230 protein-coding genes, 1 tRNA gene and 1 pseudogene (2 of these 232 cut by a window edge) are annotated in these 225,625 nt (G+C 62.4%); 91 read left to right on the top strand and 141 right to left on the bottom strand.

Features of this window, described 5'->3' with window-relative positions:
- The 9 genes from PVE73_RS21670 to PVE73_RS21630 form a co-directional block, all read left to right on the top strand.
- Positions 1-1,478, top strand: partial view of an NAD(P)/FAD-dependent oxidoreductase gene (locus PVE73_RS21670; RefSeq protein WP_277364229.1) — the 3' portion only. Its footprint begins 325 nt before the window's first position; only the last 1,478 of its 1,803 coding nucleotides appear in the window; its start codon lies off the left edge, out of view; the stop codon is at positions 1,476-1,478.
- Between the two features lie 222 nt (positions 1,479-1,700).
- Positions 1,701-3,377, top strand: a complete 1,677-nt coding sequence (locus PVE73_RS21665; RefSeq protein WP_277364228.1) for an FAD-dependent oxidoreductase — start codon at positions 1,701-1,703, stop codon at positions 3,375-3,377.
- Positions 3,374-4,852 (top strand): FGGY-family carbohydrate kinase, encoded by a 1,479-nt coding sequence (locus tag PVE73_RS21660; protein ID WP_277364227.1) that lies wholly within the window; start codon positions 3,374-3,376, stop codon positions 4,850-4,852. Before PVE73_RS21665 ends, PVE73_RS21660 begins: the two co-directional genes overlap by 4 nt.
- A 48-nt stretch (positions 4,853-4,900) precedes the next feature.
- On the top strand, positions 4,901-6,196 hold the full coding sequence (locus PVE73_RS21655) for an extracellular solute-binding protein (protein ID WP_277364226.1): 1,296 nt from the start codon (positions 4,901-4,903) through the stop codon (positions 6,194-6,196).
- 70 nt (positions 6,197-6,266) lie between these two features.
- Positions 6,267-7,139, top strand: a complete 873-nt coding sequence (locus PVE73_RS21650; RefSeq protein ID WP_277364225.1) for a sugar ABC transporter permease — start codon at positions 6,267-6,269, stop codon at positions 7,137-7,139.
- Positions 7,127-7,942 carry a carbohydrate ABC transporter permease gene (locus tag PVE73_RS21645; RefSeq protein ID WP_277364224.1) on the top strand — a complete coding sequence of 272 codons (816 nt, stop codon included), beginning with the start codon at positions 7,127-7,129 and terminating at the stop codon, positions 7,940-7,942. The genes PVE73_RS21650 and PVE73_RS21645 overlap by 13 nt, the downstream gene beginning before the upstream one ends.
- Positions 7,943-7,951: 9 nt before the next feature.
- Positions 7,952-9,052, top strand: coding sequence for a sn-glycerol-3-phosphate ABC transporter ATP-binding protein UgpC (gene ugpC / locus PVE73_RS21640; RefSeq protein WP_277364223.1), 1,101 nt, complete (start codon positions 7,952-7,954; stop codon positions 9,050-9,052).
- Between the two features lie 182 nt (positions 9,053-9,234).
- Positions 9,235-10,041 carry a hypothetical protein gene (locus tag PVE73_RS21635; RefSeq protein ID WP_277364222.1) on the top strand — a complete coding sequence of 269 codons (807 nt, stop codon included), beginning with the start codon at positions 9,235-9,237 and terminating at the stop codon, positions 10,039-10,041.
- 44 nt (positions 10,042-10,085) lie between these two features.
- Positions 10,086-11,030, top strand: coding sequence for a sugar-binding domain-containing protein (locus tag PVE73_RS21630; protein WP_277364221.1), 945 nt, complete (start codon positions 10,086-10,088; stop codon positions 11,028-11,030).
- 273 nt (positions 11,031-11,303) lie between these two features.
- Here PVE73_RS21630 and PVE73_RS21625 read toward each other — a convergent pair whose 3' ends face one another.
- Together PVE73_RS21625 and PVE73_RS21620 are read right to left on the bottom strand one after the other, a co-directional pair.
- On the bottom strand, positions 11,304-11,681 hold the full coding sequence (locus PVE73_RS21625; protein ID WP_277364220.1) for a hypothetical protein: 378 nt from the start codon (positions 11,679-11,681) through the stop codon (positions 11,304-11,306).
- A complete protein-coding gene (locus tag PVE73_RS21620; protein ID WP_277364219.1) occupies positions 11,674-12,288 on the bottom strand; it encodes a TetR/AcrR family transcriptional regulator in 615 nt (204 codons plus the stop codon). Before PVE73_RS21620 ends, PVE73_RS21625 begins: the two co-directional genes overlap by 8 nt.
- A gap of 96 nt (positions 12,289-12,384) precedes the next feature.
- Here PVE73_RS21620 and PVE73_RS21615 point away from each other — a divergent pair, with 96 nt between their 5' ends.
- The 15 genes and pseudogenes from PVE73_RS21615 to iaaH all read left to right on the top strand — a co-directional run bounded on the left by PVE73_RS21615 (position 12,385) and on the right by iaaH (position 30,393).
- Positions 12,385-12,873: a cytochrome b/b6 domain-containing protein gene (locus tag PVE73_RS21615; RefSeq protein ID WP_277364218.1), complete on the top strand. Its 489-nt coding sequence runs from the start codon at positions 12,385-12,387 to the stop codon at positions 12,871-12,873.
- 4 nt (positions 12,874-12,877) lie between these two features.
- Entirely contained in the window at positions 12,878-14,176 is a 1,299-nt protein-coding gene (locus PVE73_RS21610; protein WP_277364217.1) for an HlyD family efflux transporter periplasmic adaptor subunit, read from the top strand.
- Positions 14,173-17,274, top strand: coding sequence for an efflux RND transporter permease subunit (locus tag PVE73_RS21605; RefSeq protein WP_277364216.1), 3,102 nt, complete (start codon positions 14,173-14,175; stop codon positions 17,272-17,274). Before PVE73_RS21610 ends, PVE73_RS21605 begins: the two co-directional genes overlap by 4 nt.
- Before the next feature lie 180 nt (positions 17,275-17,454).
- Positions 17,455-17,801: pseudogene (dnaE2, locus tag PVE73_RS21600) on the top strand (error-prone DNA polymerase); the annotation flags it as partial.
- Between the two features lie 343 nt (positions 17,802-18,144).
- On the top strand, positions 18,145-20,199 hold the full coding sequence (locus PVE73_RS21595; RefSeq protein ID WP_277364215.1) for an alpha-ketoacid dehydrogenase subunit alpha/beta: 2,055 nt from the start codon (positions 18,145-18,147) through the stop codon (positions 20,197-20,199).
- Positions 20,199-20,948, top strand: coding sequence for an IclR family transcriptional regulator (locus PVE73_RS21590; RefSeq protein ID WP_277364214.1), 750 nt, complete (start codon positions 20,199-20,201; stop codon positions 20,946-20,948). The genes PVE73_RS21595 and PVE73_RS21590 overlap by 1 nt, the downstream gene beginning before the upstream one ends.
- The gene (locus PVE73_RS21585) at positions 20,945-21,373 is read left to right on the top strand and encodes a RidA family protein (protein ID WP_277364213.1); all 429 of its coding nucleotides are present in this window, start codon (positions 20,945-20,947) and stop codon (positions 21,371-21,373) included. Before PVE73_RS21590 ends, PVE73_RS21585 begins: the two co-directional genes overlap by 4 nt.
- 8 nt (positions 21,374-21,381) lie before the next feature.
- Positions 21,382-22,764 carry an aminotransferase gene (locus PVE73_RS21580; RefSeq protein WP_277364212.1) on the top strand — a complete coding sequence of 461 codons (1,383 nt, stop codon included), beginning with the start codon at positions 21,382-21,384 and terminating at the stop codon, positions 22,762-22,764.
- Positions 22,761-24,188 carry an amidase gene (locus PVE73_RS21575; RefSeq protein WP_277364211.1) on the top strand — a complete coding sequence of 476 codons (1,428 nt, stop codon included), beginning with the start codon at positions 22,761-22,763 and terminating at the stop codon, positions 24,186-24,188. The genes PVE73_RS21580 and PVE73_RS21575 overlap by 4 nt, the downstream gene beginning before the upstream one ends.
- A 31-nt stretch (positions 24,189-24,219) precedes the next feature.
- A complete protein-coding gene (locus PVE73_RS21570; RefSeq protein ID WP_277364210.1) occupies positions 24,220-25,524 on the top strand; it encodes an ABC transporter substrate-binding protein in 1,305 nt (434 codons plus the stop codon).
- Between the two features lie 8 nt (positions 25,525-25,532).
- Positions 25,533-26,339 carry an ABC transporter ATP-binding protein gene (locus PVE73_RS21565; RefSeq protein WP_277364209.1) on the top strand — a complete coding sequence of 269 codons (807 nt, stop codon included), beginning with the start codon at positions 25,533-25,535 and terminating at the stop codon, positions 26,337-26,339.
- Positions 26,329-27,042, top strand: a complete 714-nt coding sequence (locus PVE73_RS21560) for an ABC transporter ATP-binding protein (RefSeq protein WP_277364208.1) — start codon at positions 26,329-26,331, stop codon at positions 27,040-27,042. The genes PVE73_RS21565 and PVE73_RS21560 overlap by 11 nt, the downstream gene beginning before the upstream one ends.
- 8 nt (positions 27,043-27,050) lie before the next feature.
- Positions 27,051-27,929: a branched-chain amino acid ABC transporter permease gene (locus PVE73_RS21555; protein ID WP_277364207.1), complete on the top strand. Its 879-nt coding sequence runs from the start codon at positions 27,051-27,053 to the stop codon at positions 27,927-27,929.
- Positions 27,926-28,948 (top strand): branched-chain amino acid ABC transporter permease, encoded by a 1,023-nt coding sequence (locus PVE73_RS21550; RefSeq protein WP_277364206.1) that lies wholly within the window; start codon positions 27,926-27,928, stop codon positions 28,946-28,948. The genes PVE73_RS21555 and PVE73_RS21550 overlap by 4 nt, the downstream gene beginning before the upstream one ends.
- Positions 28,948-30,393 (top strand): indoleacetamide hydrolase, encoded by a 1,446-nt coding sequence (iaaH, locus tag PVE73_RS21545; protein ID WP_277364205.1) that lies wholly within the window; start codon positions 28,948-28,950, stop codon positions 30,391-30,393. Before PVE73_RS21550 ends, iaaH begins: the two co-directional genes overlap by 1 nt.
- A 198-nt stretch (positions 30,394-30,591) precedes the next feature.
- Here the strand turns inward: iaaH and PVE73_RS21540 are convergent, their stop codons facing one another.
- From PVE73_RS21540 to PVE73_RS21485, 12 genes are all read right to left on the bottom strand, one after another.
- Positions 30,592-31,506, bottom strand: coding sequence for an FAD-dependent monooxygenase (locus tag PVE73_RS21540; RefSeq protein ID WP_277364204.1), 915 nt, complete (start codon positions 31,504-31,506; stop codon positions 30,592-30,594).
- A gap of 498 nt (positions 31,507-32,004) precedes the next feature.
- Positions 32,005-32,469 carry a group III truncated hemoglobin gene (locus PVE73_RS21535; protein ID WP_277364203.1) on the bottom strand — a complete coding sequence of 155 codons (465 nt, stop codon included), beginning with the start codon at positions 32,467-32,469 and terminating at the stop codon, positions 32,005-32,007.
- Positions 32,466-32,681, bottom strand: a complete 216-nt coding sequence (gene ccoS / locus PVE73_RS21530; protein ID WP_277364202.1) for a cbb3-type cytochrome oxidase assembly protein CcoS — start codon at positions 32,679-32,681, stop codon at positions 32,466-32,468. Before ccoS ends, PVE73_RS21535 begins: the two co-directional genes overlap by 4 nt.
- Before the next feature lie 6 nt (positions 32,682-32,687).
- Positions 32,688-34,943 (bottom strand): cation-translocating P-type ATPase, encoded by a 2,256-nt coding sequence (locus PVE73_RS21525; protein WP_277364201.1) that lies wholly within the window; start codon positions 34,941-34,943, stop codon positions 32,688-32,690.
- Positions 34,940-35,716: a DUF2189 domain-containing protein gene (locus tag PVE73_RS21520; RefSeq protein WP_277364200.1), complete on the bottom strand. Its 777-nt coding sequence runs from the start codon at positions 35,714-35,716 to the stop codon at positions 34,940-34,942. Before PVE73_RS21520 ends, PVE73_RS21525 begins: the two co-directional genes overlap by 4 nt.
- Positions 35,717-35,728: 12 nt before the next feature.
- Positions 35,729-35,932, bottom strand: coding sequence for a hypothetical protein (locus PVE73_RS21515; protein WP_277364199.1), 204 nt, complete (start codon positions 35,930-35,932; stop codon positions 35,729-35,731).
- The gene (gene ccoP / locus PVE73_RS21510; RefSeq protein ID WP_277364198.1) at positions 35,929-36,807 is read right to left on the bottom strand and encodes a cytochrome-c oxidase, cbb3-type subunit III; all 879 of its coding nucleotides are present in this window, start codon (positions 36,805-36,807) and stop codon (positions 35,929-35,931) included. The genes PVE73_RS21515 and ccoP overlap by 4 nt, the downstream gene beginning before the upstream one ends.
- Before the next feature lie 3 nt (positions 36,808-36,810).
- Positions 36,811-36,981 carry a cbb3-type cytochrome c oxidase subunit 3 gene (locus PVE73_RS21505; protein WP_277364197.1) on the bottom strand — a complete coding sequence of 57 codons (171 nt, stop codon included), beginning with the start codon at positions 36,979-36,981 and terminating at the stop codon, positions 36,811-36,813.
- A 3-nt stretch (positions 36,982-36,984) separates the two neighbouring features.
- Positions 36,985-37,719: a cytochrome-c oxidase, cbb3-type subunit II gene (gene ccoO, locus PVE73_RS21500; protein ID WP_277364196.1), complete on the bottom strand. Its 735-nt coding sequence runs from the start codon at positions 37,717-37,719 to the stop codon at positions 36,985-36,987.
- Between the two features lie 2 nt (positions 37,720-37,721).
- A complete protein-coding gene (gene ccoN, locus PVE73_RS21495; RefSeq protein ID WP_277364195.1) occupies positions 37,722-39,380 on the bottom strand; it encodes a cytochrome-c oxidase, cbb3-type subunit I in 1,659 nt (552 codons plus the stop codon).
- Positions 39,381-39,548: 168 nt separating this feature from the next.
- Positions 39,549-40,004: a pseudoazurin gene (locus tag PVE73_RS21490; protein WP_277364194.1), complete on the bottom strand. Its 456-nt coding sequence runs from the start codon at positions 40,002-40,004 to the stop codon at positions 39,549-39,551.
- A gap of 246 nt (positions 40,005-40,250) precedes the next feature.
- Positions 40,251-40,727, bottom strand: a complete 477-nt coding sequence (locus tag PVE73_RS21485) for an Rrf2 family transcriptional regulator (RefSeq protein ID WP_277364193.1) — start codon at positions 40,725-40,727, stop codon at positions 40,251-40,253.
- A 210-nt stretch (positions 40,728-40,937) separates the two neighbouring features.
- Between PVE73_RS21485 and PVE73_RS21480 the strand changes: the two genes are divergently transcribed.
- The 9 genes from PVE73_RS21480 (at position 40,938) to PVE73_RS21440 (ending at position 51,502) form a co-directional block, all read left to right on the top strand.
- Entirely contained in the window at positions 40,938-41,375 is a 438-nt protein-coding gene (locus tag PVE73_RS21480; protein WP_277364192.1) for an NnrU family protein, read from the top strand.
- A 371-nt stretch (positions 41,376-41,746) separates the two neighbouring features.
- Positions 41,747-45,535 carry a nitrate reductase subunit alpha gene (locus PVE73_RS21475; RefSeq protein WP_277364191.1) on the top strand — a complete coding sequence of 1,263 codons (3,789 nt, stop codon included), beginning with the start codon at positions 41,747-41,749 and terminating at the stop codon, positions 45,533-45,535.
- Positions 45,532-47,058 (top strand): nitrate reductase subunit beta, encoded by a 1,527-nt coding sequence (narH, locus tag PVE73_RS21470; RefSeq protein ID WP_277364190.1) that lies wholly within the window; start codon positions 45,532-45,534, stop codon positions 47,056-47,058. The genes PVE73_RS21475 and narH (PVE73_RS21470) overlap by 4 nt, the downstream gene beginning before the upstream one ends.
- Positions 47,055-47,756 carry a nitrate reductase molybdenum cofactor assembly chaperone gene (gene narJ, locus PVE73_RS21465; protein ID WP_277364189.1) on the top strand — a complete coding sequence of 234 codons (702 nt, stop codon included), beginning with the start codon at positions 47,055-47,057 and terminating at the stop codon, positions 47,754-47,756. The genes narH (PVE73_RS21470) and narJ (PVE73_RS21465) overlap by 4 nt, the downstream gene beginning before the upstream one ends.
- Before the next feature lie 10 nt (positions 47,757-47,766).
- Complete coding sequence (gene narI, locus PVE73_RS21460; RefSeq protein WP_277364188.1) at positions 47,767-48,549, top strand: respiratory nitrate reductase subunit gamma; 783 nt, start codon at positions 47,767-47,769, stop codon at positions 48,547-48,549.
- A 53-nt stretch (positions 48,550-48,602) separates the two neighbouring features.
- On the top strand, positions 48,603-49,463 hold the full coding sequence (locus tag PVE73_RS21455) for a peptidylprolyl isomerase (RefSeq protein ID WP_277367545.1): 861 nt from the start codon (positions 48,603-48,605) through the stop codon (positions 49,461-49,463).
- Positions 49,463-49,804: a hypothetical protein gene (locus tag PVE73_RS21450; protein WP_277364187.1), complete on the top strand. Its 342-nt coding sequence runs from the start codon at positions 49,463-49,465 to the stop codon at positions 49,802-49,804. Before PVE73_RS21455 ends, PVE73_RS21450 begins: the two co-directional genes overlap by 1 nt.
- Positions 49,788-49,994 carry a hypothetical protein gene (locus tag PVE73_RS21445; RefSeq protein ID WP_277364186.1) on the top strand — a complete coding sequence of 69 codons (207 nt, stop codon included), beginning with the start codon at positions 49,788-49,790 and terminating at the stop codon, positions 49,992-49,994. The genes PVE73_RS21450 and PVE73_RS21445 overlap by 17 nt, the downstream gene beginning before the upstream one ends.
- 212 nt (positions 49,995-50,206) lie before the next feature.
- Complete coding sequence (locus PVE73_RS21440; protein WP_277364185.1) at positions 50,207-51,502, top strand: nitrate/nitrite transporter; 1,296 nt, start codon at positions 50,207-50,209, stop codon at positions 51,500-51,502.
- 63 nt (positions 51,503-51,565) lie between these two features.
- Here PVE73_RS21440 and PVE73_RS21435 read toward each other — a convergent pair whose 3' ends face one another.
- The 5 genes from PVE73_RS21435 to PVE73_RS21415 form a co-directional block, all read right to left on the bottom strand.
- The gene (locus PVE73_RS21435) at positions 51,566-52,765 is read right to left on the bottom strand and encodes an NnrS family protein (RefSeq protein WP_277364184.1); all 1,200 of its coding nucleotides are present in this window, start codon (positions 52,763-52,765) and stop codon (positions 51,566-51,568) included.
- A gap of 24 nt (positions 52,766-52,789) precedes the next feature.
- Positions 52,790-53,128, bottom strand: coding sequence for a carboxymuconolactone decarboxylase family protein (locus PVE73_RS21430; RefSeq protein ID WP_277364183.1), 339 nt, complete (start codon positions 53,126-53,128; stop codon positions 52,790-52,792).
- 91 nt (positions 53,129-53,219) lie between these two features.
- The gene (locus PVE73_RS21425; protein WP_277367594.1) at positions 53,220-53,363 is read right to left on the bottom strand and encodes a hypothetical protein; all 144 of its coding nucleotides are present in this window, start codon (positions 53,361-53,363) and stop codon (positions 53,220-53,222) included.
- Between the two features lie 155 nt (positions 53,364-53,518).
- Positions 53,519-53,758, bottom strand: coding sequence for a hypothetical protein (locus tag PVE73_RS21420; protein ID WP_277364182.1), 240 nt, complete (start codon positions 53,756-53,758; stop codon positions 53,519-53,521).
- Positions 53,758-54,222: a hypothetical protein gene (locus tag PVE73_RS21415; RefSeq protein WP_277364181.1), complete on the bottom strand. Its 465-nt coding sequence runs from the start codon at positions 54,220-54,222 to the stop codon at positions 53,758-53,760. Before PVE73_RS21415 ends, PVE73_RS21420 begins: the two co-directional genes overlap by 1 nt.
- A gap of 236 nt (positions 54,223-54,458) precedes the next feature.
- Here PVE73_RS21415 and PVE73_RS21410 point away from each other — a divergent pair, with 236 nt between their 5' ends.
- From PVE73_RS21410 to PVE73_RS21355, 12 genes are all read left to right on the top strand, one after another.
- A complete protein-coding gene (locus PVE73_RS21410) occupies positions 54,459-54,719 on the top strand; it encodes a DUF2249 domain-containing protein (protein ID WP_277364180.1) in 261 nt (86 codons plus the stop codon).
- A 60-nt stretch (positions 54,720-54,779) separates the two neighbouring features.
- A complete protein-coding gene (locus tag PVE73_RS21405; protein WP_277364179.1) occupies positions 54,780-56,135 on the top strand; it encodes a hypothetical protein in 1,356 nt (451 codons plus the stop codon).
- Positions 56,136-56,153: 18 nt separating this feature from the next.
- Complete coding sequence (locus PVE73_RS21400; RefSeq protein WP_277364178.1) at positions 56,154-56,681, top strand: DUF2249 domain-containing protein; 528 nt, start codon at positions 56,154-56,156, stop codon at positions 56,679-56,681.
- A 5-nt stretch (positions 56,682-56,686) separates the two neighbouring features.
- Positions 56,687-57,340 carry a NifU N-terminal domain-containing protein gene (locus tag PVE73_RS21395; protein WP_277364177.1) on the top strand — a complete coding sequence of 218 codons (654 nt, stop codon included), beginning with the start codon at positions 56,687-56,689 and terminating at the stop codon, positions 57,338-57,340.
- Positions 57,337-57,570 carry a hypothetical protein gene (locus PVE73_RS21390; RefSeq protein WP_277364176.1) on the top strand — a complete coding sequence of 78 codons (234 nt, stop codon included), beginning with the start codon at positions 57,337-57,339 and terminating at the stop codon, positions 57,568-57,570. Before PVE73_RS21395 ends, PVE73_RS21390 begins: the two co-directional genes overlap by 4 nt.
- A 103-nt stretch (positions 57,571-57,673) precedes the next feature.
- A complete protein-coding gene (locus tag PVE73_RS21385) occupies positions 57,674-57,964 on the top strand; it encodes a DUF6522 family protein (RefSeq protein ID WP_277364175.1) in 291 nt (96 codons plus the stop codon).
- A 153-nt stretch (positions 57,965-58,117) separates the two neighbouring features.
- A complete protein-coding gene (gene ric / locus PVE73_RS21380; protein ID WP_277364174.1) occupies positions 58,118-58,855 on the top strand; it encodes an iron-sulfur cluster repair di-iron protein in 738 nt (245 codons plus the stop codon).
- Positions 58,856-59,148: 293 nt separating this feature from the next.
- On the top strand, positions 59,149-59,526 hold the full coding sequence (locus PVE73_RS21375; RefSeq protein WP_277364173.1) for a hypothetical protein: 378 nt from the start codon (positions 59,149-59,151) through the stop codon (positions 59,524-59,526).
- 3 nt (positions 59,527-59,529) lie between these two features.
- A complete protein-coding gene (locus tag PVE73_RS21370; RefSeq protein ID WP_277364172.1) occupies positions 59,530-60,615 on the top strand; it encodes a tellurite resistance/C4-dicarboxylate transporter family protein in 1,086 nt (361 codons plus the stop codon).
- Positions 60,616-60,653: 38 nt separating this feature from the next.
- The gene (locus PVE73_RS21365) at positions 60,654-61,364 is read left to right on the top strand and encodes a 5-formyltetrahydrofolate cyclo-ligase (protein WP_277367544.1); all 711 of its coding nucleotides are present in this window, start codon (positions 60,654-60,656) and stop codon (positions 61,362-61,364) included.
- Positions 61,361-62,092, top strand: coding sequence for an MOSC domain-containing protein (locus PVE73_RS21360; protein ID WP_277364171.1), 732 nt, complete (start codon positions 61,361-61,363; stop codon positions 62,090-62,092). Before PVE73_RS21365 ends, PVE73_RS21360 begins: the two co-directional genes overlap by 4 nt.
- A gap of 134 nt (positions 62,093-62,226) precedes the next feature.
- Positions 62,227-62,631, top strand: coding sequence for a hypothetical protein (locus tag PVE73_RS21355; protein WP_277364170.1), 405 nt, complete (start codon positions 62,227-62,229; stop codon positions 62,629-62,631).
- A 25-nt stretch (positions 62,632-62,656) separates the two neighbouring features.
- Here PVE73_RS21355 and mog read toward each other — a convergent pair whose 3' ends face one another.
- The 13 genes from mog to PVE73_RS21290 all read right to left on the bottom strand — a co-directional run bounded on the left by mog (position 62,657) and on the right by PVE73_RS21290 (position 78,537).
- Positions 62,657-63,178: a molybdopterin adenylyltransferase gene (gene mog / locus PVE73_RS21350; protein WP_277364169.1), complete on the bottom strand. Its 522-nt coding sequence runs from the start codon at positions 63,176-63,178 to the stop codon at positions 62,657-62,659.
- Between the two features lie 6 nt (positions 63,179-63,184).
- Complete coding sequence (locus PVE73_RS21345; RefSeq protein ID WP_277364168.1) at positions 63,185-63,745, bottom strand: DUF2478 domain-containing protein; 561 nt, start codon at positions 63,743-63,745, stop codon at positions 63,185-63,187.
- A gap of 22 nt (positions 63,746-63,767) precedes the next feature.
- The gene (locus PVE73_RS21340; protein WP_277364167.1) at positions 63,768-64,061 is read right to left on the bottom strand and encodes a hypothetical protein; all 294 of its coding nucleotides are present in this window, start codon (positions 64,059-64,061) and stop codon (positions 63,768-63,770) included.
- Between the two features lie 7 nt (positions 64,062-64,068).
- Complete coding sequence (locus PVE73_RS21335) at positions 64,069-64,959, bottom strand: peptidylprolyl isomerase (protein WP_277364166.1); 891 nt, start codon at positions 64,957-64,959, stop codon at positions 64,069-64,071.
- Between the two features lie 5 nt (positions 64,960-64,964).
- On the bottom strand, positions 64,965-65,684 hold the full coding sequence (narI, locus tag PVE73_RS21330; RefSeq protein WP_277364165.1) for a respiratory nitrate reductase subunit gamma: 720 nt from the start codon (positions 65,682-65,684) through the stop codon (positions 64,965-64,967).
- A complete protein-coding gene (gene narJ / locus PVE73_RS21325; protein ID WP_277364164.1) occupies positions 65,677-66,384 on the bottom strand; it encodes a nitrate reductase molybdenum cofactor assembly chaperone in 708 nt (235 codons plus the stop codon). The genes narI (PVE73_RS21330) and narJ (PVE73_RS21325) overlap by 8 nt, the downstream gene beginning before the upstream one ends.
- Positions 66,384-67,907, bottom strand: a complete 1,524-nt coding sequence (gene narH / locus PVE73_RS21320; RefSeq protein WP_277364163.1) for a nitrate reductase subunit beta — start codon at positions 67,905-67,907, stop codon at positions 66,384-66,386. The genes narJ (PVE73_RS21325) and narH (PVE73_RS21320) overlap by 1 nt, the downstream gene beginning before the upstream one ends.
- Complete coding sequence (locus tag PVE73_RS21315; protein WP_277364162.1) at positions 67,904-71,635, bottom strand: nitrate reductase subunit alpha; 3,732 nt, start codon at positions 71,633-71,635, stop codon at positions 67,904-67,906. The genes narH (PVE73_RS21320) and PVE73_RS21315 overlap by 4 nt, the downstream gene beginning before the upstream one ends.
- 13 nt (positions 71,636-71,648) lie before the next feature.
- On the bottom strand, positions 71,649-74,387 hold the full coding sequence (locus PVE73_RS21310; protein ID WP_277364161.1) for an MFS transporter: 2,739 nt from the start codon (positions 74,385-74,387) through the stop codon (positions 71,649-71,651).
- A gap of 349 nt (positions 74,388-74,736) precedes the next feature.
- Positions 74,737-75,462 (bottom strand): ATP-binding protein, encoded by a 726-nt coding sequence (locus PVE73_RS21305; RefSeq protein ID WP_277364160.1) that lies wholly within the window; start codon positions 75,460-75,462, stop codon positions 74,737-74,739.
- A complete protein-coding gene (locus PVE73_RS21300) occupies positions 75,420-76,202 on the bottom strand; it encodes a PAS domain S-box protein (protein WP_277364159.1) in 783 nt (260 codons plus the stop codon). The genes PVE73_RS21305 and PVE73_RS21300 overlap by 43 nt, the downstream gene beginning before the upstream one ends.
- 230 nt (positions 76,203-76,432) lie before the next feature.
- On the bottom strand, positions 76,433-76,996 hold the full coding sequence (locus PVE73_RS21295; RefSeq protein WP_277364158.1) for a UbiX family flavin prenyltransferase: 564 nt from the start codon (positions 76,994-76,996) through the stop codon (positions 76,433-76,435).
- Positions 76,993-78,537, bottom strand: coding sequence for a UbiD family decarboxylase (locus tag PVE73_RS21290; RefSeq protein ID WP_277364157.1), 1,545 nt, complete (start codon positions 78,535-78,537; stop codon positions 76,993-76,995). The genes PVE73_RS21295 and PVE73_RS21290 overlap by 4 nt, the downstream gene beginning before the upstream one ends.
- An 89-nt stretch (positions 78,538-78,626) precedes the next feature.
- Between PVE73_RS21290 and PVE73_RS21285 the strand changes: the two genes are divergently transcribed.
- The 3 genes from PVE73_RS21285 to PVE73_RS21275 are packed head-to-tail and all read left to right on the top strand — an operon-like array spanning position 78,627 to position 81,156.
- On the top strand, positions 78,627-79,175 hold the full coding sequence (locus tag PVE73_RS21285; protein ID WP_277364156.1) for an SCP2 sterol-binding domain-containing protein: 549 nt from the start codon (positions 78,627-78,629) through the stop codon (positions 79,173-79,175).
- A 3-nt stretch (positions 79,176-79,178) separates the two neighbouring features.
- Positions 79,179-80,174 (top strand): peptidase U32 family protein, encoded by a 996-nt coding sequence (locus tag PVE73_RS21280; RefSeq protein ID WP_277364155.1) that lies wholly within the window; start codon positions 79,179-79,181, stop codon positions 80,172-80,174.
- Positions 80,175-80,187: 13 nt separating this feature from the next.
- The gene (locus tag PVE73_RS21275; protein WP_277364154.1) at positions 80,188-81,156 is read left to right on the top strand and encodes a U32 family peptidase; all 969 of its coding nucleotides are present in this window, start codon (positions 80,188-80,190) and stop codon (positions 81,154-81,156) included.
- Positions 81,157-81,472: 316 nt separating this feature from the next.
- On the opposite strand, the gene PVE73_RS21270 is transcribed toward PVE73_RS21275, so the two are convergent.
- The gene (locus tag PVE73_RS21270) at positions 81,473-82,705 is read right to left on the bottom strand and encodes an NnrS family protein (RefSeq protein ID WP_277364153.1); all 1,233 of its coding nucleotides are present in this window, start codon (positions 82,703-82,705) and stop codon (positions 81,473-81,475) included.
- Positions 82,706-82,860: 155 nt separating this feature from the next.
- On the opposite strand from PVE73_RS21270, the gene PVE73_RS21265 reads away from it, so the two are divergent.
- Complete coding sequence (locus PVE73_RS21265) at positions 82,861-84,252, top strand: MFS transporter (protein ID WP_277364152.1); 1,392 nt, start codon at positions 82,861-82,863, stop codon at positions 84,250-84,252.
- A gap of 390 nt (positions 84,253-84,642) precedes the next feature.
- Here PVE73_RS21265 and PVE73_RS21260 read toward each other — a convergent pair whose 3' ends face one another.
- From PVE73_RS21260 to PVE73_RS21235, 6 genes are all read right to left on the bottom strand, one after another.
- Positions 84,643-86,553, bottom strand: a complete 1,911-nt coding sequence (locus tag PVE73_RS21260) for a VWA domain-containing protein (RefSeq protein WP_277364151.1) — start codon at positions 86,551-86,553, stop codon at positions 84,643-84,645.
- A 6-nt stretch (positions 86,554-86,559) separates the two neighbouring features.
- The gene (locus PVE73_RS21255; RefSeq protein WP_277367543.1) at positions 86,560-87,372 is read right to left on the bottom strand and encodes a CbbQ/NirQ/NorQ/GpvN family protein; all 813 of its coding nucleotides are present in this window, start codon (positions 87,370-87,372) and stop codon (positions 86,560-86,562) included.
- Between the two features lie 70 nt (positions 87,373-87,442).
- The gene (locus PVE73_RS21250; protein ID WP_277364150.1) at positions 87,443-88,789 is read right to left on the bottom strand and encodes a cbb3-type cytochrome c oxidase subunit I; all 1,347 of its coding nucleotides are present in this window, start codon (positions 88,787-88,789) and stop codon (positions 87,443-87,445) included.
- A 14-nt stretch (positions 88,790-88,803) separates the two neighbouring features.
- Positions 88,804-89,256, bottom strand: a complete 453-nt coding sequence (locus PVE73_RS21245) for a cytochrome c (RefSeq protein WP_277364149.1) — start codon at positions 89,254-89,256, stop codon at positions 88,804-88,806.
- A gap of 145 nt (positions 89,257-89,401) precedes the next feature.
- Positions 89,402-89,668: a cytochrome C oxidase subunit IV family protein gene (locus PVE73_RS21240; RefSeq protein ID WP_277364148.1), complete on the bottom strand. Its 267-nt coding sequence runs from the start codon at positions 89,666-89,668 to the stop codon at positions 89,402-89,404.
- A 7-nt stretch (positions 89,669-89,675) separates the two neighbouring features.
- The gene (locus tag PVE73_RS21235; RefSeq protein WP_277367542.1) at positions 89,676-90,182 is read right to left on the bottom strand and encodes a cytochrome c oxidase subunit 3; all 507 of its coding nucleotides are present in this window, start codon (positions 90,180-90,182) and stop codon (positions 89,676-89,678) included.
- Between the two features lie 235 nt (positions 90,183-90,417).
- Between PVE73_RS21235 and PVE73_RS21230 the strand changes: the two genes are divergently transcribed.
- Together PVE73_RS21230 and PVE73_RS21225 are read left to right on the top strand one after the other, a co-directional pair.
- Entirely contained in the window at positions 90,418-90,573 is a 156-nt protein-coding gene (locus PVE73_RS21230) for a hypothetical protein (protein ID WP_277364147.1), read from the top strand.
- A gap of 70 nt (positions 90,574-90,643) precedes the next feature.
- A complete protein-coding gene (locus tag PVE73_RS21225; RefSeq protein ID WP_277364146.1) occupies positions 90,644-90,871 on the top strand; it encodes a DUF1858 domain-containing protein in 228 nt (75 codons plus the stop codon).
- A gap of 70 nt (positions 90,872-90,941) precedes the next feature.
- Here the strand turns inward: PVE73_RS21225 and PVE73_RS21220 are convergent, their stop codons facing one another.
- Positions 90,942-91,631, bottom strand: coding sequence for a Crp/Fnr family transcriptional regulator (locus PVE73_RS21220; RefSeq protein WP_277367541.1), 690 nt, complete (start codon positions 91,629-91,631; stop codon positions 90,942-90,944).
- Positions 91,632-91,969: 338 nt separating this feature from the next.
- Between PVE73_RS21220 and PVE73_RS21215 the strand changes: the two genes are divergently transcribed.
- On the top strand, positions 91,970-93,343 hold the full coding sequence (locus PVE73_RS21215) for an anaerobic sulfatase maturase (protein WP_346772383.1): 1,374 nt from the start codon (positions 91,970-91,972) through the stop codon (positions 93,341-93,343).
- A 33-nt stretch (positions 93,344-93,376) separates the two neighbouring features.
- On the opposite strand, the gene hemN is transcribed toward PVE73_RS21215, so the two are convergent.
- Positions 93,377-94,732, bottom strand: coding sequence for an oxygen-independent coproporphyrinogen III oxidase (hemN, locus tag PVE73_RS21210; protein WP_277364145.1), 1,356 nt, complete (start codon positions 94,730-94,732; stop codon positions 93,377-93,379).
- A gap of 296 nt (positions 94,733-95,028) precedes the next feature.
- On the bottom strand, positions 95,029-95,688 hold the full coding sequence (locus tag PVE73_RS21205; protein ID WP_277364144.1) for an alternative oxidase: 660 nt from the start codon (positions 95,686-95,688) through the stop codon (positions 95,029-95,031).
- Between the two features lie 264 nt (positions 95,689-95,952).
- Between PVE73_RS21205 and PVE73_RS21200 the strand changes: the two genes are divergently transcribed.
- On the top strand, positions 95,953-96,762 hold the full coding sequence (locus PVE73_RS21200) for a Crp/Fnr family transcriptional regulator (RefSeq protein ID WP_277364143.1): 810 nt from the start codon (positions 95,953-95,955) through the stop codon (positions 96,760-96,762).
- Here PVE73_RS21200 and PVE73_RS21195 read toward each other — a convergent pair.
- Positions 96,673-97,509 carry an SUMF1/EgtB/PvdO family nonheme iron enzyme gene (locus PVE73_RS21195; protein ID WP_277364142.1) on the bottom strand — a complete coding sequence of 279 codons (837 nt, stop codon included), beginning with the start codon at positions 97,507-97,509 and terminating at the stop codon, positions 96,673-96,675. The two genes, PVE73_RS21200 and PVE73_RS21195, sit on opposite strands and share 90 nt — an antisense overlap.
- Before the next feature lie 215 nt (positions 97,510-97,724).
- On the bottom strand, positions 97,725-98,105 hold the full coding sequence (locus PVE73_RS21190) for a YbaN family protein (protein WP_277364141.1): 381 nt from the start codon (positions 98,103-98,105) through the stop codon (positions 97,725-97,727).
- A 330-nt stretch (positions 98,106-98,435) separates the two neighbouring features.
- Here PVE73_RS21190 and PVE73_RS21185 point away from each other — a divergent pair, with 330 nt between their 5' ends.
- From PVE73_RS21185 to PVE73_RS21165, 5 genes are all read left to right on the top strand, one after another.
- The gene (locus PVE73_RS21185) at positions 98,436-98,804 is read left to right on the top strand and encodes a hypothetical protein (RefSeq protein WP_277364140.1); all 369 of its coding nucleotides are present in this window, start codon (positions 98,436-98,438) and stop codon (positions 98,802-98,804) included.
- 85 nt (positions 98,805-98,889) lie between these two features.
- On the top strand, positions 98,890-101,061 hold the full coding sequence (locus PVE73_RS21180) for a TonB-dependent receptor (RefSeq protein ID WP_277364139.1): 2,172 nt from the start codon (positions 98,890-98,892) through the stop codon (positions 101,059-101,061).
- Between the two features lie 6 nt (positions 101,062-101,067).
- Positions 101,068-102,447 (top strand): heme anaerobic degradation radical SAM methyltransferase ChuW/HutW, encoded by a 1,380-nt coding sequence (hutW, locus tag PVE73_RS21175; RefSeq protein WP_277364138.1) that lies wholly within the window; start codon positions 101,068-101,070, stop codon positions 102,445-102,447.
- Positions 102,444-102,968, top strand: coding sequence for a heme utilization cystosolic carrier protein HutX (gene hutX / locus PVE73_RS21170; protein WP_277364137.1), 525 nt, complete (start codon positions 102,444-102,446; stop codon positions 102,966-102,968). The genes hutW and hutX overlap by 4 nt, the downstream gene beginning before the upstream one ends.
- Positions 102,969-102,972: 4 nt before the next feature.
- Positions 102,973-103,647 carry an NAD(P)H-binding protein gene (locus PVE73_RS21165; protein WP_277364136.1) on the top strand — a complete coding sequence of 225 codons (675 nt, stop codon included), beginning with the start codon at positions 102,973-102,975 and terminating at the stop codon, positions 103,645-103,647.
- A gap of 83 nt (positions 103,648-103,730) precedes the next feature.
- Here PVE73_RS21165 and PVE73_RS21160 read toward each other — a convergent pair whose 3' ends face one another.
- Positions 103,731-104,057 carry a hypothetical protein gene (locus tag PVE73_RS21160; protein ID WP_277364135.1) on the bottom strand — a complete coding sequence of 109 codons (327 nt, stop codon included), beginning with the start codon at positions 104,055-104,057 and terminating at the stop codon, positions 103,731-103,733.
- A gap of 42 nt (positions 104,058-104,099) precedes the next feature.
- Positions 104,100-104,630 carry an SH3 domain-containing protein gene (locus PVE73_RS21155; RefSeq protein ID WP_277364134.1) on the bottom strand — a complete coding sequence of 177 codons (531 nt, stop codon included), beginning with the start codon at positions 104,628-104,630 and terminating at the stop codon, positions 104,100-104,102.
- 192 nt (positions 104,631-104,822) lie between these two features.
- On the opposite strand from PVE73_RS21155, the gene PVE73_RS21150 reads away from it, so the two are divergent.
- Positions 104,823-105,248, top strand: coding sequence for a hypothetical protein (locus PVE73_RS21150; RefSeq protein WP_277364133.1), 426 nt, complete (start codon positions 104,823-104,825; stop codon positions 105,246-105,248).
- Between the two features lie 53 nt (positions 105,249-105,301).
- Here PVE73_RS21150 and PVE73_RS21145 read toward each other — a convergent pair whose 3' ends face one another.
- A complete protein-coding gene (locus PVE73_RS21145) occupies positions 105,302-105,724 on the bottom strand; it encodes a MarR family transcriptional regulator (RefSeq protein ID WP_277364132.1) in 423 nt (140 codons plus the stop codon).
- A 120-nt stretch (positions 105,725-105,844) separates the two neighbouring features.
- Between PVE73_RS21145 and pgsA the strand changes: the two genes are divergently transcribed.
- Positions 105,845-106,432: a CDP-diacylglycerol--glycerol-3-phosphate 3-phosphatidyltransferase gene (gene pgsA / locus PVE73_RS21140; protein WP_277364131.1), complete on the top strand. Its 588-nt coding sequence runs from the start codon at positions 105,845-105,847 to the stop codon at positions 106,430-106,432.
- Positions 106,433-106,511: 79 nt separating this feature from the next.
- Here pgsA and PVE73_RS21135 read toward each other — a convergent pair whose 3' ends face one another.
- The 10 genes from PVE73_RS21135 to PVE73_RS21090 form a co-directional block, all read right to left on the bottom strand.
- Complete coding sequence (locus PVE73_RS21135; protein ID WP_346772382.1) at positions 106,512-107,849, bottom strand: D-alanyl-D-alanine carboxypeptidase family protein; 1,338 nt, start codon at positions 107,847-107,849, stop codon at positions 106,512-106,514.
- A gap of 152 nt (positions 107,850-108,001) precedes the next feature.
- Positions 108,002-108,379 (bottom strand): hypothetical protein, encoded by a 378-nt coding sequence (locus PVE73_RS21130; RefSeq protein ID WP_277364130.1) that lies wholly within the window; start codon positions 108,377-108,379, stop codon positions 108,002-108,004.
- 751 nt (positions 108,380-109,130) lie between these two features.
- Positions 109,131-109,988 (bottom strand): hypothetical protein, encoded by an 858-nt coding sequence (locus PVE73_RS21125; RefSeq protein ID WP_277364129.1) that lies wholly within the window; start codon positions 109,986-109,988, stop codon positions 109,131-109,133.
- 855 nt (positions 109,989-110,843) lie between these two features.
- Positions 110,844-112,115: an NnrS family protein gene (locus PVE73_RS21120; protein ID WP_277364128.1), complete on the bottom strand. Its 1,272-nt coding sequence runs from the start codon at positions 112,113-112,115 to the stop codon at positions 110,844-110,846.
- Positions 112,112-112,855, bottom strand: a complete 744-nt coding sequence (locus tag PVE73_RS21115) for an ATP-binding cassette domain-containing protein (protein WP_277364127.1) — start codon at positions 112,853-112,855, stop codon at positions 112,112-112,114. The genes PVE73_RS21120 and PVE73_RS21115 overlap by 4 nt, the downstream gene beginning before the upstream one ends.
- Entirely contained in the window at positions 112,852-113,649 is a 798-nt protein-coding gene (locus PVE73_RS21110; protein WP_277364126.1) for an ABC transporter permease, read from the bottom strand. Before PVE73_RS21110 ends, PVE73_RS21115 begins: the two co-directional genes overlap by 4 nt.
- On the bottom strand, positions 113,646-113,900 hold the full coding sequence (locus PVE73_RS21105; protein WP_277364125.1) for a hypothetical protein: 255 nt from the start codon (positions 113,898-113,900) through the stop codon (positions 113,646-113,648). The genes PVE73_RS21110 and PVE73_RS21105 overlap by 4 nt, the downstream gene beginning before the upstream one ends.
- A 41-nt stretch (positions 113,901-113,941) precedes the next feature.
- Entirely contained in the window at positions 113,942-114,913 is a 972-nt protein-coding gene (locus PVE73_RS21100; protein ID WP_277364124.1) for an ABC transporter substrate-binding protein, read from the bottom strand.
- A 36-nt stretch (positions 114,914-114,949) separates the two neighbouring features.
- Positions 114,950-115,384, bottom strand: coding sequence for a hypothetical protein (locus PVE73_RS21095; protein WP_277367593.1), 435 nt, complete (start codon positions 115,382-115,384; stop codon positions 114,950-114,952).
- Between the two features lie 130 nt (positions 115,385-115,514).
- A complete protein-coding gene (locus tag PVE73_RS21090) occupies positions 115,515-115,733 on the bottom strand; it encodes a hypothetical protein (protein WP_277364123.1) in 219 nt (72 codons plus the stop codon).
- A 215-nt stretch (positions 115,734-115,948) separates the two neighbouring features.
- Between PVE73_RS21090 and PVE73_RS21085 the strand changes: the two genes are divergently transcribed.
- From PVE73_RS21085 to PVE73_RS21070, 4 genes are read left to right on the top strand one after another with little or no spacing between them, the layout of a single operon-like run.
- Positions 115,949-116,245 carry a hypothetical protein gene (locus PVE73_RS21085; RefSeq protein WP_277364122.1) on the top strand — a complete coding sequence of 99 codons (297 nt, stop codon included), beginning with the start codon at positions 115,949-115,951 and terminating at the stop codon, positions 116,243-116,245.
- Positions 116,242-116,661 (top strand): hypothetical protein, encoded by a 420-nt coding sequence (locus PVE73_RS21080; protein WP_277364121.1) that lies wholly within the window; start codon positions 116,242-116,244, stop codon positions 116,659-116,661. The genes PVE73_RS21085 and PVE73_RS21080 overlap by 4 nt, the downstream gene beginning before the upstream one ends.
- Positions 116,648-116,956 (top strand): hypothetical protein, encoded by a 309-nt coding sequence (locus PVE73_RS21075; protein WP_277367538.1) that lies wholly within the window; start codon positions 116,648-116,650, stop codon positions 116,954-116,956. Before PVE73_RS21080 ends, PVE73_RS21075 begins: the two co-directional genes overlap by 14 nt.
- 43 nt (positions 116,957-116,999) lie before the next feature.
- Complete coding sequence (locus tag PVE73_RS21070) at positions 117,000-117,419, top strand: DoxX family protein (protein WP_277367537.1); 420 nt, start codon at positions 117,000-117,002, stop codon at positions 117,417-117,419.
- A gap of 181 nt (positions 117,420-117,600) precedes the next feature.
- On the opposite strand, the gene PVE73_RS21065 is transcribed toward PVE73_RS21070, so the two are convergent.
- The 43 genes from PVE73_RS21065 to PVE73_RS20855 form a co-directional block, all read right to left on the bottom strand.
- A complete protein-coding gene (locus PVE73_RS21065; RefSeq protein WP_277364120.1) occupies positions 117,601-117,867 on the bottom strand; it encodes a DUF2274 domain-containing protein in 267 nt (88 codons plus the stop codon).
- Entirely contained in the window at positions 117,864-119,093 is a 1,230-nt protein-coding gene (locus tag PVE73_RS21060) for a TrbI/VirB10 family protein (protein WP_277364119.1), read from the bottom strand. Before PVE73_RS21060 ends, PVE73_RS21065 begins: the two co-directional genes overlap by 4 nt.
- The gene (gene trbG / locus PVE73_RS21055) at positions 119,090-120,151 is read right to left on the bottom strand and encodes a P-type conjugative transfer protein TrbG (protein WP_277364118.1); all 1,062 of its coding nucleotides are present in this window, start codon (positions 120,149-120,151) and stop codon (positions 119,090-119,092) included. The genes PVE73_RS21060 and trbG overlap by 4 nt, the downstream gene beginning before the upstream one ends.
- Positions 120,148-120,837 carry a conjugal transfer protein TrbF gene (trbF, locus tag PVE73_RS21050; RefSeq protein WP_277364117.1) on the bottom strand — a complete coding sequence of 230 codons (690 nt, stop codon included), beginning with the start codon at positions 120,835-120,837 and terminating at the stop codon, positions 120,148-120,150. Before trbF ends, trbG begins: the two co-directional genes overlap by 4 nt.
- The gene (gene trbL / locus PVE73_RS21045; RefSeq protein ID WP_277364116.1) at positions 120,834-122,201 is read right to left on the bottom strand and encodes a P-type conjugative transfer protein TrbL; all 1,368 of its coding nucleotides are present in this window, start codon (positions 122,199-122,201) and stop codon (positions 120,834-120,836) included. The genes trbF and trbL overlap by 4 nt, the downstream gene beginning before the upstream one ends.
- Positions 122,198-122,629, bottom strand: coding sequence for a putative entry exclusion protein TrbK-alt (gene trbK-alt, locus PVE73_RS21040; protein ID WP_277364115.1), 432 nt, complete (start codon positions 122,627-122,629; stop codon positions 122,198-122,200). The genes trbL and trbK-alt overlap by 4 nt, the downstream gene beginning before the upstream one ends.
- 13 nt (positions 122,630-122,642) lie before the next feature.
- Entirely contained in the window at positions 122,643-123,356 is a 714-nt protein-coding gene (trbJ, locus tag PVE73_RS21035; protein WP_277367536.1) for a P-type conjugative transfer protein TrbJ, read from the bottom strand.
- Positions 123,357-123,395: 39 nt separating this feature from the next.
- The gene (gene trbE, locus PVE73_RS21030; protein WP_277364114.1) at positions 123,396-125,945 is read right to left on the bottom strand and encodes a conjugal transfer protein TrbE; all 2,550 of its coding nucleotides are present in this window, start codon (positions 125,943-125,945) and stop codon (positions 123,396-123,398) included.
- Between the two features lie 7 nt (positions 125,946-125,952).
- Complete coding sequence (locus tag PVE73_RS21025; RefSeq protein WP_277364113.1) at positions 125,953-126,234, bottom strand: VirB3 family type IV secretion system protein; 282 nt, start codon at positions 126,232-126,234, stop codon at positions 125,953-125,955.
- Positions 126,234-126,518, bottom strand: a complete 285-nt coding sequence (locus PVE73_RS21020; RefSeq protein ID WP_277367535.1) for a TrbC/VirB2 family protein — start codon at positions 126,516-126,518, stop codon at positions 126,234-126,236. The genes PVE73_RS21025 and PVE73_RS21020 overlap by 1 nt, the downstream gene beginning before the upstream one ends.
- A 47-nt stretch (positions 126,519-126,565) precedes the next feature.
- The gene (trbB, locus tag PVE73_RS21015) at positions 126,566-127,570 is read right to left on the bottom strand and encodes a P-type conjugative transfer ATPase TrbB (RefSeq protein ID WP_277364112.1); all 1,005 of its coding nucleotides are present in this window, start codon (positions 127,568-127,570) and stop codon (positions 126,566-126,568) included.
- 203 nt (positions 127,571-127,773) lie between these two features.
- A complete protein-coding gene (locus PVE73_RS21010) occupies positions 127,774-128,664 on the bottom strand; it encodes a LysR family transcriptional regulator (RefSeq protein ID WP_277364111.1) in 891 nt (296 codons plus the stop codon).
- 74 nt (positions 128,665-128,738) lie between these two features.
- Complete coding sequence (locus PVE73_RS21005; RefSeq protein ID WP_277364110.1) at positions 128,739-129,641, bottom strand: energy transducer TonB; 903 nt, start codon at positions 129,639-129,641, stop codon at positions 128,739-128,741.
- Positions 129,634-130,107: a TonB system transport protein ExbD gene (gene exbD, locus PVE73_RS21000; RefSeq protein WP_277364109.1), complete on the bottom strand. Its 474-nt coding sequence runs from the start codon at positions 130,105-130,107 to the stop codon at positions 129,634-129,636. The genes PVE73_RS21005 and exbD overlap by 8 nt, the downstream gene beginning before the upstream one ends.
- 6 nt (positions 130,108-130,113) lie before the next feature.
- A complete protein-coding gene (gene exbB, locus PVE73_RS20995) occupies positions 130,114-131,115 on the bottom strand; it encodes a tonB-system energizer ExbB (RefSeq protein WP_277364108.1) in 1,002 nt (333 codons plus the stop codon).
- Positions 131,116-131,816: 701 nt separating this feature from the next.
- Positions 131,817-132,338 carry a YbaN family protein gene (locus PVE73_RS20990; protein ID WP_277364107.1) on the bottom strand — a complete coding sequence of 174 codons (522 nt, stop codon included), beginning with the start codon at positions 132,336-132,338 and terminating at the stop codon, positions 131,817-131,819.
- Positions 132,338-132,937 (bottom strand): biliverdin-producing heme oxygenase, encoded by a 600-nt coding sequence (locus PVE73_RS20985; RefSeq protein WP_277364106.1) that lies wholly within the window; start codon positions 132,935-132,937, stop codon positions 132,338-132,340. The genes PVE73_RS20990 and PVE73_RS20985 overlap by 1 nt, the downstream gene beginning before the upstream one ends.
- 43 nt (positions 132,938-132,980) lie before the next feature.
- The gene (locus PVE73_RS20980; RefSeq protein ID WP_277364105.1) at positions 132,981-134,291 is read right to left on the bottom strand and encodes an HlyD family type I secretion periplasmic adaptor subunit; all 1,311 of its coding nucleotides are present in this window, start codon (positions 134,289-134,291) and stop codon (positions 132,981-132,983) included.
- Complete coding sequence (locus tag PVE73_RS20975; protein ID WP_277364104.1) at positions 134,278-136,122, bottom strand: type I secretion system permease/ATPase; 1,845 nt, start codon at positions 136,120-136,122, stop codon at positions 134,278-134,280. The genes PVE73_RS20980 and PVE73_RS20975 overlap by 14 nt, the downstream gene beginning before the upstream one ends.
- A 12-nt stretch (positions 136,123-136,134) precedes the next feature.
- Positions 136,135-136,878: a hemolysin gene (locus PVE73_RS20970; protein ID WP_277364103.1), complete on the bottom strand. Its 744-nt coding sequence runs from the start codon at positions 136,876-136,878 to the stop codon at positions 136,135-136,137.
- 83 nt (positions 136,879-136,961) lie between these two features.
- Positions 136,962-139,718 carry a TonB-dependent receptor gene (locus PVE73_RS20965; protein ID WP_277364102.1) on the bottom strand — a complete coding sequence of 919 codons (2,757 nt, stop codon included), beginning with the start codon at positions 139,716-139,718 and terminating at the stop codon, positions 136,962-136,964.
- 117 nt (positions 139,719-139,835) lie between these two features.
- Complete coding sequence (locus tag PVE73_RS20960) at positions 139,836-140,849, bottom strand: FecR family protein (protein WP_277364101.1); 1,014 nt, start codon at positions 140,847-140,849, stop codon at positions 139,836-139,838.
- Positions 140,850-140,944: 95 nt separating this feature from the next.
- Positions 140,945-141,436, bottom strand: a complete 492-nt coding sequence (locus PVE73_RS20955; protein WP_277364100.1) for an RNA polymerase sigma factor — start codon at positions 141,434-141,436, stop codon at positions 140,945-140,947.
- A 445-nt stretch (positions 141,437-141,881) separates the two neighbouring features.
- Positions 141,882-142,346, bottom strand: a complete 465-nt coding sequence (locus PVE73_RS20950; protein WP_277364099.1) for a CopG family transcriptional regulator — start codon at positions 142,344-142,346, stop codon at positions 141,882-141,884.
- A gap of 3 nt (positions 142,347-142,349) precedes the next feature.
- Positions 142,350-144,377, bottom strand: a complete 2,028-nt coding sequence (locus PVE73_RS20945) for a conjugal transfer protein TraG (RefSeq protein WP_277364098.1) — start codon at positions 144,375-144,377, stop codon at positions 142,350-142,352.
- A gap of 142 nt (positions 144,378-144,519) precedes the next feature.
- The gene (locus PVE73_RS20940; protein WP_277364097.1) at positions 144,520-144,963 is read right to left on the bottom strand and encodes a PIN domain-containing protein; all 444 of its coding nucleotides are present in this window, start codon (positions 144,961-144,963) and stop codon (positions 144,520-144,522) included.
- Positions 144,964-144,965: 2 nt separating this feature from the next.
- On the bottom strand, positions 144,966-145,217 hold the full coding sequence (locus tag PVE73_RS20935) for a type II toxin-antitoxin system Phd/YefM family antitoxin (protein ID WP_277367534.1): 252 nt from the start codon (positions 145,215-145,217) through the stop codon (positions 144,966-144,968).
- Between the two features lie 112 nt (positions 145,218-145,329).
- Positions 145,330-147,072, bottom strand: coding sequence for a VirD2 family relaxase/mobilization nuclease (locus PVE73_RS20930; RefSeq protein WP_277364096.1), 1,743 nt, complete (start codon positions 147,070-147,072; stop codon positions 145,330-145,332).
- Complete coding sequence (locus PVE73_RS20925; RefSeq protein WP_277364095.1) at positions 147,069-147,317, bottom strand: hypothetical protein; 249 nt, start codon at positions 147,315-147,317, stop codon at positions 147,069-147,071. The genes PVE73_RS20930 and PVE73_RS20925 overlap by 4 nt, the downstream gene beginning before the upstream one ends.
- The gene (locus tag PVE73_RS20920; protein ID WP_277364094.1) at positions 147,314-148,087 is read right to left on the bottom strand and encodes a lytic transglycosylase domain-containing protein; all 774 of its coding nucleotides are present in this window, start codon (positions 148,085-148,087) and stop codon (positions 147,314-147,316) included. Before PVE73_RS20920 ends, PVE73_RS20925 begins: the two co-directional genes overlap by 4 nt.
- 237 nt (positions 148,088-148,324) lie before the next feature.
- Positions 148,325-148,651 (bottom strand): DUF736 domain-containing protein, encoded by a 327-nt coding sequence (locus PVE73_RS20915; protein ID WP_277364093.1) that lies wholly within the window; start codon positions 148,649-148,651, stop codon positions 148,325-148,327.
- Between the two features lie 36 nt (positions 148,652-148,687).
- Positions 148,688-149,248, bottom strand: a complete 561-nt coding sequence (locus tag PVE73_RS20910; protein WP_277364092.1) for a S26 family signal peptidase — start codon at positions 149,246-149,248, stop codon at positions 148,688-148,690.
- The gene (locus PVE73_RS20905; RefSeq protein ID WP_277364091.1) at positions 149,245-149,739 is read right to left on the bottom strand and encodes a DUF2840 domain-containing protein; all 495 of its coding nucleotides are present in this window, start codon (positions 149,737-149,739) and stop codon (positions 149,245-149,247) included. Before PVE73_RS20905 ends, PVE73_RS20910 begins: the two co-directional genes overlap by 4 nt.
- Positions 149,736-150,479, bottom strand: coding sequence for a site-specific DNA-methyltransferase (locus tag PVE73_RS20900; protein WP_277364090.1), 744 nt, complete (start codon positions 150,477-150,479; stop codon positions 149,736-149,738). The genes PVE73_RS20905 and PVE73_RS20900 overlap by 4 nt, the downstream gene beginning before the upstream one ends.
- A 286-nt stretch (positions 150,480-150,765) precedes the next feature.
- Entirely contained in the window at positions 150,766-151,614 is an 849-nt protein-coding gene (locus PVE73_RS20895) for a replication initiator protein A (protein ID WP_277364089.1), read from the bottom strand.
- Between the two features lie 12 nt (positions 151,615-151,626).
- Positions 151,627-151,893 carry a helix-turn-helix domain-containing protein gene (locus PVE73_RS20890; RefSeq protein ID WP_277364088.1) on the bottom strand — a complete coding sequence of 89 codons (267 nt, stop codon included), beginning with the start codon at positions 151,891-151,893 and terminating at the stop codon, positions 151,627-151,629.
- A 427-nt stretch (positions 151,894-152,320) separates the two neighbouring features.
- Positions 152,321-154,651: a S8 family peptidase gene (locus PVE73_RS20885; RefSeq protein ID WP_277364087.1), complete on the bottom strand. Its 2,331-nt coding sequence runs from the start codon at positions 154,649-154,651 to the stop codon at positions 152,321-152,323.
- 3 nt (positions 154,652-154,654) lie between these two features.
- Complete coding sequence (locus tag PVE73_RS20880) at positions 154,655-155,629, bottom strand: ATP-binding protein (RefSeq protein WP_277364086.1); 975 nt, start codon at positions 155,627-155,629, stop codon at positions 154,655-154,657.
- A 614-nt stretch (positions 155,630-156,243) separates the two neighbouring features.
- Complete coding sequence (locus PVE73_RS20875) at positions 156,244-156,741, bottom strand: DUF2285 domain-containing protein (RefSeq protein ID WP_277364085.1); 498 nt, start codon at positions 156,739-156,741, stop codon at positions 156,244-156,246.
- The gene (locus tag PVE73_RS20870) at positions 156,707-157,030 is read right to left on the bottom strand and encodes a DUF6499 domain-containing protein (RefSeq protein ID WP_277364084.1); all 324 of its coding nucleotides are present in this window, start codon (positions 157,028-157,030) and stop codon (positions 156,707-156,709) included. Before PVE73_RS20870 ends, PVE73_RS20875 begins: the two co-directional genes overlap by 35 nt.
- A 153-nt stretch (positions 157,031-157,183) precedes the next feature.
- On the bottom strand, positions 157,184-157,447 hold the full coding sequence (locus tag PVE73_RS20865; protein ID WP_277364083.1) for a DUF2285 domain-containing protein: 264 nt from the start codon (positions 157,445-157,447) through the stop codon (positions 157,184-157,186).
- 211 nt (positions 157,448-157,658) lie between these two features.
- Complete coding sequence (locus tag PVE73_RS20860) at positions 157,659-157,871, bottom strand: helix-turn-helix transcriptional regulator (protein WP_277364082.1); 213 nt, start codon at positions 157,869-157,871, stop codon at positions 157,659-157,661.
- Between the two features lie 195 nt (positions 157,872-158,066).
- Positions 158,067-158,234, bottom strand: coding sequence for a hypothetical protein (locus tag PVE73_RS20855; RefSeq protein WP_277364081.1), 168 nt, complete (start codon positions 158,232-158,234; stop codon positions 158,067-158,069).
- A gap of 433 nt (positions 158,235-158,667) precedes the next feature.
- Between PVE73_RS20855 and PVE73_RS20850 the strand changes: the two genes are divergently transcribed.
- Complete coding sequence (locus PVE73_RS20850) at positions 158,668-159,102, top strand: hypothetical protein (protein WP_277364080.1); 435 nt, start codon at positions 158,668-158,670, stop codon at positions 159,100-159,102.
- Between the two features lie 71 nt (positions 159,103-159,173).
- Here the strand turns inward: PVE73_RS20850 and PVE73_RS20845 are convergent, their stop codons facing one another.
- Both PVE73_RS20845 and PVE73_RS20840 read right to left on the bottom strand, forming a co-directional pair.
- Complete coding sequence (locus tag PVE73_RS20845) at positions 159,174-159,578, bottom strand: single-stranded DNA-binding protein (RefSeq protein ID WP_277364079.1); 405 nt, start codon at positions 159,576-159,578, stop codon at positions 159,174-159,176.
- Positions 159,579-160,234: 656 nt separating this feature from the next.
- Positions 160,235-160,675 (bottom strand): helix-turn-helix domain-containing protein, encoded by a 441-nt coding sequence (locus PVE73_RS20840; RefSeq protein WP_277364078.1) that lies wholly within the window; start codon positions 160,673-160,675, stop codon positions 160,235-160,237.
- 2 nt (positions 160,676-160,677) lie between these two features.
- On the opposite strand from PVE73_RS20840, the gene PVE73_RS20835 reads away from it, so the two are divergent.
- On the top strand, positions 160,678-161,979 hold the full coding sequence (locus tag PVE73_RS20835; RefSeq protein WP_346772381.1) for an MFS transporter: 1,302 nt from the start codon (positions 160,678-160,680) through the stop codon (positions 161,977-161,979).
- Between the two features lie 208 nt (positions 161,980-162,187).
- Here PVE73_RS20835 and PVE73_RS20830 read toward each other — a convergent pair whose 3' ends face one another.
- The 18 genes from PVE73_RS20830 to groES all read right to left on the bottom strand — a co-directional run bounded on the left by PVE73_RS20830 (position 162,188) and on the right by groES (position 183,559).
- Positions 162,188-163,120, bottom strand: coding sequence for a DUF2493 domain-containing protein (locus tag PVE73_RS20830; RefSeq protein WP_277364077.1), 933 nt, complete (start codon positions 163,118-163,120; stop codon positions 162,188-162,190).
- A 313-nt stretch (positions 163,121-163,433) separates the two neighbouring features.
- Positions 163,434-164,480: a toprim domain-containing protein gene (locus tag PVE73_RS20825; protein ID WP_277364076.1), complete on the bottom strand. Its 1,047-nt coding sequence runs from the start codon at positions 164,478-164,480 to the stop codon at positions 163,434-163,436.
- Positions 164,480-168,886, bottom strand: coding sequence for a strawberry notch family protein (locus PVE73_RS20820; protein ID WP_277364075.1), 4,407 nt, complete (start codon positions 168,884-168,886; stop codon positions 164,480-164,482). The genes PVE73_RS20825 and PVE73_RS20820 overlap by 1 nt, the downstream gene beginning before the upstream one ends.
- A 214-nt stretch (positions 168,887-169,100) precedes the next feature.
- Positions 169,101-169,370, bottom strand: coding sequence for a DUF6117 family protein (locus tag PVE73_RS20815; RefSeq protein ID WP_277364074.1), 270 nt, complete (start codon positions 169,368-169,370; stop codon positions 169,101-169,103).
- Positions 169,371-169,448: 78 nt separating this feature from the next.
- Positions 169,449-169,925, bottom strand: coding sequence for a hypothetical protein (locus PVE73_RS20810; protein ID WP_277364073.1), 477 nt, complete (start codon positions 169,923-169,925; stop codon positions 169,449-169,451).
- Between the two features lie 103 nt (positions 169,926-170,028).
- A complete protein-coding gene (locus PVE73_RS20805; RefSeq protein ID WP_277364072.1) occupies positions 170,029-172,176 on the bottom strand; it encodes a ParB/RepB/Spo0J family partition protein in 2,148 nt (715 codons plus the stop codon).
- A gap of 129 nt (positions 172,177-172,305) precedes the next feature.
- Positions 172,306-172,647, bottom strand: coding sequence for a hypothetical protein (locus tag PVE73_RS20800; protein WP_277364071.1), 342 nt, complete (start codon positions 172,645-172,647; stop codon positions 172,306-172,308).
- 76 nt (positions 172,648-172,723) lie between these two features.
- On the bottom strand, positions 172,724-173,095 hold the full coding sequence (locus PVE73_RS20795; protein WP_277364070.1) for a DUF2958 domain-containing protein: 372 nt from the start codon (positions 173,093-173,095) through the stop codon (positions 172,724-172,726).
- Positions 173,092-174,066, bottom strand: coding sequence for a zincin-like metallopeptidase domain-containing protein (locus tag PVE73_RS20790; protein WP_277364069.1), 975 nt, complete (start codon positions 174,064-174,066; stop codon positions 173,092-173,094). The genes PVE73_RS20795 and PVE73_RS20790 overlap by 4 nt, the downstream gene beginning before the upstream one ends.
- A 202-nt stretch (positions 174,067-174,268) precedes the next feature.
- Positions 174,269-174,345, bottom strand: a tRNA-Arg gene (locus tag PVE73_RS20785).
- Positions 174,346-174,627: 282 nt separating this feature from the next.
- A complete protein-coding gene (locus tag PVE73_RS20780; protein ID WP_277364068.1) occupies positions 174,628-176,142 on the bottom strand; it encodes a HAMP domain-containing sensor histidine kinase in 1,515 nt (504 codons plus the stop codon).
- Between the two features lie 53 nt (positions 176,143-176,195).
- Positions 176,196-177,623 carry an FAD-dependent oxidoreductase gene (locus tag PVE73_RS20775; protein WP_277364067.1) on the bottom strand — a complete coding sequence of 476 codons (1,428 nt, stop codon included), beginning with the start codon at positions 177,621-177,623 and terminating at the stop codon, positions 176,196-176,198.
- Positions 177,620-178,354 carry a TVP38/TMEM64 family protein gene (locus PVE73_RS20770; RefSeq protein WP_277364066.1) on the bottom strand — a complete coding sequence of 245 codons (735 nt, stop codon included), beginning with the start codon at positions 178,352-178,354 and terminating at the stop codon, positions 177,620-177,622. Before PVE73_RS20770 ends, PVE73_RS20775 begins: the two co-directional genes overlap by 4 nt.
- 239 nt (positions 178,355-178,593) lie before the next feature.
- Entirely contained in the window at positions 178,594-178,977 is a 384-nt protein-coding gene (locus tag PVE73_RS20765) for a DoxX family protein (protein ID WP_277364065.1), read from the bottom strand.
- Positions 178,978-179,086: 109 nt separating this feature from the next.
- Positions 179,087-180,478, bottom strand: a complete 1,392-nt coding sequence (fumC, locus tag PVE73_RS20760) for a class II fumarate hydratase (protein ID WP_277364064.1) — start codon at positions 180,476-180,478, stop codon at positions 179,087-179,089.
- A gap of 111 nt (positions 180,479-180,589) precedes the next feature.
- Positions 180,590-181,366: a sulfite exporter TauE/SafE family protein gene (locus PVE73_RS20755; protein ID WP_277364063.1), complete on the bottom strand. Its 777-nt coding sequence runs from the start codon at positions 181,364-181,366 to the stop codon at positions 180,590-180,592.
- A gap of 193 nt (positions 181,367-181,559) precedes the next feature.
- Positions 181,560-183,200, bottom strand: a complete 1,641-nt coding sequence (gene groL / locus PVE73_RS20750) for a chaperonin GroEL (RefSeq protein WP_277364062.1) — start codon at positions 183,198-183,200, stop codon at positions 181,560-181,562.
- Positions 183,201-183,262: 62 nt separating this feature from the next.
- Complete coding sequence (groES, locus tag PVE73_RS20745; RefSeq protein WP_277364061.1) at positions 183,263-183,559, bottom strand: co-chaperone GroES; 297 nt, start codon at positions 183,557-183,559, stop codon at positions 183,263-183,265.
- 145 nt (positions 183,560-183,704) lie between these two features.
- On the opposite strand from groES, the gene PVE73_RS20740 reads away from it, so the two are divergent.
- Positions 183,705-184,631 (top strand): DMT family transporter, encoded by a 927-nt coding sequence (locus PVE73_RS20740; protein WP_277364060.1) that lies wholly within the window; start codon positions 183,705-183,707, stop codon positions 184,629-184,631.
- 31 nt (positions 184,632-184,662) lie between these two features.
- Here the strand turns inward: PVE73_RS20740 and PVE73_RS20735 are convergent, their stop codons facing one another.
- Positions 184,663-185,301 carry a DNA-3-methyladenine glycosylase I gene (locus PVE73_RS20735; RefSeq protein ID WP_277364059.1) on the bottom strand — a complete coding sequence of 213 codons (639 nt, stop codon included), beginning with the start codon at positions 185,299-185,301 and terminating at the stop codon, positions 184,663-184,665.
- A 249-nt stretch (positions 185,302-185,550) separates the two neighbouring features.
- On the opposite strand from PVE73_RS20735, the gene PVE73_RS20730 reads away from it, so the two are divergent.
- Positions 185,551-186,342 carry a L,D-transpeptidase gene (locus tag PVE73_RS20730; protein WP_277364058.1) on the top strand — a complete coding sequence of 264 codons (792 nt, stop codon included), beginning with the start codon at positions 185,551-185,553 and terminating at the stop codon, positions 186,340-186,342.
- Positions 186,343-186,437: 95 nt separating this feature from the next.
- On the opposite strand, the gene glcF is transcribed toward PVE73_RS20730, so the two are convergent.
- The 4 genes from glcF to PVE73_RS20710 are packed head-to-tail and all read right to left on the bottom strand — an operon-like array spanning position 186,438 to position 190,910.
- Positions 186,438-187,772: a glycolate oxidase subunit GlcF gene (glcF, locus tag PVE73_RS20725; RefSeq protein ID WP_277364057.1), complete on the bottom strand. Its 1,335-nt coding sequence runs from the start codon at positions 187,770-187,772 to the stop codon at positions 186,438-186,440.
- A 6-nt stretch (positions 187,773-187,778) separates the two neighbouring features.
- Complete coding sequence (locus PVE73_RS20720) at positions 187,779-188,159, bottom strand: DUF4870 domain-containing protein (protein WP_277364056.1); 381 nt, start codon at positions 188,157-188,159, stop codon at positions 187,779-187,781.
- 42 nt (positions 188,160-188,201) lie between these two features.
- A complete protein-coding gene (locus PVE73_RS20715; RefSeq protein WP_277364055.1) occupies positions 188,202-189,410 on the bottom strand; it encodes an FAD-binding protein in 1,209 nt (402 codons plus the stop codon).
- Between the two features lie 3 nt (positions 189,411-189,413).
- The gene (locus tag PVE73_RS20710) at positions 189,414-190,910 is read right to left on the bottom strand and encodes an FAD-linked oxidase C-terminal domain-containing protein (protein ID WP_277364054.1); all 1,497 of its coding nucleotides are present in this window, start codon (positions 190,908-190,910) and stop codon (positions 189,414-189,416) included.
- Between the two features lie 128 nt (positions 190,911-191,038).
- Here PVE73_RS20710 and PVE73_RS20705 point away from each other — a divergent pair, with 128 nt between their 5' ends.
- Genes PVE73_RS20705 through PVE73_RS20685 form a run of 5 tightly spaced genes read left to right on the top strand, consistent with a single transcriptional unit; the run spans position 191,039 to position 195,518 of the window.
- Complete coding sequence (locus tag PVE73_RS20705) at positions 191,039-191,872, top strand: FCD domain-containing protein (protein ID WP_277364053.1); 834 nt, start codon at positions 191,039-191,041, stop codon at positions 191,870-191,872.
- A complete protein-coding gene (locus PVE73_RS20700) occupies positions 191,869-192,663 on the top strand; it encodes a (Fe-S)-binding protein (protein ID WP_277364052.1) in 795 nt (264 codons plus the stop codon). The genes PVE73_RS20705 and PVE73_RS20700 overlap by 4 nt, the downstream gene beginning before the upstream one ends.
- On the top strand, positions 192,663-194,099 hold the full coding sequence (locus PVE73_RS20695) for a LutB/LldF family L-lactate oxidation iron-sulfur protein (protein ID WP_277364051.1): 1,437 nt from the start codon (positions 192,663-192,665) through the stop codon (positions 194,097-194,099). The genes PVE73_RS20700 and PVE73_RS20695 overlap by 1 nt, the downstream gene beginning before the upstream one ends.
- Positions 194,096-194,773, top strand: coding sequence for a lactate utilization protein (locus PVE73_RS20690; protein ID WP_277364050.1), 678 nt, complete (start codon positions 194,096-194,098; stop codon positions 194,771-194,773). The genes PVE73_RS20695 and PVE73_RS20690 overlap by 4 nt, the downstream gene beginning before the upstream one ends.
- Positions 194,763-195,518 (top strand): metallophosphoesterase family protein, encoded by a 756-nt coding sequence (locus tag PVE73_RS20685; RefSeq protein WP_277364049.1) that lies wholly within the window; start codon positions 194,763-194,765, stop codon positions 195,516-195,518. Before PVE73_RS20690 ends, PVE73_RS20685 begins: the two co-directional genes overlap by 11 nt.
- On the opposite strand, the gene PVE73_RS20680 is transcribed toward PVE73_RS20685, so the two are convergent.
- Positions 195,508-195,648, bottom strand: a complete 141-nt coding sequence (locus PVE73_RS20680; RefSeq protein ID WP_277364048.1) for a hypothetical protein — start codon at positions 195,646-195,648, stop codon at positions 195,508-195,510. The genes PVE73_RS20685 and PVE73_RS20680 overlap by 11 nt on opposite strands.
- A gap of 252 nt (positions 195,649-195,900) precedes the next feature.
- On the opposite strand from PVE73_RS20680, the gene PVE73_RS20675 reads away from it, so the two are divergent.
- The 8 genes from PVE73_RS20675 to yihA all read left to right on the top strand — a co-directional run bounded on the left by PVE73_RS20675 (position 195,901) and on the right by yihA (position 202,847).
- Complete coding sequence (locus PVE73_RS20675; protein ID WP_277364047.1) at positions 195,901-196,545, top strand: hypothetical protein; 645 nt, start codon at positions 195,901-195,903, stop codon at positions 196,543-196,545.
- A 31-nt stretch (positions 196,546-196,576) separates the two neighbouring features.
- Positions 196,577-197,323 (top strand): 16S rRNA (uracil(1498)-N(3))-methyltransferase, encoded by a 747-nt coding sequence (locus tag PVE73_RS20670; RefSeq protein WP_277364046.1) that lies wholly within the window; start codon positions 196,577-196,579, stop codon positions 197,321-197,323.
- Positions 197,324-197,405: 82 nt separating this feature from the next.
- On the top strand, positions 197,406-198,779 hold the full coding sequence (locus PVE73_RS20665) for a glutamate--cysteine ligase (protein WP_277367533.1): 1,374 nt from the start codon (positions 197,406-197,408) through the stop codon (positions 198,777-198,779).
- Positions 198,780-199,040: 261 nt separating this feature from the next.
- A complete protein-coding gene (gene rpmH, locus PVE73_RS20660; protein ID WP_144861350.1) occupies positions 199,041-199,175 on the top strand; it encodes a 50S ribosomal protein L34 in 135 nt (44 codons plus the stop codon).
- Positions 199,176-199,198: 23 nt separating this feature from the next.
- Complete coding sequence (rnpA, locus tag PVE73_RS20655; protein WP_277364045.1) at positions 199,199-199,561, top strand: ribonuclease P protein component; 363 nt, start codon at positions 199,199-199,201, stop codon at positions 199,559-199,561.
- Positions 199,562-199,569: 8 nt separating this feature from the next.
- Positions 199,570-201,417 carry a membrane protein insertase YidC gene (yidC, locus tag PVE73_RS20650; RefSeq protein ID WP_277364044.1) on the top strand — a complete coding sequence of 616 codons (1,848 nt, stop codon included), beginning with the start codon at positions 199,570-199,572 and terminating at the stop codon, positions 201,415-201,417.
- 114 nt (positions 201,418-201,531) lie between these two features.
- Positions 201,532-202,170: a CatB-related O-acetyltransferase gene (locus tag PVE73_RS20645; protein WP_277364043.1), complete on the top strand. Its 639-nt coding sequence runs from the start codon at positions 201,532-201,534 to the stop codon at positions 202,168-202,170.
- Positions 202,170-202,847 carry a ribosome biogenesis GTP-binding protein YihA/YsxC gene (yihA, locus tag PVE73_RS20640; protein ID WP_277364042.1) on the top strand — a complete coding sequence of 226 codons (678 nt, stop codon included), beginning with the start codon at positions 202,170-202,172 and terminating at the stop codon, positions 202,845-202,847. Before PVE73_RS20645 ends, yihA begins: the two co-directional genes overlap by 1 nt.
- A gap of 45 nt (positions 202,848-202,892) precedes the next feature.
- Here yihA and msrB read toward each other — a convergent pair whose 3' ends face one another.
- Together msrB and PVE73_RS20630 are read right to left on the bottom strand one after the other, a co-directional pair.
- On the bottom strand, positions 202,893-203,402 hold the full coding sequence (msrB, locus tag PVE73_RS20635; protein ID WP_277364041.1) for a peptide-methionine (R)-S-oxide reductase MsrB: 510 nt from the start codon (positions 203,400-203,402) through the stop codon (positions 202,893-202,895).
- Positions 203,403-203,582: 180 nt separating this feature from the next.
- Positions 203,583-204,302 (bottom strand): hypothetical protein, encoded by a 720-nt coding sequence (locus PVE73_RS20630; protein ID WP_277364040.1) that lies wholly within the window; start codon positions 204,300-204,302, stop codon positions 203,583-203,585.
- Positions 204,303-204,489: 187 nt separating this feature from the next.
- On the opposite strand from PVE73_RS20630, the gene argB reads away from it, so the two are divergent.
- On the top strand, positions 204,490-205,383 hold the full coding sequence (argB, locus tag PVE73_RS20625) for an acetylglutamate kinase (protein WP_277364039.1): 894 nt from the start codon (positions 204,490-204,492) through the stop codon (positions 205,381-205,383).
- Positions 205,384-205,513: 130 nt separating this feature from the next.
- On the opposite strand, the gene PVE73_RS20620 is transcribed toward argB, so the two are convergent.
- A complete protein-coding gene (locus PVE73_RS20620) occupies positions 205,514-206,269 on the bottom strand; it encodes a GGDEF domain-containing protein (protein ID WP_277364038.1) in 756 nt (251 codons plus the stop codon).
- A gap of 75 nt (positions 206,270-206,344) precedes the next feature.
- Here PVE73_RS20620 and PVE73_RS20615 point away from each other — a divergent pair, with 75 nt between their 5' ends.
- Positions 206,345-207,046: a pyrimidine 5'-nucleotidase gene (locus PVE73_RS20615; protein WP_277364037.1), complete on the top strand. Its 702-nt coding sequence runs from the start codon at positions 206,345-206,347 to the stop codon at positions 207,044-207,046.
- Between the two features lie 2 nt (positions 207,047-207,048).
- Here the strand turns inward: PVE73_RS20615 and PVE73_RS20610 are convergent, their stop codons facing one another.
- From PVE73_RS20610 to PVE73_RS20590, 5 genes are all read right to left on the bottom strand, one after another.
- Complete coding sequence (locus PVE73_RS20610) at positions 207,049-207,282, bottom strand: hypothetical protein (RefSeq protein WP_277364036.1); 234 nt, start codon at positions 207,280-207,282, stop codon at positions 207,049-207,051.
- A gap of 88 nt (positions 207,283-207,370) precedes the next feature.
- The gene (locus PVE73_RS20605) at positions 207,371-208,333 is read right to left on the bottom strand and encodes a copper chaperone PCu(A)C (protein WP_277364035.1); all 963 of its coding nucleotides are present in this window, start codon (positions 208,331-208,333) and stop codon (positions 207,371-207,373) included.
- Positions 208,334-208,388: 55 nt separating this feature from the next.
- Positions 208,389-208,850 (bottom strand): hypothetical protein, encoded by a 462-nt coding sequence (locus PVE73_RS20600; RefSeq protein WP_277364034.1) that lies wholly within the window; start codon positions 208,848-208,850, stop codon positions 208,389-208,391.
- Positions 208,851-208,903: 53 nt separating this feature from the next.
- A complete protein-coding gene (locus PVE73_RS20595) occupies positions 208,904-209,389 on the bottom strand; it encodes a hypothetical protein (protein ID WP_277364033.1) in 486 nt (161 codons plus the stop codon).
- Between the two features lie 220 nt (positions 209,390-209,609).
- The gene (locus PVE73_RS20590; RefSeq protein WP_277364032.1) at positions 209,610-210,452 is read right to left on the bottom strand and encodes an LOG family protein; all 843 of its coding nucleotides are present in this window, start codon (positions 210,450-210,452) and stop codon (positions 209,610-209,612) included.
- A 154-nt stretch (positions 210,453-210,606) separates the two neighbouring features.
- Here PVE73_RS20590 and dapD point away from each other — a divergent pair, with 154 nt between their 5' ends.
- The 4 genes from dapD (at position 210,607) to PVE73_RS20570 (ending at position 213,758) form a co-directional block, all read left to right on the top strand.
- Positions 210,607-211,461, top strand: a complete 855-nt coding sequence (dapD, locus tag PVE73_RS20585) for a 2,3,4,5-tetrahydropyridine-2,6-dicarboxylate N-succinyltransferase (RefSeq protein WP_277364031.1) — start codon at positions 210,607-210,609, stop codon at positions 211,459-211,461.
- Between the two features lie 24 nt (positions 211,462-211,485).
- A complete protein-coding gene (locus tag PVE73_RS20580; protein ID WP_277364030.1) occupies positions 211,486-211,869 on the top strand; it encodes a DUF805 domain-containing protein in 384 nt (127 codons plus the stop codon).
- A gap of 105 nt (positions 211,870-211,974) precedes the next feature.
- A complete protein-coding gene (gene dapE, locus PVE73_RS20575) occupies positions 211,975-213,162 on the top strand; it encodes a succinyl-diaminopimelate desuccinylase (RefSeq protein ID WP_277364029.1) in 1,188 nt (395 codons plus the stop codon).
- Positions 213,162-213,758 (top strand): transporter, encoded by a 597-nt coding sequence (locus PVE73_RS20570; protein WP_277364028.1) that lies wholly within the window; start codon positions 213,162-213,164, stop codon positions 213,756-213,758. Before dapE ends, PVE73_RS20570 begins: the two co-directional genes overlap by 1 nt.
- Positions 213,759-213,774: 16 nt before the next feature.
- On the opposite strand, the gene truA is transcribed toward PVE73_RS20570, so the two are convergent.
- From truA to def, 4 genes are all read right to left on the bottom strand, one after another.
- Entirely contained in the window at positions 213,775-214,518 is a 744-nt protein-coding gene (gene truA / locus PVE73_RS20565) for a tRNA pseudouridine(38-40) synthase TruA (RefSeq protein ID WP_277364027.1), read from the bottom strand.
- A 2-nt stretch (positions 214,519-214,520) separates the two neighbouring features.
- On the bottom strand, positions 214,521-215,024 hold the full coding sequence (locus PVE73_RS20560; protein ID WP_277364026.1) for an N-acetyltransferase: 504 nt from the start codon (positions 215,022-215,024) through the stop codon (positions 214,521-214,523).
- On the bottom strand, positions 215,021-215,956 hold the full coding sequence (gene fmt / locus PVE73_RS20555) for a methionyl-tRNA formyltransferase (RefSeq protein ID WP_277364025.1): 936 nt from the start codon (positions 215,954-215,956) through the stop codon (positions 215,021-215,023). Before fmt ends, PVE73_RS20560 begins: the two co-directional genes overlap by 4 nt.
- A 159-nt stretch (positions 215,957-216,115) precedes the next feature.
- Positions 216,116-216,649 (bottom strand): peptide deformylase, encoded by a 534-nt coding sequence (gene def / locus PVE73_RS20550; protein WP_277364024.1) that lies wholly within the window; start codon positions 216,647-216,649, stop codon positions 216,116-216,118.
- A gap of 115 nt (positions 216,650-216,764) precedes the next feature.
- Between def and PVE73_RS20545 the strand changes: the two genes are divergently transcribed.
- Positions 216,765-218,030, top strand: coding sequence for a DNA recombination protein RmuC (locus PVE73_RS20545; protein ID WP_277367532.1), 1,266 nt, complete (start codon positions 216,765-216,767; stop codon positions 218,028-218,030).
- Positions 218,031-218,287: 257 nt separating this feature from the next.
- Here the strand turns inward: PVE73_RS20545 and hisG are convergent, their stop codons facing one another.
- From hisG to hisS, 3 genes are read right to left on the bottom strand one after another with little or no spacing between them, the layout of a single operon-like run.
- Positions 218,288-218,989 (bottom strand): ATP phosphoribosyltransferase, encoded by a 702-nt coding sequence (gene hisG / locus PVE73_RS20540; protein ID WP_277364023.1) that lies wholly within the window; start codon positions 218,987-218,989, stop codon positions 218,288-218,290.
- A complete protein-coding gene (locus PVE73_RS20535; RefSeq protein ID WP_277364022.1) occupies positions 218,986-220,107 on the bottom strand; it encodes an ATP phosphoribosyltransferase regulatory subunit in 1,122 nt (373 codons plus the stop codon). Before PVE73_RS20535 ends, hisG begins: the two co-directional genes overlap by 4 nt.
- Before the next feature lie 25 nt (positions 220,108-220,132).
- Complete coding sequence (gene hisS / locus PVE73_RS20530; RefSeq protein WP_277364021.1) at positions 220,133-221,659, bottom strand: histidine--tRNA ligase; 1,527 nt, start codon at positions 221,657-221,659, stop codon at positions 220,133-220,135.
- Positions 221,660-221,870: 211 nt separating this feature from the next.
- Between hisS and PVE73_RS20525 the strand changes: the two genes are divergently transcribed.
- The 3 genes from PVE73_RS20525 to ileS form a co-directional block, all read left to right on the top strand.
- Positions 221,871-222,731 carry a TIGR01459 family HAD-type hydrolase gene (locus tag PVE73_RS20525; protein WP_277364020.1) on the top strand — a complete coding sequence of 287 codons (861 nt, stop codon included), beginning with the start codon at positions 221,871-221,873 and terminating at the stop codon, positions 222,729-222,731.
- 7 nt (positions 222,732-222,738) lie between these two features.
- A complete protein-coding gene (locus PVE73_RS20520) occupies positions 222,739-223,743 on the top strand; it encodes a bifunctional riboflavin kinase/FAD synthetase (RefSeq protein ID WP_277364019.1) in 1,005 nt (334 codons plus the stop codon).
- Between the two features lie 272 nt (positions 223,744-224,015).
- Positions 224,016-225,625, top strand: partial view of an isoleucine--tRNA ligase gene (ileS, locus tag PVE73_RS20515; RefSeq protein ID WP_277364018.1) — the 5' portion only. Its footprint extends 1,306 nt past the window's final position; the window shows 1,610 of its 2,916 coding nt (coding positions 1-1,610); it begins with the start codon at positions 224,016-224,018; the stop codon falls past the right edge of the window.

The following is a 225,625-nucleotide window of genomic DNA, read 5'->3' as shown; positions in this document are numbered from 1 at the left end:
AGAACGGCCTCATCTGGACCCTGCTCACCACCATGAGCGAGCTCAAGGGTTTCGAGGAGCCAAAGGGGTTCCGCCGGCCCATGGGCGCCGAGCATGGCCACGATCCGAACCGCAAGACCTGGAAGGAAAGGCGCGAAGAAGAGGCCGGCGAGCTCGGCTACAAGACACAGCCCTATGCGGTCATCGTCGGTGGCGGCCAGGGCGGCATCGCGCTCGGTGCGCGGCTGCGCCAGCTCGGCGTGCCGACCATCATCGTCGAGAAGAACGAGAGGCCCGGCGACAGCTGGCGCAAGCGCTACAAGTCACTCTGCCTGCACGACCCCGTCTGGTACGATCATCTGCCCTACCTCCCCTTCCCGGAGAACTGGCCGGTCTTCTCGCCGAAGGACAAGATCGGTGACTGGCTGGAGATGTACACCAGGGTCATGGAGCTCAACTACTGGAGCTCGACCACCTGCAAATCCGCCTCCTTCGACGAGGAGACGAAGGAATGGACCGTGGTGGTCGACCGCGACGGCGAAGAGGTGGTCCTGCGCCCGAAGCAGCTCGTGCTCGCCACCGGCATGTCGGGCAAGCCCAACGTTCCGAAGTTCGAGGGTCAGGACATCTTCAAGGGCGAGCAACAGCATTCCTCGCAGCACCCAGGGCCGGACGCCTATCGCGGCAAGAAGGTCGTCGTCATCGGCTCCAACAACTCTGCCCACGACATCTGCGCCGCCCTTTGGGAAGGTGGCGCCGACGTTACCATGGTGCAGCGCTCCTCCACCCACATCGTGCGCTCCGACACATTGATGGAGATCGGGCTTGGAGACCTCTATTCCGAGCGCGCGGTTGCCAGCGGCATGACGACGCGCAAGGCGGACCTCATCTTCGCCTCGCTGCCCTACCGGATCATGCACGAGTTCCAGATTCCGCTCTACGACAGGATGCGGGAGAAGGACGCGAAGTTCTATGCGGATCTGGAGAAGGCGGGCTTCATGCTAGACTGGGGTGCCGACGGCTCCGGCCTGTTCATGAAATATCTGCGCCGCGGCTCCGGCTACTACATAGATGTCGGCGCCTGCGATCTGGTCATCGACGGCAGCATCAAGCTCAAGTCCGGAGAAGGCGTGAGCCACCTGACGGAGGATGCAGTGGTGCTCGAGGATGGCACGAAGCTTCCCGCCGATCTTGTCGTCTACGCTACCGGCTATGGCTCGATGAACGGCTGGGCCGCCGATCTCATCTCACGTGAGGTCGCCGACAGGGTCGGCAAGTGCTGGGGCCTGGGCTCCGACACGCCGAAGGACCCTGGCCCCTGGGAGGGCGAGCAGCGCAACATGTGGAAGCCGACGCAGCAGGAGGCGCTGTGGTTCCACGGCGGAAACCTGCATCAGTCGCGCCACTATTCGCTGTACGCCGCCCTGCAGCTCAAGGCCCGCTTCGAGGGAATCGAAACGCCGGTCTACGGACTCCAGGAAGTTCATCATCCAGGCTAGCGCATCGACCCCGGACCGGAGTCGACCTTGAGAAATCAAGTTTTAATTCAATTACTTATGGCGCCATGTGTCACAGACGACGCATGGCGCCACGGGTAGCCTCTGAAGGCTTCCCTTCAACGCACCCACAATCAATTAATTTATTTTAGAGAATATATATTGACATAAGTAAAGTGATTGCGTTCCCTAGGCGGAATGAAGCCTGTTGGATCCGACACTCTCATGCCCGGCAAATCGTTCCGCGACCGCAATCTGGAAAAGCTTTCGCGCCTGGCCGATGCGGACGTGGTCGTGTTGGGAGGCGGGGTGAACGGCGTCGCCACCTTCCGGGACCTGGCGCTGAACGGCGTGTCCGCGGTCCTGCTCGATAAGGGCGATTTTTGTGCCGGAGCCAGCGGTGCCTCAAGCAGGATGGCGCACGGAGGCTTGCGATATCTCGAGGGACGGGAGTTTCGTTTGGTGGCGGAGTCGGCGCGCGAACGCAACCGCCTGATCGAACAGGCAAGCCATCTGGTTCGCCCCTTGGAGATCGTCGTGCCGCTCGAATCATGGACGCGCGGCTTCGGCCGGGCCGTTGCACGGTTCGCGGGCTTGTCGGACAGGGGTGGGCCGCTGAGCTTTCTCGCTCTCGAAGGCGCGCTGATGCTGTACGAGTTGCTCGGCAGACGCGGGCGGGCATTGCCCCGGCACGGCATTCGTATCAGGCGCAGGAGATTCCCGGCGGGCCTGTCGAAACAAACGAATGCGGTCGTCTCCTATTTCGACGGCCAGATCACCCAACCGGAAGGCCTGGTCCTCGAGATGCTGGGTGAGGCGTTGACGGTTTCAGACCGGACCGCGGCTTTGAACCACGTAGACTGGACCTTTGACGGCTCGAAGTTCGACGTCACGGATCGGCTGCATGGTGTCCGCCGCACCGTTCGCCCGAAGCTGATAGTCAACGCGACCGGCGCGTGGATCGACCGGGTGAATGCCCGTATCGGCTGCCCCACGTCCTATCTGCGAGGCGTCAAGGGTGCCCATCTGGTGCTGGACAACGCCGATTTGCGCGAGCGCATGGCGGGCCGGGCATTCTATTTCGACGATGGAACCGGGCGCATGGTCATCGTCTTGCCGGTGGGCGACAGGACCCTTCTGGGAACGACGGAGGTCGAAACCGCGAATGCGGACGACCGCACGATCGCGGGAGAGGAAATCGACTATCTGCTGCGGGCGATCAATCAGCTGTTCCGCGATATCCCGGTGAAACGCTCCGATATCGTTGCGATGACGACGGGTATCAGGCCCCTGTGCGCCGACGCCACGGCCTCGCCGACGCGCGCGGCGCGCGATCATTCACTGGAGCAAGATCGCCTGCCCGCCAGCGAGACGCCCGTGCTGTCTCTCGTTGGTGGCAAGTGGACGACATTTCGGTCCTTCGCGGAAGAGGCCAGCGATCGCGCTTTGGCGCTGCTGCAAATGCCGCGTCGGGTGTCGACGGCCAGGCGGGGCTATCCCGGGGCCGCACCCTGCACGATCTCGCAGATCGCCAAAGCGGGCAACCTGTCCCGAATACGCGCCGAGGCATTGCTTGCACGCTATGGCGCTGTGGGACGGGAGGTCGCGGCCTTCTGTTCCATGAGGGAGGACGCACCGATCGCGGGGGCCGAAGACTACACCACGGCGGAAATCGAATGGCTGGTCCTGGAGCGTGCGGCATGCACCGTCGAGGATATCGTTTTGCGCCGGACGCAGCTCTTCCTCGCGGCAGATCTCACGCATGCCACTTTGCAGAGCATCGGCGGCATCCTGAAAGCTTGCCTCGATCGGGATCCTGACGAAATCGCTGAAGAAACGCTCGCCGCCCTAGCAGACCCCCGGATCGTCGGAGCTGCGGCAGAGCGAAGGGTTGTCGCATGAGCAAGCCGCTCATCATTGCCATCGATGCCGGCGGTACGGCGGTGAAGGTGGTGGCTTTCGACCTTCATGGCACCGAAGTCGCGCATCGGGCAGCCGACGTGCGCACCGACCATTATCCCGACGGCCGGGTGGAACGCGATCCCGAAGCCTTCTGGGCGGGAACCGCCCGTGCCATCAGAGAAGTGATCGCCGACTGTGACGACCGAGAGATCCTGGGGGTCGGCTGTACCGGATTCGGGAACGGCATCTTCCTGGTGGATGAAAACGGGCACGGCACGCGCCCCGGCATCGTATCCGTCGATCACCGGGCCGATCCTATCGTGCGCGAGTTGAATGAAAGCGGCGTGGCAAAAACCGTCTCCGCTCGAACCGGACACAAACTGTGGGGCGGGCAGACATTGATGCAGCTGGTGCATCTGGCCCGCAACGAGCCGGAGGTGATGTCGCGCACCCGCTGGGCGCTTGCCTGCAAGGATCTGATCCGTTTCCGCCTGACGGGCGAGGCTCTGACAGACCCGACGGACGCCAGCGGCGGCGCGCTCATGGACCTCGCCGCTCAAACCTATGCGCAAACGGTTTTCACAGAGCTTGGAGCCGCCGACGTCCTGGCCAAATTGCCCCCCATCGTACCCAGCACAGCAGTTGCCGGCAGGGTCTGCGCACTGGCGGCGCGAGAGACCGGTCTCCCCCAAGATGCAGTGGTGGCCGGGTCTATGATGGACGTGGCGGCCTGTTCGCTCGGGTCGGGCGCCGTCGATGAACCTTTCCTGACCATGATCGCCGGCACGTGGTCCATCAACAGCATCGAAACAGCGGGCGCGCGGCCGGACGCGACACCGCTTCTCAATATGCTGTATCGCAACGGGGCCAGCCGCCTGATTGCCGACGGTAGCCCTTCCTCCGCTGCAAACTTGAGTTGGTTTCTGGAAAAGGGGCTGGCCGGCAGGCTGAGCTTCGAGGACGTGAATGCGCTTGTCGCGCAAACCCCGCCCACGGCGCGCCGCTGCCAGTTCCTGCCATATGTGTTCGGGCCGGAGCCACGCCGCGGCGGCTTCACCAATCTTGCAGCGACCGACGATCTGGGAACGATGCTGCGCTCCATTTTTGAGAGCGTGGTGTTTCAGCACCGCCTCCACGCGGAAAGCGCTGCGAACCATGCCGGTCTAAGCTTGCCCGATACGATCCGGCTCGCCGGAGGAGCCGCGCGCTCGAACGTGTGGGCGCAGATCTTCGCCGATATCTGCCAGCGTACGGTCGAGACAACGCGAGCCTTGGAGGTGGGGGCGCTTGGGGCGGCCATCTGCGCGGCGGTTGCCAGTGGCGCGTTCGCGGACCTGAAACAGGCGACACGGGCGATGACCGGAGTTGCGCGCCGCTACGTGCCGGACCGCGGCCTTGGCGCTTTCTACAACGACAGACTGGAGGAATTCCAGCGTCTCGACCAGGGAATGGCCGAGTTGCTGGCAGGGCCATAAGGCCATCGGGGGAGCCCGAAAACTCGAATGAAAAGGGAGAGAGAAGTCATGACATTCAAACGTTTCCTGCTGGGGTCAGCCGCTCTGACCTTCCTGCCTCTGGCAGCAACCACCGACGCCAGCGCGCAGAACGATGCAATGGTGTGTAAGGGCGAGGTGCCGGCGCTGAACGTCATTGCCCAGGGCATGCCCGCGGTGACGGCGCTGGATGAGCATCTGTCGGAGTTCAACGAGAAGTGGGGCACCCAGGTCAGGATCACGCTTCTGGGCGAGAATGAACGCCGCGCCAAATCCCGCCTCGATGCCTCCACCGGCGCCGGCTCCTATCAGGTGCTCTATATCGACGAAGCCAATCTTGCCGAATACGTATCGGCGGGGTGGGTCTATCCGTTGGCGGATGTCGTGCCGGCGGAATACGACCTATCGGATTTCCGCACGGATTTGTCCAACGTCGCCACGGTGGATGGCGTGCAGTATTTTGCGCCCTTCGTCGGCGGTGGCGACATCCTGATGTACCGCAAGGATGTCCTCCAGGCGGCGGATATCGATGCACCTCAGACGCTCGACGAACTGAGCGCGGCGATCAAGGCGGTGGACGATCCGAAAAACGGTCTCCATGGCTGGGCGGCGCGCGGACAGCGCGGATCGGGCATGAATGTCTGGCGCTGGACGCCGTTCTTCCGGGCAATGGGTGGCGAATGGATGGATGGCGACCTGCCCGCATTCAACGGCGAAGCCGGGGTGGAGGCCACAACGCTGTACATGGAGCTCATGGAGTACGCGCCCCCAGGTGTCGGCACGTTCAACTGGTCGGACTCCGTCGAGGCGTTTCGTGGAGGCCAGGTCGCGTTCCTGATCGAATCCGACGTTTTCGGACCCTGGATGGAGGATGAGCAGAAGTCATCCGTTGTGGGCAAGGTCGGCTATGCGCCGCCGCCCGATCCGCTTCCGTCGGCCGGCTGGGCGCATGGCTGGGCGGTGTCGTCCGTAGGCGCGAAAGAAGACTGCGTGCGCACTGTCGCAGGCGATTTCGTCGGCTGGGCCACCTCGAAGGAAATGGAGCAGAAGCGGCTGGAGGCTGGCATCGCCTCGGATATCGGCCGCACCTCGACCCTGCAGAGCGACGCCTTCAAGGCCCTGGTTCCCGCCGAGTATATCGAGGCCCTGCTCGCCACCGCCGACAAGACGAGCCTGCTGATCATGGCCAGTCCCGCCTGGCCGGAGATCGGCGACAATCTCGGCTTGGCTCTGGAGGAGCTTTTCACCGGTACGCGCGATGACGTGCAGGCAGCTTTGGACGAAGCCGCCTTCAATGCCGAAGACAGCCTGCAGCGGCTGAAATAACCCTCGTCATGGCCCGTCCGGTTCGTCGCCTCGATGCGCCGGACGGGTCGTCATCGTTCAAGGTAACATCATGACCCGAAAACGGTTCGTCGCGCTTTCGTTGCTGCCCACCATCGCGGTGTTGGCGGCGCTGGCACTGGTGTCGGTCGCCGGGGCCGGGTGGTTTTCGGTAATGAACCGCACCCTGCGTTCGTCCGAATACGAGTTCGTCGGTGCCTACAACTTCCTTCGCATGCTGCGCGACCGGCGCTTCTTCAACGCGCTCGAAATCTCGGCCACCTGGGAGCTTGTCACCGTTGCCGGAACGCTGGCGGTGTCCATCCTGCTTGCGGTGCTGATCTTCGAAACGGTGAAAAAGCCGCTCTGGCGCAATACGATCTGCTTTGCGTTTCTCGTGCCGGTGCTGCTGCCGCGCGTGGCGGCAGCCTTCATCTGGCGCTTTCTGTATTCCCCGTCGCTTGGCGTGCTGAACTACCTGTGCGGCCTCGTCGGGCTCGGCCCTGTCGAATTCCTCGCCGATCCCTCGATAGCACTGGCGTCAGTGGCCGTCGTGGACATCTGGCAATGGGGCCTGTTCTTCACCGTCATCCTGCTCAAGCTGCTGGAGACGCTGCCCCGCGAGCCGATCGAAGCCGCGCTTCTGGATCGCGCCAGCACGTGGGAGGTGCACGCCTATGTGACGCTGCCGATGCTGAAAGGGCCGATTATCAGCCTTGCGCTGGTCAAGGCGGTGGAGTCGCTTCGCTCCTTCGACCTGATTTTCGTGATGACCGGCGGCGGGCCGGGCACGGCGACGGAAACACTCGATCTCTATGCATACCAGATGGGCATCAACATGGGAGGACGGATTTCCTACGCATCGGCCATGTCCATTCTTCTTTTGATCGTCACCACGGTGGCATTCACCATCATCTGGAAGGCGAGCAAGAAATGGGCAAGCTGATTTCCGCCTGGTCGGCACGCCTGCTCCTGGCAGTGCTGATCGTCGTGGCGCTGGGGCCAATCATCTGGACCTTTCTGAGCGCATTCAAGGAACTGCGGGATATCGTCACGCCGGTTCCGACGCTCTGGTTCGACCCGACACTGGAGAATTTTGCCACCGTTTTCCGGAACCCGACCATCCGCGATGGCCTCTTCAACTCGATCGCGGTGGTATCCGCGGCGGTCACGGTGGGAGCGGTTCTGGGGATTCCCGCCGCCCATGTTCTGGCGCGCCATGCGCAGCGCTGGAGTGACGACATTCAATTCTTCGTCCTTTCGTTGCGTTTCATGCCGCCGGTGGCAATCGCGATCCCCTTCATTGTGATCTACCTGGATCTGGGCATCTACGACACGCTCTTCGGATTGGTTGTCGTCTACCTGCTGACGACGGTGTCGACCACGATCTGGCTGGCCGTCCCTGCCTTCGAACGCGTTCCAAAAGACATCGAGGAAGCTGCCAGAATGGAAGGGTGCTCAGATGCCGAGGTCTTCTGGCGCTTCTCACTGCCCATTGCGGCGCCTTCACTTTTCGGAGCCCTCGTCTTCACCTTCGTGCTCGTCTGGAACGAGTTGCTGCTCGCCCTGACGCTGGCGGCACAGAACGCAACATTGCCGGTCGTGGCTGCGTCGATCACCTCGCTAGGCAAGGAAGTGCCCTGGGGCGTGATCAATGCGGCAACCGTCGTTCTGGTTCTGCCGCCGCTCATCTTCATCGGCCTGCTGATGGGCCTGATCAACTCCATGGTTCGCGCCGGCCCGAAATAGGAACCCGATATGGCCAACATCACCTGCACAGACATCACCAAATCATACGGTGCTCACCCGGTTATCGAGGCACTGGATCTCGACATAGCCGATCACGAATTCGTCGTGTTTCTCGGCCCCTCGGGATGCGGAAAATCCACCATGCTCCGGATGATAGCCGGTCTGGAAGAGGTGACCTCCGGAAAGATCGAGATCGGCGGCACGGACGTCACCGTGCTGCCGCCCGGCGAGCGGGATGTCGCGATGGTGTTCCAGAGCTACGCGCTCTATCCGCATATGTCGGTCGCCGACAACATCACTTTTGGACTGCGTCGACAGCGGGTTCCCAGGGAAGAGATTGCCGCCCGGCTTGCCCATGTCGCGGAATTGCTCGGGTTGGAGAAGTTCCTCGACCGGCGACCCAGAAACCTTTCCGGCGGGCAGCAGCAGCGTGTCGCCATGGCGCGCGCGATGATCAAGACCCCCAAGGTCTTTCTGTTCGACGAGCCGCTTTCCAATCTCGACGCGAAGCTGCGGGAGAAGCTGCGAACCGAAATCCGCAAGATCCATCTCGCGCTCAAGACGACGACGATCTTCGTCACGCATGATCAGTTGGAGGCGATGACAATCGCCGACCGGATCGTGCTGATGCGTGATGGCAGGATCGAGCAGATGGGTCCCCCGCACGAAATCTTCGAGCGGCCGGCCTCGCGCTTTGTGGCGGATTTCATAGGGACGCCGGCCATGAATTTTGTCTCTGCGACCTTGCGACAGGCCCCCGGCGGGGTGGTGGCCGATGCCGGCAGCATCTCGCTTCAATTGCCGCAAGATGCGTTCCCGCGATTGCATGCGGGCCAATCGGTCGAACTCGGCCTGCGGCCAGCCCGCATGGATCTGTGCGGGGCGGATGCGCTGAATGCGATATCCGGCACGATCATCCTGATCGAGAACATGGGCAGCGAGGCGCAAGTCATCACCGATGTGGGCGGGGAGGAGATCTCTTTTGTGACGCAGGCATTCAGCGATCTCAGTCTCGGCGCGACGGTGCATTTCGCCATCCAGCCCGAACACATCCACGTCTTCGATCCCGGGACCGGCCGGTCCCTGCGCATCCAGGGAGGACTGCAGTGACCAGGAACCGCTACGCCCGGAAGATCGCCCGCATCCGTGCTGGAGATTACCAGACCGGTGATTTCATCATCGCGGACGCGAAGGACGCAGATGTGACGGGAGGCGTTCTGACGACCGGCCCGCGTCGCGATGCCGGAGGCAGGATCGTTGGTCACAGGACACGGTCCGAGTTCCTGAACCAGATGCGGGAAATCCTGAAGCAGGACGAAGTCGATATCCTGCTGGCCTCGGCGGGGAATATCGAGGCATTGCTGGCAGAAGGCGCATTTTCGGAGACATCTGTTCAGCCCGCGTTTCGCGCCAACGAGACCACCGATGTCTGGGCCAATATCCGAGGCGGCACCTATGACGATACACCTTCGCGCCCTTATCGCGGTGCGGATCTGGCCTTTGCACAGGCCGATTTGTGCCTCTATTCCATCACCTTCAACAATGACGCAGACGCGGATGCCGCGGCGCTCAATGCTTACGCGACCTTCCGCCGGGAAGCGCGTGAGCGCGGGCTTCGGCACTTTCTCGAAGTTTTCAACCCGAACAGGACCGGTGCGATCGAGCCCGAAACCGTCGGCGCTTACGTGGTCGACTGCATCTTGCGCCTGATGGCGAGCCTGACGCAGGCCGAGCGCCCCGAATTCCTGAAGGTCGCGTATAACGGGCCCGCGGCGATGGAAGAGTTGGCGGGACATGACCCAAGCCTTCCCGTTGGCGTGCTCGGCGGATCGGGCGCGACGCACCGCGATACCTTCGAACTGATCGCGCAGGGCGAACGCCATGGCGCGCGTCTGGCGCTCTTCGGGCGCAAGATCAATCAGGCCGAAGACCAATGCAGCCTCATTGCCTGGATGCGGCGGGTGGCCGACAGGGAAGCCACTCCGGAAGAGGCCGTCCGCGGCTACCACGCCGGCCTGGCACAACGTGGCCTCGCGCCCGATCGGGATCTCGGAGACGATTTGGCAATCACGGACGATGTACTGCGTAATGCAGCTTGAATAATAGACAGATCAGCTATCGATCGCGTCTGAAAGGCAGGAACATGACGAGAGCGAACCACCCATCGGACCGCAACGTGGCCGAAGTGGCGTGGCTTTACTACATCAAGGGCCTCAATCAGGCCGACATCGCCAAGATGCTCGATCTGTCCCGCCCGACGATCATCAGCTACCTCCGGCTCGCCAAGGAACGTCAGATCGTGGGCGTCAAGATCGTGGGCGCCCATTTCCGGGTCAATGCGCTCGCCGATGCCTTGAGAGAGCGCTTTGGGGTGCAGAACGCGTTCGTTGTGCCAAATGACGGCATGTCAGACGAGGAGACGACCCTGCAGGTGTGCGAGGCCGCGGCGCAATTCCTGCCTGATTTTGTTGTAGAAGGTGACATATTGGGGGTGAGTTGGGGCCAAACGGTATCGTTCGTCTCGGAGCGTGTGCCGTGGTGGCCGGTGCGGGGCCTGACCGTGCGTCAGTTGATCGGATCCCTCGCAAACCCTTTGTTGCCGACTTCGGAAAGCTGCACTACCGAGATTGCCCGCCGGCTCTCGGCGCATTGCGTCAATTTGAACGCGCCGGCAGTCTGTTCGGATAGGGAACTGGCGGAGAGGCTACGCGCCGAGCCGATCATCGCCGAGCAGCTGTCGAAGCTCGGGGAGTGCAACAAGGCGGTCTATTCGCTAAGCCCGTGCACCTTCGATACCCATGTGGTGCAGTTCAAGCTCGCGACCGAAGCGGACATATCCTACTACGTGTCCAAGGGCGCTGTCGGCATCATTGCCGGGCGTTTCATCGACCCTGATGGCAACCCGGTCCTGGGTGATCTGGACGAGCGAATGATAGGTGCAGACCACGCCACCCTGCGTAGGATGGCGGGTCTGCTGGTCGTCAGCGGAGTCTCCAAGCTTCAGCCGACACTTGCGGCGTTGCGCGGTGGTTATGTATCTAACATCGTGCTTGACACCCGCCTTGCAGAAGATCTCTTGGCCGGATGACATGACATCTCATCTTGCGCTTCACGCGCAATAATTTGCCAGCTCCTCTTCGAACAATTCCATGAACAGTTCCAGATCCATACCCAATTTGTCCGTGCGGGCGTACGATATGGCAGTCGGCTCACAGCGACATCCGGGTCTTCGCAATGAGAACGAAAGCCGGTGTTGGCCGCGACACTTTTTGCCCCACTTGCGCGTGGCCGCGCATCAATGCGGTGCATCCACGACGATGCTCTCCAGCGGACTATGGGGGCACGATCAAGCCCACCGCATTTATCTCCTCGCCGGCGACTGACGCGCGACCAACGCGATCGCTGCCCAGACCGCGCAGCGCAGTGTCATGGCGTAGACGGTTCGCATCTCGTAGGCGCCGCCCCCCGCGATGTGAAATCCCAGGGCCGTGAATACCAGAACCGTGGCGGCGAAGATCGCAAGAGAGAGCGGGAACGCCCATCTCCGCCCCTGCCAAAGGCCGAGCCCGGCAGCGACATAGGCCGCCCCCGCCAGAGTGTTGAACCACAGGACGAAGGGCACCACCGCACCCATGTCGGGTGCGCCCACAAGGGTCGCGCCGCCCGAGACGATCGTCAACGCACCGAAGACGATGGCCACAACTCCCGCGACACGGGACAAGGTTCTGCGTTCAGCCATGGGAACTATCCTTTTCCAGTCGCAAGAGAGCCATCTGCACGTCGAACATCCGCATTCCTTCCGCGACCAATGGGTAGGCACGCCCGCCCAGCGACCAGCGGATTGCGACGCCCTGGATCAGCGACGTGAGCAGAACGGCGACGTCCTCCGCGGAAACATCCCGGCTCAGGACGCCGTCGGCCTGCAATTCCGCGACCGTGGAGACGAGCCGCTTCTGGAACGCCAACAGAAGCAGCCGGAAGACCTCGCGCAGCGCCGGATTGTCAGTCTGCAGCTCACGCGAGAACAAGATCGAAGGCAGTGCCGGTGATCGCGAAATGGCGGTCAACTGCGCGCCGATCAATGCTCTGAGGCGCGCCTCCGGCTCGTGGTTTTCCGCTTCCATGGCGTCCCAGGCGGCCGTTAGCTGCCCCGCGATGTCTTCGGCAACCGCTAGCCAAAGCGCATGCTTGGTCCCGAAGTGCCTGAAGATCGCCGGCTGCGTTATCCCCACGGCACGGGCGACATCCGTCGTGCTCAGGCGATCCGGCCCGATCTCGTCGGCGAGACGGAGCACTTCGGCAACAATCTCGGCCTTGCGCTCCCCTGCGCTTCTTCGTCGCGGCATGTTGACTCCACTTGTGAGTTAGTTATTACTAACTTAATTTTCATGAGGACGCAACACCGTCCCAATCGCGTGACAGCTGACGAAAGGACATTGACGATGCGCACTCCCTCTGGCTACTCGCGCGCCCAGATCGCGCTCCATTGGATCGTCTTTGCGCTGATCGTCCAGCAGTATCTGTTCAAGGATTCAATCTCGGCGGCGTGGGATCGCGTGACCGAAGGCGTCGAGACGGGGTTCGACCCGCTGGTCCTTCTCCACATCGTTGGCGGCGCACTCGTCTTGCTCTTTGCCCTCTGGCGGCTCGCCCTTCGCGTGCGGCGGGGCGCGCCCGTCCCGGTCGAGGGCAGCGCAGTGCAGAAGATGGCTTCAAAGCTTACCCATCTCGGGCTCTATGCGCTGATGATTCTGATGCCGGTTAGCGGCTCGCTCGCATGGTTCGGCGGAGTCGAGGCCGCGGCGCAGAGTCACAACGCGATGAAGCTGATCCTATTGGCGCTAGTGACGCTCCACGTGGCGGCGACGCTCTGGCACCAGTTCGTCCGGCGCGACAGTACGTTGGCACGGATGCGTCGGGCGGAGGGCTGAGTCGATGCGTCTTGCACCTCTTCTCGTGCTGCTGCCCCTGGCGCTCGGGGCAGCCGCCGCAGCCTGGATGATAACCACGGCGCCCGGCCCCGTGCAGGTGCCGGGCGAGGTGTCGGGGATGCCGGTGCGCGTCATGACGCTCGCGCCTGAAGAATTCCGCCCCGCGACCACCGCATGGGGCAACCTTCGTGCGGCGAAAACCTGGGTTGCCGTGGCCGAGATGCAAGGCGAAGTCGTCTGGCGTCACGCCGATCTCGAACCCGGACGTTTGATCGAAGCGGGCACGGAGGTGCTCAGGATTGACCCCTCCGACTATCGACTTGCGCTTGCACAGGCCGAGGCCGATCTGGCTGCGCTTGAAGCCGAAAGCCAGCAGCTTGCCGGCGAGGCGGCCAACACAAACCGAATCCTGGAACTGGAGCGGGAGCGCCTTGCCCTTGCCGAGGCGGAGCTGAAGCGCGTTCAGACCTTGGCAGAGCAGGGCAGCGTCCCGACAGCCCGTGCCGACGAGGCAGAGCGCGCCACGCTGCTTGCCCGCCGCACGGTCGCCGAACTGGAAAACACGCTGGCCCTGATACCGGCGCGCAAGGCCCGCATCGTTGCGCAGATCGAACGGACGGAAGCCGCGCGGGACCGCTCGCGCCGGGCGCTGGATCGGACCGTGATAACCGCGCCCTTCGATCTGCGCGTGACCGAGGTACCCGCCGAGCAGTTCCAGATGGTCGCGCCGGGGCAGGTCGTCGTCCGAGGCGACGGCATTGCGGAAGCCGAGGTCGTGGCGAACTTGTCCCTGGACGATTTTCGTCGGTTGGTCGGCCCAATCCCGCCCGGCGCCGACCTGATGAGCCTCATGCGCGAGGGCCCCGCGTCGCGGATCGATGTCGCGCTCAGCCCACTGTCGGACCCGACGCAGGTCTGGGATGCCCGGGTCTCCCGGATCGAAGGCAGGCTTGACGTCCGTGCGCGCACCGTGGCCGTCGTGGTTACGGTGGAAGATCCCTATGAGGGCGCAGATCCGCCCCGGCGCCTGCCTCTCGTGCCGAACATGCGGGTGGAACTGCGCTTTTCCGGAGCGCCGATTGTCGACGCGCTCACCATTCCCGAGGCGGCGCTGCACGGTGGGCTTGTCCGTATTGTAGATTCGGACGACCGGCTGCAACTGCGTCCGGTTGCCAAGGCCTTCGTGCAGGGGGGACGCGTCGTCGTGGCGGAGGGACTGGCTCCAGGTGACCGCGTTGTGCTTGACGACGTCTCGCCCGCAATCCCCGGCACGGCGCTGGTCCCGGTCGAGGTGAGCGAATGATTCGCTGGTTCACAGGTCACCCCACGGCGGCAAACCTGCTGCTCCTGGTGTTCCTGGCCGCCGGCAGCTTCGCCGCGCCCGGCCTTCTGCGCGAGACCTTCCCCGATTTCCGTCCTGTCGAGGCCGAAGTCACCGTGCCTTATCGCGGGGCTGCAGCGGAAGACGTCGAGGGTGCGATCTGCACGCCTCTGTGGGATAGCGTGCAGGGAGTTGAGGGGCTCGAGACCTTCGCCTGCACGGCCCAGACGGGTCGCGCCCGTGCGGTCGCCACAATGGCCCCCGGCAACGACCCGCTGCGCTTCGTCAATGCGCTGCGCACCGAAGTGGCAGCCATCGACAGCTTCCCCGATCGCGCCGATCCACCCATCGTGCGCGAGTTGCATCGCACCGACATGGTCACCTCCGTGGCCGTGTCCGGCGACCTGTCTCTGACAGAACTCGACCAGTACGCCGACAATCTATCGGACCGCCTGGCCGCCCTGCCGGGAGTGGCCAGCGTCACCCGCAGCGGACTGGGCACGCGGACATTCAGCATAACCGCGAGACGCGCGGTGCTCGATCAGCACGGTCTCACGCCCGCCGGCGTGGCCGCTGCCGTCGCGGCCCAGAACATCGACATGCCCGCAGGAACGCTCGAAGGCACGGGCGCGGACGTGACCCTGCGATTCACCGCCGAGCGGGACACCGCCACGACACTGGCGGGGATCCCCGTTCTCGTACTTGAGAGTGGTGCCACGCTGACGCTCGGTGACGTGGCGCAGATCGAGGAGCGCTTCGAGCCGGCCGAAAACCGGGCCAGCGTCAACGATACCCCCGCGATTCTGATCGACGTGGCGAAGGCGCTCGACGCCGACGCGCTACGCGTGCTCGATGCCGTTTCCGGGCTGGTGAAGGACGAGGACGCACGCCTGCCCGATACGGTGCGCATCGAAGTTGTGCAGGATGTCACCTCGATCATTCGCGACCGGTTGGTGATGCTGGTGCAGAACGGTGCGATCGGACTGGTCCTCGTCGTCGTAGTGATGAGTCTGTTTTTTCGACCGGGCTTCGCCATCTGGACCGCGATGGGCTTGCCGGTGGCCTTCGCGGGCGCCTTTTTCTGGATGGCGCTGACGGGACTCAGCCTCAACATGATGACCCTGGTCGCGCTTCTGATGGCGATCGGGATCGTGATGGACGATTCCATTGTCATCGCCGAATCCATCGCCGTGCATTCTGAAAAAGGCGTGACGCTTGCAACGGTCGTCAACGGTGTCGGGGCCGTGGCACCCGGCGTTGTGTCGTCGTTTCTGACCACACTTGCCGTTTTTCTGCCACTGGCTTTCCTCGCCGGCGAGCTTGGCGCGGTGCTGGAGGTGCTGCCTGTGGTGCTGCTCGCGGCGATTGCGGCCTCGCTCGTCGAGGCATTCCTGATCCTGCCGCATCACCTGAAAGGCGGGCTCAAGGAAGGTGGTCCACCATCGCGGTTCCGCGTCCGCTTCGACCGCGCATTCGATACTGTGCGCGAACGCGGCGTGGGGCGGCTGGCCGACGCGGCGATCAGATGGCGCTGGCTGGTTGCCGGGTTGGCCATCGGAGCGCTGATCGTGACCGTGGGCGCCATTGCCGGGGGCGTCGTCAAGCGCGAAGCCATGCCCGAGATCGACGGCGACGTGCTCGAGGCACGCATCCTTATGCCAGCAGGCACGCCGTTGGACCGAACGACGGAGGCGGTGACGCAGATCGAGGCGGCGCTCGACCGCGTGAACGTCCGACTGACACCGCATCAGCCGGAGGCACGGCCGCTGGTAGTCCGCCGCATCACGCGGCTGGGCCGCAACCTGTCGGCCGGAGAAAGCGGCCCGCATGTGGCCACCGTCTCGGCAGACCTTCTCGGCGCGGAGACGCGCACCAGCACGCTCGACGAAATCACCGCAAACTGGCGTGGGGAGATCGGCCTCTTGCCGGGGGTCACTTCGTTGATCCTGACCGAACCGGGCATCGGACCGCAGGGCATTGCGGTAGAACTGCGACTGACTCATCCGGACCTCGCGACCCTCGAAGCGGCCGGGCGTGCCACGCTGGCGGAACTCCAGAGCTACGCTGGCGTGCGCAACGCCATTGTTGACTTGCGCGCCGGCGCGCCCGAGCTGCGCCTGAGCCTCGCGTCAGGAGCCGAGGCGCTCGGGCTAACGGCGGCGGGCGTCGCGGACCAACTGCGTGCGGCGTTCCTTGGTACGCAGATTCCCGAAATACGGCACGGCGACCTCGCCTGGGATCTGGAAGTCCTGCTGGCAGACGCCGACCGCGCCACCCGCGAAGACCTGAGCGAATTCGAGATCGCCCTGCCGGGTGGCACGACCGTGCCGCTCGCCACCATTGCCACTATCGAGGAGGCGCGCGGCTGGGGCAGTATCACGCGCCGGAACGGGCTCAGGACGCTGACGGTTTCGGCCGATGTGGACGGGCGGGTCGGCAATGCGGACGCAATCACGGGGCGGCTGGCGGAAGGTTTTCTTCCCGATCTTTCCGCTCGCACGCCGGGACTCGGCTTCCAGATCGGCGGGCAGGCAGCGAATTCGGCCGAGACGGTCGCTTCGATCCTGCGCGGCTTTCTCATCGGCCTGATCGGCATCTACATCGTGCTCAGTTTCCAGTTCCGCAGCTACGTGGAGCCGCTGATCGTGATGCTGACCATCCCCTTGGCCTTTCTCGGCGTCGTCTGGGGCCATATGGTGATGGGCTACAATATCTCGATGCCATCGCTCGTCGGGGCCGCCTCGCTCGCAGGCATCGTCGTGAATAACGCGATACTGCTTGTTAGCGTCGTGAAAGAACGTCGAACAGAGGGAAACCCGGCGGCCGAAGCAGCGGGGTACGCGGTCCGCGCGAGGTTCCGGCCAATCTTCGTATCGGTCTCGACCACCATCATGGGCATGGCACCCCTGCTTTTCGAAACCTCGACCCAGGCGCAGACGCTGAAACCCCTGGTTATCTCGGTCGTATTCGGCCTTCTGGCCGCAACCGTGCTGATCCTCGCCGTCTTGCCCGGCTTCTACATGATCCTGGACGATCTTCGACGTGTTCCGAAATTACCTGATCAGCGGCCAGACCTGTGACGGTGTTGCGATGGGCTACACCCTTGGCGTGCTGCCTGGAGGATTCATCGACGTCTGCTCACCAGCCGCCTCCGTCGCGAATTCCAAACCGCGCCTTGGCCCGTTTGCTCATCATTTCCGGTCCCCAGCGCGGATCGTAGGTAAGTTTCACATCTACGAACTCGCCCCCTGGCACACTGCCTGCGCATGGTCAAGGGATTGGGGAATGCGGAGGCTGCGCGCCTTGTCTCCTGCCGGGAAGACCTGCCCTTCGCGTCAGTGGATGATCTCTGGCGCCACGCCGGCATTCCCGCCGCGGCCCTGGTCGAGCTGGCGGAGGCGGATGCCTTCGGGTCCGCACTCGGCCTTGCGAGGCGTGAGGCGCTCTGGGCCATCAAGATGCTGCGCGACGGACCGATGCCGCTCCTTGCCGCCATCGCTACGCCCTATGACGGCGGGAAGAGAAGTGGTGGAGCACTACGGCCATACGGCTGACCCTTCGGCAGCATCCGGTATCCTTCCTCCGCGCCGACCTGGCTCAGTCTCGGCACCAACCGTGGGCAGGTGAAAGGGGAAGAAGGTCGGGTTGACGAGGAGCACGTTGAGCAGAGCTTTATCTACACGGCTCGTTACCGCTCCGGCGAGGCCAGGACTTGGAATCAGTGGTTGAGCCCAAGATACCTAAAGCTGCCAAGCTTCACTGCATCAAAGCAAGTTTATCAAATTAAATCAAAGCATTGCAGATTTTTTGGAAGCTGGCCTAGCAGCAGAATCAACCCAGCAGACGGAGCAGGTTTCATATCCATGCGAGCCGTTTTATAAAATAGTGATAAACTGACAATAATATTGACATTTGCGGAGAACGGCCATTAGGGTTGCGTATGTGTTGAATTGAACTCGTTGGGAGACATCGTGCCGTCACCAGTTTCTGTATCTGATGCCGAGTTCCTGTTCTCGGCGTATGAACGGGTGTATCGCATACGCCAGTTCGAGCAGACCGCATTCGATCTCAGCACTAGCAAGGAGCCGAGTATCGTCGGCTCGGTGCACCTTTGTGCTGGCCAGGAGGCAGTGCCAATTGGTGCCTTGGCTGCGCTGGAAGAGCAGGACCGGGTTATCGCCACTTATCGCGGGCACGGATGGGCCTTGGAATGCGGCGTATCGGCTGAAGGCCTGCTCGCTGAGCTTTGCCACAAGGCGGCAGGAGTAAACGGCGGTCGCAGCGGTTCTGCCTTGGTGACCGCTCCCAATGATCGATTTCTTGGAGAAAATTCCATAGTCGGCGCTGGTGGGCCCATTGCCTGCGGCGCCGCCATGGCGGCCATGCTTGAAGGGGCAAATCGCGTTGTCGCCGTCACCTTCGGCGATGGCGCCACGAGTCAGGGGGCGCTCCACGAAGCTTTCGTGTTCGCAGTCAGCCGCAAACTACCGGTGATCTTCGTCTGCGAGAACAACGGTTGGTCGGAAATGACGCCGATCTCACGCATTACGAAACTCGATCGCCTCGCGAAGAGGGCGGCGGGATACGGCATTCAAGGGGTTACGATTAATGGCATTGAGCCATTAGCCGTGCGGGAAACATTCGCACTCGCCCGCGAGCGCGCAGTGTCCGGCGAAGGACCGGTGTTCATTGAGTGCCGGGTTCCGCGTCTTTGGGGACACTACAATCGGGATATCGAGCACTACAGGCCGAAACAGGAGCGCCAAGAGGCGCAGACCCGTGACCCGCTCTTGTGGATTGAGCAGCAACTTTGCGAAAGAGCGATAAGTAGCGCAGTTGAACTTGAACTGCTGCGTCAGCGGATTGATCAGGAGTGGGCTGCCGTCGTTGAAAAGGTGCTGGCTCTGCCGGCGCCGGACCCGGAAACGGCCAAGCTTCATGTTGTCGGCCCGCATCGCTCTGCTGTGGCAAATGCCGCCGAAGAGGCGACCGCAGAAGTCAAGGACCTTACCTATATCCAAGCTGTAAACGAAGCCCTGAAGGCAGAGTTGGCGACAAATCCCGACGTGGTTGTCTATGGCGAGGACGTCGGTCATGCTGGCGGGATTTTTGGTGCTTCTCGTTATCTCCAGCGAGAGTTCGGCGAGGAGCGTGTCTTCGATACGCCGATTGCTGAGGCGGCCATTCTCGGATCGGCGGTGGGGGCAGCGCTCGAAGGAAAACGCCCCGTCGTCGAGATCATGTGGGCTGATTTTCTGCTCGTTGCGCTCGACCAGATCATAAATCAGGCGGCCAACATTCGGTATCTGACACAAGGGCGCCGGACAGTCCCTCTGGTGGTGCGCGTACAGCAAGGTGCGACGCCAGGCTCGACGGCCCAGCACTCCCAGTGTCTGGAAGCCATGCTGAGCCATATTCCTGGCCTGCGGGTCGGTCTGCCGGCGACGCCACAGGATGCGTACAGCATGCTGCGCGCAGCAGTCGCTGACGACGATCCGGTTATCATCATTGAGTCTCGAGCGCTCTACCAGATCCCCGCAAGCGTTTCCTTAGCCCAACCAGTGGAGCCGGCATTTGGTGCCACTCTGAGGCGAGGCGGTCAGGATGTCGCGTTGGTCGGTTGGGGCGCTGTTGTGCCGCTGCTTGAGCAGGCTGCGGCCGATCTTGAAAAAATCGGCATATCGGCGGCCGTGCTCGATCTGCGCTGGCTAGCGCCACTGGACTGGGAAGCGGTTTGCGAGACCGTCAGCGCTTGCGGTGGCCGGGTGGTGGTGGCGCACGAGGCAAACCACACGGGAGGGTTCGGTGCCGAAGTTGTTGCCGGATTGATGGAGCGTCTCCCTCCTGGCTCGGTCCGCTTTTCAAGGATCGCTGCTCCGGACGTCCGCATCCCGGCTTCCCCCGTTCTTCAAGAAGCCCTCCTACCGAGCCGCCGAAAGATCGTTGATGCCGCAGCAAGCCTCTTTCGCGCCAATGCGCCGCAGATGGAGAAGGAAATCGCCTGATGAGTGACACTCAACAACCTGCCACTCGCGCACGCATCAATTCTGTGGCGCGTGCAATGAATATTCTGACCGCTATTGCGCGCAGTGAAACTGGCCTCAGTGTCCGGGAGATCGCGGAGACAATCGGCGTCGAGCGGCAGACCGCATATCATCTCGTTCATACGCTGGCCGACATGGGCTTCATTGCACGCGACGAAAGGCGCAACTACCGCTTGGGATTGAAGACCGGTGTCTTGGCCGAGGCTTTTCAGCGCCAGTTCTCTGCACCCGATCATCTACGCCCGCTTGTACGTTCGTTGGCGGCGACTACAGGAGAGACCTGCTATGCGGTTGGCTGGTGGCAAGGCGAGATCGTTACGCTCGACGTGGCACGCGGTACCAACGCTGTGCGTGCCGCTGAAGTGCCGCACGGGCAATATGAGCATGCGCATGCACGCGCGGCTGGAAAGGTATTGCTGGCTTTCGCTCCTGGCCTCCGTGCCCGCGAATACCTTGCCGGCAAACCTCTCGTGGCGCTCACGCCCAGCACCCTAACGGACCTCGGAGCGCTTCAGAGCGAGTTCGAGACCATTCGCAAAAATGGGTACGCCATCGACAACGAGGAATTTGCGCTGGGCGTGTGCTGCATGGCGGTGCCATTGGAGGCCGGCACCGCACCTTTCGCGATCGCTCTATCTGCGCCTGCCGAGCGGTTCCGCGAATGCAAGCACGAGTACCTCGAAGCACTTAACGCGCTTGTCGCACAGTGACCGCGAGGACGGAGATTGAAGATATGACAGTTCGTTATTTCAATTGCGATGCGGTGGCCGCGCCATTTGGCAACTACAGCCATGCCGTGATCGTGCCGCCAGGCGCCTCCACTGTGCATTTGGCCGGGCAGGTTGGTGTCCGCGTCGATGGCTCAATTCCGCACGATGCAGGAGAGCAGACCCGGATCATCTTCGAGAACATGTCGAAGGTCCTCGAACAGGCCCGCTTCACATTCGCGAATATCATCAAGATGAACTATTTCGTCGTCGATGAAGCGGACCTTATGGCCATCCGCGCTGTCCGTGATTCATTCATTCAGCCACCCTATCCGGCGGCATCGCTTGTGCTCGTGAAGGCGTTGGGCCGTTCGGAATGGCGTGTCGAGATCGAATGCATTGCGGCTGGGGTGGAGCAGCCGCAATGAGAAACTCATTGGACCTTCTTGATCGGCACGCACACTTTCATCCGCAGACCGACCCGAAAGTTCTTGATCGTGATGGCCCGATCATTTTCGAGCGGGGAAACGGGGTGACGGTCACCGACAGCTCGGGCCGCAGCTACATCGAAGGAATGGCCAGCCTCTGGTGCGCGACGCTCGGGTTCACTAATCCGCGGTTGGCCAAGACGGCTCACGACCAGATCCTGACGCTTGCCAGCTATCATACGTTCAACAGACGAGCCAATCCGCCCGCGATTGAGCTGTCCGAGAAGCTGTTGTCGATCGCTCCGATGTCGGACGGAAAGGTCTCCTTCTGTAATTCGGGATCGGAGGCCGTCGACACGATGATCAAGCTTGCCTGGCTATACCAGAGCGCGCACGGGCGGCCCCGAAAGCGGAAGATCATAAGCCGGCACAATGCCTATCACGGCAGCACCGTAATGGGAGCTACTCTAAGCGGCCTGCCGCACGTACGTGGGGCAATGGCTTTCGAAGACAACGATGTGGTTCTCTTCGCTGCAGCGCCTCACCACTACCGCCAGGCACAAAAGGACGAAACGCCGGAATCCTTCACGGCTCGGATGCTGAGCGAGCTCGATGCGTTGATCCAGCGCGAAGGGCCGGAAAATATTGCTGCGATGATCGTCGAGCCGGTTATGGGCGCCGGCGGTGTGATCATTCCTCCAGAGGGCTACTACCGCGACATCGAGGCGCTATTGCGTCGGCATGACATCCTGCTCCTGAGTGACGAGGTGATCTGTGGTTTCGGTCGCACCGGCCACTGGTTTGGCTGCCAGGCGTTCGGATTCACGCCCGATATGATGAGCGTGGCAAAGGGTCTTTCCTCCGGTTATCAGCCGATCGGCGCAACGCTCATGAGCGGTGGAATCTATCAAGCCGTGTCGGAGGAAGCCGGGCGGCTTGGCGTCTTTGGCCATGGTTTTACGTATGCCGGCCACCCGGTAACAAGCGCTGTCGCTTTGGAAACGCTGCGCATCTACGACGAAATTGATCTTCTAGGGCGCGTGCGCTCCCTCTCCAAGACCTTTCTTGCGCATCTGCATTCCTTCTCGGACCACGCACTTGTCGGGGAAACGCGCGGCATCGGCATGATCGGCGCCTTGGAACTGGTTGCTGACAAGGCATCGCGGGCGCCATTCCCGCCCAGCAGCCGTGTCGGCGCACGCCTGATCGAGCTTGCTATGGAGCGGGGGATCATCTTGCGCAACCTCGGCGACGTTATCGCCATCTGCCCGCCGCTTGTAATCGAGGAGGCGGAGATCGCCACCTTGTTCTCCCGCCTCTCCGATGCACTTGCCGATCTGCAGAACGAGCTTCTCGCTTCCACTTCTATTGGCCGGGAGGTTTCCGCGTGAATTCCGAAATTCTCGAGTGCGACGCCACAGAGCAGGCCAGATTAATCGCCGACGGCGAAATCTCGGCAGGCGAGTTGATCGAAGCCAGTATCTCCCGGATTGAATCCTGTGACGGGCAAATCAACGCTGTCACGCAGCGTTTTTTCGACGAGGCGCGTAAGAACGCGGATGGCAGCTTGGTGGATGGTCCGTTCCGGGGCGTTCCCTTCCTTGTGAAGGACTTCTATTGCCATATGAAAGGCACGCCGACGACAGGTAGCGCGCGCCTCCTGAAAGACAACGTCATCGACCACGATAGCGAATTGATGCGCCGCTATCGGCAGGCAGGCTTTGTGACGCTTGGCAAGACGAACGTGCCGGAAATGGTCTCAGTGGGAACAACGGAGCCGGCTTGGCGAGGCGCGACGCGCAATCCCTGGAATCTCGATCATACGCCGGGTGGATCGAGCGGAGGCGCAGCTGCCGCGGTGGCCGCACAATATGTGGCTGCCGCACATGCCAATGACGGAGCCGGTTCAATCCGTATTCCTGCGTCCTGCTGCGGTCTCTTCGGTCTCAAGCCGTCACGGGGGCGGATCACCCTTGGTCCGGATGTCGGCGAATCCATCGGCGGAATTACTGCGGAGCATGTTGTCACCCGGAGCGTGCGTGACAGCGCTGCAATTCTCGACGCGACATGCGGTCCTCTGGCCGGCGATCCCTATGTCGCTCCTCCTCCTCCGCGACCCTTCTTGGAATCGGTACGCAGCCCTCAAGCGGGGTTGCGGATTGCCGTTTCCTCAGGCGCTCCGGATGGAACGAACGTCGCGCCCGAATGCGTAGCTGCTGTCGAGGAGGCGGCGAACCTTTGCCGGTCGCTCGGACACCACGTCGAGGAGATCTCCTCGCCGATCGACGGCCCGGGGTTTCGCGCGGCCCTAAGCAACTTCTGGCCGATGACGGTGACCCGCGGTCTGGTCGCGCTTGCGGAGCACCGCGGCACCGATCCCGATGTTCTGGTTCGTGACCTTGAGCCGTTCAACCAGTATCTCTTCTCCAGAGGCATAAACCGCCGAGCCGTCGATTACATCCAGGATCTTGTCCGATTCCAAGGTATGGCGCGCGTCTTCGGACATTTCTTCGAAAAATACGACATCTGGCTATCTCCCACGCTGCCGTTTGCCCCTCCCAAGCTCGGGTATTTCGATGCTGGCACCCTCGGTGGCGAAGAGGCGTGGCAGCGGGTTCTCGATTCCTTCGCCTTCACAGCTCCAGCGAACGTGACCGGATTGCCTTCGGCAAGTGTCCCGATGAGTTGGACCGGCGACAACCTGCCCATTGGTGTTCAGTTGACGGCGCGGCTCAACGATGAGGCCAGCCTGTTCAATCTCGCGGGGCAGATGGAGATCGCGAAACCGTGGAGCGGAAGGCGCCCGGAACTTTAACCGGAATTTCTAGCGACTGGAGGAGGAAACCATGGACAGTCAAATTAATCGTCGGAATTTCTTCAAAGGCTCTGCTCTGCTTGCGGGCAGCGCCGGTCTATTGGTTGGCGCGAACGGAACTGCATACGCGAGCGGTGAGCCGATCCCCATTGGTCAGGCCGCGCCGTTGACAGACTTTGCAGCCGCGGATGGCGTCGAGTTCCGGAACGGGCTCCTCCTCGCATGCGAGGAGATCAATGCCCTGGGCGGCGTGCTGGGCCGTCCGTTGGAGCCCTATTTCGAAGACACCAAGCAGATGGGGGATGCCACCAACGTCCAGGCCGTACAGCGACTGATCGATCGGTATGCCGTACACGCCGTCATAAATGGCTACAACCTCGGTTCCGGCTCTGCCGTCCAAGACGTCATCGCGGATGCGGGGATTATCTACATGCACAACGACACCTCGCGTGGACACGGGGCGCTCGTGGAGTCCGATCCGCAACGCTATTTCGGTTCGTTTCAGACCGACCCGGCAGAAATTTGGTACGGCACTGGTCTTCTCAAGTTCCTCAAGAGTCTTGAGGACGACCGTTCTTTCAGCCGTCCCAACAACAAGATGGCGATCATCCTGTCGGCAGGAACGTACGCTTCGAACATAGCCAATACCGTTCGCGACGGCGCTGCGGAATTTGGCTGGGATGTCAGTCTTTATGAAACGGTCAATGTGCCCATTTCCGAGTGGGGACCAACTCTTGCAAAAATCCGCCAAGATCCGCCCGCCGTCATCGTTGTCACCCACTACTTCCCGGCGGACTTGGCGCAGTTCATGATTCAGTTTATGAACAACCCCACGCCGAGCCTCGTCTACATGCAATACGGGCCTTCGGTGAAATCCTTCCGGGACATTGCCGGCGAGGCCGCGACCGGCGTCGTGTTCTCCACGGTCATTGGCGCTCTCCAGGATGAGATAGGACTGGAGTTTGAACGGCGCTATAAGGAGCGCTTCGGCGCTGATGCCGGACACAACTCTGGAATGCAGTCGTATAACGGCGCTTGGATCTGGGCGACAGCTGCTGCAGTTGCGGGCGGTTCTGGTGAGCCTGGAAATGACGCGCAGAACCGAAAAGTCGCGGACCGGATCCGTTCGCTGATTTTCAGGGGCGTGGGGGGAACTACGCGCTTCACTGCCGGTGCCCAGGACGTCTATTCATATCCAGGCTCTGTCGATGATCCTTCTCTTGGGATGCCGCATCAATTCCTTCAGATACAGGAACATACGGCGGAGCCAGACCTGATCGCGCCATGGCCATACGGGAAGTCAGCCTTCATGCTGCCGCCCTGGATGAAGGGGTGAGTTCGACGATGTCTGCCACCCTCTCACCCCCCTTGTTGTCCTGTCGAAATGTCACAAAGCGATTTGGTTCGCTGGTTGCCATTGACGATTTGAGCTTCGATCTGCCTGCAGGGGAAATCCTCGGCATCGGCGGCCCGAACGGCGCCGGAAAGACCACCTTGTTCGAGATCATCTCGGGACATAACACGGCCACAAGCGGCCAGATCCTGCTCGAAGGACGGGATGTGACACGCTGTTCGCCCGTGCAGATGTGCCATGCGGGCATGGCACGGGTTTTCCAGCTGAACACGGGCTTCGATAGCCTGAGTGTCCGCGACAACGTGCGCGTGGCGGCCTATTACGGCCGCCGCAACCGCATTGTCCCGGGTATCAGCATGGAGCCTGCGGTCGAGGAAGCGGTCGATGCGGCGCTGCGCGATGTCGGGCTGGCGGGGAGCGACGACTGTCTGACGGCGACGCTGCCCGTGCTCGACCGCAAGCTTCTGATGCTTGCGAGCGCCCTGGTGATGAAGCCAAAGTTGCTGCTGCTCGACGAGCCGGTTGGCGGGCTCACGCATAAGGAAATCGATCATGTGGCAGAGATTGTCAGAGGGGTCGCGGCCACGGGCGTGACGGTTCTGTTAATCGAGCATGTCATGCGGTTTTTGGTCCAGCTCTCCACGCGGGTGCTGATCCTGCATCACGGCCGGAAGCTTTACGAAGGCCCGGCCGCGGGGCTCGCCAATGACCGCGACGTTGTGGACGTCTATCTGGGCAAGGGTGCCGGTGAATATGTCGCGGCGTTAACCGCCGGGGATGCGCAACATGTCGGCTGAACTCTCGATCCGAAACCTTACCGCCGGCTATGGCGCGCAAGTTGTTCTGCGCGATCTCTCGCTCGAAGTCAGAGCGGGAACGCTTGCGGCGTTGATCGGACCGAACGGCCATGGCAAGACGACGCTGCTGCGCGCGATTTCCGGGCTTGTGCCGATCACGGCCGGGCAGATCACTCTCGCCGGAACCCGTATCGACCCTCTTCGACCGGACGCGATCGTCGCCAGCGGCATCGTCCATGTCCCGCAGGGAGATCTCCTCTTCCCCGACATGACCGTTCTGGAAAACCTCCGCATGGGCAGTTATCTGCCTGCCGCCGCGCGGCTCGAGAAGCAGCGGCTGGAGGAGGTTTTTTCGCTGCTGCCCAAGTTGCGCGACCGGCAGCAGCAGGCGGCCAGCACGTTGTCCGGAGGGGAAAGGCGGATGGTCGGCATTGGCCGCGGCCTGATGACCTCGGGGCGGATCCTGATGCTGGATGAGCCTTCCCTGGGTTTGGCGCCGATCATCATCGATCAGATCTACGATGTGATCGACACCCTGCGCGGGTCCGGGCGGACGGTGATTCTGGTCGAGGAAAATGCAATGCGCGCGGCGGATATCGCTGACGAGGTGCATCTTCTCGACCACGGCAGCATCGCGTGGTGCGGAAAAGGTTCGGAAATGTCCGGTCGGCCGGAATTGCTCGAAACCTATCTTGGATCCTAGAGGGGCCGATGGACACAATACTTCAAATTCTTGCTTCCGGCCTCACCTTGGGCGCCATGTACGCGATATCCACCGCAGGGCTTGCGCTGGTTTTCGGCGCGATGAACATGCTCAATATGAGCCATGGCGCGATCCTGGCGCTTGGCGGGTATCTTTCCTATTTCGCTGTCGGCGGGATGGGCTTGCCGGCCCCGGTCGGGGTCGCCTTCGCGGTGCTCGTCTGTGCTGCCGTCGGTGTCTTGATCTATCAGATTGTCGCGCGGCCGATGCTCCGGTCCGCCAATTTCGAGACCCGCATCTTTATTGCCACGATCGGCGTGGGTGTCATTCTCGAAAGCATCATTCTGGAAACCTTCGGGCCGCAACCCAAGCCGCAGCCGGTTTCGATGCCGGGTTCGCTGACCCTGGCTGGCGTGCATCTGCCCTACCAGAACCTCATGATCCTTGGCATCGCCATGCTGCTGATGGCGGCGCTGGGGTTTGCCCTCCAGAAAACACGGATCGGGAGAGCCATTCGGGCAACTGCCCAGAACAGGGACGCCGCCCAATTGATGGGGGTGCGTATCGGCTATGTCTATGCCCTCGTTCTGGCAATTTCGGGCGGGCTGGCCGCGGTATCAGGCATAACGATTTCCTCCCTCTCCAGTCTGCTTCCCAATATGGGTGCGGATCCCATGCTCAAGGCGTTCATTATCTGTGTGGTTGCCGGGCTGGGGAGTCTTCCCGGCAGCGTGATGGCGGCGCTTTTCATCGGCGTCTTGGAGGCAATCGTCCAGTATGTTTTTGGTGTCCGTTTCAGCTTCGCACTCCTGCTCATCCTGGTGATCATTGTACTTATCGGCCGACCGCAAGGCGTATTCGGCCGCGTTCAGGGAGTTCGGCTATGACCGCGCGGCAGCGAGACATAACTCTGTGTCTGCTCTTTTCGGGTCTTGCAGCGCTTCTGCCGCTCGTGTCCGAAGTCAGATACACGGTTACGCAGACGACATTCTTCTTCATCTGGGCCACCGTCGTTGTCCAGTGGAACCTCGTCTTCGGGATCGGCGGTATCTTCTCCCTGGCTCAGATGGCCCTGTTCGCCATTGGCGCCTATACGACCGCCATGCTGGGATATTATTTCGGCACCTCGATGATCCTTGCCATGCCGATAGGTGCCCTGTTGGCGGTTCTGTTCAGTGTCGCGCTTGGCCTTGCCTGCCTGAAGCTGCGTGGCCCCTATGTCGCTTTGCTCACGCTGTGCGTTGCCCAGGTCCTCTATCTGACCATCGTCAACGATACGGACTGTTTCACCAACCCGCCGTCTGGCTGCATGCCGCTGATGGGTGGCGTTCGTGGATTTTCCAGGTTTGGCGATCTCGGCTTTCGGGAGCTGCTTGGTTCCGGGTTTTATGTCGGTCGCTACTATGTCGGCCTAGCGATTTTGACGGTTGCGATGATCGTTTCGATCATCGTCATCCGCAGCCCGATGGGGCTTGCGTTTCAGGCTCTGCGCGACAACCCGGTCTACGCGGCCGCGCGCGGCATGGACCGCTTCAAATACCAGCTGTGGATCTTCGGTCTGTCGGCGTTCTTTACCGGACTTGCAGGATCGTTCTATGCGGTCAACACCGGCGCGGTGGGGCCGGTGGTGTTCTCTTTCTCGCATTTGCTGTTCCTTCTCTCCATGATCATTGTCGGCGGGGTCGGGACAATCTGGGGGCCGATCGTCGGGGCGCTTTTGTTGATGTGCGCGGAGGAGGCCATGCGGGAGCTTGGCGATATGCGGGATATCGGCATGGGGCTGATTCTGGTGGTGTGTGTGGTTCTGATGCCGCGCGGCATTGTGGGGCTGTTCGAGGACCTCGTCCGCTCGCGCACAGCCCGGACGGCGGATGCAGCTCCGCTGCCGAGACGGGAGACCGTCTGATGAAACCAAAACACACGGCGCGGAGTGCGACCGAACTCCTGAAATCGTTGCGCGAGGGCGAAACGACCGCCGAAGCGGTGGTGAAAGAGGCTTTGGAAAGAGTCCAGGCTCATGCAAACCTGAACGCCTTCATAGGCGTATATGCTGACGATGCTTTGGAACGGGCGCGGACTATCGATCAGTCGCGCCGCCAGGGCGAGCGGCAGGGATCGCTCGCGGGGCTTCCTATCTGCATAAAGGACAATATTGACGTAAAAGGCTGGTTCACGACAGGCGCAACGCCGTCGCTCGCGGGATTGATGGCGCAACGCACCGCAAGTGTGGTCGACCGCCTCCAGGAAGCCGGAGCGATTGTCATAGGGAAAACCAACCTGCACGAATTGGCGTTTGGGATCACGAACACCAATTTTGGCGGGACCTACACATCCACTCGCAATCCCCACGACCCGCTGCGAATTACCGGAGGTTCCTCCGGTGGAACGGCTGCCGCAGTAGCCGCAGGCATCGTCTCGGCGGGTTTGGGAACGGACACATCCGGATCCATTAGAATTCCCGCATCCCTCTGCGGCATTGCGGGTTTACGTCCGTCCGTCGGCGACGGGGGGAAACAGAGGCGCTACCCATGTGATGGTGTGCTGCCCATAAGCCACACCAACGATACGGTCGGCCCGATGGCGGTGTCGGTGGCGGATCTCGCGTTGCTTGATGCTGCGATCTGCGGCGGAGAGGTCGCGGAGCCAGTGCCGCTTTCGCAGGTTACGCTCGGCCTGCCGAAGTGCTTCTGGGATGCTCTCGATCCCAAGGTTGAAACTGTCTGCCATGCACTGTGCAATCGACTGAAAGAGCAGGGTGTAACGTTTGTTGAGGTCGATCTTCCTGGACTGCGCGGTCTTCTGGAAAAGATTTCAGCGCCGGTGGTGCTACATGAGCCCATCGCCGACATACCCGCATATCTGGCACAAAACGGATACGGCGAAATTACCTTAGCAAACATCGCCGAAAAGATCGTCAATCCTGATGTGCAAGCAGCATTCGATTTGATCTTACGGGACGCATTGGGGGAGGCTTACGAAGCGGCAGTCTCCATCTACCGCCCGCAGCTTTGCAACCTTTATGAGCGCGTCTTCAACGATGCTCGATTGGATGCTCTTCTGTTTCCAACAACTCCAGTTCCCGCGATCGAAGCTATCGATGATGCTTTTGGAACGATCGATATTCCCGATGTCGGAACTGTCAAAGTATTCGACACGTATATCCGCAATACGGATCCCGGTGCCAATGCCGGTCTGCCAGGCCTCACTATTCCCATTGGTGCCACGGAGCAGGGCCTACCTGTTGGTATAGAGCTCGACGGTCCCGTTGGAAGCGACAGAAGACTCCTTGGTATCGGTCTGTCCCTGGAGGCTATACTGGCCTGGCGTGGCGATGCCGTTCCTGCTGCATGATGGAGCTTTCGTGACGTATCAGCGGCAGCAAGGCACCTGCTCGATGCAGAGGAATAGCCCGCTTCAGATTTCCCGAGATTCACCCGATTTGGATCGATGCAGACTGTTTTCGAAACATTTCTGGAGCGCACATCGGAAAGCATAGATGAGGTGAATTTCCGCGACGCATTGGCAGACGCGGCGAAACACCTTGGTCTTCTACGTGGTCTTACAAGCAAGCTTTATCTCCGAACGGATTGCATTGCTGAAATAGCGCCCCAGCAAGGCGCGCGGCATGTGCCGCATTACGAAATTGCGGAACCGGAAGGCAAAGGCGCTCTGCGGGATGAAGACTGCGGCCATCTTGCGGCTGCGCGTTTGAAGACGGCCGATGATCGGGCGAAGACGCTTCTCATGATGTGCGAGAGACTCCTGCAGATCGCCGTTCGTCTTTAATGCCTCTCCGAGCATCTCGGCGGAGGCGAGTGCCATGCCTGCTCCTTGCCCAGAAACGAGGGTCAGACAGTGGGCTGCGTCACCCAATAAGAGCACTCTGCCCCTTGACCACTTAGGCAGTTCGATCATCGTCAGACTGTCGATCACAACAGAATCGTCCTTCCGGCCTGTATGATCGAGCAGCGTGCGCACCTGCAAATGGCTACGAGCACTGACTTCTCTCAACAGACCTACCTTGTCCTCCGTCCGTTCCAGGCCGGTGCGTTCGTCCCGCCAGACATGCATGGCGGCAAGACGGCCGTCGTGCAGCGCATAATATTCGGCCAGATGGCCGGGCTCGACATAGGATACGAAATCGGTCGCGAAGTCCTTCGGCGCGTCGACGTCGTAGACAGAAAAATAGTAGCCGAGCGGCTGAAGGCAGTTTTCGTGCGAACCGAAAAGACGTCGGCGGATGGTGGAGCGAAAGCCATCCGCGCCGATCATCAGATCGGCATGCAATGTCTCACCGCTTCCGAGCGTTACTTCGACGCAATCGCCCTTGTCCTCGAAGCCGGATATCGTCTCGCCAAAGCGGATCGAGCCGGTCTCCGGCAGGATCTCCGCGAGCGAGCGAACAAGATCTGTCCTCAGTACCGCGAGATAAGGCAGATCGCGGATGAAATCGCGGTAGCGCAACCGCAGCAATTCACGCCCGGTACTTTCTATGCAGCAGCCGTCCTCATCCTCGTAAGACGCAGCGCACGCCAATCATGAGCAGTTTCGGCACGGACCCCAAGAATGGCACCCAAGCGCATCCGCAGATGATTATTCCAGCGCGTAAAAGAGACGCAGATACCTGAAATGATTGAAGAAGTTTTGTAGAGGAAGAGCAATATCGTCGTGTCACTGCAGTGTGGCGGTGAATTCAATTGCTAAAGTTCACCGAAATTTGCTCAACGTAGGGTTCGGACCAGTTCGAAACTCTCTCTGTTCGCCTGATCGAGCGAGGCCGGCTCGAGGTCCCGGATCGTGTTCCTCGGATCACCTTTGCCACTAATCACTCGCCACTCCAATTGAGCGGCTGTATAGTGGTTATCTTCGCGTCTCACTGCCCTTCTGCCGAGCGAGCCATAGAAGGCAAAGGGTGATCAGCGCTGAAGGTCCGCTATGTTATAGACCGGAACATCACGGCTACTACAGGCTCTGCTCAAGGATAGGCTGCATAAGAAGCGTATCCTCGCCGCGGCTGAAGGCGATGGCCAGCCGGAAGGAATGGGCGATGCGCATCGCCCGGTCCATGAACAGGGCGGCCACATCTGGCGGGCACAAGCCCTGCACCGTCGCCCTGAACAGGCTGAGCCAGCGGCGGAAGTGCATCTCGCCCAGCCCCGGCAGCGCCAGATGCGGCGGCAGCGGGCGCCCGTCATAGCGACCGGTTCGCAGCAGGGTTGCCGACCAGAAGTCGCACATCTTGTCGAGATGGCGCGGCCAGTCCTGCGGGGCGATGGCGTCGTTGAAGATCGGTCCGAGCAATTCGTCGCTGCGGATACGGTCGTAGAAGCCGTGAACGACGGAAACGATCATTGCCTCGTCCAGCACGTCGGGCAGCGGCTTTCCGTCCACTACGATGGTGCGCTGTGGCGCGGGACGTCCCTTCATCCGGTGTTCTCCTTGTCCGAATTGTGCGCGGCATTGCCGAAGGTCACTTCATCGCCTCCGGCTTTGTAATCTTCCTCATCGAGAAAGATGCGTTCGGCCGCTCCGTCCAGGTCGTCATACTGTCCGCTCCTCAGCGACCAGAAGAAGGCAGCGAGCGCGACTCCGCCCAAACCCAGAGCCAACGGGACCAGATAGACCAGACTGTTGCCCATCTCGGTCTAGGCTCCAGATGCCGTGCGAAGAGCGTCTTGCGGCGCATGCCCTACAAGGCGGGATTTCCGCGGGGCGGCACTGCCTGCCCTCAGGCGCAGCGCATTGGCCACCACCAGGATCGAGGAAAATGACATTGCGAGAGCGGCAATCAGCGGCGTCACATGGCCGGCAAGGGCGATAGGCAGTGCAACGGCATTATAGGCGATTGCCAGCACGAAGTTCTGGCGTACCAGCCGCCCGGCCGCCCGCGAAACATCGAGCGCCATGGGTACGGCATCGAGTCCATCACGCAGGAACACGAAATCCGCCGCATTGCGACCGATATCGGCAGCACTCGCCGGCGCCATCGAGACATGGGATGCGGCAAGTGCGGGCGCGTCGTTGAGACCATCGCCGACCATCAGCACCTTGCGGCCTTCACGGGCGAGCGTGTCGAGCCGTTCGACCTTTTCGGCGGGAAGCAGGCCGGACACAGCGTCATCGATGCGGAGCTCTCTTGATATGTTGGCAACAGCGTCGGCTCCATCGCCCGAAAGGATGGCGAGCCGCAGGCCCTTACCGCGCAGCGTATCAACCGCATCCGTTGCTTGTGGGCGCGGCGTCTCGTCGAACCGGAACCGAGCCACCAATTGCCCTTCGCGCGCAAGAACGGTTCCTTCTTCCTGACCGCTTGCCTCTTGGCCGAGCGCCCAGCCGGCACGGCCGAGGCGGTAGGGGACGGCGTCGACACGCGCCTCAATGCCTAGTCCCGGCCGTTCCACCACGTCGGAGAGCGAATGGCCAGCAACGGGTGCCTCCTTCGCAATCGCCCGCGACAGGGGATGGATCGAATGGCTCGCCAGCAGCCCGGCAATGGCGAAGTGCCGCGGAGCGATGGTATCGGCGTCTATCAGGCTCGGTCGGCCGAGCGTCAGAGTGCCGGTCTTGTCGAAGACAACGGTATCGATCTCGGCCATGCGCTCCAGTGCCGAGCCGTCCTTGACCATGATACGGTTCTCGAACAGACGGCGCGCCGCCACCATCTGCACCATGGGAACGGCAAGCCCCAGCGCACAGGGACAGGTGATGATCAACACGGCAATCGCGATGGTGATGGCGCGATGCCAGTCTCCGGTCGCAAGGATCCAGCCAAGGAATGTCAGGAAAGCAACCGAGTGAACGACCGGGGAATAAAGCGCTGCTGCCCGGTCAGCCAGGCGGCGGTAGCGGGCACGCCCGCCTTCCGCAGCCTCCATCAGCTTGACCATCTCGGCGAGAAAGGAATTCCCCGCAGATACCGATGCCCGGATCACCAGCGGACCGGAGAGGTTGAGCGTGCCGGCGCGCACGGTCGAGCCGGACGCGACTCGCTGCGGCTCGCTTTCGCCAGTGATGATGGCGCAGTCGAGTTCGGAGGCGCCGTCTTCTACGACAGCGTCCACCGGTACGCGCTCGCCGGCGGCAATCGCGATCCGCATGCCGGGCTCGATTTCACCGGTCGGCAGATAGTCGCGCCGCCCATCCCCGCGCAGTACGGTGGCGCCGCGCGGGGCGAGCCTTATCAGTCCGTGTACGGCCGATCGTGCCTTCTCGCGCATCAGATGCTCGAGTGTGCGGCCGATAAGCAGGAAGAAGATGAGTGCGGTCGCAGCATCGAAATAGGCGTGCGGACCGTTATCGATCGTGTCGTAGAGGCTCAGTCCGAACGCCATGCACACGCCGATGGAGATCGGCACGTCCATATTGGTGCGACCGCTGCGAAGCGCCACCCAGGCCGATGTGAAGAAGATGCGGCCGGAATAGAGAAGACACGACAGCGCCAGCCCTGCCGCGATCCAGTGAAACGCATGACGGGTCGTGGCATCGGCGCCGGACCAGACCGAGACCGACAGAAGCATGATGTTCATGGCGCAAAAGCCGGCCACGGCCAGCGCTCGTATCAGGCGCTGCAGTTCAGGGTCGGCCTTGTCGTCGTCATTGCCGGTCAGGTGGCCGGGAAAACCCAGCTTGCCCAGGGCAGTTAGCAGGTCGGGAGGTGTATCGCCGCGCCACTGGACGCCGACACGCTTGCTCGACAAGTTGACGCGGACCTGTTCGACGCCGGGTAGCTTCGCCAGGCCCATTTCGACGGTGTGGATACAGCCGGCGCAATGGACCTCTGGTACGGCAATGTCAGTCTCGTGGAGTCCCCCACCCAGATCCCGGCTTGCCAACCGCAATTCTTCCCGCGCCGTAGTCCGGCCGGCGTCGGCAGCCAGATCTATGGGCGCGCAGCAGCTCATCGGATCGCTTTGTAACTGCGCCAGGTGGCGTGACCGAGCAGAGGAAAGATGGCGATCAGGCCGACAAGCCCAGTCACGACACTGACCAAAAATAGGGTAAGCACGATGGCGCCCCACATCAGCATGACCGGCAGGTTCCTGAAAACGAGCGAAATCGAGGTGCCCATGGCGGTGAAGGCATCGACCTTCTCCGCCAGAAGCATGGGAACAGCGAAAGTGCTGATGGCGAAGGAAAAGGCGGCAAACAGCCCACCGACCGCCGTTCCCACCAACAACATGCCCCAGCCTTCGGGGGTGGAGACGAGCAGCGATGCGACATCGCCGAGGCCGGGAAACGGCCTCAAGCCGAAAAAGAGTGCGTAGATGATAACGGCGGCCCGCATCCAGACCAGCATCAGGAGGCACAGGATCGCGCCGGTGAACCAGACCTGTGCCCCGGATTTGGCTCTGACGAAGATCATGCGCAGCAGGCTGGGCAGGTGGCCGTCCTCGATGTCACGGCTTTTTTGGTAGAGGCCGATGGCAACCAGTGGACCGACCACCATGAAGCCGGCAAGGGCCGGAAACAGTATGTAGTCGAGCTGGAATCTGAACATCCCCCACACGATAACAATCGACAGGAAGAAGACCAGGAGCCCGTAAGCGAGGCTCGGCAGCGGCCTGAACCAGAGATCCTTCCATCCGGCTTTCAGCCAGCCGAAAGCGGCGCTTGCCGGCAGATTGCGTTGGCGCTGGACAGAAAGGGGAAGCGGTGCGTTTTCCGTATGTCCCATATCGACCTCCTCTCAACAGGCCGACCTTGCGGCACGATAGGTTCCGTTGCCGTCCGCCTTCTCATGCGGCACGCAGTCGGGCTGGGAACCGAGTGCCACATAGACGAGATGAGCATTGGCGCCGATAAACAGCAGCGCACCGGCAACAACGACCATTGCCGAGACCATGCGCCAGTTGACGGCGCTATCGCGCGTTTCCCGCGTGCCTGCGCTCATGGCGAATCTCCAGCAAGCATGCCCACATAGAGCGTGAGGATCTTGATATCGACGGGCGAAAGCCGGTCCTGCCAGTGCGGCATATGCCCCTGCCTGCCGGCATAGATGGTCGTCATGATAGACTGTGCATCGCCGCCGTAGATCCAGTTGCCGTCGGTCAGGTCCGGCGCGCCGACTTCATGCATCCCTGCGCCGTTTTCTCCATGACATGCGGCGCAGTTCGTTGCGAAAAGCTCCTCGCCCTCGCTGAGGCGTCCTTGATCCGCTTCGCTCGGTTCCTGACCGGAGAGCGACCGGACATAGGCCGTGACACTCCTTCGTTCTTCCCGGTTGAGAACGCCCATCTGTCCGAATGCCATCATCTCGGAGAACCGTGTCTCGTCATGGGTGGAGTTGATGCCGACACGGACGGTCTCCGCGATCGTTTCCGGGTCGCCACCCCATAGCCAGGATCCAGTCGTCAGGTTGGGGAAGCCGGGGCCACCGGTTCCGCCGCTTCCGTGACAGACTGCGCAATTATCGGCAAAGAGTGTGCCTCCAGTATCCTTAACATGGCGCATGAGGTCGGGATCGGCGGCAATCGTCGCAAAGTCCTCCTCGGCGATACGCGCGGTCCATACCGTGCGCGCGGCTGCGGCATCCTCCACCTGTCTGGTCACCACATCGCGCTGATCTATGCCGAGAAGGCCCCTCGAGTAGGTCCAGCCGAGCGGCCAAGCCGGCATCAACAGCCAATAGACGACAGAAAACAGCACCGCCGCCGCTAGAAACAGGAACACGACTTTAGGGATCGGCGTTTCGAGTTCCTCAATTCCGTTCCATTCATGCCCGGTTGTCATGCGGCCGGTGACGGGATCGCGTTTCTCAATGCTCATATCCTATTTCCCCGGCCGATCGGTGCTGTCCAGAATGCTGTGCTTTGCGCGCTCGAAACGTTTACGGTTCGAGGGCCATAGGGCGTAAATCAACACGCCGATGGACAGGGCGATCAGGTAAAACAACCCCCAGCTCTTGGAAAATGCGACGAGCGTATCGTGGTCGAACCCCATGGTTCACTCCTGCGTCGATGCGGTCTGCTCATGGGCGGCATCGGTCAGACGCCCGAGAACCTGGAGGTAGGCGACAAGCGCATCCATCTCGCTCACGCGACCGGGATTGCCATCGAAGGCGCGAATATTGGTTGCCTCGCCGTAGCGTTCGCTTATACCGCCAGCCTGCGGGCTATCGGGGCTGGCTTGTCCGTAGGCATCGGCCGTTGCGTTCTCGATCATCTCGTCTGTATACGGGACGCCAACCGCTCGCTGAGCGGTCAGATGATCGCCGAGATCGCTGGTCCTAAGCGCGTTGCGCTGCAGCCATCCATAGCGAGGCATGACCGATTCCGGTACCACATCGCGTGGATTGATCAGATGCGCGACATGCCAGGCATCGGAGTATTTGCCGCCCACACGCGCCAGATCCGGACCCGTCCGCTTGGATCCCCAGAGCATGGGATGATCGTATTGTGACTCGGCTGCCAGCGAATAGGGGCCATAGCGCTCCACTTCATCTCGCAAGGTGCGGATCATCTGCGAATGACAGGCATAGCAGCCTTCGCGGATATAGATGTTGCGGCCGGCCAGTTCCAACGGCGTATAGACGCGCATGTCGGGAGCGTCCTCTACTGTTTCATCGATAGTGAACAGCGGGGCGATCTCGACCAGGCCTCCGATCCCCGAAACGAGGATGATGGCCAGTACGAAGCCGATGGCGTTCCGCTCGATCTTTCGATGAAAAAACTCACCCATAGTCACTCTCCCGGCTGGACCGCCACGCCGACCGGTCGCTTGACTGGAATGTCCTGCTCATCCGTAATGCCGCCCGCCCGCGCCATTCGGATGGTCATGGCGATATTGTAGGCGCCCACCGCCGCGCCGAGCAGGAAGCAAAGGCCACCTATCGTGCGCGCGATGTAATAGGGATGCATGGCAACAAGGCTGTCGACGAAGGAGTAGGCAAGCGTGCCGCTGTCATTATAGGTGCGCCACATCAGGCCCTGGATGATGCCCGAATTCCACATCGCGAAGACGTAGACAACGCTACCCGTCAGCGCGAGCCAGAAGTGAACCTCCACCAGAGCAGGCGAATACATGCGCTCCTGTTTCCACATCCACGGCACCAGCGCGTAGAGCGAACCGAAGGTGATCATCGCCACCCAGCCGAGCGCGCCGGCATGGACATGACCGACCGTCCAATCGGTATAGTGCGACAGCGAGTTGACGGCGCGGATCGCCATGAACGAGCCCTCGAAGGTGGAAAGCCCGTAAAAGACCGCCGCGACCATCATGAAGCGGAGCGTGGCATCGGTACGTACCTTGTCCCAGGCGCCGTTTAGCGTGGCAAGCGCATTGCCCGCCGATGCCCAGGACGGCACCAGAAGCATGACGGAAAAGGTCATGCCCAACGACTGTACCCATTGTGGCAGCGCCGTGTAGTGCAAGTGGTGCGATCCCGCCCACATGTAGAAGAAGGTGATGCCCCAGAAGCTGATGATGGAGAGCCGATAGGAGAAGATCGGCCGCCCGGCGCGCTTGGGAAGGTAGTAGTACATCATGCCGAGAAAGCCGGCCGTCAGGAAGAAGGCCACCGCGTTGTGGCCGTACCACCACTGCACCATGGCGTCCTGCACGCCGGAATAAACCGAATAGCTCTTGGCCGAACCCCACCCGATCGGTACAGCGAGATTGTTGACGATGTGCAGCACGGCCACGACCAGGATGAAGGCCATATAGTACCAGTTGGCGACGTAGATATGCGGCTCCTTGCGTCGCTGCAGAGTGCGGATGTAGATGAGGAAATAGACCACCCAGACAATCACCAGCCAAATATCGGCATACCACTCAGGCTCGGCATATTCCTTCGACTGAGTGACGCCGATCAGGTAGCCCGACGCCGCGACAATGCAGAACAGATTGTAACCGATGAGGACGAACCACGGGCTGAACTGATCGGGAAGCCGCGCCCGCGAAGTGCGCTGCAGGACATGGAAGGACGTGGCAATCAGCGCATTGCCGCCGAAGCCGAAGATCACACCAGATGTATGCACGGGACGGAGACGCCCGAAGCTCGCCCAAGCCTGGTCGACGAAAGTAAGTTCGGGCCATGCCAGAAGCGCCGCCACCCACACGCCGAAGAACATGCCGATCACGGCCCAGATCATGGCAAAAACAATGCCTGCCTTGGTTGGATCGTCGTAATATTGCGACAACCTCTCATCCGAAGGTTCCGGATCGTAAAATCCGGACAGAACGCACCAGAACAGCACGCCGCTGAAGGCAAGGACGATAAAGCCGTGGATGCCGAGCAAATCGGCACGTCCGCCGGCAGCCATTGCGAGACCACACAGCGCAAGCAGAAACAGGATCGCCAAGGAAAGTTGCCGTTCCGAAACTGTTAATCCCGATACCATGCTAATAAACTCCTCTGCGTTCACCGTGCCGACATGCGGTCGGTGAGATCACGCAGCTGCGACAGGCAACACTTCGCTACAATGAAATTGTCCCAGTGGCAGACACTTCCCAAAAGCCTTCCACCTTCGCGCGCTCGACCGCGCCAGCGTCCAGCCTTGTAGGCGAGGTTATCGGGCAGCGCTCTGAACCTTATCGAGTTCCTCAAAAAGCGTGGTGAACACTTTCCCAGCCTTACCCGGATGCTTGACTTCAGCCACCTCGTTCCTGTTTTCGGGCTCGCCGACGACAACAAGCGCCACCATTCCCATGCCGTAATGCGGCTTGCACTTGACCCCATAGGCGCCGGGCTGTTCGAAAGTAACCGTCAGCTCCTTGTTCATTTTTCCGGTGAAGGCTTCAGCACCTGCCGGGAGCATCTCCTTGATGCTCTCGACATTGTGGCCCTTGTCGGTTGCAACAAAACGGACGCTGTCGCCCGGCTGGATGGTGATCAGATCGGGCTCGAAGACCATCACGCCTTTTTCGCCGCGATTGAGCATCTTCACCTCGACTTCTGCCGCCTGCACACCATTCAGGGCGACAATTGCCATGGCTCCAGCCGCAAGCACCGACAGGTAACGCATGAAGTCTCTCCTTGTTGTCAATTCTTCGGATCGGGATGGTCTTCACAGAAGCAATTTGCGGCGCAGACCCCGATGCAGGCCGAAAGTTTGCGCTCTAGGGAAATTCGATGACAACTCGGGTCACGACCGCCTTCGCTTCAACACTAAAAGATGGATACTCAATATATCTTTATGGTCAACCGTATTCCGGTCAGTGCGATCACCTGTCGCAGATCCCTGCAGTCAGCTGAAATGGATCGATGAGATCTAGTTCCGCTCACCGGATGCAGCGACAAGGTGCGGTCCCCGGGTGCCCATGGATTCCGCACGCGGTATGAAATCTCGCGGACTAAGGACGATATCGGCGAGCGTGTACCGGTGGAGAGTCGCAACGAATGAATTCAACGCTTCGTTCAAGACCATCGGGAGACGGCAACTGCCCGTAATGACGCATTGGTTGCCCGTGGCGAAACACTCGACGAGCGCGAAATCAGGTTCCGTCGCCCGCACCACCTCGCCGAGATTGATGTCTTCGGGACGCTTCGCCAAGGTGAACCCGCCGGACCGTCCGCGCACACCTTTGATGTAGCCCGTTCGTGTGAGGATATTGACGACCTTCATGAGATGGGCGCGTGAAATATCATAGGTCTTGGCCGTCTCGTCGATCGTGACGAGGCGGTCACCTGCCGTCGCCGCGTACATCAAGACGCGAAGAGCATAGTCCGAGAATGTTGTCAGGCGCATATTGTCTCCCGATCACAAGGGCGCACTTGTGTCCCTGTCGGCCATACGAGTTTCAATTGCAGGCTAACATCCACTGAAACTGGGAATGTCGTTCGGCTGCTCCACTGAATCAAGATACCTGCTTGTCACAAGATGCCGCATTGCGTCCGCGTATCTATATGATGACTATTAAATGAATCTTTTTGGCTTGTCCAATGGTGTGTCCAATCCATGGCTGCGTTTTTGGTCGCGATCACTGCTTTTGTTGTTGCTCATATCGTCCCGCCAGCGCCGCCAGTTCGTGCTCGCCTCGTCGTCTGGCTCGGAAGGAGAACCTATCTCGCCTGCTACTCAGCCCTCTCGACGGTCCTCATTGTCTGGATCATTCTGGCTGCGCGGCGTGCATCCTACCTGCCGCTGTGGGAGTCAGCTGAATGGCAGGCGTGGGTTCCGATAGTCACCATGCCGTTTGCGTTATGGTCGCTCATTGCCGTCCTGACGGAGTCCAATCCGCTCTCAATATCCCTACGCATAGTCGGCTCGGACACCGAGCACGGTTCGGCAGCAACGGTGACACGGCGTCCGGTGCTCTGGAGCTTTGCTCTCTGGGCTGGCAGCCACATTGCGTCCAATGGCAACGTCGTTTCGCTATCCTGTCTAGACGAGTGAACGTGAGCGGCGGAAGCCATCTGGCTCACCATAGTGGCGGCGGTAGCCGTCTATATCTGGTTCCTCTTCCAAAGGCATGAATCCCTCATCGGGCCTCACCCGCTGACTTGGATACGATCGTGACAACGGTCCCACGCCGTAGGCGCGCCCTATTGTCGCTTCGAGAATGGGACGAGAAGGCTAATGGTTGAAACCGCTCGGCAGTGCTCTGGAATTGGCGGTCTTACGCCCAACACTACGGCGTCGTTGATCAAATAAGTCGGCCGACTGCGGTTGACCTTGATAACGATATCCCGCACGCTAGTTGAACATCCGAGACATTGCTGACGATCGATTATCGCGAACGGAATACGCCTGGAGGGGGCTAGCCGATGAGCCATTTTTTAGATCGACTGACCTATTTTCGTAGGGATCAGGAAACATTCTCGAGTGGCCACGGCATTACGACGCGAGAAAGCCGCAAGTGGGAGGATGCTTACCGGAAGCGCTGGGCGGCGGACAAGATCGTACGCTCCACGCACGGTGTGAACTGCACCGGATCCTGCTCCTGGAAGATCTACGTCAAAGGCGGGATCGTCACTTGGGAGACCCAGCAGACGGACTACCCGCGGACGCGTCCCGATCTGCCCAATCATGAGCCGCGCGGCTGTCCGCGGGGTGCCAGCTATTCCTGGTATCTCTATTCGGGAACACGCATCAAGTATCCGCTCGTGCGTGCCCGGCTGATCAGACATTGGCGTGAGGCGCGGAAGACGATGAGTCCGGTCGCCGCCTGGCGATCGATCGTCCAGGATGGGGCGAAGCGCCGCGACTGGGTGGCCAAGCGCGGCCGCGGTGGTTTCGTGCGCGTGGGTTGGGATGAGGTCAACGAGATCATCGCCGCGGCCAATGCGTATACGATTCGCGAGTACGGGCCAGACCGGGTGGCCGGGTTTTCGCCCATTCCAGCTATGTCTATGATCTCTTATGCGGCCGGCTCCCGCTATCTCTCGCTGCTCGGCGGCACCATCCTTTCCTTTTACGACTGGTATTGCGACCTGCCGCCCTCTTCGCCGCAGGTTTGGGGGGAGCAGACCGACGTGCCGGAGAGCGCTGATTGGTACAATGCGGGCTTCCTGCTGGTCTGGGGTTCGAATGTGCCGATGACGCGCGCGCCCGATGCCCATTTCTACTCTGAAGTGCGATATCGGGGCGCAAAGAGCATCGTCATCGCGCCGGACTATAATGAGGCGGCCAAGTTCTCCGACATGTGGCTGCATCCCAAGCAGGGCACGGATGCGGCCCTGGCTCTGGCGCTCGGCCACGTGGTATTGCGCGAGTTCTATCTGGACAGACAGTCTGAATATTTTACCAGTTACACTCGGCGCTATTCCGACTTCCCGCTGCTCGTCACCTTGAGCGAACGCGACGGACATCTGGTGCCGGACCGCATGCTGCGGGCGGCCGATCTGGCGGACTCTCTCGGCGAGACGAACAATCCCGACTGGAAGGCTGTCGGGATCGACGAGATCAGCGGCGAGCTCGTGGCGCCGCTTGGCTCAAGCGGCTTCCGCTGGGGCGAGGAAGGCAAGTGGAACCTCGAGGAGCGTGACGGCAAGGGTCGCGATATCCGGCTGCGCATGAGCCTCGCCGACGCGCATGACGATAACGTGCCGGTCTCCTTTCCCTATTTCGGTGGCAGCGCGGCGCACGACTGGGTCGCCACCGGACACGAACGGGTCCTCAAGCGCAACGTCCCGGTACGAGAGATTGAGCGTGCCGATGGTAGCAAGGTGCGGGTTGCTACGGTCTTTGACCTCTACTGCGCCAATTACGGTCTCGATCGCGGTTTTGGCGGTGAAAACGTCGCCAAGCATTTCGACGATGACATCCCGTTCACGCCTGCCTGGGCGGAGAAGGTGACCGGCGTGCCGCAGCAAGCCATTATCCAGGTTGCGCGCGAGTTCGCCGCCAACGCCGAGACCACCGAGGGGCGATCCATGGTGATCCTCGGGGCCGGACTTAACCACTGGTACCATATGGACATGAGCTACCGCGGCATCATCCAGCTTCTGGTGATGTGTGGTTGCATCGGCAAATCCGGCGGCGGATGGGCGCATTATGTGGGGCAGGAGAAGCTGCGTCCGCAGACCGGCTGGCTGCCGCTCGCTTTTGCGCTCGACTGGAACCGACCTCCACGGCAAATGAACGGTACTTCCTTCTTCTACGCTCACAGCGACCAGTGGCGTTACGAAACGATGAAGGTCTCCGAGCTCCTTTCACCGCTGGCGCCGGCGGGGGATTGGTCAGGCGCAATGCTCGACTACAACATCCGCGCCGAGCGCATGGGGTGGTTACCGTCTGCACCGCAGTTCGAAACCAATCCGTTGGATCTCGGCCGCAGCATCGCCGAGGACGGGCGCGATCCCGGCGAGGTAACGTCGGAGGAGCTCAAATCCGGCAAGATCAGGCTTGCCAACGCCGATCCCGACAACCCGCGCAACTGGCCCCGCAACATGTTCTTCTGGCGCTCGAACGTGCTGGGCGCCAGCGGCAAGGGGCATGAATATTTCCTGAAGCACTTCGTCGGCTCGTTGCACGGCGTGGTGGGGACCGACGACCGCGAGGAAATCCAGCGGCCCGACGAAGTCGTCTGGCGCGACGAGGCTCCCGTCGGCAAGCTCGATCTCATGGTCAATATCGACTTTCGCATGTCGACTACCAGCGTCTATTCCGACATCGTTCTGCCGACAGCGACCTGGTACGAGAAGCACGATCTCAACACCACGGACATGCATCCCTTCGTTCATCCGTTGACCGCGGCGGTGGACCCTTCATGGGAGGCACGCAGCGACTGGGCCATTTTCCGCGGCCTTGCACAAAAGTTCTCGGACGTTGCGCCTGAAGTGCTCGGCATCGAGAAGGATTTGGTACTCTCGCCGATCCAGCACGACACGCCGGGCGAGCTTGGCCAGCCCTACGAGCCGAAGGACTGGAAGCGCGGCGAATGCGATCCGGTCCCTGGCAAGACCATGCCGAACGTGCATCTGGTCGAGCGCAACTATCCCGAGACCTTTCACCGCTTTACGTCCTTCGGTCCTGACATCGAAAAGCACGGCAATGGCTCCAAAGGCCTGATCTGGAAGGCGGAGCGCGAAGTCGAGCAGCTTGGAAACCTGAACGGACGTGTTCTAGAGGGACCGGCCGCCGGACGGCCGAAGGTCGATTCCGATATCGATGCTTGCGAGACCATCTTGATGCTGGCGCCGGAGACGAATGGCGAGGTGGCGATCAAGGCTTGGGACGTGCTTTCAAAGGCGACGGGCCGCCCACATGCGCATCTAGCGGAAGGCAAGGAGGAAGAGAAGATCCGCTTCCGCGACGTGGTCAGCCAGCCGCGCAAGATCATCTCTTCGCCGACCTGGTCGGGCATCGAGAGCGAGAGGGTGTGCTACAACGCCGGCTACACCAACGTCCATGAGCTAATCCCCTGGCGCACCATAACAGGTCGCCAGCAGCTTTATCAGGACCACCACTGGATGCGCGCCTTCGGCGAAGCTTTCGTGACTTGGAAGCCGCCGATCGACACACGGAGCGTGGCGCGGGCACTTGGGAAGTTGCCCAACGGCAATCGTGAAATCGTACTGAACTTTCTGACGCCGCACCAGAAGTGGGGGATTCATTCCACCTATACCGAAAACCTCATCATGCTGAGCCTCAACCGCGGCGGACCAGCAGTGTGGATCAGCGAAAAGGACGCGGCTGAGGCAGGCATCGTCGACAATGACTGGATCGAGGCGTTCAACGTCAATGGCGCGCTGACCGCCCGGGCAATCGTCAGCCAGCGGATCATGCCGGGTTCGTGCATCATGTATCACGCGCAGGAAAAGCTGGTGAACACGGTCGGCTCGGAGGTCACCGGCCAGCGCGGCGGCATCCACAATTCCGTCACGCGCATCAATATGAAGCCGACGCATATGATCGGCGGCTATGCGCAACTGGCCTACGGCTTCAACTACTACGGTACCGTGGGCGCCAATCGCGATGAAATCGTCATCATTCGGAAAATGAGCGAGGTGAACTGGTTCGACAAGGCTGCCGACGACGCCGCGGATGTAACGGGCGGAACCGCCGATTGGGGCACCGGAAGACAGGAACGCAAGGAGGAGGCCGCGGAATGAGAATCCGAGCGCAAATCTCGATGGTCTTGAACCTCGACAAGTGCATCGGCTGCCACACCTGCTCGATCACCTGCAAGAATGTGTGGACCAACCGCGAAGGCGTCGAATACGTCTGGTTCAACAATGTCGAGACAAAGCCCGGCATCGGCTATCCCAAGGACTGGGAGAATCAGAAGCGCTGGAAGGGCGGCTGGGTCAGGAAGAAGAACGGTAAGCTCGTTCCGCGTCAGGGTTCGAAATGGCGCATCCTGTCGAAGATCTTCGCCAATCCCCATCTGCCCGAAATCGACGATTTCTACGAACCTTACACCTTCGAATACGAGTGGCTGCAAAAGGCGCCCGAACTGCAGGCGCAGCCCTCGGCCAAGCCGCGCTCGCTGCTTACCGGATCGGTCATCAACAAGATCGAATGGTCCGGCAATTGGGAGGACATGCTTGGCGGAGAGTTCGAAAAGCGCAGCAAGGACTACAATTTCGAGGGCGTCGAAAAGGAGATTTACGGCGAGTTCGAGAACACCTTCATGATGTATCTGCCGAGGCTGTGCGAGCACTGCCTCAATCCGTCCTGCCTCGCCTCCTGCCCGTCAGGCGCGATCTACAAGCGCGAGGAAGACGGGATCGTGCTGATCGACCAGGAAAAGTGTCGTGGCTGGCGCATGTGTGTCTCGGGCTGTCCGTACAAGAAGATCTATTACAACTGGTCAACGGGCAAATCCGAAAAGTGCATCTTCTGCTATCCGCGCATCGAGACGGGCCAGCCGACGGTCTGCTCCGAGACCTGTGTCGGTCGGATCCGCTATCTCGGCGTCGTGCTCTACGACGCCGATAGGATCGAAGCGGCGGCCTCTGTCGAGAACGAGCAGGACCTCTATCCGGCGCAGCTTGGCGTTTTCCTTGATCCGCATGACCCCGAAATACAGGCCGAGGCGCGGGCGCAAGGGATTCCCGATCAGTGGATCGAGGGGGCGATACGCTCGCCCATCTACAAGATGGCGGTGGAATGGAAAGTCGCCTTCCCGCTCCATCCCGAATACCGCACGCTGCCGATGGTCTGGTACGTACCCCCGCTTTCCCCCATCCAGTCGGCACACGAGGCTGGCAAGATCAGCGCCAAGGACGGCATGCCGGATGTGCGCAGCCTGCGTATCCCGATGCGCTATCTCGCCAATCTCCTGACGGCGGGTGACGAGGAACCGGTGGCGTCCGCGCTGGAGCGCATGCTTGCCATGCGTGCCTATATGCGCGCCAAGAGCGTCGACGGCCGGATCGATCCCTCCATTCCGGAGCGTGTCGGACTGACCCAGGCCATGATCGAGGACATGTACAAGGTCATGGCCCTGGCGAATTACGAGGACCGCTACGTGATTCCGACGGCGCACCGAGAGACTCAGGAGGACGCCTATGTGCTTCGAGGCTCAACCGGATTCGGCTTCCAGGAGGACACCAACGGCGCCACGAAAATGAATCTCTTCGGCGGTGCAAAGCGCACGCCCCGCAAACCCTATATGGACGTGCCGACATGAGACTGACGCTGCGCGCCCAGGCTGCCCTGCTCGGCTATCCGTCGCCCGAGCTTCAGGCGCATATAGGCGAGATTCGCGCCGCACTCCTATCCGAGAAGACACTGCCGCGCGCCGCGATGCGCCGCCTTGAGCCGCTGCTCGCACGGCTCGAGACACAGGATTTGCTCGAGGCGCAGGCGGATTATAGCGAGCTCTTCGACCGCTCTCGCGCTCTTTCTCTGCATCTGTTCGAACATGTCCACGGCGATAGTCGCGAGCGTGGTCAGGCGATGATCGATCTCGGCCAGCAATATATCGACCGTGGCTATCTGCTTGAGACGCACGAGTTGCCGGACTTCGTTCCCGTCTTCCTCGAGTTCGTCTCGTGCCTGGCGCCGGCAGAAGCACGCGAGATGCTCGGCGAGCCTGCCCACGTCTTCGCTGCACTCGAACAGCGTCTTGCCGATCGCGGCTCGGACTATTCGGCGATTTTCGGCGCCCTGCTCGCGCTCGCGGCAGCCCGGCCGGACAGCGTTGCACTCGAGGAATTGCAGAAGAATGCACCCTCCGACGATCTCGCCAGGATTGACGAGGAGTGGGAGGAAAAGCCGGTAACGTTTACCGAGCCGCACGATATGGGAGGGCCAACCGGAATCGTTGCCAAGATCCGTGCGGCGCGCAAGGCAAAGATGGAAGCGCAGGCAAAAACGAAGGCATGAGGAGAGTGCGATGAACGACTTTCTCAATCAGTTGGCCTTCGGCTGGTATCCGTACCTGGCGCTGACAGTGCTGTTCGTCGGCTCGATCTTGCGTTTCGATGCGGCCCAGTACAGCTGGCGCGCGCAGTCGAGCCAGTTCCTGCGCCGCAGGCAGATGATGATCGGCTCGAACCTCTTCCATCTCGGCGTGCTGGTGCTCTTCGTCGGCCATCTCTTCGGCCTTCTGACGCCGATCGGGGTGCTTGACACACTGGGCATCAGCCACGGCTTCAAGCAGCTGGTGGCCCTTGTCGTGGGCGGGATTGCTGGCATTATGGCCTTGATCGGGGCAACGATCCTTTTGCACCGGCGGCTGGCCGACCCCCGTGTTCGGCAGAGCTCCTCGATCGGCGACATTGCCGTTCTGGTGCTGATCTGGCTTCAGCTCGTGCTGGGCGTTGGCACGATCTACTGGACCATGCAGCATCTCGACGGCAGCGAAATGGTGCAGTTCATGGGTTGGGCGAGCGGAATCCTGACGCTGAATCCCGAGGCGCCGGACCTTATCGCGGACGTGGCTCTGATCTACAAGCTTCACATCATTCTTGGCCTGACACTGTTCATGATTACGCCATTCACGCGACTTGTGCATATCTGGAGTGCGCCGATCTGGTACCTGTTCCGTCCGGGCTATCAGATCGTCCGCTCGCTCGGGCCCGTGCGGCGGCGAGCTGCGGGGCCTGGCGCGCTGGGCGGATATGGAGCCCAGACGACAGCACGACAACAATCGGAAAGCGGGGAGAGCGGAGCATGAGCAACGCCACACATACGCAAAAGCCGAGAACCGATAGGCGTCCCGAGCCCGTGATGATGAGCGCTTGCCAGGCGGGCGGGTGCGGCGGCGGGCCAGCGCCCCGAATGCAACCGCCAAGCTTTTCCCAGGTCTGGGTCAACGGCGTGGAAATCACGCCCGAGGGGATCGCCCGGGAGATCCAACATCACCCCGCAGCCGATCCCAAAACTGCATGGACCGAGGCCGTGCGGGCGCTCGCCATCCGCGAGCTCCTGTTGCAGGAGGCTGAACGGCTTGGCATCGAAGCCGATCCACAGCCTGATGAGGCAGGCCGGGTCGAGACGGACACCGATGCGGTGATCGAAGCACTGCTGGACAAGGAAGTCACGCCCGCCGTTCCAGACGAAGACGAGTGCCATCGCTTCTATGCGGCGCAGGCCAGAAAATTCCGTACGCCGGACCTTTTTGAAGCTTCGCATATCCTGATAGAGCCAGAAGGCGACGATACGGAAGCATGGGATGAGGCCGAGGCGCAGGCCCGTGCCATTATCGGAGAGATCGGCGATGATTCCGCCGCTTTCGCAGAAGTGGCGCGGGAACTTTCGGCCTGTCCTTCGGCGCATCAGGGCGGCTCGCTCGGCCAGGTGCGGCGCGGCGAACTTTTGCCGGATGTCGAGAATGCAATCATGGCACTGGAAGAAGGAAGGACACGATCTGAACCGGTGCGCTCACGCTATGGTTGGCACGTAATCCGCCTGGCGCGCAAGATCGAGGGCCATGTGTTGCCCTTCGAGTTGGTGAAGGACAAGATCGCCGAAATGCTTGAGGCGCGTAGCTGGTCGATCGCCGCGGCGCGTTATATCGCCGGGCTCGCCGAGCGTGCCGAGGTCGACGGTATTGCCATCGAGGCGATGGTCGAACCCGGGGTAACCTGATGGCGATGCTGGGCGATATCCTTGCCGAGGCGCGGCACTCTTCGGGCGCCTTCCAGACCTGGTTGCGCGAGACGATGCCTGGTCTTCTGTCGGAAGTGGAGGCGGCGGCAGAACGGTCGGGCGAAAGCACCGCGGAGTTCGTGCGCGGCGCTCTTTCGGCCTTTTCGCAGATCGCATCGGAGGAGGATTGGGCAAGCCTGACGTCGCGGATGCGGGACAGTTCCGACCCCGGAACCGCCTGTCTGTTGACGATGGTGCGGTGGCGACTGGCCATGGAACGGCGTGCCTTGGATACTGCGTGTGCGGCCAGTGGAGGACCAGATCATGACTCAGGGACATGACGATGGGAAGCGGGGGCTAAATCCGGCGCTGAAAAGCCGCAAGGAGACGACCCACAACACCTCAACGCCGAGCCCGTCGCCCTTGGAGACGGCTTCGGTTCAGCGCGAGGAGGGGCGTGCTTGGCCCATGATCTGGCTTGTTGTCACGATCGTCGGCGTACTGATTCTCCTTTACCTGGCCTTCGGCTGAGTTTGGATCAGTGGCGGCTGGCATGGTAATGCCGGAGGTGTCCTTGCTGCTAACAATTTCGTCAACGGGATTTTCGCTGGTTTCGCCTATGCGCCTTCAGCCGAATCGCAGGGAGGGCCCGAACACCGCACTTTCGTCAACTCTGCCGACAGGCCGCTGTCTCCACGAGGGGGGGGCGCGAAACCGTAGACCGGGTTTTCACGAGGGGCATTATGTCGAACATGCGAAGCATCATCGTTCTGGCCGTCACGACCTGGGCATTCATCGTGTGCTTTGCGGTGTGGATGATGTTCGGCGTCACGGCCATCCCGATCCAGGAAGAACTCGGCCTCGACGCTTTCCAATTTGGGCTGCTAACGGCCACCCCTATCCTGACCGGTTCTCTGTTCCGGCTGCCTCTCGGAATCTGGACGGACCGGTTGGGCGGGCGGGTCGTCATGTTCGCCCTTCTCGTTGTCTGCGCGATTCCGCTCTGGCTGTCATCCTACGCAACCGCGCTCTGGCAGTTTCTTCTGCTTGGTCTGGCACTCGGTCTGGTCGGGGCCTCATTCTCGGTCGGTACGCCGTATGTGGCACGCTTCTTTTCGAAGGAGCACCGCGGCTTCGCGATGGGCGTCTTCGGCGCTGGGACTGTCGGCGCGGCGGCAAACATGTTTATTGCACCAGCTCTCATCAATGCCTATGGCTGGCAGGCTGTGCCGCGAGTCTATGCCGTTGCCCTTATCGCAACCGCGGCTCTGTTCTGGCTTTTATCCGCGCCGGATCCCGGCGCGAGTGGGATGACGCCCAAATCCACCATCAGACAGTTTGCCATCCTGAAGAACCCTCAAGTGTGGAAATACTGCCAGTACTATTCGATCCTGTTCGGCGGCTTTACAGCCCTGTCAGTGTGGATGCCGAGTTATTTTAGAAGCGAGTATGGCTTTTCCATCGCGCAGGCTGCTCTTCTTGCCGCCTGCTTCTCTCTGCCGGGCGGAGGGTTCCGTGCGCTTGGTGGCTGGTTGGCGGATCGCTTCGGCGCCCACGCGGTCACTTGGTGGGTCCTTTGGGTCGCTTGGATCTGCCTGTTTCTGTTGTCCTACCCGAAGCACGATCTGATAATCCACACAGTGGATGACAACCCGCTGCACTTCTCAGTCGCGCCGCCCTTCTGGTTCTTCGCGGGCATTCTCTTCGTTCTCGGTGTCGCCTTCGCCTGCGGAATGGCCTCAACTTTCAAATATATCGGCGACGAGTTTCCGGATTCCATGGGAACCGTCTCGGGTATTGTCGGCATGGTTGGAGGCCTCGGCGGATTCCTGTTGCCGATCATGTTCGGGGCAATTGTCGAGACCTTCCGGTTCAATTCGAGCATATTCATGCTGCTTTACGGCATTGTTGTCGTATCGCTTCTGCTGAACTACGTCACCGAGATTCGAAAGCTGCCAGTGATGGGCGAGCGAAGGCAAGGCGACTCACTCGAGGGGGCGATCGCAGAACAGTCTGAGGAACACGGGAGCGGAAAATAGGGCGGGTCTCAAGCACCTCGCCATATCTGCGGTCAGCACGGCAATTGGTGGGTAAATCTGACGTTAAGCGCGCACTTTGGATCGAAGCAGATAGCGTCCATAGAGCACTGAGAAACCACTGAACGCCGCGATCCAGGCAAGCCCGGCAAGGCTATTCAACGCGACGGCGAGCGAAGGCGTCAGTCCGGCCAGAGCGCGTACGAGTACAGCGACGATGAGCAGGATGTATATCATGACGGTACCCAGATCGGCAGTCAGTGCGCGCCCGGTGTGACCGAGCGTGGCACGCGTCATCACTGCGACGGTCATCACTCCGATAGCACCGGCCATCCAGACGTGCTGTGCCGCGGCCATGTCTATCCATTCGGGCTCAAGAATTGCCGTTCCGATCGCGAGCGCACCAAGAGGCACAAAGGCAAAGCCGGCATGCAAAACAAGGACGAGCGGCTCCGATGCGGTCCGGTCTCCGGCCCAGCGCGCCAGCCGAAGCGAGTGCATGCCGCCTGCCAAAAGCATCGCTAGTCCGGTCGTGGATGTATGCGGCAGCACAATCCACAATAACAACGCAACCGCAAGAACCGACAGCGCCACCTTGTCGAACCGCTGCATAGGAGGTGCAGGAAGGACCGGAGAACTTTGTCGCGCCAGCCAGTTGCGGGTAAAGGATGGCACGATTCGGCCGCCGATTATCGCAATCAGCATGACTGCGGCCGCAAGCCCGATTCGCAGCCCCATGCCGCGGGCCGCATAGTCTCCATGCGCGGCTTCCCAATGGAAAACCAGATTGCCGGCAATCAACACGCCAAGCATCGCCAACACGATCAGATTTCGCCAGTTACGTCCCTTAATGATTTCCCGCGCGATCGCTACGGCCAACACAAGCGGGAATGCGAGATCGGCGGCCGCCACCAGAATTGGAGAAAGCCCGGCCGACAGTGCGATGGCGATCCGGCCCACGATCCAGAGAGCGAAGAATGCGCCGAGCGGCCAGCCCACGATTGGTAGACGTCCGGTCCAGTTCGGTACGGCCGTGAACAAGAAGCCAGCGATCACCGCACTCAGATAGCCGTACAGGAACTCGTGCGCATGCCAGGAAACAGGATCAAACGCTATGGGAAGATCCAGAATACCGTTCAACAGGGATATCCAGATCACCATTACCAGCGAAGCCCAGATCCCCGCGCCGAAGAAGAACGGGCGGAAACCATAGCTCAGCAGAGCTGGACCGCGCCAAGCCCGCATTTGTTCGGCGGTGCCCGTCATGACGGTCTGCCGCCGTGCGGGAAGCTATCGTTTTTGGGCATCGTCCAATAGCTCGAGTGTTTTTATAGAGTGTGCGACTGTCGCCCCCGCGCGCATCTCGGCGGCGACCCAAATCGCTTCCATGATCTCTTCTGCGCTCGCTCCCTCTCGGCGCGCGGCATTGACATGGCCCTCGATGCACCAGGCACATTGGGTCACATGAGCCACGGCTACCGCGATGAGCTGCTTCGTATGCTTGTCGAGCGCACCATCATCAAACACCGCCTTTGAAAACGCTCGAAAAGCGTCGTCGGAGTTGGGCGACAGCGCGTGCCGGCGCTCGGCGTGCTTACGCGTGGCTTTTGGAAAACTCATCTCAGACATGACCATCTCCGGAACATTGGGATCCCACGGATCAGCCGTCAAACCTGTGGCCGACCTCAGCGGATAGGTACGCTGTCACAGTTCTTTCTACCTAAACAAATGCCATCACAAACAGGGCGCCAATTATGATCAGCACCAGGCCTGCGATGAGCATGGGCAACAAGGTGTGGCCGGAATCGTCATAGGCCTGCACCTTAACCGGCTTCGACGGCTGTTCTTTGCTTGGTTTCCTCATCGATACATCTCCTGATGTCGTCTCACGCTGGCGGTCCGACTCACTGTTCAATTTTCTCGAACGCCATGCTGTTTCTCCCCTTACCAGTAACCGCCGTGCACTCTGACTTGTGAACCTGCCAGCCCGCTTACCAACGGCAACTGTGCCAACGCCTGTCACGCCGCCTGATGGAAAACGCGAGAGCTAGCGGCCTTCTCTACCTGGTGCTCCTTTTCCCGCGTGACGGCAAACATGAGCCAGTCGCGCAAGAGACCCTGGTCCTCTCGCGAAAAGCGTGCGCGGTATATTAGGTCGTCGAGTGTTTCCCCTGGATGGCATCGCGCGTAATCATCGCGTATCAAGGACTCCAGAAATGCCCGCCGACCCGCATCGAATTTTCTGGTTGGATCATCCATCAGAGTCTCCTTCCGTGATTGGCGCCTGCTTTTCGCGCGTGAGCGGCGGATGGCCGCTCGGATGCAGAGGCTTCGAAGACCCCAGAGATGTGCGCTTGCACGCAGGCGGCCTCCTGTGGCGGCAGCAACCTGGCCAGCAACTCTTTCATGAAGAGGCTGAGTATACGCCCAGTGACGCCCTGTTCCGCCGCAATTAACTCCACGATATTGATCGCCAGCGGGGATAGTGTGCCGGCCGCAGCAGTCGGGTCGAGAATGGCGCGGAGCGCTTCCTCCACGCGATCCCACTGTCCGTGGCTGATATGGGTCATCACATTGTTGACGTGAGGATGCCGGCGAAAGGCAGCCAGTAGCGCTCGGGCAAGCTCTTCTCGTTCGGCGGTCTTTTGTCTCACTTGGACTAGTTTTGCGGCCGTGCCTGCGACTAGGTGCTCTCCGCCCGTCATGATGCCTAAATGGGTCATCGTCTTTCTTTGCTCTCTGCAAGCTGCGCCACGCATGTCCATGCGTTGGCATCGCTTCACAATCGATAGACGATAAAAGATATATTGACAATACATCTTTTATGATCAACGCTGCGACATAGGCGTAAGGCCGGGCTCGACGTGGCAAGGTCGCGTGCACTCGCTTCCGATTGGGCACGTCCTTCCACACTTGCGAGGCCACTGACCGCCTCCCTGGCCGAAAGAAGGAGTTTCAGATGACGACCAGACCTGAGGATCGGGATATTGATGTAATGGACGTGCGTACGCTGGTGCCGGCTGAGCGACACAGACGAATCTTCGAGCTGGTGGGAAGCCTCGTGGCGGGCGAGGCGTTCATCCTGGTGAACGACCACGATCCCAAACCGCTCTACTATCAGCTCGAGGCAGAGTATCCGGAGCAATTCTCGTGGGACTATCTCGAACGCGGACCGGAAGTCTGGCGTGTCGAGATAGGGAAGCGTGCCGAAGCTGCCTAGTCCAGCCATTTCGGATCGTACCGGGCCGGTGCCCGGTACGATCTCGAGGAGTGTCCGATCATGACTGGAGTTTCGCTGTCTCGCTGGACCATGTCCTATTTCGCAGCATCACTCCTTGCCCTTGTTGCGGCGGAGTTGATGATGACCCTGGGATACGGCTTTCCGAACGCACCGCTGAAGTCTCCTGACACGCTCGTTCTGGTACACGTCGTCGCGCTCGGATGGCTGAGCCTCCTGATGTGCGGCGCGCTGTTCCAGTTCGTGCCGGTTCTTGTCGCGAAGCCTCTTTTCAGCAACACGTTGCCTTTGCCGACGCTCATCTGCCTGATCGGCGGCATTGCGGCACTGCTTCTCGGCTTTCTGACGCTCGCAGGGCGAGTGCAGCCGGTTCTGCCATATTTTCTGCTCGCCAGCGCGCTTCTCGGCGCTGGGTTTGCGCTCGTTCTCTGGAACCTCGGGCGTACATTGTGGGCCGCGCGGCCGTTGCCTCTGCCGGCACGTTTTGTTGTGATCGGGCTTTGCAGCGTTGCCGTTGCTGCGACGTTGGGGATTATCTTTGCGCTCGTTCTCGGAGGCGCAACCACATATCCGCCTTTCCTTGCCATAGCCGCTGAAGGGGTTTCCATCCACGCGATTGCCGGCTTTGGCGGCTGGCTGACCTTTACCGCCATGGGCGTCAGCTACCGATTATTGGCCATGTTCATGCTCGCACCGGAACTCGATTCGCCGAGTACGCATGCGGCGCTCGGTCTTGGCGCAGCCGGGCTAACCATCGCAATCGTGGGCGGAGTTGCCGCTATCTGGTGGGAGGGACAGCCTGATACCGCCCTCCTTGTTGCGGGCCTCATCGCCGTTGCGGCTTTGGCGCTTTATGGGCGCGACATGCTCCATCTTTATCGCGCCCGAAAGCGCCGGGACATAGAATTGAACAGCCGCATGGCAGCGTTATCGCTCGCTTCGCTTGCGGCCTCCGTCGTTCTCATGGCTGTCCTACTCGCACTCGGCCGGCTGTCAGACTTCATCGCCCCGCTCGTCTTCCTGGTCGCTTTCGGCTGGTTGTCCGGGCTCGGCCTCGCCAAGCTCTACAAGATCGTCGCTTTTCTGACGTGGCTCGAATGCTACGGACCCGTGCTCGGCAGGGCGTCGACGCCGAGAGTGCAGGACCTGGTGATCGAGCAACGCGCGATCAAATGGTTCCTCATCTACTTCCTCGCTGTTTGGTCCGGCACTGCTGCGCTCCTCCTGGAACACACCTTCGCATTCAGGTTTGCGGCCGCGGTGATGCTTGTCGCGACTTCCGGGATCGTCGTGCAGCTTCTGTGCACCCGCCGGCTGCTCAACGTGGGGGCAGAGCAGCGTCTTCCGGCAGGCGCATCGCGACCCCGCCTCCTTATGTCGGTCGCCCGACAAAGTTGATCCGAAAGGAGAAAGCCGATGACAATGACATTCGTAGACCTTGATGTCCGCCCCATCCTGCGCGCCGGCGGAGAACCCTTTGAGGAAATCCTGAGCGCGGTCGCCGCGCTCGGCCCAGGGGAGGGCCTGCGGCTACTCGCCACGTTCGAGCCCGTACCGCTCTTCAGCGTCCTTGGCGCGAAAGGCTATTCACATGAAGCGAGGGAACTCGAAGCCGGCGACTGGGAAGTGCTCTTCAGGCCGACCGGAGTAGAGAAGCCCTCAGAAGCCGAAGTCTCGATTGCAGCTGGGGACGGCGAGGAATGGCCAGAGCCAGTCACCGAAATGGACAATCGTGACCTCGATCCACCCGAGCCAATGGTGCGCATTCTGGCCGCGACCGAAACTATGAAGGAAGGCGAGGTTGTCTCGGCACTGCTGTGCCGCGAGCCGGTGTTCCTGTTCCCCGAACTCGAGAAACGGGGACATTGCTGGCGGGGCGGCTTTGAGCCGGATGGTAAGACATACAGGATCCTGGTGAGGGTCGCGAGCCAGCACGGAGCCTGACCGCCATGTTCATCCAGACCGAGCCGATGCCGGACCCTGCGACCCTCAGATTCCTGCCTGGTCGCGAAGTGCTCAGCCACGGCACACTCGACCTCCACGATAGCTCACAGGCTGCAAGCTCTCCGCTCGCGGCACGGTTGTTCCAGATTCCGGGCGTATCGGGCATATTCCTCGGCGGTGATTTCATTACCGTCACCAAGGGGGGCGGTGAGTGGCAGCACCTGAAGCCGGCGATCCTGGGCGCGATCATGGAGCACTTTATGTCCGGCGCGCCGGTGGTCGTCGAGCCCGCAGGATCTGACGCACCGTCATCCGACCGCACCGTTGCGGAGGGAGACACAAATGATTTTGCCGAGCGCATAAGAGATGCGCTGCGTCAGGTGATAGACCCGGAACTGGGTTACAATATCGTCGATCTCGGCCTGATCTACGACGTTGCCATCGAAGATGGTGGTGTGGTTCATCTCACTATGACTACGACCACGCCCGGATGTCCGGCGACGGACTATCTGAAAGCGGGCGCAGGCGAGTGCGCAAGCAACGTGCCGGGGGTCGAGTTCGTGGACGTGAAGCTCACCTACGAACCACGCTGGACACCAGAAATGATGAGCGAGAGGGCCAAGGCGCGCTTCGGAATACGCGACGGAGGCGGCTGGTGAGCGAGCATGGAAACGAAATCACCGCCAGTGGAGCTGGCGTAGACGGTGAAGCACGGCATCTCGCCGACATCCTGGCCGCGAGCCTCAAGGCACTCGCAGAAGCTGGCGAGATCGAGTTCGCCTGCCGTCTCGCCGGGCAGGCTTGCGTCGCATTGAGGCACACCAGCCCGAAAACCGCCAGGCGCTTTGACGTTCTGCTGCATCGGCTAACACCGAAGCTGCCTTGGTAAGATGCGCGGACGGAGGAGGCGCAACTGACTTTCAAATCGCAATCGCCGGGCGTCGCCTGCATTCTGCACGGAGGGGCGCTCTGTCTTCCTTGAGGAACTGCGGATGTTGCTAGAAAGAAACGAAGACGGTTTTTGCATCGACGCCGCACTGCTGGGAGATCTCCTGAATGTGCCAGCGCACCGCGTCCAGACGCTGATGTGCGAGAACGAGATCACGAGCATTTGCGAGCATGGCGAGGGGGAACATCGCGGGCTGCATCGGCTGACCTTCTTCTACAAGGGACGTCGTGTCCGACTGGATGTCAATGATGCAGGCCAGGTTCTCCGGCGTTCGACGATCGACTTCGGCCAACACCAGCTCCCACACTCCCTGCGAAGGGCCGGGAATCCATGACTGACGTTTAACCTCGGTCAATAGCACGGGCGTCCGCCCACAAGCGTTTGCAAGGGACGCAGAGTCAGAATAGAGATATATGTACAATATCCCTTTGCGTCGCGGGCGGATCACGGCGGAAAATCTACCTCCGGATCGGAAAGGAAATGAACGATGACCAGCGAAACCGCGAAAGTCTCTCTCAGGGACCGCAACATCGGCGAAATCGCAGCTGCATTGCCCGGCGCTACCGCCGTGTTCAGGAAGTTCAAGCTGGATTTTTGCTGCGGTGGCGATCTGACGCTGGGGGAAGTGGCCAGCAAGCGGGGTTTGGATATCGCCTCCATTGAAGGCGCACTCGCCGCACTCGATCCGAACGCAGGTCTCACGGTACCGGAAGAAACCGGTCCACTGATCGATCATATCCTGAGCCGATACCATGAAACGCATCGGCGCGAGCTGCCGGAGCTGATACGTCTCGCGCGCAAGGTCGAGGCGGTTCATGCCGTCCACCCGCAGGCTCCGATCGGACTCGCCGACACGCTCCACGAGATGCATTCAGAACTCGAGGTGCACATGCAGAAGGAGGAGATGGAACTCTTCCCGCTGATGCGACGGGATGGTGATCCTCTCGATGCGCTTTCGATCGAGCAGATGCGTGATGATCACCACCGTCATGGCGATCACCTGCGGCGGCTGGAAGAGATAGCCAACGGTTTTGTTCCGCCGGAAGGCGCTTGCCGATCCTGGCAAGCGCTCTGTGCGGGCGGGGCCAAACTCGTTGACGACGTCATGGAGCATATCCATCTGGAGAACAACGTGCTGTTCCCGAGGTTTGGACAACCGGAATCAGCGGGACACGCATACCCGGCGGGGTCGACAACCGCTGTGCAACCGGACGCGCAGCGGTGAGTGGGCTCGTCCACCTTATGGGGCCTCGGCTCCCGGTTCGATTTCATGAAATGATGGCCGAGCTATGGTATCCGCCCACCAGCGCGATGCGGTATGCACGACAGCGTCTTGTAATCGTCGCCCTCGCAATTGTCCTGGCAGTCCTTTTTGACTGGCTGGAAGACTGGCTTTGGGGAGATAGTGGGGCGTCCCGGTAACACCGAGGCACCTTCCGTCCGGCCCACCGGGAGATCAAGACAAGGAGGTGTGAGATTTCGGCAAACAGGCTGCCCGCCCACGTGAAGGCGCCAAATATGACATCGGGACGACGCTCCAAATCTTTTGTGGCACGCGTCACTTCCGGCTTCTTCGAGCCGGAGTTGCGCGCATGGCACGGCGCAGAACCGCTCGGGAAGGTGTTTTGGGGCTATGGCGTCAGCGCGAGCGCCATCTTCGTTTTCCTTCACGTTCTGGCAATACACGAAGGTCGGCTCGTTGCGCAGCAACTCCTGCTGTTCGGCTTTGCCGGTTATACAATCTGGATTCTTGTATCTGTCTGGCGCTGCGCAACCAACGCGCATCCGTTCTGGGGTCTACTGGCCCGCTGGTTGACGGTGGCATGGGCGGGAAACACGGCTTTGCTTATCTTCTTTCTCCAGCTCGATCTGGTGACGCGCTACCTGGAACACTGACAGATGGCCGCCCCCCCTGATAGCAAACAGAGATCGTCGGCGCTGGGACCCTTCGTCCTCAGTGCGGCCGAGAGTCTGTTTCCCGGATACTTCGCTCTGGTGATGGCGACGGGCGTGGTGTCCATCGCATGCCAGCTTTTAGGGTTCCCGGCATTTGCCTCTCTCCTCGTCGGCATTAACTGGATCGCCTACGTGATCCTTTGGATCCTGACGCTGCTCCGGATAATCCTGTTCCGAAGCAAGCTGACCGAGGATCTTTCCGATCATCAACGCGCACCAGGGTTTTTTACGCTGGTCGCTGGGACGTGCGTCCTCGGGACCCAGAGCGCGATTGTGGCCGATGCTCCCGACGTTGCGAGCACGCTATGGTATGTCGGGCTCGGCCTATGGCTGCTCGTGATGTACGCGTTCTTCACTGCCGTCACGGTGCGCGAGAACAAGCCATCGCTTGCAGCCGGAATCAACGGTGCCTGGCTGATCGCAGCGGTCGCGACACAGTCAATCGTCGTCTTGCGCGGGACACTCGATCTGCAAACGGCGCCAACCGTGGAGATACAATTCCTGTCCCTCGCCATGTTCATGATCGGCTGCATGCTTTATCTCGCCATTATTCCGCTGATTTTCTACCGTCTGACCTTTGTGCGCTTGGCAGCACGCGACTTCGCGCCACCTTACTGGATCAACATGGGCGCGGTTGCGATCACGACACTTGCCGGCTCCACGCTCATCATGCGCGCCGATCATTGGCCGCTACTTGCGGATTATCTGCCGTTTCTAAAGGGCTTTACACTGTTCTTCTGGGCTGCTGCCACCTGGTGGATTCCCTTCCTGCTGGCGCTCATGGCTTGGCGGTACGTGATACGGAGGGACAAGATGGTCTATGAGCCGCAGCTCTGGGGAATGGTGTTTCCCCTCGGAATGTACACGACCGGGACGTACCAGCTTTCACGAGCGCTTGATCTGCCCTTTCTCGTCTCCATCCCGAAGGTCTTCATATTTGTGGCCATCTCTGCATGGTTGGCTACGTTTGCCGGATTGGTGATCCATGTTGGGCGAGCGGCATGGATCAACATCGTGAAGCGGCGGTAAACCCGCCAGCAGGTCGAGCACCGGGCCAGGAGCATGATATGAGTGGAAAACGAGACGACGACGAGCGTGACGGAACGGGCTCCTATGCATCACCACCCTGCTACATGCATGAGCTTGATTCGGACTATTTGGGACTGGCGGTCGATGATCTGCAACAGCGCATCGATGTTGCGCGTTGGCGCAAGGCGGAGCGCCAAAGGCTGATTGAGGAACGGCTGGCGCTTTCCGCAGATGAACGGTCCAGGCTTGCCGAGAAGATCAGCGCGAGCCTTGATAGGGTACTGCCTGATGTGTCAGGCCGGATCGTTAGCGCATACTGGCCTTTCCGTGGTGAACCCGACCTGCGAGGCTGGATGAAAGACATCCTTGTGCGTGGCGGCTCCTGCGCATTGCCAGTGGTGGTCGAACGGCATGCGCCTCTCGTGTTCCGCGCCTGGAAACCTGGCGACAAGCTGGAGCGCGGCATCTGGAATATTCTCGTGCCGGCAAAGGGCGAGGAGGTCATGCCGGACGTCGTCATCGCGCCGATCGTCGGCTTCGACAGCGCATGTTACCGGCTTGGTTATGGCGGCGGCTTCTTCGATCGAACGCTCGCCGCCATGCAGAAAAAGCCGCATGTGATCGGCCTTGGCTATGAGCAAGCCGCTCTCCCAACCATCTACCCGCAACCGCATGATATTCCAATGGATGTGATCGTGACGGAAAGCGGCTTTCACACCCACTCGCACCGTGGGGGCGAGACGCGATGACCGTGTCGATACACGCGGTTCTGGTCGGCGGTCTCGCGCCGCTTGGCTCCCGCGGCGTTCCCAGCGGCATATACAAGCGCCCGACGACAGGGCCGCTTAGGGTGCAACGCGACGGTCTTTCCGGGGATGCGCAGGGCGACCGCAAAAATCACGGCGGCCCCGAGAAGGCCGTGCATCACTATCCTTACGATCACTATGCCGGGTGGCGGCGCGAAATACCTTCCTTGGTGGAGCAGCTCGCCACCGTCGGCGCCTTCGGGGAGAATGTCTCGAGCGAAGGCATGACGGAGAAAGATGTCTGCGTCGGGGATATCTACCGCCTGGGGACGGCGCTGGTGCAGGTGTCGCAAGGCCGCCAGCCTTGTTGGCGGCTCAACGAGCGGTTCGGCGAGCCGACCATGGCCCGCCAGGTTCAGGAAAGCAGGCGCACCGGTTGGTACTACCGCGTTCTGGAGGAAGGCCGTCTCGAGGCGGGCGATTCCATCGCTCTCGTCGAACGGCCGGCCGACGGATGGACGCTGGAGCGCATCATGGACGTGCTCTACCGCGATACCCTGAATTTAGGCAGTCTTGCCCGGCTCGCAGATTTGCCCGAATTGGCCGATTCCTGGCGCAAGCTGGCACGCCGCCGGCTCGAACGTCGGGCCGTCGAGGATTGGTCGCGAAGGCTCACCGCACCTGGAGAGCCGGCCAGCGATGGAAGACGCGCGCGAGAGACGCCTTCCTGACCGGTAACGGCATCGCACATGACGCCACGTTTGACACATATGTTTTCTTCCGAGCTTGCGCTACATCAACGTCCCTCCCACTCGGGTTGTTATCCTTCCGGGATTGCTTCGAGAAGCAGAGCACCGACGCCAACATGGGCCAACTGGTGAGGGAGAATCGAGCCGTGACCAAGCCTGCCGATAGCCCAAACCGTTCCGACGTCGCTTCACGGCTGCGCCGGGTGTTGTCTTCCGTGGAACTGGATTGCCGCTGCCGGACGAAACTGGACGAAGCGCTCGATCGCTTTTCCGCTCTCGAAAGCCGTCATCAGTTGAGGAACGGATTGAGGGAGGCACGCCACCGGAGGGATTGGATTGCCGCTCAACTCTCGTTCCTCGCCGAAATCGACGAAATCACCGACCGCGAGAGCGATCCCACCGTTTTCATGGAGATGGCACTCTTGTTCGACGAAATCGCCAGCCAGGCGGTTGAAGCTGCCCGTCTGTTGCGCCATACCGCGGCATCGTCGACCGATGGCGTGAACAAGAAACCCTCTTGACGACATACTCGCTCGCCCTGAGTTCTCAAGAAGGCCGAAAGGCACCGCACACATGCGGGTCCGTATCGATCCGGCCCGCCCCGATCAGGTCCAGGCAATAGGGGATCGCCGGGAACACGGCATCCAGGCAGACATCGATTGAGGCGGGCTTGCCCGGCAGGTTGACGATCAGGGTGTGTCCACGAGTGCCCGCCATCTGCCGCGAGAGGATGGCGGTGGGCACGGTTTCCAGGCTGACACGACGCATGAGCTCGCCAAAGCCCGGCAGTTCACGTTCGATCACCATCTGCATCGCCTCCGGGGTCAGATCGCGGGGAGCCGGCCCCGTACCACCGGTGGTGAGGATGAGATCGGCATGATCCCTGTCGCAAAGAGAGGTCAGGGCGCTTCGGACCGGCTCAATGCCATCGGGGACGATACGCCGGTCAGATGACCAGGGTGAGGTGATGGCGCGCGTGAGCCAAGTTTCGATGGCATCGCCGCTCGCATCTTCATACTCCCCACGGCTCGCGCGGTCGGAAATGGTGAGAATGCCGATACGGACCATGACCATTCAGCGCTCGGCGGCGTCCAGCGCATCGGCAGGCACCTGAGCCAGGCCGGGCGCCGCCCGGCACCATGCGAGCACCGCCCTTGCATCCGCCGGAAGCCACGCCGCCATTCCGTCGTGGAATTGTTCCCAAGCGGAGGCATATTCCCCACGAACCGCGGTGAGCACCGGCACCCCGGCCAGGATCGCCCGCTCGATGATGGGCCGCAGGCCAGCGCCCTCCGCCTCGGATTTGCCGAAGCGGTTGAGGATCAGAAGATCGACACCCGTGTCGACCGTAGCTTCAAGCCGGCGCGCCGCCTCGGCGAGTGCACCCGGATCGAGGCGGCAGCCGCGGGCATGGCGGCCGAGATCCTGTGAAATCTGTATCAACGTGTCGTCGGAAAGGTTGCGCAGGCGCGTGACGGAGCGTGCACCGCCAGAGCCGGGATGCTCTTCCTGCAGGATGCCGCCAATGCGCAGGCCGCAGCGACGCAAAGCGGTTGTGACGTCGGCAAAGATCGGATCGACGGGTTCGCCGGTGTCGGCGCGGATAGCTGCTATCGCGGGAATTTCCATGAGCATGCTTAGAATCTTTCGCGTTTGATCAAGCGACGGCAGTCGCTTTCAGATCGTCGACGCAATGCCGCAGGATCGCGCGGAGCGCGGCAAGGCCAGGATCCTCGGCCCGCCCCATGATACCGACAAGCTGAAGCCAGGTATCGTCGTCGGCCTGGTCGAGGAAGCTGCGGACTACCCCCGCCACGCAGTCTGCGACGGCCATATCGTTGGCGGCGGCATATGAGCGGATTGTCGCTTCGAGCGTGGCATCGTCCAGTGTTGCCAGCAATTCGGCGGCGATTTCCGGCTGGTCGAGATGAGCAATCAATTCACCGAACATCGCGGCCTCACTGCACGAGCGGCGTATCGGCGCCGCCGAAGTCCACACCAGTGATCGTGGCCTTGCCGGCAAGCAGGGAAATGTACTGCGCGGCAGCACGGCGCCAAACGGAATCGGCGAGCCAGGCGGCGATCTGCTCGTGCACGGCCTCGAAGGGAAGAAGGCGGCCCTCGATGCGGCGGTCGAGACGGATGATGTGAGCACCATAGCGCGTCTCGACCGGTGCGGCTGCTATCCTGCCGGGTTCCAGCCGGTCAAGGGCAGCGGCAAATTCCGGCGTGACCTGATCCCGTGTGAACTGACCGAGATGGCCGCCGTTCCCTGACGATGAACAGGCGGACAGCTCTCGGGCAAGGTCTGGAAAGCGCTCGGGATGCGCGGCCAACAGATCCAAAGCTGCCGTGGCGGATCGGAGCGCCTCGGCGAATGCCGCCTCGTCCTGCCGGTCGGCAGAGAAGAGGATATGCGCCGCCTCGAAGAGGTCCGCGCTCCTGAAGCGGTTGCGGTTTTTCTCGAAGTAGCGCCGGCACGATGCTTCATCCGCTTCCGGCACCGAAAGCTCTCGGTCGAGCAGTGCGCGGATAAGTGCCTGCTCCTCGGTCTCGCGGCGGCCCTCACCGTCTTCGACTGGTTCTGCCGCGAGGCTGAGCCGGCGCCCCTCCTGCAGGAGCAGTTCGCGGACGACCAATGCGCGGGCCGCTTCGGCCCACGCCGTAGCGGGGTTTTCGGCGGGATGGTTCTGCGCTTCGCGGGCGATCGCGGCATGCGGGATCGTCGTGCCGTCGACCGTCACGGCCGGCCTGCGGGCCGCCGGTTTCACTGCGACCGGGCTTCCTTGTTTCAGGTTCTCGGCCGTCTCTGCGCCATGGGGGCGATGATCGATGAGGATGGTCGCCATTGTACCTACTCCGCTGGCTTCACCATGCTGTGGCCCTGAGGCCGCTTCGTGCGCACGATCTGATAGCCGCGTCGGCCGAGATACCAGACAGGGGCGCTCCAGATGTGCACCAGGCGCGTGAAGGGGAAGATGAGAAAGATCGTCATGCCGAGAAAGAGATGCGCCCGGAAGACGGGATGCACGTCGGCGACATAGTCGGCCACGCCCGGCTGCAAGGTGACGATTCCCTGCGCCCAGTTCATGAATTTCACCATCTCCTCGCCGTCGAGATGCCCGGCCGAGACGGGAATGGTCCCCAGACCCAGAATAAGCTGGACATAGAGGATGACCAGCACGGCGATGTCGCTGGGGTTTGACGTCTTGCGGATGCGCGCGTCGAACAGCCGACGATGCAGGAGCATGGTGAGCCCGACGAAGCAGGCGATGCCGGCGATACCGCCGACCGTCATGGCGAGCAACTGCTTGGCGCCGTGGGACACACCCAGCGCGTCCCAGATCCAGATCGGCGTGAGCAGGCCGCCCATGTGGCCGAGCAGGATAACGAGAATGCCCACGTGGAACAGATTGGAGCCCCAGATGAGCTGCCTTCGGCGCAGGAGCTGGCTGGAATAACTCTTCCAGGAATATTGCTCGCGGTCGAAGCGGATGAGGCTGCCGGCCAGAAAGACGGTCAGGCACAGATAGGGGTAGAGGCCGAAGACGGCATAGTTGATGTGTTCAAACATTGGCCGTGTCTCCCCTTGCGTCGTGCGCAGCCGCGTTGCGCCGGTGGGCACGCATGCGGGTCGCCAGCCGATCGCTCGAACAGCCGTCGAGCGCCTCGCCGGGACCGAAGGTTACCGCGGCCTCCTCCCACGCCGCGTCGAGCGCGGCGAGATCGTCGGGAGCCGTACCCTCGTCCGCCACCAGCGAAACATCAGGCCCATTCCCCGCCAGATCGGCAATCGCCGCGAGCAGGGCGGCATAGGGCGATTCCCGCTTCTCCAGACGCTCGACGAGTGCGGCCACGATATGCGCCGCGTCGGAAAGGTGCTCGCGGGCCTCTTCCGGCGGCAGGACGGAAAGGAATTCCAGGAAAAGCGGCAGGAAGTCCGGCAACTCTCCCGGTGCCATGTCGAGGCCGTACTGCGTATAGAGCGCCTTCAGATCGACCATCGCCTGGCCGCGGTCGCGGGATTCTCCATGGACGTGCTCGAACAGGTTGAGCGAGAGTGCACGCGAACGGTCGAACAGGAGGACGTAAGCTTCCTCCAACTCGTAGATGCCGGTCTCGCCCATCCAGCCAAAAAGGCGGTCGAGCCCGACAAGCCGCTCTTGCACAAGCAGCCCTTCTTCATGAAGTTCGGCGCGGATATCGGGCAGCGCGGCGAGGAGGTCCTGTGTGGGATAGGAAAGCAGCGCCGAAAGCGCCTTGAAGGTTTTCATCAGGCAATCTCCATCGGGTTCCTGGCCTTGCGCTTTTTGCCGCCGAACAGGCTGGCCTCGCTGTTGCCGTCCGTGCAGCCATTGCCGAAGGAGAAGCCACAGGAGCCGCGCAGATCGTAGGCATCCTCGCCCAGCTCACGATGGGAGGTGGGGATGACGAAACGGTCCTCGTAGTTGGCGATGGCCATGATGCGGTACATCTCCTCGATCTGATCGCCGCCGAGGCCGACCTTGTCGGCAATGGACTCATCTCTCACGCCGTCCACCGTCTTCGCCCGCATGTAGGTGCGCATGGCGAGCATCGTCTCGAGCGCCTTGGCCACCGGCTCCTCGTCGCCGGCGGTGAGCAGGTTGGCGAGATATTGGAGCGGGATGCGAAGCGAGCGCACGTCTGGCATGTCGCCATCGAGGCCCATCTTGCCGGCCTCGGCAGCAGACTGGATGGGCGAGAGCGGCGGCACGTACCAGACCATGGGCAGCGTGCGGTATTCGGGATGGAGCGGGAAGGCGACCTTCCATTCCATCGCCATCTTGTAGACCGGCGAGCGCTTGGCTGCCTCCAGCCAGGCGTCCGGCACGCCGTCGGCGCGGGCGCGGGCAATCACCTCCGGGTCGCTGGGGTCGAGGAACAGGTCGAGCTGCGCCTGATAGAGGTCTTTCTCGTCGGGCACGCTCGCCGCTTTCTCGATGGCGTCGGCGTCATAGAGCAGCACGCCCAAATAGCGGATGCGGCCTACGCATGTTTCCGAGCAGACGGTCGGCATTCCCGCCTCGATGCGCGGGAAGCAGAAGGTACATTTCTCCGATTTGCCGGACGACCAGTTGTAATAGATCTTCTTGTACGGGCAGCCGGAGATGCACATGCGCCAGCCGCGGCATTTGTCCTGGTCGATCAGGACGATCCCATCCTCCTCGCGCTTGTAGATGGCGCCGGACGGGCAGGCAGCCACGCAGGTGGGATTGAGGCAATGCTCGCACAGCCTCGGCAGGTACATCATGAAGGTGTTTTCGAACTGCCCGTAAATCTCCTTCTGCACGCCCTCGAAATTGTAGTCCTTGCTGCGCTTCTCGAACTCGCCGCCCAGGATCTCCTCCCAGTTCGGCCCCCATTCGATCTTCTCCATGCGCTCGCCCGTGACCAGCGAGCGCGGCCGCGCGGTCGGGAAAGCCTTGGACTCGGGCGCGTTTTGCAGGTGCCCATAGTCGAAGGTAAAGGGCTCGTAGTAGTCGTCGATCTCGGGCAGGTCGGGATTGGCGAAGATGTTGGCGAGCACCCGCCATTTGGCACCGATCCGCGGCTCTATTCCGCCGTTCTTCCGGCGCTTCCATCCGCCTTTCCAGCGCTTCTGGTTCTCCCATTCCTTCGGATAACCGATGCCGGGCTTTGTCTCGACATTGTTGAACCAGGCGTATTCGACGCCTTCGCGGCTCGTCCAGACGTTCTTGCAGGTGACTGAGCAGGTGTGACACCCAATGCATTTGTCAAGGTTGAGCACCATGCCGATCTGGGCGCGAATGGTCATTCTGCGGCCTCCAATTTTTCTTCCATCCAATCGACCGCACCCACCATCTTGCGCACGATCACGAATTCATCCCGGTTCGAGCCGACGGTGCCGTAATAGTTGAAGCCGTAGGCCTGGTGGACATAGCCGCCGATCATGTGGGTTGGCTTCAGTACCGTGCGCGTGACGGAGTTGTGAATGCCGCCGCGCTGCCCGGTGATCGCCGTACCGGGCGTGTTCACGATCTTTTCCTGTGCGTGGTACATCATGCACATGCCGGGATTGACGCGTTGCGAGACCACCGCGCGCGCCGTCAGCACACCGTTGCGGTTGAAGACCTCGATCCAGTCATTGTCACGGATCCCGGCCGTCTTCGCGTCCGTCTCGCTGATCCACGCTACCGGCCCACCGCGGTTGAGCGTGAGCATCAGGAGGTTGTCGGAATAGGTGGAGTGTATGCCCCATTTCTGGTGCGGAGTGATGAAATTCAGCACTACATGCGCACTGCCATCATGGTTGTTCTTGAGCGCCTCGGCCACGGTCTTGAGATCGACCGGCGGCTTCCAGGTGACGAAGCCCTCGCCGAAGGCGCGCATCCACAGGTGATCCTGGTAGAGCTGCTGGCGGCCGGTCAGCGTTCGCCACGGGATCAACTGATGCACGTTGGTGTAGCCGGCGTTGTAGCACACATGCTCGCTCTCCAACCCCGACCAGATCGGCGAGGAGATGATCTTGCGCGGCTGGGCGACGAGGTCGCGGAAGCGGATTTTCTCGTCTTCCTTGGGCAAGGCGAGATGGGCGTGGTCGCGGCCCGTGCGTTCCGATAGCGCCTTCCAGGAGCGCACCGCCACCTCGCCATTGGTTTCCGGCGCCAGCATCAGGATGACCTCGGCGGCGTCGATGTCGCTTTCGATCTTTGCGAACCCCTTGGCCGGCCCCTCTTCGAGCACGACGCCGTTGAGCGCCTTCAGCGCCTCGGCCTCATTCCCGGTCTCCCAAGCGATACCCTTGCCGCCATTGCCGAGCGTTTCCATGAGCGGCCCGAGCGCGGTAAAGCGCTTGTAGAGGTTCGGATAGTCGCGCTCCACCACCGCAATTTGCGGCATCGTCAGGCCGGGCATGGGCTCCGTTTCGCCGCGCTTCCAGTCCTTCACATCGAATGGCTGCGCCAGTTCACCGGGGCTGTCGTGCAGGATGGGCGTGAGCACCACATCCTTCTCCACTCCCAGAACCTCCGGCGCCACCTCCGAGAATTTCTTGGCGATCCCCTTGTAGATGTCCCAGTCGGTGCGCGAACCCCAGACCGGATCCACTGCCGCCGTCAGCGGGTGGATGAAGGGATGCATGTCGGAGGTGTTGAGGTCGTTCTTCTCGTACCAGGTGGCAGTGGGCAGCACGATGTCGGAATAGACGCAGGTCGTGGACATACGGAAGTCCAGCGTCACGAGAAGGTCGAGTTTGCCCTTGGGTGCCTCGTCGCGCCAGGCGACCTCCTTCGGCTTCTCGTGCCCCTCCTCGCCCAGATCCTTGCCGAGCACGCCGTGATAGGTGCCGAGCAGGTGCTTGAGGAAATATTCGTGCCCCTTGCCCGATGAGCCAAGCAGGTTGGACCGCCAGACAAAGAGGTTGCGCGGCCAGTTGTCCGGATGGTCGGGGTCGTGGCAGGCAAGCTCCAGCCCCCCCGCCTTCAACGCCTTCACGACATAGTCCTTCGGCTCCAGCCCGGAGGCCTCGGCCTCTGCCGCGATCGTCAGCGGATTGGCTTTGAGCTGCGGGGCCGAGGGCAGCCAGCCCATGCGTTCGGCGCGCACGTTGTAGTCGATCATGCTGCCCGACCAGTCGCCGTCGGGCGCGGTGGGCGAGAGGATTTCTCCAACCGACAGCGTCTCGTAGCGCCACTGGTCCGTGTGGGCATAGAAGAAGGAGGTGCCGTTCATCTGCCGCGGCGGACGACTCCAGTCGAGCGCGAAGGCAAGCGGCAGCCACCCCGTCTGAGGCCTCAGCTTCTCTTGACCCACATAGTGCGACCAACCGCCGCCCGACTGGCCAATGCAGCCACACAGCACCAGCATATTGATGATGCCGCGGTAGTTCATGTCCATGTGGTACCAGTGGTTTAATCCGGCACCGAGGATCACCATGGAGCGGCCGTTGGTCTTCTCGGCATTGGTAGCGAACTCGCGTGCCACGGTAACGATGGCTTGACGCGGCACGCCGGTGATCGTCTCCGCCCAGGCGGGCGTGCAGGGAACGTCCTCGTCGTAGGAAGCAGCGGCGTTTTCGCCGCCGAGCCCGCGGTCGACGCCGTAATTGGCACACATAAGATCGAAGACGGTGGCGACCAGCGCCTCGCCGTCCTTGACCTTCATGCGGGTAGCGGGAACGTTGCGGACGAGCACCTCGCCGTGCTCGGTCTTAACGAAATGCTCGGTCGCGCGGCCGCCGAAATAAGGAAAAGCCGCGGCGACCGTTTCGCTTCCTTCGCCGATCTGGCTGAGCTTGAGCCGGATCTCGCGGTCTTTTCCGTCCTTCTCCTCCAGATTCCAGCGGCCTTTCTTCTTGTCCCAACGGAACCCGGCCGTGCCGCTGGGCGCGACGACCTTGCCCGACGTCTCGTCGAGAGCGACGGTCTTCCAGTCGGCATTTTCGCGCTCGCCGAGACTGCGGTCGAAATCGGAGGCGCGCAGGAAGCGCCCGGGCACATACGCGCCGTCCTTCTCGACGAGGCGCACCAGCATGGGCAGGTCGGTATATTTGCGCGCATAGTCTGCGAAATACGGCACCTGCCGGTCGAGGTGATACTCCTTGAGAATCACGTGACCCATGGCAAGCGCCAGCGCCGCATCGGTGCCCTGCTTCGGCTGGAGCCAGATGTCGGCGAACTTGGTCGCTTCCGCATAATCGGGCGAGACCACGGCGCTCTTGGTGCCCTTGTACCGCACCTCCGTATAGAAATGGGCGTCCGGCGTGCGCGTCTGCGGCACGTTGGAGCCCCACAGCATGAGGAACCCGGCATTGTACCAGTCAGCGGACTCGGCCACGTCCGTCTGCTCGCCCCAGGTCTGCGGCGAGGACGGCGGCAGGTCGCAATACCAGTCGTAGAAGGAAAGGCATGTGCCGCCGAGCAGCGAAAGATAGCGCGTGCCCGCCGCGTAGGAGACCATGGACATGGCCGGGATGGGCGAGAACCCCGCCACGCGGTCCGGCCCGTATTTCTTCGCCGTATAGGCGTTGGCGGCGGCGATGATCTCGTTGACCTCGTCCCAGTCCGCCCGCACGAAGCCGCCATGGCCGCGGATCGAGGTATAGGAGGCGCGCTTGTCGGCGTCATCGACGATCGACGCCCACGCAGCAACCGGCGGCTTGTCCTTGCGCGCTTCACGCCACAGCTTGAGGAGCCGTCCGCGCACCAGGGGGTACTTCACGCGGTTGCCGGAATAGAGATACCAGGAATAGCTCGCGCCCCGTGGGCAGCCGCGCGGCTCGTGGTTGGGCAGGTCGGGGCGCGTGCGCGGATAGTCGGTCTGCTGCGTCTCCCAGGTGACGATACCGCCCTTCACATAGATCTTCCACGAGCAGGAGCCGGTGCAGTTCACGCCATGGGTCGAACGCACGATCTTGTCGTGCTGCCAGCGCTTGCGATAGCCGTCCTCCCAGCCGCGATCCTCAGCTGTGACGATGCCATGGCCGCCGGAGAACTCGGAGACGTTCTTGCGGAAGAAGGTGAGGCGGTCGAGAAAGTGGCTCATTCAGTTGCTCCGTTCATTCGGCCGCACGGACGGCAGGGGCTTGGCGGGCCCGCTCCACGGCATGGAGCAGGCCACCGCGGCGGGTGTAGAAGAACCAGGCGATGACGAGGCAGCTCACATAGAAGGCGAAGAAGGCCCACAGTGCGGCCTCCGCGCCGCCGGTGAGCGCGATTGAACTGCCGTAGCTCTTGGGGATGAAGAAGGCGCCATAGGCGGCAATCGCCGAGGTGAAGCCGATGATGGCGGCCGATTCTTTCTCCGCCTGCTTCAGCCGCTCGGGTGGGCTCAACGCCGGCTCGAGCCGCGCGATCTCCTGGCGCATGATCGCCGGGATCATCTGGAAGGTCGAGGCGTTGCCGACGCCGGTTGCGAGGAAGAGCAGCATAAAGCTCGCGAAGAAGCCCCAGAAGGCGTGAGCCTCGTCCTTGATGCCAAGGAAATAAAGCACGCCGAGCACCCCGGCCATCATCGCCACGAACACCCAGAATGTGACGCGCCCGCCGCCATAGCGGTCGGAGATCCAGCCGGTCGCCGACCGCGAGATCGCGCCGACAAGGGGCCCGATGAATGCGAGTTGCAACGCGTCGACTGTCGGGAACTGCGTCTTGGCAAGCAGCGGGAAGCCGGCCGAATAACCGATGAACGAGCCGAATGTGCCGGTATAGAGCCAGCACATGATCCAGTTGTGCTTGCGGCGGAAGATCACGGCCTGCTCGGCGAAGGATGCCTTCATCGAAGCGATGTCGTTCATGCCAAACCAGGTCGCGAAGGCGGATGCGGCGATGAACGGCACCCAGATGAAGCCGGCGTTCTGGAGCCAGAGCCTCCCTGTCTCACCGGCGTCGGCGACGGCCTGAGGCTCGCCGCCGAACCAGCCGAACACGCCGGCTGTAATGACCAGCGGGATCACGAACTGCACCACGCTGACGCCGAGATTGCCCAAGCCGGCATTGAGCGCGAGCGCGTTGCCCTTCTCGGCCTTGGGAAAGAAGAAGGAGATGTTGGCCATCGAGGAGGCGAAGTTGCCGCCGCCGAAGCCGCAGAGCAGCGCAAGGCCCAGGAACACGACATAGGGCGTGTCCGGGCTCTGCACGGCAAATCCGATGCCGAGCGCGGGCACCATCAGCGACCACGTGGCAAGCGTCGTCCACAGCCGTCCGCCGAAGATCGGCGGCATGAAGGAATAGAAGATCCTCAAGGTCGCGCCCGAAAGGCCGGGAAGGGCGGCGAGCCAGAAGAGCTGATCGGTGGTGAAAGCAAAGCCCACGGCGGGCAGCTTCGCCACCACCACGGACCAGACCATCCACACCGCGAAGGACAGAAGGAGCGCGGGAATCGAAAGCCAGAGATTGCGCCGTGCGATCCGCCGGCCGGTCTTTTCCCAGAAGACGGGGTCTTCCGGCCGCCAGTCCTCGATCAGATGCGGGCCGAGCACGCCAACCTGCCTGGGCCCGTGAACCTCCTGCATCTCCGGCAACTCGGGGAGCTTGCGAAGCTGGGGTTCGGTCGCCCCGCGCTCCATGCGCCGGATGGCGACATGCATCCAGATGAGCGCAATGCCGACGAGCAGGAAGAGCAGCATGAAGCAACTCGTCCAGATGCCGGTGAAGTCATTCAGGAGGCCGAAGGCGATCGGCAGCACGAAGCCGCCGAGCCCGCCGATCATGCCGACGAGGCCGCCCACCGCACCGACATTGCCCGAGTAATAGACCGGGATGTGCTTGTAGACCGCCGCCTTGCCGAGGCTCATGAAGAAGCCGAGGACGAAGATGAGCACAGTGAAAGCAGCGACGCCGATCTCGAAATGGAAGGCGATCGGGCCCTTAATGCCCTGCACGACATAATCGGTCGGCGGATAGGACAGGATGAAGGTGATCACGACGGAGACAAGGAAAGTCCAGTACATCACCCGTCTTGCGCCATACTTGTCGGAGAGCACGCCGCCATAGGCGCGGAAGATCGACGCCGGCACCGAATAAGCGGCGGCGATCATGCCGGCCGTCGTGATGTCGAGGCCGTAGACGCCGATAAGATAGCGCGGCAGCCACAGTGCCAGCGCCACGAAGGCGCCGAAGACGAAGAAATAGTAGAGGGCGAAACGCCAGACCTGGAGCTTTTTCAGGGGTTCCAGTTCCAGCCAGGCGCTCTTTGGTTTTTCTCCGCGCGCCCGGCGGTTGCGGGTCACCGGATCGTCACTGGTGGTGAACCAGAAGACGGCCGCCATGACGACGAGACCGACAGCCCACACCTGTGCGACCGTCTGCCAGCCATAGGCGACGAGTACGAAGGGTGCGAGAAACTTGGTCACCGCCGCCCCGACATTGCCGGCACCGAAGATGCCGAGCGCGGTCCCCTGCTTCGCCGTCTCATACCAGCGCGACACATAGGCGACACCCACCGCGAACGAGCCGCCGGCAATACCCACCCCGAGCGCGGCGAGGAGCATCTGCGGATAGGTCTCGGCATAGGAAAGGAGAAAGGTGGCGACCGCGGCGGACAGCATGACCGCGACATAGACCGGCCGTCCGCCATACTGATCGGACCACACGCCCAGCACGATGCGGATGAGCGACCCCGTCAGGATCGGTGTGCCGACCAGCAGTCCGAACTGGGCCTCGTTCAGGCCAAGCTCCTCCTTGATGCGCACACCGATGATCGAGAAGATCGTCCAGACGGCGAAGCAGACGGTGAACGCAACGGTGCTCATTGCGAGCGCGCGGGTCTGTCCGTCCATTGGCTGGCGATGGCTCATAGTCCGTTTCCGTGGCTACGTATTGGCTGTCCAGGATCAGCGAAGCCACGATCAACGGAGTCCCGACTTCGTTCTTTGCGCCAGATCAAGTTGGACTGTCGCAAAGACGCACCAAATTGTCGCAGCCCGGGTCCATTCCGAGTCATTCCATTGAATTCCGCGAGCGCGATCATCTTGGGCAAGGGGCTTGGGAAGCTTTCCTCCAAGGGGAATCATCGCGGTTAGTTGCTATCCGGGATAGCGCTTGCGGACTGAAATGGGCGCCCGGTAGTCTTGAGCCTTGTGCTCCCGAGCATTCCTCAGCCGCGCCCAGAGTAGAGAATATAAAAATAATCGGCTCAGTCGCTGTTTAGGCATCCTCTCGGACCTGGGGGAGTGTAAAGCGGAATACGCAACCGCCCTCCGGTGGAGACTCAGCCCATATCTTCCCCCGATGACTTTCTACAATTGTCCGACAGATCGACAGTCCAACACCTATTCCCGCCGGCTTGCTTGTCACGAATGACTGGAACAGCCGATCGGCCACTTCACCGGCCAGTCCAGGGCCGGTATCGGAGACGCTGATTTCCAGCCACCCGTCCCCCTTCGCTCGCGAGGATACGATCAACTCCTTGCGCTCGGATGTCTCCATTGCCTCAATCGCGTTGCGGATCAAATTAATGAGAACCTGTTGCACTTGAACACGGTCAGCGAAAACACGGTCGGCTGCCGCATCGAGATTGAAACAGATGGCTGCTCCCTGTTCTCTCGCCCCAATCAGAGCGAGCGCTCCAGCATCCTCCATAATCTTCGAGAGGCTGCAGACTTTACGCTCACTCCTGCCACGGGACACAAACTTGCGAAGCCGGCGAATAATATCACCAGCCCGCAATGCCTGATCGGTGGCTTCGCCGATTGCAGATTCCAGCAGAATCACGTTTCCCGCGGAGGGCTTACTCAAGAGGCGACGCGCGCCACTAAGGTAATTGCCGATTGCCGCCAGTGGTTGATTAAGCTCGTGCGCCAAGCTTGACGCTAGCTCGCCAATCGCCGTCAGTCTTGAGATGTGTACCAGTTCAGCCTGCAACTCCTGCATGCGCAGCTCATTTCCCGCCATTCGGTCAGATCACGTACAAAACCGGTGAAGAAGCGCTTGTCATCAATGGTCATTTCCCCGACGAAAAGCTCAATCGGGAATGTCGTGCCATCATTGCGCACTCCATCGACCACTCCCCCTTTTTGCTGCACGCGCTGCATTACGGCTGCGAGATGCTGCACGGTGCTTCCACGATCCTCCTTCTGGAACTGAAGGGGCATCAGCATCGACACGTTTCGACCGATCATCTCCTCAGCCGCATAGCCGAACAAACGTTCTGCTGCTCGACTGTACGACTGAATGATTCCGTGCTCGTCGATGACGATCATCCCGTCGGGTACGGTATCTAGGATTGATCGTAGATGCGCTTCCCGCGCAGCGAGTTCGCTCGCGCGCGAGGTAGCGTGCTGCTGTGCCCCGTGCAGTCGTTGACCGAACCAGACGAGCAGTAGGCACATTCCCCAGTAGGCAGCAACATTAACGGACTCTTCGAAGGCCAAGCCATCATCGAGTGGCACAAATGCCATCCCGCCGAGGAAGCCCAGGGTGCTAGCAAGCAGGCCGGGTCTCAGGCCCCCGATGGCCGCTGCAATCACTACAGTCGGTAAAAAGAACAGGAACGGCGCGTGGACGCCCAGAAGGGGATCTAGGCCCAATCGAATGGCAAAGGCGGCCAATGCCATGCCGATCGCTGCCCAATAGCGTATGAGCCGCACTCGTATTGCCGTATCCACAGTCACTTGGGCGGTCCTCCCGCACGGGGAGCGCAGGTCAAAGTTAACGGGAGCCTGAAGGCTCAAATATCTACTTGTTCCAGATCGTGGGCCGCGACCTTGAGGGAGATCAAAAAGACTACGATTCAAAAATGGGGTCTACTCGGGAGAAACAGAGTCAACGAAGACTGAGCGCCAACGATCCTCAACGCCACTTCATTCGTCCGCGATGGCGCCTTCAATTGGTAAGCTAGAAGTCAACCCTGCCATACCTGCGCAGTCGCCGGCGCGATGCGCAGCAAATCGACCGCCCGACGCGCGATCTGGTCGATTACGTCATCTATGTCACGAGGACGCAAGTAGAAGGCCGGAACCGGCGGCATGACGATTGCACCCATCTCGGTGACCGCCGTCATTGCCCTCAAGTGTCCGAGGTGAAGCGGCATCTCGCGGGCGATCAGGATGAGCGGGCGGCGTTCCTTCAGGTGCACGTCAGCGGCACGGACAAGAAGATTGTCCGAGAGCGAGTGGGCGATGGCCGACAGCGTCCGCATCGAACATGGCGCGACGATCATGCCGGATGTCGGCGTGGAGCCCGAGGCGATATCGGCGCCAACATTGAAGGCGCTGTGGCGGCGCGCGGGCAGATCGTTCATCGCGGTCAGCGCATGCGGCCCCAGTTCCTCAACGATGGTCTGCTCGGCGGCAGACGAAATGACGAGATCGACGCAGGCGCCGAGGCCTGCCAGAATCTGTACCACCTGCGCACCGATGGCCGCACCCGACGCACCGCTGATACCGACGACGACACGTGCATTCATCTCACTCCCCCTTCCGCTTCAGGTTTATCCATGCGCAAGCCAAGACGGGGCCAGAGCGCGTCGATCCGTGCGGAGATGTCGACGGACATGGCGAGCGGCCGACCCCACTCGCGGCGCGTCTCCGCACCGATCTTGTTCGTCGCGTCGATGCCGAGCTTGCCGCCCAGGCCCGGCTCCGGCGAGGCGAAGTCGAGGTAATCGATCGGCGTGCGTTCCATGAGCATGAGATCGCGCGACGGGTCCGCCCGCGTCGAGACGGCCCAAAGCACATCCGCACCGCTTTTCACGTCGATATCGTCGTCCACCACGACGATGCCCTTGGTGTAGCTGAACTGGGGAAGCATCCCCCACAGTGCCGCCATCACCCGTCGCGCCTGGCCAGGATAGCGCTTGCGGATAGCGACCACCGCCAGCCGGTACGAACAGGCGGCCGGCGGGAGATAGAGATCGGCAATCTCCGGTATCTGCTGGCGGATGAGAGGCAGGACGAGTTCGTTCAGCGCTTCCCCTATCACCGAAGGTTCGTCCGGTGGCCGGCCGGTGAAAGTGGAGACATAGAGCGGATCGCGGCGGGTCGTGATCGCAGTCACCCGCATCACGGGGAATTCCTCTATCCCGTTGTAGTAGCCGGTGTGGTCGCCATAGGGTCCCTCCGGCGCCGTCTCGGTTGCGGAGACCCAGCCTTCGATCACGATCTCCGCATCGGCCGGCACCATGAGCGGCACGCTGACGGCCGACGCCACGCGTGGCCGCTCCCCGCGCAGCAGCCCGGCGAAGCTCAGTTCCGAAAGATTCTCGGGCAATGGCATGACCGCGGCCAACATGGTGGCGGGGTCGGTGCCGATGGCAACAGCGACCGGCATTTCTTTCCGTTGCCCCGCCCAGGCGCGGTGATGGGCGGCGCCGCCGCGATGGGCCAGCCAGCGCATAATCAAGCGGTCGCGATCGAGCACCTGCATCCGGTAGACACCGATGTTGAGGCCGGCGCTATCTGCGGGGTCGGCATCTGGCGAGCGGGTAATCACCAGCGGCCAGGTGATGAGCGGCGCCGGCTCGGCGGGCCAGCAAGTCTGGATCGGCAGGTCCCTTAAGCTCACCTCGGCGCCTCTGCGCACCACGGTTTGCACCGGCGGGCGGGCTATTGTCTGGGCGCGCGTCCGCAGGGCGGCCTTGAGCATCGGCCAGCGGTTCACCGCATCGCGAACGCCGTTCAGGGGCTGCGGCCCTCGTAGCGCGGCAAGCGCCTGTCCAAGCACAGGAAGGCGCTCCGGTCGGACTCCGAAGCCGGCCGCGACCCTTCGCGTAGTACCGAACAGGTTGACGATGACGGGCACGGCAGCACGTTGCCCGGAGGCGTCACGCGCATGCTCGAAGCAGAGCGCCGGTCCGCCGCCCGCAATCACGCGGCGATGGATTTCGGTGATCTCGTGGACAAGCGACACGGGCTCTGAAATGCGGGCGAGATCGTCCGCCTCCGCCAGATGGCCGAGAAAATCGCGCAGGTCACGAAAGGGGGGAAAGTCTCGGATGGGCACAAGCATCTCCTTGAACCTTCCATGAGGGTACGAAACTCCTGCCGTCTTTGCGCTGGCGCAATGACGGTGCGGCCTTTCCCTGCATGCTGTCCGGTATGAACCATCCTACCGACTTTGCTCCCCTGCCGACGGGTGTTCGGCTCTTCCTGCTGCCCTTGCCGCTTCCGCCCCTCGGCCTGCTATTGCGACAAATGGCGAAGAGCGTGGGCCGGCGACAGCCCGGGCTCTTCGCTCGGCTCGGGGTCCATACCGAGAAGGTCTTTCTTCTCGATCCGACCGATCTCCCCTTCGTCTTCCGACTTGAACCTCGCCGGGACCATCCGCATATCGAATCGTGCCGCCGCGAGGTCGCCGGCGCGTGGGACGTACGCATCGCCGGCACGCTCGGCGCGCTCCTCGGCCTGGTCCATGGTGCGGCCGACGGCGACGCGCTGTTCTTCTCCCGCGACATCATCATCGAGGGCGACACAGAGGCCGTGCTGGCGTTGCGCAATGCTCTGGACGATGCCGAACTCGATCTCCTCGCGGAGGCAACATCCATCTTCGGTCCGGCAGGCGCCAGCGTGGAGCGCATCGCCCGGCACATCATGCCGATGGCCTCCCGGCTGACCGGTCTCACACTGACGCGCTGGGACAGGGACTGAAAAATGGGAAACGCCAACAGGCTCGAACTTGTATGCCCGGCTGGCACGCCGGCCGCGCTCCGCGCGGCCGTGGATGCCGGAGCGGACAGCGTGTATTGCGGTTTTCGCGACGAGACCAATGCGCGCAATTTTCCCGGTCTCAATTTCTCGCCCGAGGAGTTGGCACGGGGTGCCGCCTATGCCCATGCAAAGGGCGCGCGCATTCTCGTCGCCATCAACACTTTTCCGCGTGCGGGCGCTGCCGAGATCTGGCACGGGGCTGTCGATCAGGCGGCCCGCGCCGGGGCGGATGCCGTCATCCTCGCCGATATCGGCCTCATCGCCTATGCTGCCGAACGACACCCGAACTTGAGGCGTCACCTCTCCGTGCAGGCAGCGGCGTCGAACGCCGATACCATCCGCTTCTATGTGGAAGAATTCGGTGTGAAGCGCGTGGTGCTGCCACGCGTCCTTACCGTGGCCGAGATCGCCGCCATCAACCGGGAAGTGCCGTGCGAGACGGAGGTCTTCGTCTTCGGTGGCCTGTGCGTCATGGCCGAGGGGCGCTGTTCGCTCTCCTCCTACGCCACCGGTAAGTCGCCCAATATGAACGGTGTCTGCTCGCCGGCAAGCCATGTCCACTACCAGGAGGAAGGTGGCGAGCTCGTCTCGCGCCTTGGCGAATTCACCATCGACCGCGTCCCGAAGGATGAACCGGCGCCCTATCCTACGCTGTGCAAGGGTTGCTTCTCCGTTGGCGGTAAGCGCGGCCATGTCTTCGAAGACCCGGTGAGCCTCGATGCCGCGACACTGATCCCCGAACTCGCACGTGCCGGCGTCACTGCGCTCAAGATCGAAGGCCGCCAGCGCAGTCGCTCCTACATTCGCGATGTGGTGGCGAGCTTTCGCCGCGCCGTGGATGCGCAAGCCGCCGGCAATTCCATTCCCGCAGGCGAACTCCGGCGCCTGAGCGAGGGGCAGATGACGACCGCCGGTGCTTACCGCAAGACTTGGCGCTGATGGGGGAATCCACATGACAGAACGCCCCACAATTACCCTTGGCCCGCTGCTCTTCAACTGGACGGCCGACCAATGGAGCGACTACTATGCCCGCATCGCCGACGAGGCGCCGGTCGATCGCGTCTGTCTCGGCGAGGTGGTCTGCTCCAAGCGGATGCCCTTCTATGTCGACAGGATACCCGACGCCATCGAGCGGCTTCACAGGGCCGGTAAGCAGGTCATCCTTTCCTCGCTGGCCCTGGTTACATTGAAGCGCGAGCGACAGATGTGCGCCGATCTGGTCGCAAGCGGCGATCTGGAGATCGAGGTCAACGACCTGACCATACTCGCCCATCTGCCCAGGGGCCGGCCCTTCGTAATCGGCCCGCTGGTCAACGTCTACAACGAAGGTACACTCGACTATCTCGCAAAACGAGGCGCGAGCCGGCTGTGTCTCCCACCCGAGCTGCCGATGTCTTCCATCGAGACGCTTGCCGGGGCGGCGGCGTCTTGTGGTGTCGCGCCGGAGGTGTGGGCATTCGGTCGCGTACCGCTTGCCATCTCCGGACGCTGCTACCACGCGCGCGTCCACGGCCTGACCAAGGATAATTGCCGGTTCGTCTGTGGCGAGGACCCGGACGGGCTGAAGGTGGAAACGCTCGACGGTGAGGATTTCCTCGCCATCAACGGCGTGCAGACACTTTCCTTCACTCATTGCAATCTCCTGGGTGACCTCGATCGCCTGTGCGCAGTCGGCGTTACGTCGTTCCGCCTGTCGCCGCACAGCGGTGACATGGTGGCCGTCACAGAGCTCTTTCGGCGCGTGCTGGACGGGAATCTCGAAGGCGCGGAGGCAGTCAGCCGATTGGCAATGATGATGCCCGAGGCGACCTTCGCAAACGGATTTCTGGCGGGTGCCTGCGGTGCCGATTTTGCTTCGGCGCAAAGCGGGGAAGCGCTTGCCGGTGCACGCTGCCAAGCAACCGCAGGGAGGAGTCCATGAACGGTTTCTTTTCGGGTCTCGAGCTTCGCGGCAACAACCTCCGCGAGATGATGGAGCGTTGCGAGGTTGATATAGAAAGGCTGGCGCACGACCGTTGCGGCTTGACCGTGGAGGCGGTTGCTCGTGCATGCTTCTTTTGCCGACAAGGGGAAGCATGTCGGCAGTGGATTGAGACCGCTGATCGGATACGCGTAAATAGGCCGCCGTCCTTCTGCCCCAATGCCGGCCATTTTGCAGCGTGTGCGACCAATAAGGCTGCACGGCGCCATACCGAGCGGCATGCGGATCAAGGGAGGCACCGGGATCGTCAAGGCTGCTAAGTCTGATTACGCACCAGCATCAAAGCATGTTCGATCATGAACAGTAAGAAGCCGGCCATCCATGCGATCGCTGCGGCCGTGACGAGCAAGAGCTCGATCGGAGGAAGCATACCCGCCCCAATCCGGAGAAGCGCCGCGAGAACAACGGCCACATAGCTCCCCGTCGTCAGAGCTGAAGCGGTGAACGGCCGCCCCGTATGCCCGCGCGATGCCCGTGTCATCACACCGAGCATCATCGTGCCGATTGCGCCGGTCGTCCAGGCATGGAGTGCAGCAGTTGGTGGGACCACATCGGGAAAGATCATGGAAGCGCTCACAAGCAAAAAGCCGAGAGCGACAAACGCATAGCCGAGATGCAGAATCAGAACGAGCGGTTCGCGCCACGTGGACAGCCCCCTCCATCGGCTCATGCGCAGCAACTGCAGAACGCCCGCCAGAGCCAGCAGCAAGGTCGTTGCCATGCCGTGGGTTCGCAAAACCCACAGGAGCAGGCCCGCTCCCGCTACGACAAGCGCTGCCTCGTCAAAGCGGCCGAACGGCGGCGGAAGTCGATCCGCTCCCCGGGCAAGCATCCACTGATGCGTGAAATTCTGTGCCATGCGGCCCCCGATCAGCATCATGAGACCGATCAGCGCCGCAATGCCGAGGCGGGTCGACTGGTCCCGAGCGCCACCGATCAGGGACTCGTAGTGAAAACCGATATTGGCCGCGGCGAACAAGCCAAGAAGCGCAACGGTCTTCAGATTTCGCCAATTGCGGGCAGCGACGACATCCCGCGCGGCCAGCCATGTGAGTACGGGAAGAAAGGCGCCGTCGACTGCGGCGACGGCTAATGGACCGAACGCATAGAGAGCAAGGACGGCCGCACGCCCAGCGCACCATAACGCAAAGAGAGCCGCAAGCCGGATACCGGTGAGCGGCGGACGTCCCGTCCAATTTGGGATCGCTGTCAGCAGGAAACCGGCCACCGCCGCGCCACAAAAGCCAAACAAGGTTTCGTGGACGTGCCATGCTACGGGTCCGTAACCTTCCGCAAATACCCAGCCAATGCCGACTCCGATCCATGGCGCAAGCGACAGGATGGCCCACACGCTCGCACCAAGGAAGAACGGCCGGAAACCATAGCTGAGCAGCGCCATTGAACGACTGGGCGCGTCTTTCGCCGCCGATGCTTGAGCAGCGGGCAAGAAAGCGGAGACGCGCGGGCAGCGCTCGCGGAAATCGGGCATGGCAAGCAGGTGTGGTTGACAGGTTGACTACAGCACCATCTTTGCTCTCGCTTGATCCACTGACTTTGTCGCAGCGCAAACCGGCAGTCAGCGAATTGGGTTACCAATCCCCTCAACCGTGGTTGAGGAGGAACTCCAGCAGCAGTTCAAGGGGCATGCACCGCCATAAATGGCTGGCCATCGCCGGATTGGGTTGCGGTAGCAGCCGGGGGGATCGTTGGCGCTTATTACTGCGCAGGAAAGGCAATTGTACCGCAGAAGAGGGAGGAATCGCGATATCGGAAAGCTCTGACATCGGTGGGGTGCCAAGACTCGCGATTACACCGGTCGCCGCGCTGCTCGTGAGCGTCAGCCTCCTTGTTCTGGGCAATGGGCTGCAAGGCACGCTCCTCGTGGTACGCGCGGGCCTCGAAGGCTTTCGCAGCGAGATGATAGGCGCGATGATGTCGTGCTATTTCGCTGGATATGCCTTGGGCGCGTTGCTGTTACCCCGCCTGGTGGCCTCGGCCGGGCACATCCGCGCCTTCGCTGGTTTCGCATCCATAGGCTCGGCGGTCGTCCTGCTTCACCTTCTTCTGCCCGACGCTTGGGTATGGATATTGCTCCGTGCGCTTGCTGGCTTTGTCTATGCCGGGATGATTCTGGTAACGGAGAGTTGGCTCAACGCCCATGCTGTAGCGTCCACGCGCGGGCGGCTCCTCTCCCTTTACGGCATGTTCACGATGGGCATCTGGGCGTTGGGTCAGGGGCTCCTCAACCTGGCGCCGCCAGCGGGGATGACATTGTTCCTCCTCGTTTCCATTTTGATTTCTTTCGCCCTCGTACCGATCACCTTGTTGCCAAGCCGGCCGCCGATGATTCCACGCGAGGCGCAATTGGGACTACACCGCCTCATCAGGATCTCGCCCTTGGGTACGCTCGGCGCATTTCTCTCCGGTCTGGCGCTCAGCGCGTTTTGGGGCATGGGCCCGAACTTTGCGCAGAAAGTGGGGCTCGACACTGCAGGCATCTCCACCTTCATGGCGGCAGTCCTGATCGGTGCCCTGGTCCTGCAGTGGCCATTGGGGTGGCTCTCCGACCGGTTTCCGCGTCGGCTGGTGATTGCCTTCGCTTCCTTGGGCTCTGCGCTCGCGGGGGCGGGTTTTGTGTTTGCCGTCGACGCCAAGCTGCCGGCGCTGCTCTCTCTCGGCTTCCTCTTCGGCGGCTTTGGAATACCACTCTATACGCTATGCGTGGCGCACGCCAACGATCGACTGCAAGCCGGGGACGCGCTCGCGGCTGCGCGCGGCTTGCTCCTGCTCAACGGCCTTGGAGCAGCCCTTGGGCCCCTTTTTGCCAGCATTGCGATGAACAGGCTCGGGCCGTCGGGCTTGTTCGTCTATGCCTCCGCTCTCCTGGCGGTCTTGGCATTGATCGCGCTGTTCAGGCGCATTCGCGGTCGGGAGGAGACCGCAGCAGTTCCATCGCCGCTACCATGCACTCCGCAGATCACCATGGCCCTCGACACTCGCATCGAGGATTATCGGGATAAGGCCACAGCCGATTGACATCTCGCGTTCCCCTCAACGCGATCGGCGGACGCACTCGCGAAAGAAGCTGGCGTTTGGGCAAAGGTCTGGCGGGTTCTGTAAGCCCTCGGAGTTTTTCAGCCAATTCTGGCATTCGCGATTTAACAGACAGCGCAAGCAGATGTCTCGCGCCTGTGCCATCGCCGCGCCACCGGATTTACGGGCTGCCACAATCGGGTCGACCCCCGTGCGCTTCATCATCAGGTCAAACTGAGCGAACTGTTGCCATACCCTGCGAGTTTGTGACCAATGCTGTTCAAAAGGGTCGCACAATTGCCTCCTCCTGCAACACGGGAGCTTAGCCCACCGAAACTATCAGGATATCTACGGAGGTCTTGTCGATACCTCAATGTGGCCTGTGGACGCGGCTTACCGCGCCAACTGCCGGTAGATCGCCGGAAGCGCCGAGGGCAGCCGCCCGATACGCCCGACGATCGCAAAGCCGCCGCGGCCGAAAAGCGCAGGGAAATAGCTCTGCGCTTCGCAGTCGACGGTGACGCCGAAGACCCCGATCCCCAGTCGCCGCGCCTCGCTGACCGCGCGACGTGTGTCCTCGATGCCGAACCGGCCTTCGTAGTGGTCGACATCGTTCGGCTTGCCGTCCGTCAGCACGATGAGGAGACGCTTGCGGTTCGGCTGGCCGGCAAGCTGCGCCGCCGCATGGCGCAGGGCGGCGCCGATGCGCGTGTAGTAGCCGGGTTTGAGCGCAGCGATGCGACGCTCGACCGTCGTGCCCATCGGCTCGTCGAAATCCTTTACCGTTTCGACGCGCACCCATGAGCGGCGACGGGATGTGAAAGTGAGGATGGCGCTGTGGTCGCCGCAGGCGGCAAGGCCGTGAGCCAGAGTCAGCAGCGCCTCCTTTTCCACGTCAAGCACGCGATGGCCGTCCACCCAGGCATCGGTCGAAAGCGACACGTCGACGAGCAGTGCCACCGCCAGATCGTGGCGCAGCGGACGGCTTGCATGATAGACCCTGTCCGAGCCGGCGCCGCCGGCGCGGATTTCGCTCATGGAGCGCACCAGCGCATCCATATCGATCTCCTCGCCGTCGGTCTGGGCGCGCAAAATCTGGTGTCGTGGACGCAGCACCTCGAATTGCCGGCGCACGCGTCGGATGCGCCGGAGGGCGGCGGGATCGGGCGACCATGTCTCGCCGTGTTCGCGCGCTGTTGCCGTCAGCACGCGGCAGTGGTCGGGCAGATAGGCGCGGCGCGTATAGTCCCATTCGGGATAGGTGAGAAGGCCGGTAAGTCGCGCTGTATCGACGGCCTCGGGCGGCAGGTCGAGGTCGAATTTCAGCCGCGCCGCCGGCCGCCCGGGCTGGCGGCGGGAGACGGTGAGGTCCTCGATGTCGTCGGCCGCCTTCTGCGCTTCGTCGTCCTCATCGTCGTCGGACGGACGGTTGACGTTCACCATCTCGGCCAGGGTGAGCATCTTCTCGAAGCGGTTGAGCACGAAAGGATCCCGTCTTCGCGGCTGATCTGCCTCGCGGCGGTGGGCGAGGCGTTTGCGCAGGTCGATGACCGGCGCCGACGGGCCAGCGCGGGTCGGCTCGTCCTCGCTGCAGGGCGCCACCGGACGCCGGTGGGCGGCATCCACCCACAGCGGAACGGGTAGGAAGGGCTGGTAGCCGAACGGCGCAGCAAGTCGCCCCAGATGCATGGCGTCGACCATTTCGTCGAGTTCGCCTGCTTCCAGGCCGCCCAGGAGAGCCGCAACGATGCGCTCGATCCCTTGCTCGGTTGCCGGCAGCTTGCGGGCCGGCCGGGCAGCGAGGAGGGCGGAGGCGAGTTCGCGATAGCCGGAGCCAAGGCCGGGATGGGCAGCCAGAACACGGGTCGTCGTCTCCCTTGCCTTGAGAAGCGCTGCCAGGTCGCGGAACAAGGGGTCAGTCTCTTCAACGGGGGTGAGTGGAACGTCCACCGAGTAGGCTCCCAGCCAGAAATAGAGCATTCGGTTAAGTCGACGCGACGGGAAGAGGTCGATCCTCGTCGGCAGGAAGAGGGACCTCGGATCGCGGCGCGGCTGCTCCAGCCGCTCCTCTGTCATGCCGATGCGCTGGCGCAGGTTGAGGCGGTGGCGGAACGAGCGTCCGGCGCTTGCCGCCAGTTGCACGCCGGCTTCGCCACCCATGCCGCGGAAGAAGACGCCGAGTGCCCCGCGCATCTCCTCCAGCGTAACCCCGTGCTCAGGATAGCGAGGATAGCTCGCCGCATCGCCCACCAGACGGTGCCAGGCGCGGCCGACGGTCTCCTCGAGTTCCAGAAAATCCAGCATGGTGCCTCAGCCGAACGTGGCCCGGGCGATTTCCGTGAGTGCCTCCCGGACATCCGGCTCGTCCGTTAGCGGTTCGATCATGGCCGCTCTCACCGCTTCCTCGATCCCGAGTCCCTCGGCGATGAGCGTTGCGCAGTAGATGACGAGGCGCGTCGAGACGCCTTCTTCGAGGTCCTGCCCCTTCAATGCACGCAGGCGCTGCGCGAGAAGCACGAGCGGGCGCACCTCCTCCTCGGCAAGGCCGCTCTCGGCGGCGACGACGGCGACCTCGTGGTCGAGCGGCAGAAAATCGAAGCCGATCGCCACGAAGCGCTGGCGCGTCGAGGGTTTGAGCGACTTGAGCAGATTTTGGTACCCGGGATTGTAGGAGACGACCAGCATGAAGCCGTCGGGCGCTTTGATCTCCTCGCCCGTCCGCTCAAGCGGAAGGATACGCCGGTCGTCGGTCAGCGGATGAAGGACAACGGCCACGTCCTTGCGCGCTTCCACGACCTCGTCGAGATAGCAGATGCCGCCCTCGCGCGCGGCCCGCGTCAGCGGTCCGTCCACCCAAACCGTTTCGCCACCCTTCAGCAGATAACGGCCGGTAAGGTCGGCGGCGGCAAGATCGTCATGGCAAGAGACCGTTGTAAGCGGAAGGCCGAGCTGCGCCGCCATGTGCGCGACGAAGCGCGTCTTGCCGCAGCCTGTCGGCCCCTTCAAGAGCACGGGCAGCCGCCGCCTCCAGGCATGTTCGAAGAGCGCGCACTCATTGCCGGCGGGAACATAGTACGGAATATCGGACGTGGGGTGGGGTACGGCTTTCAGCGCGCTCTGCATCATCGCTGGGTCCTTCGTCACTGGCAGGGTCGGGAGAAGCGGGGCGACAGCGCGCGCGCCGCCTGATTTTCTATTCGGCCGGTTGCATGGTGCCTTCCTGCTGCGTATTCGCCGCGCGGCCGGGAACGAGAAGCGCCCAGACGAACATCAGCACCGCCACCAGAACGGTGACGCCGGAGCCGAGGCGGATCCAGTAGAACAGGGCAAGCTGGTCCTGGACCTCCATGTAGCTCTCGCCGAGCACGCGCTGGAGATGCACCTGGACGACGCCGGCGAAGGTGAGCGCGAAGGTCATCACCATCATGGCCGTGCACATGATCCAGCAGCTCGCCATGGAAAGCCACTGATTGTAGGGCGCGCGGCGCTTGAGCTCCGGCCAGGCGTAGGCCATCACTGCGAGGTTCAGCATCACATAGGCGCCGAAGAAGGCGAGGTGGCCGTGGGCGGCGGTCACCTGCGTGCCGTGGGTGTAGTAGTTCACCGACGAGAGCGTGTGCAGGAAGCCCCAGACGCCGGCGCCGAGGAAGGCCATGATCGAGCAGCCGACGGACCAGAGAAGCGCCGCCCGGTTGGGATGGCGGCGGCCGGCCTTCCAGGTCATCGTCACCGTAAAGGCGACCATGGCGAAGAAGGGGGCGACCTCCAGCGTCGAGAAAAGCGAGCCGATCCATTGCCAGTAGCCGGGCGCGCCGATCCAGTAATAGTGGTGGCCGGTACCTAGGATGCCTGAGAAAAGCGCCAGGCCGACAATGACATAAAGCCACTTCTCGACCACTTCCCGGTCGATGCCGTTGAGCTTGATCATGAGGAAAGCGAGGATCGATGCCATGATCAGCTCCCACACGCCTTCCACCCAGAGGTGGATGACGTACCACCAGTACATCTTGTCGAGCGCGAGATTGGCCGGATTGTAGAAGGCGAAGAGGAAGAAGAGCGCGAGCCCCCACAGGCCGAACAGGAGGATGTTGGTGACCGTGGTCTTCCGCCCCTTGAGCGCGGTCATCGTCACGTTGAAGAGGAACATCAGCACCACGACGACGATGCCGACCTTGATGGCGAAGGGCTGCTCGAGAAACTCGCGCCCTTCGTGGATACGGAAGAGATAGCCCACAACCGCAATCGCCGCGGCGACGAAGAACAGCCAGAACTGCAAGACGGCGAGCTTCGGGCTGTAAAGCTCGGTTTCCGTCTCCTCCGGCAGGAGGTAATAGGTGGCGCCCATGAAGCCCATCAGCAGCCACACGACCAGCGCGTTGGTGTGGATCATGCGCACGATGTTGAAGGGCAGAAGCTCGGAAAGCGTGTTGGGCAGAACGTAGATGGTTCCGGCCACCACGCCGAACGTCACCTGGGCCAGGAACAGGGCAAGCGCGCCGTAGAAATAGAGAAGCGCTATCCGTTGGGTCTTGTATCGCATGTTTCGCTCCTCGTTCATCCGGCGTCGTTGGGGGGCCAGTTCTGGGTCTTGATGCGGCTCGTCCACTCCAGGAAGTCCGCAAGGTCCGACATCTCCTGGTCCGTCAGATTGAACTGCGGCATCTGGCGGCGGCCTTCGATCCCTGAAGGCTGAGACTCCATCCAGGCCTTGAGTATCTCGCGTGCGGTTTCAGGATCCGCGTCGCCGCCCCAGCGAATCCAGAGATTGCCGAGTTCCGGCGCGAAATAGGCGCCCTCGCCGAGCAGCGTATGGCAGTTGATGCAGGAGTTCTTCTCCCAGACGTGCTTGCCGCGCGCGACCGACGCAGTGAGGCCAGCTTTGTCTGTGGAGGTTTCCACCATGTAGAAGTGACTGTGGGCGGTGAGGCCCACGAATATGATGAAGAAGAATAGCGAGCCGCCGTAGAAGACGTTTCTCGCCGCAGATTTGGTGAGGCTTTCCGCCATTGCGATCCTCTCCGAAGATGAGATTGAGGCTGCCGCAGCCCCGCCGGGAGGGGCGGGTCATGGAGCTTGATGAAGGCGTCGGCAAGCTAGTCGCGACATCTCTTCCGCTCTTTGTTCTGGAACAACCAGCCACCGGAAAGTGCGATCAATGCATCCAGAGGATTGGCCAAAGAGGCGTGATCCACGCTGTCGCGGCAATGAGCCCGAGCCACCACGCAAAGACTGCGCGCCAGGAACGCGGGACATGCCGCAATTCCATGAAGTCGAGCAGGATGAGTCGCGCTTTGCCGATTCCGAGCAGGAGAACGGCGGCGTTAGCCGCGAGTGCAGGCCACGCGATGTGGCTGCCCAACAGGCTCAGCAGGCTCAGGACGACGAGGATGCCCCAGCTGCGCGCGAGATCGAACGGCATCACCACCTCATCCCACCAGATAGATCAGCGGGTACATGACGACCCAGACGAGGTCCACCATATGCCAGAAGGCCGCACCGGTTCGTAGGGCTTCGACGGTGCCCGAAAAGGCGACGACGCCGAGGATGACAATGCCGAGCAGCACATGCAGCAGGTGAAACCCCGTGATGAGAAAATAGAGCGTAAAAAACGTATCGGTCTCCAGGCCGATGCCCGCCTCGACCTTCGCCGCGTACTCGAAGAGCTTCACTGCCACGAAGACCAAACCGAAAAAGATAGCGCCGACAAGAGCAAAACTCGAGGTTGATCCGCGGCCGTCCACCCGCGCGCGCACCGCCCAGGCGGCAAGCCAGCCGCTTGTTACGAGCACGACCGTATTGAAGCCGCCGACGAAAGGATCAAGCGTGGCCTGCCCGGCGGCGAAGAGCGCCGGAAGCGCCGCCCGCGCTACGGAGAAGGCGACCAGCATAACGCCGAAAGCGACCAGTTCACTGAAAATCAGGACCCACATCATCGGATGTCCGGGCAAATCCGACAGCGCGCTCCACTCTCCGTGCGCTGCGCCAGCATGCTCCGGGCTTTTCAGGTTGTCTTCGATGTTGGCCACGGTTCTTGCACTGCTCGCTGATTCCAGTCGCGTCCCATTGAACCCAACAAACAGGTCTCTTCATTGTCGTGGCGCAAACAGTTTCGGTTCATTTCGGGCTATAATACCTCCTGTCTAGTGACACAGGAGGAGCATACGTCACGTGAGCGATGCACAGATCGGATTGGCGGTGGCAACGCCGCTCATCATCCTCTTTGCACTGGTCTTGCACCGGATGGGCGCGTTGCGTCCGAGCGCGACCGTCACGGCGGTCCTCCTGTCGGTCGCGATCGCGACGGCCCTTTTCCTTACCCAGTAGGCAGCCGTGTCCATTCGGACCGGAAGTCGCCCCAGGGTAACTACGGAGTCGACAGGCTGGAAGAACCACGATGCCCATGACGCCTGATCACTATGTCGATGATGTCATGCGCCGCTGGCCGGAAACGATCCGCGTCTTTCTCAATTACAGGATGCACTGTGTCGGCTGTCCTATCGGCCGCTTTCACACGCTGGCTGATGCTTGCCGCGAGCATGGCATCGACCTCGATCACTTCCTTGCCGACCTTCGGGTGGTGATTCGGACAAACATGGAGCATGGCGGCATCGATGGGAATTGATCCGACCATGCGGGCATTCCGGGTCGAGACGCTAGCGCGCCAGGTTCAGAGACGCTTCTCGTTACCCGAACTACCGCCTCGCCAGATCGAACAGCTTGTGAGGCTCGCGGAGCACGATACGCAGACGCCCGATTTCAACGAGGCCTCGTTCCGCCCAGCTACCGAGAATGCGGCTCACCGTCGGGATCGTGGTTCCCGTCATCTCCGCGATGTCCTGGCGGGTTACGGGGAAGTCGATCAGGATCCCGTCTTTTGTACGGCGACCCGCATGCATCGACAGCCGCACCAGCGCATGCGCCATGCGGCGTTCGACGTCTTCCGTCGAAAGCTCCCTGACCCGCGCATGAAGCTCCTGCAGGTGCCGGGCGACCATATGCAAGGCATTCATCGTGAGCGCCGGATGATGCTCCGTCATGTCGTCCCACAACGCGGAGTTCCATGCCAAAGCCGTGCTCTCCAGCACCGCCATCGCCGTGCCCGGATAGTCCGTGCGGCGCAATGCCTTGGCGACACCGAACAGTTCGCCCGGATTAACGATGCGGACGACAATCTGGTGGCCTTCCTCAGTCACCTGCACGACCTTCAGTCGGCCTTGGAGCAGCAGATAGAAGTGACGAGCTGCATCCCCTTGCCGGAATACAGCTTGGCCTTGTTGAACCCGGCGCACTCGGGCCGGGCGCAGGATGTTCTCCAACTCCGACTCGCTCATCGCCTCGAACAATCCGAACCCACGAAGCAAGGCGCGGTCGAGGCCGGGCAGGACATCGTCGCGGATATGTTGATGCGCCATAGGTTCACTCCAGCCCAGTCGATCCAATGTTGCAGCCGTCATCGGCACAAGCGGCTTTTTTCATCGCCGTATGGGGCACATCGCTCCGCGCTTTCTCGAAATCGTCAACTGTTGCAAGGCGCCCAGCCATTTGCCGGTTGCGGAACATGGGACATTTTCCAAGTTGTCATGGGACATGGTCATTACCGCCGAATATGGATAAAGATATATTTTTACTATATCTTTATCCTGTCGCAGAGTTCAAGCGCTCTCGGAAGGACAATACGCGTCGTTTTGTCCAAGTTCGCATGTGAAAAGGTCGGCACATCATGTTCAGCCAACGAGGCAGGCAGATCTCATTGCCAGGAAGCCCTCCCCATCCGCCGATGCCGTTTCACGTCATGGTCAAGCCCGGAGGTCCGCGCTGCAATCTTGACTGCCGGTATTGCTACTATCTCGAGAAGGAACGGCTTTATCCGGATACACGAAAATTCCGGATGAGCGACGATGTGCTCGAGATCTTCATAAGGGACTACATAGCCTCCCAGAACCGGCTGGACATGCCGGAGATCTGGTTTTCATGGCAGGGCGGCGAGCCGACGCTGCTGGGTATCGAGTTCTTTCGGAAAGTCGTGGACCTCGAAGAGAGGTATTGTCCGAAAGGGAAAGTCGTCCGGAACGCGATACAGACGAACGGCACCTTGCTGGATGAGGACTGGGCGGCCTTCTTCAAGGCGAATGACTTTCTCGTCGGTATCAGCATCGACGGCCCGCGGGAGCAGCATGACCGCTACAGGGTCGATCGCCGCGATATGCCGACATTCGACAAGGTCGTCGCCGCCCTTGAACTCCTGCGTGACCAGAAGGTGGAATTCAACACCTTGACGGTCGTGCACCGGCAGAACGCGCGCCGGCCGAAGGAGGTGTACCGCTTTCTCAAAGACATGGGCGTCGAGTTCATGCAGTTCATTCCGCTGGTCGAGCGGGCGGCGGAAGGCGGAATGCTCGCCGGTCCGCCGGAGCAGGACGACGGCGCGGCAAGGGCACGGGTAACGCCCTGGAGCGTGCTGCCGAAAGCCTACGGCGAATTTCTTTGCGGCGTCTTCGACGAATGGATCGCGCAAGATGTCGGGCGTATCTTCGTGCAGCTCTTCGACGTGCAATTGGGCCTATGGATGGGCGGACCATCCAGCCTCTGCATCTTTGCCGAGACCTGCGGCCAGCAAATGGCCCTGGAGCACAATGGTGATCTCTATGCCTGCGACCACTATGTCTACCCGCAGCATCTGCTCGGCAACATCGCTAAGACGCCACTCGACGTACTTGCCGCATCTCCCGGGCAGCGCCGGTTCGGCGACGACAAGCGGGACACCCTGCCGAGCTGCTGCCTGACGTGCAAATACCGCTTCGCCTGCAATGGCGGCTGTCCCAAGCACCGCTTTCTCGAGTCGCCCGACGGCGAGCCAAACCTCAATTATTTCTGCGCATCCTACAGGCGTTTCTTCGATCATGCCGGCCCATATCTGCTGACAATGGCGAATCTGGTACGCCAGGGTCAACCCGCCGCTCACGTGATGGAGATGCGGCGAAACCGATATTTACCTGGCAAATCCATTGGTAGTCAGGCAGGTCGAAACGAGCCCTGCCCCTGCGGGAGCGGCCGGAAATTCAAGAAGTGCTGCGGACGTGAAGCAGGCCGATAAGCCACATCTGGAGTAGCCACGTTCGGCTGCCGTTCACACGGCACGACTGTAGGGTCTGTTTGACGACCCGAGATAAGCGTCGAAGGCCGATGCGACGCTGCGCACCAGAATGGAAGCCTCTTCAGAGACGGAAATGATGGGTCCGTCGATCTCCACGAGCCCCTCGGCGACCAGATCGCACAACCGCTGATTCGCGTGCAGCAAGACGTCGGGTCGCACGGCGTGCTTCCGGCACACTTCGTCCACATCGACGCGAAAGTCGCACATGAGGCGTTCGATGACTTCGGCCCGAAGGCGATCGTCGGCTGTCAGGGCGTATCCCTTCGATGTCGCGAGCTCGCCTCTGGCGATACGCTCGGCATAGCGGGGCAGTGCGACTTCGTTCTGCACGTAGCCTTGGGAGAGTCGCCCGATCGCAGATGCCCCGAAGCCGATCAAAACGTCGCCTGGATCGGTGGTGTAGCCTTGAAAATTCCGACGGAGCCGTCCGCTCGATTGCGCTCGTGTTATGGCATCGTCGGGTAGGGCGAAGTGATCGAAGCCGATCCGCTTGTAGCCCGCTTCCATCAACAGAGCCGCGATTGCTTCCGCTTGCGCGAGGCGACCCGTACTGTCGGCAAGTGTGGCTTCATCGATCTTGCGCTGATGTTTCTTGAACTGTGGAACATGCGCGTAGCCGAACACTGCGAATCGGTCAGGGCGCAGCGCAACACACTGCAGGACTGTCTCCACACACGACACTACGGTTTGGTGCGGCAGCCCATAAATGAGGTCGAAATTCACACCGGAAATACCTGCGTTCCGCAGATCTTCAGTCGCGCGAGCGATCTGGTCGAGATCTTGTACGCGATTGACTGCCCTCTGAACCACAGGATCCAGGCTTTGGACACCGAGGCTTGCTCGCGTAACGCCGGCTGCGCTGAGGGCCGAGACCGTTGTGTCGCTCAGCGTGCGTGGGTCGATTTCGACGGCGATTTCAGCGTCCGCAGCAAAAGGAAACCTCTTTCTAATGAGTGTGACGAGTTCGACGAACGATCCCGGCGCCATGATCGTCGGGGTACCACCTCCGAAATGGACATGACGTACCGGAAAGATCTGCCCGATGCGATCGGCTACGAGATTGATCTCGCGTGTCAATATCGAGAGGTAGTCGTCAATCGGTGCATCATGCTTGGTAATGGTTGTATGACACCCGCAGTACCAGCACATCGACCGGCAAAATGGAATGTGCACATAGAGCGAGCCGCTGACACCTCCTGGCATGAAGGCGAGCCATCTTCCGTAGGTCTCTTGCGATATCGCATCGGAGAAATGCGGGGCGGTCGGATAGCTTGTATAGCGCGGCAGCCGTTCCTGCTGGAAGCGGGCAGTGGGATCGAAACGCGTCATCTAACTGTCTCGGCTCTGGGTAAAGAAAGTGGGACGCTTCCTGCATCGATTTAGCATCGTGTCGTCGTCTGGGCCTAAGGCCCGATCTAACCTTGCCTGAGCGAACTCGGCGTCACGAGCTTCTTCTAGGCCAACCTTTGGTCTCATCGTCACGTCCCTGAATTCTCGCATATCTAAACAGGCCTCAGCACACCAGCGCCCCGGTCTCCTTGCCGAATTGCTCATAGCGGACTGCCCGGGGCCTCACTTTGCTCTGCCGCAAGGTCGGTGAGATTTGGGAATCTGGCTGAGGTCGATCACATTCCGGTACGTGATCGATCCGGAACGGGATTGCCTGCCGCAAGCGCGTCGGCGAAGGCGTGGTTGATATCGCGATGGATCGCCTCGTCCTCGCGCATGGCCACGATCACGTCGCTAAGCCGCGCCTGCGGATCGAGGTTCCAGTAGGCAATGGCAGAGGCAGGGGCGGCAACATCCTCCTGCTCGCCTCGTTCGAGGCGCTCAAGGCAGTGGGAGTAGCCGCGTACCGCAGCTTCCGAGAGATAGCCGGCCAGCCGGTGAGCCGTTCGTGGGGAAAGTAGATAGAGCAGGAAGAACGCGTTGTAGAAGGCACCCTGGGCAAGGACGATAAGCAAACGCTCCACGCTGCTTGGCCGCCGGATTGCGACAAATGCCATGAGGTGGGCGCGCTGGTTCTCGGCTTCGTCCATGAACACGCGGACCCAGCCCCGGTCATCGGTCATACGGCGCAGGCACCTGAGATGCAGCAACGTTGCCGCCACCATGCCCGGCACGGCCGAAATCGTTTCAAGTACCGCTGCGCGGTCACCATAGCGGCGCCCGAACAGCAAGTTTGCTGTTGATCCCATCGCCCATGAAATGCCGGTCGCCACCTGGTCCCTGAAGGTGACCGGTTCGCGATGACGGTTGAGATCGTATTTGTTGACGTCCAACATCGTGTATTTTCACCGGCAGGACGGTTGCTTGCTTCGTTGCCGATCGTGTCGTGCATGCCGACGGGATCGACTGCTCAGTTGGTCCGGGCGCGCGGCCTTGTCGGAAGCACGGCACGCTTCGCAGCCCCGGCCCGCACCATCAAGACCTTATCCAACCTTTCAGCAGCGTCTTTGTCCCCGGACAAAGAGCGCGCCCGGCGCTGGTGGTCATGTGCATCCCGGACCCTGCTTGTCGCAGCGCAGGGACCTCGGGCGGGGTTATAGATGGAGTGTCTTTCAGCTCTCGATATCCTCAATCAGGCGGAACTCTTTCACGATGTCCCGTACGAGGTCCTTAAGGATATCCAGGCCCTCGGCTTCCCTGTGCACGCCACTCAACATGCACCGATCTTTCATCAAGGCGATGAAGCGACAACCTTATACATAGTGCTTGGCGGGCACCTGCGGACCACGCAAACGACACCCTGCGGCCACCAGTTGATCCTGCGTTATCTCGGACCGGGCGGGCTTGCCGGCCATGCGGTGCTGAGCGGCGACCAGTATCATCCGGCGACCGTCGTGGCGGTCAAGGAAAGCCATCTCATCGGTTGGTCTCGGAACGCCATCCGGCAGATCATGGCCTGCCACTCCGTAGTTGCCATGAACGCGCTGAATATCCTGGGCCAGCGCTATCATGAAATGCAGCAGCGCCTCACGGAGCTCTCCACCGAAGATGCCGAGCACCGCATCGCCCGAACCGTTTTGCGTCTGATCCGGCAGGCCGGCAGACGCACAGCGAGGGGAATCGAACTTGCCTTCCCGCTCTCCCGGCAGGATCTCGCCGAGATGACGGGCACGACGCTCCACACGGTGAGCCGCACGTTCAGCGCTTGGGAGGGACGCGGCCTCGTTGCGAGCGGAAGACGCAAGGTCATTGTGCGGGAACCCCATCAGCTCGCCCTTATAGCCAGCGAGGGAACTCAGCGTCTCCGAGACGTTCATGATCTACTCGACCCTCGGCCACTCATGCCAGGGCCGAAAGCCAGGACGGCCGGTTCCTGCCCGGATGCGAGCGAGCAGACGCGAAAGAAGTGATCCCTTTTCGTCTGGGCCCTCCCGCACAAGCCTGAAACCGAGATTGGCCGGCGGCGTGCCGACGGAGCACCCGCCCGATCTCGCGTCGCGGATGAAATCGGAGATATAGCTGCGGTGTTCGCCGGCCACGACATGCACACCGCAATTGACGGTCGGGGCGCCTTCGGGCGTACCTCTCTCATCGAGAGCCTGACGAATGAAGCAGGTGTCCGTCCATTCCCAGACATTGCCGGCTATGTCGAGAAGGCCGTTCTCGTTCGCACCAAAGGAACCGAAGGGGCGCGGCGCCTTCTCTCCCAGGCTCTTGCGACGCGCTTCCTCATCGTATTCTGCAAGCCAGCGCTCGGCAAAACCGCCGGTCGCGTCGGCGACAAGGACATCGTCCTTGAGTCGAGAGCCGGCGGCGAACGACCATTCCTCATCGGTGGGCAGGCGCCAGTGCCATCCTGTTTTCTCAGACAGCCATCTGGCATAGGCGGTAGCGTCCAGCCAGCTTACGCCCACGGCCGGAAGGTCGGGCCGCCCGGACCCGGCATCCCGAGGTTGGCAGGCTTCGTCCGCGACGCAACGGTCGAAATCCGCCGCGCTCACCTGTGTCTTCATGATCGTGAGGGGATAGTCGATCCGCATTCTGACAAGCGGTGCATTGACAGATCGACCGTCGCTGGTGAAGTCGCCGGCAACCCGATAGGCGAAAGTGCCGGGCTCGACACGCACGACGCCAGGTGGTTCGACGGCGATGAGCATTGTCGTCTCCAATCGCTAGTTCTTAGCTTGACGACCAACGAATGCATCACTGCAGACATCGTATTTTGCGCCGCAGCAAATAACGGTGCCCGCATATCGCTTTTTCGATGCGCTGCGACAGAGTGTCTCGATTGTACGGCGAGAGGTGCTCATGGTGGCGCGCCTGAGAAAGGGCGTCGAACAATGGGCGCGAAACAGTGGCGGACGACCGAGTGCTAGTCGTCGTTTTGTCCACGGGATCCGCTCGGGCGCGTCAGTACGAATGCAGCGGCTCCACTCAGAACGACCGCCTGGATGGCAAGCACCGTGGCCGATACGCCGAGCAGCCAGGACAATGTGAAGGTTGCGATCATTACCGTGATCGCTGCACGTTTGATGCGGTTATCGATGCTGCCATGCCGCTGCCAGTTGGAGATGAGGGGGCCGAGATACGGATGGCCAAGCAGCCATGCGTGAAGGCGCGGCGAGGAGCGGGCGAAGGCGTAGGCAGCAACGAGCAGGAAGGGCGTGGTGGGCAGGAGCGGTAACACGGCCCCCGCAACGCCGCATGCGGTCGCCGCAACACCCACAAGTATCCAGACGAGTCGAAGGGTCATCCGCTTGCCGCTCGCTGGACGCGAATGTCTGAGAATACACGGGACGGCAGTCGATCGCCCGCGATGCATATGGGCCCGGTGCCCCATCCGCTGGCATCTTGAATCCGTTCCCTCATTCCTAATCTTCTGCCTTCATTGAACATTGTCATGTTGAGCGGCTTCCACGCCATTTTCGCTTCGTCTTTGCGCTAGAACAAAGATGACTATTTCAGTCCAGTATTTGTTAGCGCCGCAGATGCAAGCAATTCGCAACACATATCCGTGGCGGGGGAATCGCAATGCGCAATCAAGAAGCCTTTTCGCGGCCTCCTGCAGCGAAGAGGTGATGGAATGAAGCTCGGTTTCCTGATGATCATCCTGATGGCGCTGGAAGACGGCGGGCTGTCGGCTGCCTTCGTCAATACGCATACGCTCGACGAGTGCGAGGATCGCTCCAAGATTGTCGAGGCAATCTTGGAGGACCAGAACATTACCATCAAAGAGCTTGTCTGCCGGGCATCCGAGGCGCGATTCGAGCCCTTTGCTCACGACGCCCAGGAAGACCCGAAACGTTACAACTATTTCATTTCCTTCGATGACCGGGATGCTTGGGTGGAACCGGACGTCTCCGGCGGCGAAGCGTGCGAGGCACGTGCCGCTTCGGGCCTGGCTCGATACTGCGCAACATCGCCGCAAAACATGATCCCGCAAGGCCAATAGCACGAAAGGAAAGGACAGAACATTCGCATCGACGCATTGCGCCGGTCTTCTCCGCGCGATGTGGAAGTCTGGAAAAGGAACGGTCATGATAAACGCAAACACCGTCAGCCAGAAGGAGCACAGCCCTTCAAGCCAGACTGTAAAGAAAACCATCACCATCGGCCTGCTGCTGTCATCCGCGACCTGCGCAACCGGCATCGCACATGCGCAGGACGGTGCGACCTTGCTCGAACGAATCACGGTCGTTGGGACACGAACGGAAGTCTCGGTGCAGGACAATCCGGCTTCCGTGACGGTTGTCGATGAGGAGCAGCTTGAGCGCGAGGCGCCCGAAAGCATCGCAGAAATGCTGCGGGACGTTCCCGGCGTTGAAGTAGTCGATGCCTCGGCTGCGGGCATGAAGCGTATCCGCATCCGCGGCGAATCCTCGGCCCGCGTCACGATTCTCGTCGACGGACAGGAAATCACCGACCACAGCACCTACGGCACGCCGATCCTGATCGATCCGGCCAATGTGGAGCGCATCGACGTGGTGCGCGGTCCGGCTTCGGTGCTCTATGGCGCGCGGGCGATCGGCGGTGTCGTCAACATCATCACCAAGGGCGGGGCGGACAAGCCGGTCCAGGTGGAGCTTGGCGGAACCTACTATTCCGGCTCGAAAGGCTGGCAGGGCTGGGCTGCGGTGTCCGGCACCGTCGGCGACTTCGACTACAGGCTCTCGGGCGGGCTGGATGACCACGGGGACCGCAAAGTCCCCGAGGGGCAGTACACCTCTACCGGCTATCTCGACGGGACATCCTTCAGCAACGACAATCTGTACCTGCATCTGGGTTACGCCTTCGGCGAGGACCGCAACCACTATGTTGCGCTGAAGGCAGAGCAGCATCGGCTCGAGGCGGAAAGCTGGACCGACCCCTCCTATCTCGAATACCCGATAACCGACTTCAGGGTGGATCTGCCGCAACGCGATCGCCGCAAGATTGGCCTTTACTACGACGGGAAGGACCTCGGCCCTGTGCTGCGCAACGTCCATCTCGACGTGTACTATCAGACGGTCGACCGGCTGTTCGAAAACCAGGTGGTCATGGCACCGCTGCCCGGCAGGACCGTGGATGTCACCTCGACATCCGACGACCGGATCACCAACTGGGGCGGCACCGCGCAGCTCGATCTGGAATTCCACCCCGACCACTATACGATTGTCGGCCTCAACTACCTGGCCGACAATCTGGTGACGGACAAGACATCAACCACCGTCACCACCGGGTTCGGCCCCTTCCCGATCATCACATCCTCGTTGAGCGCGGATGACGCCTCGATCCATACGTTGTCCGCATTCGCCCAGAACGAGTGGTCCTTCGCCGAGGACTTCAAGCTGACGACCGGCCTTCGCTATTACCACATCGAGACCGATCTGAACGACACCACCGACCCCGCGCGGGCGGACTATGAAGGGAGGAGCGACGACCGCGCCGTCGTCGCGGCGGGGCTCACCTACACGGGCCTGCCGGACACAACACTGCGTGCGCTCTACTCCGAAGGCTATGTCACACCGACGCTGCTCCAGCTTTTCACGAACACGACGGCGGGCCGCGGAGTGCTGACCTACGGCAATCCCGACTTGGAGCCGGAGACTTCGCGCAACTTCGAGGCCGGCGCGCGCTATGATGCGTATGGCATCGTTCTCGACGCGGCCGCCTTCTATACGGAGGCCAAGAACTACGTCACGACGGTTCCCTGCACGGCAGGGGCCGGATGCCCGGGCGGCGCGACGGCCGCCGACTACCTTTACAAGAACGCCGATGCGGCAACGACATATGGTGTCGAGCTTCTGGCTGAATACGCCGCGCCGAATACATCGCTGACGCCCTATGTCAGCGGTGCCTGGATGCGGCGGGAGCTACAGTTCCCCACCTACTCGACCTACAACAGCAACACGCCCGAGCTTTCTGGCCGAGCGGGCGTAAAATACGAAGGTGAGGTGCAAGGCATCAACATTTGGGCCGACCTGTTCGTCCGGGCGGCAACCGGTACCAAGCTAACCTCTTTGAACGCGGACACCTCCCGACTCGAGACCGAAAGGCTCCCGGGCTGGGGAACGCTCAATTTCGCTTTCGGTGGGTCGTTCGGCGAAGATGACAGGGTCCAGTTCGCCGTCCATCTCAACAATCTGACGAACAAGGAGTATCGCTCCTCCTTCGACGAGCTGCCCGGTACCGGCCGCAGCATCGAGGCGACGCTCAAGATGATGTTCTGAGCGGCCATGAAACCTGTTGTGGATATTTCCCGTCATTTCGCCAAGACCGGGGGCGATCCTCTTCGGGACGCGTTCTTCCGGCGGACGCCGGTCATGCCGTGGCGAGACAAGCGCCCGCTGCCGGCCGAGGACCTGCCGGCGGTGTGGAAAGGGCTGCTGGCAGAAAGCGCGGGTGCGCGGCGAAAGCGGCTTGCTTATGTTCATGTGCCGTTCTGCGCCAATCATTGCCTGTTTTGCGGCTTCTACCGCAATGCCTATCGTCCCGAGGCGGCGGCGGACTATGTGGCGCTCATTATCGAGGAGATCGAACGCGAGGCTTGCGAGCCCGCAATTCGTTGCCGGCCGGTCCACGCCGTCTATCTCGGCGGCGGCACGCCGAGCGCGCTTTCGGCCGATGAGTTGTCGCGCATCCTGGGCACGATCCGCCGCTGCCTGCCGCTGGCGGCCGATTGCGAAATCACCGTCGAGGGGCGCATCATCCACTTCGACGCGGAAAAGATCGATGCTTGTCTGGAGGCGGGCGCAAACCGGTTCTCCATCGGTGTGCAGACCTTCGACACCGAGGTGCGTCGCCGCCAGGGCAGACGGGCAAGCCGCGAGGAAGTCATCCGCTTCCTCGACGATATCAGGCAGAAGGACAGTGCCACACTGGTCTTCGACCTCATCTATGGGCTGCCGGGCCAAACCCATGAAGTCTGGCGCGAGGATCTGCGCATGGCGGCCGCGCTGGAGCCGGATGGCGTGGATCTTTATGGTCTCAGCATATTTCCCGGCACACCGCTTCACGCGGCCATCGCCAGCAACAAATTCGGCCATACCGTGGCGCTCCCCGAGTTGGGGCCGATGTACCGGATAGGCGTCGAGTTTCTCGCCGCCCAGGGCTGGCGCCAGATCAGCAACAGCCACTGGGCGCGCACGACGCGCGAGCGCAATCTTTACAACCTGCTCATCAAGGAAGGGGCGGATTGTCTCGCCTACGGATCGGGCGCGGGCGGGTCGCTCGACCGCTACAGCTACAATCTCTCCGGCAGCCTGGAACACTACACGAGCTCTCTGGGCGAGGGGCGTAAGCCGATAGAGGCCATGCGCATCGCAGACGATCTGCAGCCCACGCGCGATTTCGTCACCGCCGGGTTCGAAGTGGGTCGTCTCGACCTTTCGCAGCTGGAGACACCATTGGTGTCCAACGCGCCGACGCTGCTTAAGCCGCTCGCCGAGCAGTGGCAAGCAGCCGGCCTTCTCACCTTCGACGGCACCGCGGCATTGCTCACCACGGCTGGGCGCTTCTGGTACGCCAATCTGGTGACCGCCTTCAACGACGTTCTGGCCAAGGCGGCCGGACTCTCCATTCCCACCGACCATCAAGCACGAGGTACGCAAACATGACCGAGAGCACAGCAAACAACGATCTGATTACCCTGCAGGCACGGCTTGCCGAAAACCAGGACGGCATTCTGGAGTTACTTGCCGAAGAGCACGGTGTCTCGCTCCAGGCGGCAGTCGAAAGCCTGCCGGAAGAGATGTGGAAGCGTGTTTCCGGCGAACACTTCGTCGAGGCCCTGACGGATATCGCTTCCTGGGGGGACGTTACCATCATCGTGCATACGAAGGACGTCATCATGGAGGCCCACGGACCGCTGCCGGAAGGACGCGTCGGGCACGGTTTCTACAACCTTCGGGGCGGTGGCGCCGTGAGCGGGCATCTCAGAGCGGAAAACTGCAAGGCCATCATCTACCTGCGCCGGCCCTTCATGGGCAAGGAGACCGCCTCGGTGCAGTTCTTCAATGCCAAGGGTGAGGCGATGTTCAAGATCTTCGTCGGCCGCAACGAGGCGGGCGCGCTCAAGGCCGACCAGATCGATCGCTTCACACAACTGGAGAACCGCTTGAACGGCGCGGGGCGATGATACCATGCGCAGCGTCCTGATTTTCGGTGCAAGCAGCGGCGTCGGCTTCGAGTTGGCGCGCGTCCTGCGCGAGAAAAATGTGCAGGTGACAGCCATGTTGCGCTCAGAGGGGGGGCGTCACGCGCTCCAGGCGCTCGGGGCGCATGTGGTGCGCGGGGATGCGTTCGTGAAGGACGATATCCGCGCCGCCCTCGCAAGCGCGCCGCCGGGTGTCCGGGAGGTCGTCTCCACGCTCGGCGGAATGGCGGAGGACGGTCGGCGGGCGGACGATGCCGGCAACATCAACGTTATCGAGGTGGCCGCCGAGCATCGTGCTGGGCGCTTCGTGTTGGTCACCTCCATCGGCTGCGGCGAGATGGCGCCGTTCATGTCCGAGCGCGCCCGCGCTGCCTTCGGTGACGCGGTGGAAGCGAAGTCGCGCGCGGAAGAGCGCCTGAAGGCGAGCGGGCTTTCCTACACGATCGTCCGCCCGGGAGGATTACGCACCCAACTCGCCACCGGACAGGGAATCCTGTCCGCCGATCCGGAAATGCATGGCTTCATTGGCCGCGCGGACGTCGCGCTGCTCATCGAACGGGTGCTGCGTGATCCCAACACCAGCGGACGGGCTTTTGCGGCAGTCGAAGCCGATCGGGCGAGATGCGCCAACCCGATCTCACCATTTCCGCTCGTCGCCTGAGTCAAGCAAGTAGGACCGTTGCTTGTGTATGCCTGACTGTGAAATTCGATAGACACTGGAATGCCATGCTCGGGTCACGGAGGCTACAGCAATATCGCGGCGCCAAGCCATATGGTCGCGCCGGCCTTAGCTGCCAATGCGGCCGTAGCTTCCGCTCTCTCGGCGCTGCGCCAAACGGAGAAAAAGAGAAACAAGTTCCACGGGAGCGGCGCAAGGAACATCAGAAGCGCTGCGATGATCGGGATTTCCGAAGCCAGCAGCGCCATCGCAGCCAATGTTGCCGCCGCATTAATCATCGTTCCGACGAGCATCATATCACGCCAGAATACGGTCGCCAGAGCCGCTTCGCCACGCAGCCGAGATAGAAGAAAGGTTTTGAGGTTCGACAGGCGACCGGCGTCGGCGGGCATGCTGCTTCCTATGGCAGAATTTGTTACGTGAAATCTGTTTAACTACTCCAGCGCTTCGCCGGGATAGACCCCCCAGAGCTTTGCCTGTGACACATAACCATGCCAAGCATCGCCTTTGATCGAAATGCGGCACCAGCTACCGTCGCATCTCTCCAGGCTCCCCTTCACGCCGGGGCTTAATATGGCAGTCGTGGCTGCCTTGTCCGACGGTTCATGCTTCAGCGGCACGGGATCCGTCTGCCAGGGCGCGACAATAGCGGTTCTGCGTCCGGACAAAAGTGCATGGTACATCCAGCCCTGGGCACTCGACCAATCCCGCACTTTGCGCCAGTTGCCGTATTCGGCAATGATCTCCAGCGGTATGCCTGGCGTCACATAGACCCATTCAATCGAGTATTGCGTTCCAGGACCCGCGCGCAGGCGTGCCCTGCTTGATCCAAGCGATACGTAGCGGGGCAGTTCAAGCCCCGTCTCGCTCCCCAATCTGGCTGCCTGTGCGCGCCCTTCACGGATTTGTGATCCGGAAATCAGGATCGATACAAAGAGCACTGACAGCCACAGTCCTTTTATCACCCAGCCTCCGCTTGCTCAGCCATCCAGATTCTTAGCGTTCCGGCGGGATCAATAGCTGCGCGGGGTAACGGAAACGTTTCCTTAACGCGTCAACGCAGTTTCGAACGGTCGCCCTTCACATTCATATCGTAGCACGATACTCTCAAGCGATGACAGGCTGATAGGTTTCGTGAAAAAGTGAGAGGAAGCTCGATGACAAATGGAACATCCTTTTCGCAGCGCTGGCAGGAGTATCGCCCCTCGAAGGCTATTTGGGCATGGTCCTGCATCGCCTCTGTTGTTCTCACCATGATCGTCGGATTCACCTACGGTGGCTGGGTGACCGGGGGCACAGCGGAGTCGATGGCGGCGCAGGCGAAAGAAGATGCGCGGGAGAATCTGGTTGCCAATCTTTGCGTCGACGGGTTCGTCTCGTCGGTAAATGCCGAGGCCACCTTTGCCGATATCAAGGAGGCCAGTTCATGGGATCGGGATAATCTCATCGAAGAGGGTGGATGGGCCACAATCGATGGCCTCGAAGAGCAGGTGGCAGGTGCTGCTGATCTCTGCGCCGAGCGGATCGCCAATATGGAGGATTTGCCCGCCGACCGCGTGGTGGGCACGTCAGACAACACATAATCTGCCGTTTCGGCCTCTAAGATTGACGGCGAGAGGCCTGTGATGGGAGCTGGTTACGACGCTGGTCTGTTACCACGCTGCAGTACCCGTAGCAGCATCGGCTCTATGCGTGAGAGTTCATCAAGGTGCGCTGCAGACAAGGCCTCCAGATAGGCTTCAGCCTGGTCCGTCAGCTGTAGCAGGACGCGGCGCTGGTCCTTTGCGTCCTGCGCTTTGACGAGAAGGCCGTTGTCGCTGAGCCGGGTAGCCAACTCCACGGCGCTGTGATGCCGAATCCTGAGCCGTTCGGCCAGTTCGCCGACGGTGATCGGTTGTCCTCGCCCGTACCCCTTGATAGCCAGGAGGGCCTGGTGCTGTCTTGCGGTCAACCCGATCCGCAGGGCCTCGTTCTCGCTGAATTCGAGAAAGCAGCGGATGATGTACCGAAATTCGGCGAGCGCCGAATAATCGATTTGTTTCAGCTTGGTTTTCTGCATTTGGTTGCGATCAGTTATCACGAGAAGGAATGAAAGGCAGATGTTCCCGATTGTTCAGGCAGCATTTGATCGATCGTATCCGCTTCTGATTGGGGCACAACAATAGAACGAGAAGATTCCATGCCGAAGCGCGCATTCAATCTGCCCAACATTCTGACTTACGCGCGCATTCTGGCCGTACCGCTGATCGTGTTATGCTTCTTTCTCGAGGGAAGCCTGAGGTCCAGCGAGTTCGCGCGCTGGTCGGCCCTGTTCATATTTCTTGCAGCCAGCATCACAGACTATCTCGACGGTTACATTGCCCGCTCATGGCGGCAGACCTCCAATATCGGCAAGATGCTGGATCCGATCGCCGACAAGCTACTCATCGCAACCTGTCTGCTGCTTCTGGCGGCCGATACCGCCCGGACAATCGCCGGTTGGACCTTGTGGGCAGCAATCATCATCCTGTGCAGAGAAATCCTCGTATCCGGCCTGCGCGAGTATCTGGCTGCGCTGGAGGCAAGCGTACCGGTAACGCAGCTCGCCAAATGGAAAACGACGATACAGATGATCGCCGTCGCCTTCCTCCTCGTTGGACCGGCAGCTGACAAGATCGTGCCCTACACGACGGAGGCCGGGATCGTGCTCTTATGGGTTTCGGCGCTGGTGACCCTTTACACCGGCTACGACTATTTTCGCGCCGGGCTGAGGCACATAGAGGACTGAACGACAACGGCGACATGGGATCCCTGGCTCAAGTCGACCGGGATCGGAAATCGCATAGCTTATGGATGCGACCCGACGATCATGACTGTTGATTTGGATCGTGCGGCACCGCATAGCACGAGATGCTCTTCTCCTTGAGAGCTCGGCACGTATCCCATGCATCGGTTTTGGTCTCAAATCCGGCATAGCGGGCGCGATGATAGATTTGGCCTTCCATTGTGAATCGCTCGGTGAACGCCGAACTGTCGCCAAGAAGCGCCGGCGCCTTCTGGGCGGTCCGTTCGAGAATCTCACGGGCCTGCACCTTGGATGGCATCGACGCGATCTGAATCACCCATCCCTCGCTGTTCGTTGATCCTGTGGCTATGCGGTCAATGGCAGCCACCGCTTTGACGGGCGCCTTCGGGCGCGCGATCGCCGTTGCGACTGCATCGTTATTGGCGCCGGTGCCGTCGCCCGCGGCATAGGCAGTCACCGTCTCCACGGAGGGCCGACCAGATGGCACTGGCGCATCGACTTTCGGCAGCCTGACAGAAGCCACCAGTGCACCGGTTCCCGGGCGGTCGATCACAAACCGGTCCGGCCCCGTCGACGCCTTGGGCAGATAGCGTCCAATCAGATCGATCATATGTGCATTCCTGCTACGGCCAGAGCGCCCGCCCACAACGACGGCAACTATGCTTCGACCGCCCGTTTCCACCGAGCTGACCAGGTTGAAGCCGGAGGCTCGTATATAGCCGGTCTTGATGCCGTCGACGCCCTTCACTCGGCCCAACAATCGGTTGTGATTGCCATAGGTGCGGCCCTTGTAGGTAAAGGACCTCGTCCGAAAATAGTCGTAGTACTCCGGATGATGGTCACGCAGTGCCATACCGAGCCGGGCCATGTCGCGCGCGGTGGTCTTCTGGGCGCTGTTTGGCAGGCCGTGAGCGTTTTTGAAGGTGGTCGAGTTCATTCCAACGTCTCGTGCCCTTGCCGTCATCATCCGCGCAAAGCCGGCTTCCGATCCGCCCAGGAACTCGCCCAGGGCCGTCGCGGCATCATTGGCCGACTTCGTCACCAAACTCAGGATCGCTTGCTCCACAGTGATGGTCTGGCCCGGCTTGAGACCGAGTTTCGTCGGAACCTCAGCCGCAGCGTTGCGAGAAACAGGAATGCGGGTGGACTTCGAAATTCGGCCGCTCTTGAGCGCATCGAATGTGAGATAGAGCGTCATCATCTTGGTCAGGGATGCCGGGTAACGCAGTGCGTCGGCATGATCCGCGTAAAGGGTTCTGCCCGTCTTGGCGTCAACCACGACACCGGCATATTTTGCATTGGCAGTCGCCGCCGAAGGAGCCCCGACGACGAGGACCGACAACAGCATCAATTGCAAAATTGTTTTGAACGCAAAGTTGGAATGCCCGGCAATAGACACCGTCCGCCTCCCGCAACCGACCGAACCTGAAATTGCCGGGCGTGGGCCGGCAGTGGTGGCCGAACCCTATGGGAGCCGGTGTTACGAAAAAGTTTACTAAAACTGAATCAATCGAAGGATCGGCCATCGGGAAGATCGTGGCGGCAGGGCGTTCAACCTTGGACCGCCAATGGCTCGTCGGGTCGCTCCTCAGCAAGAAATTCTGATTTTACCCATTCAGCGTATTCACCCTGGACGATCCCATTGTCGGAGGAACACTCGTCCGGGCCGGATTCGACATAGGCCGATTTACCCTCGTAGCAGCCTGCGGATCTGTAGTGCGTGACGCGAGACCACCCGTCTTGCGTTTCCTGTACGAGCAGAGACTCACGAAAAAAGAAACGGCCGGTCACACCGCAATCTTCTGAGGGGCACGTGTAGCGTTTCAGGTCGTCGATCGCGACCCACATGCGCATATCTGCCCGGGCGACGGACGCAAGACCCGCGCACCCGGTGATAAGCAGGCATGCGAGCATTGTGGTCTTCTTCATGGTCTAACTCCGTTCCGCCCGAGCACCAGTGCCGGAAGATTATAGCCTGATTGCGCCTACGAAAGACATCAGCATCGCATCTGCCCAAGCCTTCATCCGTTGCAAACTATATCGTCAACCGATATAATTCTGAACCCTCGGTTTCAATGTCCCTTCTGGATATAGCGTGAGTCTGAAGGGGACAGCTTCGATTCCCCACAATGTGGGGCATGAGGGGGCAAGCGCTATCGGCGAAGATCGATAGCGCTTGCTTTTGAGCATCAATCGGGAGTGGCGTGGTGCTTTCCAGTTGGACCCCCGGTCCACGCTGTGGCGATGTGTTGAAATTCCGTTTCAAGGCGCGGCCCCGCATCGCCCTGTGCTCCCAACACGTCTTTATTGCGATCCTCCCGAAAACTGCCGAGCCGGAAATTGAATCGTGGGATTTCTCGACGATCCGCTGCGGTGGACAGCGCGCTGTATGAAGTTTGCCTCTTTGATCGCGAAGGGATTGGCTTGGTTCCTCGTAGCTTTCCTTTTCGTCGTAGTTGGCAGCGTGCTCATTTTCGAGGCTCTATCAACCATCACCTGACGATCAATTCAGCATGCTTGACCCGACGGGACGCACCCGTGGTTGAAACCTCCGTTTGCATTCTCGATCAGACGAGGAAGATGTGCCTTGAAGAGAAGGCGCCACACATCCCGACAGCTATGACTCATTCTTGGGCGCCTACCGAATGGATCGGTGGCGATATCCAAATCCTACGAATCTTCAGGTCGTTCCGTTCTCAACCACGCACCTGCTTTGGTGCTGCTCGTAGCCCCCGTTGCACTCCCAATCATTCCCCGAATAGTCGATATGGGCGTTTTCAGGAACCGTCAGCTTGACGCACTGTCCCCCATCTCGCCGGAACTCGCGCTCGCATTGCCACTCGTCACCGTCGGCGGACACATAGGCGTGATCCGGCACGTTGAGCGGTACACATCGCGCCTCTACTCGGTGGAATCCACGCAGGCAGTGCCAACCCGGTCGGTACCCCGAGTAGTCGGGATAGGCATTCTCCGGAACCATGATCTTTTCGCATGACCCGTCAACCTCCCGATACCCGGGAATGCACTCCCAGCCACTCCCGAACGGCTTGCTGACCAGATAGGCATTGTCAGGGACGACAACGCGTTCACAGCGGTCGTCTCGCTCGCTGAAGCTTACCTTGCACTTCCAATCATCGCCTCGTGCCGTCAGGTATCCATTCTCGGGCACATCGACTTTCACGCACGCGCCATCTTCGGTCCGGTAACCACGCTCACACGCCCAGCCTGCACCCCATGCATTGATATAGCCGTTGGCCGGCGGTGTGACTTTCTGGCATTTGCCGTCATCTTCACTGTATCCCCAACCGCACTCCCAATCCGTGCCCCACGTTGTCACATGTGCGTTTGCGGGCAGGTCGAGCGGAACACATTTGCCATTCTCTTCCTCATAAGCCCAATCGCATTCCCAACCACCGCCATATCTGTCGGAGTGTGAATTGGGTGGGCCGTCATTACTGGCTGCGAAACTGGGCGCTACTGATCCGGCGATGATTGATGAAACCAACAATAGTCTGAAGAATTGCTGCACGACACGCAATCTGCCTCCCCCTTCTTGCTAACCTGCTATGCCGACTCTGAGCACCTATGCATGTCAAAGTGGCAAGAAGGGGGGTGCATTCCCCAACGCGACAGATCGGGGGTCAGTATGCCGTCGCATGCTCCGGGAGGGTGTCGACAGTCATGAATGCGAAATGCGATGAGCCCGCCTGCCTATACTTGGAGCTGATCAGCATGCGGTGCAAGTTTGCGCAAAGGTTCCTTTGGACTGGCATTGCCAATGTCAGCAACGTGGCGTTTTTTCCCCTTCTGATCGAAGATGGCAACGTAACCTTTCCACCCGACTGCGACATTGCACTCGTCGAGTTTGTCTTGCCTCACTCCACTTTTCTTCTGCACGCTTCACTTGTCTTCTGAATTTCATACTGACGACCGCTCAGGGGGACGACCTACAGGGGAGCCTTGCATCGCGCGGGTACTCGGCTTTCAGCGAGCTAGATCGCGCTTATCGCGTCCAGTGCCATATTAGACGCAGCCACCATCGGGAAACTACGTGGAGGCAAAAACGGACATGCCTGGAGAGACCATGCGACTTTGGCGACATCCTGCGCTCTGGCTTGTCAAGCGGAGCTTGGACGGTCGCCACATGGCAGGTCATCACAATGAACATTTCATGAAAAGTCGGCTCTCGAGGCGGTGACATGGGCGCATCCCTTCTTGAAAACACTAGGCGCCCCAATCGGCCGCTTCTTTGTCCTGGCGCAAGGAGGTGTTGGTGTGGGCTAAGATTGCCGTTGAGAATTTCCGGGATGATGTCAGGTGGTGGCGCGGTCCGGACTTGGCTCAGGTTCCGGCATCATGTCGCATCCCCGCAATCGAATTCCATCTTGCTACCTCAACGACATCCGCCAAGCTTGGCGGATGTATCGTCATACCCTGGTTTGCTTCCGCAGGTTGCCACCTGATCCAGACCTGGCCGAACAAGAAATGGCAGGAAGCCGGCCAACCAGATCCCAAATGTTCCGGCCCACAAAAGTGTTGCAAGCGTGTAGTGCGGCCCGAAGAGACTTTTCAGAACACCCACTTCGGGCAGAACCCGGACAAGACAGGCGGCCACGATCAGAACGATCGCTGCATTGGCCTGCCAGGGCAGAACGAGCAGCCGGCCGGTATGGCGCAGCCCGGCGATAATGAAGACGGCTATGACGGCGGTCCCCAAAGCTCCGACTGAAAGAAGATGCAGACCCGCAGCCGGCGGAATCGCGACGCCCAGATCGGCGAGGCCAAGCGTGATCAGCCCCAGCGCGGCAAAGAGATTGGCAAGCGCCAGCGCCAGGACTTCGCCCTTGAGAACGCCGCGGCCGATGAACCACTCGCCAAGCCGATCCATGAACGCCGCGCCGGCCGCCAGCGCCAGAAAGGCTGGCGCCTGCGACCCCGGAAAGGCGAGGCTTGTCGCGCCAAAGAGCGCCGTCGCGGCTGCGGCTAGGTTCTGGCGTCCGGGATGCGGCCTGTAGGGTGTGGTCTCGCCCGATGGATCAAGCGCGAGATTGAGGACGACGACGTTGATGCGCGAAAGCGCCAATGCGAACAGCAGCACGAAGATGAGGAGCGCGGTTTGCAGGAGCCGCGCGGAAAGATCGAACTGGCCGGAGATCCAGGCCATCCGGATGGCGGCCTCGGTTGCGGCGAGCAGAACGATCCAGGTTACGAAGGAGGCATGGCGTGTCGAGCGTCGCTCGATCATCGGTGTGATCGCGAACCACATCAGCAGGCTCAGGAACGTGAAATCCGTTATCGCGGCGACGGCCATGAGCGCGTCCGCGCCCAAAAGGCCGACGAGCCGCCCAGGCAACCAGAATGCAAAAAGGGCAACGAGGCTTGCACCTTGTCGCGGTCGAGTGTCCGTCCATTCCGGTACAGCCGAGGTGAGGAAGCCGGCAAGTGCCGCGCCGTAGGTTCCGAAAATCATCTCATATGCATGCCACTGACCGGGCGGCACCGAGCGGGCAAGAGGCAGGTCGAACGCGAAGACGATGACCCAAAGGGTCGGCCAAGCCATCGCGTGGATCGCCGCCAGAGGGAAGAACAGCCGTAGGCCTTCTGACAGGAGAGGATGGACGGCACCGGCGTTGAAGGTCCCGTGGCCAACTGGCAGGACCGTCATGTGTGATGCCGCTCCTCGCCATGCACAAGTTCGCTGAATACCGGCTCGTGCGACCAGCCTTCCACGGTCTCGAACACGGAGCGGTTGTCGCGCCCGCCCGGCCTGCCCGGAATGGCGCGGATTTCGACGATCCCGCGTTGCCTTGTGGAGAGAATTGCCAGCCGATCGGCTATGCGCACGGCCTCGGCGATGTCGTGCGTCACGAACAGGCCTGAGAACCCGCACTCACGGGCCATTGCCACGACGAGGTCCTGCAAGACGCGCTTCAGGCCGACATCCACCGCCGTGAATGGCTCGTCGAAGTAGACGACCTCCGGTTCCACCGCCAACGCACGGGCCACCGCCACGCGCTGGCGCATGCCGCCGGACAGTTCGGAAGGATATTTGTCGAGATCGGCAGGCTCGAGCCCCACATCGTGAGCTTTGGCGCAGGCAGCCTCCCAACGGCGGCGCGCGGGAATACCGAGACCGGCAAGACCATAGGCGATGTTGTCCCGCGCATTGAACCAGGGCAGGAGCCGAGGCTCCTGAAACACCACGGCATGGCGTCGATAATGCCGCCGGACGCGGCCCTTCAGGGGTTCGATAAGGCCGGCGGCGATCTGCAAGAGCGTGGTCTTGCCACAGCCGGAAGGCCCCACAAGCGCGACAATCTCGCCAGGGGCAAGCACAAGCGATGTATCTTCGAGAACGGTCCGGCCGAGGAAGGCGTGGCCGACGCGGTCAAGCGCAAGCCTCATCGCTTCACGCCCGACGGCAGGCCGGCGCTGCGCCAGCGCTCAAGTCCCTCGCGCAGTGGATGAAGTACGAGATAGTCCGTGGCAAGCGCGAAGAGAACGACGAGTGCGGTCCAGGCCGTCACCTGCGCAATGTCGAACAGGGCTCGTGCCGTGGCGATTTCGCCGCCGATCCCGCCGGTATTGGAAAGAAGCTCGGCCATGACTGTGACTTTCCACGCGGTTCCAACCGTCGTCGTCCACGCAGGGAAGAGATAGGACAAGAGATGCGGCAGCGTGACCGTGCGGAAACGGCGGAACGGCCCGGCACCGAACACCCGTGCCATGGCGTCGAGCGACCGGTCACGTGTGGCAACGCCTTCCAGCGCGCCGGCGAAGGAGATGGGCAGCGCGGCGACGACGACGGTCGCAACCGCCGAGCCGCCGGTCGCCCCGAACCATATCAGCGTGAGCACGATCCACGATATCGGCGGGACGGAAAGCACAACGGCGACGACGGGCTTGAGGAGCCGCATAGCGGCAAACGAGAAGCCCGCGACGCTTCCCGCCAGCGTGCCCAGCCCCGCGGCCAGGCAGAAGCCAAGAGCTGCGCGCGCGGCGGTTTCTCCCGTGGCCGATGCGAAGCCGGGCGCACGTATAATGTCGCCAATCGCCGAAAGCGTCTCAAGTGGCGACGGCAGTACGAAGCTTCCGTAGACTTCATGGCCGGTCTGCCAGGCTGCGAACAGGCACAACAGACCGGTCGCGCCCGCCCAGCCTGACCAGATATAGCGTCCGAGCCAGGAGGCCCGCGTCATTTGTCGACCCTAGGTGCGCAGTCACAGCCGGCGCGGCGGTGGCGGCGCCAGGCGTAGAGCGTCAATCCCGCGAGGGCGATCGTTGCGAACAGCAGCGCGTGCTCCAATTCCCCGACCCAGGCGATAGCACCTGCAATACCGAGGATCGTGGCGATGTGCGTGGACAGACATGCGAGAAACGCGATGATCGTCGCCGCAAGGCTGCCACCGAAGAACCGGTCGCGGAGCAGAGATGGATGTTGCGTTGGCATGGCTATGGTCTCCTTTGAAAACGACGCAGCGGAGCGGGCTCTCAGAGCGCGTAGAACCCGTCATCCGGCAGCTTGCCGCCGATGATGCGCGGATCGTCGTCAGCGAGGATGGAGAAGAAGGCCTCCAGTTCCGGGCGGATCGAGGATGCGGGTAGCGCGGCGAGATTACTGTGCGGGATTGCCTGTGCGACCACAGGGCTCATCAGGCCGAATTCGTCGGCCGATGCCAGCGCTGCCAGGGTGGGATGGCTCACCACATAGTTCAGCGCCGATTGAAGGGCTTCTTGCAGGGTCCGAAGGCCTTCCGGACCGACCTCGTCAATGAAAGCCGACGTGACCGCAAGACCGGCCTGCGGCAGGAAGCCATCCCCGCCGATCGCCTCGGCCCACGTCTTCTGGCAGTCGACGGCGCGCGTCAGCCCGCTCATGCTCAGCTTGCCCTTGAGGATGGTCGCAGTCGCAGCCGGCTCAGCCAGCAGCGCGGCTTGCGTGCGGCCGGCGAGCAGCATTTGCATCGCCTCGGGCGGTGTGCCGGCATATTCGAGCTGCAGGTCTTTTCCAGGCTCGAGCCCTGCATGGGATAAAAGGCGGCGCAGAATGAAATCCGGCATATCGTTGCGGAAGGGAACGGCCAGCCTCTTGCCGGCAAGATCCGCAATGCCGCCGATTTCGGAGCCCGCCACGATGTACAACAGCCCGCGCGTCATAATGTTGGCGAGTTGCACGCCAAGACCGCGATTGTAGAGATTGGCGGCCACGTAGCTCGGGACGATGACCGCCTTCATCGAGCCGGAGCTGATCCCGGCACGCATTTCGTCGGGCGTGCGCCAGGTCTTGAATGCAACCGATGGAGCGATGGCTTCGAGCGTACCGCTCGCCACGGCCTGGGCCAGTACGATGGAGGGCGCTGCCGGCGGCCCCCAGAACGTCAGCGGGTCGGCGGCCCAAACGGCTGGCGGGCGCGTAACCGCCGCCGCTGCGGCAGTTGCGAGGAGGGTCCGACGGTTGAGCATGGTTGGCTCCTTTCTTGGGTTCCTTCCGGCTTGGCCTCAGAATGTCGCCTTGAGGCCCGCATAGAGTCTTCGCCCATCACGGGGCAGGAATGCCGCCTGGTCCGGTCTTGCTTGATCGACGATCAGCGTCGAAGAGGCGGAGGATGCGTTGAACAGGTTGGTGAGCTCGGCCCGTTGGGGATTCGAGAATCCAACAATGCAAGAGCAGTCCCCCCGGTTGATCGGGAATCCGTTTTGCAGAACGGGGATTCCGCGCTCGACGAGGTTCTGCTGAAGGCCCTGAGCCGCGAACTTGAATGCGGGGCTGACCGCCGACACAACACGCTTTTCAGTTCCCCACTCGAGATATAATCCCGCCAACCGGCGCTCTATCCCCACGTGCCGCTCCGCTAGAAAACCCATACCCTTTCGGCCTGCAGCGATCACCGAGCGCCGGAAAGATTGACGAGAGATATATGTTTTATTCCGCATGTACCCTTGCACCCCACTCTTCATGCGTGAGATCGACGCCAAAAGATGAGTTTTATATTCATCTTTGGAAGCACGCCGGTTTCTGGAAGTCAAGCGCCCTCAACGTCAGGTCGGAGCTTTCACAAGACGGTTATCTCGTCTTGACGAAACCCGCCAACGCGATAATCGCCTGTTCCCCGTTGGCGTCGCCCAGTATGCGGCGATAGAGCAACTGGGCGTCGGTCCAGGGTTCCGTCGATCGCATCACGTAGCCGCGCGTCCAGCAGCGGTGGCCTTCGAGCACGAGCTTCTCGGCCGGGCGCTCGAAATAGCTGTCTGGACCGGGATATCTGTTCCGCATTTCCGGCATGAGTGACCTCCAAATCCAACACCCCGACCGCTGTGAGCGGCAATGCTTAGTCCGATCTGCATAAACTTGACTTTTATAGTCGAGTATTGTGTTTGATTGAAGGTGCCGCGACCGAAATCGGCTGCCGGACGCGTAGAGGAGCGAGCGCCGGAGCAAGCCCCTTTTTCCGATTTTGGCGCCGGTATTGCTGTGCTTGCCGCGGGAGGTGGAAGGATATGCTGAAGATGAGTCGCGCGGAGCTCTATGACTTGGTCTGGTCGAAACCGCTGACGGAAGTCGCCCGCACATTCGGAGTCCGCGACCTACATGTCGCCCTGGCTTGTGATCAGTACGAAATTGCCCGTCCGCGGGCGGGTCATTGGCAGAAGCTCGCGTACGGCAAGGCCGTCGAACAGCCCCCGCTCGAAAACACCGCTTTCCAGGCGGGCCAGACCGTGATCATCGACCGGAAACGCTGGACGATCGCGACCGGAAGCTCAAGCGGCGATCCAGACGGGAGGCGAGTTGCATGAAGCATTGCACGAGTATCGAAGGACACCCGCTTCCGAGCGATTCCGAACGGATCGATACGCGCCGCTACCGGGAACTCGTGGCGGAAGTCGAACGGCAGCGTTCACGCGTTCGCGAGGCCCGGCAAAGAGCCGTCGAGAGCCTGGCGCGCGCCCATGAGGCGCCAGAACCACTCGATACAGCCAATACTATTTTCGTCGCCCTGTATGAGACGCATTGGTGTGATCGGGAAGCGCTCTTCACGGCGATGCGGGATCTCGATGCCGCATGTGAGGCATTGCACGCCTTCGTTTCAGGGTTCGGCACATCGACACACCCCGATCTCCTATCGACCTGCACGAAACAGACCGAACCCGAAGTACAAGAGAGCCAGAATCCAGGCATGGAGAAGCCGCGTGACACAGATGTCCAAGACTGAATCGCGCCGTGAGGAGGCCGAGGCACATTTCCGGATGGCATTGGCGAACGAGTTTTGCCACGTCATCGACAGAACGGGGTTACCGCCGATGGCGGTCCTGCAGCTGGCTGCACAGGCTATCGGATCGATCTATAGCGAGGCGGCAGAGGCGCATTCCAGAATCGATGCCTGCCCATGTGGCTGGCGTCCGCACCCGACCTCCGACACCGAAATCCTGGCCATGGCACTGGTGAGTGCGTGCCGGAAACGGGACAGACAGGATCTCGGCTCGATGCGCGTTGCCGGCACCGCCTGAACAAATCAATCAAGAATCCTGTGGATTTCAGGAGCATTCCATCATGAACAGCAATGAGACTTTGAGCCTCTGGACACCGCGCGTCCTCAGCATACTGCGCATTGTCGCCGCGTTCCTGTTCCTGGAGCACGGTACGCAGAAGCTGCTCGGATTTCCCGCCAGCGAATTCTCGCCCGACATGCTGTTCCTGCCGTGGATTGCCGGCCTTCTCGAACTCGTCGGTGGTGTCTTGCTCATTCTCGGCCTGTTCACGCGGCCGGTCGCTTTCTTGCTTTCCGGGCAGATGGCGGTGGCCTATTGGATGGCGCATGCCCCGCAAAGCTTCTTTCCGGTTCTCAACGGTGGTGACAGCGCGATCCTCTTCTGCTTCGTTTTTCTTTACCTCGTTTTCGCGGGCCCCGGTGTTTGGAGCCTGGACCACATGTTGAAATACAAGAGCGCCACGCCGCAAACGAATCCATAGTCGTGGTCTCGCTGCTGAAGCTACTCTTACGAGAGTACAGGTTCGAGTTCCGCCGTCCGCACCAAACACGTAAAAATCATATCTTGTTCGTGAGTTCGGGGCCGGTTTGATCACCTCGCCAGAGTGCGACGCTGCTTCTCAGCCGGCGTCCCGGAGGTTGCGGGCTAGACAGGCGCACAAACTACGAAGAGCTGCTATCGGTATCGGCTGTGCTTCGACCTTCGGGTCGAGGCAATTGTCTCCTGGCCTTGCGGAACGCCTTGTCGGTAGCCATGAATCTGGCGGCCATTGGCGCAACAAGTCTCGCCGGATCAGGCGCAGGCTGGTTGCTCTCGCGCCCGATCGCCTCGGCATACGCCTGCAAATCCTTGAACACCGGAGCGGGCAATTCGACGGTCAGTTTGACGGGCTTGTCGTCGGGAATGGCGGAGAGTTTGAGTTTGGTCATGACCGCTCCTTTGCGGCATCGTAGGGCTGCATCACCAAATCCCGTTTCACAACAATCCTGACCGGGAAGCCCGGCCGCACCGTGAGCGTCGGCTGGATGTTGAGCTGTCGGCGGACGATCTGCTGGCCGATGTCGGAGGCAGTGTCCTGGGCGCTTTCCCGGATGGCCTTGGCGATGTCGCTCTCGTCATCGCTGGAGAGTTCCGTACCGATGCCTAGCAGCGTCGAGAGAATCGCGGCGCGGAAAATCCGGCCCCAATGATGGTCCACTCCGTCCTCCAGGCCGGAGAAGCCTTGCGTGTCGGAACCCGCGAGGCGCTCTAGCACAATGGACGTGCCGTCGGGCATGACGATGTGGTTCCACACGAGCAAGACGCGGCGCTGGCCGAATGCGACCTGGCTGTCATACTGGCCGATCAGGCGCGCGCCCTGCGGGATCAGCAGATGCGATCCGGTCGGGCTGTCATAGACGTGTTCCGTGACCTGCGCGGTGATCTGGCCGGGAAGATCGGAATTGATTCCGGTGATCAGCGCCGCCGGAATGACAGACCCAGCCTGCACGACATAGGGCGAGGCTTTGTCCTGCACGCGGTCGGGGCTGACGGTACGGCGATCCGCCTCGGCATTGACGAAGGCGAGCTTGCGGTCCTGCATGTTCTGTGCGGCGCCGGGATCGAGCGGCGACGTCTCTGTTGGTAAGGTGAGGCCGGACGACGGATCGCGATTACCCACTGCTATTTCTCCCGCGATCTGCTGACCTGGCGCCCGTAGGCCACGGCTGTCCGTAAACAGTTTTGCGACGCGGGCGGCTTCGATCTCGGCCAGGCGGCGCTGCTCGTCGGGATCAGCACGTGGTGTCTCGATAACTGGCACTTCAACCGACTTGCCTTGTTCTTGCGCACGGCGGATCGGCCGGCCGAGATCACCGGGCAAGGCCGGCCCCAACGCTGGAACGTCCGAGCGCGGCAGGCCGGTATAGTCGCGCGGAAGGTTCTGCAAGCCGTCAGCCGTCGAGCGGTTTTCGGTGCTGTAGAGTTCGGTAGCGGGTTGACTGCCGCGCTGACTGGTATCGAGCGCCCAGAAGAGTGAGCCGACAATGGTGACGGCGCTGACGCCGCCGAGACCGATCAGCACCTTGCGCGACAGCCGTGTCACGCGAGGAGGCTCGGGTCGAAGGCGCAGTTCGGCCTTGATGTCGCCGGCAGGGATATTCGGTGCGTTGGTCATCGGCCTCGCCCCGATGCAAAGAGCGCGGTGCGCCGCTTGGCCGGGCGACCGTCGGTGCGGACGATGCGCACACGCCTCTCGCTCGTCTTGTCGCCGAGACGCAATTCGGCGGCGGCGAACAGACGGTCGACGACATAGTAGTTCTGGCGGGCGCGGTAGTTGACCAGTTCGGAGTTACCGGACGGGCCAATGACGAAGAGCGGCGGCATCTCGCCCTTGCCAATACCGGACGGGAACTCGATATAGACCTTCGATCCATCATCGAAGGCACGCAGCGGTTTCCAGGGCGCGCTGTCACCCTCGATCGAATAGCGGAAGTTCAGCTTCGAGATGTCGACCCCTGTCGCCACAGGCTGCGCGGCGATCGCTCTTGCGTTCTGCCGGCGGAGCGCAATCAACTGGTCCCGCGGATATTGCCAGGAGACCGAGGCCATGTAGGTCTTCTCCGTCGAGCGCAGTTCCATATGGTAGGTGCGCCGGTCCGTGTTGATGACGAGATTGGTCTGGAGGTCCGGCCGTGTCGGCTTGACCAGGATATGCACCTGCCTGCGATCGCCTGCGCCGCTTTCCGTGTCGCCGATGATCCAGCGCACCGTGTCGCCGGCCGCGACCGGGCCGGAGCCGACGAGTTGCTCGCCGGGCTGGAGGGCGATGTCGGTGACCTGACCGGGCGCGGCATAGACCTGATAGAGCGCGCCGGCCGAGAAGGGATAAACCTGCACGGCATTGATGAAGCCGTCGCGGACGGGCTGCATGCGTGCAGCTTCGTTCGCTTGGGTGACGCGGGCCTTCGGGTCCTTCGGCTCCGGTTTGGCCTTGCCGCCATCGACCGGCTTCAACTGGCCGGGCAAAGGGAGCGGCTTCGGCAGCTCGACCACCTCGACTTTGCCGGGCGGATCGGTCTTCAGAACGGCCGGCGCGACATTGTCGTAATCGATCTCCGGCGGGATGTATTTGTTGGCGCAGCCGCCCAGAGCCGTGGCGGACAGGAGTGCTGCGGCGAGCACCGGCGAATATCGCGCCGTGCTGCCTTCGGTCTTCCTTGTCACCCCCTTCATGACCCCATCTCCTTCGACCAGTTGATTGCGTTGACGTAGACGCCGAGCGGGTTTGCCTTCAGCTTGTCGGCCGTGCGCGGCTGCTGGATCACAACGGTGAGGATGGCGGTCCAGCGCTCGGTGCCGGCGATCTGGCCATTCTCGTAACGACGCTCTGTCCAGGCGATGCGGAACGAGTCTGGCGAAGCGCGGATCACGCTTGAGATCTCGACGGCGATCTGCTGCCGGCCGACCCTGGTGAACGGGTCGTTCGAACGGGCGTAATCGTTGAGCGCGATTGCGCCGCGATCGGTGGTGTATTCATAGGCGCGCAGCCAGTTCTGCCGCACGATGATCGGGTCAGCCGGAATGCTTCTCACCTGCTCGATGAAACGCGCCAGATGCCATGCGATCTGCGGATCGGTGGGCCGATAGTCGGCGACGGCCGAGGCGACAGCCTGTGCCTCGCCGAACTTGTCGACCTGTACCACCCAGGGCACGACGGTGCCGCGCGTCGACTGCCAGACCAGTGCCGTGGCGAATCCGCCTGCCAGTATCAGCGAGCCGAAGGCCATCAGCCGCCAGTTTTTCGCCTGCACGCGGGCCGAGCCGATGCGCTCGTCCCAGGCCTGTGCGGCGCGCTGGTATGGAGTTTCCGGTTCGGGCGTGCGCGCATAGCGCACTGAAGGTCTTTTGAAGAGGTTCATCTGCGGTCATCCTGATCGAGGGAAACGGACATGGAGCCGCCGCCGGAATCGCCGGAGCGGACGGCGTGGGCTGCGGCGGTTGCACCGTGGCTCACGGACTGGCCGCGCTTCATGCGCGTGGCCCAGGCTGGCGGAGAAGAAGCGGCTGAAGGAGACGCGCCAGCGGCGGTATCCGCCATGCCGGCGACGGGTGACTGTCCGCCGGTGACGCTCCATGCTGCCGCGCGGCCCGCCGATTGGCTGGAGGACAAGGATTGGGCGGCGCGCGACATGGCGTCCTTCACCGGCTGCACGGCAGCACTCGCGCCGGCCTTGGCAACGCCGCTCATGCCGGCAGCCACGGCCCCCGTTCCGGACTGACCGGAGGTCGAGGCGGCAAGGCCATAGGCGGTGGAGGCGCTGCCGGCCAGATGCGCGCCACCACGGGCGGCAGCGGCACCCATGCGCCCGCCGGCGCCGATCGCGGCAGCACCGCCGCTCAATCCGGCACGCGCCCCCATATAGCCGGCAGCACCCATACCCGCGGCAGCCAGGCCGGTGCCGGCCGCCGCCCCCGCGCCAAGCTGGGGCGCGCCGGAGACGAGGCCGGTGGCGATGCCGGGGCCGAAGATGCCGAGGCCGAGCAGGCAGAGCGCGCCCAGCACCATGGACAGCGCATCGGTGATGGTCGGTTGTTCGGCGATGCCGGTGGTGAACTCGTCGAACAGTCCGGAGCCGATGCCGACGATGACGGCGAGCACCAGGATCTTGATGCCGGAGGCGACGATGTTGCCGAGCACCTTCTCGGCGAGGAAGGCCGTCTTGCCGAATAGCGCGAAGGGGATCAGCACGAAGCCGGCGAGCGTCGTCAGCTTGAACTCGATGAGTGTGACGAAAATCTGTACCGCCAGAAGGAAGAAGGCGATCAGCACGATCGCCCAGGCGATCATGAGCACCATGATCTGCGCGAAGTTCTCGAAGAAGGAGAGATAGCCCATCAGTTCGCCGGCCGCCTCTAGGATAGGATCGGCGGCGTCGAGGCCGACCTGTGCGACGCGACCAGGCTGGAGAAGCTCGGAACCGGACAGCGCGGAGCCGCCCGCCTTCAGGCCGAGACCGGAAAAGCTCTCGAAGACGATGGCTGCGAGCGAATTGAAGTTGCCGATGATGAAGGCGAAGAAGCCGATATAGAGCGTCTTCTTCACAAGGCGCTGCAGCACGTCCTCGTCCGCGCCCCAGGCCCAGAACAGGCCGGCCAGCGTGATGTCGATGACGATCAACGTGGAGGTGAGGAAGGCGATTTCCCCGCCGAGCAGGCCGAAGCCGGAATCGATATAGGCGGTAAACGTTTCCAGGAAACGGTCGATGACGCCGACATCGTTCACGGCCGTGGCTCCACGCTGATTTCGGGTTTCTCGTCGCCGGCCGTGTTGCCGGTGACTTCTCCCATGCCGGGTCTGGGTGCATCGTCCGGAGCGATTGGGAGCAGTTCGGGGAACGTGCTTTCGGCCGGAGGCGGTATGGCGCCAAAGCGTTCCGGCTTCGGCTCGGCCGGACGCTGCGGCTCGTCTCTCTGGAAGAAGCGGCGGCGGTTCTTGGCCCAGGCTTTCAGGCAGGCTGGATCGTCGGCGGCCGCCATGCCGAGATCGCGGCAACGCAGCAGTTCGGACCGCGCGGGCTCGCCGCCCGGATGGCGGAGGCGAAGGGCGGGGGCGTCCTCCGCGCCGTCCCTGCGCAGCACCATGACGGCAGCAATCATGGCGCTGCCGATGGCGAGAACGGCGATCATCCGGGCGGCGATCTTCAGGTCCATGGCGGCAGGCTCCTCAATCGTGGAACATGCGCACGGCGGACGGGCTGTATCGGCGGCCATTCATGAAACGGCTGAACTGCTCGCGGGCCTGCTCCTGCGCAGCGGCCTGTCGCGCCTGTTCGAGTGCCGCGGCCCTCCCTTGAGCCGCCAGCATGGCGGTCAGGTCCGCGACCTGTGCGGCCTGCACGGCGAGCAACTGGTTGCCGGCCTGCGTTGCCTGAAGCACGCCGACGGCCGACTGGCTGGCATCGACCAGCGAGCTTGACTGCGAGCGCGTGCCCTCGATATTTTCGACGGCAACGGCGCCTGCTTTCAGGGAATGCTCGAAGGCGGAGACCGATTGCTGCCAGCGTTCGCGCGCCGAGGCGACGAGTTGCTCGCCGGACTTATCGGCGGCGAAATCGCGATAAGTCGAGGCGAACTGGCTCTCGATATCCTGCACGCTGTAGGCAAGCTTCTCGGCTTCCCCGAGCAACGCCTTCATCTCGGAGAAATTGCCCTCAATCTCGGACAGTATCGAGGTCGGCAGGCTGGTGAGATTCTTCGCTTGGTTGATCAGCATCTGCGCCTCGTTCTGAAGCGAGGCAATCTGGTTGTTGATCTGCTCCAGCGAGCGTGCGGCGGTCAGGACGTTTTCCGCGTAGTTGGACGGATCGAACACGATCAGTGCCGAAGCCGGCGGTGAGGCCAGCGCGATGCCGATCGCAGTGGTGCTGGCGACGACCATGCGGCGCAGGCGGTGATGTCGGGACGTGCAGGTCATGGATCAAATCTCCTCTTCGGATGACGGGTCGGCGGTTTCGGGATCGGTGCCGGCTCCGGTCTTCGTCGACGCAGGGCCAGTTTCTCCGGACGCCGCGGGTGGGCCCGGCTGCGCAGACCGGTCGATGACATTGGTGAGGTCGGGAATGAGATCGGCAGCCCAGCGAAGCCCATTGGCTTCGAGCCACGCTTCGAGGAAATAGGGCCGCGCGCCGTCGCGCAGCAATTCGTCGATCAGCGCGTGCGCGGCCTTGTCGGACGCGCCGCACAGGATGAGCGCAATGGACCCAAGGCCGAGTTCGAACAGGCGGTTGCCGCGCCGCGACTGGTAATAATAGTCGCGCTTGGGCGTCGCCCGCGCGATGATCTCGATCTGCCGGTCGTTGAGGCCGAACTGGCGATAGACGGTGGCGATCTGCGGCTCGATCGCGCGCTCATTCGCAAGGAAGATACGGGTCGGGCAGCTTTCGACCAGCACCGGCGCGATGGGCGAGGCTTCGATGTCGGCGAGTGACTGGGAGGAGAAGACGACGCTGACATTCTTCTTGCGCAGCGTCTTCAGCCATTCCTTGATCTTTTCCGCAAAGCCACCATCGTCGAGCGCGCGCCAGCCCTCGTCGATGACGAGCAGCGTGGGACGTCCATCGAAACGCGCTTCGATGCGGTGGAAGAGATAGGAGAGCACGGCCGACGCCGCGCCTGTGCCGACCAGCCCTTCGGTCTCGAACGCCTGGACGGACGCCTCGCCGAGACGCTCGGTCTCGGCATCGAGCAGCCGTCCATGTGCGCCGCCGACGCAGTAAGGACGAAGGGCTTGCTTCAAGGCGGAGGATTGCAACAGCACCGTCAGGCCGGTGATGGTGCGCTCCTCGACCGGCGCGGTGCTAAGCGAGGTCAGCGCCGACCAGAGATGCTCCTTGACCTCCGGCGTGATCTCGACGCCTTCGCGTCGCAGAATGTCGACCAGCCAGTCGGCGGCCCATGCCCGTTCCGGCGTGTGGTGGATGCCGGCGAGCGGCTGGAGCAAGACGGAGCTGGAAACCGCATCGTCGGTGAGCGCGCCGCCGAGATCCTGCCAGTCGCCGTTCATCGCCAGCGTGGCGGTGCGGATCGAGCCGCCGAAATCGAAAACGAAGACCTGGGCGTTCTCGTAGCGCCGGAACTGCAACGCCATCAGCGCCAGCAGCACCGACTTGCCGGCGCCGGTCGGACCAACCACCATCAGATGGCCGACATCGCCGACATGGAGCGCGAAGCGGAATGGTGTCGCGCCTTCGGTCCTGGCATAGAACAGCGGCGGCGCATCGAGATGCTCGTCCCTTGCCGGTCCGGCCCAGACCGCCGAGAGCGGGATCATGTGGGCGAGGTTCAGGGTCGAGATCGGCGGCTGGCGGACATTGGCATAGACCTGTCCCGGAATGCTTCCGAGCCAGGCTTCGATCGCGTTGACGCCCTCCGCAATGCAGGTGAAATCTCGGCTCTGGATGACCTTCTCGACCAGGCGCAGCTTCTCGTCGGCGATGGAAGGGTCGGCATCCCAGACCGTCACGGTCGCGGTGACATGGGCTTCGCCGACCTGATCGGAGCCGAGATCCTGAAGCGCGGCATCGGCGTCGGCGGCCTTGTTGGCGGCATCGGAATCGACGAGCACCGACTGCTCGTTGGTCATCACCTCCTTGATGATGGCGGCGACCGACTTCCTCTTGGCAAACCATTGCCGCCGGATCTTCGTCACTAGCCGGGTGGCGTCCGTCTTGTCGAGCATGATCGCTCGCGTCGACCAGCGATAGAGGAAGGCGAGCCGGTTGAGGTCGTCGAGAATTCCGGGAAACGTCGTGGTCGGGAATCCAATGACGGTCAACGTGCGCAGATGGAAATCGCCGAGACGCGGCTCCAGCCCGCCGGCGAGCGGCTGATCGGCGAGCAGCGCGTCGAGATGCATCGGCGTCTCGGGCACGCGGACGCGATGGCGGGATACCGATATGGTCGAGTGCAGATAGGTCAGCGTCTCGGCATCGTCGAGCCAGTCGGCTTCCGGGACAAAACCTTCGATGAGGTTGAGGACACGGTCGGTGCGGTCGACAAAACCCTTCAGCAGTTCCCATGGATCGACGCCGCTCTTCTCGCGTCCCTCGTAGAGCCAGCTTTCCATGCGCGAGGCTTCCTCGGCCGGCGGCAACCAGACGAAGGTGAGGAAATAGCTGCTTTCAAAGAGCACACCGCTATCCTCGAACTGCTCGCGACGTTCCACGTCGACGAGCGCGGCGGCGGAATCCGGAAACAGGCTTTCCGGATAGTCCGTCGCCGGATTGCGCTGTGCCTCGACGAAGATCGCCCAGCCGGAGCCGAGGCGGCGCAGCGCATTGTTGAGCCGCGCTGTCGTGCCGATCAGTTCGGCCGATGTAGCGCTGTCGAGGTCGGGGCCGCGAAAGCGCGCGGTGCGCTGGAAGGAGCCGTCCTTGTTCAAGACGATGCCCGGCGCGACGAGCGCCGCCCAGGGCAGGAAGTCGGCGAGGCTGGCGGAGCGCTTGCGATATTCGGAGAGGTTCATCATGGCGACCTCACACGCCCATGTGCGAGGGGTAGCGCAGGTGCCGCCGGCCGACGTCGACGAACTGCGCGTCGCGCTTCGCCGCCCAGACGGACGCGAAGTGACCGACGGCCCAGATGACCAGCCCGGCGATCCACAGCCGCAGGCCGAGCCCGACGGCGCCGGCCAGCGTGCCGTTGAGAATGGCGACCGAACGTGGTGCACCGCCGAGCAGAATCGGCTCGGTCAGCGCGCGATGCACCGGTGCGAAGAAACCGCGGACTTCCTCGGAATCGAGCGGGGACCCCGTCATTAGACCAGCGCTCCGCCGCCAAACGAGAAGAAGGACAGGAAGAAGGAGCTGGCGGCAAAAGCGATCGACAGGCCGAAGACGATCTGGATCAGCTTGCGGAAGCCGCCGCCGGTATCACCGAAGGCCAGCGTCAGGCCGGTGACGATGATGATGATCACCGCGACGATCTTGGCGACCGGTCCCTCGATGGATTCGAGGATCTGCTGAAGCGGCTCCTCCCACGGCATAGAGGAACCGGCGGCACGGGCGGGCACGGCCGTCAGTATGACGGCGGACGCGAGCATGGTGCCGTGGGCAAATCGCTGGTGAGCACGGGTAAGGAGGGGCAGGATCACAGGTCTTCTCCTTTCGAAAGACTTTGCGGATCGGGTTCGATCTGTGCGTTGAGGGTACGGTAGTCGCCGGTCGCGGGATCGAGCCCCTCCACCAGGGCGATCCCGACCAAACGTCTTGCGGAGCCACGGCCGGAAAGAACGGCGATGAGGTCGATGGTTTCTGCGATGAGCGCGCGCGGGACCGTGATGACAGCCTCCTGCACGAGCTGCTCGAGCCGGCGCAGCGCGCCGATTGCCGTATTGGCATGAATGGTGCCGATGCCGCCGGGGTGGCCGGTGCCCCATGCCTTCAAGAGGTCCAGCGCTTCGCTGCCGCGCACCTCGCCGACCGGAATGCGGTCGGGCCGAAGGCGCAGCGACGACTTCACGAGGTCCGAAAGCGAGGCGACGCCATCCTTGGTGCGCAACGCGACGAGATTGGGCGCGGCGCATTGCAGCTCGCGCGTGTCCTCGATCAGCACGATGCGATCCAGGGTTTTTGCGACCTCGGCCAGCAGCGCGTTGGTGAGCGTGGTCTTGCCGGTAGACGTGCCGCCGGCGACCAGGATGTTCTTCCGCTTCTCGATCGCCAGACGCAAAACGTCGGCCTGTGAGGCGGTCATGATGCCGGCCGTGACGTAATCGGCGAGCGTGAACACAGCGACGGCCGGCTTGCGGATAGCGAAGGCGGGTGCAGAGACAACAGGCGGCAGCAGGCCCTCGAAACGCTCGCCGGTCTCCGGCAGTTCGGCCGAGACGCGTGGGGAACCAGGATGAACTTCCGCGCCGACATGATGTGCAACTAGGCGCACGATGCGCTCGCCATCGGACGGCAGAAGCATTTCGCCGGTATCGGTCAGACCTTCCTTGAGCCGATCGACCCAGAGGCGCCCGTCCGGGTTCAGCATCACCTCGACGATCGAAGGGTCTTCGAGATAGCCGACGATCGCGGGGCCGAGCGCAGTGCGCAGCATGCGCGCCCCGCGTGAAAGTCTCTCGTGGTTTTGATGATCTGCCGGCATGTCATCCCCGTTTTCGGCCTTCCGCGATCACGGGCGGATGGCGACGGGGACAATCAAGAAAGGCACAAATTGCGCCGCTGCAACACTATTCTTCGGCGTTTCGCAGCCGGTCGTAGCGGATCGAAAAAATACAGGAAACATTCGGCGCGATTTGCGGCGCGCGCCTAGCCAGAATACCATCGCGAATTGCTACCGGAGGTGAATCAGCTTCGCGGTTTCAGGGCTTCGATAAAGTGCTCTCTGGCGGGATTGACGTTGCCCGGTTTCCAGCAGGCGATATAGCCGAGTCGCGTTGCACCGTTACCGTCATGAACCGGGCGGAAGACCACGCCGAGACCCGACAGGCCGACAGCTGATTCGCATTGCAGCGCAATGCCCTGGCCGTCCGCTACCTCGCTCAGGATGCTCTCGCGGCTGAGACGACGTGTAATGATCTGAGGGTGGTCCGACGGCGCGGCGAGATGGCGAAGCAGGATATGTCGGATGTCGGGCCCAGGGTCATGATGACTGATGAGGAAGCGTTCCCCCTTTAGTTCCGGCCAGTAGATGATCGGTTTCTCGGTGAGTGGGTGACCTTTCGGCAGGGCGACCACGAGACGCTCCGCCCAGAGCGCGACAGAACTGAGTACATTGCACTTGCCGGTGTCACCCAGGATTATGGCAATGTCGATCTTGTCTGAAAGCACACCAGCAATCAGTTCGACGAACGGAACCTCTATCAGTTCCACCTCGATATCGCGATACTGCGCCCGGAAATCGCGCAACGCAGCGCGGAAGCCCCCCGACGACAGCGACTTGTAGAAGCCCACAAGAAGGCGTCCCGCCTTGCCTGCGGCACTTGCTTTTGTCCTTTCGGCAAGGCGGTCGACATCTTCGATTATGCGACGCGCCGCGGTGACAAATTCCTCACCGGTGGGTGTCAGCCGTGCTCCCGAGGTTGAACGGTCGAACAGGGCGATACCGCCAAGTTCGTCTTCGACCTCCTTGATACGTCTGCTGACGATCGGTTGTCGGACATTGAGCTCATGCGCAGCCGCGCTGAAGCTTCCGTTGCGGGCACTGGCAACGATGTAGCGGAGATGGCGAAGGTCCAATCAGCCCTCCCTATCGAATCCTCTCCTCCTCACTTATGTTCCGGCCGCTCTTTCAGGAGCTGATCATTCCCGTCCTAGCGGATGCTGAATTGCACCGGCGCGGTGATTGTCTTGTTGACACCGGGCGGAGGCGCGGGCACCGGAGAGGCTCGGCGGACGAGCGACAAAACCGCCTGATCGAGCTCAGTAAAGCCGGAGGAACGGGCAAGCGAAACAGACAACACGTTTCCGGAACCGTCGATACGGAAACGGACATAGGCAACACCTTGCTCGCCGCGCCTTCTGGCGCCTGATGGATAACGCTTGCGCCTCTCCAGATGGGCCATGAGGCGAGACTGCCATTTGGCCGGTGTCATGGAAGACGAAAACAGGCCGGACGAGGTCTGACGCGCAGCCGTGCGGTTCGATTCTTTCACCCGCGCCTGTGCCTGGACTGCCGCTTTCGAGGTGGTTGCCAGCTGTTGGCGCTGTGATTTGCGGACAGGCTCCGGTTCTTTCGGTGGCTTGGTGGCGACTTCCTTTTTCGGCTGTGGCCGCTGCGGCCTGGGCGTGGGGATCGGAACCTCGACATTCTCGACTTGAGCCGCAATCGGTTCATCGACAGGCTCGGTGACCGGTTCTTCCTCAGCAAACTCTTTCTCCACCGGAGCTGGTTCAGGCTCGCTTGCATCTTCGGGAGGAACATCAGCGGAAGCATCGGGCTCCGTTATCTCGTCCGGTTGGGCGATGCTCTGCTCGACGGCTTCCTGATCGGGAGCGATTTCGTTTTCCTCCGTCGCCACGGCTTCCGGGTCGGGGGCCAACTCGATCATGATAGCTGGTGGCGGCGTCTCATCGGCGGACACGGCCGGCTGCTCGCGCAAAAACCACACTGCAGCACCGACATGGGCGGTCAGCACGACAATCCCTGCACCGGTCCATAGGGCGAGTTGGGCGATACGGGCACCGTGACCTGCGAACCCATTCCGATCAGCCATTGTGCTCCTGCTCCGCAGGCTCGGTCGCCTCTTCCTTCTGTGCATCCGGGGCAGACTCCAGACCGACCAATGCGATCCTGAGATAGCCGGCAGCGCGCAGGAGGTTCATGACCTTCATCAGTTCGCCGTACTCGATCGAGCGATCGGCGCGCAGGAAGACGCGCGCCTCCTGATCACCGCCGGTAACCTCGTCAAGGGCGCTCTTCAGCCGGTTGCGGTCAATCGGGTCTTCCCCCAAGCTCAGCGTGAGGTCCTCTTGCAGTGTGAGGTAGAGCGGCTCATTCGGCCGTTCCCGAGGTTCGGCCGTCGATGCCGGCAGATCGACGTCGACATCCACCGTGGCGAGCGGCGCTGCCACCATGAAGATGATCAGCAGCACCAGCATGATATCGATGAAGGGAACGACATTGATCTCGGAATTTTCGTCGAGATCATCGCCGTGGCGTTCTTTTATGCCTCCAGCCATGGCGCATCACTCCGCAGCCAGCGCGGCGCGAGCCGGGCCGGCACCGGCCGGCACCTTGCGGAAATCGAGATCGAGACTGACTAGCCGCTCGACGCCAGCCGCCGCATCCGCCAGCAGTTGCCGGTATCCGGCGATGCCGCGGGCAAAGACGTTGTAGATCACAACGGCGGGGATAGCGGCAACAAGGCCGATGGCCGTGGCGAGCAGAGCCTCGGCAATGCCCGGCGCGACGACCGCGAGATTGGTGGTCTGCGCCTCCGAGATGCCGATGAACGCGTTCATGATGCCCCAGACCGTGCCAAAAAGGCCGACGAAGGGAGCGGTCGACCCGATGGTGGCCAGCAGTCCCGTGCCCTTCGCCAACCGCCGACCAGCCTGGGCCTCGATGCGCTGGAGGCGGGATGCGACACGCTCCTTTACTCCCTCATTGCCGGCGTGGTCGAGTGCGGCATCAGACCGGCGCAATTCCCCCTCCGCCGATTGCACCATGAACGCCGCCGGTCCGCGGCGGCCGGTGAGACGCTGGTCAGCCTCATTGAGACTGGCGGAGGCGTTGATGGCCTTCAGAGCCCGCTTCGCCCGGGCTTTGGCACCAGCGAGTTCCAGCGATTTTGCCAGCCACACTGTCCAGGTGGTGAGCGATGCAAGGGCGAGCCCGATCATCACTGCCTTCACCACCCAGTCTGCCGCCATGAACATCCCCCAGGGTGAAAGGTCATGGGGCAGGTCGGCGCGGTGCCCGGTGTCGAATATTCGGGAAAGGGCACCGGCTGGATCTTCAAGAACAGAGGGGGGCGGTGCAGAGGGGCCAAGCGGCAATTGGTCAGTGACGGCATTGCCTCCCGCAGACATTTCGGAGGTTTCAGGAACTGTTTCTGCCGGACTATCTGCCTGGGTTTCGGACTGCGCAGGTCCTGCACCGTCGCTTTCCTCGGCGCGTTGTGCTTCAGCGGGCGGCTGCGTATCCGGCGTGGAGGCAGGCGTCACGATTCGTTCCTGCGTCGGCACCTCATCTGCTTCCTGTGCCGCGGCCCCGTCCCACCAGCCAAGCGCCAGGGTGAGGACGATGGCGACGACTACCAACTCCCATCCATCTTTCGATCGCCGGATGAGAGGAGTGGACCACAGGAAACGGTCACAACAGGACATGGTCGGCTCTATTCTTTCTGAGGGACTTGGTCGTTTGATTGGTCGATGGAGGAACGAGGGAGTGGCCAAAGGGAGAGTAGTCCAGCCCGCGGGGCAGAGGCCGTCGTACTGCAGCTGCCCACAGGGCGCAGTCGAGGCAGGCGAGCCGGCCGCTTCCTTCCCCATGTGCAAGGTCGGCAAGCGTAAAATTGTCGATGATCGATAGGAAGGAATGGGTTGCTGCTCGCAACACACTATCAATCGGTACCCTCCCGCGCCCTCTCTCCTCACCGATTGTATCGCTGCAAAGGCTGCTCTGGGTAAGGCGAAGGACCGCGCCAAGCCGAATGCTGCTTGCCGGACGGGCAAGGCTGACGCCACCACGCCTGCCCCGATGGCTCCTGAGGAACCCGCCGTGGACCAGCAAATTCACAACGCGCGCTGCGAATGCCGGTGTCGTTCCCGCACGTTCGGCCGTGTGCTGGGTGAGGACAGTCGCCCCTTCTTGCTCCGCACAGCTGAGAAGAACATCGATTGCGATCTGTGATTGTCGCGACAGTTGCATACTCGCTTTCCTCCCGTTAGCGATGACTTGATGGTTTTGTCGACTCTTTGGATGGCGCTCCCTGCACGGGTTCCGGTCGCGTTACGACATAGATGGCTGAGCCGATCATGAAGAGCGCGACAGACATGTCCAACCAAACTCCGGGTGTCAGGGTGACCACAAAGATCGTGTAGCCAATACACATGCCGTGACAGGCCAACATCTTGGCACGGAACGGCACGGCGCCCTGTTCGCGCCATGCGCGCAACGTCGGACCGAAACGCGGATGACCGAGCAGCCAGGCTTCGAGCCGTGGCGAGGAACGCGCGAAGAACCACAGCGCCAGGATCAGGAAGATCGTCGTGGGCATGAGTGGCAGCGCTGCCCCGGCGAAGGCCAGCAGGAGCATCAGGCAGCCTAGGGCAATGAAGCCGTCTTTCTTGCATTCATCCATGAGTTTTCCATTCGTCGACGGTGGCCCCGCGCTCTTGGTTTCGGCGGCTTTCTGAACAGCGGTGGAGCAGGTACGCCGACCTCGTAGGATTTCGGCGGCATTCATCAAAACACCTCGTCGACCAGGACATGCACACGCCGGAAGGCGCTGGTCGCCCCCTCGACCACACGCGCCTCTTCCTCGCTGCTGAGATCGACAGCGTCGAGAGCAGCCGTGAACCTGCGCCAGTGGAGCCCGCGTCCGTGCGGATGGCCTGCCAAATGCCGCGCTCCCAGTGTTTCCGATAATCCGAGCCTGGCCGCTTGCTTCAAGAGAAACGCAGCACCCAGATTGGAGCCCTCCGCCACATAGAGCCAGCCGAGCGCATTCGGGACATCGATCTCATAGTCCGTGTCGAGGGCAAGGCTTGGTATGCTCATGCGCAGATCGCGCATATCCTGGCGGATCAGACCGAGCCGGCGTCGGGCCTCCAGATCCGGGAGAAGCTGTGCCAGCGTCGCGTAACGGTAAAGCGGATCGATTTCTGCATGAAAACGGTACTGCAGCTCAAGGAAGCGGTAATAACGCTCCTGGGTGCTGAATGGTTCTGCCGCCATGATGCGCTTGTCGAGGCGGTCATGCGCCTCGTGTGTCATCTGCTTCAGGCGCTTGCTCCTGCTGAATTCTCCCGCAGCCGATGCATCTTCCAGGTTCACAACATTCATGCTCAGCCCCTTTTCACCCTCATAATTGCGTGTTGGCGGTGCGCTATTCTTCACGGAAGGCGCGATTGATCTGATCGGTGAGCGGTTTCACCACATAGGAAAGAGCCGTCCGCTCTCCGGTTTGAATGAAGGCTTCGGCCGGCATGCCGGGAATGAGCGCAACTCCGTCGAGACGTGCGAGCTCCTCCGGCGGGACCGATATGCGGACGAGATAATAGGAAAGGCCGGTGCGCTCATCCTGGGTGAGATCGGCCGCAATCCGGGTGACGTCGCCGTTCAGCTCCGGTGTCGTGCGCTGGTTGAACGCGGTCATCCGCAGAACGGCTTTCTGGCCGAGCCGGATCTGGTCGATATCCTTGGGAGCGATTTCGGCGTCCAGTGCCAACCGGTCCTGGTTGGGCACGATCAGCATGATGGTGTCGGCCGGCGAGATCACGGCGCCGGGCGCATGAACGGAAAGCTGATGCACCATGCCGCTTTGGGGGGCGACGATATCGATACGCTTCAGTTCGTCTTCCGCCGCCACCTTGCGCTCGACGAACTCGCCGATCTGAGCCTGGACCTCGCGCAGTTCCCGGCCCACCTCCGTCTTGAGATCGGAATCGATCTGGAGGATCTGGAGCTTCGCCTCCGCAATGCGGCCAGCCACCTGCGCCTGACCGGCGATCGCCTCACCGCGTTCGCCGCCGAGCGTCGCGGCCTCGCGATCGAGTGCGTTCATGCGCTGGACGGTGACCAGGCCATTCTCCCTGAGCGAGCGGAGCCCCTTCAGTTCGTCTTCCAATACGGCCAGGCCGCGGTCGAAGGCATCCTCCTGTGCCTTCAGGCCGGCGATCTCCATCTCGTACTGGTCGATCCGCTCCGCCAGCTGGTTCTTCTTTCCTTCACGGGAGCGCTTCCGGAAAGCAAACAGCTGGCGTTCACTGTGGATCGCCTGCGCGACATCGGGGTCGTTGAACCGGGCGAGCAGCGCATCGGGAAAGACGATTTCGTTCAGGTCATCCCGCTCGGCTTCGAGCCGAGCGCGGCGCGCCATCAGCTCATCGAGCCGCTTGGTGACAACGGCGAGGTTTGCCATGGTCTGCGTGGCGTCGAGCCGGATCAGAACCTCTCCCGCTTCCACGCGCTGGCCCTCGTGAACAAGGATTTCACCGACAACGCCTCCGGTCGGGTGCTGAACCTTCTTGACATAGGAATCCACGACGAAGGTGCCGCCTGCGATCACCGCACCGGCGAGATTGGTCGCCGCCGCCCAGCCGCCGACACCGCCAACCAGGACCAGACAGGCAATCCCGCCAGCCAGAAGATGCCGCGTTATGGAGCGCGACACTGTCGAAACATCAGTGTTTGACATCGGGCTTTCCTGCATCTTCAAGCCGGGGCTCATCCGCATCAGCAGTCTCATTGGCGACAACCCGGAGTGAACCGAGGGATCGAGCGGTCGGTCCGTAGCCTTGCGCACCCGGTGCCGCGCCACCGTTCGATTGCCGGGTCTTCAGAACTTTCGACAGAACTTCGTCGCGCGGGCCGAACGCTTTCACACGTCCGGCATCCATCATCAGGGCGAGATCCACGACGCCCATGGCGCTTGGCCGATGCATAACGACGACCGCGATGCCGTTCCGTTCCCGCACGGCTCTGATCGCCCGGGCAACGGCCATCTCTCCGTCACCGTCGAGATTGGCGTTGGGTTCGTCGAGGACGACGAGAAACGGATCGCCGTAAAGTGCCCTGGCAAGACCGATGCGCTGACGCTGACCGGCTGAAAGAGACGAACCGGCCTCGCCGATCCGGGTCTCGTATCCCTTTTCGAAACGCAGGATCAGGTCGTGCGCCCCGGCCGCCTTCGCCGCAGCAACGATGGCCGCCGGATCCGGACCCGGTTCGAAGCGGGCGATGTTGTCGGCAATCGTGCCGTCGAACAGTTCGACGCCCTGCGGCAGGTAGCCGACGTGTCGGCCAAGGGCACTCTTGTCCCATTGATCGAGACTGGCGCCATCGAGGCGGACCTTGCCGCCCGCCGGCGTCCAGACGCCGACGAGGGCGCGGGCGAGTGTGGACTTGCCGCTGCCGCTCGGGCCGATCATGCCGAGTGCGCTGCCGGCCGGAATGACAAGGTTCACGGCCTGGACCGTCGGCTTTTTCTCGCCGGGCGGGACAATCGTCACGTTCTCGGCGCGCAGTTCCTTCTCGGGCGCGGGCAGCGCCATGACCGAACGCGTGTCGGGCATTTTCGCCAGTAGCTCCTTAAGCCGTGTCCAGCTCTGGCACGCCATCAGGAAGGGCCTCCAACTGGCGATCGCTAGATCAACAGGGGCAAGCGCCCGGCTCATCATGATGGAGCTGGCGATCATCACGCCAGCGGTCGTTTCCTGCTCGATGACCAGCCAGGCGCCGACACCGAGGATGGTCGACTGCAGCATCATGCGGAGCGACCTGGAAACGCCGCCGAGGCCGCCCGCAACGTCGCCAGCGCGGCGGTTGGCGGCGAGATAGCCCGCATTCGCCTGGCGCCAGCGCTCCGCGATACGCTCCCCCAGGCCCATGGCCGACACCACCTCCGCGTTGCGCCGCCCCGCTTCCATCAGCGCATTGCGCGCCATGCCGTGACGGATGGTCTCGCGCGTCGGTCGATGCGAGAGCAGGTCGGTCAGGAGGGTGAGCGATATCAGCACAATGGCGCCGACAAGCGCAGTCACGCCGATCCAGAAATGAAAGATGAAGCAGATGCCCAGATAAAGCGGCATCCAGGGCAGGTCGAAGAAGGCGGTAGGACCCTGCCCGGAGAGAAAGCCGCGCACATTGTCGAGGTCGCGCAGCGGCTGCAGGCCGTCTCCCGGCATTCGTGTGAGGAGCGGCAAGCGCACCACGGCCTCGTGCACCCGTCCGGACAACTGATGATCGAAACGCTCGCCGATGCGCAGGAGAACGCGCGAGCGGATGATGTCGAGCAGGGATTGAAACGCGTAGAGACCGGTCGCCAGAACGGCGAGCCCGACCAGTGTCGGCAAGCTGTGGCTCGACAGCACACGGTCATAGACCTGCAGCATGAAGAGCGGCGCGGTCAGCGCAAGCACATTGACCACACCGCTGATCAGGGCTATCCCCGCCAATGCTGGTCTGAGAGATGAGACTCCCGCCGCAGCCTCGGGCTGCGACGGTGTCTGCTGTGGCGCTTCCAACACGACAGCTATTTCTCAGACCAGCACGTTGCCGTCATTGACGAAGGCAAAAATGTCGCTGCCAACGTAACCATTGACCTGGATCTCGTTACCTCCGTCTGAAATCGTCAGAACGCCGGTGGCGTCCGACCAGTTGGAGTGATTGAAGATCAGATCCATGTAGCTGGTGATGCCGGACACGTCCGTGAGATCAAGGACGTCTTCATTGCCTGAAGTGGTGCCGAAGTTGTTGACTTCGTCATCTCCCCAGCCGTCATCGAAGACGAATGTATCGTCGCTTGCGAAGCCGGTGAAGACGTCGTTGGCAGACGTTCCGATCTGCGCCGTGCCGACATCATCGAAGTAATCGAACAGGCCATCGGTTGACCCGGTCCCAGTGAAGCTGCCGTTCACTGAAATGTTGTAGATACTATAGTCGAACGAGGTGATCGCGTTAGCACCGCCAAGATCGATTGTGAGCTCCGGATTGCTCACGCCGAAGCCGGTTGATCCGGATCCCGTCAGGCCATCGCCGAAAGTCAGCGTATCGATGGTGCCGTCCAGATCACCCTGGTTATATGTGAATGAGCCGTCGAGAACGACGCCTGAGCCAGTGCTGGTGCCGGCTCCCCACTGCGTGTAAACCTTGTTGGGATCTCCAGGATTGTAGTTCTGATAGAAATCGCCGTATGTCGGATTGTTGAAGCCGGACAGCCAGTCGTTGGTGAGATAGTCGACCCAATCGCTGCTCGCACTAGTCAGTTGAATCGTAGCAACCATCTTGCATCTCCTTTGCGTTTGGTTACTTGCTTGTCCGTCTTGTGACGAACCCCGGTTTCGCGGCCAATGGCCGCTGTTATTTGCTAAAACCTGAAGCTAAGGGAGGCAGTTGCCGTCCGTCCTGGAGCGGGCAAGCTTGTGTCGCCGAGCGCCGGTACATAGGCTACATCGGTCACGTTGTTGACCGCGAAGCGAAGCTTTGCCTTTTCGTTAAAGGCATATGAACCATAGATATCGTAAACGGTGTACGCTTCTGTCGCATAGCCTGCGGCGAGAATGCCGTAGGCCGGTCTTCCCATGTCTGCGTGCGTCACACGGCCGCCTAATGTCAACCTTTCATCGAGGAGCCGAACACCGGCGTCGATGGTGAATTGCGTCTCGGGCGGCACGAAGATGACGCCCGGCTCCGCATTGTGGGGCACGTCATTGTAAATGTACGTTTCCGCCCAATCCGTATCGATGTAGCTGAACGTCCCGCCCAAATAGAACCGTCCGGCATCGTAGTTTGCCTCCAGTTCGATACCTTTCATGCGCGTTATGCCGTCCAGATTGACATACGCATTGTATTCGAAATCAGTCTCAGAGCGATAAATCTGACCAATGGTGATGTAGTCCTCGATCTCGCGATAGAATCCGACTGCCTTCATGCGGAACCGGTCGCCCGCACGGAGAATGCCGTCGTAGGAGACATTGGCGCCGATCTCCCAGGTCCGACCCTGTTCCGGTTCAAGCCAAGGGTTCGGTGCGAACTCGTTGTTCGTGCCGTTGGGGTGCCCGCCACTGGCGAAGGCTTCCATGATGGTCGGCGGACGGTAGGTCTGGGAATACTTGATAAAGGGCTGCAGCCAATCGAAAGGCTTTACCGCGACCATGGCGGTCGGCAATAGTGCCCCTCCGGACAGATCGATATCAACATCGGCGGAATCTTGCTCGACCGACGTGACCGTTTTGTATTTTGTACGCGTTACCCACCGGCCTTCTTCGCAGACTTGCTCTCCAGTAACGGGATTAATAATAGGGGTCCCATCAGGATAAGTATAGCATTGTCCAGGTATAAACTCTTCATATGCTGTCTCTATAACTTCCGTATGTCGTTCAACGGGTCCGAATATCTTTGTAGTTCCGGCAAGACCGAAATAGTCATAGCGAAGGCCTCCCGAAACGGTCAGCCAATCATCTCGTTCCAGCGTTGCATTGGTGAAGCCGCTGATCACATCGCGACGACCGCTAGGGTTCAGTCCTCGATAACCGTAACTCAAGTCTGAGCCGGTTTCCGGATCGGCCGTTGCAGGGGCAGTCGTCTCACCGTCGTCACGAAACGCCTCTACGCCGTAATTCAGGGAAAGATCTCCAAGACCGAGCGTGAAGCGACTGGTATTCTGGAGACTACCGCCGAACGTCCCCATCTCGTAATCGATGGTGGTGAACTCTCCAAGATTATCAAAGCTGCGGGCACCGCGCTTCTCTTCATTCGTTGTGCCGCTGTACCAAAGCTGGCCTTTGAGATCGACGAGGTCGCTGACCGGGTCCCATGCGAAAGTTGCCGTCAGCGTGTCATTGACGATGTATTGTTGATCTTCGCGTTTGAATATCTGCGTCCCGCTGTCCTGATAAATCCCCTGGCTCGCATCGACCTGATTGTGGAACCATCCGAGCGTCAGTTTCGCGTTGTCGGTGAAATCCACCTCTGCCTTGAGCAGGCCCGACCAGCTTTCGGAACCGCTAAAGAGGAGCCCCTCGTTCCTGTATGTCCCATCGCCAACGTCAAGAGTGCCATTCTCGCCGATATCATAGGCGCCAAGGTCCTTGTGACTAATGCCACCGAGGACAGAGAACCTGTCCGACACGCGGAACGCAGCAGCAATCGAGCCGTCAAAATCGAACTCATTGGTCCCCGTGGCGGCATTCAGTTCTGCGCCCCAGCGCCGCCCAGGCATTATCAGATCGTCAGCGAGCAGTGTGCGGAAGTTTACGGAGCCGCCAAGTGTTCCGGCGCCCCCAACACTTGATGTTCCGCTTTTTTCGACTTCGACTGTGCGAAGGAAGGCAGAATCAACGTAGGTCCGTTGGGTGGACCCGTGTGCGTTTCGCTGAAAGTTTTGTCGTGCGCCATCGATCATCGTCACGACACGGTTCTGATCCTGCAAACCACGAATATTGACGCTGATACCAGGATTCTGACCCTCTGATCTGTTGGCCCAGACGCCAGCCATGGGATCAAACAGGTCGCGCGTATTACGCGACGGGCTGTTGACTATCGCCTCCCGCGAAATCACGCTGATGCTTTCGGGTGTCTCGTAGACCCAATCCGGCGTGCCCTGGAAACCGGAACCATGGGCCGCATTGACCCGGCTCATGATAGTGATTTTGTCGAGCAGGGTCGTGTCGCCGGCGGCAAAATCACCGCCTTCTGTATCGGTAAACTGATTGACACCCAGAACGGCGGAACCTTGCGGCGTGATCCGCCAGGAGACGCCGGTGCCCTGAAGAAGCTGCGTCAAAGCCTGCTCGGGCGTAAAGCTGCCGACCACGGCGTTCGACCTTGTGCCTTGTGTCGTTTCGGCAGGGAAGGCGACCTGAAGCCCCGATTGGCGCCCGAACTGGGAAAGCGCCGTGATCAGCGGTTGGGCCGGTATGTCGAACTGGCGGGAGGCGGAAATATCCGCACCCTGGACCTGAACGGTCTGAGAATGCGCATCTGACGCGGATACGACGGGAGCGAGGCAAAGCGCACACATGGCGCCACCGGCAAGCAATCGGCCGCGAATGGCGGCTAGCCTCTTGTCGTGTCCTGTTTCAGATGTACCCCATACGCCCCAAATACTCATCGCGCCGTCCATCTCCCTGTGTCGCTGCGCACGGGCTGTGGGCGTGCGCTCCCGACCGTAAAGACGAACAACTCCGCAAGATTCTCACGGCAGCTACAATTTTTCCTGATTTAATTAGTCAAGATATATTCAAAGACGGGAAATGACGCGGGCGAACGGCGTAATCGACCGCACCCTTCCGCCGAAAGGCTCGACGAGCGTGGCGAGCGCACGATCGGGGTCGCGGAGGTCGAAGAGGCCGCTGACCCTCCGGTTGGCGAGTGTTGCATCGGGTATCGAGACCCATGCGTCGTGATAGCGCTGGATCAGTTCCACGGCTTCCCCGACAGTCGTGTTCACGAGGAAGATCTTGCCCTCCCGCCATGAGCCGATGTCTTCAAGGGGCATCTTGTTGATCGTGACGGCGTCCGTAGCGTGATCGAGCACGAGCATCTGGCCGGGCTCAAGATGTTCAGAGGTCTGATTTCCCGTTTCGGCAACGGCCTCAACCGAGCCTCGAAGAAGAGCGACACTTGTGCTCGCGGAGGAGAGCTGGATATCGAAGGCGGTGCCCAGTACCCGTACCTCGAGTCCTTCGACATCGACGATGAACGGTCTTTCTGCGTCGGGCGTGACATCGAAGAAGGCCGAGCCGGCCAGAAGCGTCACGCGGCGCTGGGTCGTGTCGATATCCGTGGAAATCGCACTCGCACCCCCGAGCTCGACTGTGGATCCGTCAGCCATGTGGACCACTTCGGTTTCGCCGGTCGCCGTGCGGTAATCCGCACGGAAGGCAAGGAGCATCGCCGGTACGGTGAACCAAAGGATGCAAGCGGCTGCGACGGCCGCAACCACGGCGGCCGGCCGACGATATAATTTGCGCGCCACAATAGGGCGCGCGGATCGGGTCGGATCGGCAGGCGAGATCGGCGGTTTCGATCGCTGCGGGACATCGCTCGAGCCTTCCTGGCCGGGAGCAAGGTTGATCGCGCCAAGGACTTGCCAGGTCTTATTGGCGCGTTCCCACGCCTTGCGATGTTCCTCGCAGGAGGTGAGCCAGTCATTGAACTGCTGAAACAGCGGCGAATCTCGATGGGCGTTTTCCAGCCTCAGAATCCAGCCTGTCGCTTCCTGCAGCAATTCATGTTCCGTCTTGCTGTCCAACGTTCTACACGTTCCCCTAGCGCACCAAGCTGCCGCCGCTATCGTGAGAGCGCCAAAGCCAGTGCATATCGTTCTTGAGGATGATTCTTACAGGATTATTTCCGAGGCTGCGAGGGGAGCGGATCAGCCGTATCCTGCGTGAGCTGGATCGTAATCGTCGCCACGGCATTTTGTACCAAACGATAGACTGTGGAGACCGATACCCCGAGGTGCTCCGAGACCTGTTCGACCGAATAGCCGCCGAATCTGACCATTTCCAGCGCGACCCTTTGGTTCTCCGGCAGGTTGGCTACTGCGTCCATCGACCGGCGTATCGCCTCACAGAACAGAACCGTTTCCTCCGGGGTTGGTTCCGGCTGCGACCCCATCCAATGGTGGGTGGGATCGTTTTGCAGTGTATCAATTTCGAGCCTTCTGCGCCGTATGACGTCCACAACAAGATTGTGAACGATCCGGAAAAGATAGGCTTTGAGCCGATGTGGTGTGCTGTCCAGCGTCGCAGGAACAAAACGAATGAAGGCTTCTTGAACGATGTCTTCAGCAGCGTCTCGCGAGCCGAGCCGCTGGGAAGCATACTCGACCAGCATGGAACGACTCGACAGATATGTTGCAAAGCGAAGGCTAGGTCCCTCTTTCATTCGAGACTGCTCCGCATCATGGGGAAAGACAGAAGATGAAGCGATGCCGGACCCATCGTGCCCGGTTCAATCTTTGGTCTTGTAGGACGCCCTGAAATCGGCCTTGTCGTTGCCGCTCTATGTCTCATTCCCACCCCGCCGTCATGCCTGACGCGCCTGTTCGAGGGCGTCCCCGTATTGCCATCGGTTATTGGATTAAGAATTCCCGACAACACCAGATAGCTAGGCCGCATTCAACGCCCAAGGATACAGCCTGATCCGAGCGTCACAAAACCATACTTCTATAGTCATGTTTTTTCAACAACCGCCAGGAAGCTCACTGCTTGCTCACGGGCAAGCGCGCTTACCCAGGCCAATGAGCCGGCGCACCAGATCTTGTGATTGATGCACTTAGTTAGGGGGAAGAGTGTGGAGCGTTGCCTGCTTTGATGTCCTCCGGCACTTCCTGCCTGAGCTTCGGTCCTCTGGCGAGACGACGGCCGAGCGCTTCGAGGAACCTGTCGTAGCGCTCACCGCCCCTAGCGCGGGCAGCGGTATTCGCGGCTTCCGGAAGAGACGCGGTGGAGGTCAGCCAGGCGCGGATAAAGATGGCGAAGGCTTCGTTGGCGATGCCGATATCGCGTTCGAGCCGCTGGACATTGCGGTCGATCCGGTCGAGGCGCTTGGCGGTCGCCGCCTCCTGGCGCTCGTCGGCGTCGGGGGACAGAAAGGATGCGATGGCGGCCTCGGCTATCAGCGAGCGGGATTGTTCGCGCCGGTCAGCGAAGTCGGCGAGCAGGCGCATGAGCTCTGGATCGAGATAGACGGAAAGCCGCTTCTTCTTGTCGGGGCGCTCCCGGCTGTCGCGTGATCGGGCCATCGCTCAAAGCTCCATGCCATCGCCGGGGTTCATCGAGATCTGTCGTGCTGTCTGCCGCATGTCGCGCACGACCGCGCGGTTGGCGGCAGAGTCGCGTTCGGGCTCGTCGGCATCCGGATCGAATTCATTGACCGGGGCCTGCTCCTTCTCCGGAGCGATGTCCTTGTGCGGCTCGAGGCCGGGTTCGCGGCGCAGGCCGGCGTTGAGCGGATCGTCGTCCTGCTTCGCCGCCGCGGTCTTCGTAGAGCCGTTGGTCGCCGGCGCCTTGGCAGAGGCATTGCCTGACACGACGGGAGCGGCGACAGAGGCAAGTGCCGACCAGTTGTCGCGCTCGGGCAGGAAACCGGCATTCGGGTTTTTCGGCACCGGCAGCAGGCGCTCCTTGAACCGCACATCCTCATAGTAGCGCGCCTTCTTGGCCCTGATCGGCGGAATACCGGCGACCATGACGACCTCGTCGTCCGGCGGGAGTTGCATGACCTCGCCGGGGGTGAGCAGCGGACGCGCGGTTTCGGAGCGCGAGACCATCAGGTGGGAGAGCCAGGGCGCCAGCCGGTGGCCGGCATAGTTCTGCATGGCGCGCATCTCGGTGGCCGTGCCGAGAGAATCCGAAACACGCTTGGCCGTGCGCTCGTCATTGGTGGCGAAGCTGACGCGGACGTGGCAATTGTCGAGGATGGAGTTGTTGGCGCCGTATGCCTTCTCGATCTGATTCAGCGACTGGGCGATGAGGAATGCCTTGATGCTGTAGCCTGCCATGAAGGCGAGCGCCGACTCGAAGAAGTCGAGGCGGCCGAGCGCGGGAAACTCGTCGAGCATCAAAAGCAACCGGTTACGACGATCCTTCGCGTGCAGATCCTCTGTCAGTCGCCGGCCGATCTGGTTAAGCACGAGGCGCACGAGCGGCTTGGTGCGGGAAATGTCGGAGGGGGGCACGACGAGGTAGAGCGTCGTCGGCTTCTTGCCGGACACGATGTCGGTAATGCGCCAGTCGCAGCGGCGGGTGACGGCGGCCACTACAGGATCGCGGTAGAGACCAAGAAAGGACATGGCGGTGGAAAGCACGCCGGAGCGCTCGTTGTCGGATTTGTTGAGCAGCTCGCGCGCAGCACTGGCGATGACCGGATGCGGCCCTTTCTCGCCCAAGTGCGGCGTGGTCATCATGGCGGCCAAGGTCGACTCGATCGGCCGGCGCGGATCGGACAGGAAGGCGGCAACACCGGCGAGCGTCTTGTCCTTCTCGGCGTAGAGAACATGCAGGATGGCGCCGACCAGCAGCGCATGGCTGGTCTTTTCCCAGTGGTTGCGTTTTTCCAGCGAACCCTCGGGATCGACCAGTACATCGGCGACGTTCTGAACATCGCGCACCTCCCATTCGCCGCGCCGGACTTCGAGCAGGGGATTGTAGGCGGCCGACTTCGCGTTGGTCGGATCGAAGAGGAGCACGCGGCCGAAGCGGGATCGCAGGCCAGCAGTCAGATCCCAGTTCTCGCCCTTGATGTCGTGGACGATGCAACTCCCCGGCCAGGTGAGCAGGGTCGGCACGACGAGGCCGACACCTTTGCCGGAGCGCGTTGGTGCAAAGCACAGGACATGCTCGGCGCCGTCGTGGCGGAGGTAATCCTTCTCGTAGCGGCCGAGCACGACCCCATCGTCGCCGAGCAGGCCGGCATCGGAAATCTCCTTGCGCCCGGCCCACCGGGCGGAGCCGAAGGTGCGGACGTCCTTCGCCTCGCGGGCGCGGTAGATCGACATGAGGATGGCGGCGGCGATGGCGACAAAGCCGCCCGACGCCGCGATGGCGGCGCCTTCATAAAAGATGTGCGGGGCATAGGCGTCGTAAAAATACCACCACCAGAAGAAAGCCGGCGGCGGATAGAACGGCAGGCCGACAATCTCGAACCATGGCTGTCCGAGTTGGGCCTGGAAACCGAGCCGCCACGCTGTCCATTGCGTTGCGCCCCAGACAGCGACGAGGACGATGGTGAAGACGATGACGATCTGGCCCCACATGACACGACTGGCGGGCATGGCTGTGCTGACCTCCGCTGCGGCGACTGAGAAAGTCGAGGAAGGGCAAGGGATGCGCAGGTTTCAACCAGAATTGGCCTGCAGGTCGTAGAGCAGCGAAGGGACTGCGGAAAATACTTGCAGGATGCGGCGGCGCGTCCTGTCAGGCGGGCGGAGGAGGCAGACGCTTCAACGGATTGATCACCGTGACGCCGAGCGGCGCGAAGTGACGCTCGTTGGCCGTAAGCACGGTGAAGCCATGTGCTGCGGCGGTGGCGGCGATGGCGATATCCTCGAAGCCGGGATCGTGCGCGCGCGCCCGGTCGAGCATGGCGCCGGCCTCGCGAGCCTCCTCGATACCGAAGGACAGGATGCGTCCGGCATAGAAATGCTCGATCGCCCCGAGCCATTGACGCAGGTGTTCGGCCTTGGTGGTGGCGCCGATCCGGTCGGCGCGGGCAATACCTGCCTCGATCTCGGCGATGGTCACGGTCGAAATGTAGAGCTGGTCGCCTTGCTCGCGTACCCAGGTCGCAAATGCCTCCGGCCCGACCTGCCGCTTGGCCGGTGCATCGGCCGAGACGATGTTGGTGTCAAGGAGATACAAGGTCAGTGGCCGGCATCATGCAACGCGCGGGCGGGCTTGCGGGACCGCTCGGGGATGTCGCCCGGCTCGCCGGGGAAGGCGAGCAGCAGGTCGGCAAAACTTGGTACCTTCGAGACGCGCTCCCATTCCTCGAAGGAGACAAGCACGGCTTCCTTGCGGCCATGCCGGGTGATGACAGTCGGCTCGCCGGCCACGGCTTGATCGACCACGGCGGAGAGCGTCGCCTTGGCGTCCTTGAGCTGGAGTTCCTTCATCGTGTCGCTCCTGATGTGACTACCGATAGTCATATATTGCCTCTCTGGATCATTGCAAGTATCGAAACGGAGATGTTGGCCGGCAGGCGGAAGGCCGTTCGAGGGCAGGCGCTCACAGTCCCAGCCCCCGCTTGCGTCCGAAAGACCAGTCGACGCCCCCGTCGCCTCGAGCCACGCCGGAAATGTGCTGGCCGAGATTTTTCTCGACCGACGGCGTCCAGGGCACGAGCTTGAAGCCGAGCCCGTCGTCGATCATGGCGTAGCGGCCGGAGGAGAGAGCGAAACGCTGCCGGTATGTGCCAGAGACATACTCGCCTGCGGCGGATTTCTGGAACGGCATGCCGGTCTCGGTCGCGAGTTTTTGGCCGAGCGCGTCCAGCTCGCGCTCGCGTAATGTGCCGAGCAGGTTGCGGGCGAAAACAATGCGCTGGCCCTCGCGCCGGGCAAGTCCTTCCTCGATCAGATGCTCGGTGCGTTCTTCCATTGCCCGCTTCACCTCCAGGCCGAAGCCACTGCCAAGATCGGCGGGATTGCGGGCGATGAGTTGGCGGTCCAGCCAGGTCGAGCCTTCCGCTGTGGTCTGCGCCTCTATTGAGAGGTCGGAGCGGACCGCAAGCGCAACACGACGCTCATCACGAGAATCCTCGAAGGACCGCAGCTCGACGATGGAACCGGGCGCACTGTCACCGGCCGCCTCGATGTTGGGAAGGCCGATATGATGTGTGCGGCCGTCAATGCCGTCGACCACAGCATAGGCGGTGCCGCGCAGCTCGTCTTCGAGACCACGTTCGACCAGCCTCCCGATGATCGGCTCGTCATGAGCTTCGCTGGAGATGACGTAGTCGGCCGCGCCACGCTCAATGCCACGTTCGGTGAGCGCCCGGTGCATGCGCTTGATGATGTCGTTGCGGGTTGCGAGTTCCCGCAAGGTGGGTTCGGCTTCCTCCGCAATGATCCACTGGCCGGGGCCGATCGTCCCAGCGAGACCCAGCCGTTCGAGATGACGCAGCCGCCCGACCTTCTGGGTGAGGTACTCGTCGGGCTGGCGATCTGGTGACGGCGCCACGTCGATGACACCGTGTTCGTTGGCGTCGCGGACAAGCTGCCGGTCGAGCTGCGTCCAGCGCTCGGCCTCGATCTGGTGCTCAAGAGAGCGACTGATGTCGAGATCGGTTCGGGGACCGAGTTCCAGGGTGATCATGTCCTGGGCGCGATCGCGCAAGCCGTTCTTGATATAGTCGCGATCGATCACGAGGTCGTGGCCGTCGTCGGTGCGGCCGCGGACGATGACATGGACATGTGGATTGTCGGTGTTCCAATGATCGACGGCCAGCCAGTCGAGTCTTGTGGCGAGATCCTTTTCGGCTTGCGCAATCAACTCGCGAGTGAAGCGCTTCAGGTCCTCCATGTCGGTGGCGTCCTCGGGCGAGACGATGAAGCGGAAATGGTGCCGGTCGTCCTTGCAGCGGTCAGAAAACTCCCTGGCATCGGCGTCGTCGGTATCCGGGCCGAACATGAGGGCCTTTTCGCCGTCACGCGTGACGCCATCGCGGCGCAGGTAATTGAGGTGCCGGGCGAGCGGGCCGCGCTGACCTCTGTTGCGCACCACGAGCGCCTTGACGGTGCAGAGCCGCGAGCGGCTGGTGATGAAACGGTTGGCGCGCACGCTGGCTACACGGCCGCGCGCGAAACTCGGTCCCCGACCATGGCATGATGTGATCTTGCCGGAGCGCGAGACGCGCCCGCCGGCCTTCTGCGCGGCGGCGAGCGCCTGGGCGACGAAGGGTTTTGCGCGCTGCGCCTTTGAGGAGCGGATGCGGCCGGGCCGGACGCGGAAATCGTCGTCGCGGCTCATGGGGCAAAAACCTGCGATGTGCGGTTTGTGCTGAAAGCACTCAACAAAATGAGGCAGCGCACATCGCGCTGAGTGCGCGCGATGTGCGCAAAACCCCGGCGAAGCCAGCAAAACCAACCGACCGTCAAAGCCGCGATGTGCGGCTTTTTATCTTGCCATGCTTCGGTCGTTGCTCCCGCTGTCCCGCAGCGCACCGTAGTCAAAACGACTATGCACGAATCCCTGCGCAGAACCACGAAATTCATCGACGGGTTCCTTCCGCTTCCGGCCGAGCTACGAAGAGGCCATCGGATAGCGGGACAAGCGCCGAGAGGTCGACGATTGCAGGTCGCTTCGAAGGGCGACCGGAAGGAAGATCGGCGGACGCGGGTTCGTCGTCGGTATGGATGATCGACCGCGCAACAAAGAGCGGCGCGCGAGACCACAATGGGTGGGATCGGCGTCCATCGAAGGACGTAACGGAGATCGTGCCCTCGATCATCGGCATGATCTTCGCGACATAGTCGACCGTCTCGACCGGCAGCGATCGGCCGGACGCGAGATGCGCATCGTAGCGCGCTGGGCCGGCATTGTAAGCGGCTAGCATCGCGTTGACCGAGCCGTAGCGGTCGTGCATCTCGCGCAGATAAGCGGCACCGGCGAGAATGTTGTCGCGTGGCTGCCAGGGATTGGATCCGAGATCGTGTCTGACGCGCATTTCATCCCATGTGGCGGGCATGACCTGCATGAGACCGATGGCGCCTTTGGGCGAGAGTGCAGCCGGATCGCCGGTGCTTTCGATGCTCATCACCGCGCGTATCCATTGCTCCGGAATGACGAAGCGGCGAGCCGCCTCGGTGACGTAAACTGCCCACGGATCGGTCGCCGGCGCGACTGCCGACGAGTGCTCAAGCCGTCCGCCCGGTGGCGGTTCGGCCGATGCGGGGGCCTCCATGATGACGATCATCGTACCTGCAATGAGCATCGTGACGATTGTCGGGACGGCAGCGCATGCACCGCCATCCCGATGCGCCATCAGTCTGCCATCGTGCTCGCTACGGCCAAGGGCAAGGCTTCGCCGGCGGCCAACATTCTCCGGACGAGTAGCGTATGATGACGTGTCCGCTCCCCGGAAAACAGGCCGCCGCTCTTGACCTTCGCTGCGCGTGACGGCCGCCCGATGGGCGATCGGGTCGAGGGGATTGACCGGCACTCGATCGATCAAGGGGATTGGGCCTAAAGTTCGACGAGAACGGTGGCAGCGCATAACTTGTCATGCCTCGCCGTCGTTCTTCTTCCTGCGCGTCCAATGCAGGTTCCATGTGCCTTTCTTTGTGTCGGACTCGAACAGGCGTGCGCGGATGGGCTCGACGAAGGATGGGTCGTCGATAGTCACGGAGAGGTAGGCGCCAGCCTTGTCGCCGGTGCGATCCCAGGCCGCGCCGACTTCCAGGCCATCGCAGAAGACGCGATGGTTCGGCGCGTTTTCCGCGTCTGATCCTTCGACGGGAAGAACGGTCATCTCGACGTCGAGGGTGAGCGTGCGGACGCGGCCGAAGAAGCCATCGTCGTTGCGGGTAAAGGTTCCAATCTGGGCCACGATGTTTTTCCTTTCGTTGCTGGGGGAAACGAGCCGTCACGGCTCGTCGGAAGCCGGCTCGCGGAAGCCTTCCGCGGCCGGGTCGGGATCGTCGGTCGTCCATATTGGGATCGCGCGGCCGACGACTGTTGTGAGGGGAAATGGCCCGACATAGCGGCTGTCGAAACTGTCGGGACTGTCCCAGTTCATGAAGAAGGCTTCACCGTTGCCGAGCGTCCGGCAGCCTTGCCAGGCAGGCAGCGGCCGGCCGCGCGCGTCGTGGTCGCGAGCTGTTCCGTAGCTCGTGCCGTAGGCGATGATCACGCTGCCGCGCCGGCAAATCTCGGTGCCGCCGAGTGCCAGAACGCGCTTGATCAGCGGTAGGCCGCGCGGCAGGTAGCCGCGCGCGCCGAGGAAAGCCGCGAGCTCGTGGGGCGGCATGACGACGGCCAGGTCGGTGACGTCGATGTGATCCGCAGGTACAATGCGGTAGAGGCCGACCGGCACGCTGGCGGAGGCATTCCAGATGAAGCGGATATCGGGCCGATGCCATGCTGGTGTGGCGACCAGAGCCACCCCGGCGAGCATTGAGAGGATCGTCAGGCGGCGGCTGGTCATCGCGTCACCTCGCGGCGGCGCAGCCAGGCGCGGTGCTGCTCGCGGCCATAGGCGCGGAACGGCTCGTTGACGCTGATGCGGTTGTGGATGTGTCGCCAGTGATCCGGCGCGACATCGGCCGGATCGATGCCGAGCGCCTCGATCGCGTCGATGGCTTTCAGCACTGTCTCGACCTTCGGCCAGCCGGTCAGCCTGAGCAGAATCTCGCCGCCAGGGCGCACGAAGGGCAATGTCTGAAATAGCTCACCGGCGGCCACAGCGCGCACGATGTCGATGCGCGAGATGATCGTGCCATGCTCGTTCCCGGCCCAGCGGACGAAAGCGAAGATGCTGCCCGGCTGGAGGCTGACGACGCGCCGATGGCGGTCAAGGCGCTGATCTTCGGCGATGCGGCCGAAGCGTATCCAGTGCTCGATCTTCCTCTCGCGCCAGGTCAGTTCGACCAGTGTGCGGTCTTTCGGCTGTCTGGCGCTGCGGCTGTCAGTCGTCATGGCCGTGTCCCTTCGGTAAAAGGCAGTACGGAGGCGATGCGTGCCCGCGCACACTCGGCCATCTTCGGATCGATCTCGCAGCCGATGTAGCGGCGGTCGGTTAGCTTGCAGGCTTCGCCGGCAGCACCCGAACCGGCGAACCAGTCGCCGACCAGACCGCCCGGCGGGCAACTCGTGCGGATGAGAATTTCCAGGAGGAAGACGGGTTTTTCGGTCGGGTGGATGGCGCGACCATAAGCGTTGCGCAAGAAGATCACCGAACGCATCAGGCGCGGGCCGCCGTGCTCGCTGACATAGTGACCGGCGTCGATATGGCCCGTGTGTGGCGGCCGCTTCTTGCGCCGTACGGTGCGCGCGACCGCATCCAGTGTCGTCTGCACGTCATTGTAGACGGCGCTCCATGGCACGTCGGCGCGGCGGAACTGCACCACGAATTCATGCACGCGCTTGAAGCGGTCGGCGTGAAAGGAAGAGCCGTTCTGCTTTTCCCAGACAATCTCCTGCGCATAGGCAAAGCCGGCATCGGCGAAGGCCCTGCTGGTGGTCATGAAGGATCGCAGCGACCTAAAGACCCAGAGCGAACCGGACGGCTTCAGGGCTGCGCGCGCGAGCGGCAGCCAGCCGTCGACGCGGCGATCCCAGGCGAGCGAGGTGTCGCCATAGGGAGGATCGGCGAGGATCAGATCGAAGGGACCATGCATCGGCATGAGGTCGCGGCAGTCGCCGGTCAGTATCGTCATCACGCAATCCTCCGCATGCGAAGGTTGCTCGATGCACATTCGCGGCCGTAGCGGCTTTTTCCCCGTTCGGAGCTGCCGTTAGAATCAAGAATTCGAAGGATTCTTGATGTTAGATTAGTTAGAGGGGCTGGAATCCGCGAATAATATCCGCCTGTTACAGGGTGCTTTCGTTCCCGCTGGTACGGGTATGGCGTTCCGGCTGGTACGGGAAAGAGTGTTCCCGCTGGTTCGGTTTGATACACAGGCCATCCACAATTGCCGTACGAATGCGAAGGCGCGGGGAACATCATCTTGCGCCTCCGGTACGACGCTCCACCGGATCAGACGTATCTGGCCGGAATATCAGGCGCTGACAGCCATGTGAATCATCCAGCAGATTGAGGCGATAGCCCGGCAGCGGCTGTCGCCGAACAATGGCGCGCAGCTCGAAGCGGAAGCGGCGCAGCGGCGCGAGGCTGCCGGATTTGAGGTGGAGGTGAGCAACTTCGAAGCTCCAGCCCCAGGGCTGACGGCCTGCATGCTTGCGCACGAGCCGGTAGAGCCAGCGTTCGAGGCCGCCCTTGAGCGCGAAATATTCCCGGTCGATGGTCAGGATCAGTGCATCGTCGACGACGCCGGCATAGAACCAGTCGGCGAGCACGAGTTCGATGCCGAGCGATCGGCCGCCACCATCCAGACGCTCCTTCCATTCGGCGATCCACGAGAAGCGGTGCCGCCGCTTCTCCGAGGGCTGGCGGATCGAAGTAACGACGGTGGTGGACTGGAGCCGGTCGAGCGCGGCTTTCAGCCGTGTGTAATTCAGGCCGGTGTCGGCTCGGCCGATAAAGGAGAGGATCTCGTAAGGCCTGGCGAGTATGAAACGCGAGGTGCGCAAGCCGTTGTCACGCGCGTCGACGATCTGGCTGGCGGCCCAGATCAGGATGTCAGCGTCCCATATGGTCGCCATGCCGTGTTCGGCGGTTGCCTCGACACGGATCGACACGTCGCCCAGGCGGAAGTCGATTGGGATGACGCGGCGGGACTTTGCCAGAGAGAAGAAGGGCCAGGACATGAGGTCCTGCGCATCACGGGCGGCGATGGCGCGAGCGTGGGTCCGAAACGGTTCGGTATGACGTGCTGGAACGGGCGTCGACATGGGTGTCGCCGATCAACAGCTGCCGTCCGGCCCCTTCCCGTCCCGCGGTGCGGAAAGGCTTGGGAGCAGCGGCTCGCAGGTGGACCGACGGGCGCAGGCATCGATCCATGCAACAAGATCGGTAACCGTGTAGACCACGCGGCCGCCCAGCTTGTGATAGATCGGCCCCATGCCTTCGCAGCGATATTTTTCCAGCGTGCGGGGAGACAGGCCGAGGAGACGGGCTGCTTCAGGTGTGCGCATGAAGCGCGGCCAGTTGCTGTCGGTTTTGTCCTGCATGTTCGGCCTCCGTCGCGTAAGCCGGCAGAGCGGCGTTGCAGATGCGACGATGGCGAAAAATCAGCAGCTAGGCGGAGTGACAAAATTCGGGGATCATAGGAGAAATGTCCCTTCCACGGTGTGGTGTCAAAGACATCGGCAGCGGCTTTAGGGATGCCGTCCCGCCTTACTCATCCGGACAGTGTCCACGAATGGCAGAGCCGGGGCCGAGAGCGGGCTGACGGCTTCCAGCCGCAATCTTTGAATTGCCGACATTTGCGTCGGCGTGGGCATCGTCCGTCTCGCCCATTGGATCGAGCGAAAGCGCCAAAAACAGTCATCAAGCGAACTGTAGAGTTAGCCGATAACCGGGGTTATCCACCCGCACGCCGACCCAAAATCGCCCCCAAGCTCAAATGCTGAATGCCGCATTGTCCCGCTGACAGTCTTATACCCGAACGCGCTGCCTCAGCCTCGCGTATAGCTGGACGGCAGGCTGGTGTTCCAGCTCGACCACCACTGCGAAGCGCTGATCGACCTCCTGCTCCTCCGCCCAGCCTCCGGCGCAGCGGACGACCAGGTAGTATTCGTCACCATAGTTAGTGGTGTCCTGCACGAATGTTTGCGCTGCGGTTTGAAGCGTATGTCCGTCGCGACTTTGGGGTCCGGGCTTCAAATCGCATCGGAATCTGTTCGGAACGTCCGGCGGGTCACCCTCATCCGCTGTACGTGCTCGAAAATGTGCGAACACCTCCTGCGCGGGGCAGCCCCGTAGGAGACGAAAGTTCAACTTTGTACCAATATACTCTGCCCGTGTTCGACGAACCGGTGGATCGAAGGCCAGCGAAACTCGGATGGTCCGCCTACCGTTGGTCTGAAATTCCTGCGGGATGGGTACCCGATAGACAGCGAAATGATTGATTGCGAGCCGATCCTCCGCGTATAGCACCACGCGGTGATCGTCCGAATAGGCTGCCCGGAGAACATCCACCAAACCGTTGCCACAGATGCGCATTTTGTCAGCGGCATCCATGCCCCTCAACCTGGCCTCGCATTCCTCCGGTACCGAGGCCGCTCCAGCAAGCAGCGCTCGGATCAGGTTGGCGGAAGCGTGGGGAAAGAGCCGCAGCAGCGCGGCCGCCTTGTTGGCGAGGATCGGCGCGGCATATGACGTTCCCGTGCCGCTGGTGATCAGCTGTCGCAGGTATTCATGGTTAAGGGTGATAATCCCTGCTTCTGGGATGTGCGGGGCCCACTGAAGGCTAGCCGAGGGCGCATCGAACACCATCGTGCCCCCGACGTCCACGAAATCGGGCTTGCGGATTCCTCCCGCCCCCGGGCCCGCCCGTGAGAACGGCGAGGGCTCAAGAGCGCCAGTGATTGGCCGAACGTGGGCGTCGAGTTCATGTCTGGCCCCGAGCCCCGTCCCGTTGGCAAGCGATCCGACTGTCACAATGTTTGCCGCACCAGCCGGCTCACAAAGGCGGTTGGCCGGTTCCAGAAGATATCCAGGGTAGTGCGTGATACCCTGCTCCACTGCCATTCCGCTTCGCGGCGCACGGTTACCGGTGGAGACAAAAATCATCACATCGAGTTCACGCGCGAGTTCATCGAGCGTGGCCGCCCACGGGCCGACCCGGCCAGGTTCATTGCGCGCCCGCACGTCGCCTAGGGACATCACGAAGATGCGGCAGCCATAATCCTGCCGCAAGCGTATAATGGTCTCGCGCATCTGCGTCGGAAGGGTTCTCCGCTCGTAGAACCTGCCATTGTTGCCCACAACCTTCGCCGAGACCAGACGGCCCACCGGCTGAATTCGCACTTCTCCGAGACGATCTCTCAGATCCCCGTAAAGTGCGGCACCGCCCACTCGTGTCCCATGGCCCCAGACGTCCGCAGTGCCAAGTTCGGCTGGGAAAGCCAACCGCTCTAGGATCGCACCTTCAAGGAAAGGGTGATCATTGACGCCGCTGTCCAGCACACCGATCACCGGTGCGTTTTCATCCGGCGGCAGTATCTCCGGAGCGTCATCCAGCTCCATCTGAACCAGGTCGGCCGCTTCGATATCGGGCACAGGTGGCAAGTCAATGAAGGCCACTTCCGGTACAGACAGCAGAGGCCGAAGTGTCTGTCCCCGGGCACGCACTCGCATCAGCGTAATTGACGGTCCGAGATAGACATCGAACACCTCATCATTCTGCCCGGTGATGAAATCCTCGATCTGCCGGGCCTTGCGTTCCCGGGCCAGACGGGTTCCGAAATCCCATAGTTCGATATCAACCGTATAGACCTCATCATTCTGAAGGTCCGTTGCCTCCGTGAACCCAGCCTCCCTGATCCGCATGCCGAGGCGGTCCCGGGGCTCGAGCGTGCCGATGTTCTCGATCCTAGTGACAAACCCTTCATAACGTCTGCCCTGCTGGCCATCCGGGATCGGGCCATCGTAGGCGTCCAGGCGCTGCAGGAAGGCAGTCAGGTCGCCCTGCGACGAAAAGAGGATGATGTTGCGGTCATCGTCGCTCGAGAGCAGTGTCAGTCCCAGTGCTTCCCAATCAGGCTCGAGAAGCATACCCTGCATCCGAACTCGCAGAATCAGCGACGGATCGATGAACTGCGCCGGACGGTTCTGCTGCTGTGTCTGAATCGCGGCCTCAACCTGCCGGCGGACCTGACCGCCATAGCCACTGCCACGCCACGGCGTCGGGCCTGGATACCCTGTCTTCCGCCGCTCCAAAGTCTCAGGAAGCCGCAGCAGCGGCAGATGTTCGTGCCGGGGCATAACCTACTCCCGGGTCTGATCTTCCAGTTTCTGCTTCCGCATTCTACGGCGTTCCGCATCACGCATGGCGTGCCTGAAATCCGCATCGGATACCGCCCTGTTCCCATTGAGAACGGAGAGCTTTATCGCCTGTACGCAGACCCTTTCTAGGTCAGCGTAGGAATAGCTTTGGAGTTGGTTTGAATAGCTAGAGGGATCAAATGTCACCTTCACATTGCGGAATGCATGCTCAAGATACTTCCGGATCATCTTGTCGTCGGGCTGCTCGAACCACACAATCTCGTCGAAGCGTCGCCATACGGCTGGATCAAGGTGCGCATCGAGGTTCGTTGCCGCGATCAGAAAGCCCTGTGGTTCGATCTGTTCGATGAAGATCAACAGGCTGTTGACGACCCGCCGAAGTTCGCTGTGCTCACCGGTCTCTTCGCGTGAGCGTGCAATTGCGTCGAATTCGTCGAAAAACAGCACGCAAGGTTGCCTCCTCGCGAACTCGAACGTCTTGCGGATGTTGGTGGCGGTTTCCCCTAGATAGGACGAGATCAGGCTATCGAGCCGGACGTGGAAGAACGGTAGACCGAGTTCATTGGCGAAGACCTCGGCACACAGGGTCTTCCCGGACCCTGGTGGACCGCAGAAGAGCAGCTTTGACCGAACCGGAAGGCCATGTCGCCTGATCCGGTCCGCTTGCCGAAATTCACGGATCAGGCCAACGAAGAGCTCAATGTTCCCGCGCGAAAGAATGATGTCCTGCGGCCCGTGCCGTGGCTCGATCCGCTGGATGAAGTCTTTTGCTTCATCAGGAAACGGAACAAGACGGGATAGGCCGCCTGTTTGCGGATGCGAGCCAAGATTATCGAGGGTCTTGCGCAGGCTGCGCGCGAGCACTCGGTTATTTTTTTTCTCCTCGTCCGCAATGATCTGCTCCACGACCGCACGGAAATCGTCCTCGCGGCCGTAACTTGCGAGCAGCTTTTTCATCAGCTCGCCCCTTGCCATCCTGCCTCCACCAATTTTTCGCGAGGGTAGCAGCGCTCGCCGCAATTGACCATAAGAAGCTTATGCGGCTCAGAGTAAAATGCGGCGTCTACAAGCGCAGATCACTGTTCCCACCAGCCATGATGCCAGCAATATTGAATATCGAATCAGGACCACACCATACACATCTCTGAGTGATGGTGCCAACGGCGCTTTCGTGCACTTATCTAGGTGGTCGTCGGTGCTGCGGGTGCCTCGGATCTCCGCTGCCGAGTGAATGGTTCTCCTCCAATCCTCTCGAGGGAGCCGCGGAGAACGGCGGCCTACATTCTGTTCCCCGCGATTTCCGGTTCTAGGGGGAGGCAAGGTTTGCCCCAACGGCTGAAGTGGGGGCGCGAAGCAGCCGAAGCACATTGGCCAGGTGAGGGCAGAATCCCCAGAGAATCCGTGCGAAACCTACCTGTTCATTTCACAATATTGGTGTTCTGCTGCCGCTAAACTCCCAAAAATCTGAGACGTTTCCAACGCCACAAGCTGCAACACTGCGAGTCGGCGGAGATGCACGCCCATCCGGGTTGGCAGGACGCCTAGGTGTCGAAAACAATTGCCCACGCGGATCACCCGCGAATTCGCAGCCAGCGCAGATAGCCGCCCTCAATGTGTCCGCGCGCTGCCTTGAGGATGCGGGCGAGCCGTCGGCGCTCCGACGCGTTCTGCCATTCGATGGCGCGCAACGTTTCTACCTGTCTATTAAGCAGGACGGAAGCGATCAAGCGGCGCGACGCGCCAGCTTCCATACCGTCCCAGGCACGCAGCATGAGAGCTGCGCGATGGGTCTGGAAGGCAGTGAGGCGCTGTGCGCGCGGCAAGAGGCCGGATCGCTTTCCCTCAAGCCTTCGCACAAAGCGGCCCGCATTACGGTGACGCCAGAAGAAGTGCTCGTCGATGGGCAGAACGATGGCCGACTTGGTCGGTGCGTCACCATCGGGAAACCACAGTCGATGATCGCCATCATCGTCAGCGACAAGGGCGTGGAGACCATCCCTGGCAAGCTGGCCATCGGCGGGCAGCGTTTGCGGATCAGGGAGTGGCAATCCCTCGAAACCGTCGGGCACAGTTCTGACAATGAGTGTGGCAGGGAAGTGTATGGCCCGCCAGATTGGGCGGGCGGAGGCGGCAGATACAGAAGGGTCCGCCGGGAAAGGAAAGCCCCCAGCGACAGGATAGGCGCTCGATCTCTGCTGCCTCATCCGTGCCGCCGGAGGCGATCCTTGCCAGTGTCTCGGCATAGTCTCGCCGGTATTCCTTGTTGCGGCGCAGAAACTCGAAGGCGACACCGCCGCGGTCAAGACGACCCAGTTGTTCCTCGAATTGGGGTGATCGCCAGTCGTGCAGTGGTTTCAAGTCTTCCTCCCCGCCTCAATCGATGGCTTCAGGCTGATTCGAATATTGGGGTGGGCTGAGGATGGTATAGACAGATAATCGGAATGCTGTTGTTTCGTCGGCTGAGCATTCCGGCGTCATCGATTCCGACGCGGAGCAGCTTACGGCTACCGGTTACTGCATGCGGGGTTCGAGAAGGTGGCGATAGCCCTTCTCGGTCATCCAGCGGGCGCGGGCGAGATGGCTGTCGTGAACGCGTTTGGCGTGCTCCGGATTGGCGGCAACGTCGAGACCGAAGACGATTTCCGCCACTTCACGCCAGTCGGCGCCTTCCTCGTCGGCGTCCAGCAGGCGCAGGTAGGTGGCGAGGTGCGCTTCATCGTAGGCATTCACCCGAACCGTCAGCGGCGGGCTGTCCTGGAAGTCGGGCTTGTTCATCCGCCTGTCCTTACGTCCTCCCATGTGTTGTTCATAGATGCTTTATCGATCATGAACGCAACAGCTTGGCGACAGCAAGCATCCGGCAATCGCGGAATGAAACCATGCCGCCATGGCGAGAATTGGCGCAGTTTTTGCGGTGATCGGGAGTTTTCGGCGGCGCCATATCCACGAATATTTTGCTTTTCCCATGCGTGGCGGGCGGGGCGCATCAGGCGTCGCTCCGGAAGAACTCCGCCGGATCGACGCCAAGGGCATCGGCAAGCTTCTCCAGCTTGTCGACAGAGATCGAATATTCCTCGCGTTCGACCATGCCGACATAATTGCGGTTGATCTGGGCACGATGGGCAAGCTCCTCCTGCGAGATGGATTTCTCCTGTCTCAGCCGGCGCAGATTGCGTGCGACTCTCTCCCGTAAGCTCATGCGGGAGAAGTCGCCGTCTACCTAATATACTTCCACCCAATATACTAGGTAATCGGATATGGCCAGATCTGCCGGAATAGTTTTTGATGTGCGTTAATCGGCGGATTCGTTCTTCATTTTGGGAACTGAAGCCGTCAGCGCCACCCGTCGACGCCGGCGGGGCAAAGGCGCCCTGAGCGCACAGTTCCTTCGCGCTCAGGGCGCGAAGGGATCGATCTCGCTGACGATTTCATCCTCGTCGCCGTCATATTCGGGCGCGGGTACCACCGAGTGCGTGCCGTCGCCGGCCCGGAAGATGACGATGGAGACCATCAGGGTGTCGGCGAGGCTGAGGGCGAAGGCTTGTGCATCTGGGAAGGACATTGTTCCGGCTCCTGTTTTGAGGCGGGAGGACTTCCCGCTCGACAGGCGCCGATGTGTTTCAAGCGCGGCCGCGGTCACCGCTGAGGTTCACCGCAGCGGCGGCATGCTCTGCATAGTCCGACCCCTTGGGGTTGATCGTGGAAGGCCGTGATTGGAACCAAGGTAAGCCTCAAAGAGCGGGTTCGCTTCCCGGCAACCGGAGCCGGACATGCCCTTGGGTGCGCTGCCCGAAGGCTTGATCTGCAATCATAGTGCCGTCGATCGACGTCTTCCGCGTCACCATGGTGTTCACGAACAGCGCGGCCTACGAACATGTCGATGCGGGGCCAAAACGCTGCCGTGTTGCCGTTTTGACGCCGTGATTGCGGGCTAGCCGGTGTCTCAAGGCCAATGATAGGCGCGGCCAGCGCAATACCGTCCAGGAGGATCAGGATTGCAGTTCCTTCCTGCAATACCCGTTGTCGTCGTTATAACTGTGCTCGCGGCGTCGGGGTGCGCCGTGGCGCAGGACGCCGAGCCTGTGCTGCTTGTTGAGCCGAAGGTGGTGATGGAGGCCGATCCGCCGCCGCCTTTCACCTATTGGGCGCCGGAGGGTTCCACGATCCGCAATCATCCGCTTGATCCCATGACCTGGATCGCCGAGAGCGCCGACAGATCGCGCAAATACTATTTTGGGGACCAGTGCCGGGCGTCGCAGTTTCAGCGCCTTGTCGGCCAGCCGCTCGATGCTCTTCCCGACAAGCCCGCCGGCGCCACATGGCGCCTGGCATGTTCGACCTGCGCGGTGATATCGGATCTCGGCCGCGAGCGGATGAACGTGTTCTACGACAAAGATTTTCGGGCGATCACCAGCATCTCCTGCGGCTAGGCCCGAGCGGAAAGGGTGCGAATATGAGGAGAGCCCGGCAGCTTGCGCCGCCGGGCCTCGATTCGAACCGCTCAGAAGGGTATCTCGTCATCGTGGTCGGGTTGGCTGCTGCTCTGGCTTTCCGCCTGCTTGGCCCGGCTGAGGAAATCCACCGTCTCGGCGATGATCTCGCATCCGTAGCGGTCATTGCCGTCCTGGTCGGTCCACTTCGTGTAGTGGATGCGGCCGCGCACCAGCACCTTCATGCCCTTGCCGCAGTGTTCCTGGACCGTCTTGCCGAGGCCATTGAAGCAGGTGATGCGGTGCCATTCGGTGTCCTGAACCCGGTAGCCGTTCTCGTCCCGGAGCACCTTGCCGTCGGCATAACGGGGCCGTGAGGTGGCCAGCGTGAAACGAGTGATGTGGGTGCCGCCCTGTGTGGTGACGGTCTCGGGGTCCTGGCCGATGTTGCCGGCGAGAATGACGATGTTCTGCATTTTTCTGTCTCCGTTGCTTCCGTCCGAGGGACCATCCCTCCGACGAGCCCCGGCCAAGCCCGATGGAGGCCGGTTGCAACCGAAGGCTCGCCGCCAAGTTCCGGTGTGGGGCGGGCAGTCGCTTCAGCGGCAACACGGCCGGAATCTTGGTGGTTGCTGCCGGCAGCCGCTCAGGCTTAGGGGATCAGTCAGTCGGAGGGGTTAGTCCTGCGGCGGAGCTTCTCGGAGACGACAGCAGCCCCATCGTCCTTGCCGGCCCGGCCATCGGGCATGGCTCCGAAACTCAACTGTTCAGCACGATCCGCTCTCCAACGTGCTGGCGCCCTATCTCCCATCGCAGGTGAAAGGGCCGGGACAGCGAAGGCCGCCAATCGCAGTGAGGGATGGAAGGCACCGTAGCATCTCCATTCAATGGGTTCGATGCACGGCACTCCATGCAGGAAGACTGAAGGGGCTGACCAGGGCAGCCGGACAATGTGCCGAATGGAGGAGATCAGATGGCAGTTGCGCTATAGGCAGAGATCGACGATGACGGCGACGAGCTCCGCTTCAGGGCTGGATATGGCATAGGAACGCCGAGGCCCCGCGATACTCCGACCGTGTTCCGAAATGATCGGTTCGGATCGGTAGTTCGATGGCTGCTGTGCGGCGGGTGCTCATGATCTGCCGCCCCTTTTTGCCCTAGGATGCCCGGCACGCGTGCCGGCCCACCGACCGGCCACGTCCACGAGGCGCCTGAAGGTCGGGCATTCCATGTGGGAGGGTGCAGGACAATCGGCAACATGACGCAATGTGTCCCTCAACGCGGCGAGTTCGCGAATCTTCCGATCCAGCTCGTCTGCTTTCGCATGCAGTACATCGCGTGGCAGCTCCGGCGTGCCGTCTCTACCGAACATACCTGCTATCTCTTCCAGCGAGAAGCCGGCCGTTTTGCCCATCGTGATCAGTTTTAGCTGCAGCAGCACTTCAAACGGGAACTGGCGGCGCAGGCCGTTGCGGGAGACCGAAGAGATCAGCCCGACCTCCTCGTAATAGCGAAGCGCCGAAGGGCGTATCCCGGTCTTCGTCGACACCTCGCCAATGTCGAGAAACTTCATGCTTGACCTCAAGTCGACTTGAATTCGTACTCTGCCTGCTCACAGCGTTTCCGACAAGAGGAAAAGGGCATGGAGCAAGCAGGATCGACCGCATTGAGGGAAACCGACCGCGGCGTCACGGTGACATTGGCGCTCTCGATGCTGCTGGCGTCGCTTGCACGAGCATCGCCAATATTGCCCTGCCGACGCTGGCTGAAGCGTTCTCTGCGCCGTTCCACCACGTCCAATGGGTGGTTATCACCTATCTCGCGGCCATGACTGTCTCGGTCGCCTTCGTCGGAAGGCTTGGCGACCTGTATGGGCTGACGCGCATGCACCTTGCGGGCCTCGCTCTGTTTTGCGTGGCTTCGCTGCTTTGCGGTCTGGCTTCGAACCTTTGGCTTCTGATCGGGGCGAGAGCACTCCAAGGCGTCGGCGCGGCGTTCCTGATGACGTTGACCCTTGCGCTCGCGCGTGAAACAGCGAGCGAGGAGCGCATCGGGCGCGCCATGGGCCTGCTGGGCACGGTGTCGGCGCTCGGAACAGCTCTCGGCCCCTCACTCGGCGGCGTGCTGCTATCGGCGAGCGGTTGGCCGGGTATTTTCCTCGCGCAGGTTCCTCTCGCACTGCTCGCCCTGATCCTGGCATTCAGGTCACTGCCATCCGACAGGGGCCGGGCCGCACCTCCGTCGGCTGGACCATGCGTGGCGTGGATATGGACGAGAGGGCTGCTGCCAAATATTTCCGTGAACCTGCTTGTCGCGGCCGTCATGATGACGACGCTGGTGGTCGGCCCGTTCTATCTCGGCATTGGCTTGGGCCTGAGCGAGATGCCAGTCGGCCTGATCATGTCGATCGGGCCGCTGATCTCGATCTTCAGCGGCGTGCCGTCCGGACAGGCCGTCGACAGATGGGGCACTCACAGCATTCTCGCGGTCGGCCTGACCATGCTCGCCGCCGGTGCATTCCTTCTGGCAACCCTGCCGGCACAGTTCGGCACGGTCGGATATATCCTGGCCATCGCCGTTTTGACGCCGGGCTACCAGCTCTTTCAGGCCAGCAACAACACGGCAGTCATGGCGGATATTCCCAAAGACCGGCGCGGCGTGGTGTCGGGGTTGCTCAGCCTGTCGCGAAACCTCGGCCTCATTCTGGGAGCGTCCGTGATGGGCGGCGTTTTCGCTCTTGGCGTTGGTACAAGCAACTTCGAGGGGGCAACCCCTGCTGCGATCGCGAACGGGATGCGGCTGACGTTTTTACTGGCCGGTGGGCTGATGCTCGTCGGGCTCTGGGCAGTTTTCAGACGATCAAACGCAACATTATGATCGTATGTGGGATGGAGCGGCTTGTGCCGAGATGCGTCGTTCTCGGACCGAGCGGAAGCCGTCGCTATATCTCAGCTTTCAGCAATTTCGCGATCGGCTAAGAAGAAGCGATGGGCGGATCATCAAGAAGACCGCCGCAAACCGCCTTCGCGGTGCCTTCGAAGGGACGTTACACCCCCCGTTTCAAGATTAAGGGTGACGGCAGCGCTCACGCGCTGCCGGAGAACTTCATGACCGGAATGCCAAGCTTCCTGGCTTTGTCGGCGAGGTTCTCCTGGATACCGGTGCCGGGGAAGACGATGACCCCGACTGGCAGCGTCTCCAGCATGGCGTCGTTGCGCTTAAAGGGCGCGGCGCGGCCGTGCTTGTCCCAGTCGGGCTTGAAGGCGATGTGGGGCACCTTGCGGTTGTCGGCCCATTTGGCGGCGATCAGCTCGGCGCCCCTGGGCGAGCCACCGTGCAGCAGCACCAGGTCAGGGTGCTTGATGAGGACCTTGTCGAGCATGTCCCAGACCAGCCGGTGGTCGTTGAAGTCGAGCCCGCCGGTGAAGGCAACCTTGGGACCCGCGGGCAGCATCACCTCGGCCTCGGTTCGGCGCTTCGCGGCGAGGAAGTCTCGGGAGTCGATCATCGCCGAGGTCAGGTTGCGATGGTTGACCATCGAACCGGAGCGCGGCCGCCACGGCGTTCCGGTGTGGCGTTCAAAGTGCTCAGCCGCCTGGTCGCGCATCAACTCGAAGGCGTCGCGGCGCTCGATCAGCGTCTGGCCTTCGGCCGTCAGGCGCTCCAACTCCACGGCCTTGACCTCGGTGCCGTCCTGTTCGCGTTGAAGCTGACGCTGCGCCAGCTCGTTGTCGTCCAGTTCGCGCTCGATCCGGCTGGTGGCGCGATGGAAGAGGTTGACCGTTCCCCAGAGCAGTTCGTCGAGGTCGGGTTCGAGCCGGGTGTCGCCAAGGGTAGTGACGAGAGCGTCGAAGATATCGGCCACGGCTCCGGCGACCTCACTGCCCTCGGGCAGCGGCCGCGGATCGGGCTCGTCCTGGAAGGGACGCCAGCCATACAGCTGGAGTTCGGTAATGAGGTGATCGGTCGGGGATGAGGAGTGGTGGGGCTCCAAGCCGTCCTCTTGTTCGTTTCTCATCAGCGTGGCTCCTTCGTCGTCTGACCGCGACCGTCGCGGCCTTCATGGCGTCGGAAGCCCACGGTCGGGCCGGACAGGCAGCCCTCGCTCGCGAGGGCCTCGATGGCCGGGCACGGCTATTTTGCTTCGCGATGCAAAGGCCAGCTTGCCGGTCGGCGGAAAATATCCAGGGCACGGCCATTGCCTTTCCGGACCCTTTGTGGGCTCGATCGCCCTCTCAGGAAGGCCGGGTCGTGGTCTCTGCGACGATCCATGGGAGCCATGCGGAAACGAACAGGAAGGCTGCAATGCCGCCTCTCGATCCCGGTCCTGCCTATGCCGCCGGCGTCATGAAGCGATTGGCGTCCTCCGGGACGAGGTGCGGCACGATCACCGCTCGAAGGGCGTCGATGCCGTGGAGACGCAGATCCTCGTTGAAGTCCTCGAGCTGCGGCGACAGCACCACCGCCTCGATCCCGGCGTTTGCCGCCCGCTCGACCAGCCGGATTCTTGCAGCGTCGCCAGCCGGATCACGGTCGCGCAGGACATAGAGCCGGCGCAGGCTCAATGGGAACAGGATGGCGGCCAGGTGGGCGGCGGACGTCGCAGCCAGCATCGGCATATCGGCCAGCACCGAGCGAACCGACAGCACCGTCTCGATGCCTTCGCCGGCTGCCAGAACGTCGGATGCTATGCCGAAGCGGACGCCATGTCCGAGCAAGTCACCCATCGCACGCCTCGGCGTCTCGATCGGCGCCTTGCCGAGCCGCGTTTCGGAAAAGCCGGAAGGGTCGAGCCATGTGCGATGCGCGCCGGTCACACGACCGTCGAGGTCGGTCACGGCGGCAGCCATTGCCGGCCAGGTCTCGGTCGGGGAATGCTCGTCGGACCGATAGTAGCAGCGCGGATGGAAGCGCAGGCTCGCCGTGCCGGAGAGGTTCGTGATGCCGCGACCGCGCAGATAGCGTGCTGCCAGCGTGCCGTGGATCGTCTGCGACATGGCGAGCAGCCGCCGCGCCGCTTCCGGGGAGCCCGATGGTGTCGGCTCGCGACGCCGATCAGGCTCAGGATGTGGAAGTCTGAGAAAGCTGCGGGCTTCCTCAGCGACGTCCTTGAAGTCGACGAGACCGCAGCTTTCGCGGATGACGTCGAGCAGGTCGCCATGCTCGCCGGTTGCCGCATCGCTCCAGCGCCCACATGCGCCTCGTCCGGTCTCCGGGCCGACCAGGCGCACGAACATCGAACGCCCCTTCGTGTTGCGGACGTCGCCGACCAACCAGTAGCGGCCGCATCGGCGACCGTTGGAGAGATAGTGGCGGCACACCGCCTCGGCCCTGTGGCCGAGACGGATCGCCAGTTCGGAGGTATCGTAGCGAGACATTATGCAGCCTCGTGCTCGCCGATGCGCTGGACCGGCCAGCGGTCGAGGATTTTCGCGAGAACCTCCGGCCCCTTCGCGTCCGTGGGCACGAACATGCGGAGCTTCCATGAGATGATCTCATGGAAGAGGCCATAGGCCGTCAGACGCTCGCGCATCGTGTCGGTGAAGCCCGACAATTCGATGCGGTTGGCGCCCATGACGCGGCTGCGCCGAAGCTGGAGGCCCTCGGTGAGGTCGAGGATGGTGCAGCCTTCCATCAGCGCTGCAAAGGCGTCGTCCGGCGTCAGCGAACTCGTGCCGGTCGCAGTGGCTTCGGCCACCCAGGCGGGCGAGACACGCCGGCCGATGATGCGCTCACCGTCATCGGCCTGAAGGCGGTAGACGCGCGTCGACTCGCGCGGCAGGCGCTTCCAGATCGGCAGCAACAGCCCGGAGACCATGTGCAGCGTGGAATCGGAGAACTCCGGCACCTGCGCGAGCTCTGTGTTCCAGACGGTGGAGAAGGTATCAGCATCGGCCTCGAGCCAATGGCTTCCGGCTATCGTCTCGACAGGGATGGTGTGGGTCTCCATCGGCCGGATCAGGCGAACGCGATACTGGACATCGCCGTCATCGGTCATCACGGACGGCGCGCGGACCTGCACCGCCGCGCGGCCCGAACGCTCATTGACGAGCAGCTTCGCCCGGCCGTCGGCGAGGTGACCGAGCGCGTCGTCCAGCGTGACGGGGCGGTTGTGCCGACGCTGGGTGATGGTGAGCAACCGGGTTTCCGCACCGGTGCCGGGATGGGTGTAGATCACCTGCCGGTCGCTGACGGCAAAACTCTCGGCGCGCAGCGTCTCCAGGCCCATGTCATAGGTGCCAGAAGCAATCGCGCCCTCGATCCGTGCATTGAGCAATTGCTCGAAGGCGGTGAAGATGATGCCCTGAAGCTCGATGGTGAGCGCCAGCAGCCGGTTGAGGAAGGTGGTGATCGGGGGTAGCTCGTCCTTTATGCCGTTCGAATCCACCAGCTTGAGGCCGGTTGCGGCCTCGAAGCGGTCGAGCGAGCAGCCCTCGACCTTGCCGCGCACGATGAGCATGTAGAGCTGACGCAGCGCGTCGCGGGCATAGTGCGATTCCAGATTGTCTTCCGGTCGGAACAGGCCCTGGCCGCCGGTCTGGCGCTGGCCGCGCGTGATCGCGCCCAGCGTGTCCAGGCGGCGGGCGATGGTCGAGAGGAACCGCTTCTCGGCCTTCACATTGGTGGCGATCGGCCGGAAGAGAGGCGGCTGCGCCTGATTGGTGCGGTGCGTGCGGCCGAGCCCCTGAATGGCGGCATCAGCCTTCCAGCCGGGCTCGAGCAGGTAGTGAACGCGCAGCCGCGTGTTCCGCGCCGAAAGTTCGGCATGGTAGCTGCGGCCGGTGCCGCCGGCGTCTGAGAAGACCAGAACACGCTTCTGGTCGTCCATGAAAGCGGCGGTCTCGGCGAGATTGGCCGAGCCGGCGCGGTTTTCGACGACAAGGCGGTCGATGCCGCCGGGGCTGGTCCTGCGCACGATGCGGCGTGAGCGGCCCGTGACCTCCGCCACCATGTCTGTCCCAAAATGCTGGACGATCTGGTCGAGCGCGCCGGGGACCGGCGGCAGGCTGGCGAGCTTCTCGATCAGCGCATCGCGGCGGGCGACGGCCTCGCGGCTTTCGACCGGCTGACCATCGCGTGTGACCGGCCGCGACGACAGATTGCCCTCAGAGTCGGTGAACGGTTCGTAGAGCTGCACCGGGAAGGAATGCTGCAAATATGTGAGGACGTACTCGCGGGGAGAGAGGTCGATCCTCAGATCGTTCCATTCCTCGGTGGGGATCTCGGCAAGGCGACGCTCGGTGAGCGCTTCGCCGGTCGAGACGATCTGCACGACGGCGGCATGGCCCGCCTCCAGATCGCGGGTGATCGAGCGCAGCAGGGTCGGCGTCTTCATCGAGGTTAGCAGATGGCCGAAGAAGCGCTGCTTGGTGCTCTCGAAGGCCGAGCGTGCGGCGGACTTCGCCTGTCGGTTCAGCGTGCCGGAGGAGCCAGTCGCACTGGTCGCACCAGTGATGTTGGTCGCCTCCATGGCGGCGTCGAGATTGTTATGGATGATGGCGAAGGCGCCGGCATAGGCGTCGTAGATGCGGGTCTGCTCGGGCGTCAGTTCGTGCTCGACCAGCTCGTATTCCACTCCCTCGAAGGAGAGCGAGCGGGCGGTGTAGAGGCCGAGCGCGCGCAGGTCGCGGGCCAGCACCTCCATCGCCGCGACGCCGCCGGCCTCGATCGCTTCGATGAACTCGGGGCGCGTCGAGAATGGAAAATCCTCGCCGCCCCAGAGGCCAAGGCGCTGGGCATAAGCGAGATTGTGGACGGTTGTCGCGCCGGTTGCCGAGACATAGACGACGCGTGCATTCGGCAAAGCGTGCTGAAGCCGCAAGCCGGCGCGGCCCTGTTGCGAAGGGGCCGTATCTCCGCGCTCGCCCTTGCTGCCGACCGCGTTCTGCAACGCATGGCATTCATCGAAAATGATGACGCCGTCGAAGCCATTTGCATTCCCTGTCGCGGCTTCGCCGCTCCCCGCCTCTTGTGCAAGCCAGTCGACGATCTGCTTCAAACGGGACGCCTTCCCGCCGCGTTCATCGGTCCTGAGTGTGGCGTAGGTGGTGAACAGGATGCCCTCGGACAGCGTGATCGGCTTGCCCTGCGGGAAACGCGACTGCGGCGTGATCAGCAGGCGTTCCATGCCAAGCGCCGACCAGTCCCGCTGCGCATCCTCGAGCAGCTTGTCCGATTTGGAGATCCATAGCGCCTTGCGGCGTCCGCGCACCCAGTTGTCCAGGATGATGCTCGCGGATTCACGGCCCTTGCCGACACCGGTGCCGTCGCCGATCATGAAGCCGCGCCGGAAACGCACGGCATCCTTTGTATCGTCGGGAGCCGCCTTCACGACATCGAAGGTGGCATCGACCGTCCACGATCCGGCAAGATGATCGGAATGGGCCTCGCCGGCATAGATCAGGGTTTCGAGCTGGGCGTCGGACAGCAGGCCGTCCGAGACGACATTGGCCGGCAGGCGCGGCCGATAGCTCGGCTTCGGCGGCACGACCGAAGCCATCGCGGCCGACTGCACCAGCTTGGTCGGATGGGGCTGCGCATCGGGAATGCGGATCGACTGGAGCCGGTGTTCTTCATAGATGGCGTCCGTGATGCGGCCGGCGTCGGCCTCCTGGCGCTCGATGATCTCGTAGGCGAGATCGACGGCCTCCGGCTCGGCCAGAGACTTCCTGGGCGTGGCTTTGGCGGCACGAGCGATGTAGCCGCGCACGGTGCGGGGTGCGGGGGTCGCTGCGACCGGAACCGCAATGGCAGGATCGACCGGCAGGCGGGCCGGCACATGCTCGGCCACCCAGCTCATCAGCGTCGCTGCGTCGGGCGCCACGCCGGGGGAGACGGGAAAGACACTCGGATCGTGGGCCGGCTGCTTGTCGATGACGGTCAGCCGCGTCGCAAACGTCGTGCCATGCTTCGCATAGACGGAGCCATCGATCGCTGCCGAGAACACGACACGGCCGCGTTCCTGCAGCCGGGCGTAGGCCGAAGACCAGGCCGGTGCGTCGGGGGCGAAGTTCGCGCCGGTTATGGTGACGAGACGGCCTCCAGGAGCAAGGCGCGCCAGCGCCGAGACGACATGCCGGAACGCGGCATCGGCCATGCGCGTCTCGACATTCGCCATAGCCGAGAACGGCGGGTTCATCAGCACGACGCTGGGCATCACCACCGGATCGAGGTGATCGTCGATCTGGGCGGCATCGAGGCGGGTGACGGAGAGCGCCGGAAACAGCGAGGTGAGAAGATTGGCGCGGATCTCGGCCAGTTCGTTGAGGACGAGCGTGCCGCCGGCGATCTCGGCGAGGATAGCAAGCAGGCCGGTGCCGGCCGAAGGCTCCAGAACGCGGTCGGCCGGCGTGATGGCGGCAGCCGTCGCGGCGACCAGGCCGAGCGGGATCGGGGTGGAGAACTGCTGGAAGGACTGTGCTTCCTCGGAGCGGCGCGTGTGGGACGGCATAAGCGCCGCGAACTTCGCCAGCATGGGAAGCGCGGCAGTAGGCGAGCCGGCCTTGCGCAATAGCGTCCTGCCGAACTTGCGCAGGAACAGCACGGTCGCCGCCTCGCAGGCTTCATAGGCGGTCTTCCAGGTCCAGGCGCCGGCGGCATCGGAACCGCCGAATGCTGTCTCCATCGCTTGTCGCAGCGTCGAAGCGTCGATGCGCTGGCCGCGTTCGAGATGGGGGAGAAGGGTCTGAGCAGCCGCGAGGATAGCGGCGGCGGTATCGGCGTCGGAGCCGAGCGGGATCGGTGCAGCCGCATCGGCAGCCACGGTTGCGGACGTCATGTTCATGGAGGAACCTCGGGAGAGCGGGACCGGGATCAAGCCCGCGCAGCGCTCTCTCTCGACCGCACAGGCTCAAACCCGTCCCGGCCTTCCTCTGGCTCTGAAAACGCAGCGACAGCAGGCATGAAACAAGCGCCCGGCCGCCAGGCGAGCGCTTGTGTCGTTCAGTCGATGGCCTGGAATATCTCAGATGCCTCGGCGAAGATTTTGTGGACCGTCGTCATGGAGAGCTTCCATCTTCGGTGTTCTCGATGAACCCGTTGGGATCGTTCGGGTCTGGCGGCAAGTAAGCGTCGTAGGGGTTCTGGTCGGCGAGATGGCCGAACGGCGTCATGACGCAATCACCGTCCTCGGCGCGGCCAACGGCGCACAGAACATAGCGAGGCTCGCCTGTCACCGCGTCCATGCATTCCACCAGTGCAAGGTTGCCGTCACCGGCGGCTCTGAGCAGCGTGTTGAAATTGGTACGGGCATGGTCGGGGATGGCCATGATCTTCTCCTGAAACGAAAATGGCCCGACGTCCTGTCAGGAGGTCGGGCCGGATTGGGAGGATGGGATGCGTGCGTGTCAGGCGGCTGCCCGCCCTTCGACGACATCGGCACTGACCTCGTCGGCGGTCACTTCCTCAAGGCGCGCAGAGCGGTATCCCGCTTTTGCCAGCCAGAGCTCGGCCGCCTCGCGGTTCTCCGCGAGATGCAGCAGCTCCACATTGTCGCCGACCGGCTGCAGCACACGCACCATGCCGACCTTTGGCCGATCGACGATCTCGAAAGAAAGATCCGAGTCGAGCGAATGCGTGCGCATGACGGTGACGAGAACCACGCCGCTGGAAGAGAAATTGCCCTCATGCAGGGTGATGCAGGCCGGCGAGGAATAGGTCGCCCGTTCACGGGGAGGCTCCTTCCTCACGAGCCTGCCGACGCCGTTGCGGCGTTCCCAGGCGGCAAGTTTCTTCGTGAACCGCGCCGGCGGTTTGGGCTGACCGTCAAAGTAGCGGATGAGCGCACCGAGCGGGGCGTTCGCGTAGACGTTGTGTGCGGACATCAATCTGTCTCTCTAGACGAAAGCGGCCCGGCGGCTTGCCGGGGCCTTGGGGTGGCAAGGTGGAAGGAAGCGGGGCGACCGGAGTCGCCCCGTATGATGCCGGCTATTCGGCGGCGATCATGTGGGACGCCTCAGCCGCGGGAGTATCGGCCAGCTCGTCGTCACCGGCCAGGTACGCCGGCAGCGCTGTGTCCTCACCGTCCGCCGATGTCTCCACGGCCGGATCGCCATCGAGAGCGGCAAAGCGCAGCGGCTCGGGGAGCCAGCCGGTGTCGGCGAGGAGCCGTTCGGCTTCCCTGGCCATATCCGCTTTCTTCAAATGATCGATGAGCTGCGCCTTGTCGTCGCCGAGCGCTTCTCGCACGGCTTCGAGGATGCGGGGCTTGGTCACGCGGCCAAGATAATTTTCAACCGTGGGGCGGAAACCAGCTTCTACCATGTCGAGCCCGGTGGCGTGGGCAAGACGATCTGCTTCCGCCATGCGGCGGTGGAGACCGTGCTGGGAGATGCCGGTGGCGCTGAACGGGTTCGGCCGCTCGTAGAGCGCATTGACACCGAAGCTGATGCAATGGGCGAGCAGCGCCAGGCGGCTGGCATCGTCGAGTATCGCGATCCAGTCCCACAGCGCGTCTTCCTCGGCCGGCAGCTCCGCTTTCCAGTCTTCATGCCGCTGGTCGACGGACTTCGCATAGGGGCTGTCGGCGAGGTCTTTGCTCTGTTCGCGGAAATAGACCTCGCGGACGGACACCTCCATTGCCGAGCCGGTGGTGGAGCGCCCGAACGTGTCGCGCACCAGCTTGTGCAGGAGCGCGGTGACCGCGACATGGGGGTTGGCGCCCAGCGCATCGCGCAGGGCGAGCGTGCGGTGGGCGGTCAGTTCGGCCACCAGCCGCTCCGGCAGCGGCTTGACGATGTCGGCCTCGTCATCCTCTTCCAGCTCGGCCGACTGGCCGCCGATGGTGATGACAGCCCGCTGTTCGGACGGATCGGCGACACCGTTCTCGCCCTCGGCATCCCCATGGCCGACCGCCTCGGTATCACCATTCTCGACCGTGGCGGGGATCTCGTCCTCGGGACGAACATAGCCGCGATCGATCATCAGATCGCCATCACGATCGACACTGACGAAGACACCGGCGCGGGCGATTTCGGCCGGATCGTAGACGATCGGCCGCTGCTCGAACGCCTCGAGCGCGGCCTCGATCTCGCCGAGACGCCGATCGACCTCATCGGGCAACTCGTCGGCTTCGGCATATTCGGCCTCAATCCGTTCGTGCTCCTCGCGCAGCGCCTCGCGCTCGGCCCGTTCCTCGTTGGTGAGATCGACGAAGGTGCCAGTCAGTGCCCGCAGGTCATGGTCGTAGCCATAAGGTAGGTCGAGATCGACCGTGACCCACTTCCAGCCTTCATTGGCGACCTCGTCGGCCGCCGTCTTGAGTTTCTCGGAAACGAGCTTGTCGAGAAGCGGCACGTCCTCAAGCCAGCCGCCATTGTCGGCCTCGAACAGATCGCGCAGCACGGTGCCGCCAGCCGCGACATAGGCATCGACACCGACAAAGAGCGCCCGCTTGTCGGAAGCGGGAACCGTGGTTTCCGTCAGCAACTGGCGGATATGCCAGGGCTGGCGGTTCCACGAATGCTGGACCGCCTCCCAGACCTGCTCCTGGCGGGCATGGTCAGGATTGACGGTGAAGGCCATCAGCATCTCCAGCGTCATACCATCCTCGGCGTAGACGTCGAGCAATGCGGGCGAAACAGCCGCCAGCCGCAGGCGCTGCTGCACCACCTGGGCGGTGGTGAAAAAGGCAACGGCGATCTCCTCATTGCCCATGCCCTTGTCACGCATGTCCTTGAAGGCCCGGAACTGGTCGAGCGGATGCAGCGCGACACGATGGACGTTCTCGGCAAGAGAATCGTCCTCGGCGAGGACCTTGGTCGACGGGTCGCGCACGATGCAGGGCACAAGGCCGTCCTTCGGAAAGCGTCTGGCCTTCACGAGGCGCTCGATGGCGCGGTAGCGCCGCCCGCCCGCCGGCACTTCGAACATGCCGGTCTCGTTGCCGTCGTCATCGAGGACCGGGCGGACGTTGAGTCCCTGCACAAGGTCCTGGCGACGGGCGATGTCGTCGGCCAGTTCCTCGACATTGGTGTCGGGCCTGACACGGCGGACGTTGGAATCGCTCAGCACGAGCTTGTTGAAGGGGATGTCTCGCGAGCGCGAGAAGACGATCTTCTTGGCAGCTTTTGCCATGTCGGTTACTCCGCGACGGGCGGCCGAGAGCCTCTCTCTCAGCCTCCCAACCCGTCGATCGACCCGGTCACTCCTCTCGCTCTCTGTCCGTCGGCCACAAGTAACAGCGCCGGCAGGTCAGCATTCCCGTCACCAGTCCAGGAACGGTGGCCGCTCCATCTTGACGCCGTATTTGCGGCGCAGCGCCTCGATGGCGGCGTCCTGCCGGTCAATCTTGCGCCGTAAGCGGTCGAGGTCCGGGCCGGATATCTCCAGCAGGTCATCGAGAATACGGCGGTATTCCGCCTCGTCGGCGCCTGTCCATCGGCTCATCCGGCGATGATAGTGTCTGGCCTTCGGCCGTCGCCTGATCGTCTCGGCCTCGGCCCTATTGGCCAGAACGCGCTCGGCCTGGTTGAGATTGAGGCGGGTTTCGGCAAGGCACGATTCCATGCGCGCCAGCATCGCGCGCAACTGCACACGGTTCATCATGACAGGATTCCTTGTTCAGGAGATGTCGGTGGAGGCGGTCTTTTGGCGACCGCCTCCAGGCGCTGGCGTCGGTGCGTTACCGACTCTGCGGTCGAGATCGGGCGGCGCGATAGAGCACGCGTTCCGCAGTCTGGATGCTGCCGGCCTGGCGGGCAGATTCCGCCCACGCCGAGAGCGGAAAGTCCCCGGTGAACAGGATGTCGCGCTCGATTCCCATGGCGAACGGAAGCCGTAGCGAGGATAGCTCACTGAGCGAGAAGTGGCCGAGTTCCGGCTCGCAGATTTCGGCGAGGCCGTACATGGTGTCGCCATCGGCGTCCAGTTCGGTGGCGAGCCACACGCCCGCACCAAAGGGATTGAAGAACTTCACCACCGGCACGTGGTCAGCACCATGCTCACGGCCATTGGCGAGCAGGCGCTCACGAAGGTCATCGGTCAGGAGGATCATGCTGCGACCCTCCCGTCGATGCTGATATCGGCCGCGCCAGCCTTGACGGAGAGCTGATCGTCTGCGGGCAGGAAGGAGAGAATCCAGTCCGCCGCCCTGCTGGCCTCAGAGGCTGCGCGGAAGATGACGCGATTGTCGGCGCGCATCGTATCGATCCACGCGCCGATATAGTCGCTGTGCCTCACGGTAGGGACGATCCCCATCGCCGCGCAGCAAAAGGCGCTCGAAATTTCGGCAACGCATTCCTCGAAAAAATAAGGTTTTGACCCGAACGAGCCGGTCAGGTCCCGGTTGAGACGGCTATGGTGGCCCGAAGCATGCGACATCTCGTGCAGGGCCGTCCTATGCCAATTGATGGGCTCGAAGAAGGCGGAGGGCGGAGGGACCTGCACATAGTCGAGCGACGGTATGTAGAAGGCCCGGTTGCCGCCGATGCGGAAGTCGATGCCGGTCGCCTTGATGAGCGCCTCGACCTTCGGCTCGATCTGGCCGAGCGGCGGAGGCGGCGCCACCGCGACGATCTCGTCGGGCAGGTTCTCACATTGCGAGAGGTTGAAGACGGTGAACCGCTTCAGGAATGGAATCGCCTGGGGCTCTTCGCCGGTCTCGCGAGCACGCTTCCTCTCGTCCTCCGGCGTGAAGCGGTCGGCATAGACGACGGTGGTGCCGCGCGTTCCCTTACGCACATTGCCCCCAAGCGACAGGGCCTGGCGGAACGTGAGCCAACCCTGGCTTGGAAAACCGTGCTGGATGACGGCGCCCCAGAGGATGAGCACATTGATACCCGAGTAATTGCGGTTCGTAGCCACATTCTGTGGTAGACCGAGTGGTGCCTTGGCTGCCGCTGTGCCCCAGGGCTGAACCCAGGGAACGCCGCCGGCCTCCAGCTCGGCGATGATCTTGTTGGTGATGTCGTCGTAAAGGCTCGTCCGCCTGGAGTCGGCGCGAGCGTTGCGGTGATGTTTGGCCATTGGGATTGTCTCCGCGACGAGCCTTGGGAGCCTTTCTCCCAATCCCAGCCCGTCGCGGCAAACCCGTCCGGCCTCTCACTCTTCAGTGGGATTATTGGGAATGCTCGGCCAACACCGGCTTAATCACCGGCTTATTTCTCAGATTTAAGCCGGTGCCATATTGGCATCGGCCCATTTTTCTGTTGAATTTCAGAGAGTTGAATGGCGCGCCCGAAGAGATTCGAACTCCTGACCCCCAGATTCGTAGTCTGGTGCTCTATCCAGCTGAGCTACGGGCGCGCAGACCACCATTTTGGTGGCGAGACCGTGCGGGCGGGCCCGACGATCGAACGCCGCTTACCTAACGACTGGAGAAGCCAAAAGCAAGCGTCCCGATGTGATTTTCTTGCGCAAGATGCACCTGCCGGTGCGGCAGACACTCGGCATTGCGCGGCGCGGGTCGAAGGCAATGCGTTAGCCGGGAAAACATGTCGCAGGCCTATCTGCATCCTGGTGCATCGCGGAAACCGCGTGTCAACCGGGAGGCAATGGACCTTCGCGCTGCGGCTCGTTTGTTGTCGACTACTTGGCCGACTGCCGCGATCCTGCCGCCTCGCTTCCAAGGCTCTCCGCCATTCGGTTTTCCTCGCGCGGGGCGTCGGGCACGGAAATGCAGAATAAAGTGCGCCCGTTGCCGCTTTCGACAAGCTCGATCTCACCGCCATGCGCGCGCACGAGCTCCTGGGCGATCGCAAGCCCGAGGCCCGTGCCGCCGGCCCTCGCCGAGCCGCGGAAGGCCGTGAACAGGTTCTCCCGCGCCTTGGGTGGCAGCCCCGGGCCGGTGTCGGCGACGAATATACGTGCTGCCAACTCTTCCCGGCGGGCGGAAACGGTAAGCCGCCGCACCAGGGCTGCATCGGCATCCCCGGCCATCGCCTGAACCGCGTTGCGGCACAGATTGGAGAGAACCCGGAAGAACTGCTCCGCATCCGCATCGATCTCGAGCAACGGCTCCACCTCGTTCACGAATTCGATGCCGGTCGCGGGATCGATAGCAAGGCTCGCCTGCACGTCCTCGACAAGCTGGGCGACGCGCAGCCGGCGACGTGACGGCGGCGCCTCCTGCGCGCGCCCGTAGGCGATCACTCCCTGCGAGTAGGCGACGGCGCGATCGAGCGTCCGGACGAGCTTGGGGGCGAGCGACTGCACCGTGGGGTCGGCGCTCATCGCAAGGCGGTCGGAGATGAGCTGGGCGGACGCGAGCATGTTGCGCATGTCGTGATTGATCTTGGAGACTGCCAGCCCGAGCTCGGCAAGCCGCTTGCGCTCGCCGAGCGTGCGGTGCAGCGTCTTCTGCATTTCGGCGAGCTCGACCTCGGCGATGCCGATCTCGTCGCCCCTGTCCTCCGGTTCGATGATATGCTCGGCGTTGTCGGGCGCTGCGCCAAAGGCGAGCATGGAGCGGGTCATGGCGCGGATCGGCCCGATCATGATGCGGTCGATGGCGTAAAAGACCAGCGTGGCGGTGAAGAGCGAGATGAGCAGGGAAAGTCCCGCGACGTTCCGCGCATAGATGAACATGGCGGACCGGAGCTGCCGGTCGGGCAGGATGACCTCGTATCGCGCCGTGCTCTGGCCCACATGCCCATGGATCCGCAGGATGCGGTCTCCGCCGAAGAAGAGGGTATCGAAGGCTCCCAGCACCGCTTCCAACGGTCCCGTATCGTCCAAATCGATATGCGCATCGACGGCGGGCGGCATCTGCGAGACAACGAGGAGGCGGGATGCACCGCCGTCACGCACGGCGATGGCGCTGACGCCTGCCGTCATCAGCACGTCATTGCTGGCTTCACGGCTGAGGTTGTCGGCTCTGCCGTCCAAGAGGACGCGGCCGACGATCGACGCCTCCCGCAGCCTCTGTTCCATCCACTGGTGGCCGAAATTCGCCACCGAGGGGATGAAGATCAGGACCTCCGCCGCCATCACGAAAAGAATCGTGAGAAGAAGGAGCTTGGTGGACAGCCCGCGGGTCAGCGGCACGGCGCGGCCCGTGCCTTGTTCGGTCCTGCCCCCCGCCTGCCGACTTTCCTCAGCCATTCTTCTTCCATTGCAGCGGCTGGCGGGTAGGTTCCCGCCATTGCGCCGGATATTTATCCAAATAGGCGCAAAAAGCCTAACATTCCACGCACAAGGGAACTGCGGGCCGCATCGGCCAAGGCGGAAAAGGCCGCCCGTTTCCCGATCTCCCCCAGCGTGGGATAAGGGGCAACGTAGCGCGCAACATCCCTCACCGTCATCCGTTTTGAAAGGGCGAGCGACCAGAAATGCAACAATTCCCCGGCGCCTGGCCCGACCATGGACGCGCCGAGAATCCGCCCATGCCGGCCGACAACGAGCTTGACGAAGCCTTCCGTGAGCCCTTCCGTCTGCGCCCGGTCGTTCTCGGAAAACGGCGCCCGCAGCACCTTCACGTGTCGGGCGTTCTTTCTCACCTCGTCCTCCGTCAGGCCGATATGGGCGAGTTCGGGATCGGTGAAAGTTACCCGGGGGATGAGGTTGCGATCGGCTTTGGCCGGCAGCCTGAAGAGAATGGCGCGGACCACGAGCCCGGCATGGTAGTTCGCGACATGCGTGAATTGCGGGCCGCCCGCGACATCGCCGATCGCATAGACGCGGCGGTTGGTGGTGCGCAGCCCGTTCGACACTGTGATGCCATCGGCACCGAAGGCAATGCCTGCCCGGTCGAGCGCCAGCGCGTCGAGATTGGGCCGGCGGCCAGTGGCGACGAGCAGATGCGAACCGTCTATCGTCTTCGGCCCCCCGGCGCTTGCGGCCAAAACCCGAATGCCGGATCCGTCCTGCGGCTCCACGCGTTGGATATGCGTGTGCTCGAAGATTTCCACGCCTTCGGCGCGCAGGCGTCCAACCACCAGCTTCGACAGCTCGCTGTCTTCCTTGCCGAGCGCCGTGCCCGCTTCGATCACGGTGACGCGCGCGCCGAGGCGGCGATGTGCCTGCGCCAGTTCCATGCCGACCGGTCCGCCACCGATGACGATCAGGTGCTCGGGCTGGCGCCGCAGCGAGAAGACCGTTTCGTTCGTCAGGAACGGCACCTCATCCAGGCCGGGGATCGGCGGTATGGCCGGCGAGGAGCCGGCGGCAATGACGAAACGCCTCGCCTTGATCTCATGCGCGCCGGCAACCACGGTGCGCGTATTCTTGAAGCTGGCTTCCGCCGGTACGACGGTCACGCCCATGCTCGTGAAGCGCTCCACCGAATCGTTCGGCGCGATCGCGGCGATCGTCCCCTCGATATGAGCCGCCACGCGGGCGAAGTCGACAGAAGGTTCGACATTGGCGATGCCGAGAGGGGCGCCATGGCGGAGGCGGTGCGCCTGCTTGCCGGACGCGATCAGCGCCTTCGAGGGAATACACCCGTAATTGAGGCAGTCGCCCCCCATCCTGCCGCGCTCCACCAGAACGACAGGGACGCCCAGAGACGCGGCAGCGGCTGCCACTGTCAGCCCGCCCGATCCGGCGCCGATAATACAGATGTCCGGTTTCAGCACCCTCGTCATTTCCGCTCCCGCATCTCCACCCGGTCGGGGCGGCTTGCCTTGCAGCTTCGTTTTGCGACAAGCGCCAGCGCTGCGACAGTTGCGAGCGCCGCCAGCGAAAGCGTTAGCTCCCCGGTGACGAGATCGCTCGGTTCGACCTCCCGTCCGGCTGCGGCGGCGGAGATGAGAACGCTTTCGAGCCCCTGACCCAGATAAGCATAGGCATATGTGGCGGGAAGGATGCCGACGGTCGTTGCAGCGATGAAAGTCCGCAGGCTGACGTGAAAGAAGGCGGGCACGATGTTGACGATCCAGAATGGAAAGATCGGCGCGAGCCGAAGGACGAGGAGATAGCCGAATGCGTCTTGCTCGAAGCCTTTGGCGAGTTGCGCGGCGCGTCCGCCCACGCGCCGCCTCAGGAAATCACCGAAAGCCGTGCGGGCGGCGAGGAAGAGCACGGTGGCGCCCGTCGTGGCGGCGATGAGCACCAGGGTGCCGCCCAGCAGCCATCCGAAGAGGAATCCGGCAGCGATGGTGAGCAGGGCGGCGGCGGGAAAGGCCGCGGCCGTTGCGACGGCATAGACGAGGGCGAAACCGGCGGTCGCGAGAAGAGGATGCGCCTCGATCTTGGCGTGAAGGGCGGTCCGGCTCGCCATCAATGCCGAAAGGCTGAGATGCTCGTGCCACCCGAGAGCGTAGCCGAGCGCCAGCAATAGAAGCAGCAGCCCTAGGGGCACAAAGCGCCATGGCACGCGGATTACCTCCCTGCCGGCCCTTCTGCTGCCAATCCTCTGGCGACTTTGTTTTGCGACCGGACCCTGTATTGACGGTACCGCTCTAATGGCGGTTTCGTCCTCAGGCGGCAATCCGCTTTCGGCCTGATCACTGCGTTTTGAGGACGGCCGCAATGCTCCTCACCGAAGCGTGAACGCATCAGACCTAAAAAAGGGCCCGCGCGGGGCGAGCCTCTTCTACCGGATCGCCTGTTGGCTTAGGCGCGGCGTCCGTCCAGGGAGATGGTTCCTGCTCCACGCGCTGCAAGCGCCAGGAACCCGCCGGTGATGGCAAGATTCTTCAGGAACTGGATGAGCTGCATCTGGTCGGCGAAATTGAAATGGGCAACGAAGGCCGAAGCAAGCGTGAAGGCCGCCAGGACATAGGCGGCCATCCTGGTCTTTAAGCCGACGAGGATAGCAAGTCCGCCCGCCAGCTCGATAATGCCCACAACCCAGGCCAGAAGAGAGGCGGCGGGAAGGCCGATGCTGCCGAAATACCCGGCCGTGCCGGCAGGATCGGCCAGCTTGCCGAACCCGGAGAAGATGAAGATCACCGCGAGCAGGATGCGGCCGATAAGAACGATTGCACTGTCGGACATGGGGTCGCCTGTTTCGAGCAAGGAATTGGACGTGTCCCATACAGACGAATAGTGCTCGGAACCACCCGCGTTGCCGTTGACACTGTGTTTCCCGGAGCGAGCCGCCGCCTCAACCCGGCGAGATCATCTTCTCGGGGCGGACGAGCCGGTCATAATCCTCTTCGGTGACGAGGCCGGTCTTCAGCGCCTCCTCGCGCAAGGTCGTGCCGTTCTTGTGGGCGCTCTTGGCGATCTTGGCCGCATTGTCGTATCCGATGGCGGGCGCCAGCGCCGTAACCAGCATCAGCGAGCGCTGCATCAGGTCGGCGATGCGCACTTCGTCGGCCTCGATGCCCTTCACGCAATTGTCGGCGAAGGAACGCATCGCATCCGAGAGCAGGCGGATCGATTGCAGCACTGCATTGGCGATGACCGGCTTGAACACGTTGAGCTCGAAATGGCCCTGGCTCGCCGCGATGGACACGGTGGTCTGGTTTCCCATGATCTGGGTCGCCACCATGGTGAGCGCCTCGGCCTGGGTCGGGTTCACCTTGCCCGGCATGATGGAGGAGCCGGGCTCGTTTTCCGGCAGCTTCAACTCGCCGAGGCCGGAACGCGGCCCGGAGCCAAGGAAGCGGATGTCGTTGGCGATCTTGAAGAGGTCGGCGGCAAGTGCGTTGAGCGCGCCATGGAAGGCGTTCAGCGCGCCATGGCTCGCCAGCGCCTCGAATTTGTTCTCCGAGGTGCGGAACGGCAGGCCTGTAACGGCAGCTACGCGCTCGGCAAAGGCCTTGTCGAAGCCTTTCGGCGCGTTGAGACCGGTGCCCACGGCGGTCCCGCCTTGCGCCAGCGCATATACGTCGTGCAACGCTTCCTCGATTCGCTTGCGTCCGAGCTTCAGGGCGGCCACATAGCCGGAAAACTCCTGCCCCAGCGTGAGCGGCGTCGCGTCCTGGGTGTGCGTGCGGCCGATCTTCACGATGTCCCCGAACGCCCGCTCCTTCTCCTGAAGCGCGGCGGTCAGATGGGCGAGAGCGGGTAGCAGTTCCGCGGCCGCCTCACGCGCGGCCGCGATGTGCATGGCCGTCGGGAAACTGTCGTTCGACGACTGGCTCATATTGACGTGGTCGTTGGGATGAACCGGCTTCTTGGATCCCATCTCGCCGCCCAGGATCTCGATCGCGCGGTTCGAGATCACTTCGTTGGTATTCATGTTGGATTGCGTGCCGGAGCCCGTCTGCCAGACTGCCAGCGGGAAATGCGCATCGAGCTCGCCCTCGACGACCTCGCGCGCGGCCGACGTGATGGCTTCGCCCAGCTGGCCGTCGAGCTTGCCGAGCGTCATGTTCACCTCGGCGGCCGCCAGCTTCACGATCCCGAAGGCACGCACGAGCGGCAGGGGCATCTTTTCCACGCCGATACGGAAATTGGTAAGCGACCGTTGCGTCTGCGCACCCCAGTAGCGGTCCGCGGGCACTTCGATCGGGCCAAAGGTGTCGGTTTCGACGCGAGTCTTTGTCATGCGGCTCTCTCCAATCGGCATTCTGCCGCCATATGCGCCAACGCCGGTTGTTTTGCAAATCCTGGACACCGCTTGCCGCGCCGTTGGATCGATTAAATCGAGTGACCCGGACTATGCCACACCCACAAGCTGCAGCGTCTGCCACGTCGCAAGCAGCACGATCAGGCAGCCGATCGCTCGTAGGAGGAAGCGCTCCTTCAGCGACTTTGTCACCCAACCGGCGAACGGTGCCGCCAGGATACCGCCGAAGACGAGCCCGACGACCGCTGCCGCATGCTCAAGATAACTTCCCGCCGCCTGCCAGTGACCCGACAACAAGGCTATGAGGAAGCTGAGGGAGACGGCAGTCGCTATCAGGAACTCGCTGGCATTCACCGTCCCGATAACGTAGCGGGGCGGTGCGCCGGCACCAAGGAGACCGGTGGTGACGATGGGACCCCAGCCGCCCCCACCAGCTGCATCCAGGAACCCGCCGGCGGCACCGAGCGGTGCGATCACCTTGATGGGCACGGGATTGGATGGGATCTTCCGGAACGACCGGAAGATCAGCCAGCAGCCGACAAGCGCCAGATATGTGGTCACGAAGGGCTTCACCACATTCCCGTCGAAGGAGGTCAGCACATAGGCGCCAATGCAGCCCCCGATGATCCCGAAAGGGGCGAGCCGGACAAAGAGCCGCCAATCGATATTGCGATGATAGAGGTGAGCGGAGCCGGATGCGGCGGTGGTGAAGAGTTCGGCCGCGTGGACCGATGCCGATGCATGGGCGGGAGGAACGCCGAAGCTCAGAAGCACGGTCGAGCAGACGACGCCATAGGCCATGCCCAACGCGCCATCGATGATCTGCGCCAGGAACCCGACGCCTGCGAAGAGAAGAAAATCCTGCACGAAGTCCCACCCCCTGACGAAGCGCTGCAAACTAGACGGAGGCTGCAAGTCGGGTAAGGCTGTGATTTTTTGTTCGCCGACTCAACAGGAGAAACATTTTCCAATTTCCGTCCGCGATTGGGGGGCGGTGCCTGACGCGCATGAAAAAGGGCGGCATTTCTGCCGCCCTTTCGATGCGTGAGGCCCGGATGGACTAGAAGTCCATGCCGCCCATGCCGCCCATGCCACCGCCGGGCATGGCGGGAGCGGCTTCCTTCTTCGGAAGCTCGGCAACCATGGCCTCGGTGGTGACCAGGAGACCGGCCACCGACGCCGCATCCTGCAGCGCGGTGCGGACGACCTTCATCGGATCGACGATACCCATGGTGATCATATCGCCATACTCGCCGGTCTGGGCGTTGTAGCCGTAGGTGGTGCCGGTGTTCTCGAGGATCTTGCCGGCCACGATCGAGGCCTCCGCGCCCGCATTGGCCGCAATCTGGCGTGCCGGCGACTGAACGGCGCGGCGCACGATATTGATGCCGGCGTCCTGATCGGGGTTCTCGCCCTTCACCTTGATGGCCGTGGAGGAGCGCAGGAGCGCAACGCCGCCGCCCGGCACGATGCCTTCCTCGACGGCCGCACGGGTGGCGTTCAGCGCATCGTCGACGCGGTCCTTCTTCTCCTTCACCTCGATTTCCGTCGCACCGCCGACGCGGATCACCGCAACACCGCCGGCGAGCTTGGCGAGACGCTCCTGCAGCTTCTCGCGGTCATAGTCGGAGGTCGTCTCCTCGATCTGCGCCTTGATCTGGCCGACACGGCCCTCGATCTCGGCCTTCTGGCCGGCGCCGTCGACGATGGTCGTGTTCTCCTTGGAGATGGAGACCTTCTTCGCGCGGCCCAGCATGTCGAGCGTGACATTCTCGAGCTTGATGCCGAGATCTTCGGAGATCACCTGGCCGCCGGTCAGGATCGCGATGTCCTCCAGCATGGCCTTGCGGCGGTCGCCGAAGCCCGGCGCCTTGACGGCGGCGATCTTCAGGCCGCCGCGCAGCTTGTTGACCACGAGCGTGGCGAGCGCCTCGCCCTCGACGTCCTCGGCAATGATGAGCAGCGGGCGGGAAGACTGCACGACAGCTTCCAGCACCGGCAGCATGGCTTGGAGGTTGGAGAGCTTCTTCTCGTGCAGGAGGATGTAGGGATCCTCGAGATCGGCCACCATCTTCTCGGCATTGGTGACGAAATAAGGGGAGAGATAGCCGCGGTCGAACTGCATGCCCTCGACCACTTCGAGCTCGGTCTCGGCGGTCTTGGCCTCCTCGACCGTGATGACGCCCTCATTGCCGACCTTCTGCATGGCCTCGGCGATCATCTGGCCGATCTCCTTCTCGCCATTGGCGGAGATGGTGCCGACCTGGGCGACCTCTTCCGAGGTCTTGATCTTCTTGGAGGCCTTGGCGAGGTAGTCGACCACTTCGGTAACGGCAAGATCGATGCCGCGCTTCAGATCCATCGGGTTCATGCCGGCCGCGACGGCCTTGGCGCCTTCCTGCACGATGGCCTGGGCGAGAACGGTCGCCGTCGTGGTGCCGTCACCGGCGATGTCGTTGGTCTTGGACGCCACTTCGCGCACCATCTGTGCGCCCATGTTCTCGAACTTGTCTTCGAGCTCGATCTCCTTGGCGACCGTCACGCCGTCCTTGGTGATGCGCGGAGCGCCGAAGGACTTATCGAGCACGACGTTGCGGCCCTTGGGGCCGAGGGTCACCTTCACCGCGTCGGCGAGGATGTTGACGCCCCTGAGCATGCGCTCGCGGGCATCACGGGAAAACTTTACGTCTTTTGCAGCCATGTTGATTACTCCTGGCTTCGGGCGAAGCCTTGGTTTCGTTCAGTCGGTGGCAATAGCCCTGATCAGGCGATGACGCCCATGATGTCGGACTCCTTCATGATGAGGAGATCCTGACCGTTGAGCTTCACTTCCGTGCCGGACCACTTCCCGAAGAGAACGCGGTCGCCCGCCTTCACGTCGAGCGGAACGAGCTTGCCGCCCTCGTCGCGCCCGCCCGGGCCGACGGCGATGACTTCGCCTTCCTGCGGCTTCTCTTTCGCGGTGTCGGGAATGATGATCCCGCCGGCCGTCTTCTCCTCGGATTCGACCCGGCGAACGACCACACGGTCATGAAGCGGGCGAAAATTCGTGCTGGCCATGTTCTGTACCCTTGATTCAAACGATGAATTAGGCTTTTCCTCCGTCCCGACCGGTCGGAGCGGTGGTTAGCACTCGCTGAGAGAGAGTGCTAACAAAGCCGAAATAGTCAGGACCGCTGTTAGAGTCAAGCTACGGGGACGCTGGATGGCACAGATCGACGGCGCCTCGACCGACCGGCCTCTTCTCGGCATCCTTCTGATGCTGGGTTTCTGTGCGACCATTCCCCTCAGTGACGCGATCGTCAAGCTTCTCGGCGAGACGATCCCGCTTCTCGAACTCCTCGTCGTGCGTTTCTGCGCCCAGGCGCTGCTTCTCGTGCCCGTTCTCATGCATGGCAGCCGCGCCATAGCCATGCCGCCGCGCATCCTGAAGCTCACGATCGCGCGCACGCTCCTCCATATCATAGGCATCGGCGCGATGTTTGCTTCACTGCGCTTTCTGCCGCTGGCGGACGCTGTGGCCATCGCTTTCGTCATGCCCTTCCTCCTGCTCCTGCTCGGCCGTTGGCTACTGAAGGAAGAGGTCGGCCCGCGCCGGCTAAGCGCGTGCGCGGTTGGCTTTCTCGGCACCCTTCTCGTTATCCAGCCGAGTCTTGCCGAGGTAGGTTGGCCTGCGCTTCTGCCTCTTCTGGTGGCGCTCTCTTTTGCTTTCTACATCCTCGTGACGCGCCGCATCGCGCAGGAGGCGGACCCGATCGTCCTCCAGGGCGTGAGCGGCCTCATGGGCGCCGTCGGTCTGTCCGTCCTGCTGGTCCTGACGTTGCAAAGCGGCATTCCGGGCACGGGCGTCGTCGCCCCGAACGCGCAGGAGGCCGTTCTTATGGCCATGAGCGGGCTCCTGGGTGCGTTCGCACACCTGCTCATGACATGGTCGCTACGCTTTGCGCCTTCGGCGACGCTGGCGCCCATGCAGTATCTTGAGATCCCCTTCGCGACACTGATCGGCTGGATCGTGTTCCGCGACCTGCCCGACGGGCTTGCAGCCGTCGGGATCGCCGTCACCATGGCCGCCGGCCTCTACATCGTCATGCGGGAGAGAAAGCTGGCCGAACCGGTCCCGCCGGAGAGCTGACGGACTGCCGGCGGCGATTTTCAAAGACCGCCTAGGACGGTCGTATGAAGCGCTGCCGCTCCTCTTCCACTTCCGCCCGCACCACACAGCCTTCGATATGGTCGTTCACCAGCCCCATCGCCTGCATGAACGCGTAGACGGTGGTCGGGCCGACGAACGTCCAACCCTGCTTCTTCAGATCTTTGGAGACGCGGGTTGAGATGTCGGTCTTGCCCAGCGTCCGCAGCGTGGCGAAATCGAACCTTTCCGGCCGCTCCTGCGCTCCCGGCTCGTGCCGCCAGAAATAGCGGGCGAGCGAGCCTTCCCTTTCGCAGAGCTCGATCGCCCGGCGCGCATTGTTGATGGTGGAACGGATCTTGCCGCCGTGCCGGATGATCCCGGCATTCTGCAACAGCCGCTCCACGTCCTCGTCCGTGAACCGAGCCACGCGTTCGAAATCGAAGCCCTCGAAGGCTTCGCGGAAGTTCTCGCGCTTGCGCAGGATGGTGAGCCAGGAGAGGCCGGACTGGAAGCCCTCCAGGCAGAGCTTCTCGAAGAGGCGCCGGTCATCGGCGACGGGCCGGCCCCACTCGCGGTCATGATAAGCCATGTAGTCGGGCAGGTTCGCATGCCAGAAGCATCGCACCTTGCCGTCATCTCCCTCGATCAGGCCTGTTCTCTCTTCGCTCATTTCAACCTCGCGGAAGCGCAGGAGCAGTGTTTAACCGCCCGTTCACCAGTTTTCTGAACCGGCCGATAACCACGCCGATCGGTTTCTCCCGCATATCGCATTTTATGAAAACGGATTCACCATTCGATTGGCTCTCTTGCCGCAGCATCCTGACAAAGGTGTCGATAGACACGCCTTTCAAGGGCCGCCACCCGTTTCCCCGCGGTGCAGCCATAACCGATCTAGGTCCGACGAGGTGAGAGTAGGTCGATGAAGTTCGTATTCTATGTGGCCGGCCTTGCCGCCGCGCTGCTCCTTCCCGGCGCGTCCCATGCCCAGAACCGCTACGCGGAGCCGCCGCCGGTCCTTGTCAGCCCGGATCTTTCCGCCCCTTGGGTGATGCAGTTGCGGCAGGTGCCCGCCGAGGCGAGGCCGCGAACCGGGCAGCGAAGGGTCTATCGGGCTGCGCCGCAGCCTCCGCAGCATCACGCTGCCCCGAGGCCGGCCGAGCGGCGCTATCTGCTGCGCCGCCAGCAGCAGCAAGCACAGCCCACTGTCCGCACAGCCGCCGCTCCGAGAGCGCCTTCGGCGCCCGAGCGGGCGTTGGATCCGAAATTCCTGCCGCAGGAGGTGGCCTATGACGGGTCGCATGCGCCCGGCACGATCGTCGTCGACACCAGGCAGCGTTTTCTTTACCTCGTCCTCAAGGGCGGTAAGGCCCGCCGATACGGCGTGGGTGTCGGCAAGGAGGGTTTCGGCTGGAGTGGAACGGAGAAGATCACCTCCAAGCGCGAGTGGCCCGATTGGCGCCCGCCCGCGGAAATGATCGCGCGCGAGAAGAAGAAGGGCAGGGTGCTGCCGACCCTGGTCAGGGGAGGGCCGCAGAATCCGCTGGGTGCGCGCGCCCTTTACCTGGGCTCCACGCTTTACCGCATCCACGGCACCAACGCGCCCTGGACGATCGGCCAGGCCGTTTCCTCGGGCTGCATCCGCATGCGCAACGAAGATGTGATTGAACTCTACGAACGTGTTCCCGTAGGCACCAAGGTCGTGGTAATCTGATTCTCATTAAGCGGGGGACGAGTCGGCCGGAGGGGTCTTGCCGTATCGTCTTCGAAAAAAAGCAGCGCTTCAGGAATGAAGCGCTGCTTTTTTCGTCATGCGGCGACGGCACCGGCTTTTTCAGCCCGCCGTGATGGCTTCGGAATGCCCCGCGGCCTCGGTCCGCCATGGACCCAATCCAGCAATTCCACGGTATGCACGATGGGCAGCTTCGAGCCGGAAGCGATCTGGGTGATGCAGCCGATATTGCCCGTGGCGATCGCCACAGCGCCCGTCGCCTCGATATTCTTCACCTTCCGGTCACGCAGCCGGCGTGAGATCTCCGGCTGCAGGATGTTGTAGGTGCCGGCAGAGCCGCAGCACAGATGTCCTTCGCGCGGCTCCTTCACGGTGAACCCGGCGCGGGTGAGGAGTGCCTTGGGCTGCCGCGTGATCTTCTGGCCATGCTGCATGGAGCAGGCGGAATGATAGGCGACCGTCAGCCCGGGCGAAACCTCAGGCTCGGGCAGGTCGAGCGTAGCGAGGTACTCCGTGATGTCTTTGGCGAGAGCGGAGACCCTCGCGGCTTTCCCCGCATAGACTGGATCGAGCCGCAGCATGTGTCCGTAGTCCTTGATCGTGGTCCCGCAACCCGAAGTGGTGATGAGGATCGCGTCCAGGCCACCGTTTTCGATCAGCCGCGTCCACGCGTCGATATTGCTCCGCGCGAAATCCAGGGCCTGCTCCTCGCGGCCCATGTGATGCACGAGCGCGCCGCAGCAGCCTTCGCCCTCCGGCGCCACGATTTCGATGCCGAATTTCGCGAGGAGCCGCACGGTCGCGGCGTTGATGCCCGGATCGAGCACGGATTGCGCGCATCCGGAAAGAAGCGCCACGCGCCCCCGCGTCTCCCCCGCAGCCTTTGCCGCGTGCGGCGCTTGTGCAGACGGGACATTCGCCGGAGCCAGTTCCAGCATGGAAGCGACCGGCTTCAGGCCGGGCGTCGCGCGGAAGAGCGGAATGAATGGCCGGCCGAGCTTCGCAAATTTCAACGCGAGCCGGAACCTGCCGGGGTAGGGCAGCACATGCGCAAGGACCGTCCGCACCAGCCGGTCGAGGAAGGGCCGGCGGTAGGTTTTCTCGATATGCACCCGGGCATGGTCGACGAGATGCATATAGTTCACGCCCGAGGGGCAGGTGGACATGCAGGAAAGGCAGGAGAGGCAGCGGTCGATATGCGTGACCGTCTCGCGGTCGGCTGCCCGCCCGTTCTCCAGCATCTCCTTGATGAGGTAGATGCGCCCGCGCGGGCTATCGAGCTCGTTGCCGAGTTCGACATAGGTCGGGCAGGTGGCCGTGCAGAAGCCGCAATGGACGCATTTGCGCAGGATCGTTTCCGATTCCGCCACATGCGGGTCGGCCAGTTGCTCGGGCGTGAAGTTTGTCTGCATATCCTGTCAAAGCACCCAGCTTTGGGGGTTCCGGATGGGCTCGCCGCGGCCCACCGCCTGCAGGCCGACCACCATGCGCACCACCACCCAGATCGCGACGGCGATCAGGAGCAGGAAACCGATTCCCACCACCATGAGGACTCCGGAGATCACCGCATAGAGGATGCCGATCCAGAAGGTGCGGATAGCCCAGGTGTAGTGGGTCTCGACCCACTCGGCGGATCTGCCGCGGTTCATGTAGGCGAGCACGATGCCCACCAGCGCCGAGATGCCGATGACGAATCCGACGAGATAGAGGATGTAGATCACCTGGATGTTGGTTGGGCCGGGTTCGAGCCAACCATCTGTCTTGCGGGGCGGTGTGGGCCCTTGGTTCGTTTCGCTCATGGTTCCCTCCGGGGTTGGATAGCGCCCAAGTCTAGCACGCGTTCAATTCGCGGCCATCCGGCCGGGATTGAGGATGTTCTTCGGATCGAACTGCTCCTTCAGGCGCGCCGAAAGCGCTGCTAGGGCGGGTGGCTGCGGCTGGAATGTCGGCACCGCCGCCTTTATCGCCGGGGAGGCGCGCACCAGCGTCGCATGGCCTCCGCCGAAATGGGAGATCAGCCCGCGCAGCACTTCGGCTTCGGGGTCCGCCTCCATGCGCAGCCAGACGAGCCCGCCCTGCCAGTCGTAGAACGCGTTGGCGCCGGCCGCCCTGCGGAAGGCGTCGACAAGCTTGTAGCCCTCCGTGGGCGCCATGGAAATGCGCCACACGGGTGCCGGCGTGCCGTCGGCGAAAGGGCGGCAGTCGCGGATCTCGCGCCAGAGAATGCGGGACTCCTCCTCTTCGAGGATATCCACTGCGCCGTGCGGTCCCAGGAGCCGCGCCAGAAGATCGAGACGATAATCCACCGAGGGACCGATGCCTTCGACGCGCAGCACCGTCCTCGCCTCCGGAGAAAGAGCGCCGTCGAGAACGCGCCCGATCACCGTCACCGGCAGATGGGCGGCGCCCGAGACCTCTCCACTCGATCCCATGGCCTCCGCCATGGCGCTGGCGGCTTGCGCATCATCGAGGCCGGTCACGACGAGCGTCTTCTCCGTCTCTGCGGACGGTAGAACCTTGAAGGTGACGTCCGTCACGACCGCGAGCGTGCCCCAGGAGCCTGCCAACCCCTTGGAAAGATCGTATCCCGTGACGTTCTTCACCACGCGCCCTCCGGATTTGAAGGCCTCGCCGCGGCCGGAGACCGCATGCACACCCAGCACGTGGTCGCGCGCCGCGCCGGCCTTGATGCGCCGCGGGCCGGAGAGATTGGCCGCCAGCGCCCCGCCGATCGTGCCCCGCCCCGCTTCCCCGCCAAGCAACGGAGCGTAGTCCATAGGCTCGAAGGCGAATTGCTGATTATGCTCCGCCAACAGCCGCTCGATCTCGGCAATTGGCGTACCGGCCTTCGCGGAAAGCACCAGTTCTTCCGGTTCGTAGAGCGTGACGCCCGCGAGCTTGGTAAGATCGATCGTATGCTCGGTCTGCGCTGGCCGGCCGATCCCACGTTTGGACCCATGGCCGATCACCTCGACCGGCGCTTCCTCCGCGGCCGCCCAGCGCACCACGTTCAGCACCTCCGCCGAGGTTTCAGGGGTGAAAGTGGCCACAGATCAAAACCTCTCCAGCTCCGGAAATGGCATCTGCCCGCGGTGGATATGCATGCGGCCGAGCTCGGCGCAGCGGTGGAGCTGCGGGAATACTTTTCCCGGATTGAGCAGATGGTTCGGGTCGAAGGCGCATTTGACCCGGATCTGCTGGTTCAGGTCCTCCTCGGAGAACATCTCCGGCATGAGGTCGCGCTTTTCCACGCCCACGCCGTGCTCGCCGGTGAGCACGCCGCCGACCTTCACGCAAAGCCGCAGGATGTCCGCGCCAAATGCTTCCGCTCTCTCCAGTTCGCCCGGTTTGTTGGCATCGTAGAGGATCAGCGGGTGCAGGTTGCCGTCGCCGGCGTGGAACACGTTCGCCACCCGCAGGCTGTATTTCTCCGCAAGCTCACGCATGCCCGAAAGCACGCGCGGCAGCTCCTTACGGGGAATGGTGCCATCCATGCAGTAATAGTCTGGCGAGATGCGGCCGACGGCGGGGAAGGCGGCCTTGCGCCCGGCCCAGAAGGAAAGCCGCTCCTCATCGGAATTGGAGACGCGGCTCGTCGTGCAACCGTTGGTCCCGGCGATCGCCTCCACGCGTTCGATCAGGTGGTCCACCTCGGCCGAAGGCCCGTCGAGTTCCACGATCAGCAGCGCTTCCACATCGAGAGGATAGCCCGCGTGGACAAAGTCCTCGGCGGCATGGATGGCCGGTTTGTCCATCATCTCCATTCCGCCGGGAATGATGCCGGCACCGATGATATCGGCCACGCATTGGCCCGCCTGCTCGCTGGAAGGAAACCCGATCAGCAGCGCCCGCGCCGTCTCCGGCTTCTTCAGGATGCGCACGGTCACTTCGGTGACGACGCCCAGAAGCCCCTCCGATCCGGTCATGAGGCCAAGTAGATCATACCCTTCCGCATCCAGATGCTTGCCGCCGAGACGGATCACCTCGCCATTCATCAACACCGCCTGGATGCCCAAAATGTTGTTGGCGGTGAGCCCGTATTTCAGGCAATGCACACCTCCGGAATTTTCCGCCACATTCCCGCCGATGGAGCAGGCGATCTGCGATGACGGATCGGGCGCGTAGTAGAAGCCTTCGTGCTCGACGGCGTGCGTGATGCCGAGATTGGTCACGCCCGGCTGCGCCACCACGGCGCGGTTCGCTAAATCGATTTCGAGGATGCGGTTGAAGCGGCTCATGACAAGCAGAACCGCGTCCTCGAGCGGCAGGGCGCCGCCGGAAAGCGAGGTGCCCGATCCGCGCGGCACCACGCGGATGTTGCGCTCATGGCAATATTTGAGAATGCGCGAGACCTGGGCCACGGTCTCCGGCAACACGACCACGAGCGGCACCTGGCGATAGGCGGTCAGCCCGTCGCTCTCAAAAGCGCGCATCTCGCTCTCGGCTTCCACGACCCCTTCGCCCGGCACGATGATGCGCATATCCGCGACGATCTCTTCGCGCTTCTTCAGCGTCGCGGCGTCGGGCTTGGGCATGTGCAGTCCAGACACGGGGGGAAACCTCTCATCAGGCTCATGGGCGAGGCACTGGCCTCGCATCCGGCCAACTGGTTAAAACATTTGACCAGTGCACGTCAATCTCGCTAGAGTAAAGCCGCCCAACCCGAAGACGCTGCCCCGTGAGCACCATCTATTCCAGGATCGAGCATGCCCGTACGGCCGACGCCGTGACACGCCAGATCGAGGCGCTGATCCTCGAAGGCGTGCTGCGCGATGGCGACCGTTTGCCCGGCGAGCGGGAATTGGCGGCCCAGATGGAGGTCTCCCGGCCGATCCTGCGCGACGCGCTGAAAGCGCTGGAGGCCCGCGGCCTGCTCGTCACTCGCCAGGGCGGGGGCACGCAGGTGGCCGATGTCGTGGGCGAGGTGTTCGCCGCGCCGATGCGCGAACTGATCGCGAGCCACCCCAAGGCCACGGCCGATTATCTGGAATACCGCCGCGAGATCGAGGCCGTGGCGGCCGAAATGGCCGCGCGGCGGGCAACGGAAGCCGACAAGGCGCTGCTTTCCGGTATCGTCGCGCGTATGAAGGAAGTTCACTCATCCGGCGATCCGGATGCCGAAGCGGAGATCGACGTCGAGTTCCACAACGCGGTCGGCGAGTGCGTACACAATTTCGTGCTGCTTCACACGCTGCGCTCCTGCTACCGGCTCCTGGCCGAAGGCGTATTCTACAGCCGCGCTCGCATCTATCACCTGCCGGGCGCGCGCGATGAACTCCTCGCGCAGCACGGGGCGATCTATGAGGCGATCCGCGACGGCGATCCGGGTGCTGCCAGGGCGGCGGCGGTGGCCCATATCGCCTATGTCCAGGAGGCGAGTGCCGAGGCCGAGCGCACCGGTGAATGGGAACGTGTCGCGGGGCTGCGCCTGCGTCACCGCTCCGATGCCGGCGCCCAACAGGTGAAATCCCGGGCTTCCCGGACAAAACGCTCCGCGGCGGCCGGTTCATGAAACAGGATGATGCATTGGCTGATGACGTGAAGAAGAAGCCCCGCGTGGGGCTGTTCGTGACTTGCCTGGTCGACCTCTTCCGGCCGACCGTCGGCTTCGCCTCGGTGAAGCTTCTGGAGGATGCGGGCTGCGATGTGGAGGTGCCGATGGCGCAGACTTGCTGCGGCCAGCCGGCCTACAACTCTGGCGACCGAGCCGATACGATGGCCATCGCGAAGAATGCCATCGAGACTTTCGAGGAATACGACTATGTGGTCGCGCCCTCCGGCTCCTGCACCGGCATGCTGAAGAAGCACTATCCCGGCCTTTTCAAGGGCGATGCGCATTGGGAGGCGCGCGCTGCGGCGTTCTCGGCAAAGGTCCACGAGCTCGTCAGTTTCCTGGTGGATGTCATGGGTGTCGAGAAGGTGAAGGCCGCGCACAAGGGCAGCGTCACCTATCACGATTCCTGTTCGGGCCTGCGCGAGCTCCATATCCGCGAGCAGCCGCGCCGGCTGCTTTCCTCCGTCTCCGGGCTGAAACTCAGGGAAATGAGGGATCCGGATGTCTGCTGCGGCTTCGGCGGCACTTTCTGCGTGAAATATCCCGATATCTCCAACAAGATCGTCGAGGAGAAGACGGCGAATGTCAGGTCGTCGGGCGCCGAGACGCTGCTGGCCGGCGATCTCGGCTGCCTGATGAACATGGCGGGCAAGCTCGAGCGCCAGGGCGCGGATGTGAAGGTGCGCCATGTGGCGGAGGTGCTCGCCGGCATGGACGACGGCCCGGCGATCGGCAGGGGAACGCGCTGATGCAGATCACGTCACCGACATTCAAGGAGAATGCGCGTCAGGCGCTGACGGACGTGCAGTTGCAGAAGGCGCTCGGCCATGTGCGCTCGGGCTTCATCGACAAGCGGCAGTGGTCGGTCGACGCGCTGCCCGAGTTCGATGCGCTGCGCGATTCCGCCCGCGCCATCAAGGACCATACGCTGGCGCATCTCGACCTCTATCTCGAAGCCTACGAGCAGAAGGTGAAGAAGGCCGGAGGCCACGTGCATTGGGCCGAGACGGCGGCGGACGCCCGTGATATCATCCTCGATATCTGCCGCGCCGCCGGCGCCCGCACGGTGACCAAGGGCAAATCCATGATCACCGAGGAGATCGGCCTCAACGAGTTCCTCCAGAAGGAGGGCGTTCGACCGGTCGAGACGGATCTGGGCGAATACATCATCCAGCTTCGCGGCGAGCATCCGAGCCATATCATCGCGCCGGCCGTGCACCTGACGAAGGAGCAGGTGGAGGCCGATTTCCGTCGCGTCCATAACCATCTGCCTTACGCGCGCGATCTTTCCGAGCCGGAGTCGCTTCTGGGCGAGGCGAGGCGTGTACTGCGTTCGCAATATTTCCAGGCCGATGTCGGCATCACCGGCGCCAATTTCCTTGTGGCGGAAACAGGCAGTTCCATCATCGTCACCAACGAGGGCAATGGCGACCTCACACAGATCCTGCCGCGCGTGCACGTGGTCGTGGCCTCGATCGAGAAGCTGGTGCCGACGCTGGAGGATGTCGGCCAGATCCTGCGCGTGCTTGCCCGCTCGGCGACGGGGCAGGACATGAGCGTCTACACGACCGTCTCCACCGGCCCGCGTCGGCCGGGCGATCCCGACGGGCCGGAGGAGTACCACGTGGTACTGCTCGACAATGGCCGCTCTTCCATGCTGGGCACCGAGTTCCAGGACATGCTGCGCTGCATCCGCTGCGGCGCCTGCATGAACCACTGCCCGGTCTACCACGCGGTTGGCGGGCACGCCTATGGCTGGGTTTATCCCGGGCCGATGGGCGCGGTGCTGACACCCTCGCTGGTGGGGGTCGACAAGGCGGGACATCTGCCCAATGCCTCCACCTTCTGCGGGCGCTGCGAATCCGTCTGTCCCATGCGCATTCCGCTGCCGAAGATGATGCGCCACTGGCGCGAGCGCGAATTTTCCCGCGGCCTCAACCCGGCCACCCAGCGCTACGGCCTCAGGGCATGGGCCATGTTCGCGCGCCGCCCATGGCTCTACCGGCTCGCAACCTCCTTCGCCATTCCCATCCTCTCGCTCGCCAGGGGAGGGAAAGGCAGCTTCCATTACCTGCCGCTTGCGGGCGGCTGGACGAAGCACCGCGAGTTGCCGGCGCCGGAGGGCCGGACCTTCATGCAGCAGTGGCGTGATCGCGATGCACTGAAGCAGGGGGCGCAGGCATGAGCGCGCGCGACGCGATCCTGAACAAGGTGCGCGCCGCGATCGGGGTCCCTCCCGATGATTCCGCGCGGGGCAGGACCGTGAAGAAGCGGCTGGCCAATCCGCCGGTGGGCGTGGTGCCGGCGCGCGGGCAGTTGCCCGAGAAGGAGCGCGTAACGCTCTTCTGCGATATGGCACAGAAGGTCTCCGCCACCGTCGAGCGTGTGAGGAAACCGGCCGATGTGCCGAAGGCCGTGGCTGCCTACCTGCGCTCCAGGAATCTTCCGTCTTCCATCCGCATGGGGGCGGACGAGCGCCTGCAGACCATGCCGTGGAAATCGCTGAAATCGCTGGAGGTGAAGCCGGGACATGCCGCCCCGGAGGACGAGGTGGGGGTCAGCCATGCCATTGCCGGCGTGGCTGAGACCGGCACGGTGGTGCTTCAATCCGGCGCAGCCAATCCGACCACTGTGAATTTCCTCCCCGAGCACCATATCGTTGTGATTGACGCGAAGGAGATCGCTGGCGACCTGGAAACGGTGTTTTCCAGGATCCGGCAGACATTCGGGAAGGGAAAGATGCCGCGCACGGTGAACCTGATCACGGGTCCCTCTCGTTCCGGCGACATCGAGCAGAAGCTTTTGCTCGGTGCGCACGGGCCGCGCGCACTGCATCTCGTTGTGGTCGATGGCGCCTGAGGGAATCCGTTACGGGGACGCTGCGACGCCCGAGGGCATGCGCATCTATGCCGTGGGCGATATCCACGGCCGGCACGATCTGATGGCCGAGATGCACAGCCGCATCATGGCCGAGATCATCGAGGACCGGCCGGCGGACTGGCGTATCGTCTATCTAGGGGACTATGTCGACCGTGGCCCCGCGTCTCGCCAGGTGCTCGAGCACCTCTCCCAGTCCGTCAGGAATGATCCCCGCGTCACGGCGCTTGCGGGAAACCACGACCTGGGTTTTCTCGCCTTCCTGGCACAGCCGCGGGCGGAGGGCCTTTTCGCGAGGAACGGCGGGGAGGCCACCGCTCGTTCCTACAGCGTCGAGATCGATTTCGGCTCAAGCGAGGCGTTGTCGCGCGGCCATGCGGCACTGATGGAAGCGATCCCGCGGGAGCACCTCGATTTCCTTCATGGCCTGAAGCTTTCCGCCAGTTTCGGCGACTTCTTCTTCTGCCATGCGGGCATCCGGCCCGGCGTCCCGCTCGAGGCACAATCGGCAGAGGATCTGATCTGGATCCGCGAGCGGTTCCGCCACGATCCTACCTTGCATCCGAAACTCGTGGTGCATGGCCACACGCCCATGCCTGAACCCGAGATCATGCTGAACCGGGTGAACCTGGATACGGGCGCCTGGTCGACGGGCCGGCTGACGGCCATGATGTTCGAAGGGAAGAAGAAACGGCTTTTGGAGGTGGTCCTGGAGCCTAGCGGGTAAGATCGCTGATGCCGTAGCCATCCGTCGAATGATAGACGCCCGAGGCGGTGGCGGCATAAATGCCCGCTCCGCTCACCATGACCGCGGTCAGCAACATCAGTGAAAGGATCGTAGCACGCATCAGGCTCATCTCTTTTCCGATCTGCCCAGCATACAAGGCCCCGGGTTACCAATTGGTTCCCCTCGGAGCCGCAAGTTGACGGGATGAAGCTCGGCGCGCCAAATGAGCCTTCACCCGCAAACTTGCAATAGGTGACTTACGTCTTGATGACGGTTTCCTGTGGATGTTGCTCTTTTGCAGCGCTTCCCGGAAGCGTTGGAAATCGGGTTGACGGCGGCTGCGCCCGTGCTTCCCTGCCCGCCTCTGCAGCGGAGTTGGAAGATGCCCCTTCAAAACCGCGTTTCCCCGTTTGGAGATATCGAGGCGGTCGCCGCGCGCGGGCTCTTCACCGGCAATCGTGGCGTCATTCACGATCCGGATACGCGGACGCTTCTGAAGCGGCGCTGGTCCACCAAAGCCTGGATCATCTGCGAATGCGATTTCCGCGGGCGCCTCCGCGAGGTCATGGGCCGCAACAGCCGCCACGGCACCGCCGGCTGGACCGAACTCTTCTTCCTCGACGAGGTGACGGCGCTGGCCGCCGGCCATCGCCCCTGTTTCTATTGCCGGCGCAGGCCGGCGCTTGCCTTTGCCCGCGCTTTCGCGGAGGGGCACGGCGGAGAGCATCTGTCCGCTTCCGGCATGGATACGATCCTCCACTGGCAGCGCCGCGCCGCGGGCGCGCCCGCCATGCCGCTCCGGCAAGCGGACGTGCAGGCTCTTCCCGATGGGGCAATGGTGGAAGCGAGTGGTCGAGGCTTCGCCCTGCGCTGTGGCAGGCTTCTGCCGTGGAGCTTCGATGGCTATCGGCAAGCCCGCACCGTTGTGGAAGCCGGCGCGGCCTTCACCCTCCTCACGCCGCCCGCCACCGTGACGGCCCTGCGGGAAGGCTACCGGCCCGTCTGGCATCCTTCCGCCGGCTCTTGACCGCCGGGCAGTGCCGGCGCATCAAGCGGCCATGCGGGCGAACTACAAAATGCAGCGGCTTTACCTGTCCGCCGATCTCTCGGCGGGAGCCGAGCTGGAGACCACGCGCGAACAGGCGCATTATCTCGGCCATGTGCTGCGCATGCGCGAAGGTGCACGCCTGCTCCTCTTCAATGGGCGGCAGGGCGAATGGCACGCCGAGGTCGTGGACATCTCGAAAAAATCCGCGCGACTCTCCGTTCGCGAGCAAACGCGCGAACAGACGCCCGAACCCGATCTTCTCTACTGTTTCGCACCCCTGAAGCAAGGACGACTCGATTACCTGGTCCAGAAGGCGGTGGAGATGGGGGCGGGCATCCTCCAGCCCGTCATCACCCAGCACACGCAGGTGCCGAAGCTCGGGATCGACCGGCTTCAAGCAAATGTGATCGAGGCGGCCGAGCAATGCGGCATCCTCTCCGTTCCCACAGTCCGCGCGCCGGTGAAGCTGGAGGCCCTTCTCGGGCGCTGGGAGGAAGGGCGGCGCCTCGTCTATTGCGACGAGGATGCGCCCGGCCAGAACCCGCTGCCCGCGGTCTCCGGGCTGGCCGGCGAAAAGCTCGGCCTGCTTGTCGGGCCGGAAGGAGGCTTCTCGGAAGCCGAGCGCAGGATGCTCCGCGGGCTCCCCTTCGTGGTGCCGATCCCGCTCGGTCCCCGGATTCTCAGGGCGGACACCGCCGCCGTGGCTGCGCTCGCCGTCATCCAGGCCGCCGCGGGCGACTGGCGCGACTCCTCCTGACGGATTGTTCAGAACTTTTCGCTTGCCTGCGGTTTCGGTCTTCGCCAATGAGGCGAAGCTTGGCATCAGCTTCGAGGATTGGATGGCGAGGGACACGACCGACAACAGGCCGATCGAGACGGTCGACGATCTCGTTGCCTATATTGCGGGCGGCTGCAAGCCGAAGGAAGCCTGGCGCATCGGCACGGAGCACGAGAAGTTCCCCTTCTATGTCGATGGCAACCGGCCAGTGCCTTTCGAGGGCGACCGGGGCATCCGTGCACTGCTGGAAGGCATGCAGAGGATCTTGGGCTGGAACCCGATCCTGGACGACGGGCGCATCATCGGCCTTGTCGAGCCGACGGGGCAGGGCGCCATCTCTCTCGAGCCCGGCGGACAGTTCGAGCTCTCCGGCGCGCCGCTGGAAACGATCCATCAGACCTGCCGGGAGGGCAACGCGCATCTGGCGCAGCTTCGCGAGATCGCGGAGCCGCTCGGCATCCGTTTCCTGGGCCTGGGCGGCAGTCCCAAGTGGCGGCTTTCCGAAACGCCCCGCATGCCCAAGTCGCGATACGAGATCATGACGAACTATATGCCGAAGGTCGGCAGCCACGGCCTGGACATGATGTACCGCACCTGCACGATCCAGGTGAATCTCGACTTCGCCTCCGAAACCGACATGCGGCGAAAGATGCAGGTGGGCATGCGCCTGCAGCCGCTCGCCACCGCGCTTTTCGCCAACTCCCCCTTCTCCGACGGCGCGGTCAACGGCTTTCAGTCCTGGCGTGGCGAAATCTGGCGCGACACCGACAACCGGCGCGCCGGCCTGCTGCCCTTCGTCTTCTCTGAGATGTTTGGGTTCCGTGACTATGTCGAATGGGCGCTCGACGTGCCCATGTATTTCGTCATCCGCGAGGGGCACTATCACGACTGCACCCATGTCACCTTCCGCCAGTTCATGGATGGCGCCCTGCGCGGTACCGTACCGGACGGTACGCCAACGATGGGCGACTGGACGAACCATCTCTCTACGCTTTTCCCCGATGTACGCATGAAGCGCTATCTGGAGATGCGGGGCGCCGACGGAGGGCCGTGGCGGCGCATCTGCGCGCTGCCTGCCTTCTGGGTCGGGCTTCTCTACGACGCCGCCGCGCTCGACGCCGTCGAGGATTTGACCAGGGGCTGGAGCTTCGAGGAGGTCGAGGCCCTGCGCGACGCGGTGCCGGTCGAAGGCCTGTCGGCGAGCTTCCGCAACCATCATCTGCGTGAAACGGCGCGCGAGGTGCTGGCGATCTCTCACATGGGGCTTGCCAATCGCGGCCGCAGGAACCGCGAAGGCTTCGATGAGACGGGGTTCCTGAGCCCGCTCGATGAGGTGGTCGCACGCGGCACGACCAGCGCGCAGGAGATGGTCGCGGCCTACCACACGCGCTGGGGTGGCTCGATCGAGCCCGTGTTCCTGGAACATGCGTATTGAGGGAGCAAGGCAGTAGGGAAGGGGGCGGCCGGGCTTGACGGCGGTCCCCGAACCCTTTGCATCACTCCCTACTGCTCTCCTTGTGCGACAAAAGGTGTTTCCAGCCGCGCCTTCGTTGACTTTCGCGGCCTCTCTTCATATAAGCCCCGCACGTTCGGGCTGGCCGCCCGGCGCGCTGTCGTGCGTCCTTGAGCGGTCAAGAATGCTCCTGTTCGTAAACCGACAGAATGAAGAAGGGCCGCACGCCGCGGTATTAAATAAATGAAGCGCACCTATCAGCCCTCGAAACTCGTTCGCAAGCGCCGCCATGGCTTTCGCGCACGCATGGCGACCAAGGGCGGCCGCAGCGTGATCGCCGCTCGCCGCAACCGCGGCCGCAAGCGGCTGTCCGCTTAAGGACCGGCGCGGGCACGGGGCCGTTGTCTGGCCGGGCGCAGAAGCAGCACCCGGGGCGGCTTACGAAGCGCGCCGAATTCCTGGCGGTTCAGCGTGGTCAAAAGCTGCGTGGACGGCTTTTTTTGCTTGAATTGCTGAGGCGCGGGGACGATGGTCCGCCGCGCTTCGGCATTACCGTGACCAAGAAGGCCGGCAATGCGGTGGAGAGAAATCGTATGCGCCGCCGGTTGCGCGAGGCAATTCGTGTGCATGTGGCCGATGACATGGCGCCCGGCACGGACTATGTGATCGTTGCGAGACGCGACGTGTTGAATGCGCCGTTCGGAGCGCTCCGGGAAGAACTGTCCAGGCGCATCCGAGGCAAAAAACCCGCTCGCACGGGCTAAGGAAACTCATGGAAAACAATCGCAACCTCCTCATCACGATTGCGCTGTCGGTGGTCGTCCTGACGCTCTGGCAGGTATTCTACGTGAATCCGCGCGTCGAGGCACAGCGTGAAGCGGCCCGCATCGAGGCGGAGCGATCGGGGGAGACTGGCGGCCAGACCGCTGGCCAGCAGGGAGCGGCCGGCCCTTCGGACCTTCCTTCCGCGGGATCCGGGCAGGAAGGCGCAGCCATACCCGGCACATCGGCATCGAACCAGGCGCCCGCCACGCGCACGGAGGCGCTCGCCACGGCCCAGCGGGTGAGGATCGACACGCCCCGTCTATCCGGTTCCATCAATCTTTCCGGCGCGCGCCTCGACGATCTGCTTCTCAAGGAATACCACGTCACCGTCGACGAGGATTCGCCCAACATCGAACTGCTCAACCCCTCGGCGGTCGCGAACGGCTACTATGTCGAGGTGGGTTATACCGGCAGCGCCGCCACTGGCGCCGTTCCGGGGCCGGATACGGCCTGGACGCTTGAGGAAGGCTCGGTGCTCTCGCCGGGAAATCCCGTGACGCTCAGCTTCACCAATGAGCGCGGGCTCACCTTCCTCCGCACTTTCTCGGTGGACGAGAATTATCTTTTCACGATTACGGACACGATCCGCAACGCCGCAGGCGAACCGGTCGAGATCCGCAATTACGGTCGCACGACCCGCATGGGCCATCCACAGACCGCGGGCATCTATATCCTCCATGAAGGGTTTATCGGCGTTCTTGGCGAGGAGGGCCTGCAGGAGGTCAACTATTCCGCCGCCGAGGAAGACGGCGAGGTAATTCCCGGCAAATCCGCCGACGGCTGGCTGGGCATGACGGACAAGTACTGGGCCGTTACCATGGTTCCGCGGGCAGGCGAGGAGTTCCAGCCGCGCTTCGCTTATTTCCCCGATGGCCGCGAGCGCTTCCAGGCCGACTACCTCACCGATCCGCTGACGGTGGCGCCCGGTGGCGAGGCGAAAGTGGAGACCCTGGTCTTCGCCGGAGCCAAGGTGGTGCATGTGGTCGACAGCTATGAGGAGCAGCATGGCATTCGCCAGTTCGAGCTCCTGATCGACTGGGGCTGGTTCTATTTCATCACCAAGCCCATGTTCTACCTGATCGATTGGCTGTTCAGGCTGTTCGGCAATTTTGGCGTCGCGATCCTGATGACGACCGTCATCGTGAAGCTGATCTTCTTCCCGCTCGCCAACAAGTCCTACAAGTCCATGGCGAACATGAAGATGGTGCAGCCTGCTCTGATGGAAATCCGCGAGAAATACGCGGACGACAAGATGAAGCAGCAGCAGGCGATGATGGAGCTCTACAAGAAGGAGAAGATCAATCCGCTGGCGGGCTGCTGGCCGATCCTCATCCAGATCCCGGTCTTCTTCGCGCTCTACAAGGTGCTCTACGTCACGATCGAGATGCGCCACGCGCCGTTCTTCGGCTGGATCCAGGATCTTTCCGCCCCAGATCCGACGACGATCTTCAACCTGTTCGGGCTGCTGCCCTACGATCCGTCTCAGATTCCGGTCGTCGGGCATTTCCTGATGCTGGGCGTCTGGCCGATCATCATGGGCATCACGATGTTCCTGCAGATGCGCATGAACCCGACGCCGCCGGACCCTACCCAGGCGATGATCTTCACCTGGATGCCGGTGATCTTCACCTTCATGCTGGCGACCTTCCCGGCCGGTCTGGTTATCTACTGGGCGTGGAACAACCTGCTCTCCATCCTCCAGCAGGGCGTGATCATGAAGCGCCAGGGCGCCAAGATCGAGCTTTGGGACAATCTGGTGAACCTGTTCCGACGAAAACCGAAACCGGCCGAATAGCTGCAGCATATCTCTCTTGTGGCCGCGCGCTTCCCGGTGCGCGGCCATGGCTTGTCTGGAACTGGAAGAACGATGACAATCGCCGGCAGCGAAGCGACGGATGGAGGAGTCGCCATGAGCGGGCCCAAGCCGGAGATCAAGCATCCCATCGCCATGCACTCGCGCGTCGGCTTCCTGAAGCCGCTGGTGGATGCTCCCAATATCGAGATCGGCGAATACACCTATTACGACGACCCGGAAGGTCCGGATCAGTTCGCCAGGAAGTGTGTTCTGCATCACTACGAGTTGATCGGCGACAGGCTGATCATCGGCCGCTTCTGCGCGATCGCCGAAGGCGCGCGCTTCATCATGAACGGCGCCAATCATGTGCTTGGCGGCTTCTCTACCTATCCCTTCAACATCTTCGGCCATGGCTGGGAGGAAGGTTTCGACGAGGGGACCTGGCGCAGGGAGGTGCGGGGCGACACCGTGATCGGCAATGACGTCTGGATCGGTATGGAGGCGATCATCATGCCGGGCGTGAAGATCGGTGACGGAGCGATCATCGGCGGCAGGGCGGTTGTCACGCGCGACGTTCCCGCCTATGCGGTCGTAGCGGGAAATCCCGCCGAGGTGGTGAAGATGCGGTTCGATCAGATGACGATAAGGCGGCTGCAGGCGATCGCCTGGTGGAACTGGCCGGCCGAGAAGATCACGCGTAATCTGGATGCCATCCGCGGCCGCGACCTGAAGCGGCTGGAGGCTGCAGAGTGATGACAGCGGGCGAGGGAACGGCGGCCGCGGAACCCAGCGGACAGCGCACGAAGGTCTTCGCGCGTCCATGGATCTTCATCCGCGGTGTGCCGGCCATGAAGTTCCTGCCCCCGGAAGGGCCGCCTGAGGTCGCCTTCGCCGGCCGCTCGAATGTGGGAAAATCCTCGCTCATCAATGCACTGGTCGGCCGGAAGGGCCTTGCCCGCACGTCCAACACGCCCGGCCGCACGCAGGAGCTCAACTATTTCGTACCGGAAGGCTTCAGCGGCGAGGCGGGAGACCTTCCGCCCATGGCCCTCGTCGACATGCCCGGTTACGGCTTCGCCAAGGCGCCCAAGGCTCAGGTCGATTCCTGGACCAAGCTGGTCTTCGACTATCTGCGCGGCCGCGTGACGCTGAAGCGGGTATACCTGCTGATCGATGCGCGCCACGGCGTGAAGAAGATCGACGAGGAGGTGATGGATCTGCTCGACGCGTCCGCCGTCTCCTATCAGATCGTTCTGACCAAGGCGGACAAGATCAAACCACCGGCGGTGGTGAAGTTGATTGCGGAAACGCGGGAAAAAACCGTCAAGCGTCCTGCTGCGTTTCCCGGCGTGATCGCCACCTCGTCCGAGAAGGGCGCGGGGCTCGACGAGCTTCGCGAGGCACTCCTGCGCGCCGTCACGGACACCTGACGCGCGGCCAGGGCCCGCACCGACACGCCGTCGGCCTTGGACGTTTCAGCCGCTTTGCGTTTCTGCCGGCTTGAAGGCGAGTGCCACGCCGTTGATGCAGTGGCGCTTGCCCGTGGGCGGCGGACCGTCGTCGAAAATGTGGCCGAGATGCCCGCCGCAACGCCGGCAGTGGCACTCGGTGCGCGTCATGAAGAAGGAGTTGTCCTCCTTCGTACCGATCGCTTTAGGCAATGAGGTCCAGAAGCTCGGCCAGCCCGTGCCGGAATCGTATTTGGCCTCGGAAGAGTAGACCGGCAGGTCGCAGCCCGCACAATGGAAGGTCCCTGCGCGCTTTTCGTCGTTGAGCGGGCTGGTGAAGGCGCGCTCGGTGCCTTCCTCGCGCAGCACGGCATATTGCTGCGGCGTCAGGAGCGCGCGCCACTCCTCCTCGGTTTTGGAGATCTCGAACTCTTCCGCCTCGGCCTTGCCGCCGGCGCGGCCGAGCAGGATGAAGGTACCGCCGGTCAGGGCCGCGATGGCACCCGCGCCGCCATAGAGGAAGTTGCGACGTTTCATATCCGTTCCTCCATCTGCGATGAAGCTATCGGGATGGCGCGCATGCCGCAAATCAAATGCTCCGTGATGGGACGGGTGTTCAGCCGGCCATGAAGACATGGCTGTTCATGCGCTCCATCCGCGGCATGGAACTGACCGAGGCAGCGTTCGTGCAATGGGCAGGTGTGATGTTGCGAAGATCTAACGCGGCAGGTTCGAGAAATGCCATTCGATCAATGGCGGCATGTGCGGCGCGAGCCCTTCGGGGAGGTCGTGCATGCCGCGGATGATGACTGGCCCCTCGATCTCCGGATCGTTTTGGCCGTTCACGAACCGCCTGATGCGGCCGGCGATCTCCTCCGCTTCGCCGTCCAGATAGAACCGGCGCGCGATAACGGTGCCCGTCTGGCCGGAAAAGGCGTGGTAATGGGCGTCGCGTCTTGCATGGGTGATGTCCAGCCCCGTCTCCTCGCGCACCTCCCGCGCCATGTTGAAATCGATATCGGCGACGCCGCCGCGGAAATCGTCCGGCTCGAGGGCCCCCGCCGCGAAGTAGACCCATCCCGGATTGGCGGTGTGGCCCAGCATTCGCGCGGCGATGAGGGCGTTGTCGGTGGTCACCGGCACGGCATGGGCGAAGACGTGCTCGATCGATGGGACGGGGCGGTTGCGGCGCCAGTGCAGGAAGGTCGAATAGCGCACGGCGTGGCATCGCGCCTTAACGCGCCGAGCCGAATAGACCATCTCCGACAGCAGGATGACCTCGCCGTCGAACAGGCTCGGATTGGCGGCCGTCTCCGCCCGCCAGTTCGCCGCGATCGACTTGCTCTCGGCAAGCTCATAGGGGTGCTGCCCCTCCTCCAGGGTCAACGTGACGTCTTCGATCGGAAAGATCTGGTTCCGAGGGATGTCAAATCGCATGGTCGAGATGCTCGGGATGGGTGGCGAGGCGGCGATGTCGACGCGGACTTGTCCCGCCAACGGTGCCGTTGATACACGAAATCCGCGTCGCGGATAAGAACGGCCCGGCGCAACATCGGGCATTTGCGCGACCCCGCGAATACGCTATGAGACGGGCCGGTCCTATCCAAGCCTCGGGGCGACGAGCATGACGGAAATCACCGGTACCGCGGAAGCGCAGGCGGCCCTTCTCTCGGCGGCGCTGCCCTTTATGCAGCGCTACGAGAACAAGACCGTCGTCATCAAATATGGCGGCCATGCCATGGGCGACCTCGCGCTCGGCCGCGCCTTTGCCAGAGACGTGGCGCTGCTCAAGCAATCCGGCGTGAATCCCATCGTCGTCCATGGCGGTGGTCCACAGATCGGCGCCATGCTCACGCGCATGGGCATCGAATCGAAGTTCGAGGGCGGGCTCCGCGTCACCGACCAGAAGACGGTCGAGATCGTCGAGATGGTGCTGGCTGGCTCCATCAACAAGGAGATCGTGGCGCTCATCAACGCCGAGGGCGAATGGGCCATCGGGCTCTGCGGCAAGGACGGCAACATGGTCTTCGCCGAGAAGGCCAGGAAGACCATGATCGACCCCGATTCCAACATTGAGCGGGTGCTCGATCTCGGCTTCGTCGGCGAGCCGGTGGAGGTGGACCGCACGCTGCTCGACCTGCTGGCCCGATCCGAGATGATCCCGGTGATCGCGCCGGTGGCACCCGGCCGTGACGGTCACACCTACAACATCAATGCCGACACCTTTGCCGGCGCCATTGCCGGCGCTGTGAAGGCAAGCCGCCTCCTGTTCCTGACGGATGTTCCAGGCGTGCTCGGCCGCGACGGGAAGCTGATCGACGAGCTGACGGTCTCGGAGGCCCGCGCGCTGATCAAGGACGGCACGATCTCCGGCGGCATGATCCCCAAGGTCGAAACCTGCATCGAGGCGATCGAGCGCGGCGTGGAGGGCGTGGTCATCCTGAACGGCAAGACCGCGCATTCGGTGTTGCTGGAACTCTTCACCGAGCACGGCGCGGGAACGCTGATCGTTCCTTAGATCATGATGCCGCTTCGTTGAATCGGCATCATGGTTTGGCTTTTTGCTTGAGCATGATCTGTTCCGAAAACCGGCATTCACTTTTCGGGACCATGGTCTAGGGCCTGCACCCGTTCTGGCGAAAGCCGCCTCAGGCGGCCACCCTGTGGTCGGCCACCACCCTGTTGCGGCCGAGCTGTTTCGCTTCGTAGAGCTTCTGGTCGGCCTCGCTCATGATCTCGGAGAAGCTCGCACCGGTCGGCGCGCGCACGACGCCGATGCTGACGGTGAGGCGCACCGGCGCGCCTTCGGCGAGGGCAAGACGCGTCTCCTCGACGGTGCGGCGGATCTGCTCTGCCAGGCCGTGGGCCTCGACCGGGCTCACTTCTGTGACGAAGGCGCCGAATTCCTCGCCTCCGATCCGCCCCACCGGATCTGTTCCGGGTGTTGCGCGGCGGATGGCGCCGGCAATCGCGACGAGCGCCTGATCGCCCGCAAGATGCCCGAACGTATCGTTGATCTGCTTGAAGTTGTCAGCGTCGATAAGGATCAGCGCGCCGCGGTTTTCGGCCGTGCGCGTGCGCTCCACGGCGGCAATGAAGGCACTGCGGTTGAAGAGGCCTGTCATGTCGTCGAGCCTTGCGCTTTCGGCGAGTTTCTGGTGCAGCACCGTCAACTCCCGGTGCGCGGCTTCCAATGCTTTGTGCGCTTCGGCGATCCTGCGTGTCTGGTTGTAGGTGTAAGCGCTCGCAGGAAAGGCCACGACGAGGGGACAAAGGGTGCACATGGTGGCGGCGAAGAGATCCATGCTGCCGCCCACCAGCTTCAGGGCAACGGCGCAGATGGCGAGCGAGACCGCGATGGAGATGAGGGTGGCGATGCCGGCCTTAAGAAAGACCTTCCTCACAGCCGTTCCCCTCGGATGTTATCGCTGCTTGCGCGAAAATTTGGAAAGCCGACCCGAAACCTGCCATAAGAGGTCATGACAAACCGCCCCGATCCCGCACGCTTCACCCATGTCACCGATTGGGTGTTCGACCTCGACAACACGCTCTACCCGCGCCACAGCAATCTGTTCTCGCAGATTGACGTGCGGATGACCGCCTATGTATCTGAACTGCTCCACCTTCCCTCCGAGGAGGCGCGCCAGCTCCAGAAGGAACTCTACAGACAGTACGGCACTACACTTCGAGGGTTGATGGAACGTTATGAGGTCGACCCGGACGACTTCCTGGAGAAGGTACACGACATCGACTATTCATGGATCGAGCCGGACCCGGTCTTGGGCGAGGCGATCTTGGCGTTGCCGGGACGGAAATTCATCTTCACCAATGGCAATCGCGGGCATGCGGAACGGGCCGCCCGGCAGCTCGGCGTCCTCGATCATTTCGAGGACATCTTCGATATCGTGGCGGCCGGGCTCACGCCGAAACCGGCGAAGGAGAGCTACGACCTTTTTGTTAATCTCCACACGGTCGTCGGCCCGAATGCCGTGATGTTCGAGGACCTGGCGCGCAACCTCACCGTCCCCAAGGAATTGGGCATGACGACGGTCCTCATCGTGCCAAGGAACCTGGAACCCACCTATTCCGAGATATGGGAGCGGGACCTTGGCAACGAGGACCATGTCGACTATGTGACCGACGACCTGACCGGATTCCTGGAGACTGTCAGGACACGATAGCTCTAGCGACGATCGCGATTCGCCGCCCGCTCGAGCGACTTCTCCGATTCGCTTTTGTCGCGTTTCTCGACAAGCCTCCCAAGGCCGCGATTGGCGCGGACGTCATCTTCGATCTTCTCGGCCGCGCTTTCCTCGGTATCGATTTCGTTCTTCCCGGGCTCGTGCTTGGTCGGGTGGCCGAGATCCCGGGTCTGCTGTTCATCCATCATGTCGTCGTCTGGAACGCTGCGGGGCATGGGGAACTCCTTTTCTCCGCTGTCAACGCGCAGGGCCAGCCGCCCGTTCCGAGCGAGGGGCCGGATTTTGCACCGGCCCCTCGCATCTTCAGTGTTGATGCTTGCCTTCGCCGCGCCCGGTGTGGGCGGAAAGCACTGGCAAGGTGACTTCCACCTTGCCAGCCTTCTCGAATTCGAGCGTGACCGGCACGTCTGCACCCTCGGCGAAGGGGGTTTTCACCTCCATGAACATGATATGGAGGCCGCCAGGCTCAAGGTCCACCGTGCCGCCGGCGGGGATTTCGAGCCCGCGCTCGACGGGGCGCATCACCATGACGTCGTCCTTCATCTCCATGGTGTGCACCTCCACCTTGCCGGCGGCAGGCGAGGAGACGGCTACGAGCCGGTCCGGTTCCCGGCCTTCGTTGCGGATGGTCATATAAGCGCCGCCGCTCGGCTGGCCGGGCAGCATGGCCCGCGCCCAAGGCTCCGCGATGCGCAGATCGCCGGCCGCAATTCCAGGAGTGCCGTCATGGTGATGCGTCTCGGCTGCCGCTGCGGCGGCGGCGATGGTCACGAAGGGCGCGGGATGCTCAAGCGAATGAGGGTCCTGTCCCTCGGCGGGCACCTCGACCCATGCTTCCTCCTTGCCGGAGGGGCAGGTCTGGGTGGCCCTGAAGAAGATGCGCTCTCCGGCCTTGGCATCCGCCAGCGTTCCGCGCACCACGAACTCGTCGTAATGCTCGTCCGCAAGGCTGCCGCCCGCCCAGGTGACGGCGACGGGGCCGGAGGAGACGTCCTCTCCGTGGAGCCGGTAGGTTTCGGCGTAGTCGCCGGTCTCGATCTCTATCGTCCATCCCGGCTTTGGCATCGGCTTGGCTCCGACGAAGCCTTCCGGGAGTTCGACGCGGACGGAGACCGTCGGCTCGCCGTCACACCCGTGGGGAATGCCGAGCACCGCCTTGTAGGTGCCGGGCGCCGCCTCCTTCTGCTGCAGGGAGACATGGGCCATGGACGGCATGGCGGAAATGATGATTGCCGCCGCGGATGCGGCGAAAGTGGGAATGCGCATGAGAAACCCTTTCGAATGGGCGTGAGTGGAAGCCGGCGACAGACCGGCGGGGCGTTCACGCTGAAAGGGGAGGAGCGCGGATGGAGGGCGGCGCTTCGTCCGAAAGGCCGGGCAGGGCGGCGGTCGCCGGCCCGGAAAGCCGCTGGCCGGGCAGGACGGCGAGGGGTACGAGCGCCGGGATCTGGGCCGGCACGGCCGGTGCCGCCTTGGTGCCGCAGAGATGCCCCGTCGGGCAAAGCGGGCAGTCCGGAGTGCGTTTTCCATGGTCCGCCGGCGCGGCGGGAGAGGCGCTCGTGTTGCAGATGACGAGAAGGTCGTTGAACCTCGCATTCTGCGCCGCCGCGATGGGCTGCAGGAGGCCCAGCAGGATGGCGAGCGCACTCACCAGGGCGAACAGGCCCCGGTCGCGCCTCAGTGTTGCAAACCAACTCGGCTGCGATCCTTCCATGGCCCAAGGGGTAGCCGATTGTACGGGGCTGCGCCAGTCGTTCGCGCTGCGACATGCCAGCGCGATCATTCGCTATTGTAGCCCTCCGTATCGATTATCTTGCGTTCGGTCCTGCTTAAAGCCTACCGCTTGCCATCCTCGACAATTTCAAAAGTGCCTTCTTCAAAGACCTTTTTGCCGTCCGGCATTATAAGCTCTTCTTTGAATTTGTGCGTTTTATTGTCGTAGTGAATTTTTATGTAGAGAACCGAATCATTCTTATCTCTTGGGGCATTCAGATAATATCCGATAAACTTCTCATCCGTTTCCGGATTTCCGTCGAATGCATAAAGTCCATACCAGGTCTTATTGTCTTCAAAGAGACGAAAAATCCTGTTTGAGAAATGCTCTGCAGATGTTGTTGTATCCAGACTCGACGTGTTTTCTTTTTTCGTAAAGTTATACCTTATGTAAATTCCCGGGTTTTTTACTTCGATGCTAGGAAATTGAAGGACTTCAACGGAATTTTTTTCCGTTGAATCGGAGTGATTCTGCGCATATGCTGAGACGGGTAGAAGAGATATAATACATGCAAACGACGATGTAATTAAGATTGTCTTTATCGACATGGCAATCTCACAAATTGATAAAATAGAAATAAAGCCCATTTCACAAAATAGAAAAAAGATGCCTGAAGAAATTTCCTTAGGCTTCGCTGTAACGCATTTCTAAACGCTGTCGGACCCCCTACCATAGCCTCGATGACCAGTCACAAAGGAAATCCTGACAATTGGTTACAGGGGAAGAGAAATCGCGGTGATCTGCCGCAAAACGTTGATCCGCTTTCGATCAGCCAAGCTTATAGAACGCCGCGATATGCCCCCAAGCATCCTCGGCGGTCTCGACGTAGCTGATGAGCTGCTCGTCGCCAGGCGAGATCGTGCCCTGCTCGGCCAGGAAGGAGAGGTTGATTGCCTTCTCCCAGAAGGCTTTGCCGAAGAGAATGACCGGCACGCGCTCCATGCGGCCGGTCTGGATGAGGGTGAGCCCCTCGAACAGCTCGTCCATGGTTCCGAAGCCGCCGGGGAAGACGGCCATGGCCTTCGCCCGCATCATGAAATGCATCTTGCGGATCGCGAAATAGTGGAAGTTGAAGCAAAGCTCCGGCGTCACATAGACGTTCGGCGCCTGTTCGTGCGGCAGCACGATGTTGAGGCCGATGGTGGGCGCGCCGCAGTCCGCCGCACCTCGGTTTCCCGCCTCCATCACGCCGGGGCCGCCGCCGGTCACCACTACATATTCGCGATAATACGACTTTGCCGACTGCTCCGAGCAAAGGCGGGCGAACTTTCTCGCCTCCGCGTAGTAGCGGCTGTTCTTCTCCAGATTCGTCTTCTGCTGCTCGTTCTTGGCCGCCCAGGCTTCGCCGCCGGGCTCGGGGATGCGCGCGCCGCCGAAGAGGATGACGGTGGAGCGGATCCCCCTTTCGGCAAGCGCCATCTCGGGTTTCAGAAGCTCGAGCTGCAGGCGCACGGGCCTGAGCTCGCGCCGGGTCATGAAGGTCTCGTCGTCCCAGGCGAGCCTGTAGGTGTCGGATCGCGTCTGCGGTGTATCGGGCACGCTTCGCGCGCGTTTCAGGTCTTCGTCGGAGTGCGGAAGCGGCGTCCAGCCGGTCTTGTCGTGTGGATTCATTTCCCCATTCCCGTATTCCTGCCCTGCGCGGCTGCGCATCCTGCGATTGACCCTCATCGGCGCTTCGCATAGGTTCCGCGCCGGTTGCCGTCCCGGCACGACCCGAACCTATTGGGCAGCTCTTAACAGCTCATGTAGCGGAGAGAATTCGCTGATGAAGACTTCCGATATCGCCGCGCTCGAACAGACGGTGGAAAACGCCTTCGAAAACCGCGATTCCGTCAACACCGAGACGCGCGGGGAAATCCGCGAGGCGGTCGAGTCCGCGCTCGACCTGCTGGATAACGGCACCATGCGCGTGGCCGAGCGGCAGGAAGATGGGCAGTGGAAAGTGAACCAGTGGCTGAAGAAGGCAGTGCTTCTGTCCTTCCGGCTGAACCCGATGCAGGTGATCAAGGGTGGACCGGGCGAGGCGGTCTGGTGGGACAAGGTGCCCTCCAAGTTCGACGGCTGGAGCTCGAACGAGTTCGAGAAGGCGGGCTTCCGCGCCGTGCCGAACTGCGTCGTGCGCCGTTCCGCCTATGTGGCGCCGGGCGCGGTGCTGATGCCTTCCTTCGTCAATCTCGGCGCCTATGTGGGCAGGGGCACGATGGTGGACACCTGGGCCACCGTCGGCTCTTGCGCACAAATCGGCGATAACGTCCATCTTTCGGGAGGGGTTGGTATCGGCGGCGTGCTGGAGCCCATGCAGGCGGGGCCGACCATCATCGAGGCCAACTGCTTCATCGGCGCGCGCTCGGAGGTTGTCGAAGGCTGCATCGTGCGCGAGGGCTCCGTGCTCGGCATGGGGGTCTTCATCGGCAAGTCCACGAAGATCGTCGACCGCGCGACGGGCGAGATCTTCTATGGAGAGGTGCCGCCCTATTCGGTCGTGGTCGCAGGCGCGATGCCGGGCAGGCCCATGGGCAATGGAGAAATGGGCCCGAGCCTCTATTGCGCCGTGATCGTCAAGCGTGTCGACGAGAAGACACGCTCGAAGACCTCGATCAACGAGCTCCTGAGGGATTGATCCCGGTACGGTCGCGAGGCGGCGGTGGACGCAAGACAGATCAGTTGGCTTTTCTTCGGCTTTTCCGGCCGCATCGGCCGCGCGCCCTATTTTCTGGCGAGCCTGCTGCTTGTCCTTTTGCAGATGTTTCCGGTCTACCAGTTCAGCATTTCGCCGGAAGAAAGCAGCGCCTCGCGCTTCTGGGCCATGCTCTTCTGGGTGTTCTATTTCCTCTTCCTCTGGAGCCATGTGGCCCTGGGGGCGAAGCGTCTGCACGACATGGGGAAATCCGGTGGCTACGCCCTGCTCGTCCCGCTTTTCGTGGCGCTGGCGATCGTGATTCTGTCCCTTTTTCCGGGAGAGCCGGGCGCGAACCAGTATGGTGAGCGCGCGAACGCACCGAAGGAAGGTGGAACAGGAAGGGAATAGACCTTTGCCGACCTGAAAAGGATGTGCTTCGCTCTCACCCTCCAATTGCAACAGCATCCGGATCGCGGGTGACACGGCGCGCCGGTTCGAGTATCCATCGCCATCATGACGTTTCCCACTGATCCTGCCGAGAACCTGGCCGTTCTTATCCGCTGCCCGTCCGTGACCCCGGCCGAGGCGGGGGCGCTCGCTGCACTCGAGACCATGCTGCAGGAGCTCGGCGCACGCGTCGACCGACCGGTCTTTTCCGAGGAAGGCGAGGCGGATGTCGAGAACCTCTATGCCAGGCTCTCCGGCAACGGCCCGCATCTGATGTTCGCCGGCCATACGGATGTGGTGCCGCCGGGCGACGAGGGCGCCTGGACGCATCCGCCCTTTGCCGCCGAGATCGCGGCGGGCGAGATGTTCGGCCGTGGCGCGGTGGACATGAAGGGCGGGATCGCCTGCTTCGTGGCCGCACTTGCCCGGTATGTGGAGAAGCATGGTGTGCCCAGAGGCTCCGTCTCCTTCCTGATCACCGGGGACGAGGAAGGCCCAGCCGTCAACGGCACCGTGAAGCTGCTTCAATGGGCCGCGGCGAGGGGCGAGAGCTGGGACGCCGCGATCGTCGGCGAGCCCACCAATGTCGAGACCCTCGGAGATATGGTGAAGATCGGCCGGCGCGGCTCGCTGTCCGGCCGCATCACCGTCTTCGGCAAGCAGGGTCATGTCGCCTATCCGCACCTGGCCGACAATCCCGTCAGGGGACTGGTTGCTCTGCTCGAGGCGTTGCTCAGTCCGCCCTTGGACGAGGGGACGGCCGAGTTCCCGGCAACCAATCTGGAAGTCACCACGATCGACGTCGGCAATCCCGCTGCCAACGTCATTCCCGCGCGCGCGACCGCCGCCTTCAACATTCGCTTCAATGATACCTGGTCGGTGGAAACGCTACAGGCAGAGATTCACAATCGGCTGGACAGGGCAGCGGCGGAAAATCGGCTGCGGCCGGGCCGCGAAGAGCCCGTCGCTTTCGAGATCGAGTGGCGCGGCCGGCCAAGCCCGGTGTTCCTGACCCGCGACGACAAGCTGATCGAAACGCTTTCCGGCTCGATCGAGACGGTCACAGGCAGGAGGCCTGTCCTCTCCACCACGGGCGGCACGTCGGACGCTCGTTTCATCAAGGATTACTGCCCGGTGGTCGAGTTCGGCCTCGTGGGCCGGACCATGCACATGGTGGACGAGAGGGCACCGCTCGCCGAACTGGAAACGCTGACGCGCATCTACCAGCGCTTCCTCGAGGACTGGTTCACCTGATGCCGACGGGCGCCGAAATCCAGCAATATTTCATCGGCGTCTGGCGCATGATGATGGGCCGGGCCGAGGGGCTGAAGCTGCTCGATCTTTCGGCGGATGGTTTCTGGAATTCCTTTTTCGCCATCATCGTGGCCCTTCCCCCGCTGATCGTCGGCTGGGTGGCCTTCACCAACAGCATTGCGGACGTGGCGACCTTCGGCTCGCGCTCCGCTCTGCTCGTCCGGTTGTTCCTGACGGATATCGGCGCCTGGGTCGTCCCGCTTGCGTTCCTCGCCGCCTTCGCCAAGCCGACGGGCGTCGCGGACCGGTTCGTGCATTATGTCGTAGCAAGTAACTGGGCCTCGGCGCTCTTTGCCTGGGTGATGCTCGTTCCGGGCCTGCTGCGCCTCTTCGTGCCGGAAGCGGCCGAGCTCGCAAACGGCATTTCCCTTATTCTGTTCCTGGCGACGCTGGCGCTTTCCTGGCGGCTTACCGTGGTGGCGATCGCCAAAGGAGTGGCGGTGGGCACGGCGGTTTTCTTCGCCATGCTGGTCGTTTCCATCATGACGCTGTTCGCATCGCAATCGCTGCTGGGGCTCGACGTCGCGGCAGGTTGAGCGAGGACGGGCCTCCTCAGTAGTCCACGCTGACCAGATAAAGCCCTTCGGCCGGCGCCACAGGGCCGCAGGCGGCGCGGTCGCGCGCCTTCAGGGCCGCTTCCGCATCGTCGGCGGTCCATCTGCCTTCGCCTACCTTCTTGAGCGTGCCGACGAGCGAGCGCACCTGGTTGTGCAGGAAGGAGCGCGCGGAGGCGCGGATCTCGATCTCCTCTCCCAGCCGCATCACGTCCAGCCGGTCGAGTGTCTTCACCGGGCTCTTCGCCTGGCATTGGACGGAGCGGAAGGTGGTGAAGTCATGATGTCCGACCAGCCGCTGGGCGGCTTCGTGCATTCCGGCCGTATCCAGCCTTCTGGCCACGTGCCAGGCTCTCCCGCGCTCCAGTGCAAGCGGCGCACGGCGATTGGCGATACGGTAGAGATAGTGCCGCGCCTTGGCCGAGAAGCGCGCGTCGAAATCTTCGGCCACGTGAGCCGCGCGCAGGATCGAGACCGTTTGCCGGGCCAGGGAGAGATGCGCATTCGCGGCGTCACGCACGGTATCGGGCTTCCATTCGCGGGAGAGATCGAAATGCGCGACCTGGCTGAGTGCGTGAACACCGGCATCCGTGCGGCCCGCACCTTTCAACGTGATCTCCTCGCCGGAAAAGGCCGCGATGGCTTTCTCGATCGCCTCCTGAACGCTCGGCTGGCCCGCTTGGCGCTGCCAGCCGGCATAGGGCGTTCCGTCATACTCGATATCGATGCGGTAGCGCGGCATGGTCAGGAAAGATCGCCGAAAGCCGCAGCATAGTCGAGCCTGCCGGTTCGCGGGGCATCATCCCAGGCGAGGGCCTGCAGATGCTCGCCCTGATAGCGGCTTTCGAAACCGCCGGCGCGCTCGCGGCTGTAGCCGAAACGGCCGTAATAGGCGGGATCGCCGAGCACGACCGAGAGCCGCTCGCCTTGGGTCTGCAGCCGCAGATGGGCATCCTCGACAAGGGCGGCCGCGATGCCTTCGCGCCGGTGGTCGGGATGGACAGCAAGCGGCGCGAGCGCCACGGCGGGAAAGGCCCCCTCGTCATCGCGCACCAGGAGCCGTGAAAATAGGACGTGCCCGCGCACCTCGCCGTCGCGCTCGGCCACTAGGGAAAGAACGACATCCCCTTCCGCGCGCAGGGTGTCCACGAGCCTGGCCTCGGCTTCGCCGCCGAAGGCATTCACGAGGAGGAGACGGATCGCCGTCTCGTCTCCCGCTTCTTCGGGCCGGATGATCACCGCGCTCATGGCAGCCGCATCCCCTTTTTGAGCTTTGCGCCGCGCAGGAAGTCCTCCGCCGCGACCGGTCTGCCGCCCGCCCGCTGCAACTTCAGAAGGCGCACCGCGCCATCGCCGCAGGCGATGCAGAGATCGTCATCAAGAATCTCGCCCGGCGCGCCGCTACCCGAAACCAGCGTAGAGCGCAGGATTTTCACACGCTCCGGCTCGCCTGCAAAGGGCATTTCGCACCAGGCGCCGGGGAAGGGGGCAAGCCCGCGGATATGGTTATGCACCTCTGAGGCCGGGCGGGACCAGTCGACGCGAGTCTCCTCCTTGCTGATCTTCTTCGCGTAGGTGGCCCCCTGGGCGGGCTGGGGTGTGAGCTCGAGTTCGCCCTTGTCGAGCGCCGCCATGGCCTCGACCATCAGCTTCGCGCCGGCTTCCTTCATGATATCGTGCAACTCGCCGGCGGTCATGTCAGGCCCGATGGAGACCTTTTCCGTCATGGCGACGGGGCCGGTGTCGAGGCCCTCGTCCATCTTCATCACCATCATGCCCGTTTCGGCATCTCCGGCCATGATCGCGCGCTGGATGGGCGCGGCACCGCGCCAGCGAGGCAGCAGTGAGGCGTGGCCGTTGAACGCGCCGAGACGGGTTCCTTCCAGGATGGGATTCGGCAGGAGCAAGCCGTAGGCCACCACGACAGCTACATCCGCCTCCAGCGCGCGGAAGGCCTCCTGCTCGTCCGTACTCTTGAAGGAATGCGGGGTTCGCACCGGAATCCCCAGCTCTTCCGCGACGCGGTGAACAGGGGATTCCGTAAGCTCCAGCCCGCGCCGGCCGGCAGGTCGCGGCGGCTGGGTGTAGACGGCGACGATCTCGTACCCCGCGCCGTGAAGTGCGCGCAGCGTCGGTACGGAAAATTCTGGCGTTCCCATGAAAATGAGGCGTAGAGGCATCGGTCCGTCCGGCAAATCCCTCGTGAGCGCACATGCGCTCACGTTTCAAACGGGTTTACAAGCCCCAGGTCAAGGCCTTCGAAATCGCGCTTGGCGAGAGCCTTACATGCGTGGAAATTGCCGCGATCATCGCTGCGATCCATGCCGGAGATCCGCAGATCACCCCACCATCCGTGCCGGCGGCGGGCGATCCTTGGCGAGCTTTCGGAACTTTCGCACGACGATGTCGCGCTTGAGCTTCGACAAGTAGTCGATGAAGAGCACGCCATTCAGGTGATCGATCTCGTGTTGCAGGCAGGTGGCGAGGATGCCGTTGGCTTCCACGACCTGCTCCCTGCCCTCGAGGTCGATATATTTCACCGTCACTTCGGCCGGACGCTCCACCTCCGCATAATAATCGGGAATGGAGAGGCACCCTTCCTCGTGCACATTGGGCGCGTCGGAGCGCGCGAGGATCTCGGGGTTGATGAAGACCTGCGGGTGCTTCGGTTCGTCCTTCTCGGCTACGTCGAGGACGAGCATGCGGATGGGCTCGCCCACCTGGATCGCGGCGAGGCCGATGCCCGGCGCATCATACATGGTCTCCAGCATGTCGTCGGCGAATTTGCGCAAGTTCTCATCCACGCGCTCGACGGGTTTCGAAACCTGGCGCAGCAGCGGATCGGGAAGGATGACGAGCGGGCGAATGGTCATGGCAGTCAGGTAATGACTCGGCGGAAACGCGTCAATATGCCGGCAGCAGTGTACATTTCGTTTTGTTCACGTTTTGATCTTATCCTGTGGAAGAGAATCGGCTAAGATGCGGCTAATGGACAATGTAAGCCCCATATTCTCAACGCCAGTCCTCCGGCTTGGAGCGACGGTCGTTTCGCTTGGCGACCTGCTCTTTGCGGCAGGCTTCCTCCTGTTTCTGCTGACTCTGCTGCTCGTTATCGTCCTGTGGCGCGGCGCCAGGAGCCGCGCTGCCGCGGAGGCGGAAGCGGCCGCCCGGGCGCGCGAGGCGGAGGCGCGGCTTGCCGAGGTCGCCCGGACGCAGGCCGAGTTGCAGGGGCGCATGGGCACGATCGCCGAAGTGTTCGGCCAGAGGCAGGCGGAACTGACCAAGGCGATTTCGGAGCGCCTGGACGGCATGACCTCCCGGCTTGGCCACTCGATCACCGAACAGACCAAGTCCACGCACGAGAATCTGGCGAAGCTGCAGGAGCGGCTGGCCGTGATCGACACGGCGCAGAACAACATCCAGTCGCTCGCCGGCCAGGTGGTGCAGTTGCAGCAGATCCTCTCCAACAAGCAGACGCGCGGTGCCTTCGGGCAGTCGCGCATGGAGGCGATCATCGCCGACGGGCTGCCGTCGAACGCATATGAATTCCAGGCAACGCTCTCCAACGGCAGCCGGCCGGATTGCATCGTGAAGATGCCGAACGCCGCGCCCTCGCTCGTGATCGATGCGAAATTTCCGCTGGAGGCATGGAACGCGATCCGCGCGGCGGCCGAAGGAGAGGCCGGTCCGGAGGCTCGCAAATACGCCGAATCCGGCTTCCGCCGAGACGTCGAGGTGCACGTCAAGGCGATTGCCGAGAAATACCTGATCCCCGGCGAGACGCAGGACACGGCCTTCATGTTCGTGCCGTCGGAATCGATCTTCGCGGAGATCCACGAGAATTTCGAGGCGCTCGTGCAGCGCGCGCACCGGGCGCGCGTGGTGATCGTGTCGCCGTCGCTGCTCATGCTTTCCATCCAGGTGATTCAGGCGGTGTTGAAGGATGCGCGCATGCGCGAGCAGGCGCATCTGATCCAGGCCGAGGTGGTGAAGCTGATGCAGGATGTCTCGCGCCTCGACGACCGCGTGCGCAAGCTCCAGACCCACTTCCTGCAGGCCAACAAGGACATCGACCTGATCATCACCTCTGCCGACAAGGTGACCAAGCGCGGCGAGAGGATCGAGGCGCTGGAACTGGGGGCGGAGATGAACGGCAAGGCGGTCGGCGCGCCTGACGACGATGGCGGTGTCAAGAGCGCAGCGGTTGGCGGGCCGGGGTCTGGATCGTTAAGGTTGAGAGTGGTGGAGGAGTGAGGCCGCTTTTCATAGTGGGCGTTATGATCCGCGTTCAGGCATGGATCCTCGGTCAAGCCCGAGGATGACGATGGTATGAAGCGGATCCACTAGTCGCCGGCGTTGGGGATTTGCGGAGACACCTCAACCTCGTCATCCTCGGGCTTGACCCGAGGATCCATGCCTGATCCTCGCAACGTCGCCAGCGAATCAGACCGTGCACACTGCTCCGCAGGTCCACTGGAGTCGACCGGATCCGTCCAGTATTGGCAAATGTCTCAGCCCGCCTGCCGCCCCACCGCCTTGGCCAAGGCTGCAATCAGCCGAGCATCCTCTCCCGCCCGCTCCTTCTTTGCCATCACGAGACAGGCTTGCGAGCGCAGGATGACGCCGTCATCCAGCACCTTGAGGTGATTGGCCTTGAGTGTCGAACCTGTAGAGGTGATGTCGACGATGACATCGGCGGAGCCCGAGGCCGGCGCGCCTTCCGTGGCGCCGAGGCTTTCCACGATGCGATAGACCTGGATGCCGTGCTTCTGAGAAAAGAACTGCTGGGTGAGGCGCCAGTATTTCGTGGCGATGCGGAGCCGGCGACCATGGCGATGGCGGAAGTCTGCCGCCACGTCGTCGAGATCGGCCATGGTGGAGACATCGAACCAGACGTCGGGAACGGCCACCATCACATCCGCATGGCCGAAGCCGAGCCTGGCCGGGATGGCGACGCGGGACTCCCAATCGGGAATGGTTTCGCGCACCAGGTCTTCACCGGTGATGCCGAGGTCGATCGAGCCGCGGTCGAGCTCGCGCGCGATCTCGGAGGCCGAAAGAAACGTCACCTCCAACCCGTCGAAGCCGTCGACGGCTGCGCGATAGCGCCGCTCGTTTTCCGGCAGGCGGATCGCAAAGCCCGCCTGCTTGAGCCGCTCGACCGCCTCATCCTTGAGGCGGCCCTTGGAGGGGAGAGCCAGTGTGACCGTCATGGCGCCTCTCCCCTGAGCGCCGCGATGCGGTCGAGCCAGATGGAGAAGCCGACTCCGGGGATGGGCTTTTCCGCTCCGAGCAGCGTGAGCAGCCGGTCGTAGCGCCCGCCACCCACGAGCGGCTGGCGCAGGTCTCCAGCGCCGATTTCGAAGATGAAGCCCGTGTAGTAGTCGAGCGGGCGCCCGAAGCCCGCATCGTATTGGATCGCGTTGAGCGGCAGACTGTGACCGGCGATGCGCTCAGCACGCGCGCCGAACTCCGCCAACGCCTCGTCGAGGAAGATCCCGGTCTCTTCGGCGAAGGCGGCGAGCCGCTTCCCCGCTTGCGCAAGGGGCACGTTGATGACGAGGAAAGCCTTCAGGGCATCGAGCGCCGTGTCGGCAAGCCGCACGCTGCGCAGCGCGGCCTTCTCCAAAAGCCGACGCGCGATCTCATCCGGCTCGCGCCCCGCGGAAGGAGAAAGGCCGGCGGCCTGCATGGCCTCCTCGATATGCTGTGTCAGCCGCTCCTCGTCGCCGCGTGCGACAAGGCTGGCAATTTCGCGCGGCAGGTTCGCGGCCGCATGCGGATTGGTGAATTCGGCGATGGCCGCCTCGAGCATGGCGGGCGAGCCGAAAGCGCGGGCGAGCCGCTTCTGCCATCCGCGCGGCAGGCCGAGTGCCGAAAGCACGGCTTCGAACACGGCCTGGTCGCCCAGCGTGACCTGAAGCGCGGCATCGGGAAGAACGCGCGAGAGCACCGCATGCGCATCGGCGAGCGAACGCGCGTCGGCCGCCGCTCGATCCTCCGCGCCCAGGTCCTCTATACCCGCCTGGAAGAATTCCGCCCCGCCTTCGCGGCGCTGGCGGAATACTTCGCCCAGATAGGCATAGCGCCGGGGCGTCGAGGCGCGCTTGTCGATATGGTCGAGGCAGACGGGAATGGTGAATTCCGGCCGGAGACATAGCGTCTCGCCGGTCTCGCTCTCGGTGAGGAAGATGCGCCGGCGCAGGTCCTCGCCCGCCATGTCGAGGAAGGGATCGGCCGGCTGGATGATGGCGATATCCGTCAGCGCCGCCTCGCGCTCGGCGAAGAGGTCGAGGATCTCGCCGGCAAAGGAGGGGTAGCGGGAGGTCATGGGCGTTGCGGCAGGGACATGCAGACTACGCGCTCCGCTCTTGCGCCTGTGCCTCGAGCACGCGGCGGACGGCTGCCACCATCTCGCTTTCGGGCACGGAGAACTGCGCGGGGCGGGACTCGCGCCAGGTCACATTGTCCTCGATCTCTTCCGAGAGGCGCTTGCCTTCCACGAGGTCCTTGATCTGCACCTCGCCCTTTTCGCGCTCGTCGCCGCCCTGGATGATGACGCAGGGGCTGCCGCGCCGGTCCGCATATTTCATCTGCGCCTTCATGCCCGCGCCGCCGAGATACATTTCCGCGCGGATGCCCGCCTGGCGAAGTTCGGAGACGATCCGCTGGTATCGCCCGAGGCTTTCCGTGTCCTTGTCCATGACGAGCACGACGACCGGCGCGACCGCCTCGGCGGTTTCGAGCTTGCCGAGATTTTTGAGCGCTGTCATGAGGCGGGAAACGCCGATGGAAAAGCCCGTGGCCGGCACCGGCTCACCGCGGAAGCGCGAGACGAGCCCGTCATAACGCCCGCCGCCCCCCACGGAGCCGAAGCGCACAGTCTCGCCGTCCTCGTTGACGACGGGAAAGGTCAGTTCGGCCTCGAAGACCGGGCCGGTGTAGTATTCGAGGCCACGGACGATGGAGGGGTCGATGCGGATACGGTCTTCAAGATATCCCGCGGCCTGTGCGAGTTCGTTTATCTGCTGAAGTTCGACAGCACCGTCGCTCGACACACCTACATCGGAAAGGCGATCAACTAAATTTGCGACGGTCAAACCATTAGAGGGAACGCTGGTTGCGCCGCTACCGGATTCTCCCCAGCCTATCGTGTTCAAAAGACGACTAATTTGTACGTCGTTCAGACCTACACCCTTCGTGTGATCTCCGCTCTCATCCACGCGTCCTTTGGCGCCCAAGAGTTGAACGACGCCATCGAGGCCAAACTTATCAAATTTGTCGAGAGAGCGCATGACGCCCAGCCGCATTTCTGTATTCTCGACTCCGTCCAGCCCAATGGCATCAAGAACCGCGTCAAGCACTTTCCGATTGTTCACCCGGATGACGTACTGTCCCTTGAGCCCCAGCGCCTCCATGACATCCGCCATCATCATGCACATCTCGGCATCCGCCGCGACGCCGGGTGTGCCCACCGTATCGGCGTCGACCTGCATGAACTGGCGAAAGCGGCCCGGCCCGGGCTTTTCGTTGCGGAAGACCCAGCCGGCGCGGTAGCTGCGGTATGGCTTGGGCAGGCGCTCGAAATTCTCCGCCACGAAACGGGCGAGGGGTGCGGTCAAGTCGTAGCGCAGCGACAGCCACTGCTCGTCCTCGTCCTGGAAGGAGAAGACGCCCTCGTTGGGCCGGTCCTGGTCGGGCAGGAATTTGCCCAGCGCATCCGTGTATTCGATGAGCGGCGTCTCCACCGGCTCGAAGCCGTAGAGCTCGTAGACGGCGCGGATCTTCGCCACCATCTCGTCCACCGCGCGGATGTCGGCCGGATGGCGGTCGACAAGCCCGCGCGGGAGCCTTGCCTTCACCTTGTCCGCCTTGTCAGCCATGCCGAAAATCCGTCTCTTGCCATGTGGAAAATTGCGCCCGCAGTCGGGCGCGGCTGTCCTAGCCGATAAGCATGGAAGCGGCAAGGGCGCGCACCCGCGGCTTCAGCGGCACCACGGAAAGCGGATGACACGTCGCGGCTCTTCGGTTAATTCGTCTCGGCATTCCCAGGCTCCCCCGCCTGCCCATGCTGAAGATGCCCAAGGAGAGTTCATGCCGCAGCCGCCGGCCATGGTCGACAGTCTCGACACGCTCGCAAAATCCTACGCCGTGGTCCTCTGCGATGTCTGGGGCGTGCTGCACAACGGCGTCTCCGCCTTTTCGCCGGCCGTCGAGGCGCTGGCGCGGGCAAGGCGCGCAGGCAAGGCGGTGGTGCTCGTCACCAACTCGCCCCGGCCCAGCGACCTCGTGAAGGAACAACTGCGCCAGATCGGCGTGCCGGACGAGGCATGGGACGAGGTGGTGACCTCCGGCGACGTGACGCGGGAGCTCATCCGCAACGGCCCGCGCCGGGTCTTCCATCTGGGGCCGGACCGCGACCTGCCGATTTATGACGGGCTGGACGCCGAACTGGTGGAGGAGTTCGAGGCTTCGGGCGTAGTCTGCACGGGTCTTTTCGACGACGAGGCCGAGACGCCGGAGGACTATGCGGAGATGTTGCAGCGGCTGCGCGCTCGCGACCTGCCTTTCATCTGCGCGAACCCGGATATCGTGGTGGAGCGCGGCGATCGGCTGGTCTTCTGTGCCGGGGCGCTGGCGCGGGACTACGGCCTGCTCGGCGGCCGTACGCTTATCGCCGGCAAGCCGCACCGGCCGATCTACGAGGCAGCCCTTGCCGCCGCCGGCCGTGAGCTCGGGCGGGAGGTCGGCCCCGGCGATGCGCTCGCCGTCGGCGACGGCGTGCTGACGGATGTGAAGGGAGCGGCTGGAATGGGCATCGACGTGTTGTTCGTGACCGAGGGCATCCACATATCCGAGTACAAGGAGGACGGCAGGCTGGACGAGGCGCGGCTTGCCGCCTTCCTGGAGAAGCACGGCCACAAGCCGGTGGCCGCGGTCGAGCGGCTTAGGTAGGGCGAGGGTGGCGGAGTTCCTGCGGCTTCCCGGTTACGCGAACATCCCAGCGCATCTGCGCGGGGCGGTGGTCGCCATCGGCAATTTCGACGGCGTGCATCGCGGGCACCAGGCGGTGTTGTCGCGCGCACTGGAGATCGCCGCAGAAATGCGGTTGCCGGCGGTGGTGCTCACCTTCGAGCCGCATCCCCGCGCCGTTTTCCGGCCGGACGCGCCGCTTTTCCGCCTGACGCCCGCGCCCATGAAGGCGCGGCTGCTTGAGGTGCTGGGCTTCGATGCGGTCGTCGAGCAGCCCTTCACCCGCGAATTCTCGTCGCTTTCCGCGGAGCGCTTCGTGGCCGAGGTACTGGCGGGCGGGCTCGGGGCGTCCCACGTCGTCGTCGGCTACGACTTCCATTACGGAAAAGGGCGCGGCGGCTCGCCTGAAACGCTTGCCGCCGCGGGCGCGGCTTACGGCTTCGGCGTGACGGTGATGGATGCCTTCTCGGACGAGGGGGGAGAGGTGGTCTCCTCGAGCCGGATCCGCGTGCTGCTCGGCGAGGGCGAGGTGACCGAGGCCGCGGGCTTGCTCGGCTACCGTTTTACGGTGAAGGCGGACGTGACGGGCGGCAGGAAGCTTGGCCGTACACTCGGTTTTCCGACAGCCAACATGGAGTTGGCGGAGGAAGCCGGTTTGAAGCACGGCATCTACGCTGTCCGGTTCCGGAGGGCCGGCGGCACGCTCCACGACGGGGTGGCGAGCTTCGGGCGACGCCCGACGGTGGAAGAGAACGGCACAGCGCTGCTCGAAACCTTCGTGTTTGATTTCGACGGCGATCTCTACGGCGAGACCTGCGCAGTCTCCCTCTTCGGCTATCTGCGCGGGGAGGTGAAGTTCGACGGACTGGAGCCGCTCGTGGCGCAGATGAAGCGCGACGAGGAGGAGGCGAAGACGCTGCTTGCGGGCGTGCGGCCGCTGTCGGAGCTCGATCTGGAGATTGCGTTCGAAGAGCTGGCAGACAATAGCGAATAGCGAGGAGTGAAGGACTGGCAAAGGAAAAACCGCGCCGTCTGCTATTCACTCTTCGGCCCTTTATTCTTCCCGCCGTCTCGGCTAAAAGCGCGGCCATGATGACGAGCACCGGTTTCACGCCGATCGCCATACGAATTATTGGCCCGGCTTTCCACGCGGCCTGAGGGGCTGCGGGAAGGTCCGGGTTCTCTCGCGCTTGCGTCAGGCGCGCTTTCCGCCCGATACGTCATCCGCGACGCCGGCTTCCGGCTCGCATCTTTCACGGCGAAACGATGAACGACACGTCCGAAAAGTTTGATTATTCGAAGACCCTCTACCTGCCGCAGACGGCGTTCCCGATGCGCGCCGGCCTTCCGCAGAAGGAGCCGGAGATCGTCGCCCGCTGGCAGGAGATGAACCTTTACAAGCGCCTGCGCGAGGATGCGCAGGGCAGGCCTCTCTTCGTGCTCCACGACGGCCCGCCCTATGCCAACGGCAACATCCATATCGGCCATGCGCTCAACAAGATCCTGAAGGACGTCATCACACGCTCCTTCCAGATGCGCGGCTACGATTCCAACTACGTGCCGGGCTGGGACTGCCACGGCCTGCCGATCGAATGGAAGATCGAGGAGCAGTACCGCGCCAAGGGCAAGAACAAGGACGAGGTGCCGATCAACGAATTCCGCCGGGAATGCCGGGAGTTTGCCACGCATTGGATCGGTGTGCAGACGCAGGAATTCCTGCGGTTGGGCGTGGTGGGGGATTTCGAGAATCCTTACACCACCATGGCCTATCACGCGGAGGCCCGCATCGCCGGCGAGCTTCTGAAATTCGCCATGTCCGGCCAGCTCTACCGCGGCTCCAAGCCGGTGATGTGGAGCGTGGTGGAGCGCACGGCGTTGGCCGAGGCCGAGGTAGAGTACCACGATTACGAGAGCGACACGGTCTGGGTGAAGTTTCCGGTCGCTGAAGGCGCGCCGGAGCTTGGCGGCGCCTTTGTCGTCATCTGGACGACGACGCCTTGGACGCTGCCTGGCAATCGGGCCATCTCGTTTTCGCCGCGCATCGCTTATGGCCTCTACGAGGTCACGGCGGCAGAGAACGATTTCGGGCCCCGACCGGGGGAGAAACTGATCTTCGCCGACGCGCTGGCTGAGGAATCCTTCGCCAAGGCGAAGCTCCAATTCAAGCGCCTGCGCGACGTGAAGGCGGATGCGCTTTCCGCGGTCGTCTGCGCCCATCCGCTGAAGGGCTTTGGGGGCGGCTATGAATTCCCCGTCCCGCTCCTTCCCGGCGAGCACGTCACCGAGGACGCCGGCACGGGCTTCGTGCACACGGCCCCCGGCCACGGCCGCGAGGACTTCGACGCGTGGATGGATGCAACGCGGGAGCTTGCCGAGCGCGGCATCGACACGACGATCCCCTTCGCGGTGGACGATGCCGGCTTCTTCACGAAGGACGCGCCTGGCTTCGGGCCGGATCGCGAGGGCGGCCCCGCGCGCGTCATCGATGATGCCGGCAAGAAGGGGAATGCCAACAAGGCCGTGATCGACGCGCTGATCGCGAAGGACATGCTCTTCGCGCGCGGCCGGCTGAAGCACCAGTATCCGCATTCCTGGCGCTCGAAGAAGCCCGTGATCTTCCGCAACACGCCGCAGTGGTTCATCTATATGGACAAGGACCTGGGCGACGGCACCACGCTGCGCTCGCGGTCGCTGAAGGCGATCGACGAGACCCGCTTCGTGCCGCCTCAGGGGCAGACGCGCCTGCGTTCGATGATCGAAGACAAGCCCGACTGGGTGCTCTCGCGCCAGCGGGCGTGGGGCGTGCCGATCGCCGTCTTCGTGGACGAGAACGGCGAAGTGCTGAAGGACGAGACGGTCAACGCCCGCGTCATGGA

The organism is Chelativorans sp. AA-79 (assembly GCF_029457495.1).
In the GTDB taxonomy this organism is placed as follows: domain Bacteria; phylum Pseudomonadota; class Alphaproteobacteria; order Rhizobiales; family Rhizobiaceae; genus Chelativorans.
The sequence above is the reverse complement of the archived record's forward strand: the minus strand, read 5'-3'. Positions and strand labels throughout refer to the sequence as shown.

Bases quoted from the DNA above. Each gene is read 5' to 3' on its own strand.
- PVE73_RS21665 (WP_277364228.1), top strand. From the start codon at position 1,701: ATGCCCGGCAAATCGTTCCGCGACCGCAATCTGGAAAAGCTTTCGCGC.
- PVE73_RS21660 (WP_277364227.1), top strand. From the start codon at position 3,374: ATGAGCAAGCCGCTCATCATTGCCATCGATGCCGGCGGTACGGCGGTG.
- PVE73_RS21655 (WP_277364226.1), top strand. From the start codon at position 4,901: ATGACATTCAAACGTTTCCTGCTGGGGTCAGCCGCTCTGACCTTCCTG.
- PVE73_RS21650 (WP_277364225.1), top strand. From the start codon at position 6,267: ATGACCCGAAAACGGTTCGTCGCGCTTTCGTTGCTGCCCACCATCGCG.
- PVE73_RS21645 (WP_277364224.1), top strand. From the start codon at position 7,127: ATGGGCAAGCTGATTTCCGCCTGGTCGGCACGCCTGCTCCTGGCAGTG.
- ugpC (WP_277364223.1), top strand. From the start codon at position 7,952: ATGGCCAACATCACCTGCACAGACATCACCAAATCATACGGTGCTCAC.
- PVE73_RS21635 (WP_277364222.1), top strand. From the start codon at position 9,235: ATGCGGGAAATCCTGAAGCAGGACGAAGTCGATATCCTGCTGGCCTCG.
- PVE73_RS21630 (WP_277364221.1), top strand. From the start codon at position 10,086: ATGACGAGAGCGAACCACCCATCGGACCGCAACGTGGCCGAAGTGGCG.
- PVE73_RS21625 (WP_277364220.1), bottom strand. From the start codon at position 11,681: ATGGCTGAACGCAGAACCTTGTCCCGTGTCGCGGGAGTTGTGGCCATC.
- PVE73_RS21620 (WP_277364219.1), bottom strand. From the start codon at position 12,288: ATGCCGCGACGAAGAAGCGCAGGGGAGCGCAAGGCCGAGATTGTTGCC.
- PVE73_RS21615 (WP_277364218.1), top strand. From the start codon at position 12,385: ATGCGCACTCCCTCTGGCTACTCGCGCGCCCAGATCGCGCTCCATTGG.
- PVE73_RS21610 (WP_277364217.1), top strand. From the start codon at position 12,878: ATGCGTCTTGCACCTCTTCTCGTGCTGCTGCCCCTGGCGCTCGGGGCA.
- PVE73_RS21605 (WP_277364216.1), top strand. From the start codon at position 14,173: ATGATTCGCTGGTTCACAGGTCACCCCACGGCGGCAAACCTGCTGCTC.
- PVE73_RS21590 (WP_277364214.1), top strand. From the start codon at position 20,199: ATGAGTGACACTCAACAACCTGCCACTCGCGCACGCATCAATTCTGTG.
- PVE73_RS21570 (WP_277364210.1), top strand. From the start codon at position 24,220: ATGGACAGTCAAATTAATCGTCGGAATTTCTTCAAAGGCTCTGCTCTG.
- PVE73_RS21565 (WP_277364209.1), top strand. From the start codon at position 25,533: ATGTCTGCCACCCTCTCACCCCCCTTGTTGTCCTGTCGAAATGTCACA.
- PVE73_RS21560 (WP_277364208.1), top strand. From the start codon at position 26,329: ATGTCGGCTGAACTCTCGATCCGAAACCTTACCGCCGGCTATGGCGCG.
- PVE73_RS21555 (WP_277364207.1), top strand. From the start codon at position 27,051: ATGGACACAATACTTCAAATTCTTGCTTCCGGCCTCACCTTGGGCGCC.
- PVE73_RS21550 (WP_277364206.1), top strand. From the start codon at position 27,926: ATGACCGCGCGGCAGCGAGACATAACTCTGTGTCTGCTCTTTTCGGGT.
- iaaH (WP_277364205.1), top strand. From the start codon at position 28,948: ATGAAACCAAAACACACGGCGCGGAGTGCGACCGAACTCCTGAAATCG.
- PVE73_RS21535 (WP_277364203.1), bottom strand. From the start codon at position 32,469: ATGAAGGGACGTCCCGCGCCACAGCGCACCATCGTAGTGGACGGAAAG.
- ccoS (WP_277364202.1), bottom strand. From the start codon at position 32,681: ATGGGCAACAGTCTGGTCTATCTGGTCCCGTTGGCTCTGGGTTTGGGC.
- PVE73_RS21525 (WP_277364201.1), bottom strand. From the start codon at position 34,943: ATGAGCTGCTGCGCGCCCATAGATCTGGCTGCCGACGCCGGCCGGACT.
- PVE73_RS21520 (WP_277364200.1), bottom strand. From the start codon at position 35,716: ATGGGACATACGGAAAACGCACCGCTTCCCCTTTCTGTCCAGCGCCAA.
- PVE73_RS21515 (WP_277364199.1), bottom strand. From the start codon at position 35,932: ATGAGCGCAGGCACGCGGGAAACGCGCGATAGCGCCGTCAACTGGCGC.
- ccoP (WP_277364198.1), bottom strand. From the start codon at position 36,807: ATGAGCATTGAGAAACGCGATCCCGTCACCGGCCGCATGACAACCGGG.
- PVE73_RS21505 (WP_277364197.1), bottom strand. From the start codon at position 36,981: ATGGGGTTCGACCACGATACGCTCGTCGCATTTTCCAAGAGCTGGGGG.
- ccoO (WP_277364196.1), bottom strand. From the start codon at position 37,719: ATGGGTGAGTTTTTTCATCGAAAGATCGAGCGGAACGCCATCGGCTTC.
- ccoN (WP_277364195.1), bottom strand. From the start codon at position 39,380: ATGGTATCGGGATTAACAGTTTCGGAACGGCAACTTTCCTTGGCGATC.
- PVE73_RS21490 (WP_277364194.1), bottom strand. From the start codon at position 40,004: ATGCGTTACCTGTCGGTGCTTGCGGCTGGAGCCATGGCAATTGTCGCC.
- PVE73_RS21485 (WP_277364193.1), bottom strand. From the start codon at position 40,727: ATGCGCCTGACAACATTCTCGGACTATGCTCTTCGCGTCTTGATGTAC.
- PVE73_RS21480 (WP_277364192.1), top strand. From the start codon at position 40,938: ATGGCTGCGTTTTTGGTCGCGATCACTGCTTTTGTTGTTGCTCATATC.
- PVE73_RS21475 (WP_277364191.1), top strand. From the start codon at position 41,747: ATGAGCCATTTTTTAGATCGACTGACCTATTTTCGTAGGGATCAGGAA.
- narH (WP_277364190.1), top strand. From the start codon at position 45,532: ATGAGAATCCGAGCGCAAATCTCGATGGTCTTGAACCTCGACAAGTGC.
- narJ (WP_277364189.1), top strand. From the start codon at position 47,055: ATGAGACTGACGCTGCGCGCCCAGGCTGCCCTGCTCGGCTATCCGTCG.
- narI (WP_277364188.1), top strand. From the start codon at position 47,767: ATGAACGACTTTCTCAATCAGTTGGCCTTCGGCTGGTATCCGTACCTG.
- PVE73_RS21455 (WP_277367545.1), top strand. From the start codon at position 48,603: ATGATGAGCGCTTGCCAGGCGGGCGGGTGCGGCGGCGGGCCAGCGCCC.
- PVE73_RS21450 (WP_277364187.1), top strand. From the start codon at position 49,463: ATGGCGATGCTGGGCGATATCCTTGCCGAGGCGCGGCACTCTTCGGGC.
- PVE73_RS21445 (WP_277364186.1), top strand. From the start codon at position 49,788: ATGACTCAGGGACATGACGATGGGAAGCGGGGGCTAAATCCGGCGCTG.
- PVE73_RS21440 (WP_277364185.1), top strand. From the start codon at position 50,207: ATGTCGAACATGCGAAGCATCATCGTTCTGGCCGTCACGACCTGGGCA.
- PVE73_RS21435 (WP_277364184.1), bottom strand. From the start codon at position 52,765: ATGACGGGCACCGCCGAACAAATGCGGGCTTGGCGCGGTCCAGCTCTG.
- PVE73_RS21430 (WP_277364183.1), bottom strand. From the start codon at position 53,128: ATGTCTGAGATGAGTTTTCCAAAAGCCACGCGTAAGCACGCCGAGCGC.
- PVE73_RS21425 (WP_277367594.1), bottom strand. From the start codon at position 53,363: ATGAGGAAACCAAGCAAAGAACAGCCGTCGAAGCCGGTTAAGGTGCAG.
- PVE73_RS21420 (WP_277364182.1), bottom strand. From the start codon at position 53,758: ATGGATGATCCAACCAGAAAATTCGATGCGGGTCGGCGGGCATTTCTG.
- PVE73_RS21415 (WP_277364181.1), bottom strand. From the start codon at position 54,222: ATGACCCATTTAGGCATCATGACGGGCGGAGAGCACCTAGTCGCAGGC.
- PVE73_RS21410 (WP_277364180.1), top strand. From the start codon at position 54,459: ATGACGACCAGACCTGAGGATCGGGATATTGATGTAATGGACGTGCGT.
- PVE73_RS21405 (WP_277364179.1), top strand. From the start codon at position 54,780: ATGACTGGAGTTTCGCTGTCTCGCTGGACCATGTCCTATTTCGCAGCA.
- PVE73_RS21400 (WP_277364178.1), top strand. From the start codon at position 56,154: ATGACAATGACATTCGTAGACCTTGATGTCCGCCCCATCCTGCGCGCC.
- PVE73_RS21395 (WP_277364177.1), top strand. From the start codon at position 56,687: ATGTTCATCCAGACCGAGCCGATGCCGGACCCTGCGACCCTCAGATTC.
- PVE73_RS21385 (WP_277364175.1), top strand. From the start codon at position 57,674: ATGTTGCTAGAAAGAAACGAAGACGGTTTTTGCATCGACGCCGCACTG.
- ric (WP_277364174.1), top strand. From the start codon at position 58,118: ATGACCAGCGAAACCGCGAAAGTCTCTCTCAGGGACCGCAACATCGGC.
- PVE73_RS21375 (WP_277364173.1), top strand. From the start codon at position 59,149: ATGACATCGGGACGACGCTCCAAATCTTTTGTGGCACGCGTCACTTCC.
- PVE73_RS21370 (WP_277364172.1), top strand. From the start codon at position 59,530: ATGGCCGCCCCCCCTGATAGCAAACAGAGATCGTCGGCGCTGGGACCC.
- PVE73_RS21365 (WP_277367544.1), top strand. From the start codon at position 60,654: ATGAGTGGAAAACGAGACGACGACGAGCGTGACGGAACGGGCTCCTAT.
- PVE73_RS21360 (WP_277364171.1), top strand. From the start codon at position 61,361: ATGACCGTGTCGATACACGCGGTTCTGGTCGGCGGTCTCGCGCCGCTT.
- PVE73_RS21355 (WP_277364170.1), top strand. From the start codon at position 62,227: ATGGGCCAACTGGTGAGGGAGAATCGAGCCGTGACCAAGCCTGCCGAT.
- mog (WP_277364169.1), bottom strand. From the start codon at position 63,178: ATGGTCCGTATCGGCATTCTCACCATTTCCGACCGCGCGAGCCGTGGG.
- PVE73_RS21345 (WP_277364168.1), bottom strand. From the start codon at position 63,745: ATGCTCATGGAAATTCCCGCGATAGCAGCTATCCGCGCCGACACCGGC.
- PVE73_RS21340 (WP_277364167.1), bottom strand. From the start codon at position 64,061: ATGTTCGGTGAATTGATTGCTCATCTCGACCAGCCGGAAATCGCCGCC.
- PVE73_RS21335 (WP_277364166.1), bottom strand. From the start codon at position 64,959: ATGGCGACCATCCTCATCGATCATCGCCCCCATGGCGCAGAGACGGCC.
- narI (WP_277364165.1), bottom strand. From the start codon at position 65,684: ATGTTTGAACACATCAACTATGCCGTCTTCGGCCTCTACCCCTATCTG.
- narJ (WP_277364164.1), bottom strand. From the start codon at position 66,384: ATGAAAACCTTCAAGGCGCTTTCGGCGCTGCTTTCCTATCCCACACAG.
- narH (WP_277364163.1), bottom strand. From the start codon at position 67,907: ATGACCATTCGCGCCCAGATCGGCATGGTGCTCAACCTTGACAAATGC.
- PVE73_RS21315 (WP_277364162.1), bottom strand. From the start codon at position 71,635: ATGAGCCACTTTCTCGACCGCCTCACCTTCTTCCGCAAGAACGTCTCC.
- PVE73_RS21310 (WP_277364161.1), bottom strand. From the start codon at position 74,387: ATGAGCCATCGCCAGCCAATGGACGGACAGACCCGCGCGCTCGCAATG.
- PVE73_RS21305 (WP_277364160.1), bottom strand. From the start codon at position 75,462: ATGCAGGAGTTGCAGGCTGAACTGGTACACATCTCAAGACTGACGGCG.
- PVE73_RS21295 (WP_277364158.1), bottom strand. From the start codon at position 76,996: ATGAATGCACGTGTCGTCGTCGGTATCAGCGGTGCGTCGGGTGCGGCC.
- PVE73_RS21290 (WP_277364157.1), bottom strand. From the start codon at position 78,537: ATGCTTGTGCCCATCCGAGACTTTCCCCCCTTTCGTGACCTGCGCGAT.
- PVE73_RS21285 (WP_277364156.1), top strand. From the start codon at position 78,627: ATGAACCATCCTACCGACTTTGCTCCCCTGCCGACGGGTGTTCGGCTC.
- PVE73_RS21280 (WP_277364155.1), top strand. From the start codon at position 79,179: ATGGGAAACGCCAACAGGCTCGAACTTGTATGCCCGGCTGGCACGCCG.
- PVE73_RS21275 (WP_277364154.1), top strand. From the start codon at position 80,188: ATGACAGAACGCCCCACAATTACCCTTGGCCCGCTGCTCTTCAACTGG.
- PVE73_RS21270 (WP_277364153.1), bottom strand. From the start codon at position 82,705: ATGCCCGATTTCCGCGAGCGCTGCCCGCGCGTCTCCGCTTTCTTGCCC.
- PVE73_RS21265 (WP_277364152.1), top strand. From the start codon at position 82,861: ATGCACCGCCATAAATGGCTGGCCATCGCCGGATTGGGTTGCGGTAGC.
- PVE73_RS21260 (WP_277364151.1), bottom strand. From the start codon at position 86,553: ATGCTGGATTTTCTGGAACTCGAGGAGACCGTCGGCCGCGCCTGGCAC.
- PVE73_RS21255 (WP_277367543.1), bottom strand. From the start codon at position 87,372: ATGCAGAGCGCGCTGAAAGCCGTACCCCACCCCACGTCCGATATTCCG.
- PVE73_RS21250 (WP_277364150.1), bottom strand. From the start codon at position 88,789: ATGCGATACAAGACCCAACGGATAGCGCTTCTCTATTTCTACGGCGCG.
- PVE73_RS21245 (WP_277364149.1), bottom strand. From the start codon at position 89,256: ATGGCGGAAAGCCTCACCAAATCTGCGGCGAGAAACGTCTTCTACGGC.
- PVE73_RS21240 (WP_277364148.1), bottom strand. From the start codon at position 89,668: ATGCCGTTCGATCTCGCGCGCAGCTGGGGCATCCTCGTCGTCCTGAGC.
- PVE73_RS21235 (WP_277367542.1), bottom strand. From the start codon at position 90,182: ATGATGTGGGTCCTGATTTTCAGTGAACTGGTCGCTTTCGGCGTTATG.
- PVE73_RS21225 (WP_277364146.1), top strand. From the start codon at position 90,644: ATGCCCATGACGCCTGATCACTATGTCGATGATGTCATGCGCCGCTGG.
- PVE73_RS21215 (WP_346772383.1), top strand. From the start codon at position 91,970: ATGTTCAGCCAACGAGGCAGGCAGATCTCATTGCCAGGAAGCCCTCCC.
- hemN (WP_277364145.1), bottom strand. From the start codon at position 94,732: ATGACGCGTTTCGATCCCACTGCCCGCTTCCAGCAGGAACGGCTGCCG.
- PVE73_RS21205 (WP_277364144.1), bottom strand. From the start codon at position 95,688: ATGTTGGACGTCAACAAATACGATCTCAACCGTCATCGCGAACCGGTC.
- PVE73_RS21200 (WP_277364143.1), top strand. From the start codon at position 95,953: ATGGAGTGTCTTTCAGCTCTCGATATCCTCAATCAGGCGGAACTCTTT.
- PVE73_RS21195 (WP_277364142.1), bottom strand. From the start codon at position 97,509: ATGCTCATCGCCGTCGAACCACCTGGCGTCGTGCGTGTCGAGCCCGGC.
- PVE73_RS21190 (WP_277364141.1), bottom strand. From the start codon at position 98,105: ATGACCCTTCGACTCGTCTGGATACTTGTGGGTGTTGCGGCGACCGCA.
- PVE73_RS21185 (WP_277364140.1), top strand. From the start codon at position 98,436: ATGAAGCTCGGTTTCCTGATGATCATCCTGATGGCGCTGGAAGACGGC.
- PVE73_RS21180 (WP_277364139.1), top strand. From the start codon at position 98,890: ATGATAAACGCAAACACCGTCAGCCAGAAGGAGCACAGCCCTTCAAGC.
- hutW (WP_277364138.1), top strand. From the start codon at position 101,068: ATGAAACCTGTTGTGGATATTTCCCGTCATTTCGCCAAGACCGGGGGC.
- hutX (WP_277364137.1), top strand. From the start codon at position 102,444: ATGACCGAGAGCACAGCAAACAACGATCTGATTACCCTGCAGGCACGG.
- PVE73_RS21165 (WP_277364136.1), top strand. From the start codon at position 102,973: ATGCGCAGCGTCCTGATTTTCGGTGCAAGCAGCGGCGTCGGCTTCGAG.
- PVE73_RS21160 (WP_277364135.1), bottom strand. From the start codon at position 104,057: ATGCCCGCCGACGCCGGTCGCCTGTCGAACCTCAAAACCTTTCTTCTA.
- PVE73_RS21150 (WP_277364133.1), top strand. From the start codon at position 104,823: ATGACAAATGGAACATCCTTTTCGCAGCGCTGGCAGGAGTATCGCCCC.
- PVE73_RS21145 (WP_277364132.1), bottom strand. From the start codon at position 105,724: ATGCAGAAAACCAAGCTGAAACAAATCGATTATTCGGCGCTCGCCGAA.
- pgsA (WP_277364131.1), top strand. From the start codon at position 105,845: ATGCCGAAGCGCGCATTCAATCTGCCCAACATTCTGACTTACGCGCGC.
- PVE73_RS21130 (WP_277364130.1), bottom strand. From the start codon at position 108,379: ATGAAGAAGACCACAATGCTCGCATGCCTGCTTATCACCGGGTGCGCG.
- PVE73_RS21120 (WP_277364128.1), bottom strand. From the start codon at position 112,115: ATGACGGTCCTGCCAGTTGGCCACGGGACCTTCAACGCCGGTGCCGTC.
- PVE73_RS21115 (WP_277364127.1), bottom strand. From the start codon at position 112,855: ATGAGGCTTGCGCTTGACCGCGTCGGCCACGCCTTCCTCGGCCGGACC.
- PVE73_RS21110 (WP_277364126.1), bottom strand. From the start codon at position 113,649: ATGACGCGGGCCTCCTGGCTCGGACGCTATATCTGGTCAGGCTGGGCG.
- PVE73_RS21105 (WP_277364125.1), bottom strand. From the start codon at position 113,900: ATGCCAACGCAACATCCATCTCTGCTCCGCGACCGGTTCTTCGGTGGC.
- PVE73_RS21100 (WP_277364124.1), bottom strand. From the start codon at position 114,913: ATGCTCAACCGTCGGACCCTCCTCGCAACTGCCGCAGCGGCGGCGGTT.
- PVE73_RS21095 (WP_277367593.1), bottom strand. From the start codon at position 115,384: ATGCGGAATAAAACATATATCTCTCGTCAATCTTTCCGGCGCTCGGTG.
- PVE73_RS21090 (WP_277364123.1), bottom strand. From the start codon at position 115,733: ATGCCGGAAATGCGGAACAGATATCCCGGTCCAGACAGCTATTTCGAG.
- PVE73_RS21085 (WP_277364122.1), top strand. From the start codon at position 115,949: ATGCTGAAGATGAGTCGCGCGGAGCTCTATGACTTGGTCTGGTCGAAA.
- PVE73_RS21080 (WP_277364121.1), top strand. From the start codon at position 116,242: ATGAAGCATTGCACGAGTATCGAAGGACACCCGCTTCCGAGCGATTCC.
- PVE73_RS21075 (WP_277367538.1), top strand. From the start codon at position 116,648: ATGTCCAAGACTGAATCGCGCCGTGAGGAGGCCGAGGCACATTTCCGG.
- PVE73_RS21070 (WP_277367537.1), top strand. From the start codon at position 117,000: ATGAACAGCAATGAGACTTTGAGCCTCTGGACACCGCGCGTCCTCAGC.
- PVE73_RS21065 (WP_277364120.1), bottom strand. From the start codon at position 117,867: ATGACCAAACTCAAACTCTCCGCCATTCCCGACGACAAGCCCGTCAAA.
- PVE73_RS21060 (WP_277364119.1), bottom strand. From the start codon at position 119,093: ATGACCAACGCACCGAATATCCCTGCCGGCGACATCAAGGCCGAACTG.
- trbG (WP_277364118.1), bottom strand. From the start codon at position 120,151: ATGAAGGGGGTGACAAGGAAGACCGAAGGCAGCACGGCGCGATATTCG.
- trbF (WP_277364117.1), bottom strand. From the start codon at position 120,837: ATGAACCTCTTCAAAAGACCTTCAGTGCGCTATGCGCGCACGCCCGAA.
- trbK-alt (WP_277364115.1), bottom strand. From the start codon at position 122,629: ATGGACCTGAAGATCGCCGCCCGGATGATCGCCGTTCTCGCCATCGGC.
- trbJ (WP_277367536.1), bottom strand. From the start codon at position 123,356: ATGGTCGTCGCCAGCACCACTGCGATCGGCATCGCGCTGGCCTCACCG.
- trbE (WP_277364114.1), bottom strand. From the start codon at position 125,945: ATGATGAACCTCTCCGAATATCGCAAGCGCTCCGCCAGCCTCGCCGAC.
- PVE73_RS21025 (WP_277364113.1), bottom strand. From the start codon at position 126,234: ATGACGGGGTCCCCGCTCGATTCCGAGGAAGTCCGCGGTTTCTTCGCA.
- PVE73_RS21020 (WP_277367535.1), bottom strand. From the start codon at position 126,518: ATGCTCGCGTCCGCCGTCATACTGACGGCCGTGCCCGCCCGTGCCGCC.
- trbB (WP_277364112.1), bottom strand. From the start codon at position 127,570: ATGCCGGCAGATCATCAAAACCACGAGAGACTTTCACGCGGGGCGCGC.
- PVE73_RS21005 (WP_277364110.1), bottom strand. From the start codon at position 129,641: ATGGCTGATCGGAATGGGTTCGCAGGTCACGGTGCCCGTATCGCCCAA.
- exbD (WP_277364109.1), bottom strand. From the start codon at position 130,107: ATGGCTGGAGGCATAAAAGAACGCCACGGCGATGATCTCGACGAAAAT.
- PVE73_RS20990 (WP_277364107.1), bottom strand. From the start codon at position 132,338: ATGAATGCCGCCGAAATCCTACGAGGTCGGCGTACCTGCTCCACCGCT.
- PVE73_RS20985 (WP_277364106.1), bottom strand. From the start codon at position 132,937: ATGAATGTTGTGAACCTGGAAGATGCATCGGCTGCGGGAGAATTCAGC.
- PVE73_RS20980 (WP_277364105.1), bottom strand. From the start codon at position 134,291: ATGTCAAACACTGATGTTTCGACAGTGTCGCGCTCCATAACGCGGCAT.
- PVE73_RS20970 (WP_277364103.1), bottom strand. From the start codon at position 136,878: ATGGTTGCTACGATTCAACTGACTAGTGCGAGCAGCGATTGGGTCGAC.
- PVE73_RS20965 (WP_277364102.1), bottom strand. From the start codon at position 139,718: ATGGACGGCGCGATGAGTATTTGGGGCGTATGGGGTACATCTGAAACA.
- PVE73_RS20955 (WP_277364100.1), bottom strand. From the start codon at position 141,436: ATGCTGGTCGAGTATGCTTCCCAGCGGCTCGGCTCGCGAGACGCTGCT.
- PVE73_RS20950 (WP_277364099.1), bottom strand. From the start codon at position 142,346: ATGGCCCGATCACGCGACAGCCGGGAGCGCCCCGACAAGAAGAAGCGG.
- PVE73_RS20945 (WP_277364098.1), bottom strand. From the start codon at position 144,377: ATGCCCGCCAGTCGTGTCATGTGGGGCCAGATCGTCATCGTCTTCACC.
- PVE73_RS20935 (WP_277367534.1), bottom strand. From the start codon at position 145,217: ATGAAGGAACTCCAGCTCAAGGACGCCAAGGCGACGCTCTCCGCCGTG.
- PVE73_RS20930 (WP_277364096.1), bottom strand. From the start codon at position 147,072: ATGAGCCGCGACGACGATTTCCGCGTCCGGCCCGGCCGCATCCGCTCC.
- PVE73_RS20925 (WP_277364095.1), bottom strand. From the start codon at position 147,317: ATGAATTTCGTGGTTCTGCGCAGGGATTCGTGCATAGTCGTTTTGACT.
- PVE73_RS20920 (WP_277364094.1), bottom strand. From the start codon at position 148,087: ATGGCGCATCGGGATGGCGGTGCATGCGCTGCCGTCCCGACAATCGTC.
- PVE73_RS20910 (WP_277364092.1), bottom strand. From the start codon at position 149,248: ATGACCAGCCGCCGCCTGACGATCCTCTCAATGCTCGCCGGGGTGGCT.
- PVE73_RS20905 (WP_277364091.1), bottom strand. From the start codon at position 149,739: ATGACGACTGACAGCCGCAGCGCCAGACAGCCGAAAGACCGCACACTG.
- PVE73_RS20900 (WP_277364090.1), bottom strand. From the start codon at position 150,479: ATGACGATACTGACCGGCGACTGCCGCGACCTCATGCCGATGCATGGT.
- PVE73_RS20895 (WP_277364089.1), bottom strand. From the start codon at position 151,614: ATGTCGACGCCCGTTCCAGCACGTCATACCGAACCGTTTCGGACCCAC.
- PVE73_RS20890 (WP_277364088.1), bottom strand. From the start codon at position 151,893: ATGCAGGACAAAACCGACAGCAACTGGCCGCGCTTCATGCGCACACCT.
- PVE73_RS20885 (WP_277364087.1), bottom strand. From the start codon at position 154,651: ATGCCCCGGCACGAACATCTGCCGCTGCTGCGGCTTCCTGAGACTTTG.
- PVE73_RS20880 (WP_277364086.1), bottom strand. From the start codon at position 155,629: ATGAAAAAGCTGCTCGCAAGTTACGGCCGCGAGGACGATTTCCGTGCG.
- PVE73_RS20865 (WP_277364083.1), bottom strand. From the start codon at position 157,447: ATGAACAAGCCCGACTTCCAGGACAGCCCGCCGCTGACGGTTCGGGTG.
- PVE73_RS20860 (WP_277364082.1), bottom strand. From the start codon at position 157,871: ATGAGCTTACGGGAGAGAGTCGCACGCAATCTGCGCCGGCTGAGACAG.
- PVE73_RS20855 (WP_277364081.1), bottom strand. From the start codon at position 158,234: ATGTCCTTCCCAGATGCACAAGCCTTCGCCCTCAGCCTCGCCGACACC.
- PVE73_RS20845 (WP_277364079.1), bottom strand. From the start codon at position 159,578: ATGCAGAACATCGTCATTCTCGCCGGCAACATCGGCCAGGACCCCGAG.
- PVE73_RS20840 (WP_277364078.1), bottom strand. From the start codon at position 160,675: ATGAAGTTTCTCGACATTGGCGAGGTGTCGACGAAGACCGGGATACGC.
- PVE73_RS20830 (WP_277364077.1), bottom strand. From the start codon at position 163,120: ATGAGAAACGAACAAGAGGACGGCTTGGAGCCCCACCACTCCTCATCC.
- PVE73_RS20825 (WP_277364076.1), bottom strand. From the start codon at position 164,480: ATGTCTCGCTACGATACCTCCGAACTGGCGATCCGTCTCGGCCACAGG.
- PVE73_RS20820 (WP_277364075.1), bottom strand. From the start codon at position 168,886: ATGAACATGACGTCCGCAACCGTGGCTGCCGATGCGGCTGCACCGATC.
- PVE73_RS20815 (WP_277364074.1), bottom strand. From the start codon at position 169,370: ATGGCCATCCCCGACCATGCCCGTACCAATTTCAACACGCTGCTCAGA.
- PVE73_RS20810 (WP_277364073.1), bottom strand. From the start codon at position 169,925: ATGTCCGCACACAACGTCTACGCGAACGCCCCGCTCGGTGCGCTCATC.
- PVE73_RS20805 (WP_277364072.1), bottom strand. From the start codon at position 172,176: ATGGCAAAAGCTGCCAAGAAGATCGTCTTCTCGCGCTCGCGAGACATC.
- PVE73_RS20800 (WP_277364071.1), bottom strand. From the start codon at position 172,647: ATGATGAACCGTGTGCAGTTGCGCGCGATGCTGGCGCGCATGGAATCG.
- PVE73_RS20795 (WP_277364070.1), bottom strand. From the start codon at position 173,095: ATGATCCTCCTGACCGATGACCTTCGTGAGCGCCTGCTCGCCAATGGC.
- PVE73_RS20790 (WP_277364069.1), bottom strand. From the start codon at position 174,066: ATGGCCAAACATCACCGCAACGCTCGCGCCGACTCCAGGCGGACGAGC.
- PVE73_RS20780 (WP_277364068.1), bottom strand. From the start codon at position 176,142: ATGGCTGAGGAAAGTCGGCAGGCGGGGGGCAGGACCGAACAAGGCACG.
- PVE73_RS20775 (WP_277364067.1), bottom strand. From the start codon at position 177,623: ATGACGAGGGTGCTGAAACCGGACATCTGTATTATCGGCGCCGGATCG.
- PVE73_RS20765 (WP_277364065.1), bottom strand. From the start codon at position 178,977: ATGTCCGACAGTGCAATCGTTCTTATCGGCCGCATCCTGCTCGCGGTG.
- fumC (WP_277364064.1), bottom strand. From the start codon at position 180,478: ATGACAAAGACTCGCGTCGAAACCGACACCTTTGGCCCGATCGAAGTG.
- groL (WP_277364062.1), bottom strand. From the start codon at position 183,200: ATGGCTGCAAAAGACGTAAAGTTTTCCCGTGATGCCCGCGAGCGCATG.
- groES (WP_277364061.1), bottom strand. From the start codon at position 183,559: ATGGCCAGCACGAATTTTCGCCCGCTTCATGACCGTGTGGTCGTTCGC.
- PVE73_RS20740 (WP_277364060.1), top strand. From the start codon at position 183,705: ATGGCACAGATCGACGGCGCCTCGACCGACCGGCCTCTTCTCGGCATC.
- PVE73_RS20735 (WP_277364059.1), bottom strand. From the start codon at position 185,301: ATGAGCGAAGAGAGAACAGGCCTGATCGAGGGAGATGACGGCAAGGTG.
- PVE73_RS20730 (WP_277364058.1), top strand. From the start codon at position 185,551: ATGAAGTTCGTATTCTATGTGGCCGGCCTTGCCGCCGCGCTGCTCCTT.
- glcF (WP_277364057.1), bottom strand. From the start codon at position 187,772: ATGCAGACAAACTTCACGCCCGAGCAACTGGCCGACCCGCATGTGGCG.
- PVE73_RS20720 (WP_277364056.1), bottom strand. From the start codon at position 188,159: ATGAGCGAAACGAACCAAGGGCCCACACCGCCCCGCAAGACAGATGGT.
- PVE73_RS20700 (WP_277364052.1), top strand. From the start codon at position 191,869: ATGAAACAGGATGATGCATTGGCTGATGACGTGAAGAAGAAGCCCCGC.
- PVE73_RS20695 (WP_277364051.1), top strand. From the start codon at position 192,663: ATGCAGATCACGTCACCGACATTCAAGGAGAATGCGCGTCAGGCGCTG.
- PVE73_RS20690 (WP_277364050.1), top strand. From the start codon at position 194,096: ATGAGCGCGCGCGACGCGATCCTGAACAAGGTGCGCGCCGCGATCGGG.
- PVE73_RS20685 (WP_277364049.1), top strand. From the start codon at position 194,763: ATGGCGCCTGAGGGAATCCGTTACGGGGACGCTGCGACGCCCGAGGGC.
- PVE73_RS20680 (WP_277364048.1), bottom strand. From the start codon at position 195,648: ATGAGCCTGATGCGTGCTACGATCCTTTCACTGATGTTGCTGACCGCG.
- PVE73_RS20675 (WP_277364047.1), top strand. From the start codon at position 195,901: ATGCCCCTTCAAAACCGCGTTTCCCCGTTTGGAGATATCGAGGCGGTC.
- PVE73_RS20670 (WP_277364046.1), top strand. From the start codon at position 196,577: ATGCGGGCGAACTACAAAATGCAGCGGCTTTACCTGTCCGCCGATCTC.
- PVE73_RS20665 (WP_277367533.1), top strand. From the start codon at position 197,406: ATGGCGAGGGACACGACCGACAACAGGCCGATCGAGACGGTCGACGAT.
- rpmH (WP_144861350.1), top strand. From the start codon at position 199,041: ATGAAGCGCACCTATCAGCCCTCGAAACTCGTTCGCAAGCGCCGCCAT.
- yidC (WP_277364044.1), top strand. From the start codon at position 199,570: ATGGAAAACAATCGCAACCTCCTCATCACGATTGCGCTGTCGGTGGTC.
- PVE73_RS20645 (WP_277364043.1), top strand. From the start codon at position 201,532: ATGAGCGGGCCCAAGCCGGAGATCAAGCATCCCATCGCCATGCACTCG.
- yihA (WP_277364042.1), top strand. From the start codon at position 202,170: ATGACAGCGGGCGAGGGAACGGCGGCCGCGGAACCCAGCGGACAGCGC.
- msrB (WP_277364041.1), bottom strand. From the start codon at position 203,402: ATGAAACGTCGCAACTTCCTCTATGGCGGCGCGGGTGCCATCGCGGCC.
- PVE73_RS20630 (WP_277364040.1), bottom strand. From the start codon at position 204,302: ATGCGATTTGACATCCCTCGGAACCAGATCTTTCCGATCGAAGACGTC.
- argB (WP_277364039.1), top strand. From the start codon at position 204,490: ATGACGGAAATCACCGGTACCGCGGAAGCGCAGGCGGCCCTTCTCTCG.
- PVE73_RS20615 (WP_277364037.1), top strand. From the start codon at position 206,345: ATGACAAACCGCCCCGATCCCGCACGCTTCACCCATGTCACCGATTGG.
- PVE73_RS20610 (WP_277364036.1), bottom strand. From the start codon at position 207,282: ATGCCCCGCAGCGTTCCAGACGACGACATGATGGATGAACAGCAGACC.
- PVE73_RS20605 (WP_277364035.1), bottom strand. From the start codon at position 208,333: ATGCGCATTCCCACTTTCGCCGCATCCGCGGCGGCAATCATCATTTCC.
- PVE73_RS20600 (WP_277364034.1), bottom strand. From the start codon at position 208,850: ATGATCGCGCTGGCATGTCGCAGCGCGAACGACTGGCGCAGCCCCGTA.
- PVE73_RS20595 (WP_277364033.1), bottom strand. From the start codon at position 209,389: ATGTCGATAAAGACAATCTTAATTACATCGTCGTTTGCATGTATTATA.
- PVE73_RS20590 (WP_277364032.1), bottom strand. From the start codon at position 210,452: ATGAATCCACACGACAAGACCGGCTGGACGCCGCTTCCGCACTCCGAC.
- dapD (WP_277364031.1), top strand. From the start codon at position 210,607: ATGAAGACTTCCGATATCGCCGCGCTCGAACAGACGGTGGAAAACGCC.
- dapE (WP_277364029.1), top strand. From the start codon at position 211,975: ATGACGTTTCCCACTGATCCTGCCGAGAACCTGGCCGTTCTTATCCGC.
- PVE73_RS20570 (WP_277364028.1), top strand. From the start codon at position 213,162: ATGCCGACGGGCGCCGAAATCCAGCAATATTTCATCGGCGTCTGGCGC.
- truA (WP_277364027.1), bottom strand. From the start codon at position 214,518: ATGCCGCGCTACCGCATCGATATCGAGTATGACGGAACGCCCTATGCC.
- PVE73_RS20560 (WP_277364026.1), bottom strand. From the start codon at position 215,024: ATGAGCGCGGTGATCATCCGGCCCGAAGAAGCGGGAGACGAGACGGCG.
- fmt (WP_277364025.1), bottom strand. From the start codon at position 215,956: ATGCCTCTACGCCTCATTTTCATGGGAACGCCAGAATTTTCCGTACCG.
- def (WP_277364024.1), bottom strand. From the start codon at position 216,649: ATGACCATTCGCCCGCTCGTCATCCTTCCCGATCCGCTGCTGCGCCAG.
- PVE73_RS20545 (WP_277367532.1), top strand. From the start codon at position 216,765: ATGGACAATGTAAGCCCCATATTCTCAACGCCAGTCCTCCGGCTTGGA.
- hisG (WP_277364023.1), bottom strand. From the start codon at position 218,989: ATGACGGTCACACTGGCTCTCCCCTCCAAGGGCCGCCTCAAGGATGAG.
- PVE73_RS20535 (WP_277364022.1), bottom strand. From the start codon at position 220,107: ATGACCTCCCGCTACCCCTCCTTTGCCGGCGAGATCCTCGACCTCTTC.
- hisS (WP_277364021.1), bottom strand. From the start codon at position 221,659: ATGGCTGACAAGGCGGACAAGGTGAAGGCAAGGCTCCCGCGCGGGCTT.
- PVE73_RS20525 (WP_277364020.1), top strand. From the start codon at position 221,871: ATGCCGCAGCCGCCGGCCATGGTCGACAGTCTCGACACGCTCGCAAAA.